Source organism: Microbacterium resistens (assembly GCF_021172025.1).
Lineage (GTDB): Bacteria > Actinomycetota > Actinomycetes > Actinomycetales > Microbacteriaceae > Microbacterium > Microbacterium resistens.
Genome location: NZ_CP082781.1, coordinates 114657 through 340877 on the forward strand (window position 1 = coordinate 114657; position 226221 = coordinate 340877).

At 71.6% G+C, this 226221-nt stretch carries 208 protein-coding genes, 3 tRNA genes, 1 pseudogene and 2 riboswitches (1 of these 214 cut by a window edge); of the genes and pseudogenes, 139 read left to right on the plus strand and 73 right to left on the minus strand.

Features of this window, described 5'->3' with window-relative positions; genetic code table 11:
* From K8F61_RS00525 to K8F61_RS00565, 9 genes are all read left to right on the plus strand, one after another.
* A protein-coding gene (locus K8F61_RS00525) for an ABC transporter substrate-binding protein (RefSeq protein WP_231820347.1) crosses the window boundary here: on the plus strand, window positions 1–713 show its final stretch. It extends 955 nt beyond the left edge of the window; 713 of the gene's 1668 nt are visible here — the last part of the coding sequence; the start codon falls outside the window, past its left edge; the stop codon is at window positions 711–713.
* Window positions 710–1690, plus strand: a complete 981-nt coding sequence (locus K8F61_RS00530; protein WP_067248217.1) for an ABC transporter permease — start codon at window positions 710–712, stop codon at window positions 1688–1690. Before K8F61_RS00525 ends, K8F61_RS00530 begins: the two co-directional genes overlap by 4 nt.
* Window positions 1687–2601 (plus strand): ABC transporter permease, encoded by a 915-nt coding sequence (locus tag K8F61_RS00535; RefSeq protein ID WP_067248214.1) that lies wholly within the window; start codon window positions 1687–1689, stop codon window positions 2599–2601. The genes K8F61_RS00530 and K8F61_RS00535 overlap by 4 nt, the downstream gene beginning before the upstream one ends.
* Window positions 2598–4331 (plus strand): ABC transporter ATP-binding protein, encoded by a 1734-nt coding sequence (locus K8F61_RS00540; RefSeq protein WP_231820348.1) that lies wholly within the window; start codon window positions 2598–2600, stop codon window positions 4329–4331. The genes K8F61_RS00535 and K8F61_RS00540 overlap by 4 nt, the downstream gene beginning before the upstream one ends.
* 57 nt (window positions 4332–4388) lie before the next feature.
* Window positions 4389–5564, plus strand: a complete 1176-nt coding sequence (locus tag K8F61_RS00545; protein WP_231820349.1) for a glycoside hydrolase family 1 protein — start codon at window positions 4389–4391, stop codon at window positions 5562–5564.
* Between the two features lie 99 nt (window positions 5565–5663).
* Complete coding sequence (locus K8F61_RS00550) at window positions 5664–5822, plus strand: DUF5993 family protein (protein WP_157518237.1); 159 nt, start codon at window positions 5664–5666, stop codon at window positions 5820–5822.
* A complete protein-coding gene (locus K8F61_RS00555) occupies window positions 5819–6469 on the plus strand; it encodes a disulfide bond formation protein B (protein ID WP_231820350.1) in 651 nt (216 codons plus the stop codon). The genes K8F61_RS00550 and K8F61_RS00555 overlap by 4 nt, the downstream gene beginning before the upstream one ends.
* A 69-nt stretch (window positions 6470–6538) precedes the next feature.
* A complete protein-coding gene (gene metG / locus K8F61_RS00560) occupies window positions 6539–8116 on the plus strand; it encodes a methionine--tRNA ligase (protein WP_067248207.1) in 1578 nt (525 codons plus the stop codon).
* Between the two features lie 13 nt (window positions 8117–8129).
* Window positions 8130–9011, plus strand: coding sequence for a TatD family hydrolase (locus K8F61_RS00565; RefSeq protein WP_231820351.1), 882 nt, complete (start codon window positions 8130–8132; stop codon window positions 9009–9011).
* A gap of 22 nt (window positions 9012–9033) precedes the next feature.
* Here the strand turns inward: K8F61_RS00565 and K8F61_RS00570 are convergent, their stop codons facing one another.
* Entirely contained in the window at window positions 9034–10335 is a 1302-nt protein-coding gene (locus K8F61_RS00570; protein ID WP_231820352.1) for an MFS transporter, read from the minus strand.
* Window positions 10336–10399: 64 nt separating this feature from the next.
* Here K8F61_RS00570 and rsmA point away from each other — a divergent pair, with 64 nt between their 5' ends.
* The 8 genes and pseudogenes from rsmA to K8F61_RS00610 all read left to right on the plus strand — a co-directional run bounded on the left by rsmA (window position 10400) and on the right by K8F61_RS00610 (window position 19169).
* The gene (gene rsmA, locus K8F61_RS00575; RefSeq protein WP_231820353.1) at window positions 10400–11242 is read left to right on the plus strand and encodes a 16S rRNA (adenine(1518)-N(6)/adenine(1519)-N(6))-dimethyltransferase RsmA; all 843 of its coding nucleotides are present in this window, start codon (window positions 10400–10402) and stop codon (window positions 11240–11242) included.
* A 130-nt stretch (window positions 11243–11372) separates the two neighbouring features.
* Window positions 11373–12437, plus strand: coding sequence for an L-glyceraldehyde 3-phosphate reductase (gene mgrA / locus K8F61_RS00580; RefSeq protein WP_231820354.1), 1065 nt, complete (start codon window positions 11373–11375; stop codon window positions 12435–12437).
* Window positions 12438–12444: 7 nt separating this feature from the next.
* Entirely contained in the window at window positions 12445–13374 is a 930-nt protein-coding gene (locus K8F61_RS00585; protein WP_231820355.1) for a 4-(cytidine 5'-diphospho)-2-C-methyl-D-erythritol kinase, read from the plus strand.
* 114 nt (window positions 13375–13488) lie between these two features.
* Window positions 13489–13899 carry a hypothetical protein gene (locus K8F61_RS00590; protein ID WP_231820356.1) on the plus strand — a complete coding sequence of 137 codons (411 nt, stop codon included), beginning with the start codon at window positions 13489–13491 and terminating at the stop codon, window positions 13897–13899.
* A gap of 107 nt (window positions 13900–14006) precedes the next feature.
* On the plus strand, window positions 14007–14996 hold the full coding sequence (locus K8F61_RS00595; protein ID WP_231820357.1) for a LacI family DNA-binding transcriptional regulator: 990 nt from the start codon (window positions 14007–14009) through the stop codon (window positions 14994–14996).
* 190 nt (window positions 14997–15186) lie between these two features.
* A pseudogene (gene mmsA / locus K8F61_RS00600) lies at window positions 15187–16674 on the plus strand (multiple monosaccharide ABC transporter ATP-binding protein); the annotation flags it as partial.
* Entirely contained in the window at window positions 16671–17993 is a 1323-nt protein-coding gene (gene mmsB, locus K8F61_RS00605; protein ID WP_219085844.1) for a multiple monosaccharide ABC transporter permease, read from the plus strand. The pseudogene mmsA and the gene mmsB, both read left to right, overlap by 4 nt.
* Before the next feature lie 42 nt (window positions 17994–18035).
* Complete coding sequence (locus K8F61_RS00610) at window positions 18036–19169, plus strand: substrate-binding domain-containing protein (RefSeq protein WP_067245490.1); 1134 nt, start codon at window positions 18036–18038, stop codon at window positions 19167–19169.
* A 142-nt stretch (window positions 19170–19311) separates the two neighbouring features.
* Here K8F61_RS00610 and K8F61_RS00615 read toward each other — a convergent pair whose 3' ends face one another.
* On the minus strand, window positions 19312–20661 hold the full coding sequence (locus tag K8F61_RS00615; RefSeq protein ID WP_231820358.1) for an HNH endonuclease signature motif containing protein: 1350 nt from the start codon (window positions 20659–20661) through the stop codon (window positions 19312–19314).
* A gap of 190 nt (window positions 20662–20851) precedes the next feature.
* Here K8F61_RS00615 and K8F61_RS00620 point away from each other — a divergent pair, with 190 nt between their 5' ends.
* From K8F61_RS00620 to K8F61_RS00630, 3 genes are all read left to right on the plus strand, one after another.
* Window positions 20852–22675: an ABC-F family ATP-binding cassette domain-containing protein gene (locus tag K8F61_RS00620; RefSeq protein ID WP_231820359.1), complete on the plus strand. Its 1824-nt coding sequence runs from the start codon at window positions 20852–20854 to the stop codon at window positions 22673–22675.
* 98 nt (window positions 22676–22773) lie between these two features.
* Window positions 22774–23418, plus strand: a complete 645-nt coding sequence (locus tag K8F61_RS00625) for a TetR/AcrR family transcriptional regulator (RefSeq protein ID WP_231820360.1) — start codon at window positions 22774–22776, stop codon at window positions 23416–23418.
* A gap of 329 nt (window positions 23419–23747) precedes the next feature.
* The gene (locus K8F61_RS00630; protein ID WP_231820361.1) at window positions 23748–25460 is read left to right on the plus strand and encodes a Na+/H+ antiporter; all 1713 of its coding nucleotides are present in this window, start codon (window positions 23748–23750) and stop codon (window positions 25458–25460) included.
* A gap of 33 nt (window positions 25461–25493) precedes the next feature.
* Here K8F61_RS00630 and K8F61_RS00635 read toward each other — a convergent pair whose 3' ends face one another.
* A complete protein-coding gene (locus K8F61_RS00635) occupies window positions 25494–26420 on the minus strand; it encodes a L,D-transpeptidase (RefSeq protein WP_067245507.1) in 927 nt (308 codons plus the stop codon).
* 168 nt (window positions 26421–26588) lie between these two features.
* Between K8F61_RS00635 and K8F61_RS00640 the strand changes: the two genes are divergently transcribed.
* From K8F61_RS00640 to K8F61_RS00655, 4 genes are all read left to right on the plus strand, one after another.
* Window positions 26589–27497 carry a MetQ/NlpA family ABC transporter substrate-binding protein gene (locus K8F61_RS00640; RefSeq protein WP_067245510.1) on the plus strand — a complete coding sequence of 303 codons (909 nt, stop codon included), beginning with the start codon at window positions 26589–26591 and terminating at the stop codon, window positions 27495–27497.
* Between the two features lie 87 nt (window positions 27498–27584).
* A complete protein-coding gene (locus K8F61_RS00645) occupies window positions 27585–28622 on the plus strand; it encodes a methionine ABC transporter ATP-binding protein (RefSeq protein WP_067245511.1) in 1038 nt (345 codons plus the stop codon).
* Window positions 28622–29281 carry a methionine ABC transporter permease gene (locus K8F61_RS00650; protein ID WP_067245513.1) on the plus strand — a complete coding sequence of 220 codons (660 nt, stop codon included), beginning with the start codon at window positions 28622–28624 and terminating at the stop codon, window positions 29279–29281. The genes K8F61_RS00645 and K8F61_RS00650 overlap by 1 nt, the downstream gene beginning before the upstream one ends.
* A gap of 87 nt (window positions 29282–29368) precedes the next feature.
* Window positions 29369–30055: a DedA family protein gene (locus tag K8F61_RS00655; RefSeq protein ID WP_231820362.1), complete on the plus strand. Its 687-nt coding sequence runs from the start codon at window positions 29369–29371 to the stop codon at window positions 30053–30055.
* On the opposite strand, the gene K8F61_RS00660 is transcribed toward K8F61_RS00655, so the two are convergent.
* Together K8F61_RS00660 and K8F61_RS00665 are read right to left on the minus strand one after the other, a co-directional pair.
* Window positions 30018–30956, minus strand: a complete 939-nt coding sequence (locus K8F61_RS00660; RefSeq protein WP_231821588.1) for a pseudouridine synthase — start codon at window positions 30954–30956, stop codon at window positions 30018–30020. The genes K8F61_RS00655 and K8F61_RS00660 overlap by 38 nt on opposite strands.
* A 24-nt stretch (window positions 30957–30980) precedes the next feature.
* A complete protein-coding gene (locus K8F61_RS00665) occupies window positions 30981–31562 on the minus strand; it encodes a hypothetical protein (RefSeq protein WP_231820363.1) in 582 nt (193 codons plus the stop codon).
* A gap of 161 nt (window positions 31563–31723) precedes the next feature.
* On the opposite strand from K8F61_RS00665, the gene K8F61_RS00670 reads away from it, so the two are divergent.
* Together K8F61_RS00670 and K8F61_RS00675 are read left to right on the plus strand one after the other, a co-directional pair.
* A complete protein-coding gene (locus K8F61_RS00670) occupies window positions 31724–33049 on the plus strand; it encodes a hypothetical protein (protein WP_219085837.1) in 1326 nt (441 codons plus the stop codon).
* A gap of 61 nt (window positions 33050–33110) precedes the next feature.
* Complete coding sequence (locus tag K8F61_RS00675) at window positions 33111–33536, plus strand: hypothetical protein (RefSeq protein WP_231820364.1); 426 nt, start codon at window positions 33111–33113, stop codon at window positions 33534–33536.
* A 10-nt stretch (window positions 33537–33546) separates the two neighbouring features.
* On the opposite strand, the gene K8F61_RS00680 is transcribed toward K8F61_RS00675, so the two are convergent.
* Window positions 33547–34056, minus strand: coding sequence for a MarR family winged helix-turn-helix transcriptional regulator (locus tag K8F61_RS00680; RefSeq protein ID WP_231820365.1), 510 nt, complete (start codon window positions 34054–34056; stop codon window positions 33547–33549).
* A gap of 128 nt (window positions 34057–34184) precedes the next feature.
* Between K8F61_RS00680 and K8F61_RS00685 the strand changes: the two genes are divergently transcribed.
* The 5 genes from K8F61_RS00685 to K8F61_RS00705 all read left to right on the plus strand — a co-directional run bounded on the left by K8F61_RS00685 (window position 34185) and on the right by K8F61_RS00705 (window position 38773).
* Window positions 34185–34256 (plus strand) — tRNA-Gln (locus tag K8F61_RS00685).
* A 1-nt stretch (window position 34257) separates the two neighbouring features.
* A complete protein-coding gene (glmU, locus tag K8F61_RS00690) occupies window positions 34258–35688 on the plus strand; it encodes a bifunctional UDP-N-acetylglucosamine diphosphorylase/glucosamine-1-phosphate N-acetyltransferase GlmU (protein ID WP_231820366.1) in 1431 nt (476 codons plus the stop codon).
* A gap of 9 nt (window positions 35689–35697) precedes the next feature.
* Entirely contained in the window at window positions 35698–36735 is a 1038-nt protein-coding gene (locus tag K8F61_RS00695; RefSeq protein WP_067245541.1) for a ribose-phosphate diphosphokinase, read from the plus strand.
* A gap of 293 nt (window positions 36736–37028) precedes the next feature.
* Window positions 37029–37889 carry a hypothetical protein gene (locus K8F61_RS00700; protein ID WP_231820367.1) on the plus strand — a complete coding sequence of 287 codons (861 nt, stop codon included), beginning with the start codon at window positions 37029–37031 and terminating at the stop codon, window positions 37887–37889.
* On the plus strand, window positions 37886–38773 hold the full coding sequence (locus K8F61_RS00705; RefSeq protein ID WP_231820368.1) for a hypothetical protein: 888 nt from the start codon (window positions 37886–37888) through the stop codon (window positions 38771–38773). Before K8F61_RS00700 ends, K8F61_RS00705 begins: the two co-directional genes overlap by 4 nt.
* 33 nt (window positions 38774–38806) lie before the next feature.
* Here K8F61_RS00705 and K8F61_RS00710 read toward each other — a convergent pair whose 3' ends face one another.
* Window positions 38807–40432, minus strand: a complete 1626-nt coding sequence (locus tag K8F61_RS00710; RefSeq protein WP_231820369.1) for a sensor histidine kinase — start codon at window positions 40430–40432, stop codon at window positions 38807–38809.
* 10 nt (window positions 40433–40442) lie between these two features.
* The gene (locus K8F61_RS00715) at window positions 40443–41174 is read right to left on the minus strand and encodes a response regulator transcription factor (RefSeq protein ID WP_067245551.1); all 732 of its coding nucleotides are present in this window, start codon (window positions 41172–41174) and stop codon (window positions 40443–40445) included.
* Window positions 41175–41276: 102 nt separating this feature from the next.
* Here K8F61_RS00715 and K8F61_RS00720 point away from each other — a divergent pair, with 102 nt between their 5' ends.
* Window positions 41277–42611, plus strand: a complete 1335-nt coding sequence (locus K8F61_RS00720) for an FAD-binding oxidoreductase (protein WP_231820370.1) — start codon at window positions 41277–41279, stop codon at window positions 42609–42611.
* Window positions 42612–42673: 62 nt separating this feature from the next.
* Here K8F61_RS00720 and K8F61_RS00725 read toward each other — a convergent pair whose 3' ends face one another.
* Window positions 42674–43444: a FadR/GntR family transcriptional regulator gene (locus K8F61_RS00725; protein WP_067245558.1), complete on the minus strand. Its 771-nt coding sequence runs from the start codon at window positions 43442–43444 to the stop codon at window positions 42674–42676.
* Between the two features lie 148 nt (window positions 43445–43592).
* Between K8F61_RS00725 and K8F61_RS00730 the strand changes: the two genes are divergently transcribed.
* The 5 genes from K8F61_RS00730 to K8F61_RS00750 all read left to right on the plus strand — a co-directional run bounded on the left by K8F61_RS00730 (window position 43593) and on the right by K8F61_RS00750 (window position 48984).
* Complete coding sequence (locus K8F61_RS00730) at window positions 43593–44903, plus strand: ABC transporter substrate-binding protein (RefSeq protein ID WP_231820371.1); 1311 nt, start codon at window positions 43593–43595, stop codon at window positions 44901–44903.
* Between the two features lie 64 nt (window positions 44904–44967).
* Entirely contained in the window at window positions 44968–45912 is a 945-nt protein-coding gene (locus K8F61_RS00735; protein WP_067245564.1) for a carbohydrate ABC transporter permease, read from the plus strand.
* The gene (locus tag K8F61_RS00740; RefSeq protein WP_231820372.1) at window positions 45909–46787 is read left to right on the plus strand and encodes a carbohydrate ABC transporter permease; all 879 of its coding nucleotides are present in this window, start codon (window positions 45909–45911) and stop codon (window positions 46785–46787) included. The genes K8F61_RS00735 and K8F61_RS00740 overlap by 4 nt, the downstream gene beginning before the upstream one ends.
* 2 nt (window positions 46788–46789) lie before the next feature.
* Window positions 46790–47947 carry a galactonate dehydratase gene (dgoD, locus tag K8F61_RS00745; RefSeq protein ID WP_067245570.1) on the plus strand — a complete coding sequence of 386 codons (1158 nt, stop codon included), beginning with the start codon at window positions 46790–46792 and terminating at the stop codon, window positions 47945–47947.
* The gene (locus K8F61_RS00750; RefSeq protein ID WP_231820373.1) at window positions 47944–48984 is read left to right on the plus strand and encodes a zinc-dependent alcohol dehydrogenase; all 1041 of its coding nucleotides are present in this window, start codon (window positions 47944–47946) and stop codon (window positions 48982–48984) included. The genes dgoD and K8F61_RS00750 overlap by 4 nt, the downstream gene beginning before the upstream one ends.
* A 457-nt stretch (window positions 48985–49441) precedes the next feature.
* Here K8F61_RS00750 and gndA read toward each other — a convergent pair whose 3' ends face one another.
* Both gndA and K8F61_RS19015 read right to left on the minus strand, forming a co-directional pair.
* Complete coding sequence (gene gndA / locus K8F61_RS00755; RefSeq protein WP_231821589.1) at window positions 49442–50845, minus strand: NADP-dependent phosphogluconate dehydrogenase; 1404 nt, start codon at window positions 50843–50845, stop codon at window positions 49442–49444.
* A gap of 239 nt (window positions 50846–51084) precedes the next feature.
* On the minus strand, window positions 51085–51210 hold the full coding sequence (locus tag K8F61_RS19015) for a hypothetical protein (RefSeq protein WP_255218122.1): 126 nt from the start codon (window positions 51208–51210) through the stop codon (window positions 51085–51087).
* A 188-nt stretch (window positions 51211–51398) separates the two neighbouring features.
* Between K8F61_RS19015 and K8F61_RS00760 the strand changes: the two genes are divergently transcribed.
* Window positions 51399–52007: a 50S ribosomal protein L25/general stress protein Ctc gene (locus tag K8F61_RS00760; RefSeq protein WP_067245576.1), complete on the plus strand. Its 609-nt coding sequence runs from the start codon at window positions 51399–51401 to the stop codon at window positions 52005–52007.
* Window positions 52008–52099: 92 nt separating this feature from the next.
* On the plus strand, window positions 52100–52699 hold the full coding sequence (gene pth, locus K8F61_RS00765; RefSeq protein ID WP_067245580.1) for an aminoacyl-tRNA hydrolase: 600 nt from the start codon (window positions 52100–52102) through the stop codon (window positions 52697–52699).
* A 19-nt stretch (window positions 52700–52718) separates the two neighbouring features.
* Here pth and K8F61_RS00770 read toward each other — a convergent pair whose 3' ends face one another.
* On the minus strand, window positions 52719–53414 hold the full coding sequence (locus K8F61_RS00770) for a hypothetical protein (RefSeq protein WP_231820374.1): 696 nt from the start codon (window positions 53412–53414) through the stop codon (window positions 52719–52721).
* An 82-nt stretch (window positions 53415–53496) separates the two neighbouring features.
* Here K8F61_RS00770 and mfd point away from each other — a divergent pair, with 82 nt between their 5' ends.
* Complete coding sequence (gene mfd, locus K8F61_RS00775) at window positions 53497–57093, plus strand: transcription-repair coupling factor (protein ID WP_169797670.1); 3597 nt, start codon at window positions 53497–53499, stop codon at window positions 57091–57093.
* 102 nt (window positions 57094–57195) lie between these two features.
* Here the strand turns inward: mfd and K8F61_RS00780 are convergent, their stop codons facing one another.
* Both K8F61_RS00780 and K8F61_RS00785 read right to left on the minus strand, forming a co-directional pair.
* Window positions 57196–58071, minus strand: a complete 876-nt coding sequence (locus K8F61_RS00780; protein ID WP_231820375.1) for an SDR family oxidoreductase — start codon at window positions 58069–58071, stop codon at window positions 57196–57198.
* A gap of 169 nt (window positions 58072–58240) precedes the next feature.
* The gene (locus K8F61_RS00785; protein WP_231820376.1) at window positions 58241–59857 is read right to left on the minus strand and encodes a DUF5979 domain-containing protein; all 1617 of its coding nucleotides are present in this window, start codon (window positions 59855–59857) and stop codon (window positions 58241–58243) included.
* 225 nt (window positions 59858–60082) lie between these two features.
* On the opposite strand from K8F61_RS00785, the gene K8F61_RS00790 reads away from it, so the two are divergent.
* A complete protein-coding gene (locus tag K8F61_RS00790) occupies window positions 60083–60679 on the plus strand; it encodes a gamma carbonic anhydrase family protein (protein ID WP_067245111.1) in 597 nt (198 codons plus the stop codon).
* 155 nt (window positions 60680–60834) lie between these two features.
* Here the strand turns inward: K8F61_RS00790 and gdhA are convergent, their stop codons facing one another.
* Window positions 60835–62160 carry an NADP-specific glutamate dehydrogenase gene (gene gdhA / locus K8F61_RS00795; protein WP_174522523.1) on the minus strand — a complete coding sequence of 442 codons (1326 nt, stop codon included), beginning with the start codon at window positions 62158–62160 and terminating at the stop codon, window positions 60835–60837.
* 164 nt (window positions 62161–62324) lie between these two features.
* Window positions 62325–64928 (minus strand): phosphoenolpyruvate carboxylase, encoded by a 2604-nt coding sequence (locus K8F61_RS00800; protein WP_231821590.1) that lies wholly within the window; start codon window positions 64926–64928, stop codon window positions 62325–62327.
* A 197-nt stretch (window positions 64929–65125) separates the two neighbouring features.
* Between K8F61_RS00800 and K8F61_RS00805 the strand changes: the two genes are divergently transcribed.
* From K8F61_RS00805 to K8F61_RS00820, 4 genes are all read left to right on the plus strand, one after another.
* The gene (locus tag K8F61_RS00805; protein ID WP_231820377.1) at window positions 65126–66298 is read left to right on the plus strand and encodes a Na+/H+ antiporter NhaA; all 1173 of its coding nucleotides are present in this window, start codon (window positions 65126–65128) and stop codon (window positions 66296–66298) included.
* Window positions 66295–66990, plus strand: coding sequence for a nucleoside triphosphate pyrophosphohydrolase (locus K8F61_RS00810; protein ID WP_219085860.1), 696 nt, complete (start codon window positions 66295–66297; stop codon window positions 66988–66990). Before K8F61_RS00805 ends, K8F61_RS00810 begins: the two co-directional genes overlap by 4 nt.
* Before the next feature lie 98 nt (window positions 66991–67088).
* Complete coding sequence (locus K8F61_RS00815) at window positions 67089–68387, plus strand: histidine--tRNA ligase (protein ID WP_231821591.1); 1299 nt, start codon at window positions 67089–67091, stop codon at window positions 68385–68387.
* An 89-nt stretch (window positions 68388–68476) separates the two neighbouring features.
* Window positions 68477–69310, plus strand: coding sequence for an SGNH/GDSL hydrolase family protein (locus K8F61_RS00820; RefSeq protein WP_067245124.1), 834 nt, complete (start codon window positions 68477–68479; stop codon window positions 69308–69310).
* Here K8F61_RS00820 and K8F61_RS00825 read toward each other — a convergent pair.
* Window positions 69294–69848, minus strand: coding sequence for a VOC family protein (locus tag K8F61_RS00825; protein ID WP_231820378.1), 555 nt, complete (start codon window positions 69846–69848; stop codon window positions 69294–69296). The two genes, K8F61_RS00820 and K8F61_RS00825, sit on opposite strands and share 17 nt — an antisense overlap.
* A gap of 157 nt (window positions 69849–70005) precedes the next feature.
* Between K8F61_RS00825 and K8F61_RS00830 the strand changes: the two genes are divergently transcribed.
* Window positions 70006–70797: a helix-turn-helix transcriptional regulator gene (locus tag K8F61_RS00830; protein ID WP_231820379.1), complete on the plus strand. Its 792-nt coding sequence runs from the start codon at window positions 70006–70008 to the stop codon at window positions 70795–70797.
* Here K8F61_RS00830 and K8F61_RS00835 read toward each other — a convergent pair.
* Both K8F61_RS00835 and K8F61_RS00840 read right to left on the minus strand, forming a co-directional pair.
* Window positions 70748–72016, minus strand: a complete 1269-nt coding sequence (locus K8F61_RS00835) for an APC family permease (protein ID WP_418888063.1) — start codon at window positions 72014–72016, stop codon at window positions 70748–70750. The genes K8F61_RS00830 and K8F61_RS00835 overlap by 50 nt on opposite strands.
* 49 nt (window positions 72017–72065) lie before the next feature.
* Window positions 72066–72536: a DUF4442 domain-containing protein gene (locus K8F61_RS00840; RefSeq protein WP_231820380.1), complete on the minus strand. Its 471-nt coding sequence runs from the start codon at window positions 72534–72536 to the stop codon at window positions 72066–72068.
* A 98-nt stretch (window positions 72537–72634) separates the two neighbouring features.
* Here K8F61_RS00840 and K8F61_RS00845 point away from each other — a divergent pair, with 98 nt between their 5' ends.
* From K8F61_RS00845 to K8F61_RS00885, 9 genes are all read left to right on the plus strand, one after another.
* Window positions 72635–73033, plus strand: a complete 399-nt coding sequence (locus K8F61_RS00845; protein ID WP_231820381.1) for a GntR family transcriptional regulator — start codon at window positions 72635–72637, stop codon at window positions 73031–73033.
* A complete protein-coding gene (locus K8F61_RS00850) occupies window positions 73030–74136 on the plus strand; it encodes a DUF1648 domain-containing protein (protein WP_231820382.1) in 1107 nt (368 codons plus the stop codon). Before K8F61_RS00845 ends, K8F61_RS00850 begins: the two co-directional genes overlap by 4 nt.
* Window positions 74137–74192: 56 nt before the next feature.
* Window positions 74193–75272 (plus strand): CPBP family intramembrane glutamic endopeptidase, encoded by a 1080-nt coding sequence (locus K8F61_RS00855; protein WP_231820383.1) that lies wholly within the window; start codon window positions 74193–74195, stop codon window positions 75270–75272.
* A gap of 32 nt (window positions 75273–75304) precedes the next feature.
* Complete coding sequence (locus K8F61_RS00860; RefSeq protein WP_231820384.1) at window positions 75305–75970, plus strand: O-methyltransferase; 666 nt, start codon at window positions 75305–75307, stop codon at window positions 75968–75970.
* A gap of 100 nt (window positions 75971–76070) precedes the next feature.
* On the plus strand, window positions 76071–77351 hold the full coding sequence (gene eno / locus K8F61_RS00865; RefSeq protein ID WP_231820385.1) for a phosphopyruvate hydratase: 1281 nt from the start codon (window positions 76071–76073) through the stop codon (window positions 77349–77351).
* A gap of 59 nt (window positions 77352–77410) precedes the next feature.
* Window positions 77411–77980 (plus strand): FtsB family cell division protein, encoded by a 570-nt coding sequence (locus K8F61_RS00870; protein ID WP_219085869.1) that lies wholly within the window; start codon window positions 77411–77413, stop codon window positions 77978–77980.
* Between the two features lie 59 nt (window positions 77981–78039).
* Window positions 78040–78573, plus strand: a complete 534-nt coding sequence (locus K8F61_RS00875) for a DUF501 domain-containing protein (protein ID WP_219085870.1) — start codon at window positions 78040–78042, stop codon at window positions 78571–78573.
* A 10-nt stretch (window positions 78574–78583) separates the two neighbouring features.
* Complete coding sequence (locus K8F61_RS00880) at window positions 78584–79894, plus strand: S8 family serine peptidase (RefSeq protein WP_231820386.1); 1311 nt, start codon at window positions 78584–78586, stop codon at window positions 79892–79894.
* A gap of 41 nt (window positions 79895–79935) precedes the next feature.
* Complete coding sequence (locus K8F61_RS00885) at window positions 79936–81459, plus strand: NAD(P)/FAD-dependent oxidoreductase (protein WP_231820387.1); 1524 nt, start codon at window positions 79936–79938, stop codon at window positions 81457–81459.
* Between the two features lie 52 nt (window positions 81460–81511).
* Here K8F61_RS00885 and K8F61_RS00890 read toward each other — a convergent pair whose 3' ends face one another.
* Entirely contained in the window at window positions 81512–82111 is a 600-nt protein-coding gene (locus K8F61_RS00890; protein WP_219085873.1) for a rhomboid family intramembrane serine protease, read from the minus strand.
* Window positions 82112–82275: 164 nt separating this feature from the next.
* On the opposite strand from K8F61_RS00890, the gene K8F61_RS00895 reads away from it, so the two are divergent.
* The 3 genes from K8F61_RS00895 (at window position 82276) to K8F61_RS00905 (ending at window position 84063) form a co-directional block, all read left to right on the plus strand.
* Window positions 82276–82881: a TetR/AcrR family transcriptional regulator gene (locus tag K8F61_RS00895; RefSeq protein ID WP_231820388.1), complete on the plus strand. Its 606-nt coding sequence runs from the start codon at window positions 82276–82278 to the stop codon at window positions 82879–82881.
* Entirely contained in the window at window positions 82878–83486 is a 609-nt protein-coding gene (locus K8F61_RS00900; RefSeq protein WP_231820389.1) for a GNAT family N-acetyltransferase, read from the plus strand. Before K8F61_RS00895 ends, K8F61_RS00900 begins: the two co-directional genes overlap by 4 nt.
* Before the next feature lie 385 nt (window positions 83487–83871).
* Window positions 83872–84063 (plus strand): hypothetical protein, encoded by a 192-nt coding sequence (locus K8F61_RS00905; RefSeq protein WP_231820390.1) that lies wholly within the window; start codon window positions 83872–83874, stop codon window positions 84061–84063.
* A gap of 96 nt (window positions 84064–84159) precedes the next feature.
* Here K8F61_RS00905 and K8F61_RS00910 read toward each other — a convergent pair.
* Window positions 84160–84232 (minus strand) — tRNA-Leu (locus tag K8F61_RS00910).
* Between the two features lie 93 nt (window positions 84233–84325).
* Between K8F61_RS00910 and K8F61_RS00915 the strand changes: the two genes are divergently transcribed.
* The 3 genes from K8F61_RS00915 to K8F61_RS00925 all read left to right on the plus strand — a co-directional run bounded on the left by K8F61_RS00915 (window position 84326) and on the right by K8F61_RS00925 (window position 87539).
* Window positions 84326–85573: an alanine racemase gene (locus K8F61_RS00915; RefSeq protein WP_231820391.1), complete on the plus strand. Its 1248-nt coding sequence runs from the start codon at window positions 84326–84328 to the stop codon at window positions 85571–85573.
* Window positions 85570–86883: a D-arabinono-1,4-lactone oxidase gene (locus K8F61_RS00920; protein WP_231820392.1), complete on the plus strand. Its 1314-nt coding sequence runs from the start codon at window positions 85570–85572 to the stop codon at window positions 86881–86883. Before K8F61_RS00915 ends, K8F61_RS00920 begins: the two co-directional genes overlap by 4 nt.
* A 77-nt stretch (window positions 86884–86960) precedes the next feature.
* Complete coding sequence (locus K8F61_RS00925; protein WP_231820393.1) at window positions 86961–87539, plus strand: LemA family protein; 579 nt, start codon at window positions 86961–86963, stop codon at window positions 87537–87539.
* Window positions 87540–87630: 91 nt separating this feature from the next.
* Here K8F61_RS00925 and K8F61_RS00930 read toward each other — a convergent pair whose 3' ends face one another.
* Together K8F61_RS00930 and K8F61_RS00935 are read right to left on the minus strand one after the other, a co-directional pair.
* Window positions 87631–88554: a hypothetical protein gene (locus tag K8F61_RS00930; RefSeq protein ID WP_231820394.1), complete on the minus strand. Its 924-nt coding sequence runs from the start codon at window positions 88552–88554 to the stop codon at window positions 87631–87633.
* On the minus strand, window positions 88551–89903 hold the full coding sequence (locus K8F61_RS00935) for a winged helix-turn-helix domain-containing protein (RefSeq protein ID WP_231820395.1): 1353 nt from the start codon (window positions 89901–89903) through the stop codon (window positions 88551–88553). Before K8F61_RS00935 ends, K8F61_RS00930 begins: the two co-directional genes overlap by 4 nt.
* A 99-nt stretch (window positions 89904–90002) precedes the next feature.
* On the opposite strand from K8F61_RS00935, the gene K8F61_RS00940 reads away from it, so the two are divergent.
* Window positions 90003–91205, plus strand: a complete 1203-nt coding sequence (locus tag K8F61_RS00940) for an AI-2E family transporter (RefSeq protein ID WP_067245158.1) — start codon at window positions 90003–90005, stop codon at window positions 91203–91205.
* Window positions 91202–92515, plus strand: coding sequence for a threonine ammonia-lyase (ilvA, locus tag K8F61_RS00945; RefSeq protein ID WP_231820396.1), 1314 nt, complete (start codon window positions 91202–91204; stop codon window positions 92513–92515). The genes K8F61_RS00940 and ilvA overlap by 4 nt, the downstream gene beginning before the upstream one ends.
* 72 nt (window positions 92516–92587) lie before the next feature.
* Here ilvA and greA read toward each other — a convergent pair whose 3' ends face one another.
* Both greA and K8F61_RS00955 read right to left on the minus strand, forming a co-directional pair.
* A complete protein-coding gene (greA, locus tag K8F61_RS00950; RefSeq protein WP_067245160.1) occupies window positions 92588–93076 on the minus strand; it encodes a transcription elongation factor GreA in 489 nt (162 codons plus the stop codon).
* Window positions 93077–93173: 97 nt separating this feature from the next.
* Window positions 93174–93560, minus strand: coding sequence for a DUF4307 domain-containing protein (locus K8F61_RS00955; protein WP_231820397.1), 387 nt, complete (start codon window positions 93558–93560; stop codon window positions 93174–93176).
* Between the two features lie 66 nt (window positions 93561–93626).
* Here K8F61_RS00955 and K8F61_RS00960 point away from each other — a divergent pair, with 66 nt between their 5' ends.
* A complete protein-coding gene (locus K8F61_RS00960; RefSeq protein ID WP_067245164.1) occupies window positions 93627–93941 on the plus strand; it encodes a hypothetical protein in 315 nt (104 codons plus the stop codon).
* On the opposite strand, the gene trhA is transcribed toward K8F61_RS00960, so the two are convergent.
* Complete coding sequence (trhA, locus tag K8F61_RS00965) at window positions 93921–94658, minus strand: PAQR family membrane homeostasis protein TrhA (RefSeq protein WP_067245165.1); 738 nt, start codon at window positions 94656–94658, stop codon at window positions 93921–93923. The two genes, K8F61_RS00960 and trhA, sit on opposite strands and share 21 nt — an antisense overlap.
* A gap of 118 nt (window positions 94659–94776) precedes the next feature.
* Between trhA and K8F61_RS00970 the strand changes: the two genes are divergently transcribed.
* The 5 genes from K8F61_RS00970 (at window position 94777) to K8F61_RS00990 (ending at window position 100979) form a co-directional block, all read left to right on the plus strand.
* Window positions 94777–95559, plus strand: coding sequence for an isoprenyl transferase (locus K8F61_RS00970; protein WP_067245167.1), 783 nt, complete (start codon window positions 94777–94779; stop codon window positions 95557–95559).
* A 53-nt stretch (window positions 95560–95612) separates the two neighbouring features.
* Window positions 95613–96737 (plus strand): aminotransferase class V-fold PLP-dependent enzyme, encoded by a 1125-nt coding sequence (locus K8F61_RS00975; protein ID WP_231820398.1) that lies wholly within the window; start codon window positions 95613–95615, stop codon window positions 96735–96737.
* A 241-nt stretch (window positions 96738–96978) separates the two neighbouring features.
* Window positions 96979–98265: a PhoH family protein gene (locus K8F61_RS00980; protein ID WP_231821593.1), complete on the plus strand. Its 1287-nt coding sequence runs from the start codon at window positions 96979–96981 to the stop codon at window positions 98263–98265.
* Window positions 98266–98404: 139 nt separating this feature from the next.
* A complete protein-coding gene (locus tag K8F61_RS00985) occupies window positions 98405–100630 on the plus strand; it encodes a carbon starvation CstA family protein (RefSeq protein WP_231820399.1) in 2226 nt (741 codons plus the stop codon).
* 103 nt (window positions 100631–100733) lie between these two features.
* Window positions 100734–100979 (plus strand): YbdD/YjiX family protein, encoded by a 246-nt coding sequence (locus K8F61_RS00990; protein WP_336246433.1) that lies wholly within the window; start codon window positions 100734–100736, stop codon window positions 100977–100979.
* A 176-nt stretch (window positions 100980–101155) separates the two neighbouring features.
* Here K8F61_RS00990 and K8F61_RS00995 read toward each other — a convergent pair whose 3' ends face one another.
* The 6 genes from K8F61_RS00995 to xseA form a co-directional block, all read right to left on the minus strand.
* The gene (locus K8F61_RS00995) at window positions 101156–101992 is read right to left on the minus strand and encodes a type IV toxin-antitoxin system AbiEi family antitoxin domain-containing protein (RefSeq protein WP_231821595.1); all 837 of its coding nucleotides are present in this window, start codon (window positions 101990–101992) and stop codon (window positions 101156–101158) included.
* A gap of 285 nt (window positions 101993–102277) precedes the next feature.
* The gene (locus K8F61_RS01000; RefSeq protein ID WP_067250224.1) at window positions 102278–103636 is read right to left on the minus strand and encodes a class II fumarate hydratase; all 1359 of its coding nucleotides are present in this window, start codon (window positions 103634–103636) and stop codon (window positions 102278–102280) included.
* 115 nt (window positions 103637–103751) lie between these two features.
* A complete protein-coding gene (locus K8F61_RS01005) occupies window positions 103752–104414 on the minus strand; it encodes a carbonic anhydrase (protein WP_067250216.1) in 663 nt (220 codons plus the stop codon).
* The gene (locus tag K8F61_RS01010; RefSeq protein ID WP_067250212.1) at window positions 104411–105079 is read right to left on the minus strand and encodes a DUF4245 family protein; all 669 of its coding nucleotides are present in this window, start codon (window positions 105077–105079) and stop codon (window positions 104411–104413) included. Before K8F61_RS01010 ends, K8F61_RS01005 begins: the two co-directional genes overlap by 4 nt.
* A complete protein-coding gene (locus K8F61_RS01015) occupies window positions 105076–105336 on the minus strand; it encodes an exodeoxyribonuclease VII small subunit (protein ID WP_067250209.1) in 261 nt (86 codons plus the stop codon). The genes K8F61_RS01010 and K8F61_RS01015 overlap by 4 nt, the downstream gene beginning before the upstream one ends.
* Before the next feature lie 9 nt (window positions 105337–105345).
* Window positions 105346–106671: an exodeoxyribonuclease VII large subunit gene (gene xseA / locus K8F61_RS01020; protein ID WP_231820400.1), complete on the minus strand. Its 1326-nt coding sequence runs from the start codon at window positions 106669–106671 to the stop codon at window positions 105346–105348.
* 126 nt (window positions 106672–106797) lie between these two features.
* Between xseA and K8F61_RS01025 the strand changes: the two genes are divergently transcribed.
* The 3 genes from K8F61_RS01025 (at window position 106798) to K8F61_RS01035 (ending at window position 109307) form a co-directional block, all read left to right on the plus strand.
* Entirely contained in the window at window positions 106798–107784 is a 987-nt protein-coding gene (locus K8F61_RS01025) for a 4-hydroxy-3-methylbut-2-enyl diphosphate reductase (protein WP_336246434.1), read from the plus strand.
* Entirely contained in the window at window positions 107781–108566 is a 786-nt protein-coding gene (locus K8F61_RS01030; protein WP_231820402.1) for an IclR family transcriptional regulator, read from the plus strand. Before K8F61_RS01025 ends, K8F61_RS01030 begins: the two co-directional genes overlap by 4 nt.
* Window positions 108567–108761: 195 nt before the next feature.
* The gene (locus K8F61_RS01035; RefSeq protein ID WP_219085106.1) at window positions 108762–109307 is read left to right on the plus strand and encodes a DUF6264 family protein; all 546 of its coding nucleotides are present in this window, start codon (window positions 108762–108764) and stop codon (window positions 109305–109307) included.
* 35 nt (window positions 109308–109342) lie between these two features.
* Here the strand turns inward: K8F61_RS01035 and K8F61_RS01040 are convergent, their stop codons facing one another.
* Window positions 109343–109828, minus strand: a complete 486-nt coding sequence (locus K8F61_RS01040; protein WP_231820403.1) for a DUF2231 domain-containing protein — start codon at window positions 109826–109828, stop codon at window positions 109343–109345.
* Window positions 109829–109919: 91 nt separating this feature from the next.
* Here K8F61_RS01040 and K8F61_RS01045 point away from each other — a divergent pair, with 91 nt between their 5' ends.
* The 3 genes from K8F61_RS01045 (at window position 109920) to K8F61_RS01055 (ending at window position 111643) form a co-directional block, all read left to right on the plus strand.
* Window positions 109920–110420, plus strand: a complete 501-nt coding sequence (locus K8F61_RS01045; RefSeq protein ID WP_231820404.1) for a sigma-70 family RNA polymerase sigma factor — start codon at window positions 109920–109922, stop codon at window positions 110418–110420.
* On the plus strand, window positions 110417–111091 hold the full coding sequence (locus tag K8F61_RS01050; protein ID WP_231820405.1) for a zf-HC2 domain-containing protein: 675 nt from the start codon (window positions 110417–110419) through the stop codon (window positions 111089–111091). The genes K8F61_RS01045 and K8F61_RS01050 overlap by 4 nt, the downstream gene beginning before the upstream one ends.
* A 66-nt stretch (window positions 111092–111157) precedes the next feature.
* Window positions 111158–111643, plus strand: a complete 486-nt coding sequence (locus K8F61_RS01055) for a COG4315 family predicted lipoprotein (RefSeq protein ID WP_231820406.1) — start codon at window positions 111158–111160, stop codon at window positions 111641–111643.
* A 90-nt stretch (window positions 111644–111733) separates the two neighbouring features.
* On the opposite strand, the gene fbaA is transcribed toward K8F61_RS01055, so the two are convergent.
* Entirely contained in the window at window positions 111734–112762 is a 1029-nt protein-coding gene (gene fbaA / locus K8F61_RS01060; protein ID WP_231820407.1) for a class II fructose-bisphosphate aldolase, read from the minus strand.
* Window positions 112763–112944: 182 nt separating this feature from the next.
* On the opposite strand from fbaA, the gene glpX reads away from it, so the two are divergent.
* Together glpX and K8F61_RS01070 are read left to right on the plus strand one after the other, a co-directional pair.
* Window positions 112945–113964: a class II fructose-bisphosphatase gene (glpX, locus tag K8F61_RS01065; RefSeq protein WP_067247511.1), complete on the plus strand. Its 1020-nt coding sequence runs from the start codon at window positions 112945–112947 to the stop codon at window positions 113962–113964.
* 209 nt (window positions 113965–114173) lie between these two features.
* A complete protein-coding gene (locus tag K8F61_RS01070) occupies window positions 114174–114386 on the plus strand; it encodes a UDP-N-acetylmuramyl pentapeptide phosphotransferase (RefSeq protein ID WP_067247508.1) in 213 nt (70 codons plus the stop codon).
* On the opposite strand, the gene K8F61_RS01075 is transcribed toward K8F61_RS01070, so the two are convergent.
* Both K8F61_RS01075 and K8F61_RS01080 read right to left on the minus strand, forming a co-directional pair.
* On the minus strand, window positions 114361–115737 hold the full coding sequence (locus tag K8F61_RS01075) for a DNA recombination protein RmuC (protein WP_231820408.1): 1377 nt from the start codon (window positions 115735–115737) through the stop codon (window positions 114361–114363). The genes K8F61_RS01070 and K8F61_RS01075 overlap by 26 nt on opposite strands.
* 136 nt (window positions 115738–115873) lie before the next feature.
* Window positions 115874–116467, minus strand: coding sequence for a 3'-5' exonuclease (locus tag K8F61_RS01080; protein ID WP_231820409.1), 594 nt, complete (start codon window positions 116465–116467; stop codon window positions 115874–115876).
* Window positions 116468–116546: 79 nt separating this feature from the next.
* Here K8F61_RS01080 and K8F61_RS01085 point away from each other — a divergent pair, with 79 nt between their 5' ends.
* Window positions 116547–117290, plus strand: a complete 744-nt coding sequence (locus tag K8F61_RS01085) for a class I SAM-dependent methyltransferase (RefSeq protein WP_231820410.1) — start codon at window positions 116547–116549, stop codon at window positions 117288–117290.
* A 31-nt stretch (window positions 117291–117321) separates the two neighbouring features.
* On the plus strand, window positions 117322–118395 hold the full coding sequence (ychF, locus tag K8F61_RS01090) for a redox-regulated ATPase YchF (RefSeq protein ID WP_219085113.1): 1074 nt from the start codon (window positions 117322–117324) through the stop codon (window positions 118393–118395).
* Window positions 118396–118415: 20 nt separating this feature from the next.
* Here the strand turns inward: ychF and K8F61_RS01095 are convergent, their stop codons facing one another.
* Entirely contained in the window at window positions 118416–118628 is a 213-nt protein-coding gene (locus K8F61_RS01095) for an aldo/keto reductase (RefSeq protein WP_336246435.1), read from the minus strand.
* Window positions 118629–118899: 271 nt separating this feature from the next.
* On the opposite strand from K8F61_RS01095, the gene K8F61_RS01100 reads away from it, so the two are divergent.
* Entirely contained in the window at window positions 118900–122952 is a 4053-nt protein-coding gene (locus tag K8F61_RS01100; RefSeq protein ID WP_231820411.1) for a DUF11 domain-containing protein, read from the plus strand.
* Window positions 122953–123031: 79 nt separating this feature from the next.
* On the opposite strand, the gene K8F61_RS01105 is transcribed toward K8F61_RS01100, so the two are convergent.
* Window positions 123032–123622, minus strand: a complete 591-nt coding sequence (locus K8F61_RS01105; protein ID WP_336246462.1) for a class I SAM-dependent methyltransferase — start codon at window positions 123620–123622, stop codon at window positions 123032–123034.
* A 176-nt stretch (window positions 123623–123798) separates the two neighbouring features.
* Window positions 123799–124500: an HXXEE domain-containing protein gene (locus tag K8F61_RS01110; RefSeq protein WP_231820412.1), complete on the minus strand. Its 702-nt coding sequence runs from the start codon at window positions 124498–124500 to the stop codon at window positions 123799–123801.
* Between the two features lie 158 nt (window positions 124501–124658).
* Between K8F61_RS01110 and K8F61_RS01115 the strand changes: the two genes are divergently transcribed.
* Window positions 124659–125234: an alpha/beta fold hydrolase gene (locus tag K8F61_RS01115; protein WP_067247481.1), complete on the plus strand. Its 576-nt coding sequence runs from the start codon at window positions 124659–124661 to the stop codon at window positions 125232–125234.
* A 31-nt stretch (window positions 125235–125265) separates the two neighbouring features.
* On the opposite strand, the gene K8F61_RS01120 is transcribed toward K8F61_RS01115, so the two are convergent.
* Window positions 125266–126027: a GntR family transcriptional regulator gene (locus K8F61_RS01120; RefSeq protein ID WP_231820413.1), complete on the minus strand. Its 762-nt coding sequence runs from the start codon at window positions 126025–126027 to the stop codon at window positions 125266–125268.
* A 147-nt stretch (window positions 126028–126174) separates the two neighbouring features.
* On the opposite strand from K8F61_RS01120, the gene K8F61_RS01125 reads away from it, so the two are divergent.
* The 6 genes from K8F61_RS01125 (at window position 126175) to K8F61_RS01150 (ending at window position 131903) form a co-directional block, all read left to right on the plus strand.
* Window positions 126175–127077 carry a ribokinase gene (locus K8F61_RS01125; RefSeq protein ID WP_231820414.1) on the plus strand — a complete coding sequence of 301 codons (903 nt, stop codon included), beginning with the start codon at window positions 126175–126177 and terminating at the stop codon, window positions 127075–127077.
* A gap of 111 nt (window positions 127078–127188) precedes the next feature.
* Window positions 127189–127890 (plus strand): deoxyribose-phosphate aldolase, encoded by a 702-nt coding sequence (gene deoC / locus K8F61_RS01130; RefSeq protein WP_231820415.1) that lies wholly within the window; start codon window positions 127189–127191, stop codon window positions 127888–127890.
* Window positions 127891–127930: 40 nt separating this feature from the next.
* A complete protein-coding gene (locus K8F61_RS01135) occupies window positions 127931–128896 on the plus strand; it encodes a nucleoside hydrolase (protein WP_169797691.1) in 966 nt (321 codons plus the stop codon).
* Window positions 128893–130293 (plus strand): MFS transporter, encoded by a 1401-nt coding sequence (locus K8F61_RS01140; protein WP_084344635.1) that lies wholly within the window; start codon window positions 128893–128895, stop codon window positions 130291–130293. Before K8F61_RS01135 ends, K8F61_RS01140 begins: the two co-directional genes overlap by 4 nt.
* Window positions 130294–130395: 102 nt before the next feature.
* On the plus strand, window positions 130396–131226 hold the full coding sequence (locus K8F61_RS01145; RefSeq protein ID WP_231820416.1) for an Fpg/Nei family DNA glycosylase: 831 nt from the start codon (window positions 130396–130398) through the stop codon (window positions 131224–131226).
* Between the two features lie 35 nt (window positions 131227–131261).
* A complete protein-coding gene (locus tag K8F61_RS01150; protein ID WP_067247463.1) occupies window positions 131262–131903 on the plus strand; it encodes a DUF1345 domain-containing protein in 642 nt (213 codons plus the stop codon).
* A 56-nt stretch (window positions 131904–131959) separates the two neighbouring features.
* Here K8F61_RS01150 and K8F61_RS01155 read toward each other — a convergent pair whose 3' ends face one another.
* From K8F61_RS01155 to K8F61_RS01165, 3 genes are all read right to left on the minus strand, one after another.
* Complete coding sequence (locus K8F61_RS01155) at window positions 131960–132259, minus strand: Fe-S cluster assembly protein HesB (protein ID WP_067247459.1); 300 nt, start codon at window positions 132257–132259, stop codon at window positions 131960–131962.
* Between the two features lie 79 nt (window positions 132260–132338).
* Window positions 132339–132902, minus strand: a complete 564-nt coding sequence (locus tag K8F61_RS01160) for a DUF6328 family protein (RefSeq protein ID WP_219085128.1) — start codon at window positions 132900–132902, stop codon at window positions 132339–132341.
* A gap of 58 nt (window positions 132903–132960) precedes the next feature.
* Window positions 132961–133536 carry a carboxymuconolactone decarboxylase family protein gene (locus K8F61_RS01165; protein ID WP_067247454.1) on the minus strand — a complete coding sequence of 192 codons (576 nt, stop codon included), beginning with the start codon at window positions 133534–133536 and terminating at the stop codon, window positions 132961–132963.
* 132 nt (window positions 133537–133668) lie between these two features.
* On the opposite strand from K8F61_RS01165, the gene K8F61_RS01170 reads away from it, so the two are divergent.
* Window positions 133669–133836 carry a hypothetical protein gene (locus tag K8F61_RS01170; protein ID WP_157518168.1) on the plus strand — a complete coding sequence of 56 codons (168 nt, stop codon included), beginning with the start codon at window positions 133669–133671 and terminating at the stop codon, window positions 133834–133836.
* A gap of 88 nt (window positions 133837–133924) precedes the next feature.
* Here K8F61_RS01170 and K8F61_RS01175 read toward each other — a convergent pair whose 3' ends face one another.
* Window positions 133925–135412, minus strand: a complete 1488-nt coding sequence (locus K8F61_RS01175) for an MDR family MFS transporter (protein ID WP_067247447.1) — start codon at window positions 135410–135412, stop codon at window positions 133925–133927.
* 175 nt (window positions 135413–135587) lie between these two features.
* On the opposite strand from K8F61_RS01175, the gene K8F61_RS01180 reads away from it, so the two are divergent.
* A complete protein-coding gene (locus tag K8F61_RS01180; protein WP_219085160.1) occupies window positions 135588–137477 on the plus strand; it encodes an ABC transporter ATP-binding protein in 1890 nt (629 codons plus the stop codon).
* A 38-nt stretch (window positions 137478–137515) separates the two neighbouring features.
* Here the strand turns inward: K8F61_RS01180 and K8F61_RS01185 are convergent, their stop codons facing one another.
* Genes K8F61_RS01185 through K8F61_RS01215 form a run of 7 tightly spaced genes read right to left on the minus strand, consistent with a single transcriptional unit; the run spans window position 137516 to window position 144909 of the window.
* Window positions 137516–138289, minus strand: coding sequence for an SDR family NAD(P)-dependent oxidoreductase (locus tag K8F61_RS01185; protein ID WP_231820417.1), 774 nt, complete (start codon window positions 138287–138289; stop codon window positions 137516–137518).
* Between the two features lie 29 nt (window positions 138290–138318).
* Window positions 138319–139266: a glycosyltransferase family 2 protein gene (locus tag K8F61_RS01190; protein WP_231820418.1), complete on the minus strand. Its 948-nt coding sequence runs from the start codon at window positions 139264–139266 to the stop codon at window positions 138319–138321.
* A gap of 38 nt (window positions 139267–139304) precedes the next feature.
* Complete coding sequence (locus tag K8F61_RS01195) at window positions 139305–140456, minus strand: cysteine desulfurase family protein (RefSeq protein ID WP_231820419.1); 1152 nt, start codon at window positions 140454–140456, stop codon at window positions 139305–139307.
* A 10-nt stretch (window positions 140457–140466) separates the two neighbouring features.
* The gene (gene nadC, locus K8F61_RS01200) at window positions 140467–141318 is read right to left on the minus strand and encodes a carboxylating nicotinate-nucleotide diphosphorylase (RefSeq protein ID WP_231820420.1); all 852 of its coding nucleotides are present in this window, start codon (window positions 141316–141318) and stop codon (window positions 140467–140469) included.
* Window positions 141318–142820, minus strand: a complete 1503-nt coding sequence (gene nadB / locus K8F61_RS01205) for an L-aspartate oxidase (protein ID WP_231820421.1) — start codon at window positions 142818–142820, stop codon at window positions 141318–141320. The genes nadC and nadB overlap by 1 nt, the downstream gene beginning before the upstream one ends.
* Window positions 142817–144184, minus strand: a complete 1368-nt coding sequence (nadA, locus tag K8F61_RS01210) for a quinolinate synthase NadA (RefSeq protein WP_231820422.1) — start codon at window positions 144182–144184, stop codon at window positions 142817–142819. Before nadA ends, nadB begins: the two co-directional genes overlap by 4 nt.
* Complete coding sequence (locus tag K8F61_RS01215; protein WP_231821597.1) at window positions 144181–144909, minus strand: NUDIX hydrolase; 729 nt, start codon at window positions 144907–144909, stop codon at window positions 144181–144183. The genes nadA and K8F61_RS01215 overlap by 4 nt, the downstream gene beginning before the upstream one ends.
* A 226-nt stretch (window positions 144910–145135) precedes the next feature.
* Here K8F61_RS01215 and K8F61_RS01220 point away from each other — a divergent pair, with 226 nt between their 5' ends.
* From K8F61_RS01220 to K8F61_RS01285, 14 genes are all read left to right on the plus strand, one after another.
* On the plus strand, window positions 145136–146830 hold the full coding sequence (locus K8F61_RS01220) for an ABC transporter substrate-binding protein (protein WP_219085135.1): 1695 nt from the start codon (window positions 145136–145138) through the stop codon (window positions 146828–146830).
* Window positions 146831–146874: 44 nt separating this feature from the next.
* The gene (locus K8F61_RS01225) at window positions 146875–147870 is read left to right on the plus strand and encodes an ABC transporter permease (RefSeq protein WP_067247407.1); all 996 of its coding nucleotides are present in this window, start codon (window positions 146875–146877) and stop codon (window positions 147868–147870) included.
* A complete protein-coding gene (locus tag K8F61_RS01230; RefSeq protein ID WP_231820423.1) occupies window positions 147863–148855 on the plus strand; it encodes an ABC transporter permease in 993 nt (330 codons plus the stop codon). The genes K8F61_RS01225 and K8F61_RS01230 overlap by 8 nt, the downstream gene beginning before the upstream one ends.
* Window positions 148852–149718, plus strand: a complete 867-nt coding sequence (locus tag K8F61_RS01235) for an ABC transporter ATP-binding protein (RefSeq protein WP_219085138.1) — start codon at window positions 148852–148854, stop codon at window positions 149716–149718. The genes K8F61_RS01230 and K8F61_RS01235 overlap by 4 nt, the downstream gene beginning before the upstream one ends.
* Window positions 149715–150563, plus strand: a complete 849-nt coding sequence (locus K8F61_RS01240) for an ABC transporter ATP-binding protein (protein ID WP_067247398.1) — start codon at window positions 149715–149717, stop codon at window positions 150561–150563. The genes K8F61_RS01235 and K8F61_RS01240 overlap by 4 nt, the downstream gene beginning before the upstream one ends.
* A 109-nt stretch (window positions 150564–150672) precedes the next feature.
* Window positions 150673–151590 carry a DUF817 domain-containing protein gene (locus K8F61_RS01245; RefSeq protein ID WP_231820424.1) on the plus strand — a complete coding sequence of 306 codons (918 nt, stop codon included), beginning with the start codon at window positions 150673–150675 and terminating at the stop codon, window positions 151588–151590.
* A 10-nt stretch (window positions 151591–151600) separates the two neighbouring features.
* A riboswitch (glycine riboswitch) is annotated at window positions 151601–151694 on the plus strand.
* Window positions 151695–151790, plus strand: a riboswitch (glycine riboswitch).
* Between the two features lie 49 nt (window positions 151791–151839).
* A complete protein-coding gene (gcvT, locus tag K8F61_RS01250) occupies window positions 151840–152946 on the plus strand; it encodes a glycine cleavage system aminomethyltransferase GcvT (RefSeq protein WP_231820425.1) in 1107 nt (368 codons plus the stop codon).
* On the plus strand, window positions 152943–153320 hold the full coding sequence (gcvH, locus tag K8F61_RS01255) for a glycine cleavage system protein GcvH (RefSeq protein ID WP_231820426.1): 378 nt from the start codon (window positions 152943–152945) through the stop codon (window positions 153318–153320). The genes gcvT and gcvH overlap by 4 nt, the downstream gene beginning before the upstream one ends.
* 56 nt (window positions 153321–153376) lie before the next feature.
* Window positions 153377–156196 carry an aminomethyl-transferring glycine dehydrogenase gene (gene gcvP, locus K8F61_RS01260; RefSeq protein WP_231821492.1) on the plus strand — a complete coding sequence of 940 codons (2820 nt, stop codon included), beginning with the start codon at window positions 153377–153379 and terminating at the stop codon, window positions 156194–156196.
* 191 nt (window positions 156197–156387) lie between these two features.
* Complete coding sequence (locus K8F61_RS01265; RefSeq protein WP_231820427.1) at window positions 156388–158028, plus strand: peptide ABC transporter substrate-binding protein; 1641 nt, start codon at window positions 156388–156390, stop codon at window positions 158026–158028.
* Between the two features lie 95 nt (window positions 158029–158123).
* Window positions 158124–159050 (plus strand): ABC transporter permease, encoded by a 927-nt coding sequence (locus K8F61_RS01270; protein WP_231820428.1) that lies wholly within the window; start codon window positions 158124–158126, stop codon window positions 159048–159050.
* Window positions 159043–159984, plus strand: a complete 942-nt coding sequence (locus K8F61_RS01275; protein ID WP_231820429.1) for an ABC transporter permease — start codon at window positions 159043–159045, stop codon at window positions 159982–159984. Before K8F61_RS01270 ends, K8F61_RS01275 begins: the two co-directional genes overlap by 8 nt.
* Window positions 159981–161660 carry a dipeptide ABC transporter ATP-binding protein gene (locus K8F61_RS01280; protein ID WP_231820430.1) on the plus strand — a complete coding sequence of 560 codons (1680 nt, stop codon included), beginning with the start codon at window positions 159981–159983 and terminating at the stop codon, window positions 161658–161660. The genes K8F61_RS01275 and K8F61_RS01280 overlap by 4 nt, the downstream gene beginning before the upstream one ends.
* Window positions 161657–162244, plus strand: coding sequence for a PH domain-containing protein (locus K8F61_RS01285; RefSeq protein ID WP_231820431.1), 588 nt, complete (start codon window positions 161657–161659; stop codon window positions 162242–162244). Before K8F61_RS01280 ends, K8F61_RS01285 begins: the two co-directional genes overlap by 4 nt.
* Before the next feature lie 331 nt (window positions 162245–162575).
* On the opposite strand, the gene K8F61_RS01290 is transcribed toward K8F61_RS01285, so the two are convergent.
* Window positions 162576–163361, minus strand: coding sequence for a CPBP family intramembrane glutamic endopeptidase (locus tag K8F61_RS01290; protein WP_231820432.1), 786 nt, complete (start codon window positions 163359–163361; stop codon window positions 162576–162578).
* Between the two features lie 152 nt (window positions 163362–163513).
* On the opposite strand from K8F61_RS01290, the gene typA reads away from it, so the two are divergent.
* Window positions 163514–165427 (plus strand): translational GTPase TypA, encoded by a 1914-nt coding sequence (gene typA / locus K8F61_RS01295; RefSeq protein WP_067247364.1) that lies wholly within the window; start codon window positions 163514–163516, stop codon window positions 165425–165427.
* A 19-nt stretch (window positions 165428–165446) separates the two neighbouring features.
* Here typA and K8F61_RS01300 read toward each other — a convergent pair whose 3' ends face one another.
* The gene (locus K8F61_RS01300; RefSeq protein WP_067247361.1) at window positions 165447–166001 is read right to left on the minus strand and encodes a helix-turn-helix domain-containing protein; all 555 of its coding nucleotides are present in this window, start codon (window positions 165999–166001) and stop codon (window positions 165447–165449) included.
* A 65-nt stretch (window positions 166002–166066) separates the two neighbouring features.
* Here K8F61_RS01300 and K8F61_RS01305 point away from each other — a divergent pair, with 65 nt between their 5' ends.
* The 6 genes from K8F61_RS01305 (at window position 166067) to K8F61_RS01330 (ending at window position 170543) form a co-directional block, all read left to right on the plus strand.
* On the plus strand, window positions 166067–166828 hold the full coding sequence (locus K8F61_RS01305) for an AzlC family ABC transporter permease (RefSeq protein WP_219085149.1): 762 nt from the start codon (window positions 166067–166069) through the stop codon (window positions 166826–166828).
* Window positions 166825–167139: an AzlD domain-containing protein gene (locus K8F61_RS01310; RefSeq protein WP_231820433.1), complete on the plus strand. Its 315-nt coding sequence runs from the start codon at window positions 166825–166827 to the stop codon at window positions 167137–167139. Before K8F61_RS01305 ends, K8F61_RS01310 begins: the two co-directional genes overlap by 4 nt.
* Before the next feature lie 57 nt (window positions 167140–167196).
* Window positions 167197–167616, plus strand: a complete 420-nt coding sequence (locus tag K8F61_RS01315; RefSeq protein ID WP_231820434.1) for a histidinol dehydrogenase — start codon at window positions 167197–167199, stop codon at window positions 167614–167616.
* A gap of 4 nt (window positions 167617–167620) precedes the next feature.
* Window positions 167621–167950, plus strand: coding sequence for a ferredoxin (fdxA, locus tag K8F61_RS01320; RefSeq protein WP_067247353.1), 330 nt, complete (start codon window positions 167621–167623; stop codon window positions 167948–167950).
* Window positions 167950–169062 carry a succinyldiaminopimelate transaminase gene (gene dapC, locus K8F61_RS01325; protein ID WP_219085151.1) on the plus strand — a complete coding sequence of 371 codons (1113 nt, stop codon included), beginning with the start codon at window positions 167950–167952 and terminating at the stop codon, window positions 169060–169062. The genes fdxA and dapC overlap by 1 nt, the downstream gene beginning before the upstream one ends.
* A 185-nt stretch (window positions 169063–169247) precedes the next feature.
* Window positions 169248–170543, plus strand: a complete 1296-nt coding sequence (locus K8F61_RS01330; RefSeq protein WP_084344629.1) for a citrate synthase — start codon at window positions 169248–169250, stop codon at window positions 170541–170543.
* 60 nt (window positions 170544–170603) lie between these two features.
* On the opposite strand, the gene K8F61_RS01335 is transcribed toward K8F61_RS01330, so the two are convergent.
* Window positions 170604–172049, minus strand: coding sequence for an MFS transporter (locus K8F61_RS01335; RefSeq protein WP_231820435.1), 1446 nt, complete (start codon window positions 172047–172049; stop codon window positions 170604–170606).
* A gap of 177 nt (window positions 172050–172226) precedes the next feature.
* Here K8F61_RS01335 and K8F61_RS01340 point away from each other — a divergent pair, with 177 nt between their 5' ends.
* Window positions 172227–172796: a TetR/AcrR family transcriptional regulator gene (locus K8F61_RS01340; RefSeq protein ID WP_219085154.1), complete on the plus strand. Its 570-nt coding sequence runs from the start codon at window positions 172227–172229 to the stop codon at window positions 172794–172796.
* Window positions 172797–172840: 44 nt separating this feature from the next.
* On the opposite strand, the gene K8F61_RS01345 is transcribed toward K8F61_RS01340, so the two are convergent.
* Both K8F61_RS01345 and dapD read right to left on the minus strand, forming a co-directional pair.
* Window positions 172841–174199 (minus strand): DEAD/DEAH box helicase, encoded by a 1359-nt coding sequence (locus K8F61_RS01345; protein WP_418888064.1) that lies wholly within the window; start codon window positions 174197–174199, stop codon window positions 172841–172843.
* Window positions 174200–174467: 268 nt separating this feature from the next.
* Window positions 174468–175421, minus strand: coding sequence for a 2,3,4,5-tetrahydropyridine-2,6-dicarboxylate N-succinyltransferase (gene dapD, locus K8F61_RS01350; RefSeq protein ID WP_219085156.1), 954 nt, complete (start codon window positions 175419–175421; stop codon window positions 174468–174470).
* A gap of 67 nt (window positions 175422–175488) precedes the next feature.
* Here dapD and dapE point away from each other — a divergent pair, with 67 nt between their 5' ends.
* The 3 genes from dapE to K8F61_RS01365 all read left to right on the plus strand — a co-directional run bounded on the left by dapE (window position 175489) and on the right by K8F61_RS01365 (window position 178054).
* The gene (dapE, locus tag K8F61_RS01355) at window positions 175489–176568 is read left to right on the plus strand and encodes a succinyl-diaminopimelate desuccinylase (protein ID WP_231820437.1); all 1080 of its coding nucleotides are present in this window, start codon (window positions 175489–175491) and stop codon (window positions 176566–176568) included.
* Window positions 176565–177803, plus strand: coding sequence for a hypothetical protein (locus K8F61_RS01360; protein ID WP_336246438.1), 1239 nt, complete (start codon window positions 176565–176567; stop codon window positions 177801–177803). The genes dapE and K8F61_RS01360 overlap by 4 nt, the downstream gene beginning before the upstream one ends.
* Window positions 177804–177880: 77 nt before the next feature.
* On the plus strand, window positions 177881–178054 hold the full coding sequence (locus tag K8F61_RS01365; RefSeq protein WP_084344892.1) for a DUF3117 domain-containing protein: 174 nt from the start codon (window positions 177881–177883) through the stop codon (window positions 178052–178054).
* Between the two features lie 88 nt (window positions 178055–178142).
* Here the strand turns inward: K8F61_RS01365 and K8F61_RS01370 are convergent, their stop codons facing one another.
* On the minus strand, window positions 178143–178781 hold the full coding sequence (locus K8F61_RS01370) for an O-methyltransferase (protein WP_067250231.1): 639 nt from the start codon (window positions 178779–178781) through the stop codon (window positions 178143–178145).
* Between the two features lie 108 nt (window positions 178782–178889).
* Here K8F61_RS01370 and K8F61_RS01375 point away from each other — a divergent pair, with 108 nt between their 5' ends.
* The gene (locus K8F61_RS01375) at window positions 178890–179318 is read left to right on the plus strand and encodes a twin-arginine translocase TatA/TatE family subunit (RefSeq protein WP_067250234.1); all 429 of its coding nucleotides are present in this window, start codon (window positions 178890–178892) and stop codon (window positions 179316–179318) included.
* A gap of 328 nt (window positions 179319–179646) precedes the next feature.
* Here K8F61_RS01375 and K8F61_RS01380 read toward each other — a convergent pair whose 3' ends face one another.
* From K8F61_RS01380 to K8F61_RS01390, 3 genes are read right to left on the minus strand one after another with little or no spacing between them, the layout of a single operon-like run.
* A complete protein-coding gene (locus tag K8F61_RS01380; protein ID WP_231820438.1) occupies window positions 179647–180786 on the minus strand; it encodes an Mrp/NBP35 family ATP-binding protein in 1140 nt (379 codons plus the stop codon).
* Window positions 180783–181307, minus strand: coding sequence for a DUF1003 domain-containing protein (locus tag K8F61_RS01385; RefSeq protein WP_219085163.1), 525 nt, complete (start codon window positions 181305–181307; stop codon window positions 180783–180785). The genes K8F61_RS01380 and K8F61_RS01385 overlap by 4 nt, the downstream gene beginning before the upstream one ends.
* Complete coding sequence (locus K8F61_RS01390) at window positions 181307–182581, minus strand: magnesium transporter MgtE N-terminal domain-containing protein (RefSeq protein ID WP_067250242.1); 1275 nt, start codon at window positions 182579–182581, stop codon at window positions 181307–181309. The genes K8F61_RS01385 and K8F61_RS01390 overlap by 1 nt, the downstream gene beginning before the upstream one ends.
* Before the next feature lie 122 nt (window positions 182582–182703).
* On the opposite strand from K8F61_RS01390, the gene K8F61_RS01395 reads away from it, so the two are divergent.
* Complete coding sequence (locus tag K8F61_RS01395; protein ID WP_231820439.1) at window positions 182704–183579, plus strand: YflT domain-containing protein; 876 nt, start codon at window positions 182704–182706, stop codon at window positions 183577–183579.
* The gene (locus K8F61_RS01400) at window positions 183576–184277 is read left to right on the plus strand and encodes an alpha/beta hydrolase family protein (RefSeq protein ID WP_231820440.1); all 702 of its coding nucleotides are present in this window, start codon (window positions 183576–183578) and stop codon (window positions 184275–184277) included. The genes K8F61_RS01395 and K8F61_RS01400 overlap by 4 nt, the downstream gene beginning before the upstream one ends.
* A gap of 51 nt (window positions 184278–184328) precedes the next feature.
* Here the strand turns inward: K8F61_RS01400 and K8F61_RS01405 are convergent, their stop codons facing one another.
* Both K8F61_RS01405 and K8F61_RS01410 read right to left on the minus strand, forming a co-directional pair.
* On the minus strand, window positions 184329–184580 hold the full coding sequence (locus K8F61_RS01405; protein ID WP_231820441.1) for a hypothetical protein: 252 nt from the start codon (window positions 184578–184580) through the stop codon (window positions 184329–184331).
* Window positions 184577–186001, minus strand: coding sequence for an aminopeptidase P family protein (locus tag K8F61_RS01410; RefSeq protein WP_231820442.1), 1425 nt, complete (start codon window positions 185999–186001; stop codon window positions 184577–184579). The genes K8F61_RS01405 and K8F61_RS01410 overlap by 4 nt, the downstream gene beginning before the upstream one ends.
* A 71-nt stretch (window positions 186002–186072) precedes the next feature.
* On the opposite strand from K8F61_RS01410, the gene K8F61_RS01415 reads away from it, so the two are divergent.
* Window positions 186073–186462: a DUF3054 domain-containing protein gene (locus K8F61_RS01415; protein WP_231820443.1), complete on the plus strand. Its 390-nt coding sequence runs from the start codon at window positions 186073–186075 to the stop codon at window positions 186460–186462.
* An 18-nt stretch (window positions 186463–186480) separates the two neighbouring features.
* On the opposite strand, the gene K8F61_RS01420 is transcribed toward K8F61_RS01415, so the two are convergent.
* Complete coding sequence (locus K8F61_RS01420; protein ID WP_231820444.1) at window positions 186481–187506, minus strand: endonuclease/exonuclease/phosphatase family protein; 1026 nt, start codon at window positions 187504–187506, stop codon at window positions 186481–186483.
* Window positions 187507–187592: 86 nt separating this feature from the next.
* Between K8F61_RS01420 and K8F61_RS01425 the strand changes: the two genes are divergently transcribed.
* Complete coding sequence (locus tag K8F61_RS01425) at window positions 187593–188480, plus strand: PHP domain-containing protein (protein WP_231820445.1); 888 nt, start codon at window positions 187593–187595, stop codon at window positions 188478–188480.
* Window positions 188481–188581: 101 nt separating this feature from the next.
* Here the strand turns inward: K8F61_RS01425 and K8F61_RS01430 are convergent, their stop codons facing one another.
* A complete protein-coding gene (locus tag K8F61_RS01430) occupies window positions 188582–190087 on the minus strand; it encodes a DEAD/DEAH box helicase (RefSeq protein ID WP_231820446.1) in 1506 nt (501 codons plus the stop codon).
* A gap of 216 nt (window positions 190088–190303) precedes the next feature.
* On the opposite strand from K8F61_RS01430, the gene K8F61_RS01435 reads away from it, so the two are divergent.
* The gene (locus K8F61_RS01435) at window positions 190304–191017 is read left to right on the plus strand and encodes a ferritin-like fold-containing protein (protein WP_219084917.1); all 714 of its coding nucleotides are present in this window, start codon (window positions 190304–190306) and stop codon (window positions 191015–191017) included.
* A gap of 33 nt (window positions 191018–191050) precedes the next feature.
* Here K8F61_RS01435 and K8F61_RS01440 read toward each other — a convergent pair whose 3' ends face one another.
* Both K8F61_RS01440 and K8F61_RS01445 read right to left on the minus strand, forming a co-directional pair.
* The gene (locus K8F61_RS01440; protein WP_219084918.1) at window positions 191051–191338 is read right to left on the minus strand and encodes a hypothetical protein; all 288 of its coding nucleotides are present in this window, start codon (window positions 191336–191338) and stop codon (window positions 191051–191053) included.
* A 5-nt stretch (window positions 191339–191343) separates the two neighbouring features.
* Complete coding sequence (locus K8F61_RS01445) at window positions 191344–191568, minus strand: DUF3107 domain-containing protein (RefSeq protein WP_067249077.1); 225 nt, start codon at window positions 191566–191568, stop codon at window positions 191344–191346.
* A 176-nt stretch (window positions 191569–191744) separates the two neighbouring features.
* Here K8F61_RS01445 and K8F61_RS01450 point away from each other — a divergent pair, with 176 nt between their 5' ends.
* Window positions 191745–194987 (plus strand): ATP-dependent helicase, encoded by a 3243-nt coding sequence (locus tag K8F61_RS01450; protein WP_231820447.1) that lies wholly within the window; start codon window positions 191745–191747, stop codon window positions 194985–194987.
* Entirely contained in the window at window positions 194984–198481 is a 3498-nt protein-coding gene (locus K8F61_RS01455) for an ATP-dependent DNA helicase (RefSeq protein ID WP_231820448.1), read from the plus strand. The genes K8F61_RS01450 and K8F61_RS01455 overlap by 4 nt, the downstream gene beginning before the upstream one ends.
* Here K8F61_RS01455 and K8F61_RS01460 read toward each other — a convergent pair.
* The gene (locus tag K8F61_RS01460; RefSeq protein WP_231820449.1) at window positions 198427–199770 is read right to left on the minus strand and encodes a phosphotransferase; all 1344 of its coding nucleotides are present in this window, start codon (window positions 199768–199770) and stop codon (window positions 198427–198429) included. The two genes, K8F61_RS01455 and K8F61_RS01460, sit on opposite strands and share 55 nt — an antisense overlap.
* A gap of 76 nt (window positions 199771–199846) precedes the next feature.
* Here K8F61_RS01460 and nudC point away from each other — a divergent pair, with 76 nt between their 5' ends.
* Together nudC and K8F61_RS01470 are read left to right on the plus strand one after the other, a co-directional pair.
* Window positions 199847–200731 (plus strand): NAD(+) diphosphatase, encoded by an 885-nt coding sequence (gene nudC / locus K8F61_RS01465; protein WP_231820450.1) that lies wholly within the window; start codon window positions 199847–199849, stop codon window positions 200729–200731.
* On the plus strand, window positions 200728–202440 hold the full coding sequence (locus tag K8F61_RS01470) for an ATP-dependent helicase (RefSeq protein ID WP_231820451.1): 1713 nt from the start codon (window positions 200728–200730) through the stop codon (window positions 202438–202440). Before nudC ends, K8F61_RS01470 begins: the two co-directional genes overlap by 4 nt.
* Before the next feature lie 778 nt (window positions 202441–203218).
* On the opposite strand, the gene K8F61_RS01475 is transcribed toward K8F61_RS01470, so the two are convergent.
* Window positions 203219–204709: a zinc-dependent metalloprotease gene (locus tag K8F61_RS01475; RefSeq protein WP_231820452.1), complete on the minus strand. Its 1491-nt coding sequence runs from the start codon at window positions 204707–204709 to the stop codon at window positions 203219–203221.
* Between the two features lie 123 nt (window positions 204710–204832).
* Here K8F61_RS01475 and K8F61_RS01480 point away from each other — a divergent pair, with 123 nt between their 5' ends.
* The 7 genes from K8F61_RS01480 (at window position 204833) to K8F61_RS01510 (ending at window position 211382) form a co-directional block, all read left to right on the plus strand.
* Window positions 204833–205933, plus strand: coding sequence for a YlbL family protein (locus K8F61_RS01480; protein WP_231820453.1), 1101 nt, complete (start codon window positions 204833–204835; stop codon window positions 205931–205933).
* Window positions 205934–206032: 99 nt separating this feature from the next.
* The gene (locus K8F61_RS01485; protein ID WP_174522509.1) at window positions 206033–208933 is read left to right on the plus strand and encodes a UPF0182 family membrane protein; all 2901 of its coding nucleotides are present in this window, start codon (window positions 206033–206035) and stop codon (window positions 208931–208933) included.
* Between the two features lie 138 nt (window positions 208934–209071).
* The gene (locus K8F61_RS01490) at window positions 209072–209260 is read left to right on the plus strand and encodes a DUF1918 domain-containing protein (protein ID WP_067243536.1); all 189 of its coding nucleotides are present in this window, start codon (window positions 209072–209074) and stop codon (window positions 209258–209260) included.
* Between the two features lie 88 nt (window positions 209261–209348).
* A tRNA-Met gene (locus K8F61_RS01495) sits at window positions 209349–209422 on the plus strand.
* A gap of 234 nt (window positions 209423–209656) precedes the next feature.
* Window positions 209657–209914: a hypothetical protein gene (locus K8F61_RS01500; RefSeq protein WP_231820454.1), complete on the plus strand. Its 258-nt coding sequence runs from the start codon at window positions 209657–209659 to the stop codon at window positions 209912–209914.
* Between the two features lie 220 nt (window positions 209915–210134).
* Entirely contained in the window at window positions 210135–210542 is a 408-nt protein-coding gene (locus tag K8F61_RS01505; protein WP_231820455.1) for an arsenate reductase ArsC, read from the plus strand.
* 24 nt (window positions 210543–210566) lie between these two features.
* Window positions 210567–211382, plus strand: coding sequence for a carbon-nitrogen hydrolase family protein (locus tag K8F61_RS01510; RefSeq protein WP_231820456.1), 816 nt, complete (start codon window positions 210567–210569; stop codon window positions 211380–211382).
* A 28-nt stretch (window positions 211383–211410) separates the two neighbouring features.
* On the opposite strand, the gene K8F61_RS01515 is transcribed toward K8F61_RS01510, so the two are convergent.
* Complete coding sequence (locus tag K8F61_RS01515) at window positions 211411–212613, minus strand: aminotransferase class I/II-fold pyridoxal phosphate-dependent enzyme (protein WP_231820457.1); 1203 nt, start codon at window positions 212611–212613, stop codon at window positions 211411–211413.
* A 98-nt stretch (window positions 212614–212711) separates the two neighbouring features.
* On the opposite strand from K8F61_RS01515, the gene K8F61_RS01520 reads away from it, so the two are divergent.
* The 3 genes from K8F61_RS01520 (at window position 212712) to K8F61_RS01530 (ending at window position 217005) form a co-directional block, all read left to right on the plus strand.
* Complete coding sequence (locus K8F61_RS01520; RefSeq protein ID WP_231820458.1) at window positions 212712–214208, plus strand: S1C family serine protease; 1497 nt, start codon at window positions 212712–212714, stop codon at window positions 214206–214208.
* An 89-nt stretch (window positions 214209–214297) separates the two neighbouring features.
* Window positions 214298–215572 (plus strand): CDP-glycerol glycerophosphotransferase family protein, encoded by a 1275-nt coding sequence (locus tag K8F61_RS01525; RefSeq protein ID WP_231820459.1) that lies wholly within the window; start codon window positions 214298–214300, stop codon window positions 215570–215572.
* On the plus strand, window positions 215569–217005 hold the full coding sequence (locus K8F61_RS01530; protein ID WP_231820460.1) for a CDP-glycerol glycerophosphotransferase family protein: 1437 nt from the start codon (window positions 215569–215571) through the stop codon (window positions 217003–217005). The genes K8F61_RS01525 and K8F61_RS01530 overlap by 4 nt, the downstream gene beginning before the upstream one ends.
* Before the next feature lie 16 nt (window positions 217006–217021).
* Here the strand turns inward: K8F61_RS01530 and K8F61_RS01535 are convergent, their stop codons facing one another.
* Entirely contained in the window at window positions 217022–218059 is a 1038-nt protein-coding gene (locus K8F61_RS01535; RefSeq protein WP_231821494.1) for a glycosyltransferase family 2 protein, read from the minus strand.
* A 165-nt stretch (window positions 218060–218224) separates the two neighbouring features.
* Between K8F61_RS01535 and K8F61_RS01540 the strand changes: the two genes are divergently transcribed.
* Entirely contained in the window at window positions 218225–219511 is a 1287-nt protein-coding gene (locus K8F61_RS01540) for a CDP-glycerol glycerophosphotransferase family protein (RefSeq protein ID WP_231820461.1), read from the plus strand.
* Window positions 219512–219612: 101 nt separating this feature from the next.
* On the plus strand, window positions 219613–219918 hold the full coding sequence (locus K8F61_RS01545; RefSeq protein ID WP_067243526.1) for a helix-turn-helix domain-containing protein: 306 nt from the start codon (window positions 219613–219615) through the stop codon (window positions 219916–219918).
* Window positions 219919–219925: 7 nt separating this feature from the next.
* Here the strand turns inward: K8F61_RS01545 and K8F61_RS01550 are convergent, their stop codons facing one another.
* From K8F61_RS01550 to K8F61_RS01560, 3 genes are all read right to left on the minus strand, one after another.
* Window positions 219926–220222: a hypothetical protein gene (locus tag K8F61_RS01550; RefSeq protein WP_231820462.1), complete on the minus strand. Its 297-nt coding sequence runs from the start codon at window positions 220220–220222 to the stop codon at window positions 219926–219928.
* Window positions 220223–220329: 107 nt separating this feature from the next.
* Window positions 220330–221265, minus strand: a complete 936-nt coding sequence (locus K8F61_RS01555; RefSeq protein ID WP_067243524.1) for a hypothetical protein — start codon at window positions 221263–221265, stop codon at window positions 220330–220332.
* 128 nt (window positions 221266–221393) lie between these two features.
* Entirely contained in the window at window positions 221394–222086 is a 693-nt protein-coding gene (locus tag K8F61_RS01560; RefSeq protein WP_067243523.1) for a phosphocholine cytidylyltransferase family protein, read from the minus strand.
* 258 nt (window positions 222087–222344) lie between these two features.
* On the opposite strand from K8F61_RS01560, the gene K8F61_RS19100 reads away from it, so the two are divergent.
* Genes K8F61_RS19100 through K8F61_RS01575 form a run of 3 tightly spaced genes read left to right on the plus strand, consistent with a single transcriptional unit; the run spans window position 222345 to window position 226201 of the window.
* The gene (locus tag K8F61_RS19100) at window positions 222345–224330 is read left to right on the plus strand and encodes an ATP-binding cassette domain-containing protein (protein ID WP_336246440.1); all 1986 of its coding nucleotides are present in this window, start codon (window positions 222345–222347) and stop codon (window positions 224328–224330) included.
* Window positions 224331–224335: 5 nt separating this feature from the next.
* Window positions 224336–225877, plus strand: a complete 1542-nt coding sequence (locus tag K8F61_RS01570; protein WP_231820463.1) for a hypothetical protein — start codon at window positions 224336–224338, stop codon at window positions 225875–225877.
* Between the two features lie 57 nt (window positions 225878–225934).
* Window positions 225935–226201: a DUF3039 domain-containing protein gene (locus K8F61_RS01575; RefSeq protein ID WP_067243521.1), complete on the plus strand. Its 267-nt coding sequence runs from the start codon at window positions 225935–225937 to the stop codon at window positions 226199–226201.
* The last annotated feature ends 20 nt before the right edge of the window (window positions 226202–226221 follow it).

Below are 226221 nucleotides of genomic sequence, written 5' to 3' on the forward strand. Positions count from 1 at the left end.
CGGCGGGGCAGACCGGCCTGATCCTGCCGAACCAGGAGGAGTACCTGGATCCGTCGATCCCGGATCAGGGGATGATCGCCCAGGACCGGGAGGCCGCGCTCGCCGCCTTCGCCGCGTCCGGCTACACCCTCCAGGGCGACCGTCTCGTCGGCCAGGACGGCAGCCCGCTGGAGTTCTCGCTCACCACGGCCAACGGCTACTCGGACTGGACCCGCGCGGCGCAGGCGGTGCAGCGCCAGCTCGACGAGGTCGGGATCACCGTGAAGCTCGTCCTGCCGCAGCCGGCCGGCTACCAGAGCGCGATCAGCAACGGCGACTTCGAGATGGCGATCGGCGGCATGGGCAACGGCGACGTGTTCCAGGCGTTCAACAGCCTCCTGTCCAGCGACTTCTACGTCCCGACCGGGGAGGCGACGTCCAACAACTTCCAGCGCTACCGCTCCGACCGCGCCGACGCGCTGCTCGCCGAGTACCGCTCCACGGTGGACGAGGGCAGGCAGGCCGAGATCGTCAGGGAGCTGCAGGGCATCGTCTACGACGAGCTCCCCGTGATCGGGATGTACTACGGCGGCATCTGGGGGCTGTTCAACGACGCGAAGTTCACCGGCTGGCCGTCCGCGGAGGACCCGTACATGATCCCGCAGAACTATGACTCGGCGCCGCTGATGATCTTCACGCGCCTCCAGCGCACGGACGAGGAGGCGGGCGAATGAGGTATCTGCTGCAGAAGCTCGGGCTGTTCGTCCTCACGCTGTGGGCGGCGGTCACGCTGAACTTCTTCCTGCCGCGGCTGATGCCCGGTTCGCCGGCGGACGCCGCGATCGCGAAGCTGTCGCAGAACGGACCGGTGTCCGAGGCCACGCGCGCCGCCATCGAGGCGCAGCTGGGCGTGCCGAGCGGGTCGCTGTGGGACCAGTACGTCGCCTACCTGGGGCAGGTCGTGCGCCTCGACTTCGGGGTCTCCTACACGTTCTATCCGCAGAGCGTGGCGAGCATGGTGTCCACGGCCCTGCCGTACACGATCGGCCTGGTCGGCATCGTCACGATCCTCGCGTTCGTGATCGGCACGCTCATCGGCGTCGCCGCCGCCTGGCGGCGGGGCACGTGGCTGGACTCGCTGCCGACGCTGACCGGCTCGTTCCTCAGCACCTTCCCGTACTTCTGGACCGCGCTGCTGCTGCTGTTCTTCCTCGGCTACGTGCTGCACTGGTTCCCGACGACGGGGGCGTACGCGGCGACGACCACGCCGGGCTTCACGGGGGAGTTCCTCGCCGACCTCCTCCGGCACGCGACGCTCCCCGCGCTCACGATCCTGCTGACGTCGCTCGGCGGCTGGATCATCGGGATGCGCAACGCGATGATCAACACCCTCGGCGACGACTACGTCACCTTCGCCGAGGCCAACGGGCTGAAGGGACGCACGATCGCCCTGCGGTACGCGGCGCGCAACGCCATCCTGCCGAACCTCACCGGGTTCGGGCTCACCCTCGGCGGCGTCGTGGGCGGCTCGATCCTGGTGGAGCAGGTCTTCGGGTACCCCGGCATCGGGTACCTGCTGTTCAACGCCGTGATCGGGCAGGACTACCCGCTCATGCAGGCGCTGTTCCTGATGATCACGGTCAGCGTGCTCGTCGCCAACTTCCTCGTCGACATCCTGTACGGCGTGCTGGACCCAAGGACCCGCCGATGACCACCACGATGAACCTCAAGACGCCTCCGACGACGATCGCGTCGCCGAGCCGCTGGCGCTCCCTCGGCCGGATGGTCGGCACGCTGTGGGGCAACGGCAAGGCGCGGCTGGGCCTGTGCATCCTCGCCTTCTTCGTCCTCGTCGCCGTGTTCGCGCCGCTGCTGGCGCCGTACGACCCGAAGGACACCTCGTTCGAGCGCAACGCCGACGCGTCCGCCGCGCACTGGCTCGGGACGACGGCGGCGGGCGAGGACGTGCTCAGCCAGCTCATCCACGGCGCGCAGATCAGCCTGCTCGTCGGCTTCGCGGCGGGGATCCTCTCCACGGTCGTCGCCGTGCTGATCGGACTGAGCTGGGGCTACCTTCGCGGCTTCGCGGGCGAGGCGGTCGGGTTCGTGGTGAACCTGTTCCTCGTCATCCCGGGCCTTCCGCTCATGATCGTGATCGCCGCGTACCTCCAGAACGGCGGGATCCTCATGATCGTCGCGGTGATCGTGGTGACCGGCTGGGCGTGGGGCGCGCGGGTGCTGCGCAGCCAGACCCAGTCGCTGCGGGGCAGGGACTTCGTCGCCTCCGCGCAGTTCTCCGGTGACAGTCCCGCACGGATCGTGTTCCGGGAGATCCTGCCGAACATGACCTCGATCATCGCCGGCACGCTCTTCGGGGCGGCGACGGCGGCGATCCTCGCGGAGGCGGGCCTGGAGTTCCTCGGCCTTGGCGACTCCAGCATCGTGAGCTGGGGCACGATGCTCTACTGGGCCCAGAACTCCAACTCGCTGCTGACCGGACAGTGGCTGCTCCTGTTCGCGCCCGGCCTGTGCATCGCGCTGCTGGCGCTCAGCCTCACACTCATCAACTTCGGCGTGGACGGCATCTCGAATCCGCGCCTGCGGGAAGGGAAGGGCCGATGAACGCGACGACGACCGCGGCGACGTCGACGCCGGCGGAACCCGAGGTCCTCCTCGACGTCCGGGAGCTGTCCGTGGAGTACGCGTCGCCGGGGCTCGCCCCCGTGCGGGCCGTCGAGGACGTCTCCTTCACCCTGCGCCGCGGCGAGTTCGTCGGCCTCGTCGGCGAGTCAGGATCCGGCAAGTCCACGCTCGGCTTCGCGCTCACCCGCCTGCAGAAGCCGCCGGCGCGCATCAGCGGGGGACGGATCCTGTTCGGCGGTCGCGACATCCGGGAGCTCGATGCGGAGCAGCTGCGCCGCCAGCGGCAGGGCGGCTTCGCCATGGTGCTGCAGTCCGGGATGAACGCGCTGAACCCGGTGCGGACGATCCGCTCGCATTTCGCCGACGTCTTCGCGGCCCATGACCACGTCCCGCGCGAACGCCGCGACGAGCGGATGCGGGAGCTCGTCGGCAAGGTCGGGCTCGGGCCGGAGGTGCTGGCGCGCTACCCGAGCGAGCTGTCCGGGGGCATGCGGCAGCGCGCGTCGATCGCGATCGCGCTGTCCCTCGAGCCGCAGCTCATGGTGTTCGACGAGCCGACGACGGCGCTCGACGTGCTCGTCCAGCACGCGGTGATGGACACGATCCGGTCGCTGCAGCGCACGGAGGGGTTCACCGCGATCCTCATCAGCCACGACCTCGGCATCGTGCTGGAGGCGACGGACCGCGTGATGGTGATGCACGAGGGGCGTATCGTCGAGGACGCGCCGAGCCGGGACATCCTGGAGCGGCCGCAGGACGAGTACACGCGGATGCTGCTGAGCCACTACGCCGACCCGCGCGCCGAGTCGATCTCGATCCCCGGCTTCGTCGACCTCGGCACCCGCCGACGCGAGGGCAAGGCGCGCACGGACGTGACCGAGAGCGTGCCGACCGTGTCCGCGCGCGGCACCCGCCGGGCCGACGCGGCCATCGTCGTCGACGGCGTGTCCAAGGTCTATCCGGCGCCCCGCCGCGGCGAGCGCCCGGTGACCGCCGTGGACGACGTCTCGTTCCGGCTGGAGCCGGGTGAGGCGCTCGCCCTGGTGGGCGCGTCCGGATCCGGGAAGTCCACGCTGGCGAAGCTGATCACCGGGGTGGAGCGCCCGACGGCGGGTGCGATCCGCTTCGGCGACGTGGACGTCCCGGCCCTCCGGCGACGGGGCCTTCGCGACCTCCGCAAGGACGTGCAGATGGTGTTCCAGGACCCGTACGCGGCGCTGAACCCGCTGCATACGGTGGAGTACGCGCTGACCCGTCCCGTGGTGAACTACACCGGGCTCCGCGGGCGCGGGGCGCGGGCGCGCGTCCTGGAACTGCTGGAGACCGTGGGCCTGACGCCGGTGGAGCAGTTCGCGGCGAAGCTCCCGCATCAGCTGTCCGGCGGCCAGCGCCAGCGCGTCGTGATCGCGCGGGCGCTCGCGAGCGACCCGCAGGTGCTCATCGCGGACGAGCCCGTGTCGATGCTGGACGTGTCCCTCCGCGCCGGGGTGCTGGCGCTGCTGGAGGATCTGCGCGAGCGCTGGGGGATCAGCATGCTCTACATCACCCACGACCTGCTGAGCGCGCGGCTCGTCACTGAGAACATCCTCGTGCTCAACCGCGGCCGGGTCGTCGAGCGCGGCGAGACCGCCCAGGTGCTCCGCCACCCGGAGGACCCGTACACCGTCGAGCTCCTCGACGCCGTGCCCAACCCGGCGCGCGCCCGCTGAACCGGCGCCGCGCGCGCCGACACCGAACCGCAACGAAACGACAAGAAGGGAGCACTCGTGCTCGCATTCCCCGATGGCTTTCTCTGGGGAGCCGCCACGGCGGCCCATCAGGTGGAGGGGAACAACATCGCCAGCAACTGGTGGGTCATGGAGCATGCGCCGGGCACCACGATGGTGGAGCCCTCCGGCGACGCGGCCGACCACTTCCACCGGTACCCGGAGGACATGAGGCTGCTCGCCGAGGCGGGGCTGAACTCGTACCGCTTCTCGGTCGAGTGGGCGCGCATCGAGCCGGAGCGCGGCTTCGTGTCCCGGGCCATGATCGACCACTACCGGCGCATGATCGACACCGCGCGGGAGCAGGGCCTCGATCCCACGGTCACGCTGATGCACTTCACCGTGCCGCGGTGGTTCCAGGAGGACGGCTTCTGGCGTGCGGCCGACGCCGTGGATCTGTTCGCCCGGTACACGGAGACGGTGCTGCCGATCCTGGACGGCGTCGAGTACGTCTGCACGATCAACGAGCCCAACATCGCGGCCATGCTCGCGGGAGGGGAGGACGCCGCCAACCTCGTGGCGCACGGCCTTCCGAAGCCCGACCTGGGCGTCGCGGACACGCTGCTGGCCGCGCATCGGCGCGCGTCCGAGATCCTGCACACCGTGCGGGGGATCCGGGCGGGATGGACGATCGCCACCCAGGCGTTCCACTCGACGGGCGAGCCGGGCGCGGACGAGATGCTCCACGAGTACGGGCATCCGCGGGACTTCTGGTACCTGGAGCAGTCGGCGGGCGACGACTTCGTCGGGGTGCAGGCGTACACGCGCACGTTCATCGGGCCGGAGGGGCCCGTGCCGGTGTCGGCGGACGTGGAGACGACGCTCACGGGCTGGGAGTTCTTCCCGGACGCGTTGGAGCTCGGTGTGCGCAGCGCGTGGGAGCTCTCCGGCGGCGTGCCCGTGCTCGTGACGGAGAACGGCATCGCGACGGGCGACGACGACCGCCGCATCGCCTACACGCGCGGTGCGCTGGAGGGCCTGCACCGGGCGATCTCCGACGGGATCGACGTGCGCGGCTACCAGCACTGGAGCGCGCTGGACAACTACGAGTGGGCCAGCGGCTACCGGCCGACGTTCGGGCTCATCGCCTTCGACCACGAGACCTTCGCACGCACGCCGAAGCCCAGCCTCGCCTGGCTCGGTGACGTCGCTCGCCGAGGCGGCCTCGCCGACTGATCCCGTCTGGCACGGGCGGTCGTCCTCTCCCGTGAGGGAAAGCCCTTAGGGGCGTGGCCGGCGACGCCGAAGTGCGGCAGGGTGGCGGGAGGAGGTCCCATGGACGCGATCGTCTTCCTGCTGATCCTCGCCGCCGCGGTCGCCGCGTTGCGCGCGAGACGGACGTGGGTGGTGCTGTGCTTCGTCGCCGTCGCCTTCGGGATGGCGACGGCGCTGTTCCTGCACCACGTGACGGATCCGCTGGGGGTGAGCCTGTGAGCGCGACGCGCGCACTGCCCTCGGGGCCGGAGGCCGGGACGGTGCACGACGGCGTCGCGACGCCGCGGATCCTCGGCCTGCTGTCGTTCTGGGCGCACGTGGGATTCCTCGCCGCATACGTCGGCATCCTCAGCACGGCGATGTTCTGGTTCCAGTTCGCCCAGGGCGAGTTCCCGTGTCCGCTGTGCATCACGCAGCGGATGGCGATGATGCTCGCCTGCCTGGGGCCCCTGTACGTCGTCGCACGGGCGCTGCGGGGGACGAGCTCGCTCGCGACCCTGGCGACCGGATCCGGCATCGCGATCCTCGGTGCGGTGCTCGGGATGGCGATGTCGGGGCGCCAGGTGCTCCTGCACATCGCGCCGGGGGATCCCGGCTACGGGACCGCGGTCCTCGGGATGCACCTCTACACGTGGGCGCTGGTGAGCTTCGCCGTCGTCCTGGTGTTCTGCGCGGCGATGCTGGTGCTCGGCCGATGGGTCGTCCCGGTGGCCCCGGCGGGGCGGGCGGCGCGGGTCCTCGTCTGGGCCGTCGTCGCGCTGTTCCTGTTGACCGTGGCGATCAACGCGGTGGTCGTGTTCGCCGAGGCCGGCTGGAACTGGTACCTCCCCGACAACCCGACCGGCTATCGCCTCTTCGAGGGGTGACCGGCGCGCGACGCCCCCCGGACTGTAACCCGCGCGGGGGCGTCGCCGGTCCCGCCTAGAATCGAGGGCATGCCCGCAGGCGAATCGTTCTACATCACCACGCCGATCTACTATCCCTCCGACGTGCCGCACATCGGCCACGGCTACACCTCCGTGGCCGTGGACACGCTCGCGCGCTGGCACCGCCAGGCCGGGGACGACGCGTGGATGCTCACCGGCACGGACGAGCACGGGCAGAAGATGCTGCGCGCGGCGGCCGCCAACGGCGTCACCCCGCAGGAGTGGGTGGACCGCCTGGTCGGGGAGAGCTGGTTCCCGCTGCTGAAGACGCTCGACGTCGCCAACGACGACTTCATCCGCACCACGCAGGAGCGGCACGAGACCAACGTGCAGAAGTTCTTCCAGGCGCTGTACGACCGCGGTTACATCTACGCCGGCGAGTACGAGGCGCTGTACTGCGTGGGCTGCGAGGAATTCAAGCCCGAGTCCGAGATCGTCGACGGCACGGGTCCCTTCGAGGGGCTGAAGGTCTGTGCGATCCACTCCAAGCCGCTGGAGCTGCTGCAGGAGAAGAACTACTTCTTCAAGCTCAGCGAGTTCCAGGACCGCCTGCTGGAGCTGTACCGGACCGAGCCCGACTTCGTGCGCCCCGACTCCGCGCGCAACGAGGTCGTGTCCTTCGTCTCGCAGGGGCTCAAGGACCTGTCCATCTCCCGCTCCACGTTCGACTGGGGGATCCCCCTGCCGTGGGATCCCTCGCACGTCATCTACGTGTGGGTGGACGCCCTGCTGAACTACGTCACGGCGGTGGGCTACGGCACCGACGAGGAGCAGTTCGGCCGCCGCTGGCCCGGCTACCACGTCGTGGGCAAGGACATCCTGCGCTTCCACGCGGTGATCTGGCCGGCCATGCTGATGGCGGCGGGCCTCGACGTGCCGCGCGGCGTCTTCGCCCACGGCTGGCTGCTCGTCGGCGGCGAGAAGATGTCGAAGTCCAAACTCACCGGCATCGCGCCGACGGAGATCACCGACGTCTTCGGCTCCGACGCGTACCGGTACTACTTCCTGTCCGCGATCGCCTTCGGCCAGGACGGCTCGTTCTCCTGGGAGGACCTGTCGGCGCGGTATCAGTCCGAGCTCGCCAACGGCTTCGGCAACCTCGCCTCCCGCACCGTCGCGATGGTCGAGCGGTACTTCGACGGCGCCGTCCCCGCGGCGGGGGAGTACACGGAGCAGGACCGCGCGGTGCAGCAGGTCGTGGCCGCTGCCGCGGCGGACGCGGACGCCGCGATGGAGCGCTTCCGGATCGACGAGGCGATCGGCGCGATCTGGACCATCGTGGACGAGCTGAACGGCTACATCACCGAGAACGAGCCGTGGAGCCTGGCGAAGGACGAGTCGCAGCGCGCGCGTCTCGGCACCGTCCTGTACACCTGCGCGGAGGGCCTGCGCGCCCTCGCCGTGCTGCTCTCGCCGGTGATGCCGCAGTCCACCGCGACGCTGTGGGAGGCGCTGGGCGCGGAGGCCGAACTGGGTCCCCTCACGGCGCAGCCCGTGCGCGAGGCCGGACGCTGGGGCCAGCTGCCCGCGCAGACGCGCGTGCGGACGCTCGCCCCGCTGTTCCCGCGCGTGGAGGCGACGGCCTGAGGAGGCGACGGACATGACGCATCCGGACACCTACGTCCGTGAGCGCTCCGCGGACGGCCGGAAGGACCTGCGCTACCCGCCCGCACCGGAGCCGCTCGCGGTCCCGGTCTACGACAACCACTGCCACCTGGAGATCGAGGACGGGGACGACCCGCTCACGCTCGCCGAGCAGCTCGATCGTGCCGAGGCCGTGGGGATCGCCGGGGTGGTCCAGGCGTCCGGCGACATCGCGTCGTCGCGCTGGGCCGTCGCGGCGGCCGAGGCGGACCGGCGGGTGCTCGCCGCGGTCGCGATCCACCCCAACGACGCGCCGACCTATGCTGCGCACGGACGGCTCGACGAGGCGCTCGCGGTGATCGACGAGCTCGCCGGGCATCCCCGGACACGGGCGATCGGCGAGACCGGACTCGACTACTTCCGGACCGGCGAGGACGGGCGCGCCGCGCAGCACACGTCGTTCGAGGCGCACATCGCCCTGGCCAAGAAGCATCGTCTGGCGATGCAGATCCACGATCGCGACGCGCACGACGAGGTCCTCGCGACGCTGTCGCGGGTGGGGGCGCCGGAGCGGACGGTGTTCCACTGCTTCTCCGGAGACGACGCGATGGCCCGGACGTGCGCCGACGCGGGGTACTACCTGTCGTTCGCCGGCACCGTGACGTTCAAGAACGCGCAGAACCTCCGCGACGCCCTGCGGGTGACGCCTCTCGACCGGATCCTCGTCGAGACCGATGCGCCGTTCCTCGCGCCCGTGCCGCTGCGCGGGCGCCCGAACGCCCCGTACCTCATCCCGATCACCCTGCGGTTCATGGCCGCCGAGCTCGGTCTGGACCCGGACGCGCTCGCCGCGCAGGTCGCGGAGAACACCCGCGCGGTCTACGGCGCGTTCGACTGATCGCGCGTCCGGCGCGGGCGCGTCAGGCGGGGTCGGGCTCCGCCGCCGGCTCGGCGTCCGGGATCGGCTTCGCGGCGGCGATGTGCGAGATGGGGCGCCACACGAGCGCCAGCGTGATCGCGGCGCCGACGAAGGCGAACCACCACGGCGCCGTCAGTCCCCAGAACTGCGCGATCGTTCCGCCCAGCGCCTGGCCGATCACCATGCCCGCGAAGACCCCGACCATGTTGACCGATCCCACTCGTCCCTGCAGCTCGTGCGGGACCAGACGCTGGCGGACCGTCGTCGAGATCGTCCCCCACACGAACGCGTACGCGCCGAACCCGACCATGATCGCGAGGGCGACGGTGCCGGATGTGGTCAGGGCGAAGGCGAGGTGCATCACGACCTCAAGGGAGAGGCAGATCCGCATCAGCGCCGCGAACGATACGTGCCGCTCCAGCCAGCCGAAGCTCAGCGTCGCGAGCAGGCCGCCCGCGGCGGACGCGGTCGTGAGCGCGCCATAGCCGACCGCGCCCATCTTCAGGTGCTCCGTCGCATACAGCACGAGCACGCCCCACGGCGCCGCCCAGGTGACGTTGAAGGCGAGGATGATGATCACGAGCATGCGCACGGGCGGGTTGCGCCAGAGCCAGCGCATGCCCTCCGCGATGTCGGTGTGCACCGCCGTCCGTTCGCGCGTCCGGGGCGTTCCCGCTCCCGCGGCGTCCTGGTCGGGGCGGGGAGGCGCCGGTGTCCGTGCGATCCGGGCGATGAGCACGATCGCCAGGGCCAGGCACAGCACCTGCACGAGGAAGGGCCAGAACGCGCCCAATGCGAAGAGGAACGCGCCGAGGGGAGGCCCGGCGAACTGGTTCGCGACCAGGAACCCGGCCTGAAGGCGGGCGTTGCCGATCCCGAGGTCCGCCTTCCGGACGAGCATGGGCAGCAGCGTGCTGCCGGCGGTGTCCACGAACACCTCCGCCGTGCCGTAGAGGAAAGCGGCGGCCAGGACGATGCCGATCGTGGCCGATCCGGTGAGGAGGAACACCGCCAGGGCGAGGACCACGACGCCGCGGGCGGCGTTGGCGACCATGACGAGGCGTCGTCGGTCGAAGCGGTCGGCGATGGCCCCGGCGTGCAGACCGAACAGCAGCCAGGGCAGGAACTGGAGCATGGCGCCGGCCGCGACGAGGAACGGCGCGTCCGTCATCGAGGCGATGAGCAAGGGAGCGGCGGCCAGGGCGATCCCGTCCCCGACGTTGCTCGTCCAGGAGGAGGCCAGCAGCCACCGGAAGTCCGTTCCCATTCGCCGCGGTGCGATGAGCTCCCCGAGAGTGGTCACCCGCTTGATCATAGGGCGGGGCGAGGACACCGGGAACGCCCTGCGGATGCGGGATGATGGGGGGATGACCGTCACCCTGCTCGGCGCGACCGAGATCCGCCGCCTGGCCGCCGAGCTCGACGTGACCCCGACGAAGAAGCTGGGGCAGAACTTCGTCGTCGACGCGAACACGGTGCGGAAGATCGTGCAGGCCGCGGACGTGCGCGAGGGGGAGTCGGTCGTCGAGATCGGCCCGGGGCTCGGATCCCTGACCCTCGCGATCCTGGAGGCCGGCGCGACGGTGACCGCGGTCGAGATCGATCACCGCCTGGCGGCGCATCTGCCCGAGACGGCACGGACGCACGGCGTCCCCGAGGCCGCGCTGACCGTGGTCGACGCCGATGCCCTGCGCGTCACCGAGCTGCCCGGCGATCCGACGGTGCTCGTTGCGAACCTGCCGTACAACGTGTCGGTGCCGGTCCTGCTGCACTTCCTGGAGACCTTCGAGCGGATCCGGCGGGGCGTCGTGATGGTGCAGGCGGAGGTCGCCGAGCGGCTCGCCGCGAAACCGGGATCCAAGATCTACGGCGCTCCCAGCGTGAAGGCCGCCTGGTACGGCCCGTGGCACCTCGCAGGCACGGTCTCGCGGCAGGTCTTCTGGCCGGTGCCGAACGTCGACAGCCTGCTCGTGGGGTTCGTGCGCGACGCCGAGCCGCGCGGATCCGAGCAGGAGCGGCGCCGGACCTTCGCGATCGTGGACGCCGCGTTCAACCAGCGGCGGAAGATGCTGCGTCAGGCGCTGTCCGGGATGTTCGGCGGCTCGGCGGCGGCGTCCGCCGTGCTGGAGGCCGCGGGCGTCGCCCCGACGGCGCGCGGCGAGGACCTGACGGTGGACGACTACCACCGCATCGCGCGCGCCGCGGCGTGAGATCCGGGGCGCGATCCGCGGGTTCGGGGCGCCGGATGGGGCTCGCCGGCACCGGGAAGCGCCCCGAAACCCGGGAATGCGCCCCGAAACCGGAGCCTGCGGCCGGCGCGCGAGGGCTACCCTGACAAGCGTGACCGATTCGCGTTTCCGCCCCGACGTGCCCGATGTCCACCGCCCGTACTCCGCCGCGCCGGACCGGTACGAGCGCGCCCGGTTCCGCCAGGTCGGCTCCTCGGGGCTGTACCTGCCCGCGATCTCGCTGGGGCTGTGGTGGAACTTCGGCGACAACATCCCGCTCGACAACCAGCGCGCGCTCCTGCGCCACGCGTTCGACCGCGGGATCACGCACTTCGATCTCGCCAACAACTACGGCCCCCCGTACGGCTCCGCGGAGAAGAACTTCGGGCGCATCCTCGCCGAGGACCTCCGCCCGTACCGGGACGAGCTCATCATCTCGTCCAAAGCCGGGTGGGACATGTGGCCGGGCCCCTACGGGGACCTCGGCAGCCGGAAGTACATCCTCGCCAGCGCGGAGCAGTCGCTGACCCGGATGGGACTCGACTACGTCGACATCTTCTACTCGCACCGGGTCGACCCGGTGACGCCGGTCGAGGAGACCGTCGGGGCGCTGGACACCCTGGTCCGCCAGGGCAAGGCGCTCTACGTCGGAATCTCCTCGTACAGCGCCGAGCGCACCGAGGCCGCGATCGACGTGGCCCGCGACCTCGGGACGCCCCTGGTGATCCACCAGCCCGCTTACTCGATGCTCAACCGCTGGGTCGAGGACGGTCTCACGGACACCCTCCGCGAGGAGGGCATGGGCGCGATCGCCTTCACACCTCTCGCCCAGGGGCTGCTCACCGGCAAGTACCTCCAGGACGGCACGGCGGAGCGGGCGCAGAAGCGCGGCTCGCTCCCCGACGCCCCGCTGAGCGAGGAGGGGCTGACGACGCTGCGTGCGCTCGCGGACATCGCTCGCGAACGGGGTCAGTCCCTGGCCCAGCTCGCGCTGCAGTGGGTGCTGCGCGACGACGTCGTGGCGTCCGCGCTGATCGGCGCCTCGCGGCCCGAGCAGCTCGACGAGAACCTCGCGGCGCTGGACGCCGCGCCGCTCACGGACGAGGAGCTGTCGCGCATCGACGAGCTCGCGGGGCGCATCGACGTGAACCTCTGGGCGCGCTCCTCGGAGCTGTGAGCCGATCATGAACCCGGCCGCCCTCCCGTCCGTGCGCGTGCGGGCGCCGGGGAAGATCAACCTCTTCCTCGGCGTCGGCGGACGCCACGACGACGGCTACCACGCGCTCGCCACCGTGTTCCAGGCGGTGTCGCTCACGGAGGACGTGGTCGCGACCGCCGCCCCCGGGTTCCACCTCACCGTCGAGGGCGCGGCCGACACGGAGTCCGTGCCGACGGACGACCGGAACCTGGCCATGCGTGCGGCCAAGCTCCTGGCGTCGGCGACGGGATACGAGGGCGGCGTGCACCTCGCGGTGCACAAGAGCGTCCCGGTGGCCGGGGGGATGGGCGGCGGCTCGGCCGACGCGGCGGCGGCGCTCGTCGCATGCGACGCGCTGTGGGGGACGGGGCTCAGCATCGCGCGTCTGCACGAGCTGGCCGCGCGACTGGGCGCGGACGTCCCGTTCGCCCTGCACGGCGGCACCGCGGTCGGGACCGGCCGCGGCGATGTGCTCACGCCGGCGCTGGCGCGCGGCCGGCTCGACTGGGTGCTCGTGCCAAGCGACGAGGGCATGTCCACGCCGGCGGTCTACGGCCGCCTGGATGCGCACCGCGACGAGGAGGGGGCGCTCGCCGACGACCCGCCGCTCTCGCTCGACGTCCCGCCGGCGGTGCTGCAGGCGCTGCGCGCGGGCGATCCGCACGTGCTCGCCGACGAGCTGCACAACGACCTGCAGGTCGCGGCCCTTCTGGAGCGACCGGATCTGCAGACGGTGATCGACGAGGGCGTGGCCGCCGGGGCGCTGCGGGGGATCGTCTCCGGCTCCGGCCCGACGGTCGCGCTGCTGTGCGAGGGGCCGGGCATCGCCGCCCGGGTCCGGGAGCGTCTGGGCGCGTCCGGACGCCGGGCGCTGCACGTGCATGGCCCGGTCCCCGGCGCGCGGGTCATCGGCTGAACCCCGGATGAACGGTCGCCGACGACTCCGAATCCGTGATCGGGAGCGCCGGGTCCTTCCGTAGCGTGACGTCCGGATGCAGCGGAATCGCTGCCAGGACGACGGGAGATCCGGATGGGACTGTTCAACCGCAAGTCGATGCAGGAGCGCCAGGCCGACGCGGCCAGGATGGCCGAGGACATCGCCGAGGGGCGCGGGTTCATGGGCAGGATGACCAAGGCCTTCATGGGCAGCGAGTTCACGGACAGCATGAAGCAGGGGATGGCCGCGCTGAACGCTCCCGAGCAGTTCGCGGCGCTGGTCGCGTCCGGCGTCCCGGTGGAGATCGCGACGGTCGTGTCGGTGCAGGACACCGGGATGACGATCAACGACAACCCGAGCGTGGTCCTCGTCGTGGATCACGACGGGCGACGGCAGGCGCTCACCACCCTGGTCTCGCGCCTGGAGATCCCGCGGGGCGGCGACCGGGTGCGGCTGGCGCGGGATCCGCAGACGACCCAGCTCCTCTACGGCGGACTGGCCTAGCGCCGGCGCGGATGCGGCGGACCCGGAGGCAGGTCATAATGGGGAGACTCATGTGACCGTGCACATTCCGGGAGGCCGTGTTGTCCAGCCCTCCCGATCGCGCCCGGATGCCGAGCATCCGGGACGTGGCGCGGCTGGCCGGCGTCTCGCACCAGACCGTGTCGCGGGTGCTCAACGAGCATCCCAGCATCCGGCCCGAGACGAAAGCCCGGGTCCTGGACGCGATCGCGGTCCTCGACTACCGGCCGAACGTCGCCGCCCGCGCCCTGGCCACCAGCCGCTCCAGCACGCTCGGGATCCTCTCGGCCACCACGGGGGAGTTCGGCCCTACCTCGTCCATCGCGGCGATCGAGGACGCCGCGCGCGCCGAGGGATACTCGGTGAGCACCCTGAACCTGCCGGAGACGACGCCGGAGGCGATCGGCGCCGCGGTGCGCCAGCTCGTGCGCGAGCACGTGGACGGGATCGTCGTCCTCGCGCCGCAGGTCCGCGTGTTCAACGTGCTGCGGGGGACGGCGGTCGCGGTCCCGTTCGTGAGCCTGCAGACGGCCTCGGGATCCGACGGCGTGAGCCTGTCCGCGGACCAGGTCGCCGGCGCCCGCATGATCACCGAGTACCTGATCCGGCTCGGGCACACCGACATCCTGCATCTCGCGGGTCCGCAGGACTGGATCGAGGCCGAGTCGCGGATGCGGGGGTACCTCGAGGCCCTGCGGGACGCGGACCTGCCGACGTTCCCCCCGATCCGCGGCGACTGGACGGCGGACTTCGGGTACTTCGCGGGGCAGGAGCTCGCCCGCCGCCGTGACTTCACGGCCGTGTTCGCCGCGAACGACATCATGGCGATCGGGCTGATGCACGGCTTCCGCGACGCCGGGCTGCGCGTGCCCGCCGACGTGAGCGTGGTCGGGTTCGACGACATCCCGGTCGCGGCGCACGTCGCCCCGCCGCTGACGACGATCCACCAGGACTTCCCCGAGCTCGGGCGTCGCGCCGTGCAGATCCTCCTCGCCCTCATCCGCGCGGAGGAGCCGCCGTCGTTCGGGCCGGTGGTGCCCGTCCTCTGCGGTCGCGAATCCGCCGCGTCACGGTCCTGACGCGAATCGCGCGCCGCACTTGACAGTGCGGGGGCGGCGATGCACGATGTTACCCAATGTGAACGGTCACATCGGAGGTGGCCGTCGGTATCGAGGAAGTCCCGTGAGCACCACAGCAACGTTGCCGGCCGTGTCGGGCCCCATCCTGGAGATGCGGTCCATCACGAAGCAGTTCCCGGGCGTGAAGGCGCTCGCGGACGTCTCGCTGACGGTCCGGACCGGCGAGATCCACGCGATCTGCGGGGAGAACGGCGCCGGCAAGTCGACCCTGATGAAGGTCCTGTCCGGCGTCTACCCGTACGGCTCCTACGACGGCGAGATCCTGCTCCACGGCCAGGAGCAGCGCTTCCGCGACATCGCGGCGAGCGAGGCCGCGGGCATCGTGATCATCCACCAGGAGCTGGCGCTGATCCCCGAGCTGTCGATCACCGAGAACATCTTCCTCGGCAACGAGATCCGCCGCGGCGTCCGCATCGACTGGACCGAGCAGAAGCGCCGCACCGTGGAGCTTCTGGCGCGGGTGGGACTCAACGAGGACCCCGACATCGCCGTCAAGCACCTCGGCGTCGGCAAGCAGCAGCTGATCGAGATCGCCAAGGCGCTGAACAAGGACGTGAAGCTCCTCATCCTGGACGAGCCGACGGCCGCGCTGAACGAGAACGACTCGCAGCACCTGCTCGATCTCATCCTCGGGCTCAAGGCCAAGGGGATCACGTCGATCATCATCAGCCACAAGCTCAACGAGATCGAGCAGATCGCGGACGAGATCACCATCATCCGCGACGGCCGCATGGTCGAGACGCTCGACATCGGCCGGGGGGAGATCAACGAGGACCGCATCATCCGCGGCATGGTCGGACGCTCCCTGGAGAGTCGATACCCCGACCGCGAGCCCGAGATCGGCGAGGTCTTCTTCCAGGTCAAGGACTGGTGGGTCCAGCACCCCACGGTCTCCGAGCGGATGGTCGTGAAGGGATCGAGCATCGAGGTGCGCCGCGGCGAGGTCGTCGGCATCGCCGGGCTCATGGGCGCGGGGCGCACCGAGTTCGCGATGAGCATCTTCGGGCGCTCCTACGGGACGTTCCTGTCCGGAACCGTGATCAAGGACGGCCGCGAGATCACGATCCCCGACGTGCGCAGCGCCATCCGTCACGGCCTGGCCTATGTCAGCGAGGACCGGAAGGTGCTCGGGCTCAACCTGCTCGACAGCATCAAGAGGTCCATCGTGTCGGCGAAGCTCTCCAAGATCGCCCGGCACGGCGTCGTCGACGACCGGGCCGAGGCATCGGTCGCCGAGCGGTACCGTCGGTCGCTGCGCATCAAGACGCCGACCGTGGAGCAGGGCGTGAACACGCTCTCCGGCGGCAACCAGCAGAAGGTCGTGCTGGCGAAGTGGATGTTCACGGATCCGGATCTGCTCATCCTCGACGAGCCCACGCGCGGGATCGACGTGGGCGCGAAGTACGAGATCTACGCGATCATCAACGAGCTCGCAGCGCAAGGCAAGGGCGTCATCGTCATCTCCAGCGAGCTGCCGGAGCTGCTCGGCATCTCCGACCGCATCTACACCGTCTTCGAGGGACGCGTCACCGACTGCATCCCCGCATCCGAAGCCACCCCGGAGGCGCTCATGCGCAGCATGACCTCCCTGACCCAGAAGGCGCAGACCACCGCATGAGCACGACGACCGAGACCGAGAAGCGCGGCTTCCATTTCGGCGACATCCGGAAGATGTTCGGCGGGGGGCAGTCCACCGGCCGGCAGTTCGGCATCCTGGGCAGCCTGATCGTCATCATCGCGGTGTTCCAGATCTGGACGCTGGTGGCCAAGGGCACCGGGCTCACGCTCGCGCCGGGGAACGTCATCAACGTCGTCAACCAGTACTCCTACATCCTGATCCTCGCGATCGGGATGGTGATGGTCATCATCATGGGCCACATCGACCTGTCGGTCGGCTCGGTGGCCGCCTTCACCGGGATCATCGTCGCCAAGTCCATGGCGGAGTGGCACTGGCCCTGGTGGGCGGCCATCCTGCTGGGCGTGGGCGTGGGCGTCCTCGTCGGGGCGTGGCAGGGCTTCTGGGTCGCGTTCGTCGGGGTCCCCGCGTTCATCGTGACCCTGGCCGGCATGCTCTTCTTCCGGGGCGCCAACCAGTTCATCGGGGACTCGGCGACCGTGCCGGTGCCGAAGGAGTTCCAGTACATCGGGGCCGGATACCTCCCGGAGCTGGCGCTTCCCCTGAACTTCAACGTGCCGACGATGATCCTCGCGGTGCTGGCCGTCTGCTGGGTGGTCGGCTTCGAGTTCTGGCTGCGCAGGTCGCAGCGCAAGATCGGGGCCGAGCAGGCGCCGCTGTGGGTGAGCATCGTCAAGGTGGTGCTGATCTCCGCCGTCATCCTCTACGCCGGCTGGCTGTTCGCGACCGGCCGCGAGGGCACGAGCTTCCCGATCTCCGGCGTGATCCTGCTCGTGCTCGTCATCCTGTACACGTTCCTCACGCGCAACACCGTGTTCGGGCGGCACATCTACGCCGTGGGCGGCAACCGCCAGGCCGCCCGGCTCTCGGGCGTGAAGGATCGCTGGACGGACTTCTTCGTGATGATGAACATGTCGGTCCTGGCCGCGGTCGCCGGCATGATCTACGTCGCCCGCGCCACCGCCTCCGGTCCGCAGGACGGCAACGGCTGGGAGCTGGACGCGATCGCCTCGGTCTTCATCGGCGGCGCGGCCGTCTCCGGAGGCATCGGCACCGTGATCGGCTCCATCATCGGTGGCCTCGTCATGGCGTTCCTCAACAACGGTCTCGCGCTTCTCGGCTTCGGCGCCGACGTCGTCTCGATGATCAAGGGCCTCGTGCTGCTCGTCGCGGTCGGTATCGACGTGTGGAACAAGCAGCAGGGACGCCCCTCCGTGACCGGGTTCCTCACCCGGCGCCTCTCCCGGCGCGAGCCGGAGCCCTTCCCGACCCCCGCGAGCCCGTCGGCGAGCGGAAAGTAGGCGGTCGTCGCCGCGACCGCCGGACACCAGAAAAGAGATCACATGAAGAAGCGAATCCTGCTCGGGGCGACAGCGCTCGTCGCCGCCGGCGTCATGGCTCTCGCCGGCTGCTCCTCGGAGCGCGGCGGCGGCTCGGGCGGCACCTCCGAGGGCGGATCCGAGACCTCCGCTCCCGCCGGTTTCGAGGCGGGCGCGACGATCGGCGTCGCCCTCCCGGACAAGACCAGCGAGAACTGGGTGCTCGCGGGCAAGCTGTTCACGGACGGGCTCGAAGAGGCCGGTTTCAAGGCTGACGTCCAGTACGCCCCGGCCAGCAACACCGTGGCCGAGCAGCAGAACCAGATCCAGGCCATGGTCACGGGCGGCGCGAAGGTCATCATCATCGGCGCGAAGGACGGCAAGCAGCTGTCCACGCAGGTGCAGGCCGCGCACGAGGCCGGGGCGACGGTCATCGCCTACGACCGTCTGATCGAGAACACGGACGCGGTCGACTACTACGTCGCCTTCGACAACTTCAAGGTCGGACAGCTCCAGGGCCAGGCGCTCCTGGACGGCCTCGAGGCCCGCGCCGGTCACCCGGCCCCCTACAACGTCGAGCTGTTCTCCGGGTCGCCGGACGACGCCAACTCGGCGGTCTTCTTCGACGGGGCCATGGAGGTCCTCCAGCCGAAGATCGACGACGGCACGCTCGTCGTGGCGTCCGGGCAGACCGACATCAAGCAGACGGCGACCGACGGCTGGAAGGCCGAGAACGCGCAGCGCCGGATGGACTCGATCCTCACCTCGACGTACGGGGACAAGACCGTGGACGGCGTGCTGTCGCCGAACGACACGCTGGCCCGGGCGATCATCACCTCCGTCCAGCAGGCAGGCAAGCCGGTCCCGGTCGTGACGGGGCAGGACTCCGAGGTCGAGTCGGTCAAGTCGATCATGGAGGGCATCCAGTACTCCACGATCAACAAGGACACCGCGCTGCTCGTGGAGCAGTCGATCAAGATGGTCGGCCAGCTCCAGAAGGGCGAGAAGGTCGACGTCAACGACACCGAGCAGTACGACAACGGCGTGAAGGTCGTTCCCTCGTACCTGCTCGACCCGGTCATCGTCACGAAGGAGAACGCCGCCGAGGCGTACGCCAACGTGCCGAACCTGCTGGAGATCGTCAAGCAGTACCAGTGACCGCCGGCGGCGTCCTCGTCGCAAGCCGAACGCCGAAGGGCCGCACGGTCGTGACCGTGCGGCCCTTCGCGATGGTCGGGCGTGGGAAATCGGGCGTCAGCGGCATCGCCGCACGCGACGGATCGCCGCGGATGAGCGTGGGTCAGCCGGTGAGGGACAGGAGCGCGGGATCGGTCCTCGCCCGTCCGCCGAGGCGGGGCGTGCGCGCCGGATCGCTCCACGGCGGCGGGAGGAACCACACCCGCGCCGCGACGCCGGTGCCGTCGATCCGGATGTCCCAGCCGTTGTCGTGGATGAGGTGGTGGCAGGTCTCGCAGAGGAGGACCCCGTTGTCGAGATCGGTGGGACCGGTGTCACGCTGCCACCACCGGATGTGGTGGACCCGGGTCAGATGCGGCGGGAGACCGCACATCGCGCACCCGCCGTCGCGTTCGGTCAGCGCGAGCTTCTGAGCCCGGCTGAAGAGCCGCCGCCGTCGACCCCAGTCGAGGACCTCTCCCCGGCTGCCGCAGACCCAGGGGATGACGCTTCCCCCGGCCGCCATCCGGCGGGCCGTGGCGATGCTCACCGGCTGTGCGATGCCGTCGATCATCGCGGACCCCGTGCCCGTCTGGAGGTCGCCGAGCCCGACGCGCACGACGACCGTGGCGCCGTTCAGGGGCGTGCTCCGCTCGCAGCCGAGCGCATGGGCGGCGAGATGGGACAACGCATCCGCGCGGATCTGCGCGACCGGGCGGCGGTCGGCGTCCATGGCCCCGGGGTGGCGCCCCTCACGCGTGGCCGCGAACTCCGCGGAGACGTATCCGTCGATCGCGGCGAGGAGAGGGGCGCCGGAATCCGGGTCGAATCGGCCGTCGAGGTGGATCATGCCGTCCCGCTCGACGATCGTCAGCGAGCGCTGCGCGCGCAGCTGCTCCTCCCGGGGCGCGACGCCGTCCGGGTCCAGCCAGGCCTCGGCGCGAACGATCAGTCTCCGGATCTCGTCGATCGAGAGTCCCGGCACCTGCTCCGTCAGCACCTGCTCCGCTTCGGCGATCCGCTGTGCGCCGACCTTCACGCGCACCCGGTCGAGCAGCGCGATGACCGCACCGGCCGCGGAGGCGCCGATCGTGCCCGCGTGCAGCGCGGCCTGCACCGCCGGATACCGTGCCGGCATCGGCTCACCGATCAGGTTGGTCCGCGGTGCCGTGGCCTCGCCGACCTTCACCAGGCGCTGCGCCTCGCCCGCGGAGGCGCCGGTGCTCGTCGCGATGAGGTGGGCGGGCGTACGGAAACCCTGCTGCTTCGCCAGGCTCTCCGGCCCGAGCTCCGGGCGGGACTCCTCCGCGATGCGGGCGGCGATCTCGGCGTGCACCGCGTCGAGCCGGCGCCGGACCAGACCGGCGGCGTCGTTCGCGGCGATCAGGTCCGCGCGGGTGAGCGTGGCCCCGTCCGACCGCGCCGACGCCAGGGCGGCGGCCGCCTGCTGGAGGATGCGGATCAGATCGGGCATACTCCGAGCCTAGCTTCAGTCGGCCCGACATTCGAAGAAATATTCGAAGAGAGACTCATTCGTGACCTGGAATGCAGGCATGTCGGATCCTCCGCCGTCCGGGGCGACATCCTCAAGAACGACGAGGGGTGCGAGCCCCCTCCCGGCGGGCGCCGAACGTGCGCGCGGAGCCGTCTACCCTGGTAAGGACATGGCACATCTTCTCGGGGCCGAAGGCCTCCACCTCGAATTCCCCACCCGCATCGTCTTCGACTCCGTCACCCTCGGGGTCGAGGAGGGGGATCGCATCGGGATCGTCGGACGCAACGGCGACGGGAAGTCGAGCCTCCTGGCGATGCTCGCCGGTCGCCTCGACCCCGACGCCGGCCGGGTGACGGTCCGCGGCGGAACGCGGATTGGCGTGCTCGACCAGGCCGACGTCCTCGACGACGCGCTGACCGTCGCCGCGGCCATCGTTGGCGATGTGCCGGAGCACGAGTGGGCGGGGGACCCGCGGGTCCGCGACGTCATCGACGGGCTGGTCGGCGACCTCGAATGGACGGCTCCCGTGGCGGCGCTCAGCGGTGGCCAGCGGCGCCGGGTGGCGCTCGCGCGGCTGCTGGCGGGCGACTGGGACATCATCGCGCTGGACGAGCCCACGAACCACCTGGACGTCGAGGCGATCACCTGGCTCGCGGCCCATCTGAAGAAGCGCTGGGCGGCGAACCAGGGCGCGCTCCTGGTCGTCACCCACGACCGGTGGTTCCTCGATGAGGTGTGCACGGAGACCTGGGAGGTGCACGACCGGATCGTCGAGCCCTTCGAGGGCGGGTACGCGGCGTACATCCTGCAGCGGGTCGAGCGAGACCGCATGGCGGCGGCGACCGAGGCCAAGCGGCAGAACTTCGCCCGCAAGGAGCTCGCGTGGCTCCGTCGCGGCGCCCCGGCGCGGACGAGCAAGCCGAAGTTCCGCATCGACGCGGCCAACGCCCTCATCGCGGACGTGCCGGAGATCCGGGACCGCGTCGCGCTGCAGTCGCTCGCGGTGTCGCGACTGGGCAAGGACGTCGTGGACCTGGTCGACGCCGGCGTCACGTATCCCGCGACCGACCTGAGCCCGGAGCGGACCGTGCTGCGTGACGTGGAGTGGCGGATCGCGCCGGGGGAGCGCACCGGGATCCTCGGCGTCAACGGCGCGGGGAAGTCCACGCTCCTGGGTCTCGTCGCCGGGACGATCGCGCCGACCTCGGGGCGCGTCAAGCACGGCAAGACCGTCCAGGTCCGCACGCTGACCCAGCGCCTGGATGAGCTCACGGAGGTCTGGGACGACCCGGTGCGCGTGGTGCTCGGGCGCCTGCGGACCACGTACACGTTCGGGACCGGATCCAAGGCCGCCGAGCTCACGCCGGGCCAGCTCCTCGAGCGGCTCGGGTTCTCGTCCGCGCAGCTGTCCACCCCGGTGAAGGACCTGTCGGGCGGGCAGCAGCGGCGACTCCAGCTGCTGCTCGTGCTCCTCGACCAGCCGAACGTGCTGATCCTCGACGAGCCGACGAACGACATGGACACAGACATGCTCGCGGCGATCGAGGACCTGTTGGACTCGTGGCCGGGCACGCTCATCGTCGTCTCGCACGACCGGTACTTCCTGGAGCGGGTGACGGATCAGCAGTACGCGATCCTCGACCAGCGTCTGCGTCATCTTCCCGGCGGAGTCGACGAGTACCTGCGTCTGCGGGAGCGCGAGCAGGCCACCGGAGCCTCGGTCGTCGAGCGCGGGAACCGAGACGAGACGCCGGCGCCGGCGACGGCCCTCGACGGCGCGGCGCGCCGGGCGGCGGAGAAGGAGGTCTCCGCGCTCGAGCGGCGCATGCAGAAGCTCGCGGCCCGGATCGACGCCGCCAAGCACGCCTTGGCCGAGCACGACCAGTCCGACTACGCCGGTCTCGGCGAGCGGATGAAGGAGATCTCCGCCCAGGAGGCGGAGGTGGCAGAGCTCGAGGAGCGCTGGTTCGCGCTGACCGAGCAGCTCGGCTGAGGGCGCGATTCCTGGACCCGGTTCCAATATCGACTCCTGCACCCGGTTCCAATATCCCGGTTGCACCGCGAGGTGCGCCGCTCGCTACAGTGGAGCGGATGAGCACCGGGAGCCCTGCCGACGTGACCCGAGCCCGCCTCCTCTCCGCCGCTGCGGAGGAGTTCCTGGAGCGCGGCTATGCGGCCGCGTCGCTCTCTCGGATCGCCGAGCGGATCGGCCTCACCAAGGGGGCGTTCAGCCACCATTTCCCGACGAAGGACACGCTCATCGACGCCATGATGAGTCACGTCGTGACGCACGCGCCGGAGATCGTCCGCGCCGCGGAGGAGGCGTTTCCCGAGAGCCCCGTCCGCGCGTGCGTGGCGGTCATGGGCGGGACGGCGGCGGCCGCCCACCGCGACCCGGTCGTCGCGGCGGCCATGCTGCTCTTCCAGGATCTGTCCGTGGACAGCCGCCGGGTCGCGCCGATGCGTCGCACGATGGCGGAGATGCTGGAGGGCAGGCTGCGCGGCGCGGTCGAGCGGGAGGGATACACGCTCACGATGCCGATCGACGACGCCGTCCAGTACCTCGTCATCGTCCTGGAGGGGTTCCTCCCGGCGAGTCGGTTCCCGGACACGTTCCGCCCCCATCATGAGCCCCTGTTCGTCCGAGCGGCGCTCGCGGGGATCGGGATCGGCGACGCGGAGGCGGTCGTCCGCGACGCTCTGACGCACCTGACCGTGGCGGAGAGCGCCGACTGAGATCCGACGCGGACGCGCCGGCGGTCCTGCGCGGTTGCGTCGTCGCTCGGCGGCGTCTACGCTCGACGGACGAGATAGACGACCGTCTATCTCCACTGGGGGCGAAGTCCGGGGGAGCCGGTCAGGGGGATGACCGGCTCGCGTCGGACCTGGGCCCGCGCACGGTCGGACGATGCGCGGGCCCCGCCGCCCCTGTCGTGACCGCATCGCAGGGAATACCGTGACCCTGTCGGACGCTGAGACCCCCGCGGGCCTCGCCGCGCCCGCCCCTCGACGCCGCGATCGTCCGGACCTCGGACGCCCGATGGCCCGTGCTTGCGGAGGTGGACATGGAAGGTCTCGAGATCACGGTCCTGCTCGGACTCACGATCCTCGTCGGCACTCTGCTCGCCCCGCGGCTGCGCCTCGCGCTGCCGCTGGTCCTCGTGGTGCTCGGGCTCCTCCTCGGTTTCGTCCCGGCCCTGCGGCAGGTGCAGCTCCCGCCGGAGACGGTCCTGCTCCTGTTCCTCCCCGTCATGCTGTTCTGGGAGAGCCTCACCACGTCGCTGCGCTCCATCCGTCGCGATGTCCGCCACATCCTGCCGATGAGCACGCTGCTGGTCGTGGCGTCCGCGTTCGCCGTGGCGGGCGTGGCCGTGCTCCTCGGCCTGCCCTGGGAGATCGGCCTCATCCTCGGCGCCGCGGTCGCGCCGCCCGACGCCACCGCGGTCGCCGCGCTCGGACGGCTTCTGCCGCACCGCATGTTCATGAAGCTCAAGGCGGAGAGCCTCACCAACGACGGCACCGCGCTCGTGCTGTACGCGATCGCCGTGACGGTCGCGACCGGTGGGCGCATCACGCCGTGGTCGGTCACCGGGACCGTGATCGTGTCCTATCTCGGCGGGATCGCCGCCGGCGCGGCGGTGGCCGGAGCGGCCGCGATGGCGCTGCGCCGGATCCGGTCCACCCTCGCGATCAACCTCACCCTCCTGCTCGTCCCGTTCGCCGCCTTCCTCGTGGCCGAGCTCGTGCACGCCTCCGGGGTCCTCGCCGTGGTCGTCGCCGGTCTCGTCGTCGCGTACGTCCTGTCGCAGATCACGACGGCGGCCTCGCGCCGCCAGGCCGACGCCGCCTGGCCCTTCGGGGTGTTCCTGCTCAACGGAGCGCTGTTCGTCCTCATCGGGCTGGAGGTCCAGTACGTCGTCCACGAGGTTCCGTTCGCACGCATCGGCCGGCTCGTGCTCGTCACCCTCGCCGTCTGGGCGACCCTGTTCCTCGTCCGCTACCTCTTCCAGTGGCTGAGCGCCCCGTTCCTGCGCTCCGGCGGTCCTCGGCCGGCGTCCGGCGTCCGCGGTCGTGCGCGGCTGGTCTCGACGGTGGCGGGCATGCGAGGGGCGGTGTCGTTGGCCATCGCGCTGTCCGTGCCCCTGACCACGTCCGACGGCGGTGCCCTCACCGGACGGGAGGACGTCATCGTGGTCACGGCCGGGGTGATCCTGCTGAGCCTTCTCGTGCAGGGCCCCCTGCTGCCGGTGGTGGTGCGCTGGGCACGTCTGCCCGTCGATCACACCGAGGACGAGGAGTACGAGCTCGCCGAGAGGACGATCTCCGGTGCCGCGCTCACGGCTCTCGACGACCTGGCGCGCGAGCACGGCGTGAGCGACGAGGTTCGCGACCGGATCCGATTCGAGGGGTACCAGATGCTCGAGCTCGCCAACGCCAGGACCATGGCGCGGGAGCAGGCGCTCATCGATGCCGAGGCGGAGGCGCTGGACGTGCTCCTCGACGAGCCGGATCCGCTGGCCGCGTCGACCGGCGCCGCTGTCGAGGCGACGCCGTTGCAGATGATCGCCTCGTCCACGGACGTCGACCTGCGGCAGCGCTCGCCGATCCTGCGCCACGAGGAGCACACCCGGCTGAAGCTGGCGATGCTGGACCGCAAGCGCGAGGTGCTGCGGGGACTGCGCCGGGCGGGCACCGTGGACGATCTCGTCGTGCGCCGGGTCTCGGCGCGACTGGATCTGGAGGAGGTCAGGCTGCGAGGCGTCGAAGAGTTGGCCTGAGGGTGTGCGGACCGGGCAGCGTCGGCACGTCGGTCAGGGGCGGATGAACACCCCGGTGCCCTGGGGGAGCTCCGCCAGCTTGGCGATCGCGGCCTCGTCCACCCGCAGGCAGCCGTTGGAGTTCGCCCCGGTGCGATCGTCGTGATAGTGGAACGCCGTGACGGCGGCCTCGGCGCCGCCGAAGCCGTCCAGCGTCGGCGACTGCACCGACAGGTACACCAGGGGGTGCCCCCGGGTGTACTCGAACTCGGGCACGGCACGGGTCATCATGATGAAGGACCGGCCCAATGGCGTGGGCGACTCCGCCATGCCGGAGCCGAAGTCCGTCGCGATCGTCTCGCGCGCGCCGCCGCGGACGATCTCGATGGTGCGAGCGGAGAGGCTGACCTCGACGACGGCCTCGGCGGGGGCGAGCTCGACGTCGGCCGCACGGAGCCACCCCGTGATCTGGCCGGCGTTGCCGCCGGAGGGCAGGGCCTGGCGACCGGTGAGGAGCACCCGGACCCAGTTCTGCTGACGCTCCACCACGGCGACCGTGGTGCCGTCGAACGTGTAGTCGCGGGGGAGGGCGGCCACGGGTGGCCCGAGGGGGTCCGCCCAGACCGGTGCCGCCTCCCCGGTCACCCGGGCGGTCAGCCCGAGGAACGGCGCGTCGGGCGTCGGATCGACGGGCAGGGCCGGGATGACGGCGAACACGTCCGCCTGGGGGAGGGTCGCCGTGTCGTACGCGATGTTGTTCGCGGGGAATCCGGCGGGAGTGGCCGAGGTCGGCGTGGGGGTCGCGGACGCGGACGCGGTGGGCTTCGGCGTCGGGTGTGTCACGGGCTCGGCGGGGCGGGGCCACAGCAGCACCGCGAGCAGGGCGACCAGCAGCGCCGCGATCAGGGCGACGAGCACCCACCCCCGGCGTCCGAAGCGGCGGCGAGGCGGGGTGTCGACGGTCTGGTCAGCGGCATCCACGGGTCCATCCTCCGACGGGCGGCCTCCGTGCGGCAACCGCGGCGTTCCCCTGCACGGCGCGCGGGGTCCCCGCCGCGCTCGCTGTGACGCCGTGTGACGGCCGGATTCGGACGGGACCGGATCCCGCATCTACCGTGTCTGAGTCCCCCGAGAGAGGAACCCACAGCCATGTCCCGTCGTCTCACCTCCGTGCTCGCCGCCGCCACCGCGGCCGCGGCGCTCGTCGTCTCCCTCGCCGGCTGCGCGTCCGGCTCCGCCGGTGCCGAGAACGGCTCCGCCCCCGACGAGGTCGTCACCATCGGCGTCGTCGGCAAGAGCGACGCCCAGTGGCCCGCCTTCGTCGCCGCCGCGAAGAAGGAGGGGATCACCGTCGAGCTGAAGGACTTCACGTCCTACGAGGAGCCCAACCCCGCCGTCACCGAGGGCGACCTCGACCTCAACCAGTTCCAGCACATCGTCTACCTCGCGCAGTACAACGTCGCCTCGGGAGAGGACCTGCAGCCGATCGGCTCAACGGCGATCTACCCGCTGGGCCTGTACTCGCAGAAGTACGACGACGTGAAGGACATCCCGGAGGGCGGAAAGGTCGCCGTCCCCGACGACGCCTCCAACCAGGCGCGCGCCCTCCTCGTCCTGCAGTCGGCCGGGCTCATCGAGCTCAAGAGCGGCGGGACGATCTTCTCGGATCTCGCCGACGTCGACGAGGGGAAGTCCAAGGTCGCCGTCACGGCCCTCGAGGCCGCGCTGATCCCGACCTCCCTTCCGGACGTGGACGCCGCGATCATCAACAACGACTTCGTCGAGCAGGCCGGTCTCTCCTTCGAGGACGCGATCGCCCAGGACGACCCGCAGGACCCCAACGCCCTGCCGTACGTCAACATCTTCGCGGCGCGCGCGGAGGACAAGGACAACGAGACCTACAAGAAGCTCGTCGAGATCTTCCAGACCGACCCGGCGGTGCAGAAGGGGCTGCTCGAGTCCTCGGGCAACACCGGCGTGCCGCTGCAGACGCCCGCGGAGGACCTGCAGGCGTCGCTGACGACGGTCGAGAAGGACGTGAAGGCCCACAAGGGCTGACCGCGGCCCCACCCGCGCAATGAGAGAATCGGGCGGCGCCACGAGCGTCGCCCGATTCGTCCTGTCGAAGCACACCGGAGCACCACCATGCCGATCGTGAGTCTGCGAAACGTCACGAAGTCCTACCCGTCGCCGCAGCGCGACGCCCCCGCCGTGACCGCGGTGGACGACGTGTCCCTCGACATCGAGAAGGGCGATGTCTTCGGCATCATCGGCTATTCCGGGGCGGGCAAGTCCACCCTCGTGCGCCTGATCAACGCCCTGGAGCCGGCCTCCTCCGGCTCGATCGTCGTCGACGGCACGGACATCACGACGCTGCCGGAGAAGGCCCTTCGGACGCTGCGCGGCGGCATCGGGATGATCTTCCAGCAGTTCAACCTGTTCTCGTCGAAGACCGTGCGGGCGAACGTCGCCTACCCCCTGAAGCTCGCCGGCTGGTCGAAGGCGGACATCGACGCCCGGGTGAGCGAGCTGCTGGCCTTCGTCGGCCTGAGCGACAAGGCCCGCGCCTACCCCGAGCAGCTCTCCGGCGGCCAGAAGCAGCGCGTCGGCATCGCGCGCGCGCTGGCCACCCGTCCCGCCATCCTGCTGGCCGACGAGGCCACCAGCGCCCTGGATCCCCAGACGACGCACGAGGTGCTCGCGCTGCTTCGCCGGGTGAACGAGGAGCAGGGCGTGACGATCGTGATCATCACCCACGAGATGGACGTGATCCAGACGCTCGCGACCAAGGTCGCCGTGATGGAGAACGGACGTGTCGTGGAGAAGGGCGACGTCTTCCAGGTCTTCTCCGACCCGCAGAACCCCGCCTCGCAGCGCTTCGTCGGCACGGTGATCAAGGGCGTGCCCTCGCCGGCCGAGATCGCGACCCTGCGGGAGCGGCACGCGGGCCGGCTCGTGACCTTCTCGTTCCGCGACGGCTCCGCCTCCCAGGCACAGGTCTTCGTCGACCTCGCCCAGGCCGGGCTGGAGTTCGAGCTCGTCTACGGCGGCATCAACGACATCCGCGGCCGCGCGTTCGGGCACCTCACCCTCGCCATCCGCGGCGACGAGGCCGTGCTGCGCCGCACTCTGGCGGCGATCGCCGAGAGGGTCGACGTGACCGAGACCGGGGAGGTGCGCTGATGGATCGGCTCATCGAGCTTGCCCCCGAGTTCTGGACCGCGGCGGCCGAGACGCTGTACATGGTCGCGATCGCCCTCGTGGCGGGCGGGCTGCTCGGCGGCGTGATCGGCACGGGGCTCTACACGACACGTCCGGGCGGACTGCTGCGCAACCGCGTCGTCTACGGCATCCTCAATCTCCTGGTGAACTTCTTCCGCCCGATCCCGTTCGTGATCTTCATCGCGGCGATCCAGCCGCTCACCCGGGCGGTGATCGGCAGCGGGATCGGCATCAACGCGGCCGCGTTCGCCCTCTCGCTGGCCGCGTCCTTCGCCATCGGGCGCATCGTGGAGCAGCATCTCCTCGCGGTGTCGCCGGGGGTGATCGAGGCGGCCCGCGCCATGGGGGCGGGCCCCTGGCGGATCCTCGCGACCGTCGCCATCCCGGAGGCCCTGGGCGGGCTGATCCTCGGGTACACCTTCATCGTCGTCGGCATCATCGACATGACGGCGATGGCGGGCGCGCTCGGTGCGGGCGGGCTCGGGCACTTCGCGCAGTCGTACGGTTTCCGCCAGTTCGAGCCCGTGGTGATGTGGGCCGCGATCGTGCTCATCGTCGTCTTCGTCCACCTGGTGCAGACGCTCGGAACCTGGCTCGCCCGCGTCGTGATGCGGCGCTGACGCGGGGCGAAGATCATCCTCCCGTAGGGGGTCGGACGGTACCGCAGGAGGACGAGGGGCGGGGGAGCGTCTTCGTACCGTGGTGTCATGGCCGACCTCCTCCCCGCGCTCCTGACGACGCCGTGGCTGCCCCTGGTGGTCTTCGCGTTCTGCCTCATCGACGGCTTCTTCCCTCCGATCCCGAGCGAGACCGTCGTGATCGGGGCGCTCACCCTGATGCTGTCGGCGGGCACGGCGGCCGGGGGAGCGCCGTACGCTGCGGCCGGGGTCATCGCGGCGGCCGCGCTGGGCGCCGCGACGGGGGACAGCATCGCCTACTACCTCGGCCGCCGATTCGGGCTCGCGCGCTGGGCGTGGCTGCGCCGGCCGCGCGTGCAGAAGGCGCTGGAGTGGGCAGGGGCCCGGGTGCATGCCCGACCGGCGATGCTGCTGCTGACGGCCCGCTACATCCCCGTCGGGCGGGTCGCGGTGAACATGACCGCCGGCGCCACCCGCCTGCCGTACCGGCGCTTCCTGCCGCTGAGCCTGCTCGCGGCGGTCTGCTGGACGGCGATGAGCATCCTGCTGTCCGTGTTCGCGGCGAGCTGGCTGGGGCACTCGCCGGTCCTCGCGGCCGTGGTCGGCGTCGTGATCTCGGTGATCCTCGGCCTGGCCGTGGACCTCGTCGCCCGGCTCGTCCGGAGGGTCCTGAAGCGCCACGACGGCGCGGCGGAGGACGCCGACGCGGCCGGAGCGGTCAGCGCCGGGGAGCGGCGCTCAGAGCTCGTCGGGTGACGAACCGGCGGTCCTCGCCGGTGAGCGGATCGGTGAAGCGCAGCTCCCGGGCGAGCAGCTGGAGCGGGCGGGTGAAGTCGTCCGGCGCCTCCGGGAGAAGGTCCGGGTAGAAGCCGTCCCCGAGGATCCCCGTCCCGAGCGCCGCGAGGTGCACGCGGAGCTGATGCATGCGTCCGGTGTGCGGACGAAGACGGGTGTGCAGGACCGCGTCGTCGAACCCGATCAGCTCGATCCGCGTCTCGGCGTTCGGCTCGCCCTCCCGGTCCACCTGGACCGTGACGGTGCCGCGGAGCTTGTCGATCCGGTTGCGGTAGACGATCGGGAACTCGTGACCCGCCAGCCGCGGGCTCGTCGGGTCCCAGTCCGCGGGCAGGGCGGAGACCGCCTCGTACACCTTCTCGACCTCGCGCCGCTCGAACAGGAGCTGGTACGCGCCGCGGGTCTGCGCGCGGGCGGAGAACATCAGCAGGCCCGCGGTGGCGCGATCGAGACGGTGGATCGGCGTCAGCTCGGGGTTCTCCAGTCGGTTGCGCAGCCGGACCAGCGCCGAGTTCTGCAGGTACTTGCCGCCCGGGGTGGTCGGCAGGAAGTGCGGTTTGTCGATGACCACGAGGTCGTCGTCGACGTGGAGGATCTCCTCCTGGAACGGGATCTCCCGCTCGACGGGCGGCTCGCGGTAGTACCAGACGAAGTCGTGCGCGCCGAGGGCGGTGCCCCGCGTGAGAGCGGAGGCGTCCGCCGCGACGATCTCGCCCCGGTCGAAGCGCCGCAGGAGCCGCTCGGGGTCGAGGTGGAAGAACCGCTCGACCATGTAGTCGGCGATCGTCGGCCACGGGCCGGTGCGGGGGACGCGCAGGCGGGTGGCGCCGACGCCGTCGCGGACGGGGAGCGGGGACGCCATGCCCATGGGTCGACCGTCGCCGGGCTATCGTGCGTCGTAGCGGCAGGTGACCGTGCCCGTGCCCGTCTCCTCCACGACGATCTCGCCGTTCCAGAGGATCTGGCACTCGACCTGCGCGGAGGCGTCCTCGCGGGCGGCCTCGACGGTCAGCTCCGCCCAGGAGCCGGTGGTCGGGAAGCTCTTGTATCCGCCGTCGGAGGGCCAGGTCATCGTGTCCGACTCGCCCTCGGAGGAGAAGGTCGCGTGCAGCGTGCCCGGGCCCTGACCGCGCAGCTCGACCTGGTCGTGCGGGGCGGACAGCGCGGCGAGGCCGAAGAGGAAGACGGCGAGCAGCGCCACGTCCACGGCCAGCGCGACGATCGCCGAGGCCAGGGCGGCGCGAGGACGGCGGGCACGGATGCCGAGCACGAGCCCCGTGACGGCGGCCGCGGCCGCGATCACCAGCAGGATCCCGAAGACGATGTTGCGCGGTGCGAGGTACGGGATCACCAGGGCGGCGCACAGGAGCAGGGCCGCGGACGACAGCCAGATGGCGGTCGTCGCCGTGCGTGACCGGACCCGTGAAGGCGCGTCGGATGCGGCCGGGAGAATGGTGTCGTCAGACATGAGGCGCTCTCGAAACTTCTTGGGGCGTGCCCGACTTGCCGCAGGGCGTGGACTACTCTACCTGCGGGGGGAGAGTCGCGCTTCTCGTGCTCTTCGATCCGTCCTCATCGGGCGAACGACGAGCGACGGGCTCCCCGGACGACGATGCAGGGAGATGTGCGGTGGCGACCTACGGCGAACTCGACACGATCATCGGCCAGATGAAGAAGGCGGCGATCGACTGCTGGATGGCGGATCAGGACTTCGACCCCACCTGGGGCAACGCGGACTGGTCCTACAACAAGTGGGGCTGGGCCCCCTACCAGTACCGGCGGCCCGCGGCGGACGGCAGCGGGGGCGGTCAGAGCGTGGGCTACGGCGACGGCGTGACGTGCGAGGCGCAGTTCGACGAGATCCGTTCGGCGATCGACAGTCTCGTCGAGCGCTGGAAGGGGCTGCCGACGGGATCGGCCGCAGAAGGGCCGCAGGGGCAGAACGCTGCGGCGGCCGCGATCCTCGGCAGCGGCGGAGCCGGGCCCTCGGTGCAGAACAGCGGTGAGATCTCCGACGCGAACAACAAGGTGTACGGCGCCGTCCAGGAGATGAAGGGCCTGTTCGTGGCCCCGTTCCTGATGAAGTACTGCACGAAGACCTCGACGATCCAGAGCGGACTGGCTCAGGCGAACGTCATCCTCCACGCGAACTACTCCGCGCAGGCCGCGATGTGGACCGCGGTCCGCAACGACGTGGCGACGATCTGCGACAACGCGCGCAAGGCCTGGAAGACGCAGGCGGAGACCGCCGCCGCCGAGAACGCGAAGTTCCAGCTCTCCGTCGCGGGGGCTGTCGTGTCGGCCGTCGCCGCAGTGGTGACCGCACCGACCGGGCTCGGCGTCGCCGTCGGGGCGCTGGCCACGGTGGCGGCCGGGATCACGACGGCCGTGGCCAAGGTCTCGGAGAACGCCGCCGTGGAGATCTCGGGGAACTCCTACAGCAGCATCTACAAGTCCACGGCCGAGGCGCTGAACAAGCTGAACGAGTCGATCACGGCGCAGGAGAGGGCCCTGAACGACGCGATGACCGAGGCGATGAACACGATCCACGGCAACATCGCGGACTACAACCTCGACGCCGTCTCGCTCGGAGACATCCCCGCCACGGATGGGACGATGCGGATGGACCGGACGCTGTCCTCGACCGCCTCCAGCCACATGGTCCTCGTCGACGAAGCGCTCGCCGAGGCCCGCACGGCGCTGGGGAGCCCCCCGGGGTCGAACCCGACCCCGCGCAGCTCCCTGGTGGGCGTCTATCAGGGCACCCATGCGTCGGCGACCGCGCTGTGGACGCTGACCGCGCGCTGCCTCGAGCTGACGTCGGCCGAGTACAACCGCGGACGCATGCTGTTCGACGCGACGGTCGAGGACTACTTCTCGGCGGACGCCTCCGCGAAGCAGAAGGTCGCCGAGCTCCTGGCGGACGAAGCGTTGACGACCGAGGTGGGAGTCTGACATGTGGGAGAGCCGAGTCCTCGGGCCGATCGAACTCGACGGCGGGTCCGGAGGCGGGTGGATGGACACCGAGATCGACTTCCTGGGCACGCCCGTGCCGGTCCGTCTGGAGATCGACCACCCGGACCGTCTGACGCAGTCGTTCATCGACGGGCTCGACGTCGTCCTGGAGCGGCTGGAGATCCCGGACCGGATCTCGCGGGACGCCATCGCCTCCGCGCTGCGCAATGAGGCGTCCGCACCGGCGCAGCTGTACCGGGCGTGGGAGCGGACCCCGTCGGGCGCCCGGCGCTCCACCGACGAGTTCCTCGCCGGGCTGCAGCCGAGGAGGATGACGATCACACCGGACGGCGGGCGGGTGAACCTCGACCGGGTCGTGCTGAAGTACGGCCTGGCGGACGCGTCGGTCTCGGGCGAGATCACCGTGCGTCTGCCCGCGGCCTCCAGCGGACCCGAGATCGACCCCGCGCCGCGTCAGGGGTACTGAGGGGCCGCCCTCAGAGGTCGAAGCTGAGGCTGAGCTTTCGCAGCAGGGCCGCGAGGCGGTCGCGGTCGCCGCGGGAGAGCGCCGACAACAGCGTCGCCTCGGCGTCCACCAGCCGGGTGATCGCGGCGTCCACGCGGACGCGTCCGTCGTCGGTGAGCGTGACGAGGACGCTGCGTCCGTCGCCGGGATCGGATTCGCGTCTCACCAGCCGGCGTCCGACGAGCCGGTCGATGCGGTTCGTCATCGTCCCGCTCGTCACGAGGGTCTGCTGCATGAGCTGCTTCGGCGAGAGCTGGAACGGCGCCCCCGCGCGACGCAGCGCCGAGAGCACGTCCCATTCCCACGCCTCGAGGTCGCTGCGGCGGAACACGTCCCGACGCGCGCGGTCGAGGTGGTGCGAGAGCCGGTCGACGCGGGAGAGGACCTCCAGCGGCGAGAAGTCGAGGTCGGGGCGCTGACGGTCCCAGGCCGCCACGATCCGATCGACCTCGTCGCCCTGTGCGGCCGCGTCCGTGCTCATCCGCCCATTATCCCGCCCGCGGCCCGCTGGCCGGTTCTCCCGGGTCCCGCGGACTGTTTCCCCGGTGTTCGCGCAGGGGAGCGGCGTCGGCGCGTGGCAGACTTGTCGGGCGGCCCGGGCGGCCGCGGTCCGCCGTGGTGTAATGGCAGCACGACAGCCTTTGGAGCTGTGAGGTTCAGGTTCGAGTCCTGGCGGCGGAGCATGACCGGTAACGACCTCGCCATCATCGTCCTGGCCGCGGGCCAGGGGACGCGCATGCGTTCGCGCCTGCCCAAGGTGCTCCACCCCATCGGCGGGCGTCCGCTCGTCGGGCACGTCCTGGCCACGGCCTCCCGGCTGGGCGCCGCGCACGTGGAGGTCGTGGTGCGCCACGAGCGCGATCAGGTCGTGGCCGCGCTGGCGGACGCCTATCCCGGGGTCGTGTTCGTGGACCAGGACGAGGTCCCGGGGACGGGACGCGCGGTGCAGGTCGCGCTCGAGTCCCTGCCGGCGGAGTTCGTCGGTGACGTCCTCGTGCTCTCCGGAGACGTGCCGCTCCTGGAGGCCGACACGCTGCGTGAGCTCGTGGACGCGCACCGGGCGGCGACGGCCGCAGCGACGCTGCTGAGCGCCGTCGTGCCGGATCCGACCGGCTACGGTCGCGTCATCCGTGACGCTGACGGACATGTCGCCCGCATCGTCGAGCAGCGCGACGCCACCGCCGAGGAGGCCGCGGTCACGGAGATCAACGCGGGGATCTACGTCTTCCGTGCGCCGCTGCTGCGCTCGGCCCTCTCGCGCGTCGAGCGGCACAACGCGCAGGGCGAGATGTACCTCACCGACGTCGTGGCGCTGCTGCGCGGCGACAGCGAGCGAGTCTCGGCCACCGTCACCGCCGACGTCCCCTCCACGTTCGGCATCAACGACCGCGTCCAGCTCGCCGAGGCGGCGCGCACGCTCAACGACCGGATCGTGCGCCGCTGGCAGCGCGAGGGCGTGACGATCCTGGATCCTGCCACGACCTGGATCGACGACGAGGTGACGCTCGCGCCGGACGTGACCATCCTGCAGAACACGCAGCTGCTGCGCGCGACGGTCGTCGCGGAGGGCGCCACCATCGGCCCGGACACGACCCTGACCGACTGTGAGGTGGGGGAGGGCGCGACGGTGCGGCGCACCGATGCGAACCTCGCCGTGATCGGCGCCGGCGCCACCGTCGGGCCCTTCTCGTTCCTCCGCCCGGGCACCGTGCTCGGCGCGAACGGCAAGATCGGCGCCTACGTGGAGACGAAGAACGCGCAGATCGGCGAGGGCAGCAAGGTCCCGCACCTCTCCTACGTCGGCGACGCGACGGTGGGGCGCGGGGTCAATCTCGGCGCCAGCACCATCACCGCCAACTACGACGACGTCAACAAGCACCGCACGGAGATCGGCGACGAGGTGCACACCGGCGCGCACACGGTGCTCGTCGCGCCCGTTAGGCTGGGGGACGGCGCGAAGACGGGTGCGGGCGCCGTCATCCGCAAGGATGTCCCCGCCGGTGCCCTGGCCATGACCGTCGCCCCTCAGCGCAACGTCGAGGGGTGGGTCGAGAAGAACAGGGCAGGCACGGCGGCGGCGGAAGCCGCCGCGCGGGCCGATTCGGCGGAATAGGCGGGTCCGATGGGGCGCAGCAAGAAGAAGACGGTCGAGCTGGATCGGGACAACGGCATCGCGCCCGGCCTGATCGCCAAGACGAAGAAGCGGCTCGTCGTCGCGGGAGGGCGCTCGGTCCCCGAGCTCACCCGCCAGGTCGCCGATGCGCTGGGCACCGAGATCGCCCCCGTCGAGCACCGCACCTTCGCCTCCGGCGAGATCTACGCGCGCTTCGAGGTCTCGATCCGCGGCTGCGACCTGTTCATCGTGCAGTCCTTCGGAGAGCCGGTGAACGAGTGGCTCATGGAGACGCTCATCATGCTCGACGCGGCCAAGCGGGCGTCCGCCAAGCGCATCACCGTCGTCGCCCCGTACTATCCGTACTCCCGTCAGGACAAGAAGGGGCGCGGGCGGGAGCCGATCAGCGCCCGTCTGGTGGCGGATCTGCTCAAGACCGCCGGCGCGGACCGCGTGATGAGCGTGGACCTCCACGCCGCGCAGATCCAGGGCTTCTTCGACGGTCCCGTCGACCACCTGTTCGCCAAGCCCGTGCTGCTCGACCACTTCGAGCGGAACCTCACCGCAGAGGACCGCGAGACGCTCACCATCGTGTCGCCGGACATGGGCCGAGTGCGGGTCGCCGACACCTGGTCGGACAGCCTCGGCGCACCGCTCGCCATCATCCACAAGCGCCGGGATCCGAAGGTCGCCAACCAGGTCTCCGTGCATGAGATCGTCGGCACCGTCGAGGGGCGCACGTGTCTCCTCGTCGACGACATGATCGACACCGGCGGCACGATCGTGAAGGCGGCGCAGGCGCTCAAGGCCAACGGCGCCCGTCGCGTCATCGTCGCCGCGACGCACGCGATCTTCAGCGACCCGGCCTCCGACCGCCTGCAGGACTCCGCGATCGACGAGGTCGTCGTGACGGACACGATCCCGTTGACCGAGTCCCGCCGCTTCTCGACGCTCACGGTCCTCCCGATCGCGCCGCTGCTGGCGACCGCGATCCGCCAGGTCTTCGAGGACGGCTCCGTCACGAGCATGTTCGGCGGCGACGCCTAGGCGCGACGCCGCCCCGATCTGCACACTCCGTCCCGTTCTGCACACTCCGTCCCGATCTGCACACTCCGTCCCGATCTGCACACCAATTCTGCCCGTTCGCCCGCGAATCGGATCGTGGTGTGCGGATCGGACCGCGGGCCGCGGAACGGTCGGCCCCCGATCTGCACACTCCGTCCCGATCTGCACACCAATTCGACCGGTTCGTCCGTGGATCGGGATCTGGTGTGCGAATCGGGACACGGGCGGGCGGGTCGCCGCTAGGCGGGACGACGGTCGGTGGCTACGATCGTCCCATGGTCGCGTCTGCAGCACCGGAAGGTGATGCGAGGGGGGACGCCGCCGGTCCGGGACGCCCTGGCGGTCCCGGACGGCTCCTTCTCGCACTGATGATCGCGGGCGGCGTGCTGCTCGTGACGACTCTCGGCCTCGGCGTCGCCGTGCTGGCGTTGTCCGGGGCGCGGGCGGATGCGGGGCCGCCGGCGCCGACCGCCTCGGCATCCGCCTCGCCGACGCCGTCTCCGACCGTGTCGATCCCCGTTCCCGACCTGCAGGAGGTGCAGGGGTTCGAGATCGGCGTGGTGTCCGATCTCGACATCGGCGACGTCGTGATGGCGAAGGCGCCGACCGGCGAGTTCAGCAGCATCCACGCGGTCATCGTCAACCCCGCGGAGACGGCGACCGACGCCTTCTTCGACGTCACGTCCTACGACGCCGAGGGCGGGATCGTCGCACGCTTTCCCGCCACCGCCTACCTGCTCCCGGGGCAGCGCTCCCTGCTCACCGGCATCCTTCCGCGCGACCTGACCGAGGTGTCGCGGATCCTGGTGGAGCAGACCCGCGGCGGAGAGGCGGAGGCCGTGGCCGCCGGCACCGTGGAGCTGAAGGACGTCCGCAGCGCCGAGGACGGACGGGTGCAGGCCCAGTTCGTGTCCACGCTCGACCGACCGGCGCCCCTCGCCGACGTGTACGTCGTCGGGTTCGACGGCGACGACATCTTCGCCGTCGGGCAGACGGTGGTGGACATCCCGGCCGGCGGTGAGTTCGGCGCCACGCTGTCGATGTACCTGGCGACGAAGGGGGACCCGGCCGAGTTCACCGAGATCCCCGCCGACGCCGAATACGAAGCCTTCTTCGAGATGGAGCGGCCGCGATGAGCACACCCCCGGTCCCTCCCCCTCCCGCTCCGCCCGCACGGACTCCGGCCCTGCCTCGACGCCGGCCCCTGATGATCGCGCTCGCGGTGGGCGCGGCTGTGCTCCTCGCGGCGACGATCGGCCTGGGCGCGCGGACGCTCCAGCTGCTCGCCGACGCGCAGCGGACGCCTGCCCCCGCCTCGCCCTCGACGCCGACGCCGGAGGCGACGACACCCGCTCCCGATCCCCTCGGCCCGGCGCCGGGCTACACACAGGAGCCGCTGACCGCGCAGGGCGTCGAGGTCCTGGTGAACTCCGTGTTCACGGTCGAAGAGCTCGCGCTGACGCGCTGGGTGTCCGAGGACGCCTTCACGACTCTCTACGCCCCGGTGCGCTACGACGGCGACGCGGCGCCGTCCGGCTCCTACTACTTCGACGTGACCGCGTACGACGCCGAGGGCAGGATCCTCCAGCGGTCGCCGACCAACATCTCCTGGCTTCCGGACCAGCGCGAGGGGATGCTCTCGGTCGCCCTCCAGACGGACCTTCCGGAAGCCGCGCGGTTCGTGATCGATCAGACCGTCGCCGAGGAGGCGCCGGCGCCGCTCGCCGGTGCGCTGTCGCTGCAGAGCGTGGAGGTGGAGAACGGGATCCTCCGGGCCGTGATCGCGTCCGGTCTGACCCAGCCGACCAGCCAGGCCGACATCATGATCGGCGGCTACGCGGACGGCGTGCTCTTCGCCGCCTGCAGCATTCCGACGCTCGAGATCCCGGCGGGCGGGAGCATCGAGGAGTCCTGCGTCTTCGACGCCGTCGGATCCGAGTTCGTTCCCGACGAGGGGAAGCCGGTCGTTCCCGACGACGCGGAGTACCGGGTCAGCCTCTCCCTCTCGCCCTGGTCCTAGGAGACCGACCGGCGCCCGCCCGAGCGTCTCGACTCAGTCCGCGAGGTCGGATGACGGGCGCCCGGGCAGGACGTGGTCGCCGCTCGCGGACGCCGGGCTCGGGGCGTCCGGGGCCGCGGCGTCCGGGGTAGGGGCGTCCGAAGCGGAGCGCGCCAGGGGCAGGCGGATGAGGAACTCGGTGCGGCCCGGCTCGCTCGCCACCTCGATGGTGCCGTCGTGTCCCTCCACGATCGCCTTCGTGATGGCCAGGCCCAGCCCCGTGCCGCCGGTCGCGCGGGTGCGGGACCGGTCGCCGCGGGCGAAACGGGCGAACAGCTCGTCGCGCACCGAGGCGTCGATCCCGGGACCGTCGTCGAGGACGCGGAGCACGGCGTGCGCAGGCTCCGTCCCGAGCCGCACGACGATGCGGGTGCCCGCGGGCGTGTGCGTGCGGGCGTTGGCCAGCAGGTTCGCGATCACCTGCTGCAGACGGCCGGCATCCCCCCGCACCTCCACGGGCTCCGCCGGGACGTCGATCTCCCACTCGTGGTCCGGTGCGGTCGGGCGTGCGTCCTCCACGCCCTCGATCGCGAGCCGGGTGAGGTCCACCGGCGTGTGCACGAGCTCGCGGCCCTCGTCCAGCCGGGCCAGCAGCAGCAGATCCTCCACGAGACGGGTCATCCGCAGGGACTGGGCCTGGATGCGCTCCAGCGCCGTATGCGCGGTCTCGGCCGCCTCCGGACCCTGGCTCTGCCGCAGCGACCGCAGCGACAGCTCCGAGTATCCCCGGATGGAGGCGAGGGGGGTCCGCAGCTCGTGGCTGGCGTCGGCGACGAACTGCCGCATCCGTTCCTCATTGCGCTGCCGCGCCGCGAGCGAGGTGTCGACGTGATCCAGGAGGGTGTTCAGCGCCGCCCCGACCAGACCGGTCTCGGTCCTCGGGTCGGCCTCCATGGCGGGGACGCGCTCCTGGATCGAGACGTCGCCGCGGTCGAGGGGCTGGTTCGCGACGCGGTTCGCCGTCGCGGCCACCGCGCGGAGCGGCCGCAGGCTCACCCGGATCGTGATGGCGGTGGTGACGGCCAGCAGGATGAGCCCGCCTGCCGTCGCCAGCGCGATCACCGTGAACAGCGTGGACAGCGTCTTCTGGATGTCGTTGCGCGGCAGCCCCACGATCATCGTGAACGCCTCCGTGCGCCCTCCCGAGACGAGCTGCACGGAGGGGACCTGCACGGCGTCGAGCTGGTAGGAGCCGAGCTCGCCCAGGCTCGCGGTGCTGTTGCCGGTGCGCAGCGCCGCGACGGCGCGGACGATCTGCTCCTGGCCGACCGTCGTGCCCTGGTAGTCGGCCGTGACGATCAGGCCGTCGGGCGGCGTGCCCTCCGTGGGGATGACGACGAGCATGAGTCCGGGCTGGACGTGCTGCTGGTCGAGGATCGCGCTGGCGCTGGGGGCGCTCACGGACATCCCGGAGCGGATCTGGGCGACCTGCTCCAGTCGGTCGGTGTGGGTGCGGAGCTGGTTGGCGAGGCTGTCCTCGAGGGCGCGCCCGAGGAAGACGCTGGTCACGATGGCCACGATCACGAGGATCAGCGACACGATCCCGATCACCGCGCCCATGAGCCGCGTCTGCAGCGTGAGCGGACGCCGCGGCGGCTCGGGGCTGTCGACCGGGGTCATCGGGTCCGGCTCACTGCGGCGCCTTGATCATGTAGCCGACGCCGCGGACGGTGTGGATGAGGGGGGTGCGCCCGGCGTCGATCTTCTTGCGCAGGTACGAGATGTACAGCTCCACGACGCTCGAGCGTCCGCCGAAGTCGTAGCTCCACACCCGGTCGAGGATCTGGGACTTGGACAGGACCCGGCGCTCGTTGCGCATCAGGTAGCGCAGCAGCTCGAACTCGGTCGCGGTCAGCTCGATCTCCGTGTCGCCGCGCATGACCTCGTGGCTGTCCTCGTTCAGCGTGAGGTCGCCGACCTGGAGGACCGAGTCGCCCGCGTCCGAGGCCGCGCCGCCGCTGCGCCGGATGACGGCCCGCAGCCGCGCGACGACCTCTTCCAGGCTGAACGGCTTGGTCACGTAGTCGTCGCCGCCGGCGGTGAGCCCGGCGATCCGGTCGGTCACCGCGTCCTTGGCCGTGAGGAACAGCACCGGCACCATGTTCCCGGACTCGCGCAGGCGCTTGAGCACCCCCATCCCGTCGAGGTCGGGCATCATCACGTCGAGCACCAGAGCGTCGGGGCCGAACTCCCGGGCCACCTGAAGGGCCTCGAGCCCGGAGCCGGCGGTGCGCACCTCCCAGCCCTCCATGCGCAGCGCCATCGAGAGGAGGTCCGTGAGCATCGGCTCGTCGTCCACGGCGAGGATGCGGAGGGGACTGCCGTCGGGGCGGCGGAGGTCGGGGTGCGAGTGGTCGCTCATGCCTCCATTCTCCTCGGTCTGCTATGTGTTTCCTATGAGAGCGTCCGGGGTGGGGGATCGGCGTCTGTACGGATGTCGGTGGCGCGCCCTAATGTCGGCGGAATGAACCCCGCAGAACTGCAGGATCACGTCTCCGGAACCGTGCTCACGGCGAAGGACACCGGGTGGGACGAGGCGCGTGCGTTCCACTCCGGACGAGGGGAGCCGGATGCGATCGTCCGCCCGGTGGACGCGTCGGACGTCGCCGCCGCGGTGCGGATCGCCGCGGCGTCGGCGACACCCGTGGTCGTCCGTGGCGGCGGCCACAGCGCCTGGGCGCGTCTTCCCGGCGGCCTCGCGCTGGACCTCCGCGACCTCGACGACGTCGAGGTCGACGGGACGCTGGTGCGCATCGGGGGCGGCGCCACGTGGGGCGCCGTCGCGGAGGCGCTGGCGCCCCACGGGCTGGCCATCAGCTCCGGCGACACCCGGTCGGTCGGCGTCGGCGGGCTGACCCTCGGCGGCGGCATCGGGCTGATGGTGCGCGCATGGGGCCTCGCGGTCGACCAGCTCGTGGGCGCGCAGGTGGTGACGGCGACGGGCGAGATCGTGGAGACCACCGCGCAGGACCACCCGGACCTATTCTGGGCGCTGCGGGGCGGCGGCGGCAACTTCGGCGTCGTCACTCGCTTCGACTTCCGCGCTCACGCGCTGCCCGGTGCGGTGCACGGGATTCTCACCGTCCCGGAGGATCCTCGGCCGGCCCTGCGCGCGCTCCGCGACCTGCTGGCCGACGCGCCGCGAGAGCTGACCGCGTCGTACATGGACGTGCCGGCGATGGATCCGAGCGCCCCGGCGGGCGCGTCGATCGTCGTCGTGTGGGCCGGCGACGACACCGCCGCGGCGGAGCGGGCGCTGGCCCCTCTGCGGGCGGTCTCCGGCGTCGAGGGCGACCTTCGGCGCGTGCGTTATGCGGACATCCTGGAGGAGATGCCGGGGGTGGACGAGACCGGGCAGGAGATGCCGGGGTTCGTCGGCGGGAACATGCTCGCCCGCGTCGTGGACGACGATCTCATCGACCGCCTCGTCGCGTTCCGGGCCGCTTATCCCGCCTCGGTCGTCTTCCTCCGTTCGCTCGGCGGCGCCTTCGCCGATGTCGCGCAGGAGGACACCCCCTTCCCGGCCCGTGACGCGACCATGTTCGTGATGGCCGGGGCCTTCGACATGCCGCAGTTCCTCGACGACGGGGAACGCGAGCGGGTCCGCGCGGACTGGGCGGAGATCGCGGCACGGGGGTCCGGGATGTACGGCAACTTCATCGCGGACCCGATCCCGGGACTGGCCGAGCAGCTGTTCGCGCCGGCGGCGTGGGAGAGGCTGCGCGGGATCAAGCGCGCGTGGGACCCGGAGAACCTCTTCTCCCGCAACCACAACATCGTCCCGGAGGGCAGGGCCTGAGCGTCGGGCGGTTCCGCCCTGGGGCGGGACCGCCCGACGCCGCCCTGGGGGCGGAACCGGGCTCATTCGGCGGCGCGCTCCTCCAGCTCGCGATCCCAGATCGAGCTCATCTCGGCCAGGGCCCGCTCGGTGATGAGGACCATGGCCTGTGCGGCCTTGTCGGCGTTGCCGGTCTGGATGGCGGTGGCGATGTCCACGTGGTTCTGCAGCGCCTCGACGGCGGGATAGCGTGGCATGAGGTCGTACTGCGTGCGGCTGCGGAGCACCTCCTCGACGAGGTGATGCAGCTGCGCGAACATCTCGTTGCCGCTCATCTCCAGCACCAGGCCGTGGAACTGCAGATCGAGGCGGACGAACTCGGCGGTGTCCCCGCGCTTGCCCGCGGCCCAGAGGCGCCCGGAAAGGCCGACGAGGTCGCTGGCCAGGTTCAGTGGTGCGCGGATGGCGGCCAACCGTGCCGCGGCGGGCTCGATCGCGCCGCGCAGCTCGGTGAGGGAGCGCAACTGCGCCACCCGGCTGGGGCCGGCCAGCCGCCAGCGGATCACCTGCAGGTCGTACGCGTTCCATGCCGTCGCCGGGAGGACCCGCACGCCGACGCGGCGCTTCTGGGCCACGAGGCCGAGCGCCTCGAGCGCACGGAGCGCCTCGCGGACGACCGGACGGGAGACCTGGAAGCGGGTCTCCAGCGACTCCGTGGTGAAGGTGCTGTCCGCGGCGTACACGCCCCCGCAGATCTCGCGGCCGAGCGTGTCGAGCACGAGGTCTCGCAGATCGCCGGCCACGGCCGGGGCGGGCGCGGCCAGAGCGTCGCCGTACGGAGGGACCGTGTCCATGAGGAGAGCATATCTTTTTGACCCCGGGGATTGATATGTCTGACTTATTCGGGTTACGGTGACGATTGAGCAGATGTAAAGCGGCATCTGCGCCCACCCGCACCCAGGGGAGCCGTCGCGAGGTTGCGCGGCTCAGGATGGAGTCACAGTGAAGTACGCATCGAAGCCCGCCCGTCTCGCCGCCGTGGCCGCGGTCGCCGTCGTCGCCGGAACGCTCGCCGGCTGCAGCACCGGATCCGCGGTGGACGAGAACGCCGACATCGACGGGACCACCCTCCGCGTCACGCTCGTCAACCATGTGTGGACCGAGGCGATCAAGGAGCTGATCCCCGAGTTCGAGAAGGAGACCGGCGCCAAGGTCGAGGTCACGCAGTTGGCCGAGGACCAGCTCTCGGACCAGTACAACGTCAAGCTCAACGCCGGCACCGACGAAATCGACGTCATGATGTACCGCCCGCTCCAGGAGAACAAGCTGTTCGCCGGCAACGGGTACCTCGCCGACCTCACCGAGCTCGCCGAGGGCGACGAGGAGTGGGACTGGTCCGACTTCCAGGAGGGGCCGGCGTCCCTGACCTCTTACGAGGACGAGATCGTCGCCGTGCCGATCATCACCGAGCGCACCGTGCTGTACTACCGCAAGGACCTCCTCGCGGAGGCGGGCCTCGAGGTGCCGACGACGCTGGAGGAGCTGGACGCGGCCGCCGCCGCCATCCACGAGCGCCACCCGGACGTCGCCGGCTACATCGGCCGCACCGGCAAGTCGGCGGCGGTCACGCAGTTCAGCGCCTTCCTCTTCAGTGAGGGCGGCGCGTGGATCGACGAGGACGGGAAGTCGGCGATCGGCAGCGACGAGGCCCGCAAGGCCTACGCCTTCTACGGCGACCTGATCCGCAACCACACCACCGCGACGATCAACCCGGAGATGAGCTGGGCCGAGGCGTTTGCCGTCTTCCAGCAGGGCCAGGCCGCGTTCATCGCCGATGCGGACAGCCTGTACAAGAACATGACGGACCCGTCGCAGTCCACCGTCGCGGACCAGGTCGGCTTCGCGCCGTTCCCTGCCGGCTCTGCGGGCTCGAAGCCGTACAACGTCGCCGCGTGGGCGCTCGGGATCAACGAGACCTCGGAGAACCAGTCCGCGGCGTGGCAGTTCATCACCTGGGCGACCTCCAAGGAGATGACCGCGGAGCTCACCAAGCTCGGCGTGACCGGCGCCCGATCGTCGGTCTGGGAGGACGAGGACGCCACGGCCGACTACCCGGCCGAGCTGATCGAGGCTATCAAGGTCAACGGTGAGAACGGCGTCGGTCAGGATCGGCCGCTGGTGGTCCAGGTGGCGCAGGCGCGCGAGATCGTGGGTGAGCCCATCGTCGCCGCGATCGCCGGCGGGGACGTGGACGCGGCGGTCGATGCCGCGGACAAGGCCTTCGGGGACTTCCTCGTCGAGGACGCCGAATAGACACGACCGACCGTCACCGCGGCGGCCCCGACCGGGCCGCCGCGGTCCGATCCAGGGAGTCATCATGACCGCTCTGCGCACTCCGGACGCCGTGCGCCCGCCCGAGGCGGTGAGCACGGGGGAGCGCTTCAGCCGCTGGGCCGATCGGCACCGCAAGTGGCTGTTCGCCGGCCCGTCCGTCGTCTTCACCGCGCTGTTGCTGGCCGTTCCGCTGGGATGGACGCTGTTCCTGAGCCTGACCGACGCGAAACGGTCCGTCCGCCGCGACTTCGACGTGATCGGACTCGGCAACTACGCGGACGTCCTCACGGACACCGAGCGCTTCTGGCCGTCCGTCTGGCGCACGTTCGCGTTCACGGGCGGGGCGCTGTTCTTCGAGCTCATCCTCGGGATGATCATCGCGCTGCTGCTGTGGAAGCCGTTCCGCGGGCAGGGCGTGGTGCGCACGATCGTCCTGCTGCCGCTGGTGGCGACCCCGGTCGCGGTCGGGATGATGTGGCGGCTGCTCTTCGAGCCGAACATCGGCTTCGTCAACGAGATGCTGGGGTGGGTGGGGATCCCGCCGCAGCCCTGGCTCGCGGACCCGGCCACCTCCCTGCCGACGCTGATCTTCGTCGACATCTGGCAGTGGACCCCGATGGTCGCGCTCATCCTCCTCGCGGGGCTCACGAGCCTGTCCGACGAGCCGCAGGAGGCGGCCCGGGTCGACGGCGCCAACGCCTGGCAGCGCTTCTGGTACATCACCGTGCCGCTCATGCGCCCGGTCATCATCGCGGCCGTCCTGCTGCGCGGGATCGACGCGCTGAAGACGTTCGACATCCTCTACGCGACCAAGGGCAAGGGCGGAGGGGCGTTCCACGATGTGGAGACGCTCAACGTCTACGCGTACGGCCTCAGCTTCGACTACAACGAGTACGGCGTCGCCTCGGCCGTGCTGATCCTGTTCTTCCTGATCATCCTCGTCGTGATCTGGGTGCTCCAGATGCAGAGAAAGGGCAAGCAGTCATGACCGCCCTCGCCGACACTCGCACCGTCGTCACCGGCGGACGCCCGGCGCCGCGCCGGCGCCGCACGCGGCCCGGCTCCATCGGCCGTTTCCTCGGACTGGCGCTGATCGTCCTGGCCTTCCTCGGCCCCATCGTGTGGATGGTGCTGGCCAGCTTCAAGCACAACGTCCAGATCTACGACGCGGCGCAGGCGCTGCTGTTCCAGCCGACGCTCGACAACTACGGGACGGTGTTCGACCCGCGGCGAGGGAACTACCTCGTCTACATCTGGAACTCGTTCTTCGTGGCGTTCATGGCGACGGCGCTGTCCCTGGTCCTCGCGGTGCCCGCGGCCTATGCGATGAGCCGCTTCGTCATGGACAAGTCCGCCATGGTCGTGCTGCTGGCGAGGATCATCCCCGGGGTGAGCCTGCTCGTGCCGTGGTACTTCATCTTCGCCCAGCTGAAGATGACCGGCGGCTACATCCCGCTCATCCTGTCGCACATGTTCGTCTCACTGCCGCTGATCCTCTACATCATGATGTCGTTCTTCGACCAGCTGCCGGAAGAGCTCGAGGAGTCGGCGCAGGTGGACGGGCTGACCGCGATCGGCGCGTTCTTCCGGATCACCCTCCCGCTGTCGGTCCCGGGCATCGCGACGGCGACGATCCTGTCGTTCATCTTCTCGTGGAACAACTTCATGTTCGCCCTCGTGCTGTCGGGGAACGCGACCAAGACGCTGCCGGTGGCGATCTTCGACTTCATCGGCTACGCGTCGATCGACTGGGGAGCCCTGATGGCGGCCTCGGTCGTCGTGACCACGCCCATCATGCTCATCGCGCTGTTCACCCAGCGCTACATCGTCTCCGGCCTCACCGCCGGGGCCACGAAAGGTTGACCATGGCCGTGACCGGCGTCATCTCCCGCGTGGAGTCGTTCCCCGTCGCCCCGCGCTGGCTGTTCGTGCGGATCGAGACCGACGACGGCCTGGTGGGCTGGGGCGAGGCGTCCCTCGAAGGCTACGTCGACGTGGTCCGCGCGGCCGTCGACCAGTTCGCCCTGACGCTGGTCGGCGCCGACCCGCGCCGCATCGAGGACCACTGGCAGGTGCTGACCAAGGGGCAGTTCTACCGCGGCGGGCCGGTCCTGGCCAGCGCCGTGTCCGGAGTGGATCAGGCACTGTGGGACCTGCAGGGCAAGCGCCTGGGGGTGCCGGTGCACGAGCTGCTCGGCGGCGCCGTCCGTGACCGGATCCGCGCGTACGGCTGGGTGGGAGGGGACGACCCCGACGAGGTCGGCGACCACATCGCCGCCCAGCTGGAGGTCGGGCTCACCGCCGTGAAGATGAACGCCTCGGGGCGGATGAGCCGCAACGGCTCGAAGTCGGAGCTCGACGCCGTCGTGGCGCGGGTCGCCAGGGCGCGGGAGGTGCTGGGGCCGGACCGCGACGTCGCCGTGGATCTGCACGGGCGTTTCACGCTCGGGACGGCACGCCGACTCGCATCGCTGCTGGAGCCCCTTCATCCGTTCTTCCTCGAGGAGCCGGTCGTGCCGGAGAACTCCCATGTGATCGAGCGGATGGTCGAGGCGACCACGATCCCCATCGCCACGGGGGAGCGGCTCTACAGCCGGCAGGAGTTCCTGCCCGCGCTCCAGGCCGGGATCGCGATCGGCCAGCCGGACCTCGCGCACGCGGGCGGCATCTCGGAGAGCCGCCGCATCGCCGCGCTCGCCGAGACCTTCGACGCCATGATCGCGCCGCACTGCCCGCTCGGGCCCCTGGCGCTCGCCGCGTGCCTGCAGGTCGGCTTCGCCACGCCGAACCACCTCATCCAGGAGCAGTCGATCGGGATCCACTACAACAAGGGCGCCGAGGTGCTCGACTACGTCGTGGACACCGAGCCGCTCCGCTTCGTGGACGGCGGATTCGAACGGCTCACGGGGCCGGGACTGGGGATCGAGATCGACGAGCAGGCGGTGCGTGCCGCCGCAGGCCGGTGGGAGACGTGGCAGAACCCGGTGTGGCGGCACGCCGACGGATCGATGGCGGAGTGGTGAGCACCGCGGTGGCCGGACGAGGGGCGCGGGACCCCGGAACGATGCGCGCGGTCGTCAAGCACGGGCCGGGGCCGTCGGGCATCGCGGTGCAGGACCGGGAACGGCCGGTGGCCGGGCCAGGGGAGGCCGTCGTCGACGTCCGCGCGACGGGGATCTGCGGGACGGACGTGCACATCGCCCACGACGAGTACGCGCACCGGACGCCGGTCGTCCTCGGCCACGAGGTGCTGGGCGTCGTGAGCGCCGTCGGATCGGGCGAGGACGCCGACTGGATCGGGAGCGTCGTGGCGGTGGAGACCTACTTCTCCGCCTGTGAGCGCTGCGAGCAGTGCCGTGCGGGAAGGCGCAACCTCTGCGGGCTGCGCCGGTCGATCGGCTCGTTCCGCGACGGCGGGTTCGCGGAGCAGCTGCGCGTCCCGGTCCTCAACCTGCATCGGCTTCCGGAGACCCCCGGCGAGCTCGACGGCGTGCTCTCGGAGCCGCTGGCGTGCGTGGCGCAGTGCCTGCTGGACCCGCCGGTCGTGCAGCCCGGCGATCGTGTGCTGGTCACGGGACCGGGCGCGATGGGGCAGCTCGCTGCGCAGGTCGCGCGGGCGTGCGGGGGGATCGTGACGCTCGCGGGACTGCCCGCGGACGCGGAGCGGCTCGCCGTGGCGGCGGAGCTCGGGCTCGGCACGACGACCGAGGCACCTCCGACGGAGGCCTTCGACGTCGTGGTGGAGTGCTCCGGGGCCGCTCCCGCCGCAGCCGGAGCCCTGCGCGCCGCCCGCCGCGGCGGACGGTACGTGCAGGTCGGGATCTTCGGCCGCGACGTGACCTTGCCGTTCGACCTCGTCCTCTACAAGGAGCTCGTCGTGACGAGCGGCTTCGCGTCGACGCCCGCGTCGTGGCGCGCGGCGATGCGACTCATCGCGGCGGGCGCCGTCGTGCTGACGCCGCTCGTCACCCGCCGCGTGGGGATCGAGGACTTCCGGGAGGCGCTGGACGCCGCCGAGCGCGGCGAGGGGCTGAAGACGGTCATCGTCCCGGGCGGATGACGCGCCGCCCGCTCCGTTTCGTCTCGTCGCTGCGCTCCTCGCTCAACGACCGGTGCTGTTCGGGGTGTTCGGTCGTTGAGCGAGCGAAGCGAGACGAAACGCGGTGACCCGCGGCTGGGGGCGTTTCGTCTCGTCGCTGCGCTCCTCGCTCAACGACCGGGGGTGGCCCCTTTTCGGTCGTTGAGCGAGCGGAGCGAGTCGAAACGCGGTGACCCGGGGCTGGGGGCGTTTCGTCTCGGTGCTGCGCTCCTCGCTCAACGACCGGGGCGGGGGCGGTGTTCGGTCGGTGAGCGAGCGGAGCGAGTCGAAACGTGGTGACCCGGGCTGGGCGCCGTTTCGTCTCGGTGCTGCGCTCCTCGCTCAACGACCGGTGGGTTTCGGTCGTTGAGCGACACTTCGACTCGCTGCGCTCGCTCCGTGCGGGTCTCCGCGAGACGAAACGCGGTGACCCGCGGCGTCAGTGGGTGTCTTCGGCCTCGATCTCGGTGCGGTCGCCCGACCACAGCGTGTGGAACGTGCCCGGCTTGTCGATGCGGCGGTAGGTGTGCGCGCCGAAGAAGTCCCGCTGGCCCTGCACGAGCGCGGCGGGAAGGCGCTCGGCGCGGATCCCGTCGTAGTAGGACAGGGACGACGAGAACGCGGGAGCCGGGATGCCGGCGCGGGCGGCGGCGATCACCACGCGGCGCCACGCGTCCTGACCACGGGTGAGCGCCTCGGCGAAGTAGGGCGCCGTCATCAGGACCGGCAGGTCCGGGGTCTGCGCGTACGCCTCCGCGATCCGGTTGAGGAACTGGGCGCGGATGATGCAACCCCCGCGCCAGATCTTCGAGATCGCGCCCAGGTCGATGTTCCAGCCGTACTCGGCGGCACCGGCGCGGATCTCGTCGAAGCCCTGCGAGTACGCGACAATCTTCGACGCGTAGAGGGCCAGGCGCACGTCCTCGATGAAGGCGTCCTCGTCGGCGACGGTGAACGCCTCGCTCGGGCCGGGAAGGCTGGCGGCGGCGGCACGCTGCTCCGGGTGCGACGAGAGGGAGCGGGTGAAGGTGGCCTCGGCGATGCCGGAGACCGGCACGCCCAGCGCGAGCGCGGTCTGCACCGTCCACGCGCCGGTGCCCTTGGCTCCGGCCTGGTCGACGATCACGTCCACCAGCGGCTCGCCCGTGGCGGCGTCCACCTGTCGCAGCACCTCGGCGGTGATCTCGATGAGGTAGGACTCCAGCTCGCCGCGGTTCCACTCCGCGAAGATCTCCGCGATCTCGGCCGGGGACTTGCCCGTGCCTCGGCGGATCAGGTCGTAGGCCTCGGCGATGAGCTGCATGTCGGCGTACTCGATGCCGTTGTGCACCATCTTCACGAAGTGGCCCGCGCCGTCGTGGCCGACGTGCGTGACGCACGGCTCGCCCTCGGCGACGGCGGCGATGGACTTCAGGATCGGCCCGAGCGTCACCCAGGACTCGTCGGACCCGCCGGGCATGATCGAGGGACCGGTCAGCGCCCCCTCCTCGCCGCCGGAGATCCCCGCGCCCACGAAGTTGATGCCGGTCTCGCGCACGGCGCGTTCGCGGCGGATCGTGTCCGGGAAGTAGGCGTTGCCGCCGTCGACGATGATGTCGCCCGGCTCGAAGACCTTCACGAGCTCGTCGATCACGGCGTCGGTCCCGGCGCCGGCCTTGACCATGATGATCGCGGTACGCGGGGTGGACAGCGACGCGGCGAACTCCTCGTAGGAGAAGGCGGGGAGGAACCCGGCCTCGGGGTGCGCGGCGACCAGCTCATCGGTCTTCGCCCGGCTGCGGTTGTACACCGCGACGGTGTTGCCCTCGCGGCTGGCGAGGTTGCGGGCGAGGTTCGACCCCATGACGGCGAGTCCGACGACTCCGATGTTCGCTGCGGCGTTGGGCACTGTGATCTCCTCGATGTCACCGTTGGGGGATGCGTTCAGCGTATCGCTGTCACCGGGGTCGGTCGTCCTGTGCGTCGCGCTCGCGTCGTGGACAGGACCGGTGCGCGGCGCACGCCGTACGCGGTCGCCGAGGGGTGCGTCGTCGCCGAGCGCGTCGCGGGATGCGACGGGCGACGACGCTGGCCCGAGCCGGGTCAGTCCTTGCGGTAGCCCGAGCGGCCCATGCTGAACAGGGCGCCGAGCGAGAGGACGGTCGCGCAGACGGTCATGGCGCCGATGAGCCAGAACAGGGCATGGGACAGGAAAGCGCCATCGAACATGGGACTCAGCCTATCGGCAGATCCGGTACGATGGAGACGTTCCTCGGCGAGGGATGGCGTGCGTGCGCACTCATCCGTGATCGACGCGGCGATGCGAGCCCGGTGCTCTCCTCACGTGTCCGCTGCCGAGACGACACCAGCCAGACCACCGCGCAGCCCCGCCTGCTGCGCGCCTGAAGGAGAACATCATGAGCGAAGACACCACCGTCCACGCGGAGGTCCGCACCAGCTTCGGCAAGGGCTTCGCCCGCCGCCTGCGCGCCGCCGGCAAGATCCCGGCAGTCCTCTACGGTCACGGCACCGACCCGGTCCACGTCGCCCTTCCGGGCCACCAGGTCAGCCTGCTGATCCGTCGCGCCAACGCGCTGCTGGACCTCGACATCGAGGGCAAGAGCCAGCTCGCGCTCGTCAAGGACGTGCAGAAGGACCCGGTGCACCAGGTCATCGAGCACATCGACCTACTCATCGTGAAGAAGGGCGAGAAGGTCGCGGTCGACCTCCCCGTCATCGTCGTCGGCGAGCCCTTCTCGGGCACCATCGCCACCCTCGACGCGACCACGCTGGCGGTCGAGGCCGAGGCCACCCACATCCCCGAGCACGTCGAGGTCTCGGTCGAGGGGCTCGAGGAGGGCGCGCACATCACCGCCGCCGACGTGAAGCTGCCCAAGGGCGTCACGCTCGTCGCCGACCCGGAGACCCTCGTCGTCGCGGTCTCGGTCCCCGCCGCCACCGTCGCGGAGGAGACCGAGGAGGCGGCGGCCGAGGAGGCCCCGGCCGAGGAGACCGCCGCGGAGTGATCCGTCCGGACGACACGAAGGGGGTGCGACGCGGTCGCGCCCCCTTCGTCGTCTCCGAGCGGTGAGTCCCTTCACGATCCGGAGGACAGGACATGGCGCAGACGTGGCTCGTGGTGGGCCTGGGCAACCCGGGGCCGCGATATGCGGCGACCCGCCACAACGTCGGGCAGATGGTCGTCGACGAGCTCGCCGCGCGCCGCGGCGAGAGCTTCCGCGATCACCGAGTCCGCGGTCAGGGAAGCGGCGCGCAGGTCGTCGAGACCTGGGTGCGCCCCGGCGGCGACAAGATCGTGCTGGCCAAGCCCACCTCGTTCATGAACGTGTCCGGGACGCCGGTCGCGTCGCTGGCGCGGTTCTACTCTGTGCCGGCCGAGCGGATCGTGCTGGTGCACGACGAACTGGACATCCCGTTCGACACCATCAAGCTCAAGGTCGGCGGCGGGCACGGCGGACACAACGGCATCCGCGACGTCGCTCGGGCCCTCGCCACCCCGGACTTCCCGCGGGTGCGCGTCGGCATCGGCCGCCCGCCCGGTCGGCAGGACCCTGCGGACTGGGTGCTCGCGCCCTTCGGAGCGGCGGAGCGGCCGAACCTCCCCGTGCTCGTGTCGGATGCGGCGGACGCGGTCGAGCAGCTCATCGAAGAGGGGCTCGTCGCGGCCCAGCAGAAGCACCACGCCCCCCGACCCTGACGGCGGGATCGGGCGCCGATCAGGACAGCGCGTTGATCCCGGCCGCGGCTCCGGCCGTGAACAGCGCCCAGGCGACGCCGACGAAGACGAACGGGCCCACCGCGGCGATCACCAGGCCGGCGATCCCCGCGCCTCGCCCGCGCCGCTTCACGGTGGCGACGATCCCGAGCACGAACGCCACGACGCCGAGGGCGGTCGCGGCCCAGAAGGTGATCTCCGCCCACAGCACCACGTCGCGCACGGGGGTGAGCAGACGCAGCGGGTTGGCGGTCGACGAGGTCAGGTTGTCCATCGAGACGACGCCGCGACCGATCTCGAACGCGGCCCAGGAGCCGAGCGCGGTGCCGAGGACCACCGCGATGAGGGCGAGCACCAGCGAGAGGACGCCGGTGGTCGAGGTCGCGGGGCGCTCCGGCTCCGGGGCGAACGGCGCCGCATAGCCCGCCGCGGGACCGGCGTAGGCGCCGGGAGGCGCCGCGTATCCGGTCGGTGCGGGCGCGCCGTACCCCGACGGAGCCGGTGTGTGGTACCCGGAGGGGGCCGGTGCGCCCGCCGGGGAGACGGGGGCCGCGGGGTACGCCGGCGCGGGCGGCGCCGGGTGGCCCGGTGCAGGCGGGGCGAGCGGAGCAGGCTGCGCCGACGGACCGGCCGGGGCCGCAGGTGCGGCGGGTGACGGCGGAGGAGGCACGGACGACGGCTGCTGGGGATCGCTCACGCCCCCATCCTAGGAGGCCGCCGGAATCCGGATGACCCGACGAGGACGCGGCGGTGTCGGCGCCGGACCGTAGACTCTTTCGGTGACTGTACAGGGGATCATCCGTGCCTTGGACCAGGAGGGTTCGCCGTTCCGCGACGCCCTGACATGGGCGCAGACCGACGCCGATCTGCTGGCCGTCGGCGGGATCGACGCCCCGACGATCGCCGGGCTGCTGGAGCGGCGCGCGGCCGCCGGGCGCCCGGCCGCCCTGCTGGTGGTCGTGCCCACCGGGCGCCGTGCCGACTCGCTGGCCGCGGCGCTGGCGTCGTATATCCCCGACGGTGAGATCCTGTCGTTCCCGGCGTGGGAGACGCTGCCGCACGAACGTCTGAGCCCGAGCCCGGACACGGTCGGCCGCCGGCTGGACGTCCTGCGACGGATGCGCCGCTTCGCGGGCGCGCGCCCGCTCGTCGTGGTCGCCTCCGTCCGGGCCGCGCTCCAGCCCGTCGCCGCGGGACTCGGCGACGTCGAGCCGCTCGTGCTCCGTGTCGGCGGACGTGGCTTCGACCTCGACGCGATCGCCGCGGACCTCGTGGAGCGGGCGTACTCGCGGGTGGACATGGTGTCCCGCCGCGGGGAGTTCGCCGTCCGAGGCGGCATCCTCGACGTGTTCCCGCCCACGGCGGAGCACCCCGCCCGCGTCGAGTTCTTCGGCGACGAGGTCGACCAGATCCGGCTCTTCTCCGTCGCGGACCAGCGCTCCCTCCCCGGGGACGTCGGGGAGGTCGAGCTGGCGGCCAGCCGCGAGCTGCTGCTGACGCCCGAGGTTCGGGCCAGGGCGGGGGAGCTCGTGGAGGCGTACCCCGGCATCGCGCAGATGCTGCAGCGGATGAGCGAGGGCATCCCCGTGGAGGGGATGGAGTCGCTGCTGCCGGTCGTCGCCGGCCCCGTCGTCCCCCTGTCCGACTATCTTCCCGAGGGCGCCGCCGTCGCGCTTGTCGATCCGGAGCGGGCCGGTGCGCGCGCGGCGAGCCTCGGCGAGACCAACCGCGAGTTCCTGGAGGCGGCGTGGAGCGCGGCCACCGCGGGGGCCACCGCGCCGATCGACCTCCAGCAGGGCGACTTCCTCTCCGTCGCGGAGCTGCGCGAGGCCGTGCACGAGCACGGCGGCGTCTGGTGGCGGCTGAGCGCCTTCGACCCCGGCTCCGAGGACGCCGCCTTCGACCAGGGGGCGGACGGCCAGGCGGCGGCACCGATCCCGTCCTTCCACGGCAACGTCGACGGCGCGGTGGAATTCGTCGCCGCGCGCGTGGCCGAGGGGTGGCGAGTCGTGCTGGTCGCGTCCGGCGCCGGTCTCGTCGACCGTGCACGGGACGTGCTCGCCGACCGGGGCGTGGCGGCCCGGGTGGTGGCGGAGCTCCCCGACGTCCCGGACGCCGGGGTGGCCACGCTCGTCGTCGGCAGCGTCGAGGCCGGTTTCCAGGTGCCGGCGGCCGGTCTCGCCGTCCTGACGGAGAACGAGTTCTACGGCCGCACGATCGGCGGCGACCAGCGCGTGGTGAAGAAGCTCGCCTCGCGGCGCAAGAACGTCGTGGATCCGATGCAGCTCAAAGCCGGCGACTTCGTCGTGCACCAGACGCACGGCATCGCGCGGTTCGTCGAGATGACCCAGCGCGAGGTCTCCTCCGGCGGGCGCAACGCCACCAAGACCACGCGCGACTACCTGGTCCTGGAGTACGCGCCGTCCAAGCGCGGTTACCCGGGGGACAAGCTGTACGTCCCCACGGACCAGCTGGATCTGTTGTCCAAGTACGTCGGAGGCGAGGCGCCGACGCTGTCGAAGATGGGCGGCAGCGACTGGGCGGCGGCCAAGGGCAAGGCGCGCAAGGCCGTGCGCGACATCGCCGTCGAGCTGGTGAAGCTGTACTCGGCGAGGATGGCCGCGAAGGGGCACGCGTTCGGCCCCGACACCCCGTGGCAGCGGGAGCTGGAGGAGGCCTTCCCGTTCGCCGAGACCCCGGATCAGCTCCAGACGATCGACGAGATCAAGGCGGACATGGAGCGGCCGATCCCGATGGACCGGCTGCTGTCCGGCGACGTCGGCTTCGGCAAGACCGAGGTCGCCGTCCGAGCCGCGTTCAAGGCCATCCAGGACGGCAAGCAGGTCGCCATGCTGGTGCCGACGACGCTCCTCGTCAAGCAGCACCTGGAGACGTTCACCGAGCGGTTCGCGGGATTCCCGGTGAAGGTGCGCCCGCTCTCGCGCTTCCAGACCGACAAGGAGGCGCGACAGGTCGTCGACGGTCTGCTCGACGGCACGATCGACATGGTGATCGGCACGCACCGGATCCTCACCGAGAAGGTGCGGTTCAAGGACCTCGGGCTGATGATCATCGACGAGGAGCAGCGGTTCGGCGTCGAGCACAAGGACGCGCTGAAGAAGCTCAAGACGAACGTCGACATCCTGGCGATGAGCGCGACGCCGATCCCGCGGACGCTGGAGATGGCGGTGACCGGCATCCGGGAGATGTCGACGCTGGCGACCCCGCCCGAGGACCGCCACCCCATCCTCTCCTTCGTGGGGGCCAAGAGCGACAAGCAGGTCGCCGCGGCGATCCGTCGGGAGATCCTCCGCGAGGGGCAGGTCTTCTACGTCCACAACCGGGTGCAGTCGATCCAGCGCGTGGCCTCCGAGATCGCCGAGCTCGTCCCCGAGGCACGGATCGCCGTCGCGCACGGCCAGATGGGCGAGCATCAGCTGGAGCAGGTGGTGGACGACTTCTGGGAGCGGAAGTTCGACGTGCTGGTGTCGACGACGATCATCGAGACCGGACTGGACATCTCGAACGCGAACACGATCATCATCGACCGGGCGGATCGCTACGGGCTGTCGCAGCTCCACCAGCTCCGGGGACGGGTCGGGCGCGGGCGCGAGCGCGCCTACGCCTACTTCCTCTACGACGACGCCAAGCCGCTGTCGGAGACGGCGGCCGACCGGCTGCAGACCATCGCCGTCAACAACGACCTCGGCTCCGGCATGCAGGTGGCGCTCAAGGACCTGGAGCTGCGCGGCGCGGGGAACCTTCTGGGCGCCGAGCAGGCTGGCCACATCGCCGGCGTCGGATTCGACCTGTATCTGCGGATGATCGGCGAGGCCGTGGCGACGTTCCGCGGCGAGGAGACGGAGACCGGGGCGGAGCTGCGCCTGGAACTGCCGGTCGACGCGCGCATCCCGGACTTCTACATCGACAGCGAGCGACTGCGGCTCGAGGCGTACCAGAAGCTGTCCTCCGCGGCGACGGCCACGGCTCCGGACGACGCGATCGATCTCGTGGTCGAGGAGCTCACGGACCGGTACGGTGCGCCGCCGGAGGAGGTGGAGGGGCTCGTCGCGGTCGCGCGCCTGCGCCGCCGCGCCGCGAAGGCCGGGCTCACCGACGTCGTCGCCATGGGGTCGAACCTGCGGATCGCGCCCGCGCGCTTCGAGGACTCGATCAAGGTCCGTCTGCAGCGGCTCTATCCGAAGGCGAAGCTCGTCGGCGGGGGAGAGGCACTGGTCGTGCCGATGCCCACGGTCCCCGCCGCCGTCGGCGTGGGGCTGGAGGCGCCGCCCGCGGGCGAGCTGCTGGAGTGGGTGGGTCAGCTCTTCACGGCGCTGTTCCCCGCCTCCGTCCCCGACCTGCCGGCCGAGGGCTGACCCGCCGCTTCCTCGGACGGAGATCCGCGCCCCCCGCGGAGAGAATCCGGGGAGTCGTCTGCGGGGGACGCGGATCCGCGACGGAGGGTCCGGCGCCACGGATCAGCGCAGGCCGAATCCTCCATCGCTGGTGAGGACCTGCCCGGTGATCCACGCCCCCGCATCCGTGCACAGCCACCCGATGAGACGCGCGGGATCCTCGGGGCGTCCCAGGCGCCCGAACGGGGTCTGCGCGAGCCATTCCTCGATGCCGGCGAGGTCGCGATCGGTGGTGTCCGCATCCAGGTAGCCGGTGTTCACGGGGCCGGGGTTCACGGTGTTGAGCAGGATCCCGACGTCGAGGAGCTCGGCGGCGACGGTCCTGGTGACGCCGGCGAGGGCGGCCTTGCTCGTGGCGTACGCCACCTCGCCGCGCATCGGTCCGTCGAGCTGCCCGGAGGTCATCCAGATCACGTGGCCTGTCGGCGACACGAACGGGCCCGCGTCCACGACCCGGTCTCCGGGTCGGGCGGAGCCGCGGGCGCCCCCGAGCTCGTCGCGTCGGCGACGCGCGAGACCGGCGGTGAGCAGAAGGGTGGCGCGCGCGTTGGTCTCCCAGTGCGCGTCGAGGGACGCGGCGGTGAGGTCGAACACGCTGCCGTCGGATCCGCTGAGCGCCTGGTTGCAGACGAGGATGTCCAGGCGCCTGGTGAGCGCGGTGGCGGCATCGAGCAACGGCTCGATCGTGGCGGGGTCGCGCAGGTCCGCGGCGATGTCGGTCATCGACGCGCCCGGTGTCAGCGCCTCGGCGAGGCCGGAGCGGACGGCGTCGAGGTCGTCGGCGCCCCAGGGCTGGTCGACGTCGTGCGCGCGGTGGTGATGGATGACGACGTCGGCGCCCAGTCGGGCGAGCGTCGTCGCGACGGCGAAGCCGATCCCGCGTCGGCGGGAGACGCCGGTGACGAGTGCGGTGCGGCCGGAGAGGGGGTGGTGAGACATGGGAATCCTTCGTTCGAGAGCCGGGCGCGCGAAACGCGCGCCGGACGGCGGGTCGGGGACGGGATTCACCGGCATTGCATGCCGTCACCCTAGCAGCGCACGGGCGCGGACGACGGAGGGGCGGAGCCGTCACGGCCCCGCCCCTCCGCCGCCTCGCGGCGCGTCGTGGTCAGCCCTCGTCGGGGGAGACGGGGACCGACGAGGCGCCGCGCCGACGCACGGCCGTCGCGGCCAGAGCGGTCGCACCTCCGAGGAGCAGGATCGTCGCGGTCACGAGGACGCTCGGATCGATGCCGCCACCGGTGGCGGGAAGCCCGTCCGGTCGGTTCGCGCCCGGTGCCGGGGGAGTCGGCTCCGGCGCGGGGACGAACGGGGTCGGCGTGCCCGACGGCTCCGGCGCCGGCGTGGGAGACGGCTCCGGGGTGGGTTCGGGCGTCGGTGTCGGTTTCGGTGTCGGTTCGGGCGTCGGCGTCGGTTCCGGAGTCGTCGTGAGCGTGTTCGTCACGACGACGGCCACGGTCGTCTCCGGACCCACCGTGAAGGACGAGGGAGTGATACGCGCGTCGCCCCAGACGCCGCCGTCCACCGGATCCGGCGTCCGCTCGGCGAGGGTCACGACCGCGCCGAGAGGGAGATCCGGACTCTCGACGGGCGTCCCGTCCGCCGGGATCACCAGGGACCCGGATCCTGCCGGGAAACCGTCGCCCGCGGGGTAGTCGTAGTCGACGGTGAACGTGGCGTCGCCCGGGACGAGGGCCGCACCGCTGCCCTCGATCCGCTTCGCGACGGAGAAGCGCCCGACGCCCTCGCCCTGCCCGGTCCCGCCGCCGCCCTGCCGGACGACGGTGGAGGCCACCGGGACCGTGCTCTCGGTCCCGATCGTCACCTCGGCGCGGTTGCCGTACTCGCCCTGCGCTCCGCCGTCGACGACGCGGGTGGTGAACTTCACCTCGTAGAACCAGCCCTTCTCGGCGACGAACGACACCGTGGTCCCGTCGGGGGAGACGGTGACCTCGTCCGTGGGCTTCACCGTCCAGTCGCCCGGCCACTCGTAGCCGTTCTCGCCCACGACCAGTCGATCGGTCTCCATCACCCGGCCGGTCTCGGCGCCGTCCATCACGAGCTCCTGTCCGGGACCCGGGATGTCCGTGACGGTGATCCGCTCGCCTCCGGCCATGCCGTCGCGAGGAGCGGCCACGGCGACGGTCCAGAAGATCAGGTCGTTCTCGCGGTCGTACCAGCCCCACTTGCCGTTGTCGCGGCCGGTGAAGTCGCAGGACTCGGTGCACGGAGCCGGAGGGGGAGTGACGACGACGGTCGCGGGAACATCGTCGAACCGGTACTCGACCACGGTCTCCTCGGAGACCTCGGTGGTGACCTCGACCCAGAACTCGAACGCGCCGTGCAGGTTGTGCGGGTGCGCCTCGATGTAGCCGGTGTCGATGTCGCAGAACAGCTGCGTCTCCGTCACCGTGCACTGCCCCATCTCGGTCCCGTCCGGAGCGAGGAGCGGGAAGGCGTCGGTGAGCCCGCGCAGGCCCTCGGGGAGGTCGACGACGAACCCCGCCGGCGTGGCGGGGTCATCCGGCAGGGACCAGGACGCCTCCAGGCGGGCGCTCGACCCGGACGGCACCGACTCCTCGGTGAAGCGGACGTCGTCCAGGACGGCCTCCGACGCGTACGGCGGCGCGGCGTTCGCCGGTGCGGTCATGCCGAGCACGACGAACCCGGCCGCGATGATCGTCGCGACCGCTCGTCCCCAGCGCCTGACGTCGATTCTCGACATGATGTGTCCCCAGTCCTCTCGCGGCGGGTGACCCGCCGGTGCGGTACGGCGGTTCCCACGACCGCCATAGGCCACGAGGCGCCGCGCCCGTGCGAGCGCGTCCCCCGCCCCGTGTTCACAGGAAGAGAACCCCGATCGCGCCATCCGTTACGCCGGAATGACGGAATCCCGGAAGGCGATTCCGTGGGGCCGTCCCCTCGGAGGGCGCGGAGTACGCTGACGGTCATGATCTACGAGCACCTCGGGGCTCGCCCCCGGATCCACGACACCGCCGTCGTCGCTCCCACCGCCGTCGTGTCCGGCGACGTGGAGATCGGGCCGCACTGCCAGGTGCTCCACGGAGCGGTGATCACGGCGGAGGGCGGACCGATCCGGCTCGGGGAGCACGTCATCGTCATGGAGAACGCGCTGATCCGCGCGACCGCGGCGGACGCCGTGCACGTGGGCGATCACTCCCTGCTGGGCACGCTCTCCAGCGTCGCGGGGGCGGACATCGGGGAGGAGGTGTTCCTCGCCTCCGGAGCCCGCGTGTTCAACGGCGCCCGGATCGGCCGCCGCAGCGAGGTGCGCGTGAACGCGATCGTGCATCGGCGCAGCGTCCTCCCCGAGGGCACCGTCGTGCCGATCGGCTGGGTGGCGGTGGGCGACCCCGCGCGCCTGCTCTCGCCCGACCGCCACGAGGAGATCGCGGAGGCGCAGCCGGAGCTGGACTTCCCGGGCTATGTCTTCGGCGTGGACAGGGACACGCCCGATCTGATGGTCCAGCTCACGGAGCGCTACGCGAGCTCCCTGGCCCGGCACGCCGACGACCACGCGCTCTGACCCCGACCACGTGCTCTGACCCCTGCGGCCCCCGGGCCCGGCCTGCGTGTCTCCTCGTCGAGACCCCCTCTGCACGCCGAAACCCCCTCGCATCCGCGCGTCCCTGAGGGGGTTTCGGCGGCGAGAGGGGGTCTCGAGGAGAGGAACGGATCGGGTCAGATGACGCCCTGGGCGATCATCGCGTTCGCGACGCGCTCGAATCCGGCGATGTTCGCGCCGGCCACGTAGTCGCCGGGCACGCCGTAACGCTCGGCGGCACGGAACGAGGCCGTGTGGATGTCGGCCATGATGCCGCGGAGCTTGCGCTCGCTGTCCGCGAAGCTCCACCGCTGGCGCGCCGCGTTCTGGCTCATCTCCAGGGCAGACGTGGCGACGCCGCCCGCGTTCGCGGCCTTGCCCGGAGCGAACAGCACGCCCGCCTTCTGGAACAGGTCGACGGCCTCGGGGACGCACGGCATGTTGGCGCCCTCGGAGACCGCACGGACGCCGCCCGCGATCAGCGCCTCGGCGTCCGCTGCGCTCACCTCGTTCTGCGTCGCGGACGGCACGGCGATGTCGACCGGGACCTCCCACACGCTGCCGCCCTCGACGAAGCGCGCGCTCGGGCGCCGGTTCGCGTACTCGACGATGCGAGCGCGCTCGACCTCCTTGAGCTGGCGGAGCAGGCCCAGGTCGATGCCCGCGTCGTCGACGACGTACCCGGACGAGTCCGAGGCGGTGACGGCCTTGGCACCGAGCTGGGTGGCCTTCTCGATCGCGTAGAGGGCGACGTTGCCGGAGCCGGACACGCCGACCCGCTTGCCCTCGAGCGACTCGTTGTGCACCGCGAGCATCTCCTGTGCGAAGAACACGGCGCCGTACCCGGTCGCCTCCGTGCGCACCTCGGCGCCGCCCCAGCCCGTCCCCTTGCCGGTGAACATCCCGGACTCGTGACGGTTGGTGATCTTCCGGTACTGCCCGAACAGGAACCCGATCTCCCGGGCGCCCACACCGATGTCTCCCGCGGGGACGTCGGTGTGCTCGCCGAGGTGACGGTACAGCTCGTTCATGAACGACTGGCAGAAGCGCATGACCTCGGCGTCCGAGCGGCCGTGCGGATCGAAGTCCGACCCGCCCTTGCCGCCGCCGATGCCCTGGCCGGTCAGCGCGTTCTTGAAGATCTGCTCGAAGCCGAGGAACTTGATGATCGAGAGGTTCACGGAGGGGTGGAAGCGCAGGCCGCCCTTGTACGGGCCGAGCACCGAGGAGAACTGGATGCGGTAGCCGCGGTTCACCTGCAGGCGCCCCGCGTCGTCGATCCACGGCACCCGGAACATGATCTGTCGCTCGGGCTCGACGAGACGCTCGAGCACGCCCGCGTCGAGGTAGCCGGGGTTGCGCTCGAGCACGGGGGCGATCGAGTGCAGCACCTCGTGCACCGCCTGGTGGAACTCCGGCTCGTGCGGGCTCCGGGCCAGGACGGTGTCGAACACCGGCTGCACGGAGTCCGCGAGCGGATGGAAATCGGTGGTGGGGGAAAGAGTGTCGGTCACGCGAAGGGGACTTTCTGGACGACGAGTCTGGAGGCGCGTTCGTGTCGCGCGGAAGGAGGCCGGATGGGGCGAGTTTTCACCCTACCGCGCTCCGTACGGTCGGTCGCACGGGGTCAGCCGGTGTTCTGCAGGCCGGCGGCGACCCCGCTGACGGACAGCAGGAGGAGTCGCTTGAGCTCCGGATCGTCCGCCGGGCCGGCGTCGTCGCGGAGGCCACGGAGGGCGCGCAGCTGCAGGAGCGAGAGCGCGTCGACGTACGGGCTGCGCATCTTCACGGCCCGCTGCAGCACCGGCTTGTTCTCCAGCAGCTCGTGGCCGCCGGTGAGCCGGATCACCCACTCCCGGGTCAGCGCGAGCTCCTCCAGCACCATGGCGGCGAGCTCCGGCCGGTCGCCGAGCTCGAGGTAGCGGCGGGCGATCCGTTCATCGGTCTTCGCCAGGCTCATGGCGACGTTGTCGATCATCGTGCCCAGCAGCGGCCACTCCCGATAGGCCGTGCGCAGGAGTTCTTCGTCGCCGACCGCCTCCAGCGCGGTGCCGAGGCCGAACCAGCCGGCGAGGTTGATCCGCGCCTGGGTCCAGGCGAACACCCACGGGATCGCACGGAGGTCCTCCAGCGACTCCACCGAGAGCCCGCGGCGCGCGGGGCGGGACCCCAGGGCGAGCAGGCCGATCTCCTCCAGCGGCGTGACGGTGGCGAACCACGGGGCGAAGCCCTCGGCGCGCACCAGCGCGAAGAACCGCTCGCGCGAGGCGGCGTCCATGGTGGCCGCGACCTCGGCGAACCGGTCGGCGGCCTCGCGCGTGCGCTCTTCCACCGTCGGCGAGGAGGCCAGCAGGGTCGCCGCGGCGACCTGGTCGATGTGGCGCATCGCGATGGCCGGCTCGCCGTAGCGCGCGAAGATGACCTCACCCTGTTCGGTGAGCTTGAAGCGTCCCTCGACGGAGTGCGGCGGCTGGGCGAGGATCGCGGAGTTCGCCGGTCCGCCGCCGCGCCCCAGCGCGCCTCCGCGGCCATGGAACAGGGTGAGCTCGTACCCGGCCTCCTTCGCCCAGTCCCCGATCCGCGCCTGCGCCTCGTACAGCGCCAGGTTGGCGGCGACGGGCCCGACGTCCTTGGAGGAGTCCGAGTATCCGAGCATGACCTCCAGGCGGCGTCCGGTCTGCGCCAGACGCGCCGCGAACTCGGGGCGTTCGACGACCTCGGCGAGGATCCCCGGGGCGGCCTGGAGATCGGCGAACGTCTCGAACAGCGGGACGACGTCGAGGACCGGGCCGTCGCCGTCCGGGAAGGCGTGCGCCGCCAGCCGGTGGACGTTCACGAGGTCCTGGGCGGACTGCGTGAACGAGACGACGTAGCGTCCCGCGGCGCGCAGGCCGTGTCGGCGCTGGATGTCGGCGACCGCGCGGAAGACCTCCAGCACCTCCTCGGTGCGGGCGCTGATCGCGTCGCCGGCCTCGAGCTCGGCGAGGGCCTGCGCGTGCACCTGCGAGTGCTGGCGGACCTCCAGCTCGGTGAGGTGGAAACCGTAGGTCTCGACCTGCCAGATGAGGTGCTGGACCCCGCCGAACGCATGGCGGTCGGCGCCCGCGGCGTGCAGGGACTCCTGCACGGCCCTCAGGTCCGCGAGCAGCTCCTCGGGTCCGGAGTACGCGCGCTCGTCCGCGGCCCCGCCCTGCAGACGCCGGGTGGCGGCGACGCGGCGCGACATGAGCAGGAGGACCCGCCGGTGCGGCTCGGAGGGGGAGCGCTTGGCGATCTCGGCGGCGGCCTCGGCGTCCGCGGCGCTCAGCCGCTCCCACAGACCCACGACCGCGACGCTCGGCGGCGTGCCCTCGGCGTCGAGCGTCAGGGTCCGGCCGATGCGCGCGATCGCCTGCTCGAGCCCGCGGAGCACGTGCTCGGACGCGATCTCGGCGGCCTCCCGGGTCACGGCGGCGGTCACGAACGGGTTGCCGTCGCGGTCCCCGCCGACCCAGGAGCCGATGCGCACGAAGGCGGGGGCGAGCGGGGCGGAGCTGCCGGAGTCCTCCCCGCGCAGCTCGTCGTCGATGCGGCGGTAGACGTGCGGCACGGTCGTGAAGAGGGTCTCGTCGAAGACGCTCATCACCGTGCGGACCTCGTCCGTCGGCGTGGGCTTCTCGGCGCGCAGCGGCGCCGTCCGCCACAGCGTGTCGATCTCCTCGAGCATTCGGCGTCGGGCGCGGCGCTCCTCGGCGCCGCCGGGGCTCGCCGCGTCGTGCTCCACGAGCAGCCGGGCCAGGCGCCGGATGCTGGACGACACCGCGCGCCGCCGCGCCTCGGTGGGATGCGCGGTGAACACCGGGTGGAATCGCAGCGCCGTGAGCCGCGCTCGGGCCTCGTCCTCCCCGACCTCGTCGCGGAGGCGGGCGAACGCCGTGGCCACCGTGTCGGCCGCCGCCTCGCGACCGGGCTGGCCCGCTCGCTCGCGGAGCACCCGCACGCGCTGGTGCTCCTCGGCGAGGTTCACGAGATGGAAGTAGGCGGTGAAGGCGCGAGCGACCTCGTCGGCGCGCGCGACGCTGAAGCTCTCGGCGATCGCCGTGGCGCGCTCGAACGCGTCGGAGCTCTCCTCGGCGTACGCCTGGATCGTCGCCAGCCGCAGCCGCTCCACGTCCTCGAACAGGGAGTCCCCGCCCTGTTCGCGCAGGACCTGGCCGAGCAGGGCTCCGAGCATCCGCACGTCGGCGCGCATCGGTTCCGGAATGCCGTCGGAGGCCTCGAAACGGCTGATGACGCGGATGGCCTCGGTGTGGGTGGGTTCGGGGGTCACGGTTCCGAGCGTAGCCCGCTCCGTGGGCGTGTCTTCCCCGTCGTTACGTCGCAGGATCGTCGACGATGCGGATCGCCCGTCCCCGCGTGGCGGCGGGCGCGGGCCATACGATGAAGGGGATGCGAATCTCGGCGAATCCCCTCCGCGGCCAGCAGTTCCCCGCCGTCCTCCTGCTCGTGGCAGCGGGCATCGGGCTGCTGCTGGCGAACCTCCCGACGCACGACGCGATCGCCGGGGTCCTCGACGCGCACATCGCGATCCCGGGCACGGCCCTGGACCTGTCCGTCGCCCATTGGATCTCGGACGGGCTGCTGGCGGTGTTCTTCCTCGTCGTCGCGATCGAGCTGCGGCACGAGCTCACCCACGGGGAGCTGAACAGTCCGCACAAGGCCGTGCAGCCCGCGATCGCCGCGGCGGGCGGGGTCCTGGTCCCCATCGCGGTGTACCTCCTGATCGCGGGGGGCGCGGAGACCTCGGCGGGCTGGCCGATCCCGACGGCGACCGACATCGCCTTCGCGCTCGGGGTCCTGGCGATGTTCGGCCGCGGCCTGCCGCCGGCCATGCGGGTGTTCCTGCTCGCGCTGGCGATCCTCGACGACATCATCGGCATCGTCTTCATCGCCGTGCTCTTCGCCCACGACGTGGACCTGCTCCTGCTCGGGCTGGCCCTCGTCGGCGTCGTGGTCTTCTGGCTCCTGAGCCGGTGGCTGCACGCCTCGGGCCACGCCGGGATCGCGGTGACCATGGGCGTCGTCGGCGTGGTCACCTGGGGACTCGTGGCGTCGTCGGGCATCCACGCGACCATCGCCGGCGTGCTGCTGGGGCTCGTCATGGCGCCGGTCCCGGCCGAGCGGGTGCGTCACGGGCTGGAGCCGACGGTGAACGGGCTGATCCTGCCGCTGTTCGCCTTCGTGGCCGCCTTCGTGGTGATCCCCACCGTCTCCGGCGGCGGACTGTCCCCGGCGTTCTGGGGGATCCTCCTCGCGCTGCCGGTCGGCAAGATCGTCGGGATCACGGTGTTCGGCTGGATCTCGATGCGGATCGGCCCGCGCGGGACCGCCCCGTCCCTGCGGCTGCCCGACCTCATCGCGGCCGGAGCGCTCGGAGGGATCGGCTTCACCGTCTCCCTGCTGCTGGCCAACCTCGCCTTTGCGAGCGACCCGGCGGTGCGGGACCAGGCGATCCTCGGCGTCCTTGCCGGGTCCGTGATCGCCCTGCTGCTGTCCGCGGTGCTGGTGTCGTTGCGGGCGCGACACTTCCGGCGCGCGGCGGTCGGGACGGAGTCCGCATGAGCGAGGTGCGCGGCGTCGCCGGCGGCGGATCCGCGGCCGATCCGCTGCGGACGGCCGCGGAGGTGATGCGCCGCGTCCGCGAGGACTGCCCGTGGTCGCAGCGGATCACCCATCGGGACCTCGTGCCGTACCTCGTGGAGGAGTCCCACGAGCTGATCGACGCCGTCGAGACCGGCGACCGGGCGGAGCTGCGCGAGGAACTGGGCGACCTGCTGTGGCAGGTGCTGTTCCACTCCGCCGTCGCGGCGCAGGACCCGGAGGACCCGTTCGACATCGACGACGTCGCCCGCACGGTCTCCGAGAAGATGGTGCGCCGCCACCCGCACGTGTTCGCCGACGCCGTCGCCACGACCCCGGAAGAGGTCCTCGTGCACTGGAACGCCGCCAAGGCGGCGGAGAAGCGGGAGCGACGCAGCGTCCTGGACGGGGTGCCGCGCGCCATGCCGGCGCTCGCCCGCGCGCAGAAGATCCTCGGCCGCGCGGAGGCGGTGCGCCGGTCGCCGGCCGAGCCGGGCACCGCGGATCCGCGGACCCCCGTCGTCCGGCGCCCGGCCAGCGAGGAGGAGCTCGGCGAGGCGCTGCTCGCGCTCGTCGAGACGGCCCGCGCCCACGGCTGGGACGCCGAACGGGCGCTGCGCGAGCGGCTGCGCACGGTGGAGGACGAGGTGCGCGCCGCCGAGGCCGCGGACTGAGCCGCGTCGGCGTCCGGTGACGAGCGCGCCCCGCGAGCGGGGAGGCTCACGCGACCTGGGAAGATGGATCCGTGGCCACCGTGAACCCTCCGCGCGGGATGCGCGATTTCCTGCCCGCCGACAAGGCGCGTCGTGAGCGCGTGCTCTCCGTCATCCGTGAGCGCTACCGGGCGCACGGCTTCGACGAGATCGAGACCCCCGTGGTCGAGGAGTACGACCGGCTGCACGCCGGCATCGGCGGGGACAACGAGAAGCTGTCGTTCACCATCCTGCGCCGCGGCCTCGACGCCGAGGCGATCCAGCGGATCGGCGCGGCGATCGGCCAGGCGGCCGACAACATGGCGCAGCTGTCCGACCTCGGTCTGCGCTACGACCTCACGGTCCCGCTCGCGCGGTTCTACGCGACGAACCGCGGGCAGCTCCCCGGGGTGTTCCGCTCGATCCAGATCGGCCCGGTCTGGCGCGCCGAGCGCCCGCAGAAGGGCCGGTACCGCCAGTTCGTGCAGTGCGACATCGACGTGATCGGCGACGACTCTCCTCGCGCCGAGGCCGAGCTCGTGGTGGCCTCGCTGGACACCATCGACGCGCTGGGGCTCGAGGGCGGCGTGGTCCGTGTCAACGATCGTCGGGCGCTGGACGGGATGCTGGACGCGTTCGGCTTCCGCGACGACGAGCGTCCGGGCGTGCTCATCACCATCGACAAGCTGGACAAGATCGGCGAGGACGGCGTCATCGCGGAGCTCCGCGAGCGGGGGGCGACCGCTGCCGCGGTGGACGCCTTCGAGGCGTTCCTCCGCCGGCCCCGGACGACGGAGTACCACCCGTACGGCGAACGGCAGATCCGCGCGGCCCTTCCCGAGGGGGTGTCCGACGAGATCGTGGCGCACCTGGTGGGCCTGGGCGAGGCCGTGGCCGCCGCCCGGCCGTCGGCGGCCGGCGCGATCGACCCGATCCCGCTGGTGTTCGACCCGTTCCTCGTGCGCGGCATGGGGTACTACACGGGCACGATCTTCGAGCTCGGGCACCCGTCCGTGGATTACTCCCTGGGCGGTGGGGGACGGTACGACGGCATGATCGGGCGGTTCCTCGGGCAGCAGGTCCCCGCGGTCGGCTTCTCGATCGGCTTCGAGCGGATCGTCGACCTCGTCACCCGTGCCGAGGCGGCGCAGGAGGCGGCGGTGGTGCTCGTGCACGACGCCGACGTCCCGGTCGCCGAGCTGCTGGCGCACAAGGCCGCGCTGCTCGCGGACGACGCCGTGTCCCGCGTGCGACTGGAGCGCCGGACCAAGAACCTCAAGGCGCTGCTGGAGCGGGCCGCCGCCGACGGCTACTCGGCGTTCGCGACCGTCCGCGCCGGGGACGCGCCGGGGACGCTCGAGTCCAAGCCCCTGTCCTGACCGGATGAGGCCTGTCCTGACCGGATGACGCTTGTCCTGACCGGGGGCGAGGTCACCGTCCGTTCACGTCGGAGCGCTGTCATGAGGACATGCAGTCGGAACGGGCGCGCAGCGCGGCGATCACCGGCACGTCGGTGCTCGTGCTGACCGCGGCATCGCTGGTCGCGACGAGAGCCGCCCTGGCGCGGCAGGCCGCGATCGCCCGCCGCCGGATCGGCAAGCCGCTGGGGGAGGAGGCGCTGGACGCGGATCGCGTGTGGCGGCGCCGCATGGAGGGGAGTCCCGTCGAGCTCTTGGTCCTCGGCGACTCCCTGGCGGCGGGGCTCGGCGCGGAGCACCGGAAGCAGACGCTGGGCGGCCGCCTCGCCAAGGGGCTGGCGCGACGCCTCCGACAGCCGGTCCGGCTGCGGACCGGCGCCGTGGTCGGATCGGAGTCGCCGGACCTGGAGGGGCAGCTGGACGGGCTCCCGGACGGATACCGTCCCGACGTGGCGGTGATCGTCGTCGGGGGCAACGACGTGACCCATCGCATCCCCGTGTCCGTCTCCGCTCGCCATCTCGAGCACGCGATCACGCGGCTGCGGCGCCGGGACGCCGAGGTGGTGGTGGGCACGTGTCCCGACCTCGGGGCGCTGCGTCCGGTGCCGCAGCCGCTGCGGAGCCTCATCTCCCGCCAGTCCCGGCGCCTCGCGAGGGCGCAGGCGGAGTCGGCGCGGCGGACCGGTGCCGTGCCGGTGGATCTGCGCCGCTCGGTCGGGCCGATGTTCTTCGCCGAGCCGGAGGAGATGTTCAGCATGGACCGCTTCCACCCGAGCGCCCTCGGGTATCGGCGCACGGCCGAGGCGCTGCTCCCTGTCCTCGAGCGCGCGGCGCGCACCGCTCTCGCCCGAACGGGCTCGGCGGCGCTCAGCCCTCGGCGGTGACGCCCGCGGAGAACGAGGCCGCCCACTCGGCGACCCGTCGGGCGCTCTCCTCCTCCGAGAGGTCCTCGATCCGCGTCATCACCGACCAGCGCACGCCGAACGGATCCCGGATGCTCGCGTAGCGGTCGCCGGAGACGAAGTCGCTCGGCGCCTCGCGCACCACGGCCCCGGCGGCGACGGCGCGCGCGACCACCGCGTCCACGTCCGGGACGTACAGCCCCATCGAGTAGCAGTCCTCCTCGCCGGCCGGCGGGGCGACCAGGTGGTACTCGGGGTTCGGCTCCCCCAACTGCAGCAGCCCGGTGCCGAAGTCGAGGTCGGCGTGCGCGACGGCGCCGCCGAACTCGGTGACGTCCACGACGCGGGCGCCGAAGACGTCCCGGTAGAACGCGATGGCGTCCGCCGCCCGGGGGAGGGCGAGGAACGGGGTCAGCGAGGTCGCCGAGTGCGGACGGCCGTCGGTCGTGTGGCGTCCGGTCACGCCGGTGCGAGGGGTGGCGGTGCGAGGGGTGTCGGTGTCGGTGTCGGTGTTCGTCATGCCGTCACGGTAGGCCGGCCCGGCCCGGCCGGGCTTGCAGTTTCGCGACAACCTCGGACGGGCGTGGTTTGGGGCGCGTTTCGGGGCCGGATCGCCCCGAATCGGACCCCGGATCTCCGAAACGAGCCCCGAACCGGGTTCGTCCTACGCTGGGCGCATGGTCGACCCCACTCGCGGCGTGCTGTACCCGGCCCGGCTCCCGACCTTCCACCGGCTGCCTCCTGCCGCGGAGGCGCGGGACCTCGTCTCCTGGTACTGGATCCCGGAGTGGGACCTCGGTCCGGAGGAGTCCTCCCCGCAGGACGTCATCGGCTACCCGGCGGCGAACCTCGTGGTGGAGCCGCAGGGGGTGTCGCTCGTCGGTCCGACGACGCGGGCCGCACGGCGCGAGCTGCGCGGACGAGGGTGGGCGGTCGGCGCGTTGCTGCGCCCCGCGGCGACGGCCGCCCTCGCGACCGACCCGGCGGCTCTCGTCGACAGCGGACGCCCTCTCGACGCCCCGGACCTGCACGCCGCCGTGTGCGCCGCGATGGCGTCGGGCCACGGACACCGGGAGCGCGCCGCGGCGGCGACCGGCACGTGGCTGGCGGCTCGCTCGGGGCCGCCGGGGGAGGCCGCCCGACAGGCGAACGCCATGGCCGACCTGCTCCTGGGCGACGCGACCGTGCGGACGCCCGAGCAGGCGGCCGCGCGGCTGTCCGTGTCGGTCCGCACGCTGCAGCGGATGGCGCACCGGTTCGTCGGCCTGCCCCCTGCCGCGATCATCCGCCGGCGCCGGTTGCAGGAGGCGGCTCAGGCGGTGCGTGCGGGACGCGCGGACGACCTCGCCGCGCTCGCAGCGGAGTACGGATACGCCGACCATGCGCACCTGACGAACGAGTTCCGGGCGGTGCTCGGGCTCACCCCGTCGGAGTACCGCTCGGTGTCGGGGACGACGGAGGAGCGGTGAACCGGAGCCGCAGCGCGCGGATCAGGACGCCGACGATCACCACCCCCGTGCCCGCGAGGGCGGACGCCGGGGGCAGCGTCAGCACGAGCACGGCGCAGCCGACGGCCCCGATCACCGCGAGCGCCCGCGGGTAGCGCCGCGCCCCGGGTCCCTGCGCGAGCGCGGCCGCGTTCGCGACGAAGTAGTACAGGAGCACGCCGAACGACGAGAACCCGATCGCGCCGCGCACGTCCGCGACGGCGACGATCCCGAGCACGACCGCCCCCGCGGCGAGCTGCGCCCGCACCGGCACATGATGACGCGCGTCCACCCGGGCGAGGAACCCGGGAAGGTCGTGCTCGCGGGCCATCGCGAGCGAGGTCCGGCCGATGCCGGTCAGCAGGGCGAGCAGGGCGCCGAGGGAGGCGGCGGAGGCGGCGACGCGCACGACCGCGTCGCCGGCGGGTCCCCATCCGGCGGACGACACCACGTCGGCGAGCGGCGAGGCGGAGCCGACGACGGCTCCGCCCTGGACGAGCAGGACCGCCCCGCCGACGACGACGTAGACGGCCAGGGCGACGGGCAGGGCGATGCCGATCGCCCGCGGGATCGTTCGCGCGGGGTCGACGACCTCCTCGCCCATGGTGGCGATGCGCGCATAACCGGCGAAAGCGAAGAACAGCAGGCCGGCGCCCTGCAGGACGCCGTAGACGGTGGGGTCCGGCAGCGGCTCGGGCGCGACGTGGGACAGGGTCGTCCCGGCGGCGACGACGACCGCGGCGAGCCCGGTCAGGGTCACGGCGACGAGGATCTGCGTCAGCCGGGCCGTCCGTGTGATCCCGACGCAGGTGACCGCGGTGAGCGCCGCCACGGCCGCCAGCGCCGCCGGAGTGCGCCATGCCGCCGGCGCGGCGTAGGCGGCGAAGGTCAGGGCCATCGCCGCGCAGCTGGCGAGCTTGCCGATGACGAAGCACCAGCCGGCGATGAAGCCCCACCACGGACCGAGCTCGGCGCGGCCGTAGGCATAGGTCCCGCCCGAGACGGGATGGGCGGCGGCGAGCTGTGCGGAGGACGTCGCGTTGCCGTACGCCACGACCGCCGCGATCACGAGGGCGATGACGAGCGCCTGCCCGGCGGCACCCGTCGCCGGACCCCAGACCGCGAAGACCCCCGCGCCGATCATGGATCCGAGCCCGATGGAGACGGCGTCGGGGAGGGTGAGTCGGCGGGCGAGCGGCACCCGCCCATCGTGGCACGACGCGGTGAACGGGCGGTGTCGTGCCCGGTGTTCAGGCGCGGGCGGCGGTCACCCGCTTCTTCTCGCGGACGTAGACCTCGCGGCGGACCCGCGCGACGACGTCGCCGGATCGGTCGGTGATCTCCGTCTCGAACCACTCCAGCACCTTGGCGCCGCCCCGCGCTCGCTCCCGAATCCGGTCCGCCTGCTCCGTCGGCACGTGGAACTGCGCGGTCAGGACCCCGCGTCCCGGCTTGAGGAACTCGATCTCGCCCTTGGTGTCCCACACCACGTAGTCCCGGCCGAGCTGGTGCATGACGAGCATGAAGAAGTACGGGTCGGTCATCGCGGACATGGATCCGCCGAAGGCGGTCTTGACGTAGTTGCGGGTGAAGGCGTTGACGTGCAGCTCCACGGTCGCGTGGGTCCAGTCGTCGCTGAACCGGCGGACGCGGATGCCGCTGAAGAGGTTGGGGATCCACAGGCTCATGCCCACGGCGAGACGGCGAGGGGTGATGCGCATGGATCCAGTGTGGATCGTGACGGGTCCGTCTCCGACTTCTCTGGAGGGTAGAGACAATAGTTCTATTTGCACTAGATTAATTGAAGGAAGGGGGTGGCATGCTGATCAGGATCGACGAGGAGAGCACCCGGCCGATCTTCGAGCAGATCGCCGCGTCCGTGCGCGCGGACGTCCTGCTCGGATCCCTGCGGCCCGGTCACCGTCTCCCCTCCGCCCGAGAGGTCGCGGAGGGGCTGGGCATCAACGTGCACACCGTGCTGCGCGCCTATCAGCAGCTCCGTGACGAGGGGCTCGTCGATCTGCGCCGCGGCCGGGGAGCGGTGATCGCTTCCTCCGCCGCGACCCTCCAGGAGCTGCACGACGACATCCGGGCTCTGGTGGACCGGGCCGCAGCGCTCGGCCTCTCGGCCGGGGCGCTCGCGGCGCTCGTCCAGGAACCCGCGTTGCGGCGCGCCCCCGCACCCCGCCGCCCCGATACCCAGGAGCAGAACGCATGAGCGACACCGACATCCGCCGCGCCCGCGCCGCCTTCGTCTGGGTCGGCGTGATCGTGCCGCTCGGCATCCTCGGGGTCTCTTTCGGCACGGTGGCCGCGTGGCTGTCCGAGCTGCCGGACCCTGTGGCCGTGCACTGGTCCGGCGGCGGCCCCGACGGGTTCGCGCCGCCGCCGATGCTGCTGATCACCCCGCTCATCGGCATCGCCCTGGTGCTCCTGTTCGCGGCGACCGCCCTGTTCGCGCACCGCCTGCCGCCCGCGATGCTGTCCGGCGGGGGCGGTGTGGTCTCGGATCGGACGGGTCAGCCTCAGTGGTCGGTCACCGCCCGCTTCCTCGGCGCCATGAACCTCGGCCTGAGCGTGTTCATGGGCGTGCTCTCGCTCGTGACGGCGGGCGTGCAGCGCGGATTGGACGACGCCGCGGACGCGCCGGAGATCATGCCGTGGACGTTCGCGGGGTTCGGGATCCTCGCTGTCGTCGCGGTGATCGGCTGGTTCCTGCAGCCGAACGTGGCGCCTGCGCAGCCCCGCCCCGCCGATCCCGGGACCGTGCCGCTCGGCGCCGGAGAGCGCGTCGTCTGGTTCGGCTCCGCGTCGATGGCGAGGGCGGGGCAGGTGGTCGTCGGGGTCGCGGTGCTGCTGATGGCCGGGCTGACGGCCTACATCGTCGCGACCGCCGCGGACACCGGCGAATGGTGGCCCGCGGCGATCATGGTCGTCGCGACGCTCCTCGTCCTCGTGGCTGCGGGGTCCGGCTTCGCCTTCCGCGTGCGGGTCAACGCCGACGGCCTCCGGGTCCGGTCGGTGGTGGGCTGGCCCGACACGCGGATCCCGATCGCCGACATCGCGCGGGTGGAGGTCGTGCCCCTCAACCCGTTCGCCGAGTTCGGCGGGTGGGGATGGCGGCTGGCCATGGACGGTCGCCGCGGGGTGGTGCTGCGCGCGGGCGAGGCGCTGCAGGTCACCCGCGTCGGCGGGACCGTGTTCGTGGTCACGGTCGACGGGGCACGGGAGGCGGCCGCCGTACTGGAGACCCTGCGGGCCGCGAAGGGCCCGGGGTCGGAAGGGCGCGGGGAGAGAGCGTCGCGCACCGACGAGACGTGAGCACCGATGAGACGTGAGCACCGATGAGACATGAGCACCGACGAGAGGGAGTCCGCATGACGAATCCGCCCGTTCCCGAGCCGCCCGTTCCCGCTGCGCCCGGCGCCCCCGGGCCCGTTCCCGCGAGCGGCGGGCCGAGGGAGCCGTTCCGGGTCGGTCTGGGTCCGACCCTCGCGTTCCTCGTGCTGGCGCTGGGGCTGGCCTGGCTCGTCGCGCTCCCGCTGTGGCTGGGCGACGGGCTGGCGAGCCCGATGTTCGGCCTCCTCGCGTCGCTCATGATGTTCACGCCCGCGATCGCCGCCGTGCTCGTGATGCTGATCCTGCGCCCGGTGCCGCGCGGGGAGCGTCTGCGGTTCCTCGGGATGTGGCCGCTGCGCCCCGCCAAGCGGGTCGTCTGGCTGAGCGTGATCGCGCTCTTCGCGCCGATCCTGCTCGTCGCCGCCTCGGTCGCGGTCGCGGCCGCGTGCGGCTGGGTGCAGCTCGACCTCGCCGGATTCTCCGGGTTCGCGCAGGTCCTGGAAGCCTCGGTGCCGGAGGGCACGCCGCTCCCGCCGCCCATCGTCGTCATCCTCTCGCAGTTGCTGTCCATCCCGATCGCCGCCGCGACGATCAACGCGCTCGTCGCCTTCGGCGAGGAGCTCGGCTGGCGCGGCTTCCTCGTTCCCGCGCTGCGGAGGTACGGCACGTGGCCGGCGCTGCTGGTCAGCGGGGTGGTCTGGGGTCTCTGGCACGCCCCGGTGGTGCTGCTCGGGTACAACTTCGGTCGCACGGACCTCACGGGCGTGCTGTTCATGATCGGCGGCGCCGTCGCGTGGGGCGTCCTGCTGGGGTGGCTGCGCCTGCGCTCCGCCTCGGTGTGGCCGGCGGTGTTCGCGCACGGCGCGCTGAACGCCTCGGGCGCGATGATCGGGTGGTTCTTCCTCGCCGGCACGACGTTCGACATGGCGCTGGCGGGTCCGCTCGGCGTCGCCGGCTGGATCGTCTGCGCGCTGGTGATCGTGGTCCTCGCGGTCACCGGGCAGTTCCGCCGACAGCCGTCCCTCGCCCCGGCGAGGGTTTCGGGGTCCGTTCCGGGGCCCCGGGACGCCGCCGTGGACCCCGGAACACCGGGCAGCGCCCCGAACCGAGAGGCTTGACCGGCGGGGGAGCGGCGCAGTTGGCTGAGCATATGGAACCCACTCCGCAGAACTGGCGCGCCGCCGACGACTTCCTCGCCGACACCCTCGTCGGGAACGATCCCGCCCTGGAGGCCGCCCTCGCCGCGCAGCAGGCGGCGGGCATGCCCGCGATCGAGGTCGCACCGGTGTCCGGAAAGCTCCTCGGCCTCCTCATCCGGATGAGCGGGGCGCGACGGGTCCTGGAGATCGGCACGCTGGGCGGCTACTCGACCATCTGGATGGCCAGGGCGGTCGGGGACGGCGGCCGGGTCGTCACGATCGAGGCCGAGCCGGGCAACGCGCGCGTCGCCCGCGCCAGCATCGACGCGGCCGGCGTCGGGGGCGTCGTGGACATCCGGATCGGACGGGGCGCGGACGTGCTCCCCACGCTGATCCGGGAGGAGCCGTTCGACCTGGTGTTCATCGACGCGGACAAGGAGTCCAACACGCTGTACCTGGACTGGGCCGCCCGGCTCGGCCGTCCCGGCACCGTCGTCGTCCTCGACAACATCGGCCGGGACGGGGACATCGTCGACCCCGACAGCGCGGACCCCAAGGTCGTGGGGACCCGGGAGGGGCTGATCATGCTGGGCGAGGACCCCCGCTTCGACGCCACGGCGCTGCAGACGGTGGGGATGAAGGGCTGGGACGGGATCGCGATCGCCGTCGTCCTTTGATCCGCGTCCTCGCCGTTCGGATCGGCGCGGCGTCGCTAGACTGGCCCACGGACCGACGCCGCTCCACCCCCTTCCACCCCTGCGAGCAAGGAGCACACCCGTGGCACTGATCGAGGCTGTAGGCGCCCGCGAGATTCTCGACTCACGCGGCAACCCGACCGTCGAGGTGGAGGTGCTCCTCGATGACGGCATCGTGCAGCGCGCCGCCGTCCCCTCCGGTGCATCGACCGGCGCCTTCGAGGCGTACGAGCTGCGCGACGGCGACAAGGGCCGCTACGCGGGCAAGGGCGTGCAGAAGGCGGTCGAGGCCGTCATCGACGAGCTGGGCCCCGCCATCGAGGGCGTCGAGGCGAGCGAGCAGCGCATCGTCGACGAGATCCTCATCGAGGTCGACGGCACCGACAACAAGAAGCGTGTCGGCGCCAACGCCATCCTGGGCGTGAGCCTCGCCGTGGCCAAGGCGGCGGCCGACTCCGCGGACCTCCCGCTGTTCCGCTACCTCGGCGGCCCGAACGCGCACGTGCTGCCCGTGCCGCTGTTCAACGTCATCAACGGCGGAGAGCACGCCGACAACGGCATCGACATGCAGGAGTTCTTCCTCGCCCCGATCGGCGCCGAGACGTACGCCGAGTCGCTGCGCTGGGGCGTGGAGACGTACCACGTGCTGAAGGCCGAGCTGAAGGCCGCCGGATACGCCACCGGGCTCGGCGACGAGGGCGGCTTCGCCCCGGATCTGCCCAGCAACCGCGAGGGGCTGGACTTCCTCGTCAAGGCCATCGAGAAGGCCGGCTTCACCCCGGGCGCCGACATCGCGCTCGGCCTGGACGTCGCGGCCACCGAGTTCTTCGCCGACGGCGTGTACCGCCTCGACAACAAGGACTGGGACGCCGCGGCCCTCACCGAGTACTACGTCGGCCTGGTGAACGACTACCCGATCGTCACGATCGAGGACGCGCTCGCCGAGGACGACTGGGACAACTGGAAGGCCCTCACCGACGCCCTGGGCACCAAGGTGCAGCTCGTCGGCGACGACCTCTTCGTCACCAACCCGCAGCGCCTGGCGGACGGCATCTCGCGCGGCGTCGCGAACTCGCTGCTCGTGAAGGTCAACCAGATCGGCACGCTCACCGAGACCCTCGACGCGGTCAGCCTGGCGCAGCGCTCCGGCTACACGGCGATGCTCTCGCACCGCTCCGGCGAGACGGAGGACACCACGATCGCGGACCTCGTGGTCGCCACCAACGCGGGCCAGATCAAGGCCGGTGCGCCTGCCCGGAGCGAGCGGGTGGCGAAGTACAATCAGCTTCTGCGCATCGAGGAGGAGCTGGGCGACGCCGCGGTGTTCGCCGGGCGATCCGCCTTCCCGCGCTTCACGGCCTGATCGGGGCCGCGAACGGACGAGGGTCTCCGACCCGCACGGATCTCGACGAAGGGGGAGTCATGGCACGACGGCCGGCTCCCCCTTCGGCGTCCCCGGAGCGGCGCAGCCCGCAGGCTGCGGCTCGGGCGGGACGCCGCTCCAGCGCCGCCGGGATCGACGCGCGCGGCTGGGTGGGCGGGATCCGGCTGTCCGGCTTCATGGTCATCATGCTGTCGCTGGTGATCCTGGGGGCCTGGGTGCTCGTGCCGACCCTCGGGACGTACCTCGACCAGCGACAGAAGATCGCCGCGCTCGAGCAGTCCGTGCAGGTCAGCAAGGACCGGATCGCCGAGCTCGAGCTCGAACGCGAGCGATGGAACGATCCGGCCTACATCACCACGCAGGCGCGCGAGCGCCTCTACTACTTCCGTCCGGGCGAGGTCGTCTACCTCGTGGACGACGACCTGGATCCCGCGGCGGTTCCGCGCGACCCCGAGCCCGTCAGCGACACGATCGAGGAGAAGCCCTCGGACTGGGCGCCGCAGCTGCTGCGCTCGCTCACCGCGGCGGGCCTGGCCCGGACCGCGACCGAAGCCCCCGCGGGCTCGTCCGGGGAGCCCGCGCAGGGCGACCAGACCCCGGCCCCCTGAGCCCTTCGGAGCCCGGCGGTCCTCACGGAGATCACAGCCGCCTCCCGTACGCTGGAGGGGTGACCGCCCCCGCCTTCGCTCCGCCCACGGACGCTGAGATCGCCGTCGTCTCCGCACAGCTCGGACGCGCCGCGCGCGGGGTCGTCGGCATCGCCGCGCGCTGCGTGTGCGGCAACCCGACGGTGGTCGCGACGTCCCCGCGCCTGGCGGACGGCACCCCGTTCCCGACGTTCTACTACCTCACGCATCCCGCTGCCACCGCCGCCATGTCGGCGCTCGAGGCGGGCCAGGTGATGCCCGAGATCGCCGCGATGCTGGACGACGAGGAGGTCGCGGACGCCTACCGTCGGGCGCATGACTCCTACCTCGCCGACCGTGCGCAGTACGGCGAGGTCCCGGAAATCGCGGGTGTCTCGGCGGGCGGGATGCCCACGCGCGTGAAGTGCCTGCACGCCCTCGCCGGTCATGCCCTCGCGGCGGGCCCCGGCGTGAACCCGCTCGGCGACGAGGCGCTGCGGCGCTCGCGGTGGTCGCCGCAGCGCTGCGAGTGCGATGAGCCCGCAGCCGCGGGAACCGGTCCTGCGGGGGAGTGACCAGGACGCCATGAACGCGACGGGGGGAGCGCGGGTCCTGCTGCGCACAACGCTGGCGGCCATCGTGGTCGCCGCGTCCACCCTGCTCATCGCGACCACGCCGAGCCCCACCCCGAGCCCGACGCCCACCCCGACGACGGACCCGGTGCAGACCGCCGAGTACTGGCTGGACGGGGCGAAGATCCGGGACGCCTGGGCGGTCACCCGCGGCGCGGGCGTGACGATCGCGGTGATCGACACCGGTGTCGCCCGCGGACCCGCCTTCGATGTCGCGGTCAAGGGCGGCACCGACGTCTCGGACCTCGGCAGTCCCGACGGACGAACGCCGGTGGGGCCGCTGGACAGCGATCACGGCTCGTTCGTGGCGTCGCTGGCCGCCGCGCGCCCGAAAGCCGACGGCAGCGGGATGATCGGCGTGGCGCCCGAGGCCGACCTGCTCTCGATCTCTCTCGGATTCGGCTCCTCGGCGCCGGTGCCGTTCGCGAAGCAGGTCGCCGATGCGATGGTGTGGGCCGTGGACCACGGCGCGGACGTCATCAACCTGTCCTTCACGACCAACACGCTCGACTGGGACCCGAGCTGGGACGAGGCCTTCCTCTACGCCTATGAGCACGACGTGGTCGTCGTCGTGGCCGCCGGCAACCGCGGCAGCGGGACGACCCAGGTCGGCGCCCCGGCGACGATCCCGGGCGTGCTCACGGTCGGCGGCGTGGACCAGCACGGGATGGCGAGCCGCTCCGCCTCGACGCAGGGCATCACGATCGGCGTGTCCGCGCCGAGCGAGGGGCTGCTCGGCATCGCCGCCGACGGCGAGGTCAAGTCGTGGAACGGCACCAGCGGCGCGGCACCGATCGTCGCGGGGATCGCCGCCCTGGTCCGCGCCGCGCACCCGGACCTCGACGCCGGCGACGTGATCAACCGGATCACCCGCACGGCCCGTCCGGCGCCGGCCGCCACGCAGCGGCCCGACCCGCTGTACGGGTACGGTCTCGTCGACGCCGAGGCGGCTGTGAACGCGGCCGTGGACCCCGTGGACACGAGCCCGAAGGACGAGCTGACGGAGTGGATCCGGCTGCACCGGCGCGGCGAGGCTCCGGAGGTCCCGCAGCCGACCAGCGCGCCGGTGAGCATCCCGCCGCTGGAGGCCGCCGAACCGCCCACGGTGTCCGGTTCCCCGCTGATCCCCAGCGCCGATTCGCTGCTGTACGGTACCCTGCCGCTCATCGCGGTCACTCTGCCTGGTATTCTTATCGGGCTTGGCGTCACCGCAGCTGCCCGGCGCATCCGATCGGCGCGCGCCCGACGCACGCCAAGTCCCTGACGACGACGAGGAGTTGTCCCCCTGTGGCGAAGAATTCTTCTGTGCCCAAGATCCTGATTGTCGGCGGAGGTTATGCGGGGTTCTACACCGCCTGGAAGCTGGAGAAGCACCTGCGCAAGGGCGAGGCCGAGGTCACGATGGTCGACCCGCTGCCCTACATGACCTACCAGCCCTTCCTGCCGGAGGTCGCCGCGGGCTCGATCGAGGCGCGCCACTCGGTCGTCGCACACCGTCGCCACCTCAAGCGGACCCACGTCGTCACCGCCAAGGTCACCGGCATCGACCACGCCAACAAGGTCGCGACCGTCACGCCGCCCGCCGGCGAGCCGTACGAGTTCGCGTACGACCACATCGTGGTCACCGCCGGCGCGGTGTCGCGCACCTTCCCGATCCCGGGCATCGCGGACAACGCGATCGGCCTGAAGACGATCGAGGAGGCCGTCGCGATCCGCGACAAGCTGATGTCGAACTTCGACAAGGCCGCGTCCCTCCCGGCCGGGCCCGAGCGGGACCGCCTGCTCAGCGTGGTCGTCGTGGGCGGCGGCTTCGCCGGCATCGAGGTGTTCGCGGAGCTGCGCTCGCTCTCGTCCGCCCTGGTGTCGAAGTACCCGCAGATCTCGTTCGAGGACACGCACTTCCACCTCATCGAGGCGATGGGCCGGATCATGCCGGAGGTGTCGCTGAAGACGAGCGAGTGGGTGCTCAAGGATCTCGCCAAGCGCGGCGCGAACGTGCACCTCGACACCCAGGTGACCGGTGCGATCGACGGCAACGTCGAGCTCTCCACCGGCGAGGTGATCCCGACGGACCTCATCGTGTGGACCGCCGGTGTGATGGCGAACCCGACGGTCGTCCGCGGCGGGGACCTCCCCGTCGAGGAGCGCGGCCGCATCCGCACGCGTGCCGACCTGCGCGTCGGCACCGAGGAGGAGGCCGTCGAGGGTGCGTGGGCCGCGGGCGACGTCTCGGCCGTGCCGGATCTGACCGGCGGCGGCGTGGGCGGCTACTGCGTGCCCAACGCCCAGCACGCGGTCCGTCAGGCCAAGCTGCTCGCGAAGAACCTCGTCGCCGTCCTGCGCGGTGAGGAGACCAAGCAGTACGTCCACAAGAACCTGGGCGCCGTGGCCGGTCTCGGTCTGTACAACGGCGTCTTCCAGTCCGGCAAGATCGCGCTGAAGGGCTTCGTGGCCTGGGTCGCGCACCGCGGATACCACGGTCTGGCGATCCCCTCGTGGGAGCGCAAGTGGCGCGTGCTGTGGGGCTGGTGGCACAACCTGTGGCTCGGTCGCGACCTCGTGAACCTCGAGACGGTGCAGAACCCGCGCTACGTGTTCGAGGAGTTCGCGGCGCGGCCGCGCCCGGCCGCGGACGCGGCGCCCTCGGCCACGCCCAAGGCGGCGGCCCCGGCGGCGGACAAGGCGGCGCCCGCGAAGAAGGCACCGGCGAAGGCCGCGACGCCGGCGAAGCCCGCGGACGAGGCGAAGCCGGCGGATGAGGCGAAGCCCGTGAAGAAGGCTCCGGCGAAGAAGTCCGCGCCGAAGAAGGCCGAGGCGGCTGCGAGCTGACCGCCTGACGGAGAACGCCCCGGGACCCGCGAGGACCGGGGCGTTCCCCGTGTCAGGGGGTGGGACTCGTGCGTCGCGGTCGGGTGAGCAGGGCGGCGACGATGCCGCCGATCGCCCCGAACAGGTGCGCCTGCCACGAGACTCCGGCGGGCGCCGCGACGATGCCCGCGAGCATGGAGCCCCCGTACAACGCCATGACGACGAGCGCGACGAGAGCATAGGCGATCCGATGCCCCACGGACCGGGCGACGAGGACGCGACAGAGCACGTAGGCGAAGAAGCCGAAGACCAGTCCTGACGCACCCACGGTCACGGTTCCCGGCGGGTTCAGCAGCCAGGTCCCGGCACCGCCGACGACGGCCACGACGACGGTCACGAGCCAGAACCGGCCGGCCCCCTCCACCGCCACGAGCGCGCCGAGAACGAGGAACGGCAGGCTGTTGCCGATGAGATGCGCCCAGCCCGCGTGCAGCAGCGGCCCGACGACGATGCCGGGCAGGCCGCTCGGGTCCCAGGACCGCAGCCCCCACACCGTGAAGCTGCCCGGAAGCACCGCGTCGGCGATCTGAACGGCCCACATCACGGCGAGCAGCACGACGGGGGCGAGCAGTGGAGCGAGGGCCGAGGTGCGACGGGGGCGGGGATCGCTCATGTGCACCTCCGTGGAGTTCGACGATCCGGGGCACGCCCGACTCCGCCCCGAGACGCCTCAGCCTAGCGAAGGGTCGTGCGAGTCCCGGCAACGGGCGGCGCCCCGAGTTGCGGTCCTCATCGTCCTGGCATAAAGTGAACGAATGTTCATTTGAAAGGAGAGTCATGCCGCGGACGACGGAGCAGAACGAGGCGCTGCGCTCGGCGACACGCTCCGCCGTGGAGACCGCCGCCGTGCGGGTGTTCGCGCATCGTGGTTTCGCGGCCGCGAGCATCCGGCAGATCGCTGACGAGGCGGGCCTCAGCATCGGCTCGATCTACCGGCACTACGACAGCAAGGAACAGCTCTTCGACGCGCTCCTCGACCAGGCCACGACCGGGCTCGCGGCGGCCGCCGCCGAGTTCTCGTCGGAGGGCGATCCCATCGAGGTGATCCGCTCCTTCACAGAGGCGTATGTGGCGGATCTCGCAGCGGACGACGGAGCGGTCGAGTTCTCCGTCCTGATGAACCAGGCGTTCACGACGGATACGCCCGAGGGCGCGACCGCGCGGCTCGCCGAGACGCAGAACGCGCTCTGGCGGTCGTTCGCCGCGCTCGTCGAACGGGGACAGGCGGCGACACAGATCGCATCGGGAGACCCCGAGCGGATGACCGCCCACTACTTCGCCATACTCACGGGCCTCACGATGATGCGCGCTGCACTGGGCGCGAGAACGCCGCCGGCGGATGTCGACCTCATCCTCCGGCTGATGGAAGGGGGCGACCGATGAGAATAGACGTCGCACGCGCGGACGAGCGGGGGGAGTCGTACCGGGACCGGGTCGCCGGGGTGCTCGTCGACGGGTTCGCCGAGGACTTCGCCTTCTTCTCCGCGGACAGGGAGGTGCTCGTCGCGGCCTTCGGGCCCATGCTGATCCTGGAGCGCTTCCACGTCGCGCTCGTCGACGGCGAGCCCGCGGCGGTCGCGGTCGTCACCGAAGGGGCTCAGGAGTGTTTCGCGCCCGATCGGCGTCATCTCCAGCGGGTGCTCGGTCCGGTGCACGGGCTCGTCTGCTACTGGATCGTCCGGCGGCAGTTCATGGGAGCCCACGATGACGCGCGTCCGGGTCTCATGGAGATCGCCTATGTCACGACGGCGCCGCAGCATCAGGGCAAGGGCGTGGCCACGGCGCTCCTGCGTCGACTCCTGGAGTCGTCCTCGGACGAGGTCGTGCTGCGGGACATCAAAGACACCAACGCCCCCGCGCTCGGACTGTACGCGAAGCTCGGGTTCGCCGAGACGCAGCGGCGACGCGTCCCGTTCGCGAAGCGGGCGGGCTTCTCCGCATACGTCTCCATGGGTCTGCGCCGCGTGCGGTCGGGCGATACGGGCTGAGCGCGAGCCCGACGTCTCCCCATCCCGCAACGCGCCTTCGTTCCGGGTCTTCGCCTCACCCGGTGGCGAATGTGTCGGGGTTTCATGCGTGGGTGTGGCCCCGACCGGCTTGGGGGCGCCGTACTGTCGGGGCCACTTCACGCGAGGATTGCTGGGGATAACCCTCCGTGTATCCGACGGGAGTTCGATTGGGGTTCGTCGGTGCCGGCCAGAATATTGCGCCATGCATACGCGCACAATAAGTGCTTCCCCATAAGGGCAGCTGCGTCTGGTGGGGGAGCTTGGCCGTCGTCGGGCGGGCGGGTGATGGCATTCGGCGTCTTCTCGCGACGGGTGGAGGCTCGGCTAGCTGACGTTCCTCCACCCGTGCGGGTACCGTGCTGGTATGCAGAAGGCGGTGTGGATCGTTTATCACGACGGCGGACCCGACAACATCCTCGGCGTTTTCGACAACGAGGCGGAAGCTCATGCGTACCTCGATGAGACGAGTCCCCACTACGAGAACGGGACCTTTATGACGCCCTATCAGGTGCCTTGGCGACTCAACGAACGTGAGACCGTCATCCAGATTGGCTAGCCGCAGTTGAATCGGTACTCGTCGGTGGAGTCGCGACCGATGCCGGTTTGTCCGGCCGCGTTGGTGCCCCACCCCGTTGTCAACACCTTGTTACCGTGCCCCCGCTGGGATTCGAACCCAGACTGAAGCGAGTTTAAGTCGCCTGCCTCTGCCGTTGGGCTACGGGGGCGTCCGTGACGGACGGCGCTCCGAGCCTAGCCGCCGCCGCTCGGTGCGTCGGCGCCCGGCGCGGCCCCGACCGGAAGGCCGTTATGGTGGGGGAGTGCTCGACCTCATCGGTGACCGAGTCGGCTCTCCGGCGCCGCGCCCCGCTCGTCCGCCGTGGCACGACCCGGCCTCCTGGTGGCCGCGCCTGACCGCCGCGACGGCGCACCTGCCCGCGCCCGTGGGCGTGATCGATCTCGCCGCGCTCCGGTACAACGCCCTCGACATGGTCGTGCGCGCGGGTGGACGACCGATCCGGATCGCGACGAAGTCGGTCCGGGTCCGCGCCGTGATCGATGCGGCACTGCGGGTCCCCGGTTACCGCGGGCTGCTCGCCTTCACTCTCCCCGAGGCGCTGTGGCTCGCCGAGGACCACGACGACATCGTCGTCGCGTACCCGACGGTCGACCGGACGACGCTGGCCCGCCTGCTGGCGGACGAGCAGGCAGCCTCGCGCATCACGCTCATGGTCGACGCGGTCGAGCACCTCGATCTCATCGATGCGGTCGCCCCGCCGCGCGGGCGTCCGCCGGTCCGCGTCGCGATCGACGTGGACGCGTCCTGGCGGACGGCCGCCCTCGGCCATGTCGGCGTCCGCCGCTCGCCGCTGCATGATCCGGTCGAGACCCTGCGGTTCGCGCGGGCGGTCGCCGAGAGGGACGGGTTCCGCCTCGTCGGCCTGCAGATGTACGAGGCGCAGATCGCCGGCCAGGGCGACGACACCGGCAGCGGCGACGCGCTGATCCGCTCGGTGCAGGCGCGGTCGCGACAGGAGCTCCGGGTCCGCCGCACCGCGATTGCCGACGCCGTGCGCTCGCTCGTGCCGCTGGAGTTCGTCACCGGCGGCGGCACCGGGTCGCTCGAGTTCTCCGGCGCCGACGACGCGCTCAGCGAGATCACGGCGGGAAGCGGACTCCTCGCGGGCCATCTCTTCGACGGCTACCGGGCCTTCGATCCGGCTCCCGCCGCGGCGATCGCGTTCGACGTCGTCCGTCGGCCGGCGCCAGACATCGCCACGGTCCTGGGCGGCGGGTGGATCGCGTCGGGACCCGCGCTCGCGTCGCGCCAGCCGCGGGCGGTCTGGCCCGAGGGGCTGCGCACGATGACGAGGGAGGCCGCGGGAGAGGTGCAGACACCCCTCCAGGGGCCGGCGGCGGCGGAGCTCCGCGCCGGGGACCGGGTATGGTTCCGTCACGCCAAGAGCGGAGAGGCCTCCGAGCGCCTCGACCGGTACCACCTCGTCGACGGCGATCGCGTCGTCGACGAGCTGCCCACCTATCGCGGCGAGGGAAAGGCGTTCCTGTGACACGTCCCGGCGGGATCTGGCAGAACTGGGGGCGGACCGCGTCCGTCCGTCCCGTGCGGGTCGAGCGTCCCCGCACGCCCGAGGGCGTGCAGCGCGCGGTCGTCGCCGCGGCCCGCCAGGGCCTGCGGGTGAAGGCCGTCGGCGCCGGTCACAGCTTCACCGGCATCGCCGTCGGCCCGGACGTCCTGCTCGAGCTGGACGACCTCCAGGGCGTGACCGCCGTCGACGAGGCCCGGCGCCGGGTGACGCTCCTCGCCGGAACCCGGCTGCACCGGATCCCGCGGCTCCTCGCCCCGTACGGGCTCGCGATGGAGAACCTCGGCGACATCGACCGGCAGTCGATCTCGGGGGCGATCTCGACCGGCACGCACGGCACGGGGACAGGGTTCGGCGGGCTCGCGACCCAGGTCGTCGGGGCGACGCTCATCACCGCCTCGGGGGAGTTCCTGCGCGTCGACGAGGAGCATCAGCCCGAGCTCCTGCCCGCGATCGCCCTGGGCCTGGGCGCACTCGGGGTGCTCGTCGAGGTCACCCTCCAGTGCGTCCCCGCGTTCGTGATGCACGCCGTCGACGCGCCGGCGCCGCTGGAGGAGACGCTGGAGCGCGTGCACGAGCTCGCGGCGGACGCCGACCACTTCGAGTTCTACTGGTTCCCGCACACGGACGTGGCGCTCACGAAGACGACCGAGCGGCTGCCCGAATCGGCGGTGCGCCATCCGCTGCCGCCGGTCGGCCGGTGGGTGGACGAGACGCTGCTGTCCAACGGGGTCTACCGGCTCGTGTGCGCCGCCGGCGTCGTGGCGTCGCCGATCACTGCGCCGTTCAACCGTCTCGCGGTGAGACTGACCGGGAACCGCGAGTACACGGACCTCTCCCACCGCGTGCTCACGCAGCGGCGCACCGTCCGCTTCCGGGAGATGGAGTACGCCCTCCCGAAAGACCAGGTGGTGCCCGCCTTCGAGGAGATCCGCGCTCACATCGCACGGCGTGGATGGCGGATCGAGTTCCCCGTCGAGGTGCGCTTCGCCGCGGCCGACGACCGATGGCTGTCGACCGCGCACGGCCGAGACAGCGCGTACATCGCCGTCCACCGGTACTGGAGGCACGACCCACGGGAGTACTTCGACGCCGTCGAGCGGATCTGCCTGGACCACGGCGGACGCCCGCACTGGGGCAAGCTCCACGGTCTGGATCGCGACGCGCTCCGGGAGCGTTACCCGCGCTTCGACGACTTCGTCGCGCTCCGCGACCGGCTCGACCCGGAGCGGCGCTTCGGGAACGCCTACCTGACGCGGGTGCTCGGCGACTGACCGCATCGGCGTCCAGCGGGCGTTCGGGGCCGCGGGGATAGGATGGGCCGAAAGAGCTGAAAGGGGGGCCGGGATCCATGGAAGGGCTCATTCCGGTATTCATCGTCGTCGGTGTGATCGTCGTCCTGGCCGTCGTCGTCGGCATCTACCTGTGGTCGACGTACAACTCGCTCGTGCAGCTCAACGTCCGCGTGGACGAGGCCTGGAGCGACATCACCGTGCAGCTCAAGAGGCGCGCCGACCTCATCCCCAATCTCATCGAGACGGTGAAGGGGTACGCCGCGCACGAGAAGGCCGTGTTCGAGAACGTCACCCGCGCGCGCGCCGAGACGCTCTCGGCGAACGGCCCGGCGGAGGCGGGGGTCGCCGAAGGACACCTCCAGCAGGCACTGAAGAGCCTGTTCGCGGTCGCCGAGGCGTACCCGCAGCTCCAGGCCAGCCAGAACTTCCTGCAGGTCCAGCACGCCCTCGTCGACACCGAGGACAAGGTGCAGGCATCGCGCCGCTTCTACAACGGCGGCGTCCGCGAGCTGAACACGAAGATCAAGGTCTTCCCGAACAACCTGTTCGCACGGAACCTCGGATTCTCCGAACGGGAGTTCTTCGAGGTCGTGGACGGCGCCGCGATCGCCGAGCCGCCGCGCGTCCAGTTCTGAGGCGAGAACCGCCCGCGAGAGGTCCCGCGTCCGAAGAGGGCGCGGGACCTCTGCGCGTCTCCCCGGACGCGTTCCGAGCCGCGTGATCGGCTCAGCGCACGGCGAGCCGGATCACCTCTGCGTCCACACGGACGTCGCCGTAGACGTTCCATGCGTCCGTCCGGTAGGTGACCGACGCCGCGGACCCGGCGCGGTCCGTCCCCTCGGCGGTCGCGACGAGGACGCCGCCGGTGGCGGAGAACGACGGCGGGTCCAGTTCCAGCGCCGGCATCCGTTCGATGCGGAAGCTCAGGCGATCCAGCGTCGACAGGTCGGCGGCCCAGGGCACCCGGATCCCGCAGTTCTCGGGCGGGGACCCGGCGGACGCCGTCTGCGTGCAGGCGGTCAGATAGTCCTCGAGCTGCGCACGGGCGCTCGCGACGCCCTCCTCGGTGAGCCGCGGGCGCAGGGAGACGGCGGCCTCCTCACCGGGGAGCACCACCGCGCGCACCTCGCCCGACACGAGGGAAGCGGGCGCCGAGGCCACGTCGTAGACGCCGGGAAGCAGTGCCACCGGATCATCGGCCTCGCCGAGCGGCGTCGTGCCGATCCGGGCGCCGCCCCAGGGGCGGGACACGAGCAGCCCGCCGACGGGCGCGTCCGTCAGCCTCCACGCGCCGTCCCGACGTTCGAGCCGCGCGTCCGTCTCGTGCTCCCGGCCGTCCAGCGTGAAGGACACGCGGACCCGCGCCTCGTCCCCGCGCTCCGACGCGGTGAGGACGCGGGGCGCGCTCGGACGCTCGCGCGCGGCCTCCAGCGCGTCCGCGGCACGCTCGTCGACCCCGACGCCGAAGGCCCTGACCGCCTCCGCGTCTCCGTCCGCGATCGCGCGGAAGGCCGCCAGCGCGGTGTCCGCCGCCGATGCGGGCGGCCGGGAGACCGACCACCAGAGTGCGCCCCCGCCGACCAGCACCAGGAGCGTCAGAGCGATCGCGACGAGCCGCCCTCGGCGGGACCGAGCCGGGGCGGACGTCACGCCGCGGGCTCCGTCTCGTCCGCGTCGTCGACCTCGCGCGCCGCGTCGTCGGGCTCTCGGTCCTCGGAGGCCGTCGGGGATCCCGACGGCGTCCCGCTCGAGTGCGGAGGGCGTCGATCGACGGCGTGGCGAGAGACCGTGCCGCCGACGCGGAGCGCATCCGCGAGGTCGTCGCTCGCGTCGCCCCAGTGCGAGACCGACAGGTGAGCGAGCCGCTGCCAGGCGGCGGCGAGACGCAGCTCCTCCGCGATGCGGGGCGCGTCCTCCGCGGGGCGGGCCTGCGGCTCCCACCAGGCCGACTGCACGCGCAGGGTCTCGGTCGCACGCTCGGCCTTCAGGTCCACCCGCGCGGCGATCCGGTCCCCGACGAGCACGGGGAGGGAGTAGTAGCCGTAACGGCGCTTGTGGGCCGGGGTGTAGATCTCGATCCGATAGTCCAGTTCGAACGCCCGCAGGGCACGCTCTCGGAACCACACCACGGGGTCGAACGGGGTCAGCAGGGCCGTCGCGTCGATGCGACGGGGGAGGACCGCCTCCGCGTGGATCCACGCAGGCAGCGCGCGTCCGGCGCGCTCCCACCCCCGGACCCGCACCGGACGGACCTCGCCGGCGTCCTCGAGATCCCGCAGCGACCGCTGCACCAGCGCCCGGTCCCGGAGGCGGTAGTAGTCGGCGATGTCGGCGGCCGTGCCCACTCCGTGCGCGCGGACGGCCCGACGCACGAGCTCGCGCACCGCGTCCTCCCGGGGGATCTCCCGGGCGCGGACCTCGGCGGGGATCACGTCCTCGGCCAGGGCGTAGCGCCGCTCGAAACCCACGCGCCCGGCGATCGCGACCTCCCCGACGCGCCAGAGGAACTCCAGGGCGTGCTTGACCTCGTCCCAGTCCCACCAGGGCCCGCGGGGACGCGGTGCCTCCCCGCGGATGTCGGCCGGTCGGGAGGGGCCGCGCTCGCGGAGCTCGGCGCGCACGGCGTCCAGCGTGCGCGGAGACCCCCGGTAGGCGTCCCCGCCGTACTTCGCGCGGAAGTCGTCCATCCGGAAGCGCCACAGGGCCCAGTCGTCCGCAGGGACGAAGGTCGCCTCGTGCGCCAGGTACTCGACGTACCGGGACGAGGGGCGCAGGAACGCACGGTCCAGGACGGCGGGATCGTACGCGCCGAGGCGGGAGAACAGGGGCAGGTAGTGCGACCGGGCGAAGACGTTGACCGAGTCGATCTGCAGCACCCCCATGCGCTGCATCGCCGTGTGCAGGTGGCGTGCCTGCGGGGATGCGGGACGTCGTCGGGACAGGCCCTGCGCGCCGAGGGCGACGCGCCGGGCCTCGGCGGAGCTGAGGGTGTCGGTCACGCGGGCCAGCGTACCCGCCGGCTCCGACACCGCCGCGGGGCCCGGCGCATGTGGTCGTGCACGCCCGCACGAGCCGGGGCCTGCCCGTAGACTTGGCGGATGAGCGACCGGCGTTCGAACGAGACAGGCCGTCAGCGCCTGCGCGAGCTGCTCCAGAATCGCACCGTGTCCGGCGAGGTGGACCAGGGACTTCCCTCCGGTCTGCGCATCGCCACCGCGTACTCGTGGCGGTTCCTGGTGATCGCGGCCGCCGCGGGAGTGCTGATCTGGCTCATCATGCTCCTGAAGCTCCTCGTGATCCCGTTGATGGTCGCCATCCTCGTGACCGCTCTGCTGTGGCCGGCGTTCGCGTGGATGCTGCGGAAGCGGTTCCCGCGCTGGCTCGCGGTGACCGTGTCGCTCGTCGGCACCCTGGTCATCGTCGTGGGTCTGCTGTGGCTGGCGATCTGGCAGATCCGCCAGCAGTGGGGAGAGGTCCAGGCCCGCACCGCGACGGCGGTGGAGGATCTGCGGACCTTCCTCATCGAGGGGCCCTTCCACCTGTCCGCCGCGCAGATCGAGGCGTACATCGACCAGGGCATGGCCCTGCTGCAGGAGCAGGGTGAGGCGTTGTGGTCCGGCGCCCTGGCCATCGGCACGACCTTCGGGCACGTCGCGACCGGCGCGGTGCTCGCGCTGTTCATCCTCATCTGCCTCCTCGCGGACGGCGCCGGGATCTGGCGCTGGACGCTCAAGCTCTTCCCGAAGGCCGGGCGTCCCGCCGCGGACGCCGCCGCACGCAACGGCTGGGCGACGGTGATGAACTACGCGCGGACCCAGCTGCTGGTGGCGACGATCGACGCCACCGGCATCGGGCTCGGCGCCTTCCTGCTCGGGGTGCCGCTGGCCGTGCCCGTGGCGGTCCTGGTGTTCCTCGGCTCCTTCATCCCGATCGTCGGGGCCGTTGTCACCGGGGCGCTCGCGGTGTTCCTGGCCCTCGTCTACAACGGGCCATGGATCGCCCTGTGGATGCTCGTGGTGGTCCTCGGCGTCCAGCAGCTGGAGGGGCACGTGCTCCAGCCGATCCTCATGGGCTCGGCCGTCAAGGTGCATCCGCTCGCCGTCGTCCTCGTCGTGGCCGGCGGTGCGATGATCGCCGGGATCCCCGGCGCTCTGTTCGCCGTGCCCCTCGCTGCGTTCGCGAACGTCGCGGCGGTGACGATCGCGAGCGGCGCCTGGCGCACCGGCGCCGATCCGCACGGCGACTACATCTGGCGGACCGTCCCCGCCCCACGACGACCACGCAGCGGGGAGGCTCGATGACCCCCGCGGACCCGACCACGACGACGAGGAGCGAGCACACGGTGCAGAACGACCACACGGATCCCCGGCCCGGATCGACCCCGACCGCGGTACCGTCCCTGGCGGAGATCGAGGAGGCCGCGCGCGGACTGGACGGCGTGGTCACGCACACGCCGACGCTGCCGTCGCGCGCCGTCGGAGACGTCCTGGGGTCGCCCGTCCTGCTGAAGATGGAGAACCTGCAGCGGACCGGGTCGTTCAAGATCCGCGGCGCCGTGCACCGCCTGTCACGGCTCACCGCCGAGGAACGGGCACGCGGGGTCGTGGCCGCATCGGCCGGGAACCACGCGCAGGGCGTCGCGCTCGCCGCGCAGGCCCTGGGGATCCGCGCGACGATCTTCATGCCGATCGGCGTCCCGGTGCCCAAGCTCCTGGCCACGCGCGGCTACGGCGCCCACGTGGTGCTGGAGGGCGAGACCGTGGCGACCTCGCTGCGGCTGGCCGCGGAGTTCGCCGAACGCACCGGCGCGGTCCTCATCCACCCCTTCGACCACCGCGACGTCGTCATCGGGCAAGGCACTCTCGGACTGGAGATCGTGGCGGACGTCCCGGAGGTCGACACCGTCATCATGGGCATCGGCGGGGGCGGCCTGATCGCGGGCGTCGCCGCGGCCGTCAAGGCGTCGGCGGCGCGGGCGGGTCGCACCGTGCGCGTCATCGGCGTGCAGGCGGAGAACGCCGCCGCCATGCCGCCCTCCCTCGGAGCGGGGGAGCCCGTCGAGATCGTCACCCGCCCGACGATCGCGGACGGGATCCTCGTGGCCAAGCCCGGGGACGTGCCGTTCGAGATCGCCCGGGAGCTCGTGGACGAGGTCGTCACCGTCAGCGACGACGACATCGCCCGCGCGCTGCTGGTCCTGCTGGAGCAGGCGAAGGTCGTCGTGGAGCCTGCGGGGGCCGTCGGCGTCGCGGCGATCCTGGCCGGCAAGGTGACGGGCACCGGGACGACGGTCTCCGTCCTGTCCGGCGGCAACATCGACCCCCTCCTGCTGCAGCGGATCGTCTCCCACGGCCTTGCGGCCTCGGGCCGCTACCTCACGATCCGGATCCCCCTTCCGGACCGGCCGGGACAGCTCGCGCGCGTGTCGGAGCTCATCGCGCAGGCCGGCGCGAATGTCATCGAGGCCATGCACACCCGCCACGGACACGGACTGCAGATCAGCGACGTCATCCTGGAGCTCAGCGTGGAGACGCGGGGCCCCGAGCACTCCGAGCTCACGCTCGACACGCTGCGGGCCGCAGGCTTCGAGCCGATCGTCGTCCCGGACTGACCGCGCACACGACACCGCCCCTCTCCGGATCGGAGAGGGGCGGTGTCGTGCGGGCAGGCGCCGCGGAGAGCGTCAGCCGGCGAAGGTCTCGACCTTGACGATCTCCACGTCGATCATCCGGCCGTTCGGGGCCTCGTACGAGGTCTTCTCGCCGACCTTGAGGCCCTGGATGGCGCTGCCCAGCGGGCTCGCCTCGCTGTAGACGTCGAGGTCCGTGCCGCCGGCGATCTCGCGGCTGCCGAGGAGGAAGACCTCCTCGCCGCCCGCGACGATGGCGGTGACGACGGTGCCGGGCTCCACGATGCCGCGGCTGGCCGGCGCCTCGCCGACCTTGGCGGTCTTCAGCAGCTGCTCCAGGGTGCGGATCCGGGCCTCCTGCTTGCCCTGCTCGTCCTTGGCGGCGTGGTACCCGCCGTTCTCCTTGAGGTCGCCCTCCTCGCGAGCCGCTTCGATGCGCTTGGCGATCTCCTCGCGGCCGACGGTGGACAGGTGCTCCAGCTCGGCGACGAGGCGGTCGTACGCGTCCTGAGTGAGGAAGGGGACCTGAGCGTCGTTCGACACGGCGATACTCCTTAATTCGGATCCCTGCGGCGACGGCCTGCGGGGATATGGCAAGACGCCCCGGCACCGTGCCGGGGCGTCGTTGATCGTGACGAGCCTATTCGACCCAGCAGGTGTTAACCAAACCCGTCGTCGCGAGAGCGACGGTGGGGACCTTCTCGGTGTACGCCCGTGAGTGCTCCGCGGAGGCCGGGTAGTCGACCACGCGCCATCCCACGATGCCGAACTCCTCGTCCTGGGCCTCGACGATGCAGTGCACGTCGCGATCCCGCGGAGCGGTGATCTGGAAGGAGACGGTCACGGCGTGATCGTCGAGCACCTCGAATCCCGTGCCGGTCACGTCGACCTGATCCGCCGTGGAGCGCACGGTGATCCATCCGGCGACGACGATCACGACCGCGGCGAGGGCGCCGCCGATGATCCAGGGAAGCCTGCCGCGTCGGGTGCGGCCGTAGCGCTCGTCGAGCTGGGCGGGCGTGGTCACGGGTGGGGTCTTCCGATCGTTAGGCTGGATTCCAGGCTAACGCGTGGGGCCAGGAAGGGCGGACACATGATCGATGCGCTCGTGCGGGCGGCGGTGTCGCCGTCTCCGACCCCGACACCGACGGTGGACCCGGAACTGGTGACGCCGGGGCCCTGGGGCTTCGCGATCGTCGCGATCCTGGTGATCGGGGTCGTCGTCCTCATCTGGGACATGCAGCGCCGGATCCGCCGCGTGCGCTACCGCGAGGAGGTCCGTGCCGAGCTGGACGCGGAGGCGCAGGCCGACGCGGCCGTGGAGGCGACGACGGCGGACGACCAGGCGGTGGATCCGGAGGACGCCGCAGGCGACGGACCGCGGGGCTCAGCCGGGAAGACCGAGTGAGGGCGACGCCGGCGCCAACGCGATGAGCAGGCACGCGGTCCAGTGGCAGAGGAACGCCAGGACCGTGCACACGTGGAAGATCTCGTGGAACCCGAAGTGGCCGGGAGACGGGTTCGGGCGCTTCATCGCGTAGACCACGGCGCCGAGCGTGTAGAGCACGCCGCCGACGCACACGAGCACCATCATCGCGACGTTCGCGAGGACGAGGTCCACGATGTACATCACCGCGGCCCACCCGAGCAGCAGGTAGAGCGCGACGTACAGCCAGCGCGGCGCGTGGATCCAGAACACGCGGAACAGGATCCCCAGGATCGCGCCGCTCCAGACGAGCGACAGCAGGAGGATCCCCTTGTCCGGGGGAAGCGCGAGGACGGCGATCGGCGTGTACGTCCCCGCGATCAGGAGCAGGATGTTCGCGTGGTCGATGCGCTTGAGCACGACCTTCACCCGAGGACCCCAGTTGAACCGGTGGTACACGGCGGAGTTGCCGAACAGCAGCAGGGACGTCGCCATGAACACGGCCGCCGCCCACTTGGCGGGGACCCCCTGTGCGAGCACGATGAGGACGACGCCGGCGGCGATCGCGACGGGGAAGGTGCCCGCGTGGATCCAGCCTCGCCAGGTCGGCTTGATGTCCGCCTGTGCGTCCGTGGCCGCAGCCTCCATGAGCGGCAGCTGAGGGAGGTCGGGGGCGGCGTTCGGGTTCGCGCTGCTCATCTGCTCACTCTAAGCGCCCGCCCATGCCGTCATCGGCACATATTCACAGGCGACGCTCGCCCGTACGGGTCCTCCGACCGTCCCCGCGGAGGCGGGGCGCGCGCGGTAGCGTAGGGGAGTGAGTGCACGGTCAGAACAGGGGAGCGGACCGCTCTACCGGTTGTACGGTCGGCGACTGCGGCGTCGCCTGGACCCGGCGACCATGCCCCATCACGTGGCGATGATGATCGACGGCAACCGGCGGTGGGCGCGTCAGCTCGGCTACGAGTCCGCCGCGCACGGGCACCGCGCCGGGGCGGCGAAGATGCGGGAGTTCCTGCAGTGGTGCGACGACCTCGGGATCCGCGTCGTCTCGCTGTACCTCCTCTCCGCGGACAACCTCCTCAAGCGCGACCCGCGGGAGCTGGCCGACCTCATCGAGATCATCGGTGAGCTCGCCGACTCGCTGTCGCACCAGCCCACCTGGAGGGTGAAGCACGTGGGGCGTGCCGAGATCCTCCCCGAACCGTTGGCCCGCGTGCTCGCCGACGCGGAGGAGCGCACTCGCGAGAACACGGGGCTCCACGTGAACCTGGCCGTCGGGTACGGCGGGCGCAACGAGATCGTGGACGCCGTGCGGAGCATCATCGTGCAGCACGAGGCCTCCGGAGGCACGCTCGAGGACCTCGCCGCGCATCTGACCCCGGAGATGATCGGGGAGCATCTCTACACGGGCGGGCAGCCGGACCCGGACCTCGTCATCCGGACGAGCGGCGAGCAGCGGCTGAGCGACTTCCTCCTCTGGCAGAGCGCCCACAGCGAGTTCTACTTCGTCGAGGCGCTCGGTCCGGACCTCCGCGAGGTGGACTTCCTGCGCGCCATCCGCGACTACGCCGACCGGGATCGCCGCTTCGGCAAGTGACGCCGCGCGTCCGGTCGTCCCGACCGCGGGTCGCCCTCGGGCAGAATGGCCGGATGGGTGCGCTCGAGGACTACGTCGACTCCTTCGCCGGCACGGACGGCTACCTGAACTGGGCCGCGTTCGGCCCGTTGTCCCCGGCGGCCCGCACCGCTCTGATCGCCGACGCCGAACGGCAGGCCGACGGCCGTCCGGCGGCGCTCGCCGCCGTGTGGGCGCGCGAGGGGGAGGCCCGACGCGGACTCGCCGGGCTCCTCGGGGCCGCGGAGGACGACATCTCCCTCCACTCCGCCTCCGGCCCCGCTCTGCAGCACGCCTTCGCGGGGCTCTCCGGCCACGTCGTCTGTTCCACGGCCGAGTTCCCGAGCATCACCGTGGCGCTCGCCCGCGCCGCCGAGGCGTCGCGGGGCGCCCTGGTGCCGAGGTGGATCCGCCCCGCGGAGGCCGTCGTGACGGCCGCCGCCGTCCGTGACGCCCTCGACGACGACGTCACCGCGCTCGCCGTCAGCCACGTGGACTTCCGCACCGGTCACCGGGCGGATCTGGCGGCTCTGCGGGAAGCGCTCGGGCCGGATCGACTCCTGATCGTCGACGCCGTGCAGTCCTTCGGCGTCGTGGCGGAGGACTGGGCGCTCGCCGACGTCGTGGTCGGTCACGGGTACAAGTGGCTGCGTGCGGGCCGGGGCACCGGGTTCGCGCGCTTCGCTCCCTCCGCCCGGGAACGGATCGCCCCGGTGCTGAGCGGCTTCGCCGGGACGTCCGCCGCGGCCTACTTCGCCGACGTGATCCCCGACCCCGCGCCCACCGGGCGCGCGTACGCGGTGAGCAGTCCCGATCCGCTGGCCGCCGGCCGTCTCGCGGCCGCCGTGAGCGAGACCGCCGCGGCGGGCGTCGGCGCCGTGGCGCGGCGGGTGGAGGAGCGGGTGGACGCCGTCCTGGACGTGCTGGACCGCCATCGGGTGCCGGTCGTCTCGCCGCGGGACCCCGCGAGACGGGCCGGGGTCGTCGCGCTCGCGCCGCGGGATCCGGCCGGTCTCGGCGGCGTCCTCGCCGACGCGGGGATCACCGCGACGGTGCGCGACGGCCGGGTGCGCTTCGGCGTGCACGCCGGTACCGGGGAGCCCACGGTGGCGCTGCTCGACGACGCCCTCGCCACGGCGGCGGAATTCATCTCCGCTTAACCGACGCTGCCGCGTGTCGGAGTCGCGTCGCGTCCTCCCGCGGTCGTACGGTCATGGCATCGGGCACGGTGCCCGATCGAGTCGGCCGTGAAGGATCGCGACTCGTGGCCCTGGTCGACTCGCCTAACACCGGGAATCCCCGGGTCGGGAGAGGGTCGTGGCCGCACCGTTCACTCAGCAGACTCAGGCAGCTCACCAGCGCAGCACCCGCGACGGCGGGGAAGGCGCGCCCGGACAGGACCTGCGCACCTACGTGCTCGACACGTCGGTGCTGCTGTCCGATCCCCAGGCGTTCTTCCGCTTCGCGGAGCACAGCATCGTCCTCCCCGTCGTCGTCATCGGCGAGCTGGAGGGCAAACGCCACGACCCCGAGATCGGGTACTTCGCGCGGCGGGCGCTGCGTCACCTCGACGAGCTGCGCGTCGAGCACGGACGTCTGGACTTCCCCGTCCCGATCGGCTCGGGCGGCACGCTGCGCGTCGAGCTGAACAACACCGATCAGTCCGTTCTCCCCAGCGGGATCCGCCTCGGCGACAACGACAGCCGCATCCTCTCGGTCGCCATGCACCTCGCGCAGGACGGCCAGGACGTGACGGTGGTCTCGAAGGACCTCCCCATGCGGGTGAAGGCGGCCTCGCTCGGCATCAACGCCGAGGAGTACCTCGCGGAGCAGGCCGTGGACTCGGGCTGGACCGGCATCGCCCCGATCGACCTCTCCGGGGACGAGATCAGCGACCTGTACGAGAGCGAGGTCGGATCCAGCGACCAGGTGACGGGCCTGCCCGTCAACACCGGCCTCATCATCCACTCCGAACGCGGCTCGGCCCTGGGCCGGGTCACCGGGGACGGGGAGTTCGCGCTCGTCCGCGGAGACCGCGAGGTGTTCGGGCTGCACGGGCGCTCCGCCGAGCAGCGCATCGCGATCGACCTGCTCCTGGACCCCGAGGTCGGCATCGTCTCCCTCGGCGGGCGGGCCGGTACCGGCAAGTCGGCCCTGGCGCTCTGCGCCGGTCTCGAGGCGGTGCTGGAGCGGCAGCAGCAGCGGAAGATCATCGTCTTCCGGCCGCTGTTCGCCGTCGGCGGGCAGGAGCTCGGCTACCTCCCCGGCGACCAGGGCGAGAAGATGAACCCCTGGGGCCAGGCCGTCTACGACACCCTCGGATCGGTGGTGTCGACCAACGTGATCGACGAGGTCGTCGAGCGCGGGCTCCTGGAGGTTCTTCCGCTCACCCACATCCGCGGGCGGTCCCTGCACGACGCCTTCGTGATCGTGGACGAGGCGCAGTCGCTGGAGCGCAACGTCCTGCTCACGGTGCTCAGCCGGATGGGGCAGAACTCGCGCGTCGTGCTCACCCACGACGTCGGACAGCGCGACAACCTCCGCGTCGGCCGCCACGACGGCGTCGCCAGCGTGATCGAGACGCTCAAGGGGCACGAGCTGTTCGGGCACGTGACCCTGCAGCGGTCCGAGCGCTCGGCGATCGCCGCGCTCGTCACCGAGCTCCTGGAGGGCGGCGAGCTCAGCTGAGCCGACGACGAGGGGCCGCCGGGACTTCCCGGCGGCCCCTCGTCGTCCCGGCCCGTCCGTTCCCGCCGCGTCGGATGCGCGCGAGCGGTCGTCCGGGTTAGCGTCGATGCAGCAGGACGCGGACGAAGGAGTTCAGATCATGCAGAGAGCAGACACGGCGGAACGGAGTCTTCCCCCGGTCGCGGTCGACGAGAAGCCGCGGTGGACACCCGTGAAGATCGTCGTCTGGGCGCTCATCGCCCTGGTCGGCGGCGTGGCGTGGACGATGCTCGCGATCGTCCGCGGCGAGACGGTGAACGCCATCTGGTTCGTCTTCGCCGCGGTCGCAACCTACCTGATCTTCTACCGCTTCTACTCGAAGTACATCGAGCGGCGGCTTACACGGCCGGACGACCGCCGCGCGACGCCCGCGGAGGCCAAGGCGGACGGGAAGGACTACGTCGCCACCGACCGCCGCGTGCTGTTCGGGCACCACTTCGCGGCGATCGCCGGCGCCGGACCGCTCGTCGGCCCCGTGCTCGCGGCGCAGATGGGCTATCTGCCGGGGACCATCTGGATCATCGTCGGCGTGGTGCTCGCCGGCGCCGTGCAGGACTACCTGGTGCTGTTCTTCTCGATGCGGCGCGGCGGGCGCTCCCTGGGACAGATGGCGCGCGACGAGCTCGGGCGCTTCGGCGGAGCCGCCGCGATCCTCGCGACGCTGCTCATCATGATCATCATCACGGCGATCCTCGCCCTCGTCGTCGTCAACGCGCTCGGGGAGAGCCCGTGGGGCGTCTTCTCGGTGAGCATGACGATCCCCATCGCGCTGTTCATGGGCGTGTACCTGCGTTGGATCCGACCGGGACGGATCACCGAGGTGTCGATCATCGGGTTCGTGCTCCTCATCGCCGCCATCGTCGGCGGCGGCGCGGTGGCGGCCACCGACTGGGGGCAGGCGATCTTCCATCAGGAGCGCCTGACCATCGCATGGGCCATCATCATCTACGGCTTCATCGCGGCGGTCCTGCCGGTCTGGATCCTGCTCGCCCCGCGCGACTACCTCTCTACGTTCATGAAGATCGGCGTGATCGTGGCGCTCGCCGTGGCGATCGTCTTCGTCCGACCGGAGATCTCCGTCCCGGCCTTCAGCGAGTTCGCCGGCGGGGAGACGGGGCCGGTGTGGTCGGGCCCCCTGTTCCCGTTCCTGTTCGTCACGATCGCGTGCGGGGCGCTCAGCGGGTTCCACGCGCTGATCGCCTCGGGCACGACGCCGAAGATGGTCGAGAAGGAGAAGCAGACCCGCTTCATCGGCTACGGCGGGATGCTGATGGAGTCGTTCGTCGCGATCATGGCCCTCGTCGCGGCCGTGTCGATCGACCGGGGCATCTACTTCGCCATGAACTCGTCCCCGGCGGCGACGCTCGGCACGATCGAAGGCGCCGTGCAGTTCGTGAACGGGCTCGGGCTCGCCGGTGTGAACCTGACGCCGGAGATGCTCTCCACGACCGCGGCGAACGTAGGGGAGGAGTCGATCATCTCCCGCACCGGCGGTGCACCGACCCTCGCCCTCGGCCTCGCGCACATCATGCAGCAGTGGATCGGCGGCACCGGGATGATGGCGTTCTGGTACCACTTCGCGATCATGTTCGAGGCGCTGTTCATCCTGACCGCCGTGGACGCCGGCACCCGGGTCGCACGCTTCATGCTGCAGGACTCGGTCGGGAACGTCATCCCGCGCTTCAAGGACACGTCCTGGCGGGCCGGGGCGTGGATCTGCACGGCGGTCATGGTGGCCGGGTGGGGCGCGGTGCTGATCATGGGCGTCACCGATCCGCTCGGCGGCATCAACACCCTGTTCCCCCTGTTCGGGATCGCGAACCAGCTGCTGGCCGCGATCGCGCTCGCGGTGGTGCTCACGATCGTCGCCCGCCGGCGCACGTTCGGGGTGCTCTGGGTGGTGGTCGTCCCGCTCGCATTCGTGACGGTGGTGACCGTCACCGCGTCGCTGTACAAGATCTTCTCCCCGGTGCCGGCGGTGGGCTACTGGGCTCAGCATTTCGCGTTCCGCGGGGCGCTGGAGGCGGGCGAGACGAGCTTCGGGACCGCGGGCACGGTCCAGGCGATGGAGGCGGTCGTGCGCAACACGGTGGTGCAGGGGACGCTGTCGATCGTGTTCCTCGTGCTCACCCTCATCGTGATCGCGATGTCGGTCTGGCGGGTGATCCAGGCGTTCCGCGGCACGGAGGTCATCGATCACGAGGACCCTGCGGTCCCGTCGCGTCGCTTCGGGGCGGCGGGCCTCATCGCCTCCCGCGAGGAGCGCGCCGTGCAGAAGGAATGGGACGCGCTGCCGGACGAGCTGAAGCCGGTCCAGGGGCACTGACGTGACCGGTGTGCATGATCCGGCGCCGGGCGCCCGTGCGGCGCCGGGCCCGCACGGCGTCGGCCACGGAGGGCGTGGACCCACGGCCTCAACCAGGGACGGCGTGGCTTCGCGGGTGGCCCTGGGCGGGGATGCCCGTGGTCCGGCCCGGCGCGCGGCCGAGGGACTGCGGCGCGCGTGGCGGGCGGTGTCCTGGTACGTCAACGGCGTGACCGGTCAGTCGCGGTACGCGGCCTACCTGGCGCATGAGCGCGCGGCGCATCCGGACCGGGTCCCGATGACGGAGCGCGAGTTCTGGCGGCGACACTACGCCGCGCAGGACGCGGATCCGGGCGCCCGCTGCTGCTGACCGTCTGCCGCCCGCTGCTGCCGACCGTCTGCTGACCTCCGTCCCGACCTCATCCCGGTCCCGATCTGCACACGTTGTCCCGATCTGCACACGGTTCGCGAGTATTCGTGTGCAGATCGGGCAGATATGTGCAGATCGGGGGGAGAGGCGGGCCGGGAGAGGGACCGTGAAAGGGGTCACCGATAGTCCTGGAGACGGCGGAGAGCCCCGAGGATCGCGGCCTGGACCATGGGCCAGTCGTGGATGATCTGCGCGTAGTCGAACCGCAGGGTCTCGTATCCGAGCCGGGAGGCCACGGCGTCGCGGCTCCGGTCCCGGTGGCGGTGGGCCGAGTCGTCGTGGTTCTCCTTTCCGTCGGCCTCCACGATGAGCCTGCCGCCGATGACGACGTCCACGACGCCGACGCCGTCGATACGGACCTGACACTCCACCGGGATCCCCAGGATGTGCAGGCGCAGGCGAAGGATCGACTCCAGCCCGCTGTCCGCATCGCCGCGGGCGAGGTCCACGAGCCACCGGGCCCGAGCCGGGAGAGCGGCACGGATGCGGCTGCGCGCCGCACGCGACAGCAGGTTCATCCGCCATGCCGACTCGAAGGCGGCGAAGAAGGCCTCGTCGCCTTCGCACCGCTGGAGATGCACCAAAGCCGTCGGCAGATCGGCGCGCCCGAGCGGGGGACGACCCCGGTAGTAGTGCGATCGACAGTCGCAATCGGTATGGGGGTGCACGTGCCGGGCAGCTCCCATCCACACGTGGAGGCTGGTGGAGTCGGACAGTACCCAGACCCCTCGCCTCCGCAGTTCGCTGACGCAGGTCGGCGCGCCTCCGTGCGCGATCGCCGTCCGGAGGTCGTCCGCCACGGACGGCACCGCGAAGACGCCGTCCCGGATCCGGATGATCTCGCCGTCGGCGACCGACCGCGACAACATTCGGCGGGTGAACCCGAGATCTTGGAGCTGTGTTCCTCGGGCGACGCCGCCGAGGCGGGCGAGCGTGAGCGGCGCGGAGAGCATGCCTGTCACGCTGCCGCATCCTGACCGCCGAGAGAGGGTGGTCGCCCGATCGGTGGACAACGTGGAGGATCGCCGCAGGGTGGAGGAGGAACCTCGTGCCCCGATCTGCACACTCGAGCCCGATCTGCACACCTTTGCCGGGCTTTCCTGTGCAGATCGGGACGAGGTGTGCAGATCGGGACAGGCCCGTGGGCCAGGGGGGGCGGGACGAGGGGGAGGGGGAAGGGCCCGGAGACGACGGATGCCGCGGTCCCGAAGGACCGCGGCATCCGGGGAAGCGGGCTGTCAGCCCGCGTGCGTCATGGAGAGCAGGTCGAGCTTCTGGTCGAGCACCTCTTCGGTGATCTCGCCGCGCTCGACGTAGCCGAGGTCGATCACCGCGTCGCGCACCGTGATGCCCTTGGCGACGGCGTGCTTGGCGATCTTCGCGGCCGCCTCGTAGCCGATCACCTTGTTCAGCGGCGTCACGATCGACGGCGACATGCCGGCGAAGGCGGCGGCGCGCTCGACGTTGGCCTCCAGGCCGTCCACCGTCTTGTCCGCGAGGACGCGCACCGCGTTGGAGAGCAGACGGATCGACTCGAGCAGCGCCGTGCCCATGACCGGGATCGCGACGTTCAGCTCGAAGGATCCGGATGCGCCGGCCCACGCCACGGTCGCGTCGTTGCCGATGACGCGGGCGCAGACCATGAGGACGGCCTCCGGCACCACCGGGTTGACCTTGCCCGGCATGATCGAGGAGCCCGGCTGCAGGTCGGGGATGTGCAGCTCGCCGAGACCCGTGTTGGGGCCGGAGCCCATCCAGCGCAGGTCGTTGTTGATCTTCGTCAGCGACACCGCGATCGTGCGCAGCGCGCCGGACGTCTCGACGAGGCCGTCGCGGTTCGCCTGTGCCTCGAAGTGGTCCTTGGCCTCGGTGATCGGCAGCTCCGTCTCCGCGGCGAGCAGGGCGATGACCTTCTGCGGGAAGCCGAGCGGGGTGTTGATGCCGGTGCCGACGGCGGTGCCGCCCAGCGGGACCTCGGCGACCCGGGGGAGCGCGGCCTGGACGCGCTCGATGCCGAGGCGGATCTGGCGCGCGTAGCCGCCGAACTCCTGGCCGAGGGTGACCGGCGTCGCGTCCATGAGGTGGGTGCGGCCGGACTTGACGACGTCCTTCCACAGCTCCGCCTTCGCCTCGAGGGCGACGGCCAGGTGGTCGAGGGACGGGATCAGCGTGTCGATGAGCGCCTGGGTGACGGCGATGTGCACGGAGGTCGGGAACACGTCGTTCGAGGACTGCGACGCGTTGACGTGGTCGTTGGGGTGCACGGTCGCGCCGAGGATGCGCGTCGCAAGCGTCGCCAGCACCTCGTTCATGTTCATGTTCGAGGACGTGCCGGAGCCGGTCTGGTAGGTGTCGACGGGGAACTCGCCGTCGTGGCGGCCCGAGGCGACCTCGTCCGCTGCCTGGGCGATGGCGTCCGCGATCGCGCCGTCGAGCGTGCCGAGCTCCTTGTTCGCGAGGGCGGCGGCCTTCTTGATGCGCGCGAGGGCGGCGATCTGCGCGGACTCCAGCCCCTTCCCGGAGATCGGGAAGTTCTCCACCGCGCGCTGGGTCTGCGCCCCGTAGAGCGCGTTGACGGGCACGCGCACCTCGCCCATGGTGTCGTGTTCGATGCGGAACTGATCGTCCGCGCCGGTGTGCTGGGTGTCGGTCACTTGCTGTTCCTCCAGTTGTGACGGGGTGACGGAAGGGGGATGACTCAGGGCACCGGGATCAGCGCGGGGCGTCGAGCGCCGTGTCGTCGGCGAGGCCGACCGACACGATGGGCACGGCCGTGCCCTCGGCGAGCCGGTAGTTCGCGCCGACGATCCCGAGGCGCCCCTCGGCCACGGCGGCGCTGATCAGCTCGGAGGACTGGATCAGGTCGGCGACCGTGTTGCGCAGGTGCTCGCGGCCCACCAGCTCGGCGTCGATCTCGTCGGGACGGGTGACACCGGTCGCCGCGACGACCTTGCGCGCGGCGGGCACGATCGGGGCGATGAGGCGCCAGATGTGCGGGGGGAGCGGGGCGGCGTCGATCGCGGTCCCGTCGATCGCAGCGCGCACGGCGCCGCAGCTGTCATGCGCGAGCACGACGATCAGCGGGACCCGCAGGATCTCCACGGCGTACTCCAGGCTCGCCACGATCGACTCGCCGAGGACCTGCCCGGCGTTGCGGACCACGAACAGGTCGCCGAGGCCCTTGTCGAAGATGATCTCGGCGGCGAGGCGGGAGTCCGCGCAGCCGAACAGGGTCGCCATGGGCGCCTGTCCCTCCGCGAGCTCATGACGCTTGCCCACGTCCTGGTGCGGGTGCTCCGGGCGGCCGGCGACGAAGCGCCGGTTTCCCTCGAGCATCTCCTGCCACGCCTGGTCCGGGGTGAGCTGAGTCGTCATTCGTCCTCCTGACGCGCGTCGATCTGCGCGAGCTGTGGTTCCAGTCCCTTCGCGATCCGGGCGGCGTCGTCGGCGCTGAGCGACCCGTAGATCAGCACGTAGTCGTCCCCGGCGGGTGCGCCGAGCGCATACGAGACGTTGCCGTTGTCCGCGGGGCGGGCGATCGTGAAGACCTCCCATTCGCGTCCCTCGATCGTGACCCGGTCCTTGGGGGAGGCCCCGTTGAGAGGAATCGCGGCCCAGGCCGGTTCGGCATCGATCGCCTGAGCGATCCGGGCGAAGCCGCGCGCCGTGTCGCCGGTGGGAGCCATCGTCACGTCCCAGACGGTGTACGCGCCGCCGGAGAGCTCGGCCTTGTTCACCCGCCAGTCCTTCGGCACCTCCGGGACGACGACAGGACCGCCGACAGCGGTCTCCGCGTCCTTCGCGATCGCGGCGAGGTCGATCGGCGGGCGTTCGCCGGGCTCGCCGCGGGGGACGATGAAGACGATCACGAGGACGACCCCCAGGGTCACCAGCATGGCGGCCACGAGGTTGCGGAACGTCTGGCTCGACCGGTACGCGGCGGACGAGGCGGCCTTGCGGTCGGCCGTCTCCTGGGGCGTCTCGGGGCGACCGAGCTCGGCGACGACGGGGGCGGAGGATCCGCGGGGAGAACGGCTCACGACGCGGACACCTGCCCGTCCGCGCCTTCCCTGGCCGATTCGAGCCGGCGCTTGGCGCCGAGAAGCCACTCCTCGCAGCGCGCCGCCAGCGCTTCGCCGCGCTCCCACAGCGCCAGCGAGTGCTCGAGGGTCGGAGCGCCCTGCTCGAGCTCCGCCACGACACGCACGAGCTCGTCGCGGGCCTGCTCGAAGGTGAGGGTGGCGGGGTCGGCGGCGCCGCCCGCCGGGGCGGTCTCGAACTCCTCGCTCGCGCTCACCCCTTCATCCTACCGGCGCGGTTCGGACATCCGATCCGGGGCCGAGCCCGCGCGCGGGGCGGGCGCCTCCGGTCGTTCCCCCTCGGACACGGCATCGACGGAACCGCGGTCGAGGGTCACCGTGATGCGGGTGCCGGCCGGGGCCTGTGCGGCGTCGCGGAGGATCACGCCGCCCTCCCGATGCGCGATCGCATAGCCGCGTGCCAGCGTCGCGGCGGGGGAGAGCGCCCGCAGGGACGCGCGCAGCTCGGCCGTGCGCCGGGAACCATGGTCGACGCCCCGGACGACGGCGTCGCGCCCGCGGGCCACGAGGAGGTGAATCTCCTGCGCGCGACGCTCGATCAACGGCTCCGGAGAGCGCAGCACGGGCCGGGAGCGGAGCTGTTCCAGCTGCGCGATGTCGTGCGTCAGGCGCTGGGTCAGCCGCGTCGTCGCCCGGGCGCGCAGCTGCGCCACGAGCGCGCGCTGCTCGCCGACGTCGGGGACGACGCGCTTGGCGGCGTCGGTCGGGGTCGAGGCGCGCAGGTCCGCCACGTCGTCCAGCAGCGGGTGATCGTTCTCATGGCCGATGGCACTGACCACCGGCGTCGTGGCCGCGGCGACGGCGCGGATCAGCCGTTCGTCGCTGAAGCCCAGGAGCGTCTGCGGATCCCCTCCGCCGCGGGCGACGATGATCACGTCGACCTCCGGGTCGGCGTCGAGCCGCTTCAGCGCCGCGAGCGTCTCCGGCACGCATCGATCGCCCTGGACGGCGGCGTGCACGGTGCGGAACCGCACGTGCGGCCAGCGCAGCTCGGCGTTGCGGTGCACGTCCTTCTCCGCGTCGGAGTTCTCACCCGTGATGAGACCGATGACGTGCGGGAGGAAGGGGATCGGCCTCTTGCGGGACGCGTCGAACAGGCCCTCCTGTCGCAGCTGGACCCGCAGCCGCTCCAGCCGCTCGAGCTGATCGCCCAGGCCGACGTGCTTCATCATCGAGACGGCGAAGCTGAAGTCGCCCGCCTTGACGAAGTAGTCCGCCTTCACGGCCGCGACGACGTGGTCGCCCACGCCGAGGTCGGACGGGATGCGCGCCCGGACGCTGGACCAAATGCGGATCGAGATCTGCGCGTCCGAGCGGGTGTCCTTGAGCCGGGCGAAGACGTTGCCGCCGCGGAGGTTCCAGGAGGTGATCTCCCCCTCGACCCAGACGGTGTTCCAGCGGGCGACGAAGTCCCGGATCGTGGCGTTGAGGCGGGCGACCGACGTGGGCGCGTCCGGCGTGGAGTCGCGCGGGGCGACGGCATCGGCGGGCGGCGGCTCGCCGGGCACGTGAGCGGCCTCGAAGGAGGTCATGTCCAGGTCCTCCTCGGGGGAAGCGCCGGTAGGATCGGCATTGTGACTTCGACTGCTGTTGCGCTCCCCGTGCCGCGGGTGCCGCGTGAGCGCCGCCCTGAGCGGGCGCGTCTTCAGGATATCCCCGTGGACGGACGCAAGCGGGTGCTGCTGGCCGCGCCCCGCGGGTACTGCGCGGGCGTGGACCGCGCAGTCGTGGCGGTCGAGAAGGCGCTGCAGCGGTTCGGCGCGCCGGTGTACGTGCGCAAGCAGATCGTGCACAACATCCACGTCGTCACCGAGCTCGAGGCCCAGGGGGCGATCTTCGTCGACGAGGTCGACGAGGTCCCCGAGGGGGCGCACGTCGTCTTCAGCGCGCACGGCGTCTCTCCCGCCGTCGTGAACGCCGCCGCCGACCGGGGCCTGCACGCGATCGACGCCACGTGCCCGCTGGTCACCAAGGTCCATCGCGAGGCCGTGCGCTTCGCCCGCGACGACTACGAGATCCTCCTCATCGGCCACGAGGGGCACGAGGAGGTCGAGGGCACCGCCGGGGAGGCCCCCGAGCACGTCACCATCGTGAACTCCCCGGACGAGGCGGACACCGTCGAGGTGCGTGACCCCTCCAAGGTCGTGTGGCTGTCGCAGACGACGTTGTCCGTGGACGAGACGATGGAGACGGTGAACCGGCTCCGCGCGCGGTTCCCCGAGCTCCACGACCCGCCCTCCGACGACATCTGCTATGCGACGCAGAACCGACAGGTCGCGATCAAGAAGGTCGCGAAGGAGGCGGACCTGGTGATCGTCGTCGGATCCGCGAACTCCTCCAACAGCGTGCGCCTCGTGGAGGTCGCCCTCGAGTACGGGGCCCGCGCCGCCTTCCGCGTCGACTACGCCGACGAGATCCGCCAGGAGTGGCTGGACGGCGTGGCCACGGTCGGCGTGACGAGCGGGGCCTCGGTCCCCGAGGTGCTCGTGCGGGAGGTGCTGGACGCGCTCGCGGAGGCGGGATACGGCGATGTCGACGAGGTCCGCACCGCCGAGGAGGACCTGATGTTCTCCCTGCCGAAGGAACTGCGTCAGGACGTGTCGGGCCAGCGCGACGACCGCGCGCTGGGCGGACGACTCCGATGAGCGCCGACGGATCCGAACCGACGCTGATCGGATCCGTGCAACGGGCGCTGCGCCTGGTCGACATCGTGGCGAACTCGCCGCGGCCGATCCCCGTCAAGCTGCTGGCCCAGGCGACCGGCCTCACCGCGGGGACGACGTACAACCTCGTGCGGACGCTGATCCACGAGGGCTACCTCGCGACCGAGCCCGACGGCCTCGTCCTCGGCGCGCGCTTCCCGGCCTTCCAGGACGCGGCGCCGGCGCGCGGCGTCTTCCTCGCTCAGGTGCGTGCGGCACTGCGGCAGGTGGCCGAGGATGTCGGCGCGACGGCCTACCTGTCCCGTTTCGACGACGGCGAGGTGCATCTCGTGGACATCGTCGACGTGGACCACGACCCGCGCGTGGAGCTGTGGGTCGGCATGCAGGACGGTGCGCATGCGACCGCCCTGGGAAAGCAGATCCTGTCGGTCCTGCCGCAGGACGAGCGCATGGACTACCTCGCGCGGCACCCGCTGGCAGAGCTCACCCCGCGGACCATCAGCGACCGCGAGCGGCTGTTGGAGCAGCTCGAGCGCTCGCGTCGCTGGACGGTCGAGCGGGGCGAATACGCCCTCGGGTTCACGTGTCTCGCGGTGCCGGTGCTGGCCCCCGGGATCACCGCCTCCCTCGCGATCTCGATCCGGGCCGACGGCGAGCATCCCGTGGGCGAGGACGTGATCGCGCGGCTCCAGGATGCGGCGCGTCGATTGTCGGTCGCGCTGGGCACCGCGGGATTGTCGGGGCGCGGGCAGTTCACTATCTGAATTCCTGGCTCTCGTGCAGAAACGAGGAGAGCGCTATCCTGGGTCGCACGACGTCGTAATCGCGTCCACGGGAGGGTCAGCGTCCCCAGCGCTCCTGATCCCTGAGCCCCGGGAGTCCCCAGCCCCCGGGGCATTCTTTTTTTCCGGCCCGGCCGGTCGAGCGGGTCCACAGGCCACCACGGCTACGATGTCGGGGTGTCCGATCCCCGACCCCAGTACGGCGAGTACGCCACCCCGGAGGAGCAGCGCCGTCGCGCAGGCCTGCCCGAGGAGGTGACACCGCCCGCAGCAGCCACGGCGGCGCCCGCCGCGGCCGCCCCGGCGACCGCGGCACCGGCCCCGACCGACAGCGCCGCCGCGCGCACGCCGCGGCCGGCGGATCGACTGATCACCATCGCGCTCCTCGCCTACGGGCTGGTCAACGTGATCATGTCCGTGATCTCGTACTCCGACGTGTCGCGGCTGATGAGCGAGAGCATGAGGATCCTCGGCATCGACGGCGAGTTCACGAACTACGAGCAGGGGCGGCTGTGGGCGACGATCGCATCGATCGTGCTCATCGTCGGGTGGACCGCGACCGCGGCGTGGGCCGTGACTCGTCTCCGCCGCGGGCGCACCTCGTGGTGGGTCCCGCTTGTCGGGGCCGTGGTGTCGACGGTCCTCGCGTCGATCTGCCTCAGCGTCGCCCTGCTGGGCGACCCTGCCTTCCTGGCGTACCTCGGCGGCGCCTCGACCCGCTGATCGCGCGGAGGGCCGGCGCGGGGGCGGACGGCCGCTCAGACGCTCCCCTCCCACACCGCGCGGGCGCCCGCATCGCCGGTCAGGATCACCAGGACGAGCGTCCCGATCGCGCTGACGAGCGCCGCCGCCGCGATCGCCGCCCGCACGGGACGGGGCCAGGCGGCGCTCTGCTCCGACGGGTCGGGCCGACGGCGGTCCGCGATCCACACGGCCAGCGCGGTCGGGGCCAGCGAGATCGCCCACGGGACGAGCATGAGCCCGAGCGCCTCGTGACGCTGGACCGCCGAGGCGCGGCCGACGGCGTCGGCGAGGGACGCGCCGGTCGCGGCCGTGAGCGGGATGAGCACGGCCACGAGGACGGCTGCCAGCGGCAGCGCCGCGCCGACGCGGCGTCGTGCGGCGGGCCACAGCGCGCAGACGATGAGCGCGATCGCGGTGAGCGGGGTCAGGACCACGGCGGCATGCACGAGGAGCGGATGCAGCGGCAGCCCGGCGAACGAGGCGGTGTCCAGCGACGTCATCGCGTCCATACTGAGAGAACGACGCACACCGCGTCCGGGTTCAGATGAACCGCCGGCGCTTCCGTCTCGTGTCCACAGAGGGAGGCGGACTGTGGAAGACGACGAACAGCTCGCGGCGCTCTACGACGTGCACGCCGGGCCCATCCGGCGCTATGTCGTGCATCTGACCGGCAACGCGTCGTCGGCGGACGACGTCGTCCAGGAGACGCTGCTGAGGGCGTGGCGGACCCCGAGGATCCTGGAGCAGGAGGCGGCCACCTCGCGCGCCTGGATGCTGACCGTCGCCCGCCATCTCGTGATCGACGAGGCCCGGAGCGCCCGGCGCCGCCACGAGCGCGCGGTTCCGGAGGTGCCCGAGGGCACCGCGCCGGACGACACGGACCGCCTCATCGACGCCCTGCTCATCGAGGACGCCCTCGCCGCGCTGAGCGCGGAGCACCGGGCCGTCATCGTCGCGGGCTACTTCGGCGGGCGCAGCGTGGAGGAGATCTCGGGCGAGCTCGGGATCCCGAAGGGGACCGTGAAGTCGCGCATGCACTACGGACTGAGAGCGCTGCGACTGGCACTGCAGGAGAGAGGGGTGACCCGGTGAGCGGGGAACACGAACGCTACGCGACCTGGGACGCCGCCTACGCGATGGGGGCGTTGTCCGCCGCGGATCGATCCCGGTTCGAGGCGCACCTGGCGCACTGCGCGCGGTGCCGGACCGCGGTGTCCGAGCTCACTCCGGTGGTCGGACTGCTCTCCCGGATCCCCGCCGAGCGGGCGGAGAGCCTGGGCGCCGCGCCGCGGGACCCCGCCGCCGATCGGCTCCGTGAGATCGCCCGGGCGCGACGGCGTCGCCGACAGCGCCTCGTCTGGGCGGCGGTGTCCGTCGCCGCCGCGGTGGCCGTGGCCGTGCCGATCGCCCTCGTCGCCCTGAGCCCGCGCCCCGCGGTGTCCGTCGCTCTGGAGCCGGCGGTCTCCGTGCCGGTCACGGCCACCGTGGAGCTGACACCGGTCGCCTGGGGCACGCGGATCGACATGGAGTGCGCGTACGGGGCGGACGCGCCCGATGCCGGGTGGACCTACGTGCTCACGGTGATCGACGCATCCGGCGCGGCGACGGAACTGTCCACGTGGAAGGTGGAACCGGGCCGTACCGCGCGGGTGTCCGCCGGCGTCGCCGAACGGCTGCCGGACATCCGAGCGGTGGAGGTCCGCAACGCCGCCGGCGACGTCATCCTGCGCCAGGACCTGGAGACCACCGAGCGGACCGGATGAACCGCGGGCCGTGTCGTCTCGTTTCACCGGTGACGCTTCACGGCGGAGCGCGGGAAGGACGAGATCATGCGCAGGACACTCGCGATCGGGGCGCTCGCCCTCGGAATGCTCCTGGCGGGCTGCGGCTCACCGGGAGCGGCGGAGACCTCGGCGCCTCCGGCCTCGGATGCCGGCGGGTACGGCGACGCCCCCTCCTCGGGCGCGGACCTCATGCTCGCCGAGACGGCGCTCGGGGAGATCGTCGTGACCGCCGACGGGATGACGGCGTACGTGTTCGACAAGGACACCCAGGGCGCGGCCGAGAGCGCGTGCACCGGTGCGTGCCTCGGCAACTGGCCGCCGATCCTCGCCGCCGGATCCGAGCCGGTGGGGGACGGGATCACGGGTGAGCTGGGCACGATCGACACCTCGGACGGGAAGAAGCAGATCACGCTGGACGGGTGGCCGATGTACACCTTCGCCGGGGACGCCGCGGCCGGGGACGTCGCCGGGCAAGGCGTCCAGGACGTGTGGTGGGTCGTGGACGCGACGGGGGCGAAGATCGGGGGATGAACGACACCGCGCCGCCGGGTGATCCGGCGGCGCGGTGGTCCCGGCTCTCCGGGATCGGGTCGGTCGGCGCCGCCGCAGCGGCACGCGATCTCAGCTCTGGGACTGGCCGTACGAGCCGAGCTGACGGGTCGACTCGACGACCCGTGCGGCCATCGCGGTCTCGGCGACCTTGCCCCAGGCGCGGGGGTCGTAGAGCTTCTTGTTGCCCACCTCGCCGTCGACCTTCAGCACGCCGTCGTAGTGGGAGAACATGTAGCCCGCGATCGAGCGGGTGAAGGCGTACTGCGTGTCGGTGTCGATGTTCATCTTGATGACGCCGTTGGCGACCGCCAGGGCGATCTCCTCGTCCGTCGAGCCCGAGCCGCCGTGGAAGACGAGGTCGAGGGGCTTCGCGCCGGTGCCGTACTTCTCCGCGACCTGGGCCTGGATGTCGCCGAGCAGTTCCGGGCGCAGCTTGACGTTGCCCGGCTTGTACACGCCGTGCACGTTCCCGAAGGTGAGCGCCGCGATGTAGCGCCCCTGCTCGCCGAGACCGAGGGCCTGGACGGCCTGGTCGACGTCGGCGAAGGTCGTGTAGAGCGCGTCGTTCGAGCCCTCGTGACGGACGCCGTCCTCCTCGCCGCCGACGACGCCGATCTCGACCTCGAGGATCGCGTTGATGTTCTTCATGCGGGGGAGGAGATCCTTGGCGATCTCGATGTTCTCGGCGAGCGGCACCGCCGAGCCGTCCCACATGTGCGACTGGAAGATGGGGTTGCGACCGGCCTTGACCTCTTCCTCGGAGGCGGCGATGAGCGGCTCGACGAAGCCGGCCAGCGCGTCCTTCGGGCAGTGGTCCGTGTGCAGCGCGATCGTGACCGGGTACGACTTCGCCACCTCGGTCGCGTACTTCGCGAAGGCGAGGGCGCCGGTGGCGCGGGCCTTCACGGTGTGCCCGGCGAAGTAGTCGGCGCCTCCGGTCGTCACCTGGATGATGCCGTCCGATCCGGCCTCGGTGAGGCCCTGCAGGACGGCGTGGATCGTCTGCGAGCTGGAGACGTTGAACGCGGGGTAGGCGAATCCGCCCGCCTTCGCGCGATCGAGCATCTCTGCGTACTGATCCGGGGTGGCAACGGGCATGGCATCTCCTGTGCTGAGCGACGGGGTCAGTGCCACTCTATCGCCGTAGATCCGCGTGATCCGATCCGTTTCGGACGCCGTCGAACCGTCAGAACTTCGGTGCGCGAAAGAAGCGAGTTTCTTTCGGTCGACGTGGGCGCAAAAGCCGCGATCCCTGCGTGCTCTGCTTCTAGGCTGGCGGCATGGTGACCCCCGTCGAGAAGACTGCCCCTGCCGATTCGTCCTCCTCTGCGGAGCTGAGCCCGCTGCGTCCCGACCGCAACCTGGCCCTGGAGCTGGTGCGTGCCACGGAGGCGGCGGCGATCCGGGCGGTGCCGTTCATCGGGCGCGGCGCCAAGGAGGCCGCGGACGGCGCCGCCGTCGACGCCATGCGGGCGTTTCTCGGGACGGTCGACTTCGACGGCCGCGTCGTGATCGGCGAGGGAGAGAAGGACAACGCCCCGATGCTCTTCAACGGCGAGCAGGTCGGCACCGGGCGCGGACCCGGATACGACATCGCCGTGGATCCGATCGACGGGACCTCTCTGACCGCGGCCGGACGCCAGAACGCCCTGTCGGTCATCGCGGTGTCCGATCGGGGCACCATGCTCGATGCCTCGAGCATCTTCTACATGGACAAGCTGGTCACGGGTCCCGCCGGCGTCGGCGTCGTGGACATCCGCCTCCCGATCGGCGAGAACATCCGTCGTCTCGCCGCCGCGTTGGAGAAGCCGGTGGAGGAGATCGTCGTCTCGGTCCTCAACCGCCCGCGACACGACGACCTCATCCGCGAGATTCGTGAAGCCGGTGCCGGGACCCGCCTGATGAGCGACGGCGACGTCGCCGGGGGGATCAACGCGGCCCGGCATGGTGCGCGCACCGACATGTGCGTCGGGATCGGGGGCAGTCCCGAGGGCATCGTCACCGCTTGCGCGATCAAGGCCCTCGGCGGGCACATCCAGGGGCGGCTGTGGCCGCGGGACGACGAGGAGCGCCAGCGCGGCATCGATGCCGGTCTCGACATGGACAAGGTCTACGAGGCCGACGACCTCGTCCGCGGCAACAACACGATCTTCGTCGCGACGGGCGTGACGGACGGGCAGCTCGTGGCGGGCGTGCGCCGTGAGGGCGGCTACCTCTACACCGAGAGCATCGTGCTGCGCAGCCACTCCGGGACGCTGCGCCGCATCGCCTCGGAGCACCTCGTCTCCAAGTGGCTCTGAGCCGGTACGGCGGACCCGGGGAGTGATCGAGGCCGGCCGGGGAGCCGAACGAGTCGGTGATCGCCGGTCGCTCGTCCGGGGCATCGTTATCGAGCCGAAACCGCCATCACATCGTGGCGCGGGGACTTCCCGGCTGAGCCTGGCACAATAGGTCCCGCCTGCAGCGCATCGGGAGGGCTCCGGTCGCGCGCGACGAGAGGGGCGAACGGATGGCTTCCGAGAACGTGTACCGGCAGACCTCGGTCACCGACACCGGCACCGTCACCGTCATCGAGATGGACGCGGCGCGTCGGCCCGATGTGCTTTTCCGCGTCCGCAGGCCCGAGGGCCAGGAGATCAGCGCCTGGTGGATGATCGGTGCGTTCGTGCTCTTCTCCGGCGCAGTGATCGCCCTCCTCAGTCTCGTTCCTGGCGGGGCGTGATCTGCTCCGGCTCCTGACCTGACTCCTCGGCACTCGTCAGATCGTTCGCCCCGTGGTCGTCCGCCGGGTGGCGTCGGTTCTCCTCGTCGCCCGGCTCCGCCGGGTCCAGTCTCGTACGGAGCTCCCCGAGGTCCGCGGTGATCAGAACCGCCTGATCGCCCTCTGATGCCACGCTCGGTTCTTCTGCGCTGAAGGTCAGTTCCTCGGCGCTGAACCGTCGCGTCGCGTCGGTGATCCTGGCCGGCTCGGCGAGGGCTGAGGCGTCGACACCGGGGAAGCGCCGGGCGGTGACGAGAACACGGCTCTCCAGGGATCCGGCGAATCGGTTGTAGCTGTCCACGGTCCGCTCCAGTGCCCGCCGGAGGTCGTCGGCGTGCCCCGCGAGGGTGCCGAGACGGTCGTACAGCTGGGTTCCGAGGGAGAGCAGTGCGCGAGCCTCGTGAGACACCTCCTGCTGGGTCCAGGTGTAGGCGACGGTCTTGAGCACGGCCCAGAGGTTCACCGGTGAGGCAAGGGCCACACGGCGTGAGAAGGCGTAGTCGAGGAGCGTCGGATCCTCGTCGATGGCGGCGGCCAGGAGCGATTCCGTGGGCAGGAAGCAGATGACGAACTCGGGCCCGGCATCCAGCCCTCCCCAGTAGGCCTTCTTGGCGAGCGCGTCGACGTGGGCTCGGACCGCGCGGACGTGCTGCTGCATGAGCGTCCGGCGCCGCGAGTCGTCGGTCCCGGACAGCGCGCTTGCCTCCAGGTAGGCGTCCAGCGGGACCTTGGCGTCGACTGCGATCGACGCGCCACCGGCCAGGCGGATCACCATGTCCGGGCGGCCCCGGCCACGATCGGACGTGATCGTCGCCTGCAGGTCGAAGTCCACGTGTCGGGTCAGCCCCGCCGCCTCCACCACGCGGCGGAGCTGCGTCTCGCCCCACACACCCCTCGTGGCGCTGGAGCGCAGCGCGCCGGCGAGGGACTCGGTCGTGGCGCGCAGCGCCGCATCGGACTCCTGCGCGAGGCGCAGCTGCTCGCTGAGCGCACCGAACTGCGCGTGGCGGTCCTGTTCGAGCGTGGAGACCTTCCGCTGCATCTGCTGCAGGGACTCCGCCACCGGCGCGAGCGCCGTGAGCACCGCGTTCTCGCGCTGCGCTCGATCGGCGGCGACGCGCTGCTGCTCACGCGCGTGCTCGACCGCGTCCCGATACAGGTCGTACTGGCGATCCCTGTCCTCGCGAAGCGCGGCGGCCTCGGCGGTGAGCCCCGCCACCGCGGAGGCGGAACGGGCGCGCGCCGCGAGCCAGCCGAGACCGGCGCCGACGGCGAGGGCCACGAGGGCCACGACGACGATGGTTGCTTCCATGCGCCCATCCTGAGCGGTGCCACCGACATCGGCGGGTTCGGATCCGTTTCGGGGCGCCTTCCCCGGCGTCGGGGTCCCCTTCGGGGGTCGATCACCCCGAGATGCGCCCCAGAACCGGCATCGGGACTGGAAGGACTCAGGCGACGGCGCGCGCGGGCTCCGGCACGGGCGCCGGAGCGATCCGGACGCCGACCGCGTCGGCGAGCTCCTCGATCGTGCGGGAGCCGTTGCGACGGGCGGCGTCGATGACGATCTGCGCGCAGGCCCGTGCATCGGCGAGCGCGTCGTGGTGCGGGAACTCGCCGAACCCGGCGGCCGCCGCGGCTCGCGGGAGGCGGTAGGAGTCGAGGTCGTAGACGCGGCGAGCCACGTTCAGACTGCACAGCGAACGATACGGCGGCACGGCGTCGCCGGTGGCCTCGCAGGCGCGCCGGAGCACGTTCAGGTCGAAGCCCGCGTTGTGCGCCGCGAGGACGTCCGCGCCCGCGAAGCCGCACAGGCGGTCGAGCTGATCGCTCCATGCGGGGGCATCGGCGACCTGATGCGCCTGGATCCCGTGGATCCGCACGTTCCACTCCTGGAAGTGGTCGTGGCCCGCGGGCGGGCGGATCAGCCAGCCCGCCGTGGCGACCACTTCGCCGTCGCGGACGCGGACGAGCCCGACCGAACAGGCGGATGCGGGGGAGGAGTTCGCCGTCTCGAAGTCGATCGCGGTGAAGTCCAGGGGCACACCCCCAGCCTCCGTCCGGAGACGTCGCCCGACGTTCAGGCGCGCCGGGCGACCGCGGATCGGCGCGTAGGCTGACGCCATGGGATCGGAGCGCGCGACGAGTTTCGGGGCGGAGAGCGGGAACTACGAGACCGGGCGCCCCGACTACCCCGCGGCGGCCGTGGCCTGGCTTCTCGAGCCGCTGGGGGACGGCCCGCGTGCGGTCGTGGACATCGGTGCGGGGACGGGCAAGCTCACCCGCGGCGTGCTCGGCCTCGGCGGCGTGACCATGACCGCCGTCGACCCGGACCCGCAGATGCTCGCCGCGCTCGAGGCGCGCACGCCCGCCGTGCCCACGGTGCGGGGGACCGCGGAGGCCCTTCCTCTGTCGGACGCGGTCGCCGATGCCGCCGTCATGGGGCAGGCCTGGCACTGGGTGGAGCCGGTGGCGGCGTCCCGCGAGGTCGGGCGCGTGGTGCGGCCCGGCGGCGTGCTGGGCCTCATCTGGAACGTGCGCGACGAGCGGGTCGCGTGGATCCGGCGGCTCACGGCGATCATGCACGGCAGCGCCGCCGAGCGGATGATCGCCGAGAACAGCGTGGTCGTCGCCGATCCCTTCGGTCCGGTGGAGGAGCGGCGATGGGAGTGGACCCGCGCGATGACGCGTGCCGAGCTTCACGCCATGGCGCGCTCGCGCAGCTATGTGATCACCGCCTCCACGGACGAGAAGGACCGGATCCAGCGGGAGATGGACGCCCTCTTCGACGAGCTCGGGCTGGCGGAGGGCGAGACCCTCGACATGCCGTACGTCACGGTCGCCTATCGCGCGATCCGCGGATCCTGAGGCGGGCCCCGCGCCGGTAGACTCGTACCCCGTGGCTCTCACCATCGGAATCGTCGGACTGCCCAACGTCGGCAAGTCCACCCTCTTCAACGCCCTCACCAAGAACGACGTGCTCGCCGCGAACTACCCGTTCGCGACGATCGAGCCGAACGTCGGCGTCGTGAACCTCCCGGACGCGCGGCTGGACGTGCTCGCCGGGATCTTCGGGAGCGAGCGGATCCTGCCGGCCACGGTGTCGTTCGTCGACATCGCCGGGATCGTGCGCGGGGCGAGCGAGGGGGAGGGGCTGGGCAACCAGTTCCTGGCGAACATCCGCGAGGCCGATGCGATCGCGCAGGTCGTGCGCGGCTTCGCCGACGACGACGTCGTCCACGTGGACGGCGAGATCAACCCGAAGGGCGACCTGGAGACGATCAACGCCGAGCTCATGCTCGCCGATCTCCAGACTCTCGAGAAGGCGATCGTCCGCCTGGAGAAGGAGGTCCGCGGGCGCAAGACCGACCCCGTCGTCCTCGAGACCGCCAAGGCGGCTCAGGACGCGCTGGAGCGCGGGCAGCTCCTGTCCGTGTCGGGCATCGATCTGGCCCCGATCAAGGAGCTGGGCCTGCTCACGTCCAAGCCCGTCATCTTCGTCTTCAACGTCGATGAGGCGGTGCTCACCGACACCGCCCGCAAGGCGGAGCTGGAGGCGCTGGTCGCCCCGGCGAAGGCGATCTTCCTGGACGCGAAGATCGAGTCCGAGCTCATCGACCTCGACCCGGAGGACGCGGCGGAACTGCTCGCCTCCACGGGCCAGGAGGAGTCCGGGCTCGACCAGCTCGCGCGCATCGGCTTCGACACCCTCGGGCTGCAGACGTACCTCACCGCCGGGCCCAAGGAAGCGCGCGCCTGGACCATCGGCAAGGGCTGGAAGGCCCCGCAGGCCGCCGGCGTCATCCACACGGACTTCGAGAAGGGCTTCATCAAGGCGGAGGTCATCTCCTTCGACGACCTGGTGGAGACCGGCTCGGTCGTGGAGGCCCGCGCGAAGGGCAAGGCGCGCCTGGAGGGCAAGGACTACGTCATGCAGGACGGCGACGTGGTGGAGTTCCGCTTCAACGTCTGATCTTCGATCTGATGAGGTCTTCAACAGGTGTCGCCTATGACCTCGATCCGTGCAGCGAGGCCGATCACGTCGGCGAGCTGATCCGCTGACAGTGCGACTGCGGTCGCGGTGAGGTTCTCTTCGAGACGAGCGATCCGGCGTGTACCAGGGATCGGAACGATCCGGGACTGCTGAGCCAGCAGCCATGCCAACGCGACCTGATCAGGGATTGCGGCCGCGCGCTCCGCGTCCATGATCCCCACCGTGGCGAGGCGGAGCAGCCCGCATATCGATATTCCCGTTGACCCCCGCACGGGGGTCAATCCGGTCTGCACGGTGGAGCGCGCGAGCGGTGATCTGGCATCAATGGATCGAGCTGTGCACGTTGTCAGCTGATCTCGGGGCCGGACGCGGATCTATCCGGCCCATCTTCACGAGGGGAATGATGTGAGTCAGATCGGGAGAAGTCCACGTCGGTTCGACAGGTGGAGGGAAGGCCGGCGGAGGCTCTGGCGTGGCACGGCGATGCTGGGCGCATCGGCCCTCGTCGCGGTGGGCGCCGTCCTCGTCCCCGCGGGACCCGCCCTGGCGGCGCCCGGTGATCCGTTCGACCCGGCCGTCCCGACGGTGTTCATCGGACAGCAGTCGCCGACCCAGCTGTACACCGCCGTGCAGGGCGCCGGCGAGGTGACCTTCGAGCCGACCGGTCCCGTCGCCGACCGGACGTACAACGCGATCGGCTTCAACACGGTCGACAACTACCTGTACGGGGTGCGGATCGACAACGGCTTCAAGACCGCACTGCAGCGCATCGGCCAGGACGGACAGGTCACGGGGCTCGGCGTGGTCGCGGGACTGCCGACGCCGAGCGGGAACGACTCCTACAACCAGGGGTCGTTCGGGTCGGGAGCGACCGCGGGGGTCCTCTACGTCCGCGACCAGCTCAGCCTCACCCGGATGTGGGCGATCGACGTCGCGTCCCTCACCGCCACGCAGATCACGCTGTCCGGGGCCGGTGTGCCGAACGTCTCTGACATCACCTGGAAGGACGGCTTCCTCTGGGGGATGTACAACAACGACCGGATGTACCGGATCGATCCGGCGACGGGGCAGGTCGCCTCTTGGGTGACGGGCCTCGGAACCACCGGGGACTTCGGCGCACAGTGGCTCTACGGCAACGGCAACATCGGCGTCTCGCGGAACGCGGACGGACGGGTGTTCCAGATCGCGATCGACGACCCGTCGAGTGCCACGCCCGGTTTCCGCCTGGTCTCCTCGACCACGGGGCCGGCGTCGAGCAACAACGACGGCGCTTCCGTGCCCGGCCAGCCCGTCGATCTGGAGCTGGCGAAGACCGGCCCGGAGAGCTACACCGTCGGGCAGACGATCACCTACACCCTCACGGTGACGAACAACGGACCCGGTGCGTCGTCCGGATCCGTGGTGACCGATGAGGTCCCGGCCGCGCTCACCTCGGTGACGTCTCCGACGACGGGATGCACCGTCGAAGGGAACAGCCTGAGCTGCACCCTGGGCGCCCTGGAGCCGTCGGAGAGCACGACCATCACCGTGAGCGGCACCGTGACCGCCGCGGCGACCGGCGAGCTCACCAACACGGCGTCGGTCACCGGCAACGAGCAGGATCCGTCGCCGGAGAACAACACCGACAGCTGGACCATCACCCCTTCTGTCGTCCCGGCGCCTGCGCTGTCGCTCGTCAAGTCCAATGACGCGGGCGACTCCCCGCTGGTCGTCGGGCAGACGATCACCTACTCGTTCGTGGTCACGAACACCGGCAACGTGGCGGTCTCCGAAGTGCAGGTCGACGAGACGGCGTTCACAGGTGCGGGCGCGCTGAGTGCCGTCACGTGCCCGGCGCCTGTGCTGGAGCCGGGGGCGAGCACGACCTGTTCGGCCACGTACACGGTCGAGCAGGCGGACGTCGACGCGGGGACCCTGGAGAACACCGCTCAGGCATCCGGGACGTCGCCCGCTGGCCCTGTCGTCTCCGACCCGTCGTCCACCGTCGTTCCCAGTCAGCCGGCACCGGCCGTGGAGCTGGTGAAGTCGGCGGCGCTGGCCGACGGCTCTACCGGAGCGGTCGGAGACACGGTCTCCTACGACTTCGTCGCGACGAACACCGGCAACGTCACTCTCACCGATGTGTCGATCACGGACCCGAAGCCGGGGCTGTCGGCTCTGACGTATTCCTGGCCGGGCGAGCCGGGCACGCTGAAGCCCGGCGAGCAGGTGACCGCCACCGCGACTTACACGATCACGGAAGCGGACCGCGACGCGAAGCACGTTCAGAACTCGGCGACCGTGGCGGGGAACCCGCCGACCGGCCCTCCGGTCACGGACCAGGACACCGCCGAGCTGACACTGCCTGATGCCCCGGCGATCGAGCTCGTCAAGACGGGCTCGTTGCAGGGCACGGGCGTCGCAGGCGACACCGTGCGCTACGACTTCACCATCACGAACACCGGTGACGTGGCGCTGACCGGGGTCGACGTGGCCGATCCGTTGGACGGGCTCTCGCCGCTGGTCTATTCCTGGCCCGGTGAGGCCGGCGAGCTCGCGCCGGGAGAGCACGCCACGGCGACGGCGACCTACACCCTGACGCAGGCGGACGTGGACGCCGGGGGCGTGGACAACGTCGCGACCGTGACCGGCAACCCGCCATCGGGCGACCCGATCCAGGATGAGGACGACGTCAGGGTTCCGGTCGATCCCGCGCCCGCGATCGCGCTGGTGAAGACCGGTGCGCTCGAGGACGGCGCCACCGGTCGTGCGGGCGATGTCGTGAGCTACACGTTCACCGCCACCAACACGGGCACTGTGACCCTCACCGGCGTCTCGATCGTGGATGCGCTCGAGGGGCTTTCGGAGATCTCCTACGGCGCGTGGCCGGGCGCCGAGGGCACACTCCGCCCCGGCGAGCAGGTCACCGCGACGGCGACGTACGTCTTGACCCCGGCGGACGTGAACGCGGGCCGCGTCGAGAACACCGCGACCGCGACCGGCACGCCGCCATCCGGTGACCCCGTCGGCGACGAGGATGTCGAGATCATTCCGGTCGATCCCGCTCCGGCGATCGAGCTGATCAAGAGCGGCGGCCTGGAAGCCGGCGCCACCGTGGCGCCGGGGGACCTCATCGAGTACACGTTCACCGCTGCCAACACGGGCAACGTGACGCTCACGGAGGTGTCGATCAGCGACGAGCTGGCCGGGCTGTCGGAGCTGACCTACACATGGCCGGGCGAGTCGGGAGTGCTCGCGCCCGGACAGTCGGTCACTGCGACCGCGACCTACGCGCTCACCCAGGCCGACATCGACGCGGGCGCGGTGCACAACGCCGCGACCGCGACCGGAACCCCGCCGACGGGCGGTCCGGTGGACGACGGCGACGCGCACGATGTGCTGCTTCCGCAGCTGCCGGGGCTCGACCTCGTCAAGACGGGGACGCTCGACGGCGCGGGCGCGGGCGCGGGCGCGGTCGGGGATGTCGTGACGTTCGCGTTCACGGCCACCAACACGGGGAACGTCACGCTCACGGGGGTCGGGATCAGCGATGAGCTGCCGGGCCTGTCGGAGATCGCGTACACCTGGCCGGGCGAGGCCGGGGTTCTCGCGCCGGGCGAGCACGTCACGGCGACGGCGACGTACGCGCTGACGCAGGCCGACGTCGATGCTGGCGGCGTGGATAACGTCGCGATGGCGACGGGAAACCCGCCCGCAGGAGAGCCGGTCTCTGACGAGGACGACGTGACCGTCCCCGTCGCACCGGGAGCAGCGATCGAGCTGCGCAAGACCAGCAGCCTCGACCGAGGTGCGGGTTCCGTCGCGGGCGATCGGGTGACGTACTCGTTCACCGCGACGAACACGGGCAGTGCGACGCTCACCGGCGTGTCGATCAGCGATGAGCTGGCCGGGCTTTCGGAGATCGTCTACACGTGGCCGGGTGCGGCAGGTGTGCTCGCACCGGGCGAGTCCGTCACGGCGACGGCGACGTACACGCTGACGCAGGCGGACGTCGATGCGGGGAGCGTGCGCAACCACGCCCTCGTGACCGGCACGCCGCTCGAGGGACAGCCCGTCCAGGACGATGACGAGGTGACCACGCCGCTGCCGCAGCGCGCCGCCGTCGACATCGTCAAGACCGGGAAGCTGAGCGGCGACACGATCACGTACACCTTCCTCGTCACCAACACGGGCACCGTCACGCTCGCGGGCGTCGAGATCACGGACAAGCTCTCCGGCCTGTCCGCGATCACCTACGGCCGGTGGCCGGGTGAGGCCGGGGTCCTGGCTCCGGGCGAATCCGTCGCCGCGACCGCGACCTATGCCGTCACCGGTGCGGATCGCGGCCGTGGTTACGTGGACAACCACGCCTCGGTGACCGGAGCCCCGCCCAGCGGTGACCCCGTCCACGCCGAGGACCGGGAGCGCACGGCGGTCGGTTCGCTGGCCGTCACAGGATCCGAGGCGACCTGGGGCATCCCGCTGCTCGCCCTGGTCCTGCTCGCGGGCGGTGGCACCCTGCTGCTGATCCGCCGGCGCCGGATGGCGGCGAGCTAGTCCGTCGGTGCCGGAGCGGTCCTCCTCCCTCCCCGCGAGAGGCCGCTCCGGCATCGGCATGCCGGGCGACGGGCGCGGGTCAGGTGGCGGAGGAGACCACCGGCTTCGTCCACTCGACGGTGTGACGGAAACCGAGCTGCCGACGGAGCATCGCTCCCGGCATCGTCTGCCGCAGGGCGGTGCGGATCTGGGCGATCGTGTACTCCGGGTCCCTGACGGGGAACGGCGGAATCGCCGAGGCGGGCTGCTGCGCCACCCAGGGGTGCTTCACGAACCCGATGACCGGGTTCGTGAGCATCGAGGCCACGTCCCAGGCCTGGTCGACGACGGAATCGGGCCGGGCCAGCCCGACGCAGAGGAAACGCCCGCCGGGCTTCAGGATCCGAGAGACCTGCCGGAGCGCCGGGACGAGGTCGAGGTGATGCAGCACGGCGATCATCGTGACCACGTCCTTGCCTGCGGGCACGCGTTCCAAAGGGGTCTCGTCCACGGTGACGTTCGGAAGACCCGCGCAGCGCGCAGCGCTCGCCAGGCGCATGGCGGGGTCGACGTCGATGCCGTGTGCCGCGGTGAACCGCCCGGCCAGCAGCGCGAGGAGCTCGCCTCGGCCGCAGCCGACGTCCAGCGCCTCGTCCCGTCCCGGGGGGGAGGCGGCTTTCGATCCATGGATGGAAGGCGTCGTTGTGACTCCACGGGTGTCGGGCGTTCAGGGTGCGCATGGCGGCGGCGGCCCGGGCTCCGGCCCCGGTACGCAGCGCATTCCTCACCTGCATGCGGGCCAGTGTCGCACGCCGTCTTCGGGGGAGCCTGCGTTCAGGGGTGAAGCGGACAGCGTCTCCGACGTGTTCACCGACCCACCCGACGTTGCCAGAGGAGCACCAGCGCGTAGCCGAGGGCGATCCCGATCGGCTGCAGCGCGAGCAGCAGCGGGGCAGGGAGCGCGCCGCGCAGGAACAGCACAGCGCTGCCGGCGAGGACGCCGTGCATGAGCACCCCCGACAGCAGCAGCGGGAGGATCGCCGTCCGGCGGAACGGTCCGCCGCGGCCGGTCGTCGTCGCCATCGTCCAGATGCTCAACGGCAGGAAGAGCAGTGTCGCCGTGAGGAGTCCGGGATCGTACTCGCGCGAGGCGATCGCGGGAACGATGTGCACGACGGCGTTGACCGCGATGACGCCCCACAGGGTGAGGGCGATCAGCCGCGATCCGGCGAGCATGGCCGCCAGCGGCGCGGCGACCCAGACGAGCGGAAGGTTCACGAGCAGATAGAAGCCGGTGGGTAGGGCGCAGGCCGGGTACGGCTGCTGACCGAGGACCGTGCACAGGGAGTCGGGGAAGGCGTGCACGACGCCGGTGGCGGAGATCCCGTACTCCTCGACGTTGTGCACCATGTAGGTCGCGACGGCGAGGAACGACAGCCAGCGCGTGTCCTGCCACCGAGAGCGCCCCGCGTCGGCGCGGAGCAGATCGGTGGCGAAGAGCAGGACGAGGAGCACGGCGGCGAAGCACAGGCCGATCCACGGCCACGCGTAGTCGAACCATCCGAACACGCCCACATGATAGGCGCGTGGCTCCCGATCCGGACAGAGGGGCGCGTGACCTCCCGACGGCGGCATAGCGGGGGTCGGTACGATGTCGGAGCCGGCGTGATCCGCTGCGCAGCGGCGGTCCGCCCGACATCGGCACCCTTCGAGAGGACACACGAACAGTGAGCGAGAGCAGCATCTTCGAGCCGGACGGCCGCGCGATCCCGTACTTCGACGAGGGCGTGGGCGACGGGCCGTCGCTCGTCCTCATCCCGGGGCGCGGCGCAGAGGGCGGAGCGCTCGGCTCGATCGCGCACATCCTCGAAGGGGAGGGCATCCGCGTGCTGCGGATCGGCACCCGCTCGACCCCGGAGGGGGAGGAGCTCTCGATCGAGCAGCGCGTCGAGGACGCGATCGCCGTGATGGACCACGTGGGATTCGCGGGCGGCTGGATCGGCGGCCACGGCACGGGCGGCACCGTGGCGCGCTCCCTCGTGCTGGCGCATCCCGAGCGGGCTCTCGGCCTCCTGCTCCTCGGCGTCGAGGACGTCGAGGTGCCCCTCGCCCCGGCGATCCCGGTCCTCATCATCCAGGGCTCGGCCGACGACGTCACCCCGCCCGCGAATGGCGAGCGCCTCCAGGCGACGGCGCCGGATCGGGCGAGCATCGTGACGATCGACGGCGGCGGGCACCTCTTCCCCGTCACCGACCCGGTCGACACGGCGTTCGCGATCGAGGACTACCTCGCCTGGGACTGATCCGTCCCCCCGGTGAGGCGGCTCGCCCGCCTCACCGGCGCGAGAGCAGCGAGGTGATCCTGAGCCGGTTGCTGTCGACCCAGACGTCCGAGTACTCGATAGGACGGCCGTCGGCGAGATAGGTCACCTGCTGCAGGTACTGCACAGGCCGGTCCTTCGGGATGTCCAGAGCCGCGCTGACGGTGTCGTCCGCGGCCTCGGCGGAGAAGGTCCGACGCGCCGAGCCGATCTTGAGGCCGTAGCGGCCCTCCAGCGTGCCGAACAGCGACTGCGTCGTGAAATCGACCGTCTCGATGCCCGGGGCGAGATCCGTGCGGACGTAGTTGACGATCAGGGCGACCGGTCCCGCGTCGGTCGAGCGCACCCGGACGAGGCGGAGGGGGAGGCTCTCCCTGGGCAGGTCGAGCAGGGCGGCGACCTGTTGCGGCGCAGCTGTCGGTGCGCACTCCCGCACCGACGTCCGCGTCGCGATCCCCAGACCGTTCAGGTCCTCGCTGAGGGTGCTCAGCCGCTGGGCGATGGCCGGCTCGATCGTCGGCGCGGTCACGAAGGTGCCGCGTCCTCGCACCTGGCGCAGAAGGCCCTCGTCGATGAGCGTCGAGAGCGCCCGGCGCAGCGTGCCGCGGCTCACGCCGAGTTCGTCCGCCAGCTCCGGCTCCGGCTTGAGCCGGTAGTTGGCCGGCCACTCGCCCGCGGTGATGCGGCTGCGCATCCGATCAGAGATCTGCCGGTGCAGCGCGATCGGCAGATCCCGCTGCGGGGCGGCGTTCTCGGGGGCGGAGGGCGTGTGCATCGAGGTCTCTCCGGTGTGTGGTGCGCCGACATGTCGGCGGGGGTCATCAGCACCATATCCCGTCGCCGCGTCGGGGATTGACAGGCGGGGCGAGCGTCTCTATGTTCTTATATGTTCATAGACAAGAACCAAGTGAAGGCGAGACCAATGAAGGTCACGGTCGCAGGCGGCTACGGAGTCGGCCTCGTCATGCGTGTGCATCGTGCACCGGAGGCGGGCGAGTCCCTGAGTGACGGGGTGCTGTCGCGGGGACACGGCGGGAAGGGATCGAACCAGGCGGTCGCCGCCCGTCGCCTCGGCGCGGGCGTGGCACTCCTCACCGCCGTCGGCGACGATGCCGCCGGGGCGGACGCTCAGCGCCTGTGGGCGCAGGAGGGGATCGACGCGACCGGCGTGCGGGTCGTGCCGGAAGCCTCGACCATGACCGGATTCATCGTGGTCGATGCCACGGGGGAGAACCGGATCATCATCGCCCCCGGCGCGCTGGAGGCGCTCACACCCGAGGACGCCGAGGCCCAGCGCGCGACGATCGCCGGCTCCGACGCCCTCATCGTGTCGCTCGAGGTGCCGGCCGCCTTCGCGGGTGCGGCGCTGCGTATCGCCCGGGAGGAAGGCGTACTGACCGTGTTCAACCCGGCGCCCGCCAAGGACGTGCCCGCCGACCTCTGGGCCGCCGCGGACATCGTGACTCCGAACCTGACGGAAGCCCGGGCCCTGCTGGGCATCGGAGACGAGGCGGCCCCGTCGCACGAGCTCGCATCCCAGCTGCGGGCGCGGCTGGGAGCCGACGTCGTCCTGACTCTCGGCGGCGAGGGCAGCGTCGTCGCGGATGCGAGCGGGATCCGCCCCGTCGCCGCCGTCGCGCCCGACCGGGTCGTGGACACGACGGGCGCGGGCGACGCCTTCACCGCCGCGCTGACCGTCGGCCGACTCGCGACCGGGTCGCTCGCCGCGGCGGCGGCGTTCGCCGCCCACGCCGGCGCGCACACGGTGGCACGTCCCGACGTGATCCCGGCGCTTCCTCGACGGGACGACCTGCCCGCCTTCTGACCGGTGTCGTCCTGACAGGCAGACGCCGGCCCACGATCCACCTCCGGCCTCGACACGTCGAGGTCACACCTCCGACGGAGGGCGACGACCGTCGCCCGGATGGGAAGACACATGACCACGACCGACTACCGCGCCCTCGCTCCCGCCGAGCTCGCGCCCTTCATCCAGCACACGAAGATCGGCGTCGGGATCACCCGTGACGAGATCGTGGCGCACGCCGAGGAAGCCGCCCGCTTCGGGTTCGGCGCCGCGATGGTGCCCGGATCCTGGGTCCGCACGGTCGCCGACGTCCTCCGCGGCACGGGCGTCCCGGTCGCGTCGGCGCTCGACTTTCCGACCGTGGGAGTGATGAGCAGCGCAGGCAAGGCGGCGGAGGCCGCCGAGCTCGCGCGTCTCGGCGCCCAGCAGCTCGACATCGGGGTGCAGATCGGCTGGCTGAAGTCGGGCGAGTTCGATCGGTTCCGCGACGACATCGAGGGCGTCGTACGTGCCTCGGGCGTTCCGGTCAAGGTCATGCTCGAGCTGCCGCTGCTCACCGATGCGGAGAAGGAGGCCGCCGTGGCGCTCAGCATCGAGGCGGGCGCCGCCTACCTCAAGAACGCCAGCAGCGGTCAGATCGAGACGGCGAGCCCCGAGAACGTCCGGTACCTCGTGCAGAGGGCGCCGGAGGGCGTGCGCGTCAAGGCGTCCGGGGCCATCACCGGGTTCGCGCAGACGATCGAGCTCCTGGAGGCTGGCGCCGCCTGCGTCGGGACCAGCGCAGGGATCGAGATCGTCACCAACACCGCCGACCGCGACACCACCAGCTACTGACCGTCCGCCGGTCGCTTCGTTCAGAGAGGAACACCTGCCCATGACCCGCATGATCATCGACACCGATACCGCACAGGACGACTGCATCGCCCTGCTCGTCGGTCTGCTCGACCCCGGAGCGACGCTGGAGGCCATCACCATGGTCGCCGGCAACGTCGGCTTCGAGCGTCAGGTGCAGAACGCCTATCTGACCCTCAACGCCGCGGGGCGCCTCGGCGACGTGCCGATCCATCTCGGCTGCACCCGTCCCATGGTGCGCGAGTGGGTCTCGGCCGAGGACGTCCACGGCGATGGCGCGGGCGGGCTCACGATGGACACGACCGGATGCGCTCCGGAGGCCGAGCACGCCGTCGACGCGCTCATCCGGCTCACCGCGGAGAGCCCCGGAGAGATCGACATCGTGGCGATCGGACCGCTCACGAACATCGCGATGGCGCAGGTGAAGGATCCCTCGTTCGCGTCGAACGTGCGCTCGCTCACGATCATGGGCGGCTCGAACAACGGCCGAGGCAACATCACGGCGGCCGCGGAGTTCAACTTCTACGTGGACCCGGAGGCCGCCCGGACCGTGTTCGAGGCGGGGTTCCGGATCACGGTCGTCCCGTGGGCGCCGCTGACCTTGAACGACGCGGTCTTCGGCCGCGAGCGCTTGGCGGAGATCGCCCGGATCGGGACGCCGCTGGCCCAGTTCTTCGAGCGCGTGTGCGCGGCGACCCTGGCGTTCGATGAGGCCGTCGGGATCCCGGGGACCACGCATCCGGACTCGCTCTCGGCCAGCGTGCTCCTTCATCCGGAGCTGATCACGCGCCAGGCGGAGTACCACGTCGCGGTGGAGACCGGGTCGGAGCTCACCCGCGGATACTCCGCGATGTCGTGGGGCGTACACGGTCTGACGCCGAACGCGACGGTCGTCGAGGCGGTGGACGCCGAGGCGTTCTTCGCCTACATCGTCCGGATCCTGTCGACTCCGACGACGCCCGATCGTCCCTTCGGCGGCACCGCGTGACCGTCGCCGAGCTGCGGACCATGCGCGGCGGCGCGGTCCGTCCGCCCCTGGTCCTCGCCGCGCTCCTGGTGGCGGTGGCGAGCTTCCAGATGAACGCCACCATGCTGGCGCCGGCGGTCACCTCGATGACCACCGAACTGGGCACCGATGCGCCCACGATCGGGATCTCGGCCTCGGTGTTCACCTTCGTGGCGGCGCTCGCCGGACTGTTCTGGCCGCCCCTGAGCGACGGGATCGGCCGGCGCAGGGCACTGCTCGTCTCGCTGTCGGTGATGTCCCTCGGCAGCCTGATCGCGATGCTCGCGGTGGACGTGCCGATGCTGATGGTCGGACGCGCGCTCCAGGGAGCCTGCGGTGCGACGTTCTCCCTCGCCTTCCTGCTCCTGCGGGAGATGCTGGATGCGCGGAGGTTCGGACGCTATCTCGGCATCGTCACCGCGGTCAACGCCGGCGTGGGCGGCGTGGACACCCTGCTCGGCGGCGTCATCGCGGACGCAATCGGGTTCCGGGGGATCTTCGGGCTCACTCTGGTCCTCGAGATCCTGGCGGTCGCGCTCATCGCCGCGTGGGCGCCGGAGGTGCGTCCCGCCGGGAAGACGCGGATGGACTGGGGCGGCATCGGTGCGCTCACCCTGGCGCTGCTGGGGATCAACTTCGCACTCTCCAGCGCATTCTCGCCCGGTGGCTGGGGCGCCGTCGCGACGTGGGCGTGGTTCGGGGTCGCGGCGATCGCCCTGGTCGCGTTCCGCTTCATCGAGGATCGGGCGGCCCAGCCGCTGCTTCCGGTGCGCGACTTCGCGGACCGTGCCGTCTGGGGCACGCTGCTGACCACGTTCTTCACGCTCGCGTCGAGCTTCGCCCTGCTGATCTTCCTCGTGCCGACTCTCAGTCAGGATGCGACCGCCGGGTTCGGCCTGAACGGCACCGTGTCCGCACTGATGTTCCTCGTCCCGTACTCCCTCCTGGGCTGGGCCACCGCGCCGCTGGTCGGCACCTTCGCGCCGAGGATCGGCTATCGGCTCCTGCTGCGGTGCGGGCTCGGCGGGAGCCTGCTCCTCGCCACCGGCATGGTCCTCGGCCACCAGAATCCGTGGACGCTCGCGATCCTCGTGTTCTTCATGGGGGCGACGTACTCGGCGTGCGCGGCGACGACGCTGAACGGACTGGGCATCATCTACGCGCCGAAGGCGCACCCGGGGATCCTCCCGGGGTTGACGTCGACCATGTTCAACTTCGGCGCGTCGGTCGGGATCGGCATGCTGGCCGCGACCGTCTCCGCGAGCCCGGGGCCGGACGGATACCGGCAGGCGTTCATCGTGGCCGCCGTGCTGGCGGGGCTGGCACTGCTGGTCTCCTTCGCGCTCCCTGCCCGTGAGCGAGAGGGCGAGCGCGTCTGAGCGGTCGCGTTCCCGGGCGCCCGGACGCATCCGCGACCGGGCGCCCTGTGATGCTCGTCGCGGGGCCGCACCGATGTCGGGGGCGGGTGGCAGGATGTCGGCATGCCCGAGTCGCCGGAGGTACAGGCGCTCGCCGAGTTCCTCGGCGAGCGGATGACGGGTCGCGCGTTCACGGCGGTCGACGTCGTCGAGCCGCGGATCGTGAAGACGCGGCAGCGCCCGCCCGCGGAGGTGCAGGGCGCGCCGGTCGCCTCCGTGACGCGCCGCGGCAAGCATCTCGGCATCCTGCTCGGATCCCGCTGGCTGGTCGTGAGCTTCGGCCGCAACGGATGGGTGCGGTGGCATCCGCCGGGAGCCGCGGACGCCGGTGACGACCCGTCGGCTCCGGCGGTCCCCGTGGTGGCGACGTTCGTCCTCGACGACGGTGCCCGCGTCGACCTGGTCGAGACCGGCGATTTCCTCGCCGTCGGGATCTGGGTCGTCGACGCGCTCGAGGAGGTTCCGGCGATCGCGACGCTCGGCCCGGACCCTCTCGCCGCGGAGTTCAGCGCGGACGATCTCGACCGGGCGCTCGGCACGCGCCGCAAACAGGTGAAGGCGCTGCTGCAGGAGCAGCGGTCGCTCGCCGGCATCGGCAACGCCTACTCGGACGAGATCCTGCACCGAGCGCGCATCGCCCCGACCGTCCATGCGGTCGCGCTCGGGGCGGAGGAGCGGGACCGCCTGTTCCGAGCGACGACCACTGTCCTCCGTGATGCGGTCGAGCAGCGCCGCGGACTCGCGCCGACGCAGCTGAAGCCTGCGAAGGTCGCTGCGATGGCCGTCCACGGACGCGGCGGACAGGCGTGTCCGGTGTGCGGTGACACCATCGTGGACCACGTGTTCTCCGGAGCGTCGGCGCAGCTCTGCCCGACCTGCCAGGCGTCGCCCTGACGGGGCGGCCGGGTCGAGCGGGATATTCTGCGGACATGAACGCGCTGGGTCCCCGCAGGCAGTTGCGGCTGCGAGCGGTGATGGGTCTCCTGGCCGGGATCATCGCGGGCACCGCAGCCGGCCTTGCGCTGGGCGTGGCGGCAGGACTCCTCGCCGGTTGGACCGCCCTCGCCCTCGTGGAAGTGGTCTGGGTGGTGCTCGTGGTGTGGCGCATGGATGCGACGCAGACCCGCGCCCACGCCACGATCGAGGACCCCGGCCGGCGTCTGGCGCGGGTGATCGCGCTCGTCGGCAGCCTGGCGAGCATCGCGGCGGTGCTCGTCGTGGTCGTCCAGGCCCGGCACGCCGACGGGTGGACGGCGTTCGCGCTGGCGGGCATCTGCGTGCTCAGCGTGGCCGCCTCGTGGTCCCTCATCCAGGTGGACTACATGCTCCGGTACGCACGGATGTACTACGCCGAGCCCGCGGGCGGGATCGTGTTCAACCAGGATGCGGATCCCGAGTACACCGACTTCGCGTACTTCTCCGTGGGCCTCGGCATGACCTATCAGGTCGCCGACACGAACGTGACCACCAATCCGATCCGGCGCCTCGTCATCGCCCAGACGATGCTGGCGTATCTGTTCGGCGCGCTCATCCTCGGGACGATCATCAACCTGATCACGGGCCTCGGCTGACCGGACGCACGAGACCCCGCGTCCGACAGGAACGCGGGGTCTCGGCGAGACGGTCGTCAGGCGGTCTGAGGGAGAACGGCGAAGGACACCGCCCCCTCGTCGTCGACCCCCGCGTCCAACACCTTGTCGTCGAGGGCGATGGCGGCCCCCTCCTCGAGGTAGACGCGGGCGCCGGGCACCTGGATGACCTGGTCCTGGGGCTCCGGGGTGGGGACGACCACGACGGCGAGACGGGACTCGCCCGCAGGGCCGGTCGTCTCGGCGGTGTGGATGCGCAGGCCGGCGTCATCGGCGTCGCTCTGGCGGTTGACCAGGGTGGCGACGATGGCGGAGGCGTTGTCGGTCAGGGTGAGCACGATGGGCTCTCCTTCCGGTTGCGGACATGCCGCGGTCGCGGGCATGTCCGTGCCACGATTCCCCATCCGGTGCGGGGTCTCAATCCGAGGCGGGGGATTCGGAGGGTCTTCCCACCTGCGGGCTCTCCCGCGCGGCATCCCGGTAGCGGTGCCGGACGCCGAACGGAAGCACCGCCCAGAGGACGATGACGACGAGCGAGGCGACCACCAGCGCGACGATCCCCGCCGTGCGGCCCAGCGCGACGTCGACGATGAGCGCGGTCACGCCGACGGTGAGCAGCGCCAGGATCACGAGCGCGGCCGTCATGGCGCGGGCGGCGATGCGCACGAGGTCGGGCTTGCGGCGGCGTCCGAAGAGCGCGCGGTGGATCCCGACCGGGGTCAGGGCCACCATGGTCGCTGCCGCGGCCAGGCCCACGAGCACGATGTACGTCGTGAGCTGGAGCGCGTCGAGCTCCTGGAACCGGGGCTGGAAGACCACGGCCAGAAGGAAGCCCGTCAGGATCTGGGTGCCGGTCTGCAGGACCCGGAACTCCTGAAGGAGCTCGATCCAGTTGCGGTCGGCGCGCTCCGTGCGCGTCTCGTCCCGGCCGTCGTGCCAGTAGTCTCCGGGACTCTCATCGGGAAGGGGCTGCGGATCCATCGCCTCAGTCTCTTGAGCCGCACGCCCTCCTGTCCAGGGGTTGCGCGTGTGCGCCGACTCACTCCGCGGCGGCCGAGACGAGGGCACGAGCGATCGCCGGATCGAGCCCGGGAACGTCGTCGACCGGCACGGCCAGCGCGAGCAGCGCGCGGCTGAAGTAGTTGCGTGCCGCCGCAGCGAGGGTGATGTCGACGATCTGGCGGTCGTCGTACCCGACGGCGCGGAGCTCGGCGGCGTCCTGGTCGGTCATCGCCGAGGCGTCGCGCGAGAGCCGCGCCGCGTAGCGCACCACCGCCTGCTCCGCGGGGGAGAAGGCGGTGTCCTCGCCACGGGCGAAGCCGGCGAGTCCGTCCTCGGAGAGGACCTCCGCGCGCAGAGCCTTGCGCCCATGGGCGAGGAGACAATGCGCAGAGCCGATCGCCCGAGCGGCCCCGAGCGTGGCGGCCTCGTACGTCCGCACACCGATGCTCGGGACGATCGCGCGGATCAGGTTCTCGAAGGCCGCGTGCGCTTCCGGGTTGACGGCCATCACACGCGTGTGATGGAAGACGAGGCCGTCGTTCTCCACGTCGTCGGCGTACATCTCCGCGACATGCCCCGTTGCCGTCTCCGTCGGTGGAGTGCTGATGATCATGGATGCCCCCTTGCGTCCGCGCGGGCGTCATCGCGACGAGTCCGCTCGGTCGAACAGTACGCCGGGCGGATGCGGAGCGGTATAGCGATCGTGAACGGCGCCACCGTGTGCGCGCAGGCGTACCATCGAGGGATGACCACCGCAGCCGACCGCGTGCCGCACACCCCCGTCGAGGCGCAGACGCCGCCGGGGGAGACCTCCGCGCCGAGCCTGCTCACGCTGCTCCCCGTCGCGGACGCGACCGACGCCGGTCTCTGCGCGGGCGGGTTCTGCCGACTGCCCGGTGCGGCGTCGGACTGAGCCCGCGCGACGCACGGCGTCGGACTGAACCCGCGCACGGACGACGAGACCCCGCACCCGGTGGGTGCGGGGTCTCGTGCGTGGGGCGTCAGTGCGCGATCGGCGCATCCTCGGCGTGGGTGCCCTCGGCGACCGTGTCCGCGGGCTTGCGGATGATGAACGCGCCGACGATCGTGACGGTCGCGATGACGGCGCCGATGATGAACGCCAGCTGGGATCCCGCGGCCACGGCGGCGGGGTTCTCCGTGCCGCCGTGCGCGTTCACGACCAGCGTGAACACGGCGATCATGACCGCGATGCCGGCGGCTCCCGCCACCTGCTGCACCGTGCCGATGACCGCGCTGCCGTAGGAGTAGAACTTCGGCGTGAGCGAGGCCAGCGCGGCGGTGAACAGCGGGGTGAACGACAGCGCGAGCCCCACGGACAGCAGGGTCTGGGCGATGAGGACGAGCCACACGCTCGTCGACGGCGTGAGCGTGGTGAAGTACCACAGCGTCGCGGTCGCGAGGATCGACCCGGGGATCAGCAGCACCTTGGTGCCGCGGGCGTCGTAGATCCGGCCGATGACCGGACCGAGAAGGCCCATCGCCAGCGCGCCGGGAAGCACCACGAGGCCCGCCTGGGTCGTGTCCAGCGACAGCGCCTTCTGCAGGAACAGCGGGATCACCGTGATCGTGCCGAAGAACGCCAGGGACAGCAGGAACATCTGCACCATCGACAGGGTGAAGTCACGGGACGCGAAGACCCGGAGGTCGAGCAGGGCGTCGTCCTTGCGCTGCAGGACGATCTGGCGCCACAGGAACAGGGCCAGGCCGATGACGCCCACGACCAGCGACAGGACCATCGGGAGTGAGGAACCGCCGCCGCCCGCGAGAGCGCCGATCTGGCTCAGACCGAAGACAAGGCCGCCGAACCCGAACGCCGACAGGACGATGGACAGCACGTCGATCGGCGCATCCGTCCGCTCGCCGACGTTCGTCAGCCAGCGCCAGCCGATCGCCATCGCGACGAGCGCGATGGGCAGCACGACGACGAAGATCGACCGCCAGCTGAAGTGGTCCAGCAGGAACCCGCTCATCGTCGGGCCGATCGCGGGGGCCAGCGACATCACGATGCTGACGCGTCCCATCATCCGGCCGCGCGAGGACGGCGGGACGAGGTTCATCATCGTCGTCATCAGCAGGGGCATCATGATCGCCGTCCCCGACGCCTGCACGATGCGGGCGCCGAGCAGCATCGGGAAGCCGACGGCGAGCGCGGCGAGGAGCGTCCCGGCGGAGAACAGCGTCAGCGCGCCGAGGAACATCTGCCGGGTCGTGAACCGGCGAAGGAGGAACCCCGTGGTCGGGATGACGACCGCCATGGTCAGCATGAACGCGCTGGTCACCCACTGGGCGGCCAGCGGCGTGATCTGAAGGTCGTCGATGAGGTGCGGGATCGCCATGTTCATCGTCGTCTCGTTCAGGATCGCGACGAAGGCGGCGGCGAGCAGCACCCAGATGACCGCCATGTCCCGACGAGGGATCAGCGACGGGGTGGAGGAGGTCGGTAGGGAACCGGTTTGGGTTGCGGACATGCGTCTCCTCCGGAAGAAGTGTGTCAGGGGAAGCGGCGCGATCGCGCGGCGGAAGTACACAGCGTAACCGTCATGTCGGACATTCCATTCCCGTTCCGGGGAAATCGGTTCCCGATCCGCTCTCGGCGGCCGCGCCGCCGTGTCCGCGACCGCGGATACGCTGATCCTCATGAGCATGGGCGGCATGGGAGGAATGGGTCCTCGCGGAGGCTTCCGCGGCGTGGACGAGGCCAGCCAGCGCCGCCTCAACGCACAGGCGCCGGTGGTCCCGGGGCTCGGACGCCGCGTGGCCGGCCTCTTCCGTCCCTACCGCGGACGGCTGCTGCTCACGGGCGTGCTCGTCGTGGTGGGCGCCGCCCTGGCCGTCGTCCCGCCGCTGCTCGTCCAGCGCATCTTCGACGAGGCGCTGTTCCCGCTGGACGGCGGGCCGCCCCGCCTGGAGCTGCTGCTCGTGCTGGTCCTGTCCATGATCGGCCTGTTCCTGCTGTCCGCGGCGTTCAACGTGGTGCAGACCTGGCTGACGGCGACGGTCGGCAACAGCGTCACGGGCGATCTGCGCGTGCGGCTGTTCGAACACCTGCAGGCCATGGAGCTCGGCTTCTTCACCCGCACGAAGACCGGCGTCATCCAATCGCGTCTGCAGAACGACGTCGGCGGGGTGTCGGGCGTCCTCACGAACACCGTCACGAGCATCCTCGGCAACACGGTGACGGTCGTGGCGTCCCTGGTGGCGATGCTGCTGATCGATGTCCGACTGACGCTCATCGCCGTCGTGATCATGCCGGTCCTGGTGGTGGTGCAGCGCCGCGTCGGCCAGGTGCGCGCGCGGATCGCGGGAGAGACCCAGGAGTCCCTGTCCGAGCTGACGAGCATCACGCAGGAGACGCTGAGCGTGTCCGGGATCCTGCTGTCGAAGTCGTTCAACCGCCAGCGCACGGAATCGGCGCGCTATCAGGACGAGAACCGCAACCAGGTGCGCCTGCAGGTGCGGCGGGCGATGAGCGGCCAGGGTTTCTTCGCGGTGGTCCAGGTGCTGATGTCCTCCGTCCCGGCGATCATCTACCTCGTCGCGGGGTATCTCGTCGCCGGGGGCACGGGAGCGATCACCGCCGGGACGATCGTGGCGTTCACGACGGTCCAGGCGCGCCTGCTCATGCCGCTGATCGGCCTCATGCGGGTCGCGCTGGACGTGCAGACGTCCTCGGCGCTGTTCGCCCGCATCTTCGAGTACCTCGATCTCGTGCCCCGGATCACGGACGCGCCGAACGCGCTGCCGGTCGCCTCGGCGCCCGGTCCGCGCGGTCGGATCGAGTTCCGGGACGTGGTGTTCCGATACCCGGACGCGGGCCCCGACGCGCCTCCCACTCTCGACCGCGTCTCCTTCACGGTCGAACCCGGACGGCACGTCGCCTTCGTAGGTCCGTCCGGGGCGGGGAAGACCACCGTCCTGTACCTGGCACCGCGGCTCTACGAGGCCGACAGCGGCGCGGTGATGTTCGCGGGCGCCGATGTCCGCGAGCTGTCGCAGGAGTCCATCATCGACGAGATCGGGATCGTGTCGCAGGACACCTATCTGTTCCATGCCTCGATCCGGGAGAACCTCCGCTACGCGAAACCGGACGCAACTGACGACGAACTGGTCGCCGCCTGCACCGCCGCCAACATCCACCACATCATCGCGGGGTTCGAGAAGGGCTACGACACGGTCGTGGGGGAGCGCGGCTACCGATTGTCGGGTGGGGAGAAGCAGCGCATCGCGATCGCCCGGGTGCTCCTCAAGGACCCGCCCGTGCTGCTGCTGGACGAGGCGACCTCCGCGCTCGACACGGTCTCCGAGCGCGTCGTGCAGGAGGCCTTGGACGAGGCGGCCAAGGGGCGCACCACGCTGACGATCGCGCACCGCCTGTCGACGGTCATGGGCGCGGATGAGATCCACGTGATCGAGGCGGGGCGGATCGTGGAGTCGGGCACGCACGCCGAACTGCTGGCGGCGGGCGGTCTGTACGCCGATCTGGCCGCCCAGCAGGTGGCGGCGGCACGGGTCGACGGCGACACGCGGGCCTGACCCCGGGCGCACGGCGCGCGCGACGTCCGCGCACCGACTCAGTGCACGGAGAGCCCGCCGTCGATGAACAGGGACTGGCCCGTGACATAGGCCGAACCAGGCCCGGCGAGGAAGACCGCGGCCGCGGCGAAGTCCTCGGGGAGGCCGTTGCGGCCGACCATCGTCCGCGCCGCGAGCGCCTGGACCTGGACCGGATCCTCCTGGAGGCGCGCGTTCAGCGGCGTCAGGACGAAGCCGGGCACGAGGGCGTTGCTCGTGACGCCGCGCGCGCTCCAGGCCTCGGCCTCCGATCGCATGAGGGACTGCACGGCCCCTTTGGAGACGCCGTAGACGCCGCTCTCGACGAACGCGCGGTGCGCCTGCTGGGAGCTGATGTGGATGATCCGCCCGTAGCCGCGTGCGGCCATGCCGGTGCCGAAGCGCTGCCCGAGGAGGAACGGCGCGAGGGCGTTGACGGTCATGGTCGAGTCCCAGTCCGCCACGCTGATCTCCGCGTACGGCGGGCGGATGTTGATCCCGGCGGAGTGGACGAGGATGTCCGGCTCCCCGAAGGGCTCCGCCGCGTTCTCGGCGGCGTCGCGGATTCCCTCCCGGCTGCTCAGGTCCCCGACCACCCCGGCGGCGACGCCTCCGGCGGCGGTGAGCTCCCGCACCGTGTCCGCCACGCGATCCCCGCCCCGGGCGAGCACGACCACGCGCGCGCCGGCACCGGCGAGCGCCGTCGCGATCCCGCGGCCGATCCCGGAGGATCCGCCGGTGACGATCGCGGTGCGTCCGTCGAGCGAGAACAGGGTGGACAGGTAATCGGTCACGGTCTCTCCTTCGTCAACGGCCGGACCCCTCACCAGGAGAGGGCCTCGGCGAGGGACGGGTCCGGTGCGGCGCCCTCGTACTCCGGGAGCGCGCGCAGACCCTCCAGGAACGCGGAGAGCACGGCGCCGTACAGGGGGTCCGGGTGCGTGGACGCGATCCGCTCCAGCGGGGGGACGTCCATGGCGAGGATCAGGCCCAGCCGGGCGCGGACGGCGTCGCCGGCCCCGGCGTCGCGCAGCACCTCGACGCCGCCGCGCAGCGCCGTCAGGTAGTCGCGGAGCACGTCCACGCGATGCTTCGACTGGGTGAGGGACGATCCGTCCGCGCGGACGCGCCAGTGCACGACCGTGTCGGGGATCACGTCGAACGCCGAGGCCCGCGTGTACATGACCTGGGCGACGATCTGGTCCTCGTAGGCGACGCCCTCGGGGAAGCGCAGGTCGCTCCAGAACTCCGTGCGGCTGACCTTCGACCAGGCGACGATGTTGGCCGACGCGTCGGGGTGCTCGTGGATCGTCGTGCCGCGGCGTCCCGGGTCCGTCGACGACGCGACCCACGGCTGCACGCGACCCGGTCGGTAGTGCCCGGTGTCGTCCATCCGCGAGCGGACGTAGGCGCCGGTGACGAAGTCGCTCCCCGTCTCGTCCAGCGTCCCGACGAGCCGGGCGAGGGCATGCGGCGCGAACTCGTCGTCTCCGTCGAGGAAGCCGAGGTAGGGGGTGTCCACCAGGGCCAGCCCGCTGTTGCGGGCGGCTCCCAGCCCGCGCGGCTCGGCGTGCGAGACGAGCCGGAAGCGCGGGTCCTCCGCCGCGGCGGAGCGGAAGACGTCGCCGGTCGCGTCCTGCGATCCGTCGTCGACGAGGACCGCCCGCCAGCGCCCTTCGCTCTGGGCGCGCAGCGACGCGAGGGCCGCCGGGGCGTGGGCGGCGATGTCGCGGCCGGGCACGATGACGGTCACGAGCGGGGCGTCGGGCACGCACTCATCCTAGGGCCGGACGCGCGCGCAGGACGGGGTCAGAGGGCGGTCACGCGGTCGACCGCCTCGGCGACGAGACCCGCGAGCCGTTCCGGTGCATCCTCCGGCGCGCCCGGCCCGAGTCCCGCGCGTCCGAAGGTGAACCGGACGGCGGTCTGCGCGACGGCCGGGTCGATGCCGAGGGCGAGGAGCACGGGGGAGGGCTCGTCGCTTCCGGCCGCGCAGGCGGAGCCGCTGGAGGACACCACGCCGCGGCGTTCGAGCTCCAGCAGCACGGCCTCGCCGCTGGTCCCCGCGAACGTGAAGCTCACCGTCCCCGGAAGGCGGTGGACCGGGTCTCCGGTGAGGCGCGCGGAGCGCACCGCGGCGAGGACCGCGTCGATGAAGCGCCGGCTCTGCGCGCCCACCCGACGGCAGGCCTGCTCCCGCTCGGCCTCGGCCAGCTCCAGAGCGGTGGCCAGCGCCACGGCCCCGGCCACGTTCTCCGTGCCGGAACGACGCCCGCGCTCCTGCCCGCCGCCGTGAAGGACCGGCTCGATCTGGATCCGGCCCCGCACGGCCACGGCCCCCGTGCCCTTCGGCGCGCCGAGCTTGTGCCCGGCGATCGAGACGGCGTCGGCGCCGAGGCCGCGCAGCGCCAGCCAGCCGGCGGACTGGACGGCGTCGACGTGCAGGGGCACGCCCGCGCCCGATGCGACGGCAGCCAGACCGGGCACGTCCTGCACGGTGCCGACCTCGTTGTTCGCATGCCCGAGGGAGACCAACGCCGTGTCGGGCCGCAGCGCCGCCGCGAGATCCGCGGGCGTGACAATTCCGGTCCCGCTCACCGGCAGCATCGTGGTCTCCACGTCGTGGAACCGCGCCAGGTGATCCGCCGAGGCGAGGATCGATTCGTGCTCGATCGGCGTGGTGACGAGGTGCTTTCGGCCCCGTGCGAGCGTCGCGAGGACGATGCCCTTGACGGCGAGGTTGTTCGCCTCTGTTCCTCCGGACGTGAAGACGACGTCTCCCGGGCGCATGCCGAGCACGGCGGCGACGCGCGCACGGGCGTCGTCGAGGGCGGCGGCGGCCGCCTCGCCGACGGTGTGATGGCTGGACGGGTTGCCGAACGCGTCGCCGAGGAAGGGGGCCATGGCGGCGCGCACCTCCGCGCGGACCGGCGAGGTGGCGGCGTGGTCGAGGTAGAGCATGGCGTCCTCGTCAGTCGATCCGCACGTCCAGACCCAGATCCAGTGCGCGTGCGGAATGGGTGAGCGCCCCGACCGAGACGACATCGACGCCGGTCTCGGCGATCGCCCGCACCGTCTCCCGCGTCACCCCGCCGGAGGCCTCGGTCGTCGCTCGGCCGTCGATCAGCGCCACCGCCGCGCGGAGATCGTCGAGCGTGAAGTTGTCGAGGAGGACCGTGTGCGCGCCGCCGGCCAGGACGTCGGGGATCTGGTCGAGGCGGTCGACCTCCACCACGACGTGGGTCGTGTGCGGGAGTCGGGACGCCGCGTCCCGCAGGGCCGCCGCCAGGTCGGCGCCACCGCGGCGCAGCACGGCGAGGTGGTTGTCCTTGGCCATCACGGCGTCGGAGAGGGAGAAGCGGTGGTTGTGTCCTCCACCCGAGGAGACGGCGTGCCGTTCGAAGGCACGCAGGCCCGGGGTCGTCTTGCGCGTGTCGGCGATGCGCGCCGCCGTGCCCTCCACGGCGCGTACGTACTGGGAGGTGAGCGTGGCGATGCCGCTCATCCGCTGGGCGAAGTTGAGCCCCACGCGCTCGGCGGTGAGGATCGCGCGCGCCGGACCGGTGACGGACGCGAGCACGTCGCCGGGCCCGAACGCGTCGCCGTCGGCGACGTGCAGGTCGACGACCACGGCGGGATCGGTCAGCGTGAACGCCGCGGCGAAGACCTCGCCGCCGCTCAGGATCCCGGTCTCCCGTGCGACGAGGTCGGCGGTGGCGGTCGAGGACTCCGGGATCAGGGCGGCGCTGGTGAGGTCGCCCCACGGGGCGTCCTCCTCCAGGGCGGCGCCGACGACGCGATTCAGGAGGGCGGGGGTGAGCATCAGACTCCGATCAGGGCGGGTTCGGGTTCGAGGTGATGCGCTCCGACGGAGTCGGGGCGCGAGCGGGCCGCGGTCACCATGGCGAGGGCGACGAGGAGGAGGTTGGCGTCCTCGTGCTCTCGGACCGTGCCGGGGTCCGGGGCGCCACGGCTCCACGCGCGCAGAGTGCGCTCGGCGACGGCGAGCCCCTCGCGGGTGCGCAGGAGGCCGGCGTGCCGCCACATCAGCTCCTGCAGCGCGGCGCGGGTGAACGCGGGCGCGGAGCGGTGATCCGCTGCGCCGGCCTCCGTGCCGGCCTCGGAGGCGGCGGGACCCGGAGGGACGGTCGGCATCGCCGGGGCGGGCACGTCGAGGGCGGCCGCGGCACGGGCGCCGAACACGGCACCCTCCAGCAGGGAGTTCGAGGCGAGCCGGTTGGCGCCGTGGATCCCGGTGCGGGCCACCTCGCCGACGGCGAGGAGCCCTGGGATGCTCGTGCGCCCGTCGAGGTCGGTCGTCACCCCGCCCATCAGGTAGTGCGCGGCAGGGGTGACCGGGATCGGCTCACGGGACCAGTCGAACCCGCGGGCCCGCGTCACCCGATCGATCGTCGGGAAGCGCCGGGCGAGCAGCTCCGCGCCGAGCGCCGTGGCGTCCAGGCGCACGGGCGAGCCCTGGGCGGCGGCCTGTCGCACGATCGCGCGCGCGACGACGTCCCGCGGGGCCAGCTCGGCGTCCGGGTGGGACTCCGCGAGGAACCGCCGCCCGTCGGCGTCCATGAGCACCGCCCCGTCGCCGCGGACCGCCTCGGACACGAGGAACGCCGTCCCCGGTGCGTCCAGGACGGTCGGGTGGAACTGCACGAACTCCAGGTCCGCGACAGCAGCTCCGGCCCGGAGCGCAGCGGCGATGCCGTCGCCGGTGCTGCCTGCCGGGTTCGTCGTCCGCGCGTACACAGCACCGGCGCCGCCGGTGGCGAGGACCACGGCATCCGCCGGGATCTCCCGAGGCCTGCCGCCGACGAGCGCGACGATGCCGGCGCACACCCCGCGTCGAACGTCGATCTCCTGCAGCAGGGCGTCCTCCACGACGGCGATGCCGGCCCGGCGGACCTCCTGCACGAGCGCCCGGGAGATCTCGGCGCCGGTCGCGTCCCCGCCGGCGTGCACGACGCGGGCGAACGCGTGCGCGGCCTCCCGGCCGCGCTGGAGGCCGCCGTCGGCGGCGCGGTCGAAGCGGACGCCGCGAGCCACGAGGTCGAGGATCCGGGCGGAGGCGTCGGCGGTGAGCACGGCGACGGCCTCGGGGTCCGCGAGTCCGGCGCCCGCCGCGAGGGTGTCGGCGGCGTGCTGGGCGGGGGAGTCGCCGGGGCCGTAGCAGCCGGCGACCCCGCCCTGGGCGAGCGGGGTGCAGCCGCCGCCGAGGGCGCCCTTGGTCACGATCGTCACCGCGTGCCCGCGGTCATGGGCGTGCAGCGCGGCGGTGAGACCGGCGATGCCGGAGCCGACGACGACGACGTTCATCGGCGGTCGGCGTCCTGCGGTGGCTCGGTCGTCGGCCGGGCCGCCAGCATCCGCTCCAGCGCGACGCGGGCCGGGGCGGCGACGTCGTCCTGCACCCGGATGCGGTTCGGGGTGCGGCCCTCGACGAGCTCCTCGAGGACCCACGCGAGATACCCCGGGTGGATGCGGTACATCGTCGAGCACGGACACACGACCGGATCGAGGCAGAAGATCTCGTGCTGCGGATACTGGGCGGCCAGGCGTCGGACGAGGTTGATCTCGGTGCCGATCGCGAACACGGTCGGCTCCGTGGCGGCGGCGATGGCCCGGCGGATGTAGTCGGTCGAGCCGGACTCGTCCGCGGCGTCGACGACGTCCATCGGGCACTCGGGGTGCACGATCACCCGCACGCCGGGGTGCTCGGCCCGCGCCTGGTCGATCTGGGCGACGGAGAAACGGCGGTGCACGGAGCAGAAGCCGTGCCACAGGATCACCCGCGACGCGACGAGGTCCTCGGCGCCGTTCCCGCCGAGCGCCTGCCGCGGGTTCCACAGCGGCATCCGCTCCAGCGGCACGCCCATCGCCTTCGCCGTGTTCCTGCCCAGGTGCTGGTCCGGGAAGAACAGCACGCGCCGCCCGCGTGCGAATGCCCACTCCAGGACGGTCCGGGCGTTCGAGGACGTGCAGACGATGCCGCCGTGGCGACCGACGAACCCCTTGATCGCGGCGGACGAGTTCATGTAGGTGACCGGGATCACCGGGACGAGGCCGTCTGCGTCGGGCTGGTCGAGCGGCCCGAGCACGTCCGCGAGCTGCTCCCAGCACTCCTCGACCTGGTCGATGTCGGCCATGTCCGCCATGGAGCATCCCGCGGCGAGGTTCGGCAGGATCACCGCCTGATCGGGACCGGACAGCAGGTCCGCGGTCTCGGCCATGAAATGCACGCCGCAGAAGACGATGGCCTCGGCGTCGGGGTGCTCGGTGGCCGCCGTGGCGAGCTGGAACGAGTCGCCGACGTAGTCGGCGTGCCGCACGACCTCCTCCCGCTGGTAGAAGTGACCGAGCACCACGACGCGGTCGCCGAGCGTGCGCCGGGCGGCGCGGATCCGCTCGTCCAGCTGCGCCTCGTCGGCCTCGCGATACGCGGCGGGCAGCGCGCCCTGACGCGGAGCGCCGACCGGGATGACGTCGCCCATCGAGGAGCCGGGGCCGTATCCGGGTCGCGCGTCGAAGTCCCACGGCCCCGCGGCGAGGTCGGTGCTGCAGGTCGCCTCGACGGACGAGCCGCCCGTGATCGCCTGGATGGCGTGGTCCACGGAGGGATCGACGCCTCGGAGCGCGGGGTCTCGGGCCTCGACGGTGTCGGCAACCGGGCGGGGGGTCATGACGTCCTCGTTTCTTCGGGGGCGAGCGGGCCGCGGTCGGCCAGTTCGACGTCGGTGTTGGATCGGTACAGCCGCGCGGGGCGGTGGCTTCCGGTGCGGAAGGACTCGGTGGGCACGAGGCTTCCCGCGCTCTCGACCTGCCTGCGGAAGTTCGCCGGGTCCAGGCGGCGGCCCAGGATCGCCTCGTAGGCCTCGCGCAGCTCGGCCAGGGTGAACTCCGGGGGCAGGAATCCGTGCGCGACGCGGCTGTAGCCGACCTTGTTGCGAAGGCGCCACAGGGCATAGTCGATGATCCGGGCGTGGTCGAACGCCAGAGAGGGGAGGCCGGCCGCGTCGAACCAGTCCACGTTCTCGGGCGCGGCCCCGGTCGCCCGGTAGGCGGCGCTCTGCGCGTCGACCGCGTCCGAGCGCAGCAGCGCCCAGTACACGACCGAGACCACGCGGGTGGGGGAGCGGTGGACCGCGCCGAACGCATACAGCTGCTCCAGGTAGCTCGGCGCGAGCCCGGTGGTCTCGGCGAGGGTGCGCCCCGCGGCCTCCTCCAGGCTCTCGGCCACGTCCAGCCAGCCGCCCGGGAGCGCCCACGCGTCGCGGTGCGGGTCGCGGATGCGGCGGACGAGGGGGAGGGAGATGCGGGGCGCTCCGTCGGCGTCGCGGCGCAGGGTGAGGATGACCGTCGAGACGGCGACGCGGATCCCGCCCTCGGGATCGCGAGTTCTGGTCATCATGACTTTAACCTCCGGTCCGATCTTAGGGTGCAGGCGACCTGAAGTCCAGGTCGATGACGCCGTCGACGGCGAGTCCGAAACGTTACCTTTCGGCGCGGGTCGCCACTTGGCGGACGTGGCGCTATTTGTTAGGTTGCTGTCCTAACAAACCCCAACCGGGGTCTGTCCTCAACGGGGAGTAGTCCCCTCCTCCTGCAACGCAGCACCGAGAGGAAGTCAAGGAATGATCCGTAACGGCAAGCGCGCGCTCGCGCTCACCGCCGTGGCGGGGGCCACGGTCCTCGCCATCGGCCTCACCGGTTGTTCGACCGGGGGCTCCGGCTCCGGCGGCTCCGGCGACGGCGACCGGGCACTGCGGGTCTGGGCCGGAAGCCAGACCCCGATCACGGCGAACTACAACCCGTTCGCGCCCACCGTGCTCCACGGAGCGCTCGGCCCGATCTACGAGCCGCTGTTCTTCTACAACAAGACCGCCGACGACAAGCCGGTCGGCCTGATCGGCGACTCCTTCGAGTACAACGAGGACGGCACCCAGATCACGGTCACCATCAAGAGCGGCCTGAAGTGGAACGACGGCAAGCCGCTCACCGCCAAGGACGTGGCCTTCACCTTCCAGTACGAGGCGAACAACCCCGAGGGCAACGGCCTGGTCTCGGCCGAGGCGACCGACGACACCACGGTCGTGCTCACGTACAGCGCCGCGCAGTACACCACCGAGTTCCAGCGGATGGGCTCGACGTACATCCTTCCCGAGCACGTGTGGGCGGACATCACCGACTTCGCGGACTTCGCCAACGAGGAGCCGGTCGGATCCGGCGCCTACAAGGTGCAGAAGACCACGGGCGAGTCCTACACGCTCGTGGCGAACGAGGAGTTCCGCGACGCCGACAAGCTCGGGGTGAAGAAGGTCCAGTACATCGCGGTGGACAACAACCAGACCGCGCAGGACCTCCTCGCCGCCGGGAAGCTCGACTGGGCGGGCATGTTCATCCCGAACCCCGACGACGTGACCGGCAACGGCAAGACCGACTGGATCAACACGCCGCAGGACCCGACGGTGCTCTACACCTGCTCCAACGCGGAGCTGGGCTGCACCGGGCCGCAGACGGACGTGGCCGTGCGCCAGGCGCTCAACGTCGCCATCGACCGCGGGACGATCAAGGACAAGGCCTTCGTCGGGCTCACCGGCGACGTCTCCCCGACGTACGCGCTCCTGCCGCGCGATGAGAAGTGGCTCGCGGACCCCGCCAACGAGGTCAGCCCGCAGGAGGCGAACGCCGCCGAGGCCGGGAAGATCCTCGAGGCCGCCGGCTACGTCAAGGGCGGCGACGGCATCTACGCCAAGGACGGCCAGCCCGTCGAGCTCAGCCTCACCTCGGTGGACGGCTGGACCGACTACAACGACGCGGCGAAGCTCATCGCCGAGCAGGCGGCGAAGGCCGGCATCAAGGTCAACGCCTCCACGGTGCAGTGGCAGGAGTTCTCCGACGCCCGCCAGACCGGCAACTACCAGCTCATCGTGGGCGGAATGATCGGCACCTCGGTCGCCGACCCGTTCCAGATCTACCGCGACTGGTTCGGCGGCACGACCGTGGAGTCCACCTCCAAGGTCGGCGAGGAGGTCCCCGCGGGCCGCTGGAACTTCAGCCGCTACAGCAACCCGACGGTGGACGCCGCCATCCAGGCCGCCATCAGCACGAACGACGAGGCGAAGAAGAAGGAGCTCTACGCCACGATCCAGAGCGAGATCGTGCGCGACCTGCCCTACATCCCGCTCGTGATCAACGCCACGCAGACCTTCTACAACACGAAGGACTACACCGGCTGGCCCACCGAGGAGGAGCTCTACGCCTTCCCGCCGTCGTGGGGCGCGATCGCGGCCGGGTACATCCTGCAGCACCTGCAGCCGGCGAAGTGAGCTGAGTGAGTCCGTGGGAGCAGGAAGTCTGAGGTGACAGTGACATGAAGTTCTATGCACGAAGGATCGGGTTCTACGCGTTCACGTTGTGGGCCGCGATCTCCCTCAACTTCCTGCTCCCGCGGCTCATGCCGGGGAACCCGGCCGACATCATGATCGCCAAGATGCAGCGCGCGGGCGGCGAGGTCTCCGAGACGACCATCCGCAACATCAAGCTGCTTCTCGGCTCCGACGACCAGCCCCTGTGGGATCAGTACCTCGGGTACTGGGGCCGGATGTTCCAGGGGGATCTCGGGGTCTCGGTCACGAAGTACCCCACCCCCGTCGCCGACCTGATCGGCGAGGCGCTGCCGTGGACGCTGATCCTCGTCGGCACCGCCACCGTCATCTCCTTCGTCCTCGGCGTCGTCCTCGGCGCCTGGGCCGGATGGAAGCGCGGCACCTGGGTCGACAACCTGATCCCGGCGACGACCGTGCTGCAGTCCATCCCGTACTTCTGGCTCGCGCTCATCATGGTGTCGGTGTTCGCCGTGGGCCTGGGCTGGTTCCCGATCTTCGGCGGCTACGACGTCTTCGACTTCCCCGACGGGCCGGAGCCCACCTGGGCGTTCTTCGGCAACGCGGTGTCGCACGCGATCCTGCCCGCGGTCACGATCGTGCTGAGCTCGGTCGGCGGCTGGCTGTTCGGGATGCGCAACATGATGGTCCAGATCCTCTCCGAGGACTACATCACCACCGCCGAGGCCAAGGGGCTGCGCCCGCGCCGGATCCTGATGACCTACGCCGCGCGCAACGCGGCGATCCCCTCCATCGCCGGGTTCTCGATCACCCTCGGCTTCGTCGTGGCCGGCTCCATCGTCATGGAGCAGGTCTTCACCTATCCGGGCATCGGCAAGCTGATGTTCCAGGCGGTGACCAACAACGACTACGCGCTCCTGCAGGGGCTGTTCCTCGTGATCACCGTCACCGTGCTCGCCGCCAACTTCTTCATGGACCTGGTCTACGGGTTCATCGACCCGAGGGCTCGCCAGAATGTCTAACGCCGAGAAGACCGCACCGGACCTCATCGTCAAGGACGCGCCGTCCGTCGAGCCGCCGAGCACGGTCGCGCTGGTGACGGCGCGCCGCCCGCGCAGCGGCCTGCGGGCCATGCTGCCCCGGCGCTCGCCGAAGCTCGTGACCGGGCTGGTCCTCGTGGCCGGGATCGTGCTCTTCGCCGTGCTCGCCCCCTTCCTCACCCAGAACCCGCGGGCGACCGGCAACGCGGCCCTCCAGCCGCCGTCGGGCGAGCACTGGCTCGGCACGACCAAGCTCGGCAACGACGTGCTCGCCCAGCTCGCGCACGGCGCCCAGGGCTCGCTCCTGGTGGGGCTCGTCGCCGGGGGCATCGCCATCGTCCTCTCGCTCCTGTTCGGCGTTCTCGCCGGCTACCTCGCGGGCTGGCGGGAGGACGTGCTCGCCCTCATCACGAACGTCGCACTGGTGATCCCGGGGCTCCCGCTCGTGATGGTGATCGCGGCCTCCTTCAACTCCCGGAGCTGGCAGCTCGTGGCGTTCGTGCTCGGGATCACGTCCTGGGCGGGAGCCGCCTACGTGCTCCGGCTCCAGGCGCGCTCCCTGCGGTCGCGCGACTACGTCTCCGCGGCGAAGGTGGCGGGGGAGAGGAGCGCCCGGGTGATCCTCGTCGAGATCCTGCCGAACCTCCTGCCGCTGCTCACCGCGCAGTTCCTGTTCGCGATCATCTTCGCGATCCTCGGCGAGGCGGGCCTGTCGTACCTCGGCCTCGGCCCCACCGACTCGATCACGTGGGGCACGATCCTCAACGACGCGCAGTCCGGGCAGGCGCTCGGGCGCGGGGCGTGGTGGTGGTTCGTCCCGCCGGGCGTGATGATCGCGCTCCTGGGCTGTGGTCTCGCGCTGATCAACTTCGCGATCGACGAGATCATCAACCCGAAGCTCCGCAACGCCCCGCAGGCGGCCCGCTCCGCCCGCAAGGCCACCAAGACGAAGGGGGTCACCGCATGAGCGGCGCCACCGAGGCGGTCCTCACCGCCCGCAACGTGTCGATCGAGTACGAGGTCGACCCGCCTGTGCAGGCGGTGCGCGACGTCTCCCTGACGCTGAACCGGGGCGAGATCCTGGGCCTGGCGGGGGAGTCCGGCTGCGGCAAGACGACCCTCGCCTACGGGATGAACCGGCTGCTGAAGCCGCCGGCCGTGATGACCGGCGGCGAGATCGTCTTCCACGACCGGGACGGCCACGACATCGACGTCGTGGGACTCGAGGCGGAGGGGCTGCGGGCCTTCCGCTGGGACAAGATCTCGATGGTGTTCCAGGGAGCGATGAACTCGCTCAACCCCGTCATCAGCGTCAAGGCGCAGATCTTCGACATCTTCGACACGCATCGTCCCGGCATGAGCACGGCGCAGAAGACGGCTCGCGCCCAGGAGCTGCTGCAGCTCGTCGGCGTGGATCCCGCCCGTCTGACCAGCTTCCCGCACGAGCTGTCGGGCGGCATGCGCCAGCGCATGATGATCGCCATGGCGCTCGCGCTGGACCCGCAGGTCATGATCATGGACGAGCCGACCACCGCGCTCGACGTGGTCGTCCAGCGCGGCATCATCCGCGAGATCATGCGCCTGCGCGAGCGGCTCGGGTTCGCGGTCATCTTCATCACCCACGACCTGCCGATGCTCATCGAGATCAGCGACCGCATCGCGGTCATGCTGCAGGGGCGGATCGTGGAGCAGGGCACGGCGGAGGAGATCTACCGGAACCCTCAGCACGAGTACACCCGGCGTCTGCTCTCGAGCTTCCCGAGCCTGCGCGGCGATCGGGGCGACTTCGTGCGCACCGGCGTCCAGACCCCTCAGGAGCAGGCCCGATGAGCGCATCCCCCTCCACCCCGACCCTCGAGGCGCGTCGTCTCGTCAAGGACTTCACCCTGCGCTCCGGGCTGAAGACCCGGAAGCTCCACGCGGTGAAGGACGTGTCGTTCACGCTCGAGGCCGGGAAGACCATCGCGCTCGTCGGTGAGTCGGGCTCCGGCAAGTCGACCATCGCGCGGATGCTGATGAAGCTGGAGACGCCGACCTCGGGGGCCATCCTGCTCGACGGGCGCGAGACCGGCACGCGCGGCCGCGACCTCGCGCGCTACCGCTCCGAGGTGCAGATGGTCTTCCAGGATCCCTTCGCGTCCTTGAACCCGTTCCACACCATCGCCCACCACCTCGAACGGCCGCTGCGCATCCACCACCCGGAGCTGAGCGCCGCGCAGGTGCGCGAGCGCGCCCTGCAGCTGCTCGAGCGCGTGCGCCTGTCCCCGGCGGAGAGCTTCGCGGAGCGCCGGCCGCACGAGCTGTCCGGCGGGCAGCGCCAGAGGGTGGCGATCGCGCGGGCGCTGGCTCCCGGGGCGCGGTTCATCGTGGCCGACGAGCCGGTCTCCATGCTCGACGTCTCCATCCGGCTCGGGGTCCTGAACCTCCTCGCCGACCTGCAGCGGGAGGACGACCTGGGCGTTCTCTACATCACGCACGACCTGGCCACCGCCCGCCACTTCAGCGACGAGATCATGGTGCTCTACCACGGCGACGTCGTCGAGCGCGGTCCCAGCGACGAGGTGATCCTGAACCCGCAGCACGAGTACACGCGGACGCTCCTGGATGCGGCGCCCGAGCCGGAGAATCTCGGACGCCTGCGCGACGAGGTGCGCCGCGAGCTCGCCGGCGCCTGACGACCTCCGTCCGCGCGCGGTCCCCCACGGCCGCGCGCGGACGGGGCACCTCCCGGTCCGTGCGGCGCCTTCCCAGCCGCCGAGCGTCGCGGGCGGCTAGCGTCAGCGCATGCAGCAGCCCACCCGGCTCGAAGCGCGCATCGATGCGGCCGCCCGTCGTCTCCTTCTCCGTGCGCCCTCGCGCGGTGTGCCCGGGTTCCTCGTGGAGGCCGCCGTGTTCGTCGCGAAGCAGGCGTGGGCGTGCGTGTTCGGTGCGATCCTGCTCCTGGCGATCGTGGTCGTGCGCACGCTGTATCCCGCCGATCTCGCGCTCAGCCGGAACGATCTGCTGACGATCGTCGCGGTGCTCATCCAGGTGGTGATGATCACGACCCGCCTGGAGTCCGGCAGAGAGCTGTGGGTGATCATGCTGTTCCACGTCACGGGCACGGTCATGGAGCTCTTCAAGACGGACGTGGGCTCCTGGGCCTATGAGGCCGAGGGTGTGCTGCGCCTGGGCGCGGTGCCCCTGTTCAGCGGTTTCATGTACGCGGCCGTGGGCTCCTATCTCGTCCGGGTGCACCGGCTCTTCGACCTGACCTTCACCCGGTATCCGCCGCTGTGGGCCACCGTGATCGTGGCCGGGCTGATCTACGCGAACTTCTTCACGCATCACTGGATGTGGGACGCCCGGTGGGTGCTGACCGCGGCGGTGGTCGCGCTGTGGCTGCCCACGGTCATGCACGCGCGGGTGTGGCGCGCCACGCTGCGGATCCCGCTGCTGCTGCCGTTCGTCGGCGTGGCGCTGTTCATCTGGATCGCCGAGAACATCGGCACGCTCACCGGCGCCTGGCTCTATCCGGACCAGGCGCAGGGATGGCAGCTCGTGTCGGCGTCCAAGATCTCGAGCTGGTTCCTCCTGATGATCATCTCGGTGGTCCTCGTCACCCTGGTCGCCCCGCCCCGGCCACCGGCCCCCCGCGCGGTCACGGCTGCGTGGCGATGCCGGCGGCGCGCCCGTCACGGTAGAGTGAGCCACGACAAGTGAAGACGGCCGTACGATGCGTGCGGGAGAGCCCGGTGCACGCAGCCGGGCACCGAAGGAGCAAGCCTCCCCGCCAATCTCTCAGGTACCCCCACCGCAGGCATCCGGCCACTCTGGAAAGCGAGATCGCACGCTGCGATCTCCGCCGACGGTGAAAGCCCCCTCACGGGCGAAGCTCTCAGGCCCATGACAGAGGGGGAGTTCTCGGATGCCCGTGCCGCGGGTGCCCTTCCGACCCACGGGGAGAACTCCATGACCGACGCCCGCTACACCCCGCTCCGCGAGCGCCATGAGGCGCTGGGAGCGTCCTTCACCGACTTCGGCGGCTGGCAGATGCCGGTGCGGTACACCTCGGACCTCGCCGAGCACCACGCGGTCCGCGAGGCCGCCGGGGTGTTCGACATCTCGCACATGGCGGAGTTCACCGTCGACGGAGCGCGCTCCGGCGAGTACCTCGACTACGCGCTGGCGGGGCGGCTGTCCGCGCTGCCCGTCGGCAAGGCCAAGTACTCGCTGCTGCTCGCCGAGGACGGCGGGATCATCGACGACGTGATCGTCTACCGGCTGGCGGAGGAGCGTTTCCTCATCATCTCCAACGCCGGCAACCGGGAGGCCGTGAGCGCGGCGCTGAGCACGCGTTCCGCGCCGTTCGACGTGACGGTGGCCGACGTGTCCGACGACTACGCGCTGATCGCCGTGCAGGGCCCCGCAGCCGAGGCGATCGTCTCGGCGGTCGACGGGATCGAGGACGTCAGCGTGCCCTGGGCCGAGCAGCGGTACTACGCCTGGGCGGACGCCACGTTCCGGGGTGAGCCGCTCCTGCTCGCGCGGACCGGCTACACCGGCGAGGACGGCTTCGAGCTGCTCGTCCCGGCGGCCGCCGCGACGGCGCTCTGGGACGCGGTCCTCGCTGCGGGCGACGGGCACGGCCTCGTCCCCGCCGGTCTCGCCGCCCGCGACACCCTCCGTCTGGAGGCGGGCATGCCGCTGTACGGCCACGAGCTCACGCGCGACACCAAGCCGGCCCAGGCGGGCCTCGGACGCGTCGTCGTCACCGACAAGGACCGCTTCATCGGCAAGGACGCGGTCGTGCCCGCCGAGGACGCCCGGGTGCTCGTCGGCCTGTCCGCCGAGGGACGCCGGGCCGGGCGCGCCGGCTACCCGGTCGTCACCGAGGACGGCGCCGTCGTCGGAGAGATCACCAGCGGCGCTCTGAGCCCCACGCTCGGGCATCCCATCGCCATGGCCTACGTCGATCCCGCGCTCGCCGCGGGGGAGACCCCCCTGTTCCTCGACGTGCGCGGGACGAGGATCCCCGCGAACGTCACCGCCCTGCCTTTCTACCGGAGGAAGAAATGACCGATCTGAACACCCTGCGTTACAGCGAAGAGCACGAGTGGGTCGCCGCTGACGGCACCACGGCGACGGTCGGGATCACCGACTACGCCGCCGACAAGCTCGGTGACGTCGTCTTCGTGGAGCTGCCCGCCGTGGGCACCGAGATCACCGCCGGAAGCGTCGTGGGCGAGATCGAGTCCACCAAGTCCGTCGGCGAGCTCTACGCGCCGGTGGCCGGCACCGTCGTCGCCGTGAACGAGGCCGTCGTGGACGACCCGTCCCTCGTGAACGCGGCGCCGTTCGAGGGCGGCTGGCTGCTCAAGCTCGAGGTCGCCGACGGCGCCGTCGACGCGCTGATGGACCGCGCCGCCTACGTGGCGCTCACGGAGGGCTGAGGGTGACCGCGTTCGCCGACCGCCACATCGGGACCACCGCCGCCGCGCAGCGCGAGATGCTCGCCGCGATCGGCATCGCCGTCGCCGAGCAGGAGCGTCCCGTCGACGCGCTCATGCGCGACGCCGTGCCCGCGTCGATCCGCGACGAGGGCCGCGAGAGCGTGCTGCCGGCCGCCGCCAGCGAGGCGCAGGCCCTGGCGGAGCTGCGCGGACTCGCCGCGCAGAACGTCGTCAACCGCGCCATGATCGGCCTCGGCTACCACGGCACGATCACCCCGAGCGTCATCCAGCGCAACGTCCTGGAGAACCCGTCCTGGTACACGGCGTACACGCCGTACCAGCCCGAGATCTCGCAGGGGCGGCTGGAGGCGCTGATCAACTTCCAGACGATGGTCTCCGAGCTCACCGGCCTGGACACCGCGAACTCGTCGATGCTGGACGAGTCGACGGCCGTCGCCGAGGGCATGCTCCTGGTCCGGCGGGCGTCGAAGGCCGCCTCGAACGTGTTCGTGGTGGACGCGGACGCCCTGCCGCAGACCAAGGCCCTCCTTGCGACGCGCGCCGAGGCGGTGGGGATCGAGCTCGTCGAGCGCGACCTCGCCGGGGGCGAGACGCTGCCGGAGGAGCTGTTCGGCCTGTTCGTGCAGTACCCGGGGGCGTCGGGACGCGTCTGGGACCCGTCGGGTGTGATCGATGCGGCGCATGTCGCCGGCGGTCTCGCCGTCGTCGGTGCGGATCTGCTCGCGCTCACCCTGATCGCCTCGCCCGGCTCGCTCGGCGCGGACGTCGCGGTGGGCACGACCCAGCGCTTCGGCGTGCCGATGGGCTTCGGCGGCCCGCACGCGGGATACATGTCGGTGCGGTCGGGGCTGGAGCGCCAGCTGCCCGGCCGTCTGGTCGGGGTCTCGCAGGACGCGGACGGCCACCCGGCCTACCGCCTCGCGCTGCAGACCCGCGAGCAGCACATCCGCCGCGAGAAGGCGACGTCCAACATCTGCACCGCGCAGGTGCTGCTGGCCGTGATGGCCTCGATGTACGCCGTCTACCACGGCCCCGAGGGGCTGGCGCAGATCGCCCGTCGCATCGCCGCGCTGGCCTGGTTCGTCGCCGAGGAGCTGCGCACGTCCGGGGTAGAGGTCGTCCACGACGCGTTCTTCGACACCGTGACCGTGCGCGTCCCGGGCGGCGCGGCCGACGCGGTGGCGCGGGCCCGCGACGAGCACGGGATCCTGCTGCGCCTGGTCGACGCCGACACCGTCGGGGTCACCCTCGACGAGACGACGACCTTCGAGGAGGTGCTCGCCGTGCTCGGCGTCCTGGGTGCGGGGGGCGGGGCGTTCGGGTTCGCCGTCGGCACGAACGACGCCCTTCCGGACGGCCTGCGTCGGCGGGACGACTACCTGACGCACCCGGTCTTCCACGCGCACCGGTCGGAGACGGCCATGATGCGGTACCTGAAGACGCTCGCGGACCGCGACTACGCGCTCGACCGCGGGATGATCCCGCTCGGCTCGTGCACGATGAAGCTGAACGCCGCGACGGAGATGGCGGCCATCACCTGGCCCGAGTTCGCCCAGCTGCACCCGTTCGCCCCCGAGGAGGACGTCCGGGGCTCGCTGGCGCTCATCGATCAGCTCGAGTCCTGGCTCGCCGACGTGACCGGGTACGACGCCGTGTCGCTGCAGCCGAACGCCGGCTCGCAGGGGGAACTCGCGGGCCTGCTCGCCATCCGCGGCTACCACCACGCCAACGGCGACGCTCACCGCACCGTGTGCCTCATCCCGTCCTCCGCGCACGGCACGAACGCCGCGTCGGCGGTCCTCGCCGGGATGAAGGTCGTCGTGGTGGCGACGGACGAGCAGGGCAACGTCGACCTCGGCGACCTGCGCGCGAAGATCGACGCCCATGCGGACGAGCTCGCCGCTCTGATGATCACCTACCCGTCGACGCACGGCGTGTACGAGCACGACGTCCTCGACATCACCGCCGCGGTGCACGCGGCGGGCGGTCAGGTGTACATCGACGGGGCGAACCTCAACGCGCTGCTCGGCTACGCGCGCTTCGGCGACCTCGGCGGCGACGTCTCGCACCTGAACCTGCACAAGACCTTCGCCATCCCGCACGGCGGCGGCGGTCCCGGTGTGGGCCCCGTCGCGGCCAAGGCGCACCTGGCTCCGTTCCTGCCCGGGCACCCGCAGGCGCAGCGGGCCGAGCACGCCGGAGGGTTCGTGTTCGGGGGCGGACCGGTCTCGGCGGCCCCGTACGGGTCCGCCGGCGTCCTGCCGATCTCGTGGGCGTATGTGCGGATGATGGGCGCGGCGGGCCTGGCCGACGCGACGGCCGCGGCCGTGCTGGCGGCGAACTACGTCGCCGCGCGCCTGGAGGCCCACTACCCGGTCCTCTACACGGGCGAGACCGGGCGGGTCGCGCACGAGTGCATCCTCGACCTGCGTCCCCTCAAGGACGCGACGGGGATCACCGTGGACGACGTCGCCAAGCGGCTCATCGACTACGGGTTCCACGCCCCGACCATGTCCTTCCCGGTGGCGGGCACCCTCATGGTGGAGCCGACCGAGTCGGAGGACCTGGGGGAGCTGGAGCGCTTCATCGAGGCGATGATCCAGATCAAGGCGGAGGCGGACGCCGTCGCGTCCGGGCGCTGGCCCGCCGACGACAACCCCCTCGTGAACGCGCCGCACACGGCGGCGTCGCTGATCGCGGGGGAGTGGGGGCACGCCTACACCCGCGAGCAGGCCGCCTACCCGGTGCACTCCCTGATCGCCGGCAAGTACTGGCCGCCGGTGCGGCGGATCGACAACGCCTACGGCGACCGCAACCTCGTGTGCGCCTGCCCTCCGGTGGAGGCCTTCACCTGAGCGTGCGCGACCGATCGACGCGGGCCCCGGACACCGTCCGGGGCCCGCGGTGCGTTTCCGTCATATCACCACTCAGTAACGGTTGATTCACGCGGTTACGGGATCGGCAGGACGGCGGTTACCCTGGGGTATCCCTACGCGCTCGATGACGAGCGCGCAGTTTGCTGTATCAGGTCCACAGGAGGACACAAGTGAAGCGCAACAAGATCGCCCTCACGGGCGTCGCGCTGCTCGCGGCGGGTACCCTCGCGCTCGCGGGCTGCGCAGGTGGTGGATCCGGATCGACCGACAAGGGCGACACCGGAAGCAACGCCAAGGCGGATCCCGACGCCATCATCACGACGAACGGTTCGGAGCCGGAGAACCCGCTCATCCCGACCAACACCAACGAGGTCGGCGGCGGCAAGATCCTCGACGAGATCTTCGCCGGTCTCGTCTACTACGACGCGGACGGCAAGCCGGTCAACGACATGGCCGAGGAGATCGTCACCGAGGACCCGCAGCACCTCACGATCAAGCTCAAGAAGGGCCAGAAGTTCACCGACGGCGAGGAAGTCACCGCGGACAACTTCATCAAGGCCTGGAACGAGGGCGCGAAGGCCTCCAACGCGCACCTGTCCAGCTACTTCTTCGAGGACATCGAAGGCTACAACGCCGAGACCGACTCCCCGCTCACCGGGCTGAAGCAGGTCGACGACTACACGTTCACCGTCGCGCTGAACAAGCCGGCCTCGGACTTCGCACTGCGCCTGGGCTACTCGGCCTACTACCCGCTCCCGGACGTCGCGTTCGAGGACATGGCCGCGTTCGGTGAGAACCCGATCGGCAACGGCCCGTACATGATCGGCGGCGACGGCTGGCAGCACGACGTGCAGATCGACCTCGTCCGCAACGACGACTACCAGGGCGGTCGCAAGGCGCAGAACGGCGGTCTGACGATCAAGTTCTACGCGACGCAGGAAGCGGCGTACGCCGACCTGCAGGGCAACAAGGTCGACGTCATTGACGCGATCCCGGCCGTCTCCCTGCCGACCTTCCAGGACGACCTCGGCGACCGCGCGGTGAACCAGCCGTCGGCTGTGTTCCAGTCGTTCACGATCGGGCAGTTCCTCCCGCACTTCTCCGGCGAGGAGGGCATCCTCCGCCGCCAGGCGATCTCGATGGCCTTCGACCGCGCGCAGATCACCGAGAAGATCTTCTCGGGCACTCGCACGCCGGCCGCCGACTTCACCTCGCCGGTCATCGCCGGCTGGTCCGACGAGATCCCCGGCAACGAGGTCCTGCAGTACGACCCGGAGAAGGCGAAGGAGCTGTGGGCCGAGGCCGACAAGATCTCGCCGTGGGAGGGCACCTTCCAGATCGCGTTTAACTCGGACGGCGGCCACCAGGAGTGGGTCGACGCCGTGACCAACCAGATCTCGAAGAACCTCGGCATCGAGGCCTCGGGCGCGCCGTACCCGACCTTCGCGCAGATCCGCGAAGAGGTGAACAACCGCTCGATCAAGACGGCGGCCCGCTCCGGCTGGCAGGCCGACTACCCGGGTCTGTACAACTTCCTCGGCCCGCTCTACGCGACGGGCGCCGGCTCGAACGACGGTGACTACTCGAACCCCGAGTTCGACGCCGCCATCAAGGCCGGTATCGGCAACACCGACGCGGACGCTCAGGTCAAGGACTTCCAGAAGGCTCAGGAGATCCTCTTCAAGGACCTGCCCGCCATCCCGCTGTGGTACTCGAACGTGACCGGCGGTTACAGCGAGAACGTGGACAACGTCACGTTCGGCTGGAACTCGGTTCCGCTGTACTACGAGATCACCAAGGCCGCAGAGTAGGCCATGTGTGACGCCTACGAGGCGGTGACGAGACTCGTCACCGCCTCGTAGGCTGTCTGCGTGTCCTGCTCGCGGTCCCACAGAAGGGACAGCGGATGCTCGGCTACATTCTGAGACGTCTTCTGCAGGTGATCCCGGTCTTCTTCGGGGCCACCCTGCTCATCTACTTCCTCGTGTTCGCCATGCCCGGCGATCCGATCCTCGCGCTGTTCGGCGACCGCACGCCGAGCGAAGCGCTCATCGAACGCCTGCGGGAGCAGTACCACCTGAACGAGCCGTTCCTGGTGCAGTACTGGTATTACATCTCGGGCGTCTTCCGCGGTGACCTCGGCGTGACCTTCTCCGGCCGTCCGGTGGCGGAGGTCCTCGCCCAAACGCTCCCGGTCACGGGACGCCTCGCCGTGATGGCGATCGGCATCGAGTTCGCGCTCGCGATCGTGATCGGCTCGATCGCGGCGCTGCGCAAGGGGAAGATCTTCGACAACGTATCGCTGCTGGTGGCGCTGGTGGCCCTGGCCATCCCGATCTTCGTCGTCTGCTTCCTCGCGCAGTACTTCCTCGCTATCCAATGGGGCTGGTTCAGTCCCACGGTCGGCGCCGACAACGACTGGGGCGGGCTGTGGCTGCCGGCCATCGTCCTCGGCTTCAGCCTGTTCGCGGTGAGCATGCGCCTCATGCGCAGCTCGATGATCGACACGCTGAACCAGGAGTGGGTGCGCACCGCCTACGGCAAAGGACTGCCGCGGCGTCGTGTCATCCCCGTGCACGTGATGCGCAACTCCCTGATCCCCGTGATCACGAACTCCGCGACGAACTTCGGCGTCCTGCTCGTCGGCGCCACCGTCACGGAGGGCATCTTCAACGTGCCGGGAGTCGGCAACACCCTGTTCCAGGCCGTGATCCGGAGCGAAGGACCCACGGTCGTGTCCTTCGTGACCGTGTTCGTCATCCTGTACGTGCTGGTGAACCTGGTCATCGACCTGCTCTACGGCCTGCTCGACCCGAGGATCCGCTATGCCTGAGCCCACAACCCCAACGCACTACGTCGCGCCGGTCGAGACCGAGACGATCTCGGTCGATGCCGTACGCGTGTCCGAGAAGCCGAGCAACCTCTGGAACGACGCCTGGCGGGACCTCCGTCGGCGCCCGCTCTTCTGGTTCTCGGCCGTGCTCGCGCTGCTGTTCGTCCTCGTCGCGTTGTTCCCCGGTCTGTTCACTCAGACGAACCCGCGCTCGTGCGACCTGATGTTCAGCAACGAGGGGGCCGCGCCAGGACACCCGCTCGGCTTCACCTTCCAGGGCTGCGATATCTACGCACGAGTGATCTGGGGCGCACAGACCTCCCTGTCGGTGGGGATCATCGCCACGCTGATCTCCGCGATCATCGGTCTCATCATGGGAGCCTTCGCGGGCTTCTACGGCGGCTGGCTCGACGGCCTGCTGTCCCGTATCGGCGACATCTTCTTCGCGATCCCGTACATCCTCGCGGCCGTGGTCGTGATGACGGTGTTCCACGAGGCCCGGTCGGTCTGGACGCTCGCGCTCGCGATCGGCGGATTCGCGTGGGCCTCGACGGCCCGTGTGTTCCGCGCCGAGATCCTCCGCGTTCGGCAGGCCGACTTCGTCATGGCCTCGCAGGCGTTGGGGCAGTCGAAGTTCCAGATCCTGGTGAGCCACGTGATCCCGAACGCCATCGCTCCGCTGCTCGTGGTGTCGACGCTGTCGCTCGCATCGGCGATCGTCGCGGAGGCGACGCTGTCGTTCCTCGGCGTGGGCTTGGGTGGCACCGTGATGTCCTGGGGCAACGACATCAGCCAGGCTCAGGCCTCGCTGCGCGTCGCTCCCATGTCGCTCATCTATCCGTCGATCGCGCTCACCCTGGCGGTGCTCGCGTTCGTGACCCTGGGCGAGCTCATCCGCGACGCCCTCGACCCGAAGGCGAGGGCCCGGCGATGACGGCTCTGAACCAGAACGCCGCCCCCGTCCTCTCCGTGCGCGACCTCACCGTCGCGTTCAAGGGGCAGGACGGCGTCCGCGAGGTGCTGCACGGCGTCAGCTTCGACATGTTCGCGGGCGAGACCGTCGCGATCGTGGGGGAGTCCGGCTCGGGCAAGTCCACCACGGCCACGGCGATCATCAACCTGTTGCCGGGCACGGGTCACGTGACCGCCGGCAGCGTCACGCTGGAGGGACGGGAGCTCACGACGCTCAGCCGCCGGGAGATCGAGGGGGTGCGCGGCCGGGACATCGGCTTCGTGCCCCAGGATCCGATGGCGAGCCTCAACCCGGTGTGGTCGATCGGCTTCCAGGTGAAGGAGGCGATCCGTGCCAACGGCATCGCGCACGGACGCCAGGCGGTCAAGGACCGTGCCATCGAGGTGCTGCAGCAGGCGGGACTGAGCGACGCGGCATCGCGTCTGCACCAGTATCCGCACCAGTTCTCCGGCGGCATGCGTCAGCGCGCGCTCATCGGGATCGGCCTCGCGGCCGACCCGAAGCTGCTGATCGCGGACGAGCCCACCTCGGCGCTGGACGTCACCGTGCAGCGCGTGATCCTGGATCACATGGCCCGGCTCACGAAGGAGCGGGGCACGGCCGTGCTGCTCATCACGCACGACCTCGGGCTCGCCGCCGAGCGCGCCGAGAAGATCATCGTGATGAACAACGGCAACATCGTGGAGGCGGGACCCAGCCGGCAGATCCTGGAGGATCCCCAGCACCCGTACACGAAGCGCCTCGTCGCGGCCGCGCCCAGCATCGCCTCGCAGCGCATCCAGGCCGTGGTCGAGGACCGCGGGGTGGAGACGATGCAGGACCTCGCCGACATCCCGCCGACGGTGCGGGTGGCGGGACTCACGAAGGACTACAAGATCCGTCAGGGGTCGTTCCGGAGCATCCCGTTCCGTGCGGTCGACGACGTGTCCTTCGAGATCCCGCGCGGCAAGACCCTCGCCCTGGTGGGGGAGTCGGGCTCCGGCAAGTCCACGGTGGCGAAGATGGTGCTGAAGCTCGAGGAGCCCACCTCCGGCACGATCGAGATCGACGGCAAGGACGTCTCGAAGCTGTCGAACGCCCAGGCGTTCGGTCTGCGCCGCCGCATGCAGCCGGTGTTCCAGGACCCGTACGGGTCCATGGATCCGCTCCGCAACATCGGCAACACGATCGCGGAGCCGCTGAACATCCACGACATCGGAGACACGGCGTCGCGGCGCGAGCGGGTGCTGGAGCTGCTGGACCAGGTCTCCCTGCCGCGGGTGCTGGCGACGCGGTACCCGAACGAGCTGTCCGGCGGTCAGCGTCAGCGCGTGGCGATCGCCCGCGCGCTGGCGCTCAAGCCCGACATCGTGGTGCTCGACGAGGCGGTCTCCGCCCTCGACGTCCTCGTGCAGGACCAGATCCTCAAGCTCCTCGCCGACCTGCAGTCGGAGCTGGACCTGACGTATCTGTTCATCACGCACGACCTCGCGGTGGTCCGCGTCTCCAGCGACCTCGTGTGCGTCATGGAGAAGGGACGGCTGGTCGAGAAGGGGACGGTCGACGAGATCTTCTCCAACCCGCAGGAGGAGTACACCGAGCGGCTCCTGCAGGCGATCCCCGGCGCATCGATCTCCCTGGGAGGCGGCGCGTCGTGAGCGGCGCCTCCCAGCCCGGGGGCGGACGGACCTACCGTTCGCCCCTGGGGCCGATCGTGCTCACCCTCGTCTCCGCGCTGGCGCTGTTCCTCCTCGGCGACGCCGTGGCGCGGGGCAGCTGGGGGCTCATGCTGCTGTACGCGCCGTGGGTGCTGCTGGCGGTGTGGATCGTCTACGAGATCAGCTTCGTCTCCGCCGTCCGGGTGGACGACGAGGGCGCGACCGTGCGGAACATGCTGAGGACGACCCGGTTCGGCTGGCGTCGGGTCCGCGACGTGGACCTGCGCTGGCAGCTCGAGTTCGCGCTCGACGACGGGACCAGGGTGTCCTGCTTCGGCGGGCCCGGGCGCTCCCGCCCGCCGCGGCAGACCGGCCGGGGCGAGGGGGAGGTCAAGGTTCCCGCGAGCCTGCAGGCGCTGACCGAGATCCGCGACCGGTGGGAGGCGGCGGTCGACGCCGCGCCCGGGCCGGCCGGTGAGGGCGCCGACGCGCCGATCCGCCGCGGCTGGGACCTCCCCGCCGTCGCGGCGCTGGCGATCATCGCGATCTGGGCCATCGCCGCGATCCTCATCGCCTACGCCTGATCCCGGGCGCCTCGCGCGGGTTCAGGCACACGCGTGGGATCAGGCGTTCATCGCACGCAGGTGCCTGATCTGGCGTGTTCGCCTGATCTGACGTGTTCGCCTGAGCTCGCGTTCCCCGTCCGCGGATTGCCCCCCTCTGCGTGTGCGCTCCGCGCGGGTTCAGGCACACACGTGGGATCAGGCGTTCATCGCACGTAAGTGCCTGATCTTGCGCGTTCGCCTGAGCCCGCGTCGCGGCCCGCGGCGCCCAAGAAGCACCCAGGACGCGCCCCAGAATCAGCCGGGAGGCGTCCAGCATGAGCCAGGGCGCGCACCGCGCACGGGGGAGCGGTCAGCCGGGCAGCCCGAACAGGGTCGGCCAGGTCGCGGCGGCCCACGGGTAGCCCACGAAGACGGCCGCGTCGATGAGGAAGTGCGCGACGAGGAAGGGCAGGAGCCTCCCGGTCCGCAGGAAGAGCAGCCCGAACAGCAGGCCCATCGCGAGGTTCCCGATGAAGGCGCCCGGCCCCTGGTACAGGTGATAGGTCGCGCGCAACAGGGACGTCGCGGCGACGATCGCCCAGGGGGACCAGCCGAGCTGCCGCAGCCGGGCGAAGAGGTAGCCCAGCACGACGAACTCCTCCTCGATCGAGGCGCGCGCCGCCGCGAGGAGCAGGACCGGCACGGTCCACCAGTACGCGGACTGCGCGCCCGGGTCCACGGCGACGAACAGTCCCATCGTCCGACCCACGAGGTACAGCCCGAGCCCCGGGATGCCGATCGCGAGCACGAGGCCCGCGCCCAGGCCCGCGTCACGGCCGATCCGCGTGCCGTCCAGCCCCAGCGCGCCCAGATGCGGACGACTCGTGCGCCACAGGAGGAAGCAGACCAGGAGCACGGGGACGACCGAGAAGGCGATGCCGAGGAGCTGATAGACGAGATCGAACACCTCGCGGTCGCTGCGCGCGGGGTTGAGCGTCGCCGTCTGGTCCCCGAGGGGCGTCTCGGCGGTCAGCCGGTAGAGCAGCTGCACGATCGCATACACCGCGGACTGGCCGAGTCCGAGGGCGAGCACGATCCCGATCTCCGCCCACAGCCGTCCGCGGGTCTCGGGCACGGGCGCGGCGCTCAGGCTCATGACGACCGATCGTACGCGGATCGCCCCTCCCTCGCGTTCAGGCGCGGTTCAGAGCCGGCGCCGGCGCGTGCGCTATCCTGGAACGTCGCCCCTTCGAACGGATCAGGGACGGCGCTGCCACCTCCCACCTTCCTCTTCTTAGGACTTTCTGCATGGCGCACGCCCTCCGCCCCGATCTCCGAAACGTCGCGATCGTCGCCCACGTCGACCACGGCAAGACCACCCTCGTGGACGCGATGCTCCGCCAGACCGGTTCGTTCGGCGAGCACGCTCACGTCGAGGAGCGCGCCATGGACTCGAACGACCTGGAACGGGAGAAGGGCATCACGATCCTCGCCAAGAACACGGCGATCACCTACAACGGCGCCCACACGGACGTCCCGGTGACGATCAACGTCGTCGACACGCCGGGGCACGCCGACTTCGGCGGCGAGGTGGAGCGCGCGCTGTCGATGGTGGACGGCGTCGTGCTGCTGGTGGACGCGAGCGAGGGCCCGCTCCCGCAGACCCGCTTCGTCCTGCGCAAGGCGCTGGAGGCCAAGCTCCCCGTCATCCTCCTCGTGAACAAGACGGACCGCCCCGACGCGCGGATCGCCGAGGTCGAGGAGGAGGCGCACGACCTGCTCCTCGGACTCGCCTCCGACCTCGTGGACGACGTGCCCGACCTCGATGTCGACGCGCTCCTCGACGTTCCGGTGGTGTACGCGTCCGGCCGTGCCGGCGCCGCCTCCGCGAACCGCCCGGAGAACGGCACGCTGCCGGACAACGACGACCTCGAGCCGCTGTTCGCCGCGATCCTGAAGCACGTCCCGGCCCCGTCGTACGACGACGAGGCGCCGCTGCAGGCCTGGGTCACGAACCTCGACTCGAGCCCGTTCCTGGGCCGGCTCGCGCTGCTGCGCATCTTCAACGGCACCCTGAAGAAGGGGCAGACCGTCGCCTGGGTGCGCCACGACGGCTCCCACTCGAACGCCCGGATCACCGAGCTGCTGATGACCAAGGCCCTGGAGCGGTATCCGGCCGAGTCGGCGGGTCCCGGCGACATCGTCGCGATCGCGGGCTTCGACCAGATCACGATCGGCGAGACGATCGCGGATCCGGAGGACGTGCGACCGCTTCCGGCCATCACGGTCGACGACCCGGCGATCTCGATGACGATCGGCACGAACACCTCGCCGCTGGTCGGCAAGGTGAAGGGCCACAAGCTCACGGCGCGGATGGTCAAGGACCGTCTGGACCGCGAGCTCATCGGCAACGTCTCGCTCAAGGTCGTCGACATCGGCCGCCCGGACGCCTGGGAGGTGCAGGGCCGCGGCGAGCTCGCGCTGGCGATCCTCGTGGAGAACATGCGTCGCGAGGGCTTCGAGCTCACGGTCGGCAAGCCCCAGGTCGTCACCCGCAAGAGCGCGGACGGCAAGGTCCAGGAGCCCTACGAGCACCTCACGATCGACGCCCCGGAGGAGTACCTCGGCGCGATCACTCAGCTGCTCGCCGCCCGCAAGGGGCGCATGGAGGGCATGACGAACCACGGCACCGGATGGGTCCGCATGGAGTTCATCGTGCCGTCGCGCGGGCTGATCGGCTTCCGCACCGAGTTCATGTCCGTGACCCGCGGCACCGGCATCGCGAATGCGATCTCGCACGGTTACGACGACTGGGCGGGACAGATCGTCGCGCGCGCGTCCGGCTCGATCGTCGCCGACCGCGCCGGCGTCGTCACGCCGTTCGCGATGATGGCGCTGCAGGAGCGGATGAGCTTCTTCGTCAACCCGACCGAAGAGGTCTACGAGGGAATGGTCGTCGGCGAGAACACCCGCGCCGACGACATGGACGTCAACATCACCAAGGAGAAGAAGCTCACCAACATGCGCTCCTCGACGGCGGACGAGCTGGAGAAGCTCACGCCGCCGCGCCAGCTGTCGTTGGAGGAGAGCCTGGAGTGGGCCCGCGACGACGAGTGCGTCGAGGTGACCCCGGAGAAGGTGCGCATCCGCAAGGTGATCCTGGACCAGACGATCCGCGCGCGGGAGACCGCCCGCCAGAAGCGCCAGGACGCGAACGCCTGATCCCGGCCGGGCGCGCTCGTCAGCGCTGTTCGGAGATCAGCACGGCGATCGTGCCCGGCGCCAGCGCTTCGAAGACGTGCGGCGCGTCGCCGCGGTAGCGGAGATAGTCGCCCGGCGCGAGGGTCTCCGGCGCTTCGGCGGGGCCGAGCAGCGCCGACCCGGCGACGAGCACGACGTGCTCGGTGGTGCCGGTGCGGTGGGGGAGGGAGCGCCGCGGCTCTCCCGGCTCGGCCTGGATGAGGTAGAGGTCGCGCCGGGCCGAGGGCGGGCACACGGACAGGATCGTCGCGGAGTACGGGGCGTCCGAGGACGGCACCCGTGCCGCGCCGCCGAGGTCGGCCAGGCGCACCAGCGTCGGCTGCTCCGCAGGCCGGTCGACGAGATCGGCGAACGGGATGCCGAGCGCGTCCCCGAGGGCCCACAGCGTCTCGACGCTGGGGTTGCCCGCACCGCCTTCGAGCTGGGACACGGTGGCCTTCGAGACCCCCGCGCGCCGGGCGAGCTCGGACACCGAGAGGCCGGCCGCCTGGCGTTCCTGCCGCAGGGCCGTGGCGATACGCTGACGAAGCTCCATGTGGTCAGTATCGCAAACGATCGTTCATCTTGACGATCAGCCGGCGGGTGTTCAGAATGGTGGACATGCGTTCAGCAGGGCGAACATCGGGAGACCCGGCCTCCGCGGAGGAGCGCGACGAGGTTCGCCTCGCGCGCCGGGAGGGCCTCGGCGTCGTGATCGCCACGAGCGCGTACGGCGTCTCGTTCGGGGCGCTGTCGGTCGCCTCGGGTCTGGACATCTGGCAGACCTGCGTGCTGAGCCTGGTGATGTTCACCGGGGGCTCCCAGTTCGCCTTCGTCGGTGTGGTGGGCGCCGGTGGCCTGGCGGCGCTGCCCGCCGCGATCGCATCCGCGGTGCTCCTCGGCGTGCGCAACGTCGCCTACGGCATCCGGATGTCCCCGGTGATCGGCCGGGGCTTCGCGCGGCGGGCCGCGGCGGCGCACTTCACGATCGACGAGTCGACCGCCGTCTCTCTCGCGCAGAGGTCCGAGCGCGCGCGACGCGCGGGATTCTGGCTGACCGGCATCGGCGTGTTCGTCGGGTGGAACCTCACGACCCTCGTCGGCGCGCTCCTCGGCGACGTCCTCGGGGATCCGAAGACGTGGGGGCTCGACGCCGCCGCGGCTGCGGCCTTCCTGGCCCTCCTGTGGCCGAGGCTGCGCCAGCGCCAGGCGATCGCGGTCGGCGTCGCGGCCGCGGTCGTCGCCACGGCGCTCACGCCGGTCCTCATCCCCGGGCTCCCCGTCCTCGTCGCGGCCGCGGTCGCCCTGATCGTCGGCTGGTTCAACTGGCTCGCCCCGCCCGGCGACGCCGCCGCCCGCCCCGCGTCGGGAGCGAGCGCATGACCCTGTGGAACGCCATCCTGCTCGCCGCCGTCGTCTGCTACGGCCTGAAGGCGATCGGGTACCTGGTACCGCCGCGGGTGCTGGAGGCGCCCCGCCCGGCGCGCATCAGCGACCTGCTGACGGTCGCGCTGCTGGCGGCGCTGGTCGCCGTGCAATCGCTGGCCGTCGGGCAGGCCGTCGTCGTCGACGCGCGGGTGCCCGCCGTGCTGGTCGCGGCCGGCCTCCTGTGGCTGCGGCAGTCGTTCCTGGCGGTCGTGTTCGCCGCGGCGGCCACGGCGGCGCTGCTGCGGCTGGCCGGCCTGGCCGCATAGGGCAGCCCGTGCGTCGGCGACAAGGCCGCGCATAACCGGGCGGACTAGGCTCGTCCCGTGCCTGAGAAATGGATCTCCCGCGTGCTGTCGTGGGCCGGAGTGCTGGTGGTCGGAGCCGTGTTCGGGCTCGCGACGACGATCGCCCACGGGTCGGAGCTCGGCCCGATCCCGATCGGCATGATCATCGGCCCGATCGCCTGCGCCGCCCTGCTCGTGGCCGTCCGCGCCCTCACCCGCGACCGCTGGGCCGCGCTCGCGGCCGGGATCGGGATGCTGGCCGCCGTCCTCCTGATCTCGGGTCGCGGTCCCGGGGGATCGGTGCTCGTGCCGGACGACCTGCGCGGACGCATCTGGGGCTACCTGATCGCCGGGCTGGTGCTCGTCATCGTGGCGTGGCCCGACCTGTCCCGGCTTCCGCGGGCCGCCGTAACCCGCGGACCCGACGCGGCCGGCGATCGCGCGCGCGACGTAGACTGAAACAGTGACGTATGTGATCGCCCTCCCGTGCGTCGATGTCAAGGATCGCGCCTGCATCGACGAGTGCCCCGTTGACTGCATCTACGAAGGGGAGCGCTCGCTGTATATCCACCCGGACGAGTGCGTGGACTGCGGTGCGTGCGAGCCTGTCTGCCCGGTGGAGGCGATCTACTACGAGGACGACCTGCCCGACGAATGGCAGGACTACTACAAGGCGAACGTCGAGTTCTTCGAAGAGGTCGGGTCTCCGGGCGGCGCCGCCAAGGTCGGCGTGATCCACCACGACCACCCGATCATCGCCGCTCTGCCGCCGCAGGGCGACGCCGCCCACTGATGTCGGTCCGCGATCTGGCCGACTATCCCTGGGACGCGGTCGCCCCCTTCCGCGAGCGGGCGGCAGCGCATCCCGACGGGATCGTGGATCTGTCGATCGGATCGCCGATCGACCCGACGCCCGAGATCATCCGTGCGGCGCTCGCCGAGGCGACCGACGCGCACGCCTACCCCCAGACCGTGGGGACCGCGGAGCTGCGCGAGGCGATCGTCGACTGGTACGCCCGGCGGCGGGGCGTGCCGGACCTGAGGCCGGACAACGTCCTGCCCACGATCGGTTCCAAGGAACTCGTCGCGCTGCTGCCGACCCTGCTCGGGCTCGGCCCGGGAGACCGGGTCGTCCACCCGCGCGTCGCCTACCCCACGTACGAGGTCGGGGCCCGCGTCGCGGGGGCCACGCCCGTTCCGGCGGACGACCCGGCCGAGTGGCCCGAGGGGACCCGCCTGATCTGGATCAACACCCCCGGCAACCCCGACGGCCGCACCTGGACGCGCGACGAGCTCGCCGCGGCCGTGCGCCGGGCGCGGGAGCTGGGTGCGGTCCTCGCCAGCGACGAGTGCTATGCCGAGCTCGGATGGGACGGCCCGTGGGCGAGCGAGCCCGTGCCGTCCGTGCTGGATCCTCGGGTCACCGGAGGCACCCGGTCGGGACTGCTCAGCGTGTACTCCCTGAGCAAGCAGTCGAACCTCGCCGGCTACCGCGCCGCGTTCGTGGCCGGCTGCGCCCGTGTCGTCGGCGATCTGCTGGCGGCGCGCAAGCACCTGGGCCTCATGCCGCCGGCACCGGTCCAGCACGCGATGGCCGTCGCTCTCCGCGACGACGAGCACGTCGCGGCCCAGAAGGAGCTCTACCGTGAGCGCCGCGCCCTGTTGCTGCCGGCGATCCAGGCGGCCGGCTTCCGCGTCGACGGCTCGGAGGCGGGGCTCTACCTCTGGGCGACGGAGGGCCGGGACGCCTGGGAGTCGATGGAGCGCCTGGCGGGACTCGGCATCCTGGGCGGCCCCGGCGCGTTCTACGGCGACTTCTCCGCCGAGCATGTGCGGCTGTCGCTCACCGCGCCGACGGAGCGCGTGGCCCGCGCCGCCGAGCGCTTGCGCGCGTCGACCCCGTGACCCGCGGGCGTCCGGAGTGATTCTGTGGCAACCCACGACGGATCCGTGCATCCCTTGTCGGGTGCCACAGTAGGCTCTCACCCGCACTAGGCTGTAGGGGCGATTCGGCTGTGCATCGGCCCCGGCGCGCCACCCGCGCGTGTTACCGGCATCGCCCTCGACGAACAACCCGCAAGGAGGTCCGCGTGAGTGCAGCGGCAGATCGGCCCACGACGGCGACTCTGACGATCGGCGGCACGACGGCCGAGTTCCCGGTCCTGCAGGCCACGGCCGGGCACGACAGCATCGACTTCTCGACGCTGACCCGCCAGACCGGGCACACCGCCCTGGACTACGGCTATGTGAACACCGCGTCCACGAAGTCGGCCATCACCTTCATCGACGGCGACGAGGGGATCCTGCGCTATCGCGGCTATCCCATCGAGCAGATCGCCAAGAACTGCACCTACCTCGAGGTCGCCTGGCTGCTGATCTACGGCGAGCTGCCGTCGGCCTCGGAGCTGGCCGAGTTCGACGAGAAGATCCGCCGCCACACCCTGCTGCACGAGGACCTGAAGCACTTCTTCTCGGCTCTGCCCCACACCGCCCACCCGATGTCGGTGCTGTCCTCGGCGGTCGCGGCGCTCTCGACCTACTACGAGAACGAGACGGACCCGCACAACCCGGAGCACGTCGAGCTCAACACGGTCCGCATGCTCGCGAAGCTGCCGGTGATCGCCGCGTACGCGCACAAGAAGAGCGTGGGGCAGGCGTTCCTGTATCCGGACAACTCCCTGAGCTTCGTCGACAACTTCCTGAAGCTGAACTTCGGCGTCCACAGCGAGCCGTACGAGCTCAACCCGGTGATGTCGAAGGCGCTGGAGCTGCTGCTGATCCTGCACGAGGACCACGAGCAGAACGCCTCGACGTCCACGGTCCGGCTCGTCGGCTCGACCGGGGCGAACCAGTTCGCCTCGATCTCCGCGGGCATCCAGGCGCTCTCCGGCCCGCTGCACGGCGGCGCCAACGAGGCGGTCCTCACCATGCTCGGGCAGATCCGCGCGTCCGGCGAGAGCGTCCAGCGGTTCGTCGAGCGGGTGAAGAACAAGGAGGAGGGCGTCAAGCTCATGGGCTTCGGCCACCGGGTCTACAAGAACTACGACCCGCGCGCCAAGCTCGTGAAGGAGGCGGCCGACGAGGTCCTCGCCGAGCTGGGTGTGACCGATCCGCTCCTGGACCTGGCGAAGGAGCTCGAGGAGATCGCCCTCGCCGACGACTACTTCCGTGAGCGCCGCCTCTACCCCAACGTGGACTTCTACACCGGCGTCATCTACAAGGCCATGGGCTTCCCGACCCGCATGTTCACGGTGCTGTTCGCGATCGGGCGCCTCCCGGGCTGGCTCGCGCAGTGGCGCGAGCTCCAGAACGACCCGCAGACCAAGATCGGCCGCCCCCAGCAGCTCTACACCGGATCGGCGGAGCGGGCCTTCCCGACCCGCTGACGACGACGCGCGACGGCCCCGGCAGGATTCCTCCTGTCGGGGCCGTCGCGCGTCGTGCCGTCAGGCGGCCTCCGCAGCCGCCGGCTGGGCGACGGCGTGCCCGGAGGCGCGGGCGGCGGGGTCCGCGTCCGCTCTGCGCTCGTCGCGACGTCGCGCCGGCACCAGCGCGACGAGACCGGCGGCGGCCAGCGCCACGACGCCGATCGTGATCCACGCGGCGGCGTACCCGGCTTCGAAGGGGAGGCCCTCCGCGTCGACCGAGCCGAACACGATCGCGGTCATCAGCGCGGAGCCGATCGCGGAACCGATCGAGCGGAGGTTCGCGTTGACCCCGGTCGCGACGCCGACGCTGCCCAGCGGCACGCTCTCGACGATGATGCTGGCCATCGCGGCATAGGCCATGCCGCCTCCGGCGCCGAAGACGGCACCGAGGACCGCCAGCTGCCACACCGCGCCGTGCAGGGCGACGGCGCCGAGGATCGCGAGCCCCATGACGGCCGTGCCGAGCACCAGCTGGCGCCGGAGCGGAAGCACCCGGCTCAGCGGCCCCGTCACGAATCCGGCGGCCGACATGCCGACGAGCAGCGGAAGCAGGACCAGTCCTGCCTGCTCCGCACCCAGGCCGAACGCCCAGCCGGTGGAGGCGGGGACCTCCAGGAACATCGGCAGGTATCCCCAGAACCCGAACATCGCGATGCCGATGAGGAGGGCGCCGACGTTGACCGGCCAGATCGTGCGGTGCAGGAGCAGGCGGATGTCGACGAGCGGCTCGGCGGATCGGAGCTCGGCGAGGACCCACGCCGCGAGCAGGCAGAGCGCGAGCGCGAAGAGGCCCAGGGTGAGCGGGCTCGCCCAGCCCCAACGGGAACCTGACGACAGCGGGAGCATGAGGGCGACGAGCCACCCGGACAGGAGGGCGGCGGAGACGAGGTTGATGCGTCCGGCGGCACGCACCCCGCCGGACGGCACGGCCCGCAGGACCGCGACCGCTGCCGCGAGCGCCACGACGAGAGCGACGACGAACAGCGCCCGCCAGCCGAGCGCAGCGGCGACGGGGCCGGCGAGCACCGTGCCCGCGGCTCCGGCGATCCCGAACAGGGCGCCGACCGCGCCGATCGCGCCGGTGAGCCGCTCCGGCGGCTGCGTCTCGCGGAGCAGGCCGAACCCCAGGGGGAAGAGCGCGCCGCCCACGCCCTGCAGCACGCGTCCGACGAGGAGGATCTCGAGACTCGGCGCCAGGGCGGCGACGAGATCGCCGACGGAGATGACGGCGAGGACCACGAGGGTGAGCGTCCGCCGCCCGCGCAGGTCTCCCACCCGGCCGAGCAGGGGGGTGGCGACCGCGGCCGCGATGAGCCATGCGGTCATCGTCCAGGCGACGGCATCGGAGCCCACGTCGAGGTCGTCCTCGATGAGCGGCAGCACGGGGATGACGAGGTTCTGGAGCAGGGCCATGGAGCCGATGCTCAGGGCGATCGCGGCGAAGGCGCGGCGTGGGGTCGACATGGAGGGTCCTCCGGTGGGGTCGAGGGGGAGCGCGGATGGCGCGAAGGGCGAACGCGCGGACGGTCGAGCGGTTCGCGGTCGAGCGGTAAAATGGAAGGAGGACTCCGAACGGAGGCTGCCTCCGTTTTTACGGTAGTGGAGGAGTCCTCCGTTTTGCAACCCCGAGATTGGCGACCCATGAGCACCGCGACACCTCGTGTCACCGCGCTGGAGGAGCGACGACCCAAGCGTGCGGACGCCGCACGGAACTTCGACGCGCTCATCGAGGCCGGCAGGGCCGAGTTCGCCGAGCGGGGCGCGGAGGCGTCCCTGGAGGACATCGCCCGTCGCGCGGGCGTCGGGATCGCGACGCTGTACCGCAACTTCCCGACGAGGGACGACCTCATCGAGGCGTTGTACGTCACGGAGGTGCTCGCGCTCGCCGACGCGGCGGAGGACGTGGCCGGTCTGGATCCCTGGCCGGCGCTGGAGGCGTGGCTGGACCGCTTCATCCGTTACGTGGGGACGAAGCGCGTGCTCCTGGAGGGGTTCAACCGCGGCTCGCCGATCCTCGTCGAGTGCCGGGGGATCATGGTCTCCGCCGCGGAACCGCTGCTCTCGCGGGCCCAGGCGGCGGGGGAGATCGCCGCGGACGTCACGATCCTCGACGTCATCAAACTGGTCTCCGGCGTCGCCGCCGTCGCCTACGACGACGACGCGCAGAGACAGCGGGTGCTGGCTCTCGCGATCCGCGCGATCCGGAGCTGAGGCGGACCGGAGCGGACCGCCTCAGCCTCGAAACCGATCCGGGATCAGCGTCCGGCGGTGCCGTTCGCGCTGCGGGGCCGACGCCGACGCCGTCGAGAGGGCGCACCGTTGTCCCGTCCGCCCTCGGCGGGCGCGGCGACGCGGGCACCCGTTCCGTGACGCGGCGCCCCGCCGTTCCCGCGCGAGGCGCCGGACCGGGCCGGCCGGGAGGCGGCCTGAGGGCGCTGCGGCTGCTGCGGCGGGGCCGGGCGCACATGCGGGGCGCGCTCTCCGACCAGTGCCGAGACCGCGTCGTCGGTCGCCGACTCCAGGGGCGCGGTGATCTGCGCCTTGCGGAGGAGGTCCTTCACGTCCCGGCGCTGCTCGGGCAGGACCACCGTGACGACGGTCCCGGCGGCGCCGGCGCGCGCGGTGCGGCCGGAGCGGTGCAGGTACGCCTTGTGCTCGACGGGCGGGTCGACGTGCACCACCAGGTCCACGTCGTCCACATGGACGCCGCGCGCGGCGACGTCGGTGGCGACGAGCACACGCACGCCGCCCTGCGAGGGATCCGAGGAGAAAGCGCTGAGGTTGCGCTCGCGGGCGTTCTGCGAGAGGTTCCCGTGCAGGTCCACCGCGGGGATGCCCGACGCGGTGAGCTGCTTGGCGAGCTTCTTCGCCTGGTGCTTCGTCCTCGTGAACAGGATGCGCCGCCCGGTCCCGGCGGCGAGGTCCTGCACGAGCGCCTTCTTGTGCTCCGCGTCGTCGGCGAGCAGCACGCGGTGGGTCATCTCGCCCACCGGCACGCTCGCCTCGTCCACCTCGTGGCTGACGGCGTCGCGGAGGAAGCGGCGCGCGAGGGTGTCGATGCCGCGATCGAGGGTGGCGCTGAAGAGGAGGCGCTGGCCGCCCGCCGGGGTGGCGGCGAGAATGCGCGTGACGCCGGGGAGGAAGCCGAGGTCGGCCATGTGGTCGGCCTCGTCGAGCACGGCGATCTCGACGGCGTCCAGGGAGACCAGCCCCTGCTTCATGAGGTCTTCGAGGCGGCCGGGGCACGCGACGACGATGTCCACGCCGCTGCGGAGCGCCTGCTCCTGCGGGCGCTGGCTGACGCCGCCGAAGACGGTGGTGACGCGGAGCCCGACCGCCCGGGCGAGCGGGGAGACCGTCGCGGCGATCTGGGTGGCCAGCTCCCGCGTCGGGGCGAGGACGAGACCACGGGGGTGGGCGGGACGGCTCTTGCGGCCGGCCGCCGATAGCCGGGCCACGAGCGGCAGGGAGAAGGCGATGGTCTTGCCGCTGCCGGTGCGGCCGCGGCCGAGGAGGTCGCGTCCGGCGAGCGAGTCGGGAAGGGTGTCGCGCTGGATGGCGAACGCCTCGGTCTTGCCGGAGGCGGCGAGCACGTCGGCCAGGGGCGCGGGCACGCCGAGTTCGAGGAAAGTAGGCAAAAGTGAAACTCCGTCTGCGCGCGCGGTGAAGCGCGGCGGGATCGTGGGTGAGGGGCGGCGGCACACGGACGGTGCGCGACCTTCGCCGTGCGAAAGGCCGGTGGCTGCCGGTGGGGGAGCAGGATGCCCGCCCGGTCCTCGGAGACCCCGTGACGACGACGATGCTGCCCGCTCGAGGCGAGCAACCTTCATAGTCTACCAGCCGGAGATCAGAGACCTCCGGAACGGCGCGAATCGCCGCGTGTCAGGCGTGCAGGGCCTCGTTGAGGGTCACGCCGACCCCCGCGCGGCGGACGGCCTCGACCGCTCCGGAGACGGAGTTGCGGCGGAACAGGAGCCCGTCGCGCCCGGAGAGCTCGGCGCCCTTGACGACCGGACGCGCACCGTCGGCGGTCGGCGCCTCGTCCGCGAGCACGATCTTGGATCCGGCGGTGACGTACAGTCCCGCCTCGACGATGCAGTCGTCACCCAGCGAGATGCCGATGCCGGCGTTCGCCCCGAGGAGCGTCCGCGCCCCGATCGATACACGGTGCTGCCCCCCGCCGGAGAGGGTGCCCATGATCGAGGAGCCTCCGCCGATGTCGCTGCCGTCGCCGACGACGACGCCCTGCGAGATGCGTCCCTCCACCATCGATGCGCCGAGCGTGCCGGCGTTGAAGTTCACGAAACCCTCGTGCATGACCGTCGTGCCCGGCGCGAGGTGCGCCCCGAGCCGCACGCGCGACGCGTCGGCGATGCGCACGCCCTCCGGCAGGACGTAGTCCGTGAGGCGGGGGAACTTGTCCAGGCCCTGCACCTGGATCCCCGCCCGCTGCAGCGCCGGGCGCAGACGCACGGCGTCCGCGGGGAGCATCGGCCCGGCCGTCGTCCATGCGACGGTGGGGAGGTGGGCGAAGATGCCGTCCAGGTTGAGCTCGTTCGGCCGCACGAGGAGCGTGGAGAGGGCGTGGAGGCGGAGGTAGGCGTCCGCCGTGGACGCCGGCGCCTCGTCCAGGTCGATCCGCAGGTGCACGGCCTCGACGCTCACGCGACGGCGCTCGTCCGTACCCGCGTGCGGCTCCCAGGTCTCCGCCGCGGCGGCGAGGTGTTCGGGAGAGAACTCCGCCGTGCCGATCTCCGGGAACCAGGCGTCGAGGGCCGTCCCGTCTGACGCGATCGTGGACAGTCCGAAGCCGAAGACGGTGCGCGCGTGGGTCATGTCTCCACGCTACCGAACACCGGCACCCATGACGTGCCCCCGGGACGCACGGCCTAGGCTGGTGCGCATGGTGCTCGATCTGACCGCGTCCTCCGTCGACCTGACCCGCGCGATCTGCGACGTGCCGAGCGTGTCGGGGGCGGAGAAGCCGCTCGCGGACCTCATCGAGTCCGCGGTCCGCGCCTTCCCGCATCTCGAGGTGATCCGCCACGGGAACACCGTCGTCGCACGCACCGACCTCGGTCGCCCGCAGCGGGTGGTCATCGCCGGTCACATCGACACCGTCCCCATCAACGGCAACGTCCCCACCCGCGACGCCGAGGTCGACGGGGTCCCTGTCCTGTGGGGGAGGGGGACCGTCGACATGAAGGCCGGCGTCGCCGTGCAGCTCAAGCTTGCGGCGGAGCTGTCCGCGCCCGCCGTCGACGTGACCTGGATGTGGTACGACAACGAGGAGGTCGAGGCCTCCCGCAACGGGCTCGCCCTCCTGGCGGCGAGCCGGCCGGACCTGTTCGCCGCGGACTTCGCCATCCTCGGCGAGCCCAGTGACGGCGAGGTCGAGGGCGGCTGCAACGGGACGCTGCGTGCGATCGTGCGCACGAGCGGCGTGCGCGCGCACAGTGCGCGGGCGTGGATCGGCGAGAACGCGATCCACGCGGCCGCGCCGATCCTCGCGCGACTCGCCGAGTACCGTCCGCGCGAGGTCGGGGTCGAGGGGCTCGTGTATCGGGAAGGGCTCAACGCCGTGCGCATCACGGGCGGCGTGGCCGGCAACGTCATCCCCGACGCCTGCGAGGTGGAGGTGAACTACCGGTTCGCGCCCAGCAAGACGGCCGCCGAGGCCGAAGCGCACGTGCGGGCGGTGTTCACCGGGTTCCCCGTGGAGATCACCGACTCCTCCGAGGGCGCCCGCCCGGGCCTCGACGCCCCGATCGCGCAGCGGTTCGTCGCCGCGGTCGGTGCCGTCCCCCGCCCGAAGTACGGCTGGACCGACGTCGCGAGGTTCTCCGCGCTGGGGATCCCGGCCGTGAACTACGGTCCGGGGGACCCGCACCTCGCGCACCATGACGAGGAGCGCGTGCCGCTCGCGCAGATCGTCGCCGTGGAGGAGGGGCTGCGCGCCTGGCTCGGGGGATCCGGGGCGTGAGCGCCGCCGCGCCCTCCGCGCGCGTTCCGGCACGGACCTGGTCGCGCGCCGTGCTGCGGCTGAGCCCGGCCCTCACGGTCGCGCTGGTGTACCTGGCGGCCCGGGTGGTGACGACCGGGATGCTGGCGGTGGCCGCCGGGCTCTCCGGTCCCGGGTCGCGGTTCGGCCCCGACGCGGGGATCGGCAGCTTCGTGCTGGCATGGGATGCGCAGTGGTACTGGTGGGTCGCCGAGAACGGGTACCCGAGCGAGCTCCCGCTCACCGAGGGCGGCCAGGTCGCGGAGAACGCGTGGGCGTTCATGCCCCTGTACCCGATGCTCGCCAAGGTCGTGGGGTTCCCGCTGGGGTCCTGGGGCGCCGGCGCCCTCGTCGTCTCGCTCGTCGCCGGATACCTCGCCTGTCTCGTCCTCTACCGGGTCCTCGCCGGGAAGGTCGGGCGGCGTGCCGCGATGTGGTCCGTCGCGCTCTGCGCGGCCGGGCCGCTCGGCGCGCTCTTCCAGGTCGGCTACGCGGAGACGCTGTTCCTCCTCTTCCTGCTCCTGGGGATCGACGGGCTCATCCGGCGACGATACGTCCGCCTGTATGCGCTCATCCCGCTCATGGGCTTCACGCGCCCCGGTGTGCTCGCCTTCGCCCTGCTGCTGGGGCTCGTGCTCGTCCTGCGATGGGTGCGCCGGAAGGTTGATCCGCTCTACACCCGGGAGTTCGTCCACATCCTGGCTCTCGGGGCCCTCGCCACGGTGGTGGGCTTCTCCTGGCAGTTCATCGCGGGCGTCGTGACCGGGGATCCGGGGGCCTACCTCGCCACGGAACTGGCGTGGCGACGGAACTGGGTGGAGGGCGGTGCCGCCGGCTTCTTCCCGTTCGAGGGCTGGGTCACGGCCGCGCCGCTGTGGTTCGGGATCTGGGGCCTTCCCGGCTGGCTCGGTCTCGTCGCGCTCGTGCTGCTGGTCGCCGGTGCGGCGCTTCTCCTTCTCCGGGATCCGCGGGTCCGCCGGCTCGGCCCGGTGATCCGCCTGTGGAGCGCGAGCTACCTGCTGTATCTCCTGGCGGTGTTCTTCCCCCAGTCGAGCACGCTCCGGCTGCTGTTCCCCCTCACACCGCTGTGGGGCGCGCTCGCCGTGGGCCGTTCCGGGGGCTTCCGGATCGGCGCCGTCGTGGTGGGCCTCGTGCTGCAGTGGGCATGGATCTACAACGTCTACGCCCTCGGCGACACCTTCTGGCGGGTGCCCTAGGGGGTCATCGAGCCTCCTCTGCTCCGGGCGACCCGATAGACTTGTCTCCTAGACCACCGAGGAAAGGGAGCACCGCGATGGCAGCGATGAAGCCGAGGACCGGAGACGGACCCATGGAGGCCGTGAAGGAGGGGCGCCTCATCATCGTTCGGGTTCCGCTCGAAGGCGGCGGACGTCTGGTCGTCTCCGTCAACGACGCCGAGGCGAAGGAGCTTCACGACGTGCTGAGCGCCGTCGTCGATGCGGCGTGACGACGCGTCCGGCCTCCCACACAGAACCCCGCGTTCCCGTTTCGGGACGCGGGGTTCTCGTGTCGCCGCCCGTGCTCCGTGTTCGTGCTCAGTCGCGGTCGGCCACGCTGACGAGCTGGAGGAGCCCCTCGCCCGTGGCGGACAGCGCGGCGAGCACCGCCGGGGACTGCTGCGTCTCCTGGATCAGCGATCGATAGGCCGTCGTGACGGCATCGCGCTGGACGGGGTCCGCCACGCGCCCTCCGCTGAGCACGCGCGGAACCAGGACCACACCGCCCTCGCGGACCAGGCGCAGTCCGTGCGCGACGTACTCGATGACGTTCTCCGGGTCGGCGTCGACCAGGACCACGTCGTATGCCGCCTCGTTCATGCGCGGGAGCACATCCGACGCCCTCCCGGCGATGAACCGGGCGCGCGTCGGAGCGATGCGGGCGTCCTGGAAGGCCGACCGTGCCGCCGCCAGATGCTCGGGCTCGTTGTCGATCGAGGTCAGCACCGCGTTCGGGGCTCCGCGCAGCAGCCACAGACCGGAGACGCCGGCACCGGTGCCGATCTCGACGATCGAGCGCGCGGCGACCGTCGCGGCGAGCACGGCGCACTCGGCGCCGACCGCTGCGCTGATGGGCGCGGCGCCGAGCTCGCGGGCATGCGCCCGCGCCCGGGCGATGGCGTCCGGTTCGACGATGGCCTCGCGTACGAAGCGCGCGTTCGCGTCCTGCTCGCTCATGTTCCTCTCCGACCCGCCGTGGCGCGGGTGATCCGCGGTACCACGGCCTCCTCCAGGGTAGGGGCACGTCGTGCGTCGCGCGGGCAGGCGCGGCGGTAGCCTGGTCACATGTTCTTCGGCATCACCTTCGAGAAGCTCCTGCTGATCGGCGTGATCGCCGCGCTTCTCGTCGGCCCCGAGCGCCTTCCGCGATACGCCGAGGCGCTCGCGCGGTTCACGCGACGGGCGGGGGAGTACGTCCGCGGCGCGAAGGACCGCATGCGCGAGGAGGTCGGGCCGGAGATCGACGAGCTCGACTGGCGCAAGCTCGATCCGCGTCAGTACGATCCGCGCCGCATCATCCGCGATGCCCTGTTGGACACGACTCCGTCGTCCGGTGCCAGGACGACCACCGCCGCGACGTCTGCGGCAGCGGGTGCGGGAGTCGCGGGCGCGGCGGCTGCGGGGGCATCGGCGGCGAGCACGGGTGCGAAGCCGTCCGCCCCGCGCCAGTTCAGCGCGGACGATCCGCCTCCCTACGACCGCGAAGCCACCTGATCCGGGGCGCGCGGCCCCCTGGCCCCGCTCCCGGTCACGCGAGCCCCTGACTCCGCTTCCGGCTACGCGAGCTCCTGCCCCGCGCGTGGAATCAGGCGTTCGCACGGGTTCAGGCTGTTTCGGGCGTCCTGCGCCTGATCTGGCGCGTTCGCCTGATCCCGCGCGGTCGCTCACTTCGCGCGTTGCCGTCCAAGCCCCGCGCCGGGTCCCTGTCCTACCCGCGTGGAATCAGGCGTTCGCGCGAGTTCAGGCGGGGAGGGGCGCTGCGCGCCTGATCTGGCGTGTTCGCCTGATGCGGCGAGTGCGGACGCGGTGCGTGGGGAGCGCGTCACGTCCCCGGGGCGAAGGGCAGGGAGCGCCCCGACAGTCCGCGGCCCCGCCGATCCACCGCGTCCGCGAGCCGCTGCAGAGCCTGCGCCGCCGGGTCCGCCGGATCGGACAGCACGATCGGCGTCCCGGCGTCGCCACCCGTCCGCAGCGCCGTGCTCAGCGGCACGGACGCCAGCAGGTCCACGGTCTCGTCCGAGGTCGACAGCGCCGCCGCGACGGCTGCGCCGCCGCCGGATCCGAACAGGTCGAGCACCGTCCCGTCCGGGAGAGTGAGGGCCGCCATGTTCTCGACGACGCCGATGAGACGCTGGCCGGTCTGGCGCGCGACGAGCCCGCTGCGGATCGCGACGTCCGCGGCCGCCTCCTGCGGGGTGGTGACGACGAGCACCTCCGCGTGGGGAAGGAGCTGGCCGAGCGAGATGGCGATGTCGCCGGTGCCGGGCGGCATGTCGATGAGGAGGACGTCGAGGTCGCCGAAGAAGACGTCGGTGAGGAACTGCTGGACCGTCCGGTGCAGCATCGGCCCGCGCCACGCGACCACCGACTCGCCGTCGCGCAGGAACATCCCGATCGAGATGGCCTTCACGTCGTAGGCCACCGGCGGCAGCATGAGGTCGTCGATCCTCGTGGGCTGCGGGGCCCTGCCGTCCTGGACCATGCCGAGAAGACCCGGGATGGAGAAGCCGTGCACGTCCGCGTCGATGAGCCCCACGCGACGACCCCGCGCCGCCAGGGCGACGGCGAGGTTCGCCGTGACGGACGACTTGCCCACGCCGCCCTTGCCGCTGGTGACCGCGATCACCCGAGTGAGCGAGTCGGGGCCGAACGCCATCTGCCTCGCGGGTCGTCCGCCGCGCAGCCGCTCGGTCAGCGCCCGCCGCTCGTCCGGCGTCATCACGCCGACGTCCACCGTCACCGCGTCGATGCCGGCCACGCCCAGGGCCGCGGCATGCACCTCCCGCTCGATCCGGTTCGCGGCCGGGCACCCCACGATCGTCAGCGCGATGCCGACGCGGGCCTCGGTCCCCTCGACGGAGATGTCCCGCACCATGTCCAGCTCGGCCAGCGGTCGGCGCAGCTCAGGATCCACGACGGCGCCCACCGCGCGACGGACGTCCTCGGCGCTCGCGGCGGTCACGGACGCTGCTCCGCCGCCGGCTCCGGCTCGTCATCGCGCAGTTCCGCGAGGAGCGCGCGCAGCTCGTGCCGCAGCACGTCGCGGGTGACGGGCTGGGCGGTGCGCTCCTCCAGAGCCATCCGCAGGGCGACGATCTCGCGGGCGAGGTACTCGGTGTCCGCGAGGTTGCGCTCCGCCCGCTGACGGTCCTGCTCGATCTGCACCCGGTCGCGGTCGTCCTGGCGGTTCTGCGCGAGCAGGATCAGCGGCGCCGCGTACGAGGCCTGCAGCGAGAGCATCAGCGTCAGCGCCGTGAAGCCGTTCGCGGCGGAGTCGAAGCGCCAGGACTCCGGCACGAGCGTGTTCCAGGCGAGCCACGCCGCGCAGAAGAGCGTCAGCAGCACGAGGAACATCGGCGTGCCCATCGCCCGCGCGACCCACTCGGTGAACCGGCCGAAGCGATCGCGCGAGACCTGGGGGCGGGAACGCACCGCGCCGCGGCGGGGCGCGTCGAGCCCCGCCGACGACGACTGCCGCGCCATCATCCGGCCACTCCCTTGGCCGGCGCGGACGGTTCATCCGCGGCGTCCTGCGAGCGCCAGTCCTCGGGCAGGAGGTAGTCCAGGACGTCGTCGACGCTCACGGCGCCGACGAGCCGGTGCGCCTGATCGACGACCGGCAGCGAGACGAGGTCGTAGCTGGCGAGCATGCGCGCGACCTCCGCGGCCGACGCCGTGACCGGGACCGGTTCGAGGGTGTCGTCGACGATCGCGCCGAGCCGCTCGTGCGGGGGATACCGCAGCATCCGCTGGAAGTGCACGACGCCGAGGAGCCGGCCGGTCGGGGTCTCGAACGGGGGCAGCGTCAGGAACACGGCGGCCGCGAGCGCGGGATGCAGCTCGTGGCGCCGGATGAGCGCCAGCGCCTCGGCGACGGTCGCGTCGGCGGAGAGGATGATGGGCTCGGGTGTCATGAGACCGCCGGCCGTGTCGGGACTGTAGCGCAGGAGCATGCGGACGTCCTCGGCCTCTTCGGGCTCCATCAGCTCCAGCAGGTGCTCGAGGCGCCCCTTCGGGAGCTGCGCCAGCAGGTCCGCGGCGTCGTCCGGCTCCATCTGGTCCAGGATGTCGGCGGCGCGCTCATCGCCGAGCCGGTCGAGGATCGTCATCTGCTCGTCCTCCGGCATCTCCTCGAGCGCGTCGGCCAGCCGCTCGTCCGGCAGTTCCTCCGCCACCTCGATGCGGCGCTGCTGCGGAAGGTCGAGCAGGGTGTTGGCGAGGTCGGCCGGGCGCAGCTCCGAGAAGGTGGCGACGAGCTGCTCGGCGGACTGCGATTCCCCGGGGCGGAGCTGCTCGCGCACCTCGTTCCAGGCTGCGAAGGTCGTGGGCCCCTTGGCGAACGGCGACGCGCTCGTCTTGGGCTTGCGGAGGAAGAGCTGGCCGATCGACCACTCGCCGAGGCGGTTCGGCTCGATCGCGACGTCCTCGATGGCGGCGGTGCCGCTCCCGTCGGCGAAGTCGACACGGCGTCCCAGCAGCTCGGCCATGACCCGGACCTCGCCGTTTCGCGGTTTGAACCGGCGTACGTTCATCAGACCGGTGGTGATGACCTGCCCCGTGCTGATCGACGTGACGCGTCCGATCGAAAGGAAGACCTGGCGTCGCCCGGGGATCTCGCAGACGAGCCCGATCACGCGCGGGGCTGCCGTACTTCGATACACGACGACGACGTCACGGACCTTGCCGAGCCGGTCGCCGGCGGGGTCGAACACGGCGCACCCGGCCAGGCGCGCGACGAAAACCCGCTGTGTGCTCATGGGTTCCAGCGTACTGTCCCGGGTATCGGCGGACGCCCGTCGTTTCCGCGCAGGACCGGGATGTTCACCCGCGGGGCACCGCTCGCGGGAACCTCATGAGAACGGCGTGGAAGAATGGCGGGATGAGCATGCTGAACCGCCCTGCCGGCGCCGCCGAGGTCGGCGAGACCGTCGCCTCCGTGCGCGAGTACGAGGCCGCCCAGAAGCTCGTGTCCAAGCTCATCGCCGCGGAGGTCCCGGCCCGAGACATCGCGATCGTGGGGATGGGCGTGCGCACGATCGAGCGAGTCACCGGCCGGCTCGGCTATGCCAACGCCGCGCGCTCGGGTGCCATCAACGGCGTGCTGATCGGCCTCTTCCTCTCCGCGATCTTCGTCCTGGGCAACCCCGTCGCCCCGATCCAGGCCTTCGTCGGCGTGCTGTTCGTCGGCGTGGCGATGGGCATGATCCTCAGCCTCGTCACCTACGCGATCGTCCGTCGCCGCCGCGACTACGCGAGCGTCATGCAGCTCGCCGCCGATCACTACGAGGTCACCGTGCAGGCAGGCTCGCTGGCCAAGGCGCGCAAGGCCCTCGGCGCAGGGGCGCCCGCGCCCCGCCCTGCGCCGGTCGTCACGGACGAGCCGCCGCGGTACGGGGAACGCGTCGCCCCGGGAACGACGGCGCCCGCGGCCCCGTCCGCGCCCGCGGCGACGCCCGCCCCCTCGGCCGCCCCGGCCCCGGCGTCCGACGAGCCGCCGCGCTACGGCGAGCGGATCGCTCCGCCGCCGCCGGCCGCGATCCCGCCGCGTCCCGCGGACCCGCAGCCCGCCGCGAGCGAGCCCTCCGGGCCGGACGAGCCGGAGCCGAGCGGACCCGGCACGCCGGCGGACGACGCGCCTGCGGCGGAAGCGCCCCGCGCCGATGCCCCTGCGGCCGACGCGCCGGCGGAAGACACCCCGGCGGGCGAAGCGCCCGCCTCGGATCCGGAGTCCGACGGAGGATCCGTCCGCTCGTGACCGAGGGCACCGAGGCGCAGGACGAGCGGGCGCTGAGCGTGCCCGTCGAGCTCCCCGCGGGGCGAGTGGCCGTGCGGGCCGCGTTCGGCGCGGTGTCGGATTCGCCGGCCGTCGTCGCGATCGCGCACGGCGCCGGTGCGGGCATGGACCACCCGTTCCTCACCGGGTTCGCCCGCGGGCTCCGCGACGAGGGCCTGTCGACCGTGCGCTTCAACTTCCCCTACGTCGAGGCGGGCCGGCGCATGCCGGGGCCCGCCGCCCACGCGATCCTCACCTGGCGGGCCGTTGTGGCCCTGATCCGGGAGACGCTGCAGCCCGAGGTCGGCGCCGGCCTCGTCGTCGCCTGCGGCAAGTCCTACGGCGGTCGGATGGCGTCGATGGCCGCGGCCGACGGCCTCGACGTCGACGCCCTGGTGTACCTCGGCTACCCGTTGCACCCGCCGGGACGGCCGGACAAGCCGCGGGTCGAGCATCTGCCCGCCGTCGCGCCTCCGCAGCTGTTCGTCGAGGGCACCGACGACCCGTTCATCCAGCCGCGTCCGCAGCTCGAGGAAGCGGTCGCCTCCTGCCGGGATGCCCGGATCTCCTGGATCGACGGCGGCGGGCACTCCTTCGAGGTCAAGGGCGCGAAGAGGCCCGCGCCTGAGGTGGGCGCGGGCCTGGCTCCGCTCGTGGCGGGTTTCGTCGGCGCCGTCTGACCGTCCTCGCCGTGCTCCGCGCGGCGGGCGGGGCAGGGCGGGCGGACCCGATCAGGGACGCGGCGGGGCGGCGGGCGGAGCGCCCGGCGCCGGCGGCGCGCCGTAGGGCGGCGGGCCGCCCGGGGTCTGCGGAGGCGCGGGCGGCCCCGAGGGCTTGCCCGCATCGATCCACCGCGTGTGGGACTTCAGCGCATGCAGGACGGCGAACCGGACGGCGAGGTAGACGGTGCCGCCGAGGATCACGATCGTGAGGAGCCAGAAGAGCAGCATGCCGACGGCCGGGAAGCCTCCGTAGAACATCATCGGCCCTGCAGGCGGGCGATCCAGGCCTCCACCTCGGCGGAGGTGCGCGGGATCCCGGCGGAGAGGTTCACCGGCCCCTCCTCGGTCATGAGGATGTCGTCCTCGATGCGCACGCCGATCCCGCGGAGCTCCTCGGGAACGGTCAGGTCGTCGATCTGGAAGTAGAGGCCGGGCTCGATCGTGAACACCATCCCCGGCTCGATGATCCCGTCGTAGTACATCTCCCGCCGCGCCTGGGCGCAGTCGTGCACGTCGATGCCGAGGTGGTGGCTCGTGCCGTGCACCATGTACCGGCGGTGCTGTCCGCCCCGGTCCGCGTCCAGCGCCTCGTCCGCGGACACCGGCAGCAGGCCCCACTCCGCCGTGCGGCGGGCGATCACGCGCATGGCGGCCTCGTGCACGGTGCGGAACGGGACGCCGACCCGGGCGGCGGCGAAGGCGGCGTCGGCGGCCTCGACCACCGCGTCGTAGACCCGCCGCTGCACCTCGCTGAAGGTGCCGGAGACCGGAAGCGTCCGGGTGATGTCGGCGGTGTAGAGGCTGTCGGCCTCGACACCGGCGTCGATGAGGATCAGGTCCCCGGGGACGACGGCGCCGTCGTTGCGGGTCCAGTGCAGATAGCAGGCGTGCGGGCCGGACGCCGCGATGGTGTCGTAGCCCTCCCAGTTGCCGTCGCTGCGGGCGCGCTGGTGGAACACGCCCTCGACGATCCGTTCGCCGCGGCTGTGCGCGATGGCGCGGGGGAGGTCCCGGACGATGTCGTCGAAGCCGTCGGCGGTGATGGCCACCGCGCGACGCATCTCGGCGACCTCGTACTCGTCCTTGACGAGGCGCAGCTCCGAGACGACGCGGGTGAGGTCGGGGTCGGCGTCGACGACGAGATCGTCGTCGCCCGGGGCGAACTGCTCCAGGTGCGCGGTCGGGATGTCGAGATCCGCCGCCACGCCCGCCAGCGACGGGCGCGGCCCGATCCAGAACTCGCCGATCGTGGCGTCGGAGTAGAACTCGGCGGTCGTGCGGTCGGCGCGCTCCCGGAAGTAGAGGGTGGCGGTGTGGCCCTCGGCGGTCGGGTCCAGCACGAGCACCGAGTCGGGCTCGGCGTCCGCGGCCCAGCCCGTCAGGTGGGCGAAGGCGGAGTGCGCGCGGAACGGATAGTCGGTGTCGTTGCTGCGCTGCTTGAGCGACCCGGCCGGGATCACCAGCCGCTTGCCGGGGAACGCGGCGGAGACCTTCGCGCGGCGCGCGGCGGCGAACGACGCCTGCGCGCGGGGAGCGGGCAGGGACTCGGGACGATCCGCCCAGCCGGTGGAGATCGTGTCCAGGAAGCCCTGGGGGAAGGGCTGGCGGCGGTTGGTCTTCTCCGTGGCCTCGCCGGTGTCGTCGCGGGTCTCGGCGATCGTGTCGCGCTCTGCAGTGCTCATGCGTCCATCCTCTCACCGGGCCGCGTCCCGGGTGCGACCCGGCGGATCCGCGCGGGTAGTCTGGCGAGGACATGACCGCCGACACCTCTGCACCGACCCGCTGGCTCTCCGCCGCCGGCATCGACGTCGTCCTCGTCCTCGTGTTCGCCGCGATCGGGCGCGCCAGCCATGAACGGGGGCTGACACCGCTCGGCGTCGTGGAGACCGCCTGGCCGTTCCTCGTGGGGCTGGCGCTCGGCTGGCTCGTGCTGGTGGCGTGGCGGGCGCCCCGTGCGGTGCTGCGGACGGGGCTGCCGCTGGCGGTGATCGCCGTCGCGGGCGGCATGCTCCTGCGCCTCGCGACGGGTGCGGGCACGGCCCTGCCGTTCGTCGTCGTCGCGACGGCGACGCTGCTGCTGTTCCTCGTCGGATGGCGACTGGTCGCCGCGCTGATCGCCCGCCGCGCGCGCCGGGACGTCTGAGCGGCCCCGACGCCGGGGCTACGGCGCCACGGGCTCCAGCTGAGTGATCAGGGCCCGGTGATCGCTCCCGCCCGCCGCGGGCAGCACCTGCGATCCGCTCGGTCGCCACTGGTCGGTCGCCATGACGTGGTCGATCGGCGCGCCGACGAGCTCGGGGACGAAGGTCGGCCACGTGCCCAGCGCACCGGCGCCGGTCCGGGCGGCGGCATCACGGCAGGCGCCGAGGTCTCCGCCGTCGACGCCGAGGCCGGCCATGTGGTCGATCGTCGCGTTGAAGTCGCCGGCGAGGATGACGTTGCCGCCCGGGCACTGGTCCGCGACCCAGCGCAGGTCCTCGCGCCATCCGTCCATGTCCTCCGGGCGAGGGGCCACGGTGTGCACCGCGACGACGGTGGGCCCGTCGCCGTCCACCGGCATCACGACGACGCTCGGCACCGAGCCGGTGTTGCTGGTGCCGTCCGCGGCCGATTCGACGACGGCGTAGTCGCCGAGGTCCGGGGAGATCAGGATCGTCGTCTGCCAGGAGTCGGGACCCTGCTCGACGTCGGGGCGGAACTGGACGTGGTGCACCCACATCGGGTGCCCCTGCTCGCGCAGCATGATCGCGATCTGCTCGCCCACGTCCTCGGTGGTCTCGGGGAGCGCCACGATGTCGGCGCCCTGTCCGACCACGGTCCGGGCGATCTCCTCCGCCGGGACCGCCTCGCCGGCCGTGTTCCAGGCCAGCACACGGACGCTGCTCCCGGTCTTCTCGGGGAGCGCCGCCGGCGCGAAGCCGCGGACCGCTCCGATCGCCGCCGACGCGCCGGCGCCCAGCAGCGCCACGATCGCGAGGGACGCCGCGAAGCCACGGAGGGGCCGGGCGACGGCGAGCAGCAGCGCCAGCACGACCACGCCGAGGAAGGCCGCGGCGAGGAGGCCGCGGGAGGCGACCATCTGGGTCACGGGGAAGGTCTGCTCGAGGCGGAAGAACTGCGGCCACGTCAGAACGGCCGTCAGCATCGCGAAGAGCACGGTGAGGAGGATCCCCAGGAGTCGGAACATCGGGTCGAGCCTACGGGAGCCGCCTGGGAGCGGACTGGTGCGCCGCGGGCGCGCCGGTGGCCGTCGGCGCTCGCTACGCTCGGAGCATGACGGATGTTGCGGCGCCCGGCGGGCCCCGGTTCCAGGGCCCCGGCGACCTGCACCTGCATTCGAACCGCTCGGACGGGACCGAGCCGCCCGCGACCGTCGTCGCGCAGGCGCACGCCCACGGCGTCCGCACGATCGCGCTCACCGACCACGACACGACCGCGGGCTGGGACGAGGCGCGGGCCGAGGCGGTCCGGCTCGGGATGACGTTCCTCCCGGGGATGGAGCTGTCCACGCGAGACGGCTGGCGCAGCATCCACGTCCTGGCGTACCTGTTCGATCCCGCGTCGCCGGCCCTGGCGGCGGAGATGCAGCGCATCCGGGACGACCGCGTCGGCCGGGCCGAGCGGATCGTCCGCAACATCGGCCGCGACTACCCGATCACCTGGGCCGACGTGCTCGCCCAGACCTCCGGCGACGCGACGGTGGGCAGACCGCACATCGCGGACGCCCTCGTCGCGCGGGGGATCGCCGTGGACCGCACGGCGGCGTTCGACGGCATCCTCCACCCGCGGGAGGGCTATTACGAGGGGCACTACGCCCCGGATCCCGTCCGCGCCGTGCGCCTGATCACGCGGGCGGGGGGAGTGGCGGTGGTGGCCCACCCCGCCCCGTCCGGGCGCAGCCAGATGGTGCCGGTCCCGCTGCTGGAGGAGCTCATCGCGGCCGGTCTCGGAGGACTGGAGATCGGGCACCGCGAGAACACCCCGTCGGGCAAGCGCGTGCTGCGCGACCTCGCACGCGCGCACGACCTCATCGTCACCGGATCCAGCGACTACCACGGCCACGGTAAGCCGAACCGGCCCGGTGAGAACACGACCTCGGACGACATGGTCCGGCGCATCCTGGAGCGCGGCACGGGATCCTCGCCGTCCTTCCCCGCCTGACCTCTCGGCGCGCGAGCGTCGTTTCGGGGCGTGCGCTGGGGAGGAAACACCCCGGGGCGCGCCCCGAACGACCGAATGCCGCCCCGAAACGGCTCGGGGCCTCAGGCGCCGGACGGGGCGGCGCCTCCGGACCGGCGGCGGCGACGGCGGCGCTGCGGAGCAGGCTTGCCGTCGTGGTGCTCGTTCGTGGTGTCGCCGTCGTGGGTGCCGGCCCCCTCCGCGTTGCGGTCGGTCTCGCCCGCGGGGGCGGACTTCGCCGGCTGAACGGAAGCGCCCTCGGCGAAGGTCGACCCCACGTCACCCGACGCCCGGCGGCGGCGCCGGCGGCGACGCGTTCCTCCCTCGGACGTTCCCTCGGCGGCCGCGTCCGCTGCGCGCTGCGGCTCGCGGGGCTTGCGGGCCGGCTTCTCCGCCGCGGGTGCCGTGCGCAGGCGCCCCTTCGTCCCCTCCGGGATGTTCAGGTCGGTGTAGAGGTGCGGGCTGGAGGAGTACGTCTCGATCGGCTCGGGCTGGCCGAACTCCAGCGCGCGGTTGATGAGGGCCCACTTGTGCAGGTCCTCCCAGTCGACGAACGTGACGGCGATCCCGGTCTTGCCGGCGCGGCCGGTGCGACCGGCGCGGTGCAGGTACGTCTTCTCCTCGTCCGGGATCGTGTGGTTGATGACGTGCGTCACGTCGTCCACGTCGATGCCTCGTGCGGCGACGTCGGTCGCGATCAGGACGTCCTTCTTGCCGGCCTTGAACGCCGCCATGGACCGCTCGCGCTGCTCCTGACCCATGTCGCCGTGCACGCCGCCGACGTTGAACCCCCGGTCGGCGAGCTCGTCGACCAGCCGCTGGGCGGCACGCTTGGTCCGGGTGAAGATGACCGTCTTCCCACGGCCCTCCGCCTGCAGGATGCGGGCGATGACCTCGTCCTTGTCGAGCGAGTGCGCGCGGTAGACGATGTGCTTGATGTTCGCCTGGGTCAGCCCCTCGTCGGGGTCGTTCGCGCGGATGTGGATCGGGTTCGACATGAACCGGCGGGCGAGGGCCACGATCGGGCCGGGCATCGTCGCGGAGAAGAGCTGGGTGTGGCGCACCGCCGGCACCTTCTGGAAGATCTTCTCGATGTCGGCGAGGAAGCCGAGATCCAGCATCTTGTCGGCCTCGTCGAGCACGACCTCGGTCGCGTTCGAGAGGTCGAGCAGTCGCTGCCCCGCCAGGTCGATCAGTCGGCCGGGGGTGCCGACGACGATCTGCGCGCCGGCCTTGAGCTGCTCGATCTGACCCTCGTAGGCCTTGCCGCCGTAGATCGCCACGACGTTCGTCGAGCGTCCGGAGGTCAGCAGGTCGATGTCCTCGTAGACCTGGACGGCGAGCTCCCGGGTGGGCACCACGATGAGGGCCTTGACGCCGGGCTCGGGGTCGATGCCGAGCCGCTGGACGACCGGGATGCCGAACCCGAAGGTCTTCCCGGTGCCCGTCTTGGCCTGTCCGATGATGTCCTGGCCGGGAAGGCCCAGGGGGATGGTCTGCTCCTGGATGGGGAAGGCATCCACGATCCCCTTCGCCGCGAGGGCGTCCACGATGTCCTGATCGATGCCGAGTTCGGCGAAAGTCGTCACTGTTGCACAGCCTGTCCGGCGGCCCGTCGTCTTCCTCGGGCACCGCCTAGAGTACGGATCCACGCCGTTCTTCGAAGCACAGGCGCGGGGCCCCGGTCCGACGCCGGAGCGACATAAGCCTACCCGAGGGCCGGCTCCGCGCCGGAGGAGCCGTGTCGCAGAGGGCTCGCGCCGCTTCGTCCGGGCAGGGGGCGCCCGCCGCAGTAGGCTGAGCGCGTGGTGAGGTGGTTCTGGCAGAGGAAGTCCCCGCGGCGCGCGCTCGTGCTCCGCTCCCGGGGCGACCTGGGCGATGCGACCCGGGTGGATTTCGCGGAGCTCGCTCCGGATCTGAACACGTTCCTCGGCCAGGCGGCGTACCTGCAGCTGGGCTATTTCGAGACCCTCACCCGCCTCATCCGCGCGACGCCGGAGCTCGCCGAGAAGGAGGCGCTGTCGCGCGCAGCCGGCGCGGCGCTCACCAAGCACACGCGTCTCGTGGACGTGATCCGCGAGCGCGGGGACGACCCCACGGAGGTCATGCTCCCGTTCCGAGAGCAGCTCGACGCCTTCCGGCGCAAGACGATCGGCGTGCGTCCGCGGGAGACGCTGCTCGCGGTGTACCTCACTGCCGGGATGCTCGACGACTTCTATCTCGCCCTGGCGTCGAGCTACGGACGTGCCGGCGGGCAGGTCGTGGACATCCTCGCCGCGGCGGACGACCGCAACGAGATCGTGGACATCATCCAGGCGACGATCTCCAGCGACGAGGAGTGGCGCTCTCTGCTGTCGATGTGGGGGCGGCGCCTGGTCGGCGACGCGCTCCTCGTCGCGCGGGCGGCGCTGCGGCCGCGTCAGCTCGGCGAGGACGACGAGCGTCGCGTCGAGCCCGTCTTCACGGAGCTGATGGGCGCCCACGCCCGTCGGATGGACGCGATGGGGCTCGCCTCCTAGAGGTCGGGCCGCGCCGGTCCCGTGTCGGCGGGATCAGATGCCGAGCTCGGCCCGCTGCGCCGCGTCCGAGCGGGTGCGCGCCGAGGTGAGCACGAGCGTCACGGCGACCCCGACGACCACGGCTCCGCCGAGCGAGGCCAGCCACAGCCAGACGCTGCTCTCGGCCAACCCCGCCCACTGGGCGAGCGTGTAGACGGCGGCGGCCGTCGCCGTGGTCACCGCGGGGGCGACGGCGACACCGCGCGTCTCGCGCCCGGGGAGGGCGAAGTGGATCGCCACTCCCGCGGCGCAGGCGGCGATGATCGCGAGGAGGATGTACATCGCGATCAGGCGACGAAGCCGACCCGGCGCGACTCCTCGGTGCCGAGCTCGACGTAGCCGAGGTGCGCGGTCGGCACGATGTAGGAGTTGCCCTTGACGTCGGAGAAGCTCACGTGGCTGGAGTTCTGGTCGAGCGCCGCGGCGACCTGGCTGCGGACCTCGTCGGCGGGGGTGCTCGTCTCGAAGCTGAGCTCGCGGCCGGTGTTGATGATGCCGATGCGGATTTCCACGCGTGCGCTCCTTGCAGATCGTGCAGGTCGGTGAGTTCTCGGCCACTCTATCGCGGGGCCGGGTCCCGGGAGCCGGGAACGGGCGGCGTTCGCGGACAGCGATTCCCGCCCCGGCGACGGCCGCCGTCGGGGCGGGAAGGGCCCCGGTGTCGGGCGTCCCGGCTAGCGTGGACGACATGCCCGAAGACCTCCGCCAGCGCGCCGTCGTCACCGCGCCCGTGGACGCCTCGGGAACCGTGATCGGGGCGCCGGGGACGGGCAAGACCACCGCGCTCGTCGACCGGGTCGCGCGACTGCTCGAGGAGGGGACGAAACCGGACGAGGTCCTCGCCCTGACGCCGAGCCGACAGGCGGCGACCGCCCTGCGCGACCGCATCGGCGTCCGCATCGGCGTCGCGACGCCGGGTCCGCTCGCGCGCTCGATCGGATCCTTCGCCTTCCAGATCGTGCGCGGCGCGATGGTCAGGGCCGGGCAGGAGCCGCCGGCCCTGCTCACCGGGGCCGACCAGGACCGCCTGGTGGCGGCCCTGCTGGAGCAGGATGCGGAGGACGAGGCAGAAGGGATCGTCCGGTGGCCGAGCACGCTGAGCGCCACCGTGCGGTCCTCACGGGTGTTCCGGTCGGAGCTGCGTGCCTTCCTCGCCGAGTGCGCCGAACTGCGGGTCAGCCCGAGCGAGCTGCGGGCGACGGATCGAGCCGCCTGGCACGCCGTGGCCGACTTCCAGACCGGCTACCGCCGCGTCCTCGACCGCGCTCGGTCGAGCCACCGCGACGCCGCGGACCTCGTCGCCGAGGCGTCCGCGATCCTGCGCTCCGCCGATGCCGCGCTGCTGGGGCCTCTCGGCGCGCTGCGTGCGGTGCTCATCGACGACGCCCAGGAGCTCACCGCCGGAGGGGTCGACCTCGTGCGGGCCCTGCGGGAGCGCGGTGTCGCGGTGCTCGCATTCGGCGACCCGGACATCTCCTCGGGAGCGTTCCGCGGTGTCGGTCCGGAGCTGTTCGCGGGACTGGCGGCGGTCCTCGGCGACGTCCATGTGCTGGACGAGCCGCATCGTCAGGTGCCGGCGCTGACGGCTCTCACCCGGACCGTGACGCAGACGATCGGCACCGCGGGACGGATCGAGCACCGTCGCGCGCCGGACGCCCCTGCTCCCGCGGACGACGGCCCCGAGGCGGACCCGCCGGTGACGACGGCCCTCGCTCCCTCACCGCACGCGGAGATCGATCGGATCGCGGTCACCCTGCGGGACTGGCACCTCACGCACGGCATCCCCTGGGAGCGTATGGCCGTGATCGCGCACGACACTCGGCAGATCTCCGAGCTGGAGACGGAGCTGGCGGCCCGCGAGGTCCCGACGCGCGCCGCGGGGGTCCAGCACCCGCTGGGCAGCGAGGCGATCGTGCGCGACCTGCTGGGGGTCGTCCGGCTGGCGCTGCAGCCCGCCGCCGATCGGGACGCGCTGGAGCTCGCCGAGGCGCTGCGGACGCCGTTCGGGGGTCTGGACGGCGTCGGACTGCGCCGCCTGCGCGCGCATCTGCGACATCGAGAGCTCGAAGCGGGGGGAGCCACGCCGGCACGAGAGCTGCTGCGGAACGCGCTCGCGGAACCGGCGCTGCTGACGCACATCGACACGGCGGAGGCCCGGACGGCGGATCGGTTCGCCGTGCTTCTGCGGGACGTCGCGGCCGCCGCGGCCCGAGGCGAGACGATCCACGATCTGCTGTGGCGGGTGTGGGACGCCTCGCGCGCGCCGGACGGCCGGCGTCTGGCGACGGCCTGGCAGGAGGCGGCGGCGTCTGCGAGCGGAGCCGAGACGGCTCGTGCCCTGGACGCGCTCGTGGCACTGTTCGACGCCGCGAAGCGCTCCGTGGAACGCTCGCCCGAGAACGGCCCGGAGAAGTTCCTGCACGAGATCCTGGAGAGCGACGTCCCCGAGGACTCCCTCTCCGCCCCGGAGCGCGCCGGGACGGTCACCCTGCTCACGCCCGCATCGGCGCTGGGCACGGAGTTCGACGCGGTCGTCGTCGCCGGGGTGCAGGACGGCGTCTGGCCGAACCTGCGCCTGCGGGGCGGTCTGCTGGAGACCTGGCGGCTCGCGGACGTCATCGCGGCGGCGCGCACCGGGGAGCCGGAGCACGTGCACACCACCGTCGACCGCCGACGCGCGGCGCTGCACGACGAGCTGCGGCTGTTCGTGCGCGCGATCTCCCGGGCTCGCCGCCGACTGATGGTGACCGCCGTCGACGACGACGATCGCAGCCCGAGCCCGTTCCTCTCCTTCCTGCCGGCGCCGCGCACGGACGACGACGACCTCCTCGCGCACCCGCTCACCCTGCGCGGGCTGGTCGCGCGGCACCGCCGCACGCTCACGACGACGCCGCCGATCCCCGCGCATGCCGCCGCTCGCGCCGAGGCGGCGGGGCAGCTGCGGCTGCTCGCCGAGGCGGGCGTCCCCGGCGCCGCACCGGAGGAGTGGTACGGCGTGCGTCCCGCGTCCACCTCCGCGCCGCTGCGGGACCTGGAGACGACCGGCGTCCGGGTCTCGCCGTCCAAGGTCGAGTCCTTCGAGGAGTGCGGTCTCAACTGGGTGGTGTCGGCTCTCGGGGGCGACACGGTGCTGCCGCCGTCCGCCGGACTCGGCACGATCGTGCACGAGGCCATGGAGCGGGTGCCGGACGGCGACCTGGAACGACTGCGCGCGGTCGTCGAGGAGCACTGGCCCGAGCTCGACTTCGAGACGGCGTGGATCGCGCGCAAGGAACGACGCCGGGCCGACCTGTACATCGAGCGGCTGCACGCCTACCTGTCCGCCGTCGCCCGGGACGGAGGCCGGGTGGTCGCCGCCGAGGGCACCTTCCGCTTCGCCGTGGATCTGACCGACCCCGATGCGCCCGTGGTGCGCGCACCGGACCCCGAGCGCGCGGCGCATCAGGCCCTCGTCAACGGTGCGATCGACCGTGTCGAGGTCTACCCGGCCGGGGCCGGGGAGCACGCTGCGGCGCGGGGGCAGCGGTGGACGGAGATGGCCGCGGGAGAAGCAGGGGAACGCGTCGTGGTGGTCGACCTGAAGACCGGCAAGTACGAGCCGGACACGGAGTCCGCGGTCGCCGCGCACGCGCAGCTGTCGGCCTACCAGATCGCCGTGCAGGAAGGGCTCGTGGACGGGGCGAGCCCCGCTGCGCTTGCCGGCGCGCGGCTGGTGATCGTGTCGAAGACGGTCGGGAAGGCGGACTACCGGGTGGCGCATCAGCACACGCTCGCCGACGAGGCGCGGGAGCAGTTCCTCCTCCGGGTGGCCGACGCCGCCAGGGGGATGGCGGCATCGAGCTTCACCGCGCAGGTGGAGGCGCACTGCGCCGACACGCAGGTCCGCGTGCAGACCTGCCGGATCCACACCGTCCCGGCGGTGTCCGCGTGAGGCCGGAGGGGGCCCTGCTCCGCGATCCGGCCTGGCCGGACGGCGACGGCGTCTCCGCCGTCGAGATCGCGGCGGCACTGGGTCTTCCCACTCCGACGCCGGCGCAGCAGCGGGTGATCGAGGCGCCGCCGGCGCCCGCTCTGGTCGTCGCCGGTGCGGGCAGCGGCAAGACCGAGACGATGTCGGCGCGCGTCGTGTGGCTGGTCGCCAACGGGCACGTGCGGCGTGACGAGGTGCTCGGGCTCACCTTCACCCGCAAGGCGGCGGGTGAGCTGGGGGAGCGCATCGGCGCCCGCCTCGCCGTGGTCGACGAGTTCGGTGTCCGCGGTCTGCTTCCGCACGTGCCGGAGATCGTCGCGGGCGATGCGTTGCGGCGCGTCCAAGAAGCCGCGCCGGGGCGGCAGCGAGCGCTCGTGCGCAGCCACGTGCTGGACGAGCTGGCCGAGCGATTCGACACGGGATGGGATCCGACGGCGCCGCGCGCAATCGAGGACCTGATGATCCGCCCTCGCGTCTCCACGTACAACGCCTTCGCCGACGCGCTGGTGCGCGAGCACGCCGCGCGCATCGGACGGGACCCCGAGGCGGCGATGCTCAGTCAGTCCGCGTCCTGGCTGATCGCGCGTCACGTGGTCCTCCGGGCCGAGCTTCCGGGGCTGGAGGAGATCGACCGGTCGGTGACCGGGGTGATCGACGCCGTGCAGAGGCTGGCCGGCGACGTCTTGGACCACCGGGTCGATCTCGATCGGATGGAGCAGCTCGCCCTCGACCAGGCCCGCGCGTTCGAGCCGTACCGGGCGCGTGCCGAGGTCGAGACGGCCGTGACCAACCTGCTCACGATGCCCGTGCTCGTCCGGCTCGTGCGCGACTACATCGCCGAGAAGGACCGGCGCGGGGTCCTGGACTTCGCCGACCAGGTCGGCGGCGCCTTCGACATCGTGGAGGCGGCCCCGGAGGTCCGCGCGGAGCTGCGGGAGCAGCATCGGGTCGTCCTGCTGGACGAGTACCAGGACACCTCGGTGATCCAGACGCGGTTCCTGTCCGCGCTCTTCCACGACTCCGCCGTGATGGCGGTCGGCGACCCGCATCAGTCGATCTACGGATGGCGCGGGGCGAGCGCCGACAACCTGTACGCCTTCGGCGGCGCGTTCGCCCGGGAGAGCCGCGCCGCGACCTACAGCCTGATGACGAGCTGGCGGAACGACCGGCGGATCCTGGACGCCGCGAACCGGGTCCTCGTCCCGCTGCAGCGCCCGGGACTCGACGTGCCCGGGCTCGAGCCGCGTCCCGGCGCGGGAATCGGGGACGTGCAGGTGCGCTTCCCGCTCACCGTGGACGACGAGGCGGCGGAGGTGGCCGACTGGTTCGTGGCGCGTCGCGCCGCGCACGCCGCCGGTGCCGGTCCGGGCTCGCCGGGCGAGGGCCCCGCTCCGCACACCGGCGCGATCCTGTTCCGCTCGAAGCGCCACATGCAGACCTTCGCCGCCGCGCTGGCCCAGCGGGGCGTGCCGCACCGCATCCTGGGACTGGGCGGGCTCCTGTCCACACCGGAGGTCGTCGACGTCGTGTCGGCGCTGCGGGTGATCCACGATCCGACCTCGGGCTCGGCTCTGATCCGGCTTCTCGTCGGCCCTCGCTTCGCGGTCGGCGTCGCGGACATGGCGGCCCTGTACGACCTCGCCGTCACGCTGGCCGAGCGCGACGGCGCCTACACGCCCCTGCCGGAGGAGGTCCGACAGCGCCTCCGCGCCTCGCGCGGAGCCGACGAGGCGGTCTCGATCGTCGACGCCGTGGATGTCGTCCGCTCCCTGCCGGACGACTACCGCCTGCTCGCCGGGATCAGCCCCGAGGGTCGGGCTCGTCTCCGAGAGGCGGGTGAGATGCTCGAGAGGCTGCGCCGGGCCGCTGGGCAGCCGATCCCCGAACTCATCCGCGCCATCGAGCTGGAGCTCCGGCTGGACATCGAGCTCGCCGCGAACGAGTCCCGAGGGCCCGCTCGGCTCGCCGGGACGCAGCTGCGGGCGTTCGGCGACGAGGTGCGCGCCTTCCTCGCCGCGGACGAGCGGGGGAGCATCGGGAGTCTCCTGGCCTGGCTCGACAAGGCCGAGAGCACGGACGAGCTCATGCCGCGGCCGGAGCCGCCCGAGCCCGGCGTCGTCCAGCTGTTGACGATCCACGGGTCGAAGGGGCTCGAGTGGGACGCGGTCGCCGTCGTGCGGCTGGTCGAGGACGAGCTTCCTGGGCGGGTGACGGATGCGCAGGGCTGGTTCGGCTTCGGTGTCGTGCCCTTCCCGCTCCGCGGCGACCGGGACGCGCTGCCCCGGTTCGACTGGGACCCCGCGGGCGCGAGGGAGGCGGCGGGGCCGGACGCCCGCGCTCAGGACAAGGCGGCGCTGGACTCCCTGGCGAGCGGCAGCCGGGACCCGGACAAGCGCGGCGCCCTCCCGAGGTTCAAGGACGCGTACCGCGAGTACCAGCGTGCCGAGGAGCGTCGTCTCGCCTACGTGGCGTTCACGCGGGCGCGGCACGACCTCCTGCTGTCGGGGTCGCACTGGGCGGGTCAGAAGACGCCGCGGACGCCCAGCCCGTTCCTGCGCGAGGCGATCGACGCGCTCGGGCTGGAGGAGATCGGCGAGACGGATCCGGACGAGAACCCCTACGACGGAACCGGTCTCACCCGATCCTGGCCCCTCGACCCGCTGGGCGATCGGCGTTCGCGCGTGGTCGACGCGGCCGAGGCCGTGCGGGCGGCGGCGGACGGCCCGGCCCCCGCACCGGACCGCGTGTTGCAGCGGCTGCTCGCGGAGCGGGAGGCGCGACGCCGCGGCACCGATGCCGACGCACCCACCCGCGTCCCCGCGTCGCGGTTCAAGGACTACGTGACGGACTTCTCCGGCACCGTCCGGTCGTTGACGAGGCCGATGCCCGAACGACCGTACCGGCAGACACGACTGGGGACGCTCTTTCACGCCTGGGTGGAGCACCGGTCCGGTCTCGTCGGGGCCGGCGCCTCCACCGATGATGCGCTCTGGGAGCAGGACGCCGAGGAGAACCAGGGCGACGAGATCGGTCGAGCGGACGCCGCGGACCTGGCACGACTGCGGGAGATCTTCGAACGGTCCGAATGGGCGCCCCTGCGTCCGATCGCGGTCGAGACCGAGATCGACTTCGCGCTCCCGCCGTCCGCAGGCGATCCCGGCCGCATCGTGATCTGCAAGCTCGACGCCGTCTACCGCCGGGAGGACCGCGGCGGTCGGATCGAGATCGTCGACTGGAAGACCGGGCGCCCGCCCGCGACGCCGGCGGAGCGGGAGGAGCGGATGCTCCAGCTGGCGCTCTACCGTCTCGCCTACCACCGAAGCACGGGGGTGCCGATGGCGGACATCGACGTCGCCCTGTTCTACGTGGGGGACGACCTCGTGATCCGCGGGGACCGGGTCTACTCGGAGGAGGAGTTGCTCCAGCGCTGGAACGCGGCGCGCGCAGCGCGCTGAGCCTCCTCCTCGTCGGAGGAGACGGCGGCCGCGGGCGAGGAGGACGCACGATCGTCCGCGGGACCGTCGTCCGGCCGCAGGCCTGCGGCGTCGAACGCCTCCCCGTCCAGATCGATCGGGGCCGTGTCGTCCGGATCCGCCCCGTCCGTCCCGGGCACCGTCCGATCCGCCGTCGGCGACTCCCCGGTGTCGTGCCGCGGTCCGAAGGCGGCTGTGTCGTCCGCGGCGATGCCCGCGAACGCGCTCGGATCGTAGGCGTCCGTCTGCATCGAGGTGTCCACCTCGGCGGTCGCGGTGGCCGGCACGCTCTCGAGCGCGACCATGGCCTCGTCCACGCCCGCCCCGGGACCGCGACGGGGCACGAGATCGTCGGTGCGGATCCCCTCGGCGAGCGAGTCCAGCAGCTGCGCGGCGTCGTCGACGATGTCCGGACGCCGAGTCTCGTCGCCGTGGAGCAGCCAGCGGGCGAACTCGAGCTCGGCGAGCAGCCGGGAGCGGACGCGCAGCGCCGGATCCGGGGAGCGCAGCGTCGCGGAGGCGTAGGCGGAATGGACGTCCTCCCACGCATCCGGGGCGGACGCCAGCCATGCGAGATCCGCCGCGGGGTCGCCGATGCGCAACCCGTGCCATCCGATCACGCCGGAGACCTCCGGTCCGAAGTCGGGGTCGTCCTCGAACAGGAACGAGCCGGCGTGCGCGCCGCCGAGCACGACGGCGGACTCGAACCGCCAGACGTCGTCGGTCTCCACCGCCTCGCGCCAGCGCACGGTGAGCCGCGCCGAGACCCGTCCCGTCGCCGCGGCGCGGTCGACGAGCTCGCGGATGTCCTCGCGGACCTGTTCCGGCGTGCGCTCACCGAGACCGGCGGCCCGGACGACGGACAGCGGCAGGGCGTGGATGCCGGCGATCGCGGCGCCGATCGCCGTCGCGGCGCCTCGCCCGGCGGGGATGTGGGCGGCCTCCACCTGGAAGCCGGGGACGAGCGAGGAGACCAGCGCCCGCGCCTCGCCCACGCGCGTCTCGCCCAGCGCCTCGGGGACCGCGAAGGGGAGCATCTCCCGCGCGCCGGCGGTGAGCGCGCGCAGGGCGATCGCCTCCGACGCCAGTTCCGCGCTCGTCTCGTCGTCGCTCGCGACGCGGATGGCGACCTCGCGTCCGTCGGCCAGCGTGGCGACGGCGGAGTCGAAGCGCCCGTCGCCGTCGGCGGACAGCGCGCGGGCGCCGACGACCTCGGCTCCGGGCACGGCGGCCGTGACAGCCGCGGCTAGAGTGAAGGGAGAGCGAGCCATGCCACCAGGGTAGGTCGGCGGCACCGCCCGCCGGGCCGCGCCACGCCTGGAACGCCAGCCCGCGGAGAGGGAACGGATGAACGAGGCGCACGCCGTCCTGGACCGTGCCGGTGCCGAACGGGACCAGCCCGAGATCCTGGAGCAGCTGCGTGCGGAGACCGCGACCCGGGTCCTTCCGGTCCGCGCGGGCCGGGCGCCGCTCTCCGCCGACGGCCTGCGACTGTACCCGGCCACGGATCCGGCGTTCGCGGGGGATGACGTCGAGTGGGCGCTGCTCGGGCGACGCGCGGACGGCACCGCCGTGCTGCTCGCGGCTCTCGACCGGGACGCCGCGCTCGACCACGACGGGTCCTGGGCGGACGTCCGCGACGCGTCGGCGCGTCTGTCAGCCGAGGAGACCGAGATCCTCGTCTCCGGGGCCGCGCTCAGCGGCTGGCTGCGCGAGGCGCCGTTCTGTCCGGCCTGCGGCACCCGTGCGCAGCTGCGGCAGGCCGGCTGGTCGCGCCGCTGCCCGGCGTGCGGGCGCGAGCACTTCCCGCGAACGGACCCGGCGGTGATCGTGGCGGTGGAGAGCGCGGACGGCGACCGCCTCCTCCTCGGCGCGAACGCGAACTGGCGAGGGGCCTTCTACTCGTGCTTCGCGGGCTTCGTCGAGGCGGGGGAATCGCTGGAGACGACCGTGCACCGCGAGATCCTCGAAGAAGCCGGGGTCAGGTTGCGGGACCTGCGCTATCGCTCGTCGCAGCCGTGGCCCTACCCCCGATCGCTCATGATCGGGTTCCGGGCGACCGCGGTCGACGAGAGCGCGGCGCACGGCGACGGCACCGAGATCATCGACGTGCGCTGGCTCACCCGCGCCGAGGTCGGTTCCGCTCTCGCGGGAGACGGACCCGTCGGGCTTCCGGGGCCGGCCTCCATCGCGCGTGCGCTGATCCGGGACTGGTACGAGGAGCGCGCGTGAGCGCGCTGGACGGGCTCGACGAACGACAGCGTGAAGCCGCCTCGGTGCTGCGTGGGCCCGTGGCCGTCCTGGCCGGCGCGGGCACCGGGAAGACCCGGGTCATCACGCACCGGATCGCCCACGGCGTCGAGACCGGCGCGTACACGCCGTCCCGGGTGATGGCGGTCACCTTCACGGCCAAGGCCGCGGGGGAGCTGCGCGGGCGTCTGCGCGCTCTGGGCGTCGAGGGCGTCGCCGCGCGGACCTTCCACGCCGCCGCGCTCTCGCAGCTGAACTACTTCTGGCCGTCACTCGCCGGAGCGCCGGCGCCCGGCATCATCGACAACAAGGTCCGTCTCCTCGCCCAGGCGGCCGATACGCTGCGCATCCGGCCGGACACCGCGACGCTGCGGGACGTCGCCTCGGAGATCGAATGGCGCAAGGTCTCGATGCTGTCGATCGACGAGGCAGCGGCTCAGGGGCGGTCGGTCGGCCGCCTGGACGCGACGGCGCTCGCCGAGCTCTCCCGGGCGTACGAGGCGCTCAAGGACGAGCGGCGCCGCCTCGACTTCGAGGACGTGCTGCTCGCCTGCGCGGGCATGCTGGAGGCGGAGCCGAGGGTCGCCGCCGCGGTGCACGAGCAGTACCGTCACTTCACCGTCGACGAGTACCAGGACGTGTCCCCGCTGCAGAACCGTCTGCTGGAGCTGTGGCTCGGCGACCGGCGGGACCTGTGCGTGGTCGGGGACGCCTCGCAGACCATCTACTCCTTCGCGGGCGCGGACCAGCGCTTCCTCCTCGAGTTCGAGCGACGGCACCCGGACGCCGTCGTCGTGCGCCTGGAGACGAACTACCGTTCGGACGGTCCGGTGCTGAGCGCCGCGAACGCCCTCATGCACGGTCGCCCGGGCGCGCTCGAGCTGGTCGCCGCACGGGCGACGCCCACGGCCGAGCCTCCGACGGTGACCGCCTTCGACTCCGACGCGGAGGAGGCCGCGGCGATCGCCGCGGCGATCGGGGCGCGCGTGGCCCAGGGCGAGCCCGCCGAGGACATCGCCGTGCTGTATCGCGCGCACTCCCAGTCGGCGCCGCTCCTGCAGGCGCTCGCCGCCGAGGGGATCGCCGCGACGGTGCTCGGAGGGCGCCGCTTCTTCGACATGCCGGAGGTCCGACAGGCGGTCCTGGCTCTTCGCGGAGCGGCGGTCGCCCCGACGGAGCACGGCTTCCTTCCTGCGGTCCGGGACGTGCTGCGCAGCCTCGGGTTCCGTGACGACCCTCCGGAGGCGGGTGGCGCCCTGCGTGAGGTCTGGGAGGCCCGGCGCGCCCTCCTGCAGCTGGCCGAGGACGCGCCGCCCGGGGAGACGCTGCGCAGCTTCGGCGACGCGCTGCTGGCCCGTGCGAAGGATCAGCACGAGCCGACGCTGCGCACCGTCACGCTGTCCACCCTGCATGCCGCGAAGGGGCTGGAGTGGCCGCACGTGTATCTGGCCGGGTGGTCCGAGGGGCTGCTGCCGATCTCGTACGCGACGGGGTTCGACGCCATCGACGAGGAGCGCCGACTCGCCTATGTGGGGATCACGCGGGCCGCGCGTACCCTCGCGGTGACGTGGTCGCGATCGTCGGGACGGGCGGAGCGGCGGCCGTCGCGATTCCTCGCGGAGATCGGCACCGGCACTCTGCGTGAAACCGCACCGAGCGTGATGCGCGGCGGCCGTCGACGCCGATCCTGACGATCCGGCTCGACCGGTTGCGGATCGCGTCCTCGCGTTCCGCGAGGAGCTCGGCCGCGATCTCGGCGGCATCCGCGATGCGCGCGAGCGGGATGCGTCCGGGATCGTGGGTGAGCAGCTGGGTGTGCACGGCCGCCCACGAGGGATCGTGCTCCCGGTCCGCGGCGTCTCGGCAGGACAGGCACGGGGTGCGCCCGGGAACGACGAGGGGGCCGGCCGTCGCTCCGCCGGCGTCGAACGCGATCGGCAGGTGGACCCGGTCGTCACGCAGATGCGCGACCGCGCCCGCTGCGGGGGTCGCGCCACGGCGCAGCAGGAGGATCGGGACCGCGTCGGCGTCGTCGTCGATCGTCACGGCCTGGTCGGCGAGCGCCTCGATCATCCGCAGCTGGGCCCACGGGTCGAGGAGGGGAGCGGCATCGAGGCGCACCGTCACGCAGGGCCTCGGTGCGATCAGAACGGGCGCCAGCTGCGTGCGAAGCCGCCGCGCGGCCTCGCGGGGCGCCCCGCAGCCGTGGGCCACGACGTCGAACGAGATGTCGGGAACTCCGCGGGCGAGCTCGTGGAGGAGCCGCTCGGCCCAGGGCTCGACCGCGTCCAGCCGGACGATGCCGTCGACGCCGAACTGCGCCGAGTCGGCGTCTCGCCACAGCAACGGGTGCGCGGGGTCGAGTCTGATCTGCGGCATGCTCCGAGTCTGATGCTCGGGGCTTCGCCGCAGGGCCGAGGCAGACGATCCGTGGAGAACCGGGGGTCTGCGCGTGCGGGGGAGGAGGAGTCAGACGGGCTTCTCGCCGCCGCTGCCGTCGTGCGGGTCCGTGCCGTCCCGCCCGTCGTCGACGGGCCCGTCCTCGCCCTGGTCGACGTCGGGATCGCCCGGGCCGGTCTCGGGCCGGGCGGGGGAGGATCCGGCCTCCTCGGACGTCGCCGCGTCGGAGTCCGCGCCGGAGAAGTCGTCCCCGTCCAGGAGCCGGGCCAAGGCCTCGTCCATCTCGTCCGGCTGCGGCTCCTCACCGCGGGCGCGGGCCTGGAGGCGGGCGACGAGGGCGGACGGATCGTCGATGTCGGAGGCGTCGGGCATCAGGTCCGGATAGTCCCACAGCGCGTCCCGCTCGGCGATGCCGACCGCGTCCGTCACCGCGCGCCACATCGCTGCCGCCTCGCGCAGGCGACGCGGCCGCAGCTTCAAGCCGACGAGAGCCCCCAGCGCGTCCTCGGCGGGACCGCCGGCGGCGCGGCGGCGCCGCGCCGCCTCGGCGATCCGGGCGCTGTCGGGCAGGCGCGAGGTCGCCGCCGTGGTGACGACGTCGACCCAGCCGTCGATGAGCGCGATGAGGTTCTCCAGACGTTCGAGCGCCTCGCGCTGCGCCTCGGACTGCGTCGGCAGCAGCGCTCCGCCCTCGATCGCCGCACGGAGCTCTTCCGGATCGGACGGGTCCAGGCGGCCCGCGACGTCCTCCAGCGCCTCGATGTCGACCGTCACCCCGCGGGCGAACTCGGTGATCTGGGACATCACGTGCAGGTGCAGCCAGCGCGCGTGGCGGTACAGACGCGCGTACGCGAGCTCGCGGGCCGCGAGATAGAGCGCGATCTGGTCCTCGGAGATCTCTAGTCCCTCGCCGAACGCGGCGAGGTTCTGCGGGATCACGGCGGCGGTGCCCGCCGGGAGCACCGGGATGCCGACGTCGCCGCCGGAGACGACCTCGAGCGAGAGGTTGCCCAGCACCTGCCCGAACTGCATCGCGAACACGGAGGATCCGAGTCCGCGCATCAGCTTGCCGGCACCGGCGACGATGCCGCGCATCTCCTCGGGCGTCTGGCCCTCCAACGCGGTGGTGAGGGCGTCCGCGATGCTCGTGGAGACGGGCGCCGCGACCTCCTTCCACACGGGCAGCGTCTGCTCCACCCACTCGCCGCGGGTGAGCGCTCGCGGCGACGTGCTCAGCTCGGAGATGGTCGTGGCCTCGCCGACCCAGAGGTTCGCCAGGGAGAAGGCGTCGGCGAGCGACGACCGGCCGCCGTCGGTGACGCCCAGACCGTCACGGTTCGCGATGTGCAGCGCCTGGCGCAGCGTCGTCTCCCACGGGTCCGAGCCCTGCGCGGCCTGGAACTGCTGGAGGAAGGCGTTCATCATCGCCGGATCGAGGCGGATCCCCTCCATGCCCTCGATGCCGTCGAGCGCGCTCAGATCGATGTCCTCGCCGGATGCTCCCAGCATCCGGCGCAGGAACTCTCGGAAGTCCTCGGGATTCGGGTCGTTCTCTGCCATCGCCAGGCCCTCTCAGCACGTCTATAGCCGTGCGTCCTACGCTAGTCATACGATGCCGACCGCGGCCCGGAACGGGGACGCTTCGCTGTACGCCGGTCGCGAACGACCCTGTCAGGAGGACCTGTGACGACGACGCGCGCACGCCGTGCCACGCCCGCGATCGGCGTGGTCGCGCTGATCGTCAGCCTCGCCGCGCTGCTCGTGGTCACGTTCCTCCCGCTGCCGTACGTCGTGCAGCAGCCGGGCCCCGTCTACAACACCCTCGGCGACGTCGAGGTCGAGGACGGCGAGGAGGTCCCGCTCATCTCGATCTCCGGCGCGCAGACGCACGAGACCGGCGGCGCGCTCGATCTCGTCACCGTCCAGGTCGTCGGCAACCGGGAGCACACGCCCTCGTGGGTCGAGGTCGCCATGGCGTGGCTCGACCCCTCCCGGGCCGTCGTGCCGATCGACGCGGTCTTCCCCGAGGGCGTCACCACGAAGCAGCGCGACGAGCAGAACCAGGTCCTCATGGTCGACTCCCAGCAGGAGGCCACGGCCGCGGCGCTGCGGGAGCTCGACTACGACGTGCCCGTCACGATCGAGGTGGCCGGGGTGGTCGAGGACGGCGCGGCGTCCGGCGTGCTGCGCGAGGGCGATCGCATCCTGGCGCTGAACGGCGCCGCCGTCACCGACGTCGACGACCTCCGTGCCCGGATCCAGGAGAGCGGCGGCGCGCCCGTGACGCTCCGGGTCGCCAGGGACGGCGCGGAGGAGGACCTCACGGTGACGCCCCGTGAGGAGAAGGCCCAGGACGGCTCGGCCGTGTGGCTGATCGGCGTCACCCTGACGCACGACTACACCTTCCCGATCGACGTCAAGCTGCAGCTCGACAACGTCGGCGGCCCGAGTGCGGGGATGATGTTCGCGCTCGGGATCATCGACGTCCTGACGCCGGGCGAGCTCAACGGCGGAGAGCAGGTCGCCGGCACGGGGACGATCGCCGCGGACGGCACCGTGGGGCCGATCGGCGGGATCCGCCAGAAGATGTACGGCGCCCGGTCGGCGGGGGCGGACTACTTCCTCGCCCCCGGCGCGAACTGCAACGAGGTGGTCGGGCACGTCCCCGACGGGCTCACGGTGATCCGCACCGATTCGCTGGGCGAGTCCCTGGACGCCCTCGAGGTGATCGCGGACGGTGGCGACGTCGCGGCCTTGCCGACGTGCACGGGGGCGAACGGCTGACCTGTGACGGTCCCGAGCGCCGGCGGGCGTTCGCGACGGGCGAAGCGCGGATCCGCCGTCCCAGGTGGCGCATGAACTCGCCGACCTAGGATGGAGGACGTGACCACGACCTCCGCGCCGAACCCGGCCACGCCCCGCACCTCCCGACGAATACTGATGATCTCGGTGGTGATCATCGCGGCGCTCATCGCGGCCTTCTTCGCCTTCGCGTCGCTCTACACCGACTTCCTCTGGTACGACCAGCTCGACTTCGCGCAGGTGCTGACCACGCGCTGGCTGGCCACCGCGGTGATGTTCGTCGTCGGGTTCCTCGGCATGGCCCTGCCGCTGTTCCTCGTGATCCAGCTGGCCTACCGGCTGCGACCGGTCTACGTGCGCCTGAGCTCGCAGCTGGACCGGTACCAGGAGGTCATCGAGCCGCTGCGTCGCCTGGCGATGTGGGGCATGCCGGTCTTCTTCGGCCTGTTCGCGGGCTTCGCCGCGGCCGGCCAGTGGGAGACGGTCTGGATGTGGGCGAACGGGGCCTCGACGGGCGTCCTCGACCCGCAGTTCCAGATGGACACCGGCTTCTACATGTTCGCGCTGCCCTTCTACCGGGCGGTGCTCGGCTTCGCCTCCGCGGTGATGATCCTGTGCCTCCTGGTGACGGCGCTCGTGTCGTACCTGTACGGATCGGTCCGCGTGGGCCAGGGCGAGCTCCGCATCTCCAAGCCGGCGCGGATCCAGCTCGCGGTGCTCGCGGGGGTCTACCTCCTGCTGCAGGCGGCGAGCCTCTGGCTCGACCGGTACGTGACGCTCGTGACCCCCGAGGACCGCATCACCGGTGCCGCCTACACCGGCGCCAACGCGACGATCCCCGGTCTGTCGATCCTCGCGATCCTGGCCGCGCTCGTGGCGATCCTCTTCTTCATCACCGCCGTGATCGGGCGCTGGCGCTTCCCGCTGGCGGCGACCGCGCTGCTGGTGGTGGCCTCGCTCGTGGTCGGTATCGGCTACCCCTGGGTCGTCAACACCTTCCAGGTGAAGCCGAACCAGAACTCGCTGCAGGCGGAGTACTACCAGCGCAACCTCGACGCGACCAAGGCCGCGTACGGCATCGACGGGCTCGAGACCACGCCGTTCAAGGCGGCCACCGACGCCGAGCCCGGACAGCTGCGCGCCGACGCCGACACGACCGCCTCGATCCGCATCCTGGACCCGGCGATCATCAGCCCGACGGTGCGCCAGCTCGAGCAGTACCGCGCGTACTACCAGTTCCCCGAGAACCTGGACGTCGACCGCTACGAGATCGACGGCGAGAAGCAGGACACCGTCGTCGCGGTCCGTGAGCTCGACATGAACCAGCTCAGCGACGCGGGCAACTGGAACAACCGCGCCGCGGTGTACACGCACGGCTACGGTCTCGTGGCCGCCGCGGGCAATCAGCGCACCAGCGACGGTGAGCCGGTGTTCCTCGAGCGCGGCATCCCGTCGGCCGGGTTCCTCACGGACACGGAGAAGTTCGAGCCGCGCGTGTACTTCGGCGAGCAGTCGCCGCCGTACTCGATCGTCGGCGCTCCCGAGGGCACCGCGCCGGTCGAGATCGACTACCCGCGCGGGCAGGACGGCGCCACGGACACGAAGACGACCTTCACCGGCGACGGCGGGCCGCGGATCGGCAATTTCTTCAACAAGCTGCTGTACGCGCTGAAGTTCCAGTCCGAGCAGATCCTCTTCTCCGACCTCGTGAACGAGGAGTCGCAGATCCTCTACGACCGGGATCCCAAGACGCGCGTGCAGAAGGTGGCGCCGTACCTGACGCTCGACAACGACCCGTACCCGAGCGTCGTGGACGGCCGGATCGTCTGGATCGTCGACGGTTACACCACCAGCGCCAGCTACCCCTACTCCACCGGGGTGAGCCTGCAGGAGGCGATCGGCGACGCCAGCATGGCCATGCCGGGCTTCGTGGCCGACGAGGTCAACTACATCCGCAACTCGGTGAAGGCGACCGTCGACGCGTACGACGGCAGCGTCACCCTGTACGCGTGGGACGAGGAGGACCCGGTCCTGAAGACCTGGCAGAAGGTCTACCCGTCCACACTCAAGCCGATCAGCGACATGTCCGGCGAGCTGATGTCGCACGTGCGCTACCCGACGGACCTGTTCAAGGTCCAGCGGGCGATGCTCGGGGTCTACCACGTGGACGACGCGTCCTCGTTCGCCCAGCGCGACAACGCCTGGAAGACGCCCAACGATCCGCAGAACCAGGACCGGCTCCAGTCGCCGTACTACCTGTCGATGAAGATGCCGGGTCAGGACTCGCCGCGGTTCTCGATGTTCACGACGTTCATCCCGTCCGCCGAGGGGACGAGCAGTCGCGACGTGCTGCTCGGCTACCTCGCCGTGGACTCCGACGCCGGATCCGAGGCGGGGGTGAAAGCGAAGGGCTACGGACAGCTCCGGATGCTGGAGATCGACGCCGACACGACCGTCCCCGGCCCGGGACAGGTGCAGAACACCTTCGACACCGACACGGACGTGGCCCAGCAGCTCAACCTGCTGAAGCAGGGCCAGTCGGAGGTGCTGCACGGCAACCTGCTGACCCTTCCCGTCGGCGGCGGACTGCTGTACGTCCAGCCGGTCTACGTCCAGGCGTCCAAGGGCACGCAGCTTCCCCGGCTGCAGAAGATCCTCGTGGCCTTCGGCGACCGGATCGCGTTCGCCGACACGCTCACGGGGGCGCTGGACGAGCTGTTCGGCGGGGATGCCGGCGCCGTCGGCGGCGACGAGGAGGTGCCTCCCACCACGCCGGGCGGCTCGACCACGGAGCCGCCGCAGACCGGCGCCGCCGCGCGTCAGGCGGCGCTGGAGGACGCGAAGGCGGCGATGCTCGCCCGCGACGAGGCGCTCAAGTCGGGTGACCTGACGAAGTTCGCGGAGGCGGACAAGCAGCTCACCGAGGCCGTGAACCGCCTCATCGAGCTCGAGGGCGACGCCGCCGAGACGCCCGCGCAGTGAGACCACGAGAGGCGCCTCCCCGCACCGGGGAGGCGCCTCCGGCGTGTCCCCTCCCGGCCTGGCGGATCGTGCGGCGACGGCGCACACTGGAGAGGACTCCAGTCGTCCCGGCGGAGGCCGGGGGAGAGGCGGTTTCCCATGCATGTCACCGCAGGCGATCGCGTCGTGATCCACGGCGCGCAGGTCGGTCGCGCGGAGCGCCACGGCGAGGTCCTCGAGACCAGTGAGGACGGCGGGCCTCCGTACCGCATCCGCTTCGACGACGGGCACGAGTCGCTCGTGTTCCCCGGGCCGGACTGCGAGCTCGAACGGCCCTCGGAGGGCTGAGCCCGGCGCTCGGAGCGTGGGGGACGCGCCCGGGATCCGGCCCCGATTCGACCGCGCTCCGAACCCGTGCTAAGCTCAATTCTTGTGCCGCGGGGTGGAGCAGTTCGGTAGCTCGCCGGGCTCATAACCCGGAGGTCGCAGGTTCAAATCCTGTCCCCGCAACAAGAGAAGGCCCCCTGATCAGGAGAAATCCGATCAGGGGGCCTTCGCCATGGTTGGGTGTCCAGCGCACGAGCGGTATGGTGGGCACATCGTGCCCGCGATCACTTGTGTCAGGTCATTCATCATCGACTTCAACTATCTCGCCTCCGAAGCTAGGGGGTGATCAGGATGGGGGACGATGCGGCGTCGAATCGGTCGGCTTCGCGCTCAACGGGACCGGCATGGTTCGTCACGGTGCTGATCGTCGTCATCAGCCCAGTTGTCCTCATCATCGCGGCGATCCCGACGATGGGCCAAGGCGGTGACCTCAAGAACACGGCGATACTCACTTCGCTTGTCGGAGGAGCGACTGTCCTTGTCCTTGCAATAGCTGCCCGCCTGATCTGGCGGAGCACGCCGTCGGCACGGAGACGGGTCCCAGTGATAGCCCTGATTGCAGCGGCGATCATCACCACCATCTCGGCGGCACTTATATGGATCTCGGGACACTAGACGGTTGTGACCCCGCTCCCCGCGAATCTCGACGGGAGTCCGGCCCGGAGAGCCGGACTTTCCTCGAGAGGAGGGACAGAGGTCATGGCGATCGACCGATCGGGGCCGTCGGCGGATCATCGTCTCGAGGCCGAGGGCGTGGCTTGGAAGTACCGCACGGCGCGGCCCGCGACCCGGCGGCGTGATGGAATGGACGCACGATCCCCCTCAGGAGCAGACGATGACCGATTCGCGCATCCCCTCCGTCCTCTTCGTCTGCGTGCACAACGCCGGACGCTCGCAGATGGCCGCCGGCTTCGTGCGGGCCCTCGCGGGCGACCGCGTGGAGGTCCGCTCGGCGGGATCCCTCCCGGCGGAGCACATCAACCCCGTCGCCGTCGCCGCGATGGCCGAGGCCGGGATCGACATCGCCGGCGAGCAGCCGAAGGTCCTCACGACGGAGGCCGTGCAGGACTCCGACGTCGTGATCACGATGGGGTGCGGCGACGCGTGCCCGTTCTTCCCCGGCAAGCGCTACGAGGACTGGCAGCTCGAGGATCCCGCGGGTCAGGGGATCGAAGCGGTCCGCCCGATCCGGGACGAGATCCGTGCGCGCGTGGAGGATCTATTGGCCGGGCTCGGCGTCTGATCAGGGATGGGGGAGGATGGGCGCATGACCGCCTCCGCGCTCCTCGTCGCCGTGTGCCAGTTCGCTCCGACCGCGGACAGGGCGGCCAACCTCGACCGGGTCGCGGAGCTGACCGCCGCGGCTGCGGAACGCGGCGCGCGCGTGGTGGTCTTCCCGGAGTACACGAGCTTCTTCGTCGATCCGATGGACGAGACGCTCACGGACAACGCCGAGGCCCTCGACGGGCCGTTCACCCGCCGGCTCCGCGCGCTCGCCGCCGCGCACGGGGTCGTCCTCGTCGCCGGACTCGTGGAGCAGGCGGGCGACGGCGCACACGTGCACAACACTCTCGTCGCGGTCGACATGGACGGGATCCGCGCCCGCTACCGCAAGCAGCACCTCTACGACGCGTTCGGACAACGCGAGTCGGACTGGATCGCGGAAGGCGATCTCCGGACCCCCGAGACGGTCGACGTCGACGGAATCCGCATCGGTCTGATGACCTGCTACGACCTGCGATTCCCCGAGGTCGCCCGCACGCTGGTGGACGCGGGGGCGGATGCGATCGTGGTGCCTGCGGAGTGGGTGCGCGGGCCGCTCAAGGAGCACCACTGGCAGACGCTCCTGACCGCACGAGCCATCGAGAACACCGTCTACGTGCTCGCCGCGGACCACCCGACGCCGATCGGGGTGGGCCACTCCGCCGTCATCGACCCGCAGGGCGTCACGGTCGCCGCCGTCGGCACCGGGGAGGGGATCGCGGTCGCCGAGCTCGATCCGGCGCTCCTCGCCCGCGTCCGGGAGGTCAACCCCGTGCTGCGGCTGCGACGCTACGCCATCGTTCCGCGACGGGCGGACTGAGGCGCACCCGCAGACCGGAGTCGCGCCGTCAGGCGCGGAGCGCGGCAAGCCTCTCCGACGCTTCGGCGATCACCGCGGTCCGCTTGCACGCGGCGAAGCGGACGAGCCCGGCGTAGTCACGACGCTGCTCGGGGAGCACGAAGGCCGACAGCGGGATCGCCACCACACCGCACCGCTCCGGGAGGCTCCGGCAGAAGGCGTCGGCGTCGCTCCCGCCGAGCGCGGTGGCGTCGGCGACCGTGAAGTATCCGCCCTGCGCGGCGGTCACCTCGAAGCCGGCGGCCTCCAGCCCACGAGCGAGGAGCGCGTGCTTCTCCTGCAGGGCGGTGCGGGCGTCCTGGAAGAACGCGTCGGGAAGGCCCAGTCCGATCGCGACGGCGGGCTGGAACGGGCCGGCGTTGACGTAGGTGAGGAACTGCTTGACGGTCAGCACGGCGGTGATCAGGTCCGCCGGCCCGTGGACCCAGCCGACCTTCCAGCCGGTGACGGAGAACGTCTTCCCCGCGGAGGAGATGGTGAGCGTGCGCTCCCGGGCGCCCGGCAGCGTGGCGAGCGGGACGTGCGCGCCGTCGAACGCGAGGTGCTCGTACACCTCGTCGGTGACGATGACGGCGTCATGGCGTTCGGCCAGCCGGACGATCTCCGCGCGCACCTCGGCGGAGAGGACCGCTCCGGTGGGATTGTGCGGGTCGTTCACGAGGATGATCCGCGTACGGTCGGTGATCGCCCGGGCGAGATCGGCGGGATCCGGCTGGAAGTCGGGCCGGCGCAGCGGAACGGTGCGAAGGCGTGCCCCGGCGAGCGCCACGACGGCGGCGTAGGAGTCGTAGAACGGCTCGAGGACGACGACCTCGTCGTCCGGCGACCCGACGAGGGCGAGGAGCGACGCGGCGATCGCCTCCGTGGCTCCCGCCGTGACGATCACCTCGCGTTCGGGGTCCACGTCGAGGCCGTAGAACCTCCGCTGATGCTCCGCGATCGCCTGGAGGAGCTCGGGGCGTCCGCGTCCTGGCGGGTACTGGTTCGCGCCCGTGTCGATCGCGGCGCGGGCGGCGTCGAGGACCTCCGCGGGCCCGTCCTCGTCGGGGAATCCCTGTCCGAGGTTGATCGCGCCCGTCCGGGCCGCGAGGGCCGACATCTCTGCGAAGATGGTGGGCGCCACGCCGCCCTGCGCGGTGAGGAGGCCGGCGCCGCGGGCAGTGCGCCGCCAGGCGCCGGACACGATTCCCATGCAGGCCAGGGTAACGGCATAGCGGAATCCCAAGCGCGGCATAAGAAACGCACAGATGCGCACGCGACTCTGTAAGGGCGATGTCCGAAGGAGCAGAAATGAACGAACAGACCCCCCGCCCCGAATCCGGTGCCGGTCACGACGTCCCGGCGGCGTTCTCCTCGCAGGGCACGTCGGCGGCGCCGGCCCCGGGGACCGCGTCGAACGCGTTCACGGCGGGCGCCGCGCCCGCCGCCGACGCCACCGCGACCGCTGTCACGGAGCCGATCCCGCCGAGCGGCACGTACCCGCAGCCGACGCCGTACGGTGTCTCCGCGCCCCACGCCACCGGCGCCGCGTTCGGTCCGGCAGCGACCGGGGCGGCCGACAAGCCCAAGGAGCGCAAGGCCGGGATCGGCGCCACGAAGGTCGCCGCGATCTTCCTGGCCGCCGCGCTCGTCGGCGGTGCGGCGGGCTTCGGCGGGAGCGTCCTGGGGAACCAGCTCAACCCGCCGTCGTCGTCCTCCCCGGCTGCCGGCCCTTCCACGGTCACGGTGAACAACCCCGAGTCCGTGTCCGAGGCGACCGCGATCGCGTCCAAGGTCGTCCCCTCCGTGGTGACGATCGAGGTCGCCGGCTCCTCGGCGAGCGGCAGCGGATCCGGCGTGGTGCTCGACAAGAAGGGCCACATCCTCACCAATGCGCACGTGGTGACGCTCGACGGCGAGGCCGCCGACCCCTCGATCCGCGTGACGACCTCGGACGGGCGACTGCTCGACGCGGAGATCGTCGGTGTCGACCCCGTCTACGACCTCGCCGTGATCAAGGTCGTGGACACGGCCGATCTCACGCCGATCGAGTTCGCGGACTCGTCCGACCTCAACGTCGGGTCCCTCACGGTCGCCGTGGGCGCTCCGCTGGGGCTGTCGAACTCCGTGACGACCGGCATCGTCAGCGCCCTGAACCGCAGCATCCAGATCCAGTCCGCGGCGCTGCCGTCGGACGGGAACCAGGATGAGCAGCAGCCCGACCAGCAGGATCCGAACCAGCAGCCGTTCCAGTTCGACTTCCCGGGGCGCGGCGAGCAGAGCACGCCGTCGACCGGCGACACCATCTCCGTCGCCGTGATCCAGACGGACGCGGCGATCAACCCGGGCAACTCCGGCGGGGCGCTGGTCGACGGCGACGGCAAGCTGATCGGCATCAACGTGGCCATCGCGAGCGCCGGGAACTCCGGGTCTGGCCAGTCGGGGAACATCGGCGTCGGCTTCGCGATCCCCTCGGACATCGCCCAGCGCGTCTCCCAGGAGATCATCGAGACCGGTGCGGCGACCCACGGGCTGCTCGGCGCGACCGTCCGCTCCGCCAGCGGCCTGCAGGACGCCCAGGTCGTCGGCGCTGCGATCCAGGACCTCACGCCGGGCGGTGCCGCCGAGGCCGCGGGACTGCGCTCCGGGGACATCGTGACGTCGCTCGACGGTGCGCCGATCACCGACGCCTCGGACCTCACGGCGCAGGTCCGCGCGGCCGCGGCGGGCAGCAAGGTCGAGATCACCTACGTTCGCGACGGACGCGAGCAGAAGACCACGGCGACATTGGGGACGCTGTCGCTGTGACCGGTTGCGGTCCTGTGCTCCCCCTGGGGACCGCTCCGGACTGACCGATGGTCAGAATCGAGGACGCCACCCCGCGATAGGCTCGCGGGGTGGCGTCCTTCTCCTTCCGCACGGGCAACGCCGGCAAGCTGCTGCGCGCGCCGCTGTACGTCGCGGGACGCCTGGCGAACCTGGTGATCCCGCGCAGCGGGGGATGGGTGATCGGCTGCGGGGCGGGGATCGGGGACGGCGCGCTCGCCCTGTGGCGCGTGGCCCGCGCGCACGGCGTGGATCCGCTGTGGCTCACCTCATCGGACCGTGAGGATCGTGAGGCCGCGGCGCACGGGATCCGCACCGCGCGCAAGGGCGGCATCCGCGGATGGTGGGCGACGGCCCGCGCGGGCGTCGTCGTCGTCACCCATGGCCTCGGCGACGTGAACCGCTACGCGTCCTCGGGGGCGTTCGTCGTGCAGCTCTGGCACGGCATCCCGCTCAAGCGCATCGGCCTGGACTCCCCGGCGACCGTGCAGAGCGCGTTCCTCCCGCGCTCCCGGCTGCTCCCACGGCTGCTGGGAGTGCTGTACCGCGAGTCGGTGCGGCGGATCCGGGTCCTTCCCGCCGCCTCCGAACGCGCGCGTGGGCGTCTGGAGTCCGCCTTCGGGCTCGGGGTGGAGCAGGTGCTCGTGACCGGCGAACCCCGTGTGGACGTCCTCTCGCACGGCGACCCCGAGGAGCGCCGCGCGTCGGCCGCCGCACTCCGTGACGCGGCGATCGGGCGGCTCCCCGACGGGGCGCGCACGATCCTCTATGCGCCGACGTGGCGGGACGGGGCCGCGGACCCCGCCGTCCCCGACGAGGCGGAGTGGGCGCACATCGAGCAGGTGCTGCGGGACGAGAACGCGGTGCTGATCGTCCGCTCCCACCCGCTCGGCGCGGGTGTGTACCGGCCGCCGTTCCCCACGGACCGGGTCCGTGCGCTCGGTGCGGACGTCCTCGCGGACGTGACGCCGGTGCTGGCGTCGATCGACGTTCTCATCACGGACTACTCCTCGCTCGCGTACGACGTGGGACTGCTCGGGATGCCCGTGGTGTATCTGGCACCCGATCCCGAGGACTACGCCCGGACCCGCGGCTTCTACGGCTCCTACCGGGAGCTGGCTGGCGACGACTTCGCGCGGGACTGGGCCACCGCGGCGGCGCAGCTGCGTCGTGTCCTCGCCGACCCGGAGGAGCACGCTGCCCGCCGTCGCCGCTCGGCCGCGGTCAGCGCGGAGATGCACGCGTACCGCGACGGCCGCAACGCCGAACGGGTCTACCGGGCGATCCGGGCCCTCGCCCCGCGTACGATGGGGACTTCTGCGCCCGCACGGAAGGGATCCGCATGACCAGCGTCCTCATCGACGAGGAGAAGGAGACGCTCGTCGTCTCCGGCACCGGGAACCGGCCCGCGTCCGCGGACCTCGTCGGCGCGCGCGCCAGGACGGCCGCGAGGATCACCGGGGGAGGGAAGACCTGGAAGGCCGTGTTCCCGCTCCGCATCGCCCGCTGGGGCGGGCCCGCCCTGCCGCTGCCGTCGGGGGACTACGCGCTGACGGTGGACGGTGTCGACCTGGACGCGCTGGACCTCGCGGTCACCCTGCTGCCCATCCTCCGGGTATCGGTGAAGGGCCCTCTCGTGCGCATCGGTGCGCCGGTGGACCCCGTGCACGAGACCGCCGAGGGGCAGGCGGTGCTGGAAGGCCGCTACGCGGCGCAGCCGGGCGGCACAGAGAACGCCGTCTTCTTCGAGAGCTTCTACGGGCAGAGCACCGGGTGCAACCCCGGCGCGATCGATCGCGAGCTGGCGGTCCGCGCCCCGGGCGTCACCCGGTACTGGAGCGTCGTCGACCTGTCGGTGCCCGTGCCCGCCGGCGCGATCCCCGTCGTCGAGGGATCGCCCGAGTGGTGGCGCGCGCGCGGCGCCTCACGTCTGCTCGTGGTCAACGACTGGCTCCGGCGCCGGTTCGTGCGCAAGGACGGGCAGCGCGTGCTGCAGACCTGGCACGGCACGCCGCTCAAGCGCCTGGCCCTTCACCGCCCCGGATTCCATCCGCGGCGCATGCTGGCCGTGCTCCGCGAGGCGCGTCGCTGGGACGTCCTGCTCGCGCAGAACCCCTACGCCGCTCGCGTGCTCCGCAAGGCGTATGCGTTCCTCCGGCGCCCGATCTGGGTCGACGGCTATCCTCGCAATGACGCGCTCGTCACCGGGGACCGGGACGCTGTGCGCCGTGCCCTCGGCATCGACGAGGACGAGAACGTCCTGCTCTATGCCCCGACGTGGCGGGACGACCGGGCGGAGATGGTCGACTTCGTCGATCCGGAGGCGCTCGCCGAGCAGACGGACTCCGTGGTGCTCGTCCGCGGGCACTCCCGCACCATCCGGCCGGGCCGGGACCGCAACGGGGCGCGGGTCGTCGACGTCACCGGGTATCCGGACACCTCGGACCTGCTGCTGGCCGCGGACGCCCTCATCACCGACTACTCGTCGGTGATGTTCGACTTCAGCGTGACCGGCAAGCCGATGTACTTCCTCGTCCCCGACCTGGAGCACTACCGCGGGGAGCTCCGGGGCTTCTACTTCGACCTCGCCGCACGAGCGCCCGGGCCGCTGGTCCGGACCCAGGCCGAGCTCGTCGCCGCGCTCGCTGACCTGGGCTCCGTGGCCCGGCACGCCGAGCAGTACGTGACCTGGCGCGCGCAGTTCAACGCCCGTGACGACGGCGCGGCTGCGGCGCGAGTGGTCTCGCGCCTGCTCGACCTCGGATTCGTGCAGACCTGATCCCGGGCGGGGAGGATCAGGGCAGCGGGGTGTTGCGGGTGCCGAGGCGTGAGGCGTCCACGGTGCCGCGGGCACCGCGGAGGACGCCCCCGAGGAAGCCGAGGCCCCAGGACAGGTGCATGGTGGGCAGGACGGCGAGCGTCCACAGCCGTTCCCGGAAGCTGCGTGGCGGATCGGTCGGGCGTCCCGGGACCACCGCCATTCCGACGACCAGGAGCACGTAGACCGCCAGGGGCAGGTACACCACGGATGCGAGCAGACTCGCCATGCCGGAGAGCGCCCCGGTGAGCTGCAGAACGGCGACGATCACCGCCAGCGCGAGATCGAGGACCAGGATCGGAGGAGCGAAGAAGCGGACCCCGTTGCGACGGCCGTACCGGCGGACGAGTTCCCCTCGCCATGCCCCCGTCGCGCGGAACTGCCGGGCGAGGCGAGCCCAGCTCTCCCGCGGCCAGTACGTGACCGCCAGCTCCGGGTCGAACCACACACGGTGTCCGGCGCGGCGGATGCGGAGGTTGAGCTCCCAGTCCTCTCCCCGGCGGATGGACTCGTCGAACAGACCGACCTCGTCGAGCACCTCCCGGCGCATCACCCCGAGGTAGGCGGATTCGGCCTCGCCCTCGCGCGTGCCGCCGTGGTACGCCCCGCCGCCCAGGCCGACGGGGGAGTTGTACGCCCGCGCCACGGCGCTCTGGAAGGGGGTCCGCCCGTCGGCGCGCATGACACCGCCGACGTTCGCGGCGTCCGTTCGCCTCAGGGTCTCGAGGGCGCGTCGGGTGTACCCCGGGGCGAGCTCGGAGTGCGCGTCCACCCGCACGATCGTCGGAAAGCGGCTGGCGCGGATCGCGGCGTTCAGGCCGACGGGGATGTGCGCGGCGGGATTGTCCACGATGCGCAGCCGGGGCTCTTCCTCCGCGAGGCGATGAGCCAGCGGCGTGGTGCCGTCGGTGGACGGCCCGAGAGCCAGCACCAGCTCCATGGGCCCGTCGACGTCCTGGGCGAGCACGGAGGCGACGGCGTGTTCGAGGTAGTCCCGCTCGTTGAGCACGGGCATGACGAAAGAGACCCCGGTCGGGGAGGAGTCGTCGTGCGCGGTCACGCTCCGATCCTTTCACGGCCGACGTGAACGGCGCCGCAGGCCGGGCCGGGCGGGCGGCGAGCGTGGGGTACGACCCCTGCCGTGCAGGGGCGCCTCATCCCCGCTCGGTACCCTGGAGGAATGCCTGTCGTGTCCGATGCCCGCAAGGCGTACCGCCTCCTCCGCCGGGCGCTCGCGTCCCGATCCGCCGTGCAGAGGGTCCGCCGCACCATCGCGGCGATGCCGGAGCACCCCGAGGGCGCCTACCAGGTCGCCGTGTACTTCGCCGACGGTGCCGTGAACATGTACCAGATGCGGCAGTGGTACCGGCCGCTGGCGGAGCTCGCGAAGACCCGACCCGTCGTCGTGCTCGCCCGATCCGCGGCCGGGGCCGAGGCGCTTCTCGCGGAGGACGCGCCACCGGTCGCGTTCGTCCCCACGGTCCGTGACCTCGAACGCTATCTGGCCACGCAGGACATCCGCGTCGTCCTGTACGTGAACCAGAACACGCGCAACTTCCAGATGTTCCGGTACGGCCGACGGTGGCACGTCTTCATCAACCACGGTGAGTCCGACAAGATGTACATGACCACCAACCAGTACAAGGCCTACGACTACGCGATGGTGGCCGGCCAAGCGGCGAGGGACCGACTGTCCCGCGTGCTGTGGGACTACGACGTCGACGCGCGCACGATCGAGATCGGGCGTCCTCAGGCCGACCACTACTCGGGGGCGTTGCCGTACACGCCCGACGATCGGACCGTGGTCCTCTATGCGCCGACCTGGGAGGGGGATCGCCCTGCGGCTCACTACGGGTCCGTCCGCACGCACGGCGAGACGCTCGTCGCCGCCCTGCTCGCGACGGGCCGCCATCGGGTGATCTACCGTCCGCATCCGCGCAGCGGTGTCGTCGACGCCGAGTACGGCGCGGCGAACCGGCGGATCATCGAGGCGATCGCGGCGGCGAACACGGCGGACCCCGGCGCTCACCACGTCTACGACGACGGCCCCGATCTCGGTTGGCAGCTCGCCGCGGCGGACGTCGCCGTCGTCGACATCTCCGCCATGGTGTACGACCGGCTGGCGGCGGGGCGCCCGCTGCTGATCACGCGCCCGGCCGACGAGCGCGCGGCCATCGATGCCGGGGGCTACCTGTCCGCGTGCGAGTGGCTCACGACGGACGGCGCCCGGACCATCGTCGACGAGGTCTCGCGGGTTCAGGACGACCAGGAGGCCATCGAACGCCTGCAGACGTGGGTGCGGCACTACTTCGGGGACACCTCCCCGGGCGTCGCGACGGCGAAGTTCCACGCGGGCATCGAGCGACTGTTCGCCGAATGGGACGCCTGGCACGCTCGCGAGGCGGATCGGCCCGATGCCGGCGACGAAGGCGAGGAGGCGGACGAGGAGGACGAGCTGGGGCTCTGAATGCACCGTCCGCGATGGCGGGGTGCGCACCCGTATGATGGTATAAAACCTCACGTCTATAACCTTCGCATCGGAGCAGGCCGCGCACAGATGCTTGACGCATGAAAGAACCGCGCTCTCGTGCGTCCGAACGCGTCGGGCGACTCGTCCGGGAGCTCCGTGCCCAGGCGGCACTGAGCCGTGTGAAGCTGGCCGCCCGAGCCGACCTCGACGTCTCGCATCTGGCCCGCATCGAAGGCGGAGAGGGCAACCCTACGCTCTTCGTCCTCATCCAGCTCGCCACCGCCCTCGAGGTGCCGCCGACCCGCTTCCTGGAGGGTCTGAGCGCCGAGGACCTGCCCGACGATATCCGTCCGTACTCCGAGGCCGACTTCCGACGCGAGCTGCGCGCGCGGCACGCCGTCTGAGACCGGATCACACCACGAAGCGCCAGACGTACTCGAGCCCATCCGACGGACGGAACCAGGCCAGGGTGAGCACGGTGTCGTCGACATCGGCCTCGCAGAGACAGATCTCCAACTGTTGCCCGGGTCGGACGTGCCCCCAGAGCTGCGTCTGCTGCGGGCCGGCCGGGGAACTGGCGAAGACGCGGACGAAATCCGCCGCGGTCGAGAGGTTCGTGATGACCGGGTGGAGTCGGTCACGGCGGTCCACGTCCCACGGCACGGCGTAGGCCGGCGGCGGAGACTGATCGCACGAGCTCGGAGGCATGACCCGATGCTAGGCAGGGGCACGGACGCCACCCCCCGTCCCGCAGCCGGCTCCGACGGCGGCTGTGGAAACTCCGCGAGGACCGAGGGCGGTGCAGGAGGAGGGCCTCAGTCGCCGGTGCCGAGCTCCTCGGTCCGTCCGTCGCGCTCCCGGCGGACGACGCCGATCGCCTTGCGTCCGATCCAGCCCGCGCCACGCGCCGCCGAGCCGGCGGCGCCGGCGACGGCGGTACCGGCGAGCATCGCGCCGCGCTTGATCCTCGCCTCGACGCGCTGTGCCCCGGGGACCGGCTCGAGCTCCGCCGGAAGCGTCGCCGGGGCGACGCCGAAGGCGCGCCGAGAGGCCACCAGGACGCGCCTGCCGAGAATGTTGTTGCCGGCCCCGCCGACGGCGGCTCCGACCCCGAACGGGAGCGCCTTGCCGAGGAAGGAAGCGCCGCCCGCCGCCGCGAAGTGCTTGACGAACATCGATTTCAACCGGTCGACGAGCGGCCCCACCGCCGCGCGCGGCAGTGTCTTCGTCACCAGCTCGCCCCAGTACGCCGGACGTGACGTGCCCTTGCCCGCGGCCTGCCCGGCGAGCTGGGCCACCAGATCCACGCCCTCCTTGCCGAGCATGAGCGTCATGACGAGGGCGCGAGCGCGGTCCGGGTCGGTGACGGAGATCCCGTGGACCTCGGCGACCGATTGCGCGAACAGGGCGGTCGACTCGACGAACCCCACGGTCTCGACGCCCGAGAGGGCGAGGGTGACCCCGGTCGTGATGCCGGGGATGACCGCGGTCGCCCCGACGGCCGCCCCGCCGGTCGTGACCGCGGCCAGGTAGCGGCGCTCCAGCGAGCGCACGATCTGGGCGGGAGTGGCCTCGGGGTGGCGCAGGCGGATGCTGCGGATGTGCGCAAGGACGAGCGGCCGCTGGACCGCGAGGACGCGGTCGATCCCGCGGACCACCAGCGGGTGCTCCGCGGAGCCCGACGGCGGCAGCCCGGTGTCCCAGGGGGCGTCCTCCGGAAGCGAGTGGATCCGATGCACCTTGCCAGCCATGCGACGATCCTACGGTCGGGATCCGGGAGGAACCCGCAAGCCCGTGAACGCGGAGGCGGCGCCGGAGGAGCGCAGAAGGGCCGTCCCGATCGGGACGGCCCTTCCGATGGTGCGCGGGCTGCGCCGCGTCACACGAACAGGTTCGCGCGCTCGAGATCCTCGGCGAAGTCGACCTCGACCGCGTAGAGGTCCGAGATGTCCATGGGTTCCAGGAGGACTCCGTTCTCGGCGATCGCCAGCTCGAGACCGCGCTCGAAGTAGTCCTGGTCGTCGACGCGCTGGAGCTGACGCATGAACGCGGGCTTGTGCGCGGCGGAGATGTAGTTGATGCCCACCGCCTCGCCGATGCCGCCGACCACCGTCTTCGAGAGCTCCTTGATGTACCCCTCGGCGCTGACGGTGTACTTGACCTCCTCGTCGCTGACCTTCGCGGTGTTGACGGTGACGAAGGACTGGTCGCGCTCGATCAGCTCGATCGCGCGGCCGAGGACGCGCGGGTCGAAGACCACATCGCCGTTCATCCAGAGGACGCCGCTGCGTCCCGTCGCGGCGAGGCCGCGCAGCAGGCTCTTGGAGGTGTTGGTCTCGTCGTAGCGCTCGTTGTGCACGTAGTTCACGTGGGGGAAGGCCTCGATGACCGTCTCCGCGCGGTAGCCGACGACCGTCGTCAGCCGCACGTCGCGACCGAACGCGGCCCGGATGTTGTCATGCTGCTGCTGCATGATCGAACGCCCGTCGGCGAGCGGCGTCAACGGCTTCGGCAGCGAACGGCCGAGACGCGAGCCCATGCCCGCGGCGAGAATGATGGTCTGAAGAGTCACAGAACTGCTCCTGTTACGTGTGTTCACGGTTGGTTAACCGGCAAGACACTCCTTCGTGCCGTCGTTCATGCTAGTGACCGCGCCTGGGAATCCCAGGGAAAGCGCAGGCCCGTTGCCGTTTCGTGATCGACTGCACGGGTCGTTCCCAGGAACACGGGCGGCGTGACGACGCGTCTGTCCGAACACGATGTTACGCGGCAGCAGGGAATTCGCGGATCGCCTCCCGTACGAGCCCGCGCCGATTGATACCGTGTGGGGGTGAGCCCCGCACCGCCTGATCCCGTGTCCGATGACGAGACCCCGACGACTGCGAACGCGGAGACGGCGTCGCCCGGTTCCGCGGCGGCGGCGGGTTCGGCCAAGAAGACGACCAAGCGCACCGGGACGGCCCGCTCCGGCGTGAGCGCTGCGGAGCGAGCGAAGGCGGCCCAGATCCGCGCGGCCGCGCGGGGCTCGGCGGCGCGGACGAGTGAGACGAAGCGGACGGCGGCGAGCACGGCGGCGGCGCGGACCGCTGCGGCGAGAGCGGCGGCGGAGAAGGCGGAGGCGGCGAAAGCCGAGGCCAAGGCCCGAGAGGCGGAGGACGCCGCGGCGAAGGTGGCTGCGGTGAAGGCGTCCTCTCCGGCGCCCGCGCCCACGGGGAGACGGTCCCCGACGGCGAAGAAGAAGGCCGACGCCGCGCCGGTCTCCGAGGCCGTGGCCGACGCCGGATCCGCGGCGACCGCAGAGAAGCCGGCGGCGTCCGGGAAGCCCGCGACGACCAAGAAGCCGGCGACCGCGAAGAAAACGACGAAGACGACGGCGGCGAAGAAGTCGACGACCGTCCGGAAGACGGCGGCGGCGGCCCCGGTGCGCGCCGAGACCGCCCCTGATGCCGCGTCGGCACCGGACCAGCCGGCCCCGGTCCGCAAGACCTCGTCCGCGTCGAAGGGAACGACCGGGCGCACGACACCGGCGAAGAAGACCGCGCCCGCGCGGAAGGCTCCGGCGAAGGCGAGCCCCGCGAGGAAGTCCCCGGCGTCGCGCGCGGCGGCGGCCGCGGACCTGGCCGAGGTGGGCGCTCCCGCACGTCCGACGGAATCGGCCGTCGCCGAGGACGTGGCCGGGATGACACACGCCGCATCGCAGGATCACTCGAGCGCGCCGTCCGGGAGCGACGCGGAGAACGCCGCAGCGTCGGCGGGGGAGACCGTCGTGCCGGAGCCGGAGGCGGAGGCGCAGGCGGCCGAGCCCGCGGCGCCGGAGGAGGCGGCGCACTCGGAGACGGCCGGCGCCGTGGCCCAGGACGAATCGCCCGCGACAGACGAGGACACGGCGGCGACCGCGACGGACGGAGTCCCCGACGACGGCGAGGCCGCCGCCGATGCGGACGGCGCAGGCACCGCGGCGGAGGGCCCGACGACGGACGACGACGGCGCGGAGACCGGCGGCGAGGACGCGCCCGCCGTCGTGGTGTCCTCGCTGCCGGATTCCGATGACGGCTCCGAGCACGCCCTCGTGATCCGCGACCTCGTGAAGTCGTTCGGGGATTCCCGCGCGGTGGACGGCATCAGCCTCACCGTTCCGTCGGGATCGTTCTACGGGATCGTCGGGCCGAACGGCGCAGGCAAGACGACGACCCTCTCGATCGTCGCAGGTCTTCTCAGCGGGGACTCCGGGACCGTCCGGGTGTGCGGCGTCGATCGTGCGGAGGACCCCCGCGGCGCGAAGAAGCTCATGGGGGTTCTGCCGGACCGGCTGCGCACGTTCGACCGCCTCACGGGTCGCCAGCTCCTGCACTACTACGGACTCCTGCGCGGCCTGAGCGCCGACGTCGTCGAAGCGCGCACGGTCGATCTCGCCCGCGCGTTCGATCTCACGGGTGCGCTCAGCCGAGTGGTCTCGGACTACTCCGCCGGCATGACGAAGAAGATCATGCTCGCGGGAGCGATGATCCACTCGCCCCGCGTCCTCGTGCTGGACGAGCCCTTCGAGTCGGTCGACCCGGTCTCCTCCGGGGTCATCCTGGACATCCTGCGCGCTTACGTGGCGCATGGCGGCACGGTGATCCTCTCCAGCCACGGCATGGACCTGGTGGAGCAGGTCTGCTCGCGCATCGCCATCATCGTCGGGGGAGAGGTGCTCGCGGAGGGCACGGTGGACGAGGTGCGCGCGGGCCAGACGCTCGAGCAGCGGTTCGTGGAGCTGTCGGGCGGGATCGCCGAGGTGGAGGGGCTGGAGTGGTTGCACACGTTCTCCGACTGAGGCTGATGCTCCTGGTCGGCGCTCTGCGCGGCGACCGGGAACGCGTCATCCGCTCCGTCGTCGGATTCCTGCTGACAGCCGCCGCGACGCTCGTCACGGTGCTGGCTGTGACGAGTCTGGGCGAGAGCACGCCCAACTCGGCGCGCACCGTCGTGGTCCTGGGCGGATCCGCGATCGTGCTCGGGTACTTCCTCGCCCCGGCTCTCGCGGGGACGGTCGATCAGCTCGACCCCCGCCGGTTCGCGGTGTTCGGCGTCGACGAGAAGAGGATGCCGGCGATCCTCGCGGCGGCCTCGGTGGTCAGCGTCCCGTCCGCGGCGCTGCTGGCGGTCGACGTGGCGGTCGCCTTCGCGGCCGTCTCGCTCGGTGCTGCGTGGTATCTCGCTGTCGCGGGGGCCCTCCTGGCGTTCGTCACCGCCGTCCTGGCCGCGCGCGTCGGTATGGCGCTGAGCGCGTTGATCCTCCCTGAGCGCCGCTCACGGGAGCTGACCGCCCTCTTCGCCCTGGCGATCGTCGTCGTGGCCGTTCCGGTCGGGGTCTTCGTCGCGTCGCTGCGGTGGGACGGCGCTGTGCCGGGAGCGCTGCACACGACCGCCGACGTCCTCGGATTCACGCCGCTCGGCGCCGCGGTCGCTCTCCCGTTCCTCGCCGCGGCGGGGGACGTCGCGGGCGCGTGGGTCGCCGGCGTAGTCGCGGTCGCGACCGTGGCGGGCATCGGCGTCGCCTGGACCGCGCTGGTCCACCGCGCGCTCACCCGGGCCGATCGGGCCACGGCGGTCCGCGAGCGCCCGGGCCTCGGCTGGTTCGCCCTGCTGCCCTCGAACGCGTTCGGCGCCGTCGCCGCGCGCAGCCTCGTCTACTGGCTGCGGGACCGTCGGTACATCGTGAACGTCGTCATCGTCCCGATCGCGGGGCTCCTCACCGTCGTCCCGCTGCTCGTGGCGGGAGTGCCGCTCGTGCTGGCCGCGGCGCTGCCCGTGCCCGTGATGGCGCTGTTCTTCGGATGGCTCCCCCACAACGACGTCGCCTACGACTCGACGGCGTTCTGGACCCACGTGGCCAGCGCGGTGCGCGGACTGCCGGATCGTCTCGGCCGCCTGGTCCCCGTGCTCCTCATCGCCGTGCCGGCCCTGGCGATCGCGGTCCCCGTCACCCTCGCGGTGATCGGACGCTGGAGCCTGCTCCCCGTGTTCATCGGCGTCTCGTCGAGTCTGCTGCTCAGCGGGCTGGGACTGTCGAGCATCGCCTCGGTGGTGGCTCCGTACGCGGTCTCCCGGCCCGGCGACAGCCCGTTCCAGCAGCCGCAGCGCTCCGCGTCCCGCGGTGCGGCGGGGCAGGCCGGAACGCTGATCGGAGCGCTCGTCCTCAGCGCACCGACCATCTCGCTGGCCTGGAGCGCCCTGGTCGACCCCGGGCAATCCGTGTTCCCCGCACTGTGGGCGGGGCTCGCGACGGGCGTGTTCGTCCTCGTGGTCGGCGCGCTGATCGGCGCCCGCATCTTCGAGCGCAGCGGAGAGCGCCTGATGGAGTTCGTGGAGACGGCGTGAGCACGGGGATCGCACGGATCGGTTCCCCCGCGGTTCGGCACGACTAGAATCGCCGCTATGAGTACCCCGCTGGATGCCCCCGATCAGGGTGGGATCGCCACCCTCGACCGCGAACTCGAACAGCTCCTCGAGGAGGAGCGGATCGAGCCGGGAGACCACGAGCGGTTCTCCCACTACGTCAAGAAGGACAAGATCCTCGAGTCCGCGCTGACCGGCAAGCCGGTGCGGGCGCTGTGCGGCAAGAAGTGGACTCCCGGTCGCGATCCGGAGAAGTTCCCCGTGTGCCCGACCTGCAAGGAGATCTACGAATCCATGCAGAACTGACGCCCGACGCGTCGAGGCCC

Bases quoted from the DNA above. Each gene is read 5' to 3' on its own strand.
- K8F61_RS00625 (WP_231820360.1), top strand. From the start codon at position 22,774: ATGAGCACCGGGAGCCCTGCCGACGTGACCCGAGCCCGCCTCCTCTCC.
- K8F61_RS01515 (WP_231820457.1), bottom strand. From the start codon at position 212,613: ATGGGAATCGTGTCCGGCGCCTGGCGGCGCACTGCCCGCGGCGCCGGC.
- K8F61_RS00905 (WP_231820390.1), top strand. From the start codon at position 83,872: ATGCAGAAGGCGGTGTGGATCGTTTATCACGACGGCGGACCCGACAAC.
- K8F61_RS00530 (WP_067248217.1), top strand. From the start codon at position 710: ATGAGGTATCTGCTGCAGAAGCTCGGGCTGTTCGTCCTCACGCTGTGG.
- K8F61_RS00855 (WP_231820383.1), top strand. From the start codon at position 74,193: ATGACGAATCCGCCCGTTCCCGAGCCGCCCGTTCCCGCTGCGCCCGGC.
- K8F61_RS01475 (WP_231820452.1), bottom strand. From the start codon at position 204,709: ATGGCAGAGAACGACCCGAATCCCGAGGACTTCCGAGAGTTCCTGCGC.
- K8F61_RS01545 (WP_067243526.1), top strand. From the start codon at position 219,613: ATGAAAGAACCGCGCTCTCGTGCGTCCGAACGCGTCGGGCGACTCGTC.
- K8F61_RS01030 (WP_231820402.1), top strand. From the start codon at position 107,781: ATGAGCGCCGACGGATCCGAACCGACGCTGATCGGATCCGTGCAACGG.
- gcvT (WP_231820425.1), top strand. From the start codon at position 151,840: ATGACCGACGCCCGCTACACCCCGCTCCGCGAGCGCCATGAGGCGCTG.
- K8F61_RS00800 (WP_231821590.1), bottom strand. From the start codon at position 64,928: ATGCGCGCCGACGTGCGGATGCTCGGAGCCCTGCTCGGCCAGGTCCTG.
- K8F61_RS00850 (WP_231820382.1), top strand. From the start codon at position 73,030: ATGAGCGACACCGACATCCGCCGCGCCCGCGCCGCCTTCGTCTGGGTC.
- K8F61_RS01120 (WP_231820413.1), bottom strand. From the start codon at position 126,027: ATGCACACGCCCTCCGCCCCCGAGAACGCCGCCCCGCAGCGGGATCTG.
- typA (WP_067247364.1), top strand. From the start codon at position 163,514: ATGGCGCACGCCCTCCGCCCCGATCTCCGAAACGTCGCGATCGTCGCC.
- K8F61_RS00810 (WP_219085860.1), top strand. From the start codon at position 66,295: ATGAGCGAGGTGCGCGGCGTCGCCGGCGGCGGATCCGCGGCCGATCCG.
- K8F61_RS01215 (WP_231821597.1), bottom strand. From the start codon at position 144,909: ATGACCAGAACTCGCGATCCCGAGGGCGGGATCCGCGTCGCCGTCTCG.
- K8F61_RS01390 (WP_067250242.1), bottom strand. From the start codon at position 182,581: ATGAGCACACAGCGGGTTTTCGTCGCGCGCCTGGCCGGGTGCGCCGTG.
- K8F61_RS00760 (WP_067245576.1), top strand. From the start codon at position 51,399: ATGAGCGAAGACACCACCGTCCACGCGGAGGTCCGCACCAGCTTCGGC.
- K8F61_RS00975 (WP_231820398.1), top strand. From the start codon at position 95,613: ATGGGTGCGCTCGAGGACTACGTCGACTCCTTCGCCGGCACGGACGGC.
- K8F61_RS01425 (WP_231820445.1), top strand. From the start codon at position 187,593: ATGACGGATGTTGCGGCGCCCGGCGGGCCCCGGTTCCAGGGCCCCGGC.
- K8F61_RS00710 (WP_231820369.1), bottom strand. From the start codon at position 40,432: ATGACCCCGGTCGACAGCCCCGAGCCGCCGCGGCGTCCGCTCACGCTG.
- K8F61_RS00995 (WP_231821595.1), bottom strand. From the start codon at position 101,992: ATGCTCTCCGCGCCGCTCACGCTCGCCCGCCTCGGCGGCGTCGCCCGA.
- K8F61_RS00785 (WP_231820376.1), bottom strand. From the start codon at position 59,857: ATGTCGAGAATCGACGTCAGGCGCTGGGGACGAGCGGTCGCGACGATC.
- K8F61_RS00925 (WP_231820393.1), top strand. From the start codon at position 86,961: ATGGAAGGGCTCATTCCGGTATTCATCGTCGTCGGTGTGATCGTCGTC.
- K8F61_RS01570 (WP_231820463.1), top strand. From the start codon at position 224,336: ATGCTCCTGGTCGGCGCTCTGCGCGGCGACCGGGAACGCGTCATCCGC.
- K8F61_RS00895 (WP_231820388.1), top strand. From the start codon at position 82,276: ATGCCGCGGACGACGGAGCAGAACGAGGCGCTGCGCTCGGCGACACGC.
- K8F61_RS01540 (WP_231820461.1), top strand. From the start codon at position 218,225: ATGCCTGTCGTGTCCGATGCCCGCAAGGCGTACCGCCTCCTCCGCCGG.
- K8F61_RS01310 (WP_231820433.1), top strand. From the start codon at position 166,825: ATGACCCTGTGGAACGCCATCCTGCTCGCCGCCGTCGTCTGCTACGGC.
- K8F61_RS01195 (WP_231820419.1), bottom strand. From the start codon at position 140,456: ATGCTCTACCTCGACCACGCCGCCACCTCGCCGGTCCGCGCGGAGGTG.
- K8F61_RS01490 (WP_067243536.1), top strand. From the start codon at position 209,072: ATGCATGTCACCGCAGGCGATCGCGTCGTGATCCACGGCGCGCAGGTC.
- K8F61_RS01335 (WP_231820435.1), bottom strand. From the start codon at position 172,049: ATGTCGACCCCACGCCGCGCCTTCGCCGCGATCGCCCTGAGCATCGGC.
- K8F61_RS01175 (WP_067247447.1), bottom strand. From the start codon at position 135,412: ATGTCCGCAACCCAAACCGGTTCCCTACCGACCTCCTCCACCCCGTCG.
- K8F61_RS01145 (WP_231820416.1), top strand. From the start codon at position 130,396: ATGCCCGAGTCGCCGGAGGTACAGGCGCTCGCCGAGTTCCTCGGCGAG.
- K8F61_RS01000 (WP_067250224.1), bottom strand. From the start codon at position 103,636: ATGGGCGAGGTGCGCGTGCCCGTCAACGCGCTCTACGGGGCGCAGACC.
- K8F61_RS00535 (WP_067248214.1), top strand. From the start codon at position 1,687: ATGACCACCACGATGAACCTCAAGACGCCTCCGACGACGATCGCGTCG.
- K8F61_RS00565 (WP_231820351.1), top strand. From the start codon at position 8,130: ATGACGCATCCGGACACCTACGTCCGTGAGCGCTCCGCGGACGGCCGG.
- K8F61_RS01395 (WP_231820439.1), top strand. From the start codon at position 182,704: ATGAGCATGCTGAACCGCCCTGCCGGCGCCGCCGAGGTCGGCGAGACC.
- gcvP (WP_231821492.1), top strand. From the start codon at position 153,377: ATGCTCGCCGCGATCGGCATCGCCGTCGCCGAGCAGGAGCGTCCCGTC.
- K8F61_RS00940 (WP_067245158.1), top strand. From the start codon at position 90,003: ATGAGCGACCGGCGTTCGAACGAGACAGGCCGTCAGCGCCTGCGCGAG.
- K8F61_RS01165 (WP_067247454.1), bottom strand. From the start codon at position 133,536: ATGATCATCAGCACTCCACCGACGGAGACGGCAACGGGGCATGTCGCG.
- K8F61_RS00705 (WP_231820368.1), top strand. From the start codon at position 37,886: ATGAGCACACCCCCGGTCCCTCCCCCTCCCGCTCCGCCCGCACGGACT.
- K8F61_RS01300 (WP_067247361.1), bottom strand. From the start codon at position 166,001: ATGGAGCTTCGTCAGCGTATCGCCACGGCCCTGCGGCAGGAACGCCAG.
- K8F61_RS00595 (WP_231820357.1), top strand. From the start codon at position 14,007: ATGCCGAGCATCCGGGACGTGGCGCGGCTGGCCGGCGTCTCGCACCAG.
- K8F61_RS00640 (WP_067245510.1), top strand. From the start codon at position 26,589: ATGTCCCGTCGTCTCACCTCCGTGCTCGCCGCCGCCACCGCGGCCGCG.
- K8F61_RS01125 (WP_231820414.1), top strand. From the start codon at position 126,175: ATGAAGGTCACGGTCGCAGGCGGCTACGGAGTCGGCCTCGTCATGCGT.
- K8F61_RS01245 (WP_231820424.1), top strand. From the start codon at position 150,673: ATGCAGCAGCCCACCCGGCTCGAAGCGCGCATCGATGCGGCCGCCCGT.
- K8F61_RS01530 (WP_231820460.1), top strand. From the start codon at position 215,569: ATGACCAGCGTCCTCATCGACGAGGAGAAGGAGACGCTCGTCGTCTCC.
- K8F61_RS00585 (WP_231820355.1), top strand. From the start codon at position 12,445: ATGAACCCGGCCGCCCTCCCGTCCGTGCGCGTGCGGGCGCCGGGGAAG.
- K8F61_RS01510 (WP_231820456.1), top strand. From the start codon at position 210,567: ATGACCGCCTCCGCGCTCCTCGTCGCCGTGTGCCAGTTCGCTCCGACC.
- K8F61_RS01075 (WP_231820408.1), bottom strand. From the start codon at position 115,737: ATGGAAGCAACCATCGTCGTCGTGGCCCTCGTGGCCCTCGCCGTCGGC.
- K8F61_RS00790 (WP_067245111.1), top strand. From the start codon at position 60,083: ATGATCTACGAGCACCTCGGGGCTCGCCCCCGGATCCACGACACCGCC.
- K8F61_RS00630 (WP_231820361.1), top strand. From the start codon at position 23,748: ATGGAAGGTCTCGAGATCACGGTCCTGCTCGGACTCACGATCCTCGTC.
- K8F61_RS01535 (WP_231821494.1), bottom strand. From the start codon at position 218,059: ATGCCCGTGCTCAACGAGCGGGACTACCTCGAACACGCCGTCGCCTCC.
- K8F61_RS00805 (WP_231820377.1), top strand. From the start codon at position 65,126: ATGCGAATCTCGGCGAATCCCCTCCGCGGCCAGCAGTTCCCCGCCGTC.
- K8F61_RS01550 (WP_231820462.1), bottom strand. From the start codon at position 220,222: ATGCCTCCGAGCTCGTGCGATCAGTCTCCGCCGCCGGCCTACGCCGTG.
- K8F61_RS00840 (WP_231820380.1), bottom strand. From the start codon at position 72,536: ATGCGCATCACCCCTCGCCGTCTCGCCGTGGGCATGAGCCTGTGGATC.
- K8F61_RS00665 (WP_231820363.1), bottom strand. From the start codon at position 31,562: ATGTCTGACGACACCATTCTCCCGGCCGCATCCGACGCGCCTTCACGG.
- K8F61_RS01180 (WP_219085160.1), top strand. From the start codon at position 135,588: ATGGGCGGCATGGGAGGAATGGGTCCTCGCGGAGGCTTCCGCGGCGTG.
- K8F61_RS00660 (WP_231821588.1), bottom strand. From the start codon at position 30,956: ATGGCGTCCCCGCTCCCCGTCCGCGACGGCGTCGGCGCCACCCGCCTG.
- K8F61_RS01220 (WP_219085135.1), top strand. From the start codon at position 145,136: ATGATCCGTAACGGCAAGCGCGCGCTCGCGCTCACCGCCGTGGCGGGG.
- K8F61_RS00645 (WP_067245511.1), top strand. From the start codon at position 27,585: ATGCCGATCGTGAGTCTGCGAAACGTCACGAAGTCCTACCCGTCGCCG.
- K8F61_RS01575 (WP_067243521.1), top strand. From the start codon at position 225,935: ATGAGTACCCCGCTGGATGCCCCCGATCAGGGTGGGATCGCCACCCTC.
- K8F61_RS01375 (WP_067250234.1), top strand. From the start codon at position 178,890: ATGTTCTTCGGCATCACCTTCGAGAAGCTCCTGCTGATCGGCGTGATC.
- K8F61_RS00610 (WP_067245490.1), top strand. From the start codon at position 18,036: ATGAAGAAGCGAATCCTGCTCGGGGCGACAGCGCTCGTCGCCGCCGGC.
- gcvH (WP_231820426.1), top strand. From the start codon at position 152,943: ATGACCGATCTGAACACCCTGCGTTACAGCGAAGAGCACGAGTGGGTC.
- ilvA (WP_231820396.1), top strand. From the start codon at position 91,202: ATGACCCCCGCGGACCCGACCACGACGACGAGGAGCGAGCACACGGTG.
- trhA (WP_067245165.1), bottom strand. From the start codon at position 94,658: ATGAGCAGCGCGAACCCGAACGCCGCCCCCGACCTCCCTCAGCTGCCG.
- K8F61_RS01085 (WP_231820410.1), top strand. From the start codon at position 116,547: ATGGGATCGGAGCGCGCGACGAGTTTCGGGGCGGAGAGCGGGAACTAC.
- K8F61_RS01305 (WP_219085149.1), top strand. From the start codon at position 166,067: ATGCGTTCAGCAGGGCGAACATCGGGAGACCCGGCCTCCGCGGAGGAG.
- K8F61_RS01040 (WP_231820403.1), bottom strand. From the start codon at position 109,828: ATGACGTCGCTGGACACCGCCTCGTTCGCCGGGCTGCCGCTGCATCCG.
- K8F61_RS00700 (WP_231820367.1), top strand. From the start codon at position 37,029: ATGGTCGCGTCTGCAGCACCGGAAGGTGATGCGAGGGGGGACGCCGCC.
- K8F61_RS00815 (WP_231821591.1), top strand. From the start codon at position 67,089: ATGCGCGATTTCCTGCCCGCCGACAAGGCGCGTCGTGAGCGCGTGCTC.
- K8F61_RS01270 (WP_231820428.1), top strand. From the start codon at position 158,124: ATGCTCGGCTACATTCTGAGACGTCTTCTGCAGGTGATCCCGGTCTTC.
- K8F61_RS01405 (WP_231820441.1), bottom strand. From the start codon at position 184,580: ATGATGTTCTACGGAGGCTTCCCGGCCGTCGGCATGCTGCTCTTCTGG.
- K8F61_RS00650 (WP_067245513.1), top strand. From the start codon at position 28,622: ATGGATCGGCTCATCGAGCTTGCCCCCGAGTTCTGGACCGCGGCGGCC.
- deoC (WP_231820415.1), top strand. From the start codon at position 127,189: ATGACCACGACCGACTACCGCGCCCTCGCTCCCGCCGAGCTCGCGCCC.
- K8F61_RS01365 (WP_084344892.1), top strand. From the start codon at position 177,881: ATGGCAGCGATGAAGCCGAGGACCGGAGACGGACCCATGGAGGCCGTG.
- K8F61_RS00890 (WP_219085873.1), bottom strand. From the start codon at position 82,111: ATGAGCGATCCCCGCCCCCGTCGCACCTCGGCCCTCGCTCCACTGCTC.
- xseA (WP_231820400.1), bottom strand. From the start codon at position 106,671: ATGACCTCCTTCGAGGCCGCTCACGTGCCCGGCGAGCCGCCGCCCGCC.
- K8F61_RS00820 (WP_067245124.1), top strand. From the start codon at position 68,477: ATGCAGTCGGAACGGGCGCGCAGCGCGGCGATCACCGGCACGTCGGTG.
- glmU (WP_231820366.1), top strand. From the start codon at position 34,258: ATGACCGGTAACGACCTCGCCATCATCGTCCTGGCCGCGGGCCAGGGG.
- K8F61_RS01135 (WP_169797691.1), top strand. From the start codon at position 127,931: ATGACCCGCATGATCATCGACACCGATACCGCACAGGACGACTGCATC.
- K8F61_RS01420 (WP_231820444.1), bottom strand. From the start codon at position 187,506: ATGTTCCGACTCCTGGGGATCCTCCTCACCGTGCTCTTCGCGATGCTG.
- K8F61_RS00540 (WP_231820348.1), top strand. From the start codon at position 2,598: ATGAACGCGACGACGACCGCGGCGACGTCGACGCCGGCGGAACCCGAG.
- K8F61_RS00720 (WP_231820370.1), top strand. From the start codon at position 41,277: ATGAACCCCGCAGAACTGCAGGATCACGTCTCCGGAACCGTGCTCACG.
- K8F61_RS00780 (WP_231820375.1), bottom strand. From the start codon at position 58,071: ATGTCTCACCACCCCCTCTCCGGCCGCACCGCACTCGTCACCGGCGTC.
- K8F61_RS01230 (WP_231820423.1), top strand. From the start codon at position 147,863: ATGTCTAACGCCGAGAAGACCGCACCGGACCTCATCGTCAAGGACGCG.
- K8F61_RS01150 (WP_067247463.1), top strand. From the start codon at position 131,262: ATGAACGCGCTGGGTCCCCGCAGGCAGTTGCGGCTGCGAGCGGTGATG.
- fbaA (WP_231820407.1), bottom strand. From the start codon at position 112,762: ATGCCCGTTGCCACCCCGGATCAGTACGCAGAGATGCTCGATCGCGCG.
- K8F61_RS00715 (WP_067245551.1), bottom strand. From the start codon at position 41,174: ATGAGCGACCACTCGCACCCCGACCTCCGCCGCCCCGACGGCAGTCCC.
- K8F61_RS01415 (WP_231820443.1), top strand. From the start codon at position 186,073: ATGACCGCCGACACCTCTGCACCGACCCGCTGGCTCTCCGCCGCCGGC.
- K8F61_RS00900 (WP_231820389.1), top strand. From the start codon at position 82,878: ATGAGAATAGACGTCGCACGCGCGGACGAGCGGGGGGAGTCGTACCGG.
- K8F61_RS01160 (WP_219085128.1), bottom strand. From the start codon at position 132,902: ATGGATCCGCAGCCCCTTCCCGATGAGAGTCCCGGAGACTACTGGCAC.
- mmsB (WP_219085844.1), top strand. From the start codon at position 16,671: ATGAGCACGACGACCGAGACCGAGAAGCGCGGCTTCCATTTCGGCGAC.
- K8F61_RS01460 (WP_231820449.1), bottom strand. From the start codon at position 199,770: ATGGCTCGCTCTCCCTTCACTCTAGCCGCGGCTGTCACGGCCGCCGTG.
- K8F61_RS00725 (WP_067245558.1), bottom strand. From the start codon at position 43,444: ATGGACACGGTCCCTCCGTACGGCGACGCTCTGGCCGCGCCCGCCCCG.
- K8F61_RS01280 (WP_231820430.1), top strand. From the start codon at position 159,981: ATGACGGCTCTGAACCAGAACGCCGCCCCCGTCCTCTCCGTGCGCGAC.
- nadB (WP_231820421.1), bottom strand. From the start codon at position 142,820: ATGAACGTCGTCGTCGTCGGCTCCGGCATCGCCGGTCTCACCGCCGCG.
- K8F61_RS00825 (WP_231820378.1), bottom strand. From the start codon at position 69,848: ATGACGAACACCGACACCGACACCGACACCCCTCGCACCGCCACCCCT.
- K8F61_RS00880 (WP_231820386.1), top strand. From the start codon at position 78,584: ATGAACGCGACGGGGGGAGCGCGGGTCCTGCTGCGCACAACGCTGGCG.
- K8F61_RS00550 (WP_157518237.1), top strand. From the start codon at position 5,664: ATGGACGCGATCGTCTTCCTGCTGATCCTCGCCGCCGCGGTCGCCGCG.
- dapC (WP_219085151.1), top strand. From the start codon at position 167,950: ATGTCGGTCCGCGATCTGGCCGACTATCCCTGGGACGCGGTCGCCCCC.
- nadC (WP_231820420.1), bottom strand. From the start codon at position 141,318: ATGCTCACCCCCGCCCTCCTGAATCGCGTCGTCGGCGCCGCCCTGGAG.
- K8F61_RS00735 (WP_067245564.1), top strand. From the start codon at position 44,968: ATGACCGCTCTGCGCACTCCGGACGCCGTGCGCCCGCCCGAGGCGGTG.
- K8F61_RS00860 (WP_231820384.1), top strand. From the start codon at position 75,305: ATGGAACCCACTCCGCAGAACTGGCGCGCCGCCGACGACTTCCTCGCC.
- K8F61_RS00680 (WP_231820365.1), bottom strand. From the start codon at position 34,056: ATGAGCACGGACGCGGCCGCACAGGGCGACGAGGTCGATCGGATCGTG.
- dapD (WP_219085156.1), bottom strand. From the start codon at position 175,421: ATGACCCACGCGCGCACCGTCTTCGGCTTCGGACTGTCCACGATCGCG.
- dgoD (WP_067245570.1), top strand. From the start codon at position 46,790: ATGGCCGTGACCGGCGTCATCTCCCGCGTGGAGTCGTTCCCCGTCGCC.
- K8F61_RS00615 (WP_231820358.1), bottom strand. From the start codon at position 20,661: ATGCCCGATCTGATCCGCATCCTCCAGCAGGCGGCCGCCGCCCTGGCG.
- K8F61_RS00655 (WP_231820362.1), top strand. From the start codon at position 29,369: ATGGCCGACCTCCTCCCCGCGCTCCTGACGACGCCGTGGCTGCCCCTG.
- K8F61_RS01555 (WP_067243524.1), bottom strand. From the start codon at position 221,265: ATGGCTGGCAAGGTGCATCGGATCCACTCGCTTCCGGAGGACGCCCCC.
- K8F61_RS01370 (WP_067250231.1), bottom strand. From the start codon at position 178,781: ATGAGCGAGCAGGACGCGAACGCGCGCTTCGTACGCGAGGCCATCGTC.
- K8F61_RS01170 (WP_157518168.1), top strand. From the start codon at position 133,669: ATGACCACCGCAGCCGACCGCGTGCCGCACACCCCCGTCGAGGCGCAG.
- nadA (WP_231820422.1), bottom strand. From the start codon at position 144,184: ATGACCCCCCGCCCGGTTGCCGACACCGTCGAGGCCCGAGACCCCGCG.
- K8F61_RS00675 (WP_231820364.1), top strand. From the start codon at position 33,111: ATGGACACCGAGATCGACTTCCTGGGCACGCCCGTGCCGGTCCGTCTG.
- K8F61_RS01240 (WP_067247398.1), top strand. From the start codon at position 149,715: ATGAGCGCATCCCCCTCCACCCCGACCCTCGAGGCGCGTCGTCTCGTC.
- K8F61_RS01290 (WP_231820432.1), bottom strand. From the start codon at position 163,361: ATGAGCCTGAGCGCCGCGCCCGTGCCCGAGACCCGCGGACGGCTGTGG.
- K8F61_RS01505 (WP_231820455.1), top strand. From the start codon at position 210,135: ATGACCGATTCGCGCATCCCCTCCGTCCTCTTCGTCTGCGTGCACAAC.
- glpX (WP_067247511.1), top strand. From the start codon at position 112,945: ATGGTGACCCCCGTCGAGAAGACTGCCCCTGCCGATTCGTCCTCCTCT.
- K8F61_RS00695 (WP_067245541.1), top strand. From the start codon at position 35,698: ATGGGGCGCAGCAAGAAGAAGACGGTCGAGCTGGATCGGGACAACGGC.
- K8F61_RS01225 (WP_067247407.1), top strand. From the start codon at position 146,875: ATGAAGTTCTATGCACGAAGGATCGGGTTCTACGCGTTCACGTTGTGG.
- K8F61_RS00590 (WP_231820356.1), top strand. From the start codon at position 13,489: ATGGGACTGTTCAACCGCAAGTCGATGCAGGAGCGCCAGGCCGACGCG.
- rsmA (WP_231820353.1), top strand. From the start codon at position 10,400: ATGACCGTCACCCTGCTCGGCGCGACCGAGATCCGCCGCCTGGCCGCC.
- pth (WP_067245580.1), top strand. From the start codon at position 52,100: ATGGCGCAGACGTGGCTCGTGGTGGGCCTGGGCAACCCGGGGCCGCGA.
- metG (WP_067248207.1), top strand. From the start codon at position 6,539: ATGCCCGCAGGCGAATCGTTCTACATCACCACGCCGATCTACTATCCC.
- dapE (WP_231820437.1), top strand. From the start codon at position 175,489: ATGGTGCTCGATCTGACCGCGTCCTCCGTCGACCTGACCCGCGCGATC.
- nudC (WP_231820450.1), top strand. From the start codon at position 199,847: ATGAACGAGGCGCACGCCGTCCTGGACCGTGCCGGTGCCGAACGGGAC.
- K8F61_RS01440 (WP_219084918.1), bottom strand. From the start codon at position 191,338: ATGTACATCCTCCTCGCGATCATCGCCGCCTGCGCCGCGGGAGTGGCG.
- K8F61_RS01385 (WP_219085163.1), bottom strand. From the start codon at position 181,307: ATGGCGCGGCAGTCGTCGTCGGCGGGGCTCGACGCGCCCCGCCGCGGC.
- K8F61_RS00830 (WP_231820379.1), top strand. From the start codon at position 70,006: ATGGTCGACCCCACTCGCGGCGTGCTGTACCCGGCCCGGCTCCCGACC.
- K8F61_RS19015 (WP_255218122.1), bottom strand. From the start codon at position 51,210: ATGTTCGATGGCGCTTTCCTGTCCCATGCCCTGTTCTGGCTCATCGGC.
- K8F61_RS00740 (WP_231820372.1), top strand. From the start codon at position 45,909: ATGACCGCCCTCGCCGACACTCGCACCGTCGTCACCGGCGGACGCCCG.
- K8F61_RS01410 (WP_231820442.1), bottom strand. From the start codon at position 186,001: ATGAGCACTGCAGAGCGCGACACGATCGCCGAGACCCGCGACGACACC.
- K8F61_RS00620 (WP_231820359.1), top strand. From the start codon at position 20,852: ATGGCACATCTTCTCGGGGCCGAAGGCCTCCACCTCGAATTCCCCACC.
- K8F61_RS00845 (WP_231820381.1), top strand. From the start codon at position 72,635: ATGCTGATCAGGATCGACGAGGAGAGCACCCGGCCGATCTTCGAGCAG.
- K8F61_RS00960 (WP_067245164.1), top strand. From the start codon at position 93,627: ATGATCGATGCGCTCGTGCGGGCGGCGGTGTCGCCGTCTCCGACCCCG.
- K8F61_RS01005 (WP_067250216.1), bottom strand. From the start codon at position 104,414: ATGACGACTCAGCTCACCCCGGACCAGGCGTGGCAGGAGATGCTCGAG.
- K8F61_RS01070 (WP_067247508.1), top strand. From the start codon at position 114,174: ATGGCTTCCGAGAACGTGTACCGGCAGACCTCGGTCACCGACACCGGC.
- gndA (WP_231821589.1), bottom strand. From the start codon at position 50,845: ATGGGGTCGAACCTCGCCCGCAACCTCGCCAGCCGCGAGGGCAACACC.
- K8F61_RS01055 (WP_231820406.1), top strand. From the start codon at position 111,158: ATGCGCAGGACACTCGCGATCGGGGCGCTCGCCCTCGGAATGCTCCTG.
- K8F61_RS01520 (WP_231820458.1), top strand. From the start codon at position 212,712: ATGAACGAACAGACCCCCCGCCCCGAATCCGGTGCCGGTCACGACGTC.
- K8F61_RS01095 (WP_336246435.1), bottom strand. From the start codon at position 118,628: ATGGACGCGGAGCGCGCGGCCGCAATCCCTGATCAGGTCGCGTTGGCA.
- K8F61_RS01275 (WP_231820429.1), top strand. From the start codon at position 159,043: ATGCCTGAGCCCACAACCCCAACGCACTACGTCGCGCCGGTCGAGACC.
- K8F61_RS01100 (WP_231820411.1), top strand. From the start codon at position 118,900: ATGCTGGGCGCATCGGCCCTCGTCGCGGTGGGCGCCGTCCTCGTCCCC.
- K8F61_RS00870 (WP_219085869.1), top strand. From the start codon at position 77,411: ATGGCACGACGGCCGGCTCCCCCTTCGGCGTCCCCGGAGCGGCGCAGC.
- K8F61_RS01340 (WP_219085154.1), top strand. From the start codon at position 172,227: ATGAGCACCGCGACACCTCGTGTCACCGCGCTGGAGGAGCGACGACCC.
- K8F61_RS00985 (WP_231820399.1), top strand. From the start codon at position 98,405: ATGCAGAGAGCAGACACGGCGGAACGGAGTCTTCCCCCGGTCGCGGTC.
- K8F61_RS01235 (WP_219085138.1), top strand. From the start codon at position 148,852: ATGAGCGGCGCCACCGAGGCGGTCCTCACCGCCCGCAACGTGTCGATC.
- K8F61_RS01450 (WP_231820447.1), top strand. From the start codon at position 191,745: ATGCCCGAAGACCTCCGCCAGCGCGCCGTCGTCACCGCGCCCGTGGAC.